This is a genomic window from Paraburkholderia sp. BR14320, assembly GCF_040948665.1.
In the GTDB taxonomy this organism is placed as follows: Bacteria; Pseudomonadota; Gammaproteobacteria; order Burkholderiales; family Burkholderiaceae; genus Paraburkholderia; species Paraburkholderia youngii.
This window is the reverse complement of record NZ_JBFPKG010000007.1, coordinates 1-229,020: the sequence shown is the minus strand read 5'-3', so window position 1 is coordinate 229,020 and position 229,020 is coordinate 1. Positions and strand designations below refer to the sequence as shown.

Annotated in this window: 211 protein-coding genes and 1 tRNA gene (1 of these 212 only partly in view); 125 read left to right on the top strand and 87 right to left on the bottom strand. The window is 62.6% G+C overall.

The genetic code is table 11. The annotated features are described in order from the left end of the window. A protein-coding gene (locus AB3X89_RS10340; RefSeq protein WP_368583183.1) for an MFS transporter crosses the window boundary here: on the bottom strand, positions 1-41 show its beginning. Its footprint begins 1,174 nt before the window's first position; only the first 41 of its 1,215 coding nucleotides appear in the window; its start codon is at positions 39-41; the stop codon falls past the left edge of the window. Positions 42-371: 330 nt separating this feature from the next. Here AB3X89_RS10340 and AB3X89_RS10335 point away from each other — a divergent pair, with 330 nt between their 5' ends. The 11 genes from AB3X89_RS10335 (at position 372) to AB3X89_RS10285 (ending at position 9,162) form a co-directional block, all read left to right on the top strand. Then, positions 372-1,289, top strand: a complete 918-nt coding sequence (locus tag AB3X89_RS10335) for a LysR substrate-binding domain-containing protein (protein WP_368583182.1) — start codon at positions 372-374, stop codon at positions 1,287-1,289. A gap of 290 nt (positions 1,290-1,579) precedes the next feature. After that, the gene (locus tag AB3X89_RS10330; protein ID WP_368583181.1) at positions 1,580-2,587 is read left to right on the top strand and encodes an alpha/beta fold hydrolase; all 1,008 of its coding nucleotides are present in this window, start codon (positions 1,580-1,582) and stop codon (positions 2,585-2,587) included. Between the two features lie 157 nt (positions 2,588-2,744). Next, positions 2,745-3,380 carry a hydrolase gene (locus AB3X89_RS10325; protein ID WP_013092691.1) on the top strand — a complete coding sequence of 212 codons (636 nt, stop codon included), beginning with the start codon at positions 2,745-2,747 and terminating at the stop codon, positions 3,378-3,380. Positions 3,381-3,425: 45 nt separating this feature from the next. Next, a complete protein-coding gene (locus AB3X89_RS10320) occupies positions 3,426-3,851 on the top strand; it encodes a DoxX family protein (RefSeq protein ID WP_368583180.1) in 426 nt (141 codons plus the stop codon). A gap of 41 nt (positions 3,852-3,892) precedes the next feature. Then, positions 3,893-4,300 carry a BON domain-containing protein gene (locus AB3X89_RS10315; RefSeq protein WP_368583179.1) on the top strand — a complete coding sequence of 136 codons (408 nt, stop codon included), beginning with the start codon at positions 3,893-3,895 and terminating at the stop codon, positions 4,298-4,300. Between the two features lie 59 nt (positions 4,301-4,359). Further along, positions 4,360-4,608, top strand: coding sequence for a DUF1427 family protein (locus tag AB3X89_RS10310; RefSeq protein WP_368583178.1), 249 nt, complete (start codon positions 4,360-4,362; stop codon positions 4,606-4,608). Further along, entirely contained in the window at positions 4,590-5,336 is a 747-nt protein-coding gene (locus AB3X89_RS10305; protein ID WP_368583177.1) for a YoaK family protein, read from the top strand. Before AB3X89_RS10310 ends, AB3X89_RS10305 begins: the two co-directional genes overlap by 19 nt. A gap of 41 nt (positions 5,337-5,377) precedes the next feature. After that, positions 5,378-6,325, top strand: a complete 948-nt coding sequence (locus AB3X89_RS10300) for a VOC family protein (protein WP_368583176.1) — start codon at positions 5,378-5,380, stop codon at positions 6,323-6,325. A 5-nt stretch (positions 6,326-6,330) separates the two neighbouring features. Next, complete coding sequence (locus tag AB3X89_RS10295; RefSeq protein ID WP_368583175.1) at positions 6,331-7,809, top strand: alginate export family protein; 1,479 nt, start codon at positions 6,331-6,333, stop codon at positions 7,807-7,809. 57 nt (positions 7,810-7,866) lie between these two features. Next, on the top strand, positions 7,867-8,691 hold the full coding sequence (locus AB3X89_RS10290) for an alpha/beta fold hydrolase (RefSeq protein ID WP_368583174.1): 825 nt from the start codon (positions 7,867-7,869) through the stop codon (positions 8,689-8,691). Between the two features lie 153 nt (positions 8,692-8,844). After that, the gene (locus AB3X89_RS10285; protein ID WP_368583173.1) at positions 8,845-9,162 is read left to right on the top strand and encodes a DUF3331 domain-containing protein; all 318 of its coding nucleotides are present in this window, start codon (positions 8,845-8,847) and stop codon (positions 9,160-9,162) included. 68 nt (positions 9,163-9,230) lie between these two features. Here AB3X89_RS10285 and AB3X89_RS10280 read toward each other — a convergent pair whose 3' ends face one another. Next, positions 9,231-10,274 carry an MBL fold metallo-hydrolase gene (locus tag AB3X89_RS10280; RefSeq protein ID WP_368583172.1) on the bottom strand — a complete coding sequence of 348 codons (1,044 nt, stop codon included), beginning with the start codon at positions 10,272-10,274 and terminating at the stop codon, positions 9,231-9,233. A 282-nt stretch (positions 10,275-10,556) separates the two neighbouring features. Between AB3X89_RS10280 and AB3X89_RS10275 the strand changes: the two genes are divergently transcribed. Beyond that, complete coding sequence (locus AB3X89_RS10275) at positions 10,557-16,088, top strand: AAA family ATPase (protein ID WP_368583171.1); 5,532 nt, start codon at positions 10,557-10,559, stop codon at positions 16,086-16,088. 58 nt (positions 16,089-16,146) lie between these two features. Here the strand turns inward: AB3X89_RS10275 and AB3X89_RS10270 are convergent, their stop codons facing one another. The 4 genes from AB3X89_RS10270 to AB3X89_RS10255 all read right to left on the bottom strand — a co-directional run bounded on the left by AB3X89_RS10270 (position 16,147) and on the right by AB3X89_RS10255 (position 19,962). Next, on the bottom strand, positions 16,147-16,818 hold the full coding sequence (locus AB3X89_RS10270; protein WP_368583170.1) for a response regulator transcription factor: 672 nt from the start codon (positions 16,816-16,818) through the stop codon (positions 16,147-16,149). Positions 16,819-16,871: 53 nt separating this feature from the next. Continuing rightward, a complete protein-coding gene (locus tag AB3X89_RS10265; protein WP_368583169.1) occupies positions 16,872-17,255 on the bottom strand; it encodes a response regulator transcription factor in 384 nt (127 codons plus the stop codon). A gap of 105 nt (positions 17,256-17,360) precedes the next feature. Further along, complete coding sequence (locus AB3X89_RS10260) at positions 17,361-18,791, bottom strand: winged helix-turn-helix domain-containing protein (RefSeq protein WP_368583168.1); 1,431 nt, start codon at positions 18,789-18,791, stop codon at positions 17,361-17,363. Between the two features lie 262 nt (positions 18,792-19,053). Continuing rightward, the gene (locus tag AB3X89_RS10255; RefSeq protein ID WP_368583167.1) at positions 19,054-19,962 is read right to left on the bottom strand and encodes a helix-turn-helix domain-containing protein; all 909 of its coding nucleotides are present in this window, start codon (positions 19,960-19,962) and stop codon (positions 19,054-19,056) included. A 413-nt stretch (positions 19,963-20,375) separates the two neighbouring features. Here AB3X89_RS10255 and AB3X89_RS10250 point away from each other — a divergent pair, with 413 nt between their 5' ends. The 5 genes from AB3X89_RS10250 to katG all read left to right on the top strand — a co-directional run bounded on the left by AB3X89_RS10250 (position 20,376) and on the right by katG (position 29,088). Then, positions 20,376-23,231 (top strand): winged helix-turn-helix domain-containing protein, encoded by a 2,856-nt coding sequence (locus AB3X89_RS10250; RefSeq protein ID WP_368583166.1) that lies wholly within the window; start codon positions 20,376-20,378, stop codon positions 23,229-23,231. Between the two features lie 186 nt (positions 23,232-23,417). Continuing rightward, positions 23,418-24,053 (top strand): hydrolase, encoded by a 636-nt coding sequence (locus AB3X89_RS10245; RefSeq protein ID WP_013092691.1) that lies wholly within the window; start codon positions 23,418-23,420, stop codon positions 24,051-24,053. A 134-nt stretch (positions 24,054-24,187) separates the two neighbouring features. After that, positions 24,188-26,074, top strand: a complete 1,887-nt coding sequence (locus AB3X89_RS10240; protein ID WP_368583165.1) for an amidohydrolase — start codon at positions 24,188-24,190, stop codon at positions 26,072-26,074. Positions 26,075-26,112: 38 nt separating this feature from the next. Beyond that, a complete protein-coding gene (locus AB3X89_RS10235; RefSeq protein WP_368583164.1) occupies positions 26,113-26,781 on the top strand; it encodes a phosphohydrolase in 669 nt (222 codons plus the stop codon). 48 nt (positions 26,782-26,829) lie between these two features. Then, positions 26,830-29,088 carry a catalase/peroxidase HPI gene (gene katG / locus AB3X89_RS10230; protein WP_368583163.1) on the top strand — a complete coding sequence of 753 codons (2,259 nt, stop codon included), beginning with the start codon at positions 26,830-26,832 and terminating at the stop codon, positions 29,086-29,088. A gap of 456 nt (positions 29,089-29,544) precedes the next feature. Here the strand turns inward: katG and AB3X89_RS10225 are convergent, their stop codons facing one another. From AB3X89_RS10225 to AB3X89_RS10205, 5 genes are all read right to left on the bottom strand, one after another. Continuing rightward, positions 29,545-30,573 (bottom strand): hypothetical protein, encoded by a 1,029-nt coding sequence (locus AB3X89_RS10225; protein ID WP_368583162.1) that lies wholly within the window; start codon positions 30,571-30,573, stop codon positions 29,545-29,547. A 72-nt stretch (positions 30,574-30,645) separates the two neighbouring features. Beyond that, the gene (locus AB3X89_RS10220) at positions 30,646-31,530 is read right to left on the bottom strand and encodes a polysaccharide deacetylase family protein (RefSeq protein ID WP_368583212.1); all 885 of its coding nucleotides are present in this window, start codon (positions 31,528-31,530) and stop codon (positions 30,646-30,648) included. Positions 31,531-31,605: 75 nt separating this feature from the next. After that, positions 31,606-32,868 (bottom strand): SidA/IucD/PvdA family monooxygenase, encoded by a 1,263-nt coding sequence (locus AB3X89_RS10215; protein ID WP_368583161.1) that lies wholly within the window; start codon positions 32,866-32,868, stop codon positions 31,606-31,608. After that, positions 32,868-34,061 (bottom strand): carboxylate--amine ligase, encoded by a 1,194-nt coding sequence (locus tag AB3X89_RS10210; RefSeq protein ID WP_368583160.1) that lies wholly within the window; start codon positions 34,059-34,061, stop codon positions 32,868-32,870. Before AB3X89_RS10210 ends, AB3X89_RS10215 begins: the two co-directional genes overlap by 1 nt. 154 nt (positions 34,062-34,215) lie before the next feature. Then, a complete protein-coding gene (locus tag AB3X89_RS10205) occupies positions 34,216-35,421 on the bottom strand; it encodes a glycosyltransferase (protein ID WP_368583159.1) in 1,206 nt (401 codons plus the stop codon). A gap of 278 nt (positions 35,422-35,699) precedes the next feature. Here AB3X89_RS10205 and AB3X89_RS10200 point away from each other — a divergent pair, with 278 nt between their 5' ends. The 4 genes from AB3X89_RS10200 (at position 35,700) to AB3X89_RS10185 (ending at position 41,698) form a co-directional block, all read left to right on the top strand. Then, complete coding sequence (locus AB3X89_RS10200; RefSeq protein WP_368583158.1) at positions 35,700-37,937, top strand: polysaccharide biosynthesis tyrosine autokinase; 2,238 nt, start codon at positions 35,700-35,702, stop codon at positions 37,935-37,937. A gap of 225 nt (positions 37,938-38,162) precedes the next feature. Further along, positions 38,163-39,272: a glycosyltransferase family 4 protein gene (locus AB3X89_RS10195; RefSeq protein ID WP_368583157.1), complete on the top strand. Its 1,110-nt coding sequence runs from the start codon at positions 38,163-38,165 to the stop codon at positions 39,270-39,272. Positions 39,273-39,293: 21 nt separating this feature from the next. Further along, a complete protein-coding gene (locus AB3X89_RS10190) occupies positions 39,294-40,514 on the top strand; it encodes a glycosyltransferase family 4 protein (protein WP_368583156.1) in 1,221 nt (406 codons plus the stop codon). After that, positions 40,511-41,698: a glycosyltransferase family 4 protein gene (locus AB3X89_RS10185; protein WP_368583155.1), complete on the top strand. Its 1,188-nt coding sequence runs from the start codon at positions 40,511-40,513 to the stop codon at positions 41,696-41,698. The genes AB3X89_RS10190 and AB3X89_RS10185 overlap by 4 nt, the downstream gene beginning before the upstream one ends. Positions 41,699-41,760: 62 nt before the next feature. Here AB3X89_RS10185 and AB3X89_RS10180 read toward each other — a convergent pair whose 3' ends face one another. Next, positions 41,761-43,038 (bottom strand): hypothetical protein, encoded by a 1,278-nt coding sequence (locus AB3X89_RS10180; protein ID WP_368583154.1) that lies wholly within the window; start codon positions 43,036-43,038, stop codon positions 41,761-41,763. 353 nt (positions 43,039-43,391) lie between these two features. Here AB3X89_RS10180 and murJ point away from each other — a divergent pair, with 353 nt between their 5' ends. The 6 genes from murJ (at position 43,392) to AB3X89_RS10150 (ending at position 50,933) form a co-directional block, all read left to right on the top strand. Then, on the top strand, positions 43,392-44,756 hold the full coding sequence (gene murJ, locus AB3X89_RS10175; RefSeq protein ID WP_368583153.1) for a murein biosynthesis integral membrane protein MurJ: 1,365 nt from the start codon (positions 43,392-43,394) through the stop codon (positions 44,754-44,756). A gap of 29 nt (positions 44,757-44,785) precedes the next feature. Next, positions 44,786-45,895, top strand: a complete 1,110-nt coding sequence (locus AB3X89_RS10170; RefSeq protein WP_368583152.1) for a glycosyltransferase family 4 protein — start codon at positions 44,786-44,788, stop codon at positions 45,893-45,895. Positions 45,896-45,977: 82 nt separating this feature from the next. Beyond that, complete coding sequence (locus tag AB3X89_RS10165; RefSeq protein WP_368583151.1) at positions 45,978-47,156, top strand: glycosyltransferase family 2 protein; 1,179 nt, start codon at positions 45,978-45,980, stop codon at positions 47,154-47,156. Positions 47,157-47,874: 718 nt separating this feature from the next. Continuing rightward, the gene (gene galU, locus AB3X89_RS10160) at positions 47,875-48,774 is read left to right on the top strand and encodes a UTP--glucose-1-phosphate uridylyltransferase GalU (protein WP_368583150.1); all 900 of its coding nucleotides are present in this window, start codon (positions 47,875-47,877) and stop codon (positions 48,772-48,774) included. 377 nt (positions 48,775-49,151) lie between these two features. After that, the gene (locus tag AB3X89_RS10155) at positions 49,152-49,808 is read left to right on the top strand and encodes a peroxiredoxin (RefSeq protein ID WP_368583149.1); all 657 of its coding nucleotides are present in this window, start codon (positions 49,152-49,154) and stop codon (positions 49,806-49,808) included. A gap of 57 nt (positions 49,809-49,865) precedes the next feature. After that, entirely contained in the window at positions 49,866-50,933 is a 1,068-nt protein-coding gene (locus AB3X89_RS10150; protein WP_368583148.1) for a rhodanese-like domain-containing protein, read from the top strand. A 31-nt stretch (positions 50,934-50,964) separates the two neighbouring features. Here AB3X89_RS10150 and AB3X89_RS10145 read toward each other — a convergent pair whose 3' ends face one another. Further along, positions 50,965-51,969: a DMT family transporter gene (locus AB3X89_RS10145; protein WP_368583211.1), complete on the bottom strand. Its 1,005-nt coding sequence runs from the start codon at positions 51,967-51,969 to the stop codon at positions 50,965-50,967. A gap of 511 nt (positions 51,970-52,480) precedes the next feature. Beyond that, a complete protein-coding gene (locus tag AB3X89_RS10140) occupies positions 52,481-53,425 on the bottom strand; it encodes a LysR family transcriptional regulator (RefSeq protein WP_368583147.1) in 945 nt (314 codons plus the stop codon). A 171-nt stretch (positions 53,426-53,596) separates the two neighbouring features. Here AB3X89_RS10140 and AB3X89_RS10135 point away from each other — a divergent pair, with 171 nt between their 5' ends. Beyond that, positions 53,597-54,814: an FAD-dependent monooxygenase gene (locus tag AB3X89_RS10135; RefSeq protein WP_368583146.1), complete on the top strand. Its 1,218-nt coding sequence runs from the start codon at positions 53,597-53,599 to the stop codon at positions 54,812-54,814. A 216-nt stretch (positions 54,815-55,030) separates the two neighbouring features. On the opposite strand, the gene AB3X89_RS10130 is transcribed toward AB3X89_RS10135, so the two are convergent. Beyond that, entirely contained in the window at positions 55,031-55,363 is a 333-nt protein-coding gene (locus AB3X89_RS10130; RefSeq protein WP_368583145.1) for a hypothetical protein, read from the bottom strand. A gap of 332 nt (positions 55,364-55,695) precedes the next feature. Between AB3X89_RS10130 and AB3X89_RS10125 the strand changes: the two genes are divergently transcribed. Next, entirely contained in the window at positions 55,696-56,883 is a 1,188-nt protein-coding gene (locus tag AB3X89_RS10125; RefSeq protein WP_368583144.1) for a TIGR03118 family protein, read from the top strand. Between the two features lie 54 nt (positions 56,884-56,937). On the opposite strand, the gene AB3X89_RS10120 is transcribed toward AB3X89_RS10125, so the two are convergent. Then, the gene (locus AB3X89_RS10120) at positions 56,938-57,675 is read right to left on the bottom strand and encodes a transporter substrate-binding domain-containing protein (RefSeq protein ID WP_368583143.1); all 738 of its coding nucleotides are present in this window, start codon (positions 57,673-57,675) and stop codon (positions 56,938-56,940) included. 138 nt (positions 57,676-57,813) lie between these two features. Between AB3X89_RS10120 and AB3X89_RS10115 the strand changes: the two genes are divergently transcribed. From AB3X89_RS10115 to AB3X89_RS10095, 5 genes are all read left to right on the top strand, one after another. After that, on the top strand, positions 57,814-58,395 hold the full coding sequence (locus tag AB3X89_RS10115) for an RNA polymerase sigma factor (RefSeq protein WP_368583142.1): 582 nt from the start codon (positions 57,814-57,816) through the stop codon (positions 58,393-58,395). Positions 58,396-58,407: 12 nt separating this feature from the next. Continuing rightward, positions 58,408-58,716 (top strand): hypothetical protein, encoded by a 309-nt coding sequence (locus AB3X89_RS10110; RefSeq protein WP_368583141.1) that lies wholly within the window; start codon positions 58,408-58,410, stop codon positions 58,714-58,716. A 2-nt stretch (positions 58,717-58,718) separates the two neighbouring features. After that, entirely contained in the window at positions 58,719-59,015 is a 297-nt protein-coding gene (locus AB3X89_RS10105; RefSeq protein ID WP_368583140.1) for a 4Fe-4S dicluster domain-containing protein, read from the top strand. Between the two features lie 22 nt (positions 59,016-59,037). Further along, positions 59,038-59,754, top strand: coding sequence for an O-methyltransferase (locus tag AB3X89_RS10100; RefSeq protein WP_368583139.1), 717 nt, complete (start codon positions 59,038-59,040; stop codon positions 59,752-59,754). A gap of 284 nt (positions 59,755-60,038) precedes the next feature. Further along, positions 60,039-60,455: a plastocyanin/azurin family copper-binding protein gene (locus AB3X89_RS10095; protein WP_368583138.1), complete on the top strand. Its 417-nt coding sequence runs from the start codon at positions 60,039-60,041 to the stop codon at positions 60,453-60,455. Positions 60,456-60,575: 120 nt separating this feature from the next. Here AB3X89_RS10095 and AB3X89_RS10090 read toward each other — a convergent pair whose 3' ends face one another. Beyond that, complete coding sequence (locus tag AB3X89_RS10090) at positions 60,576-61,994, bottom strand: UbiA family prenyltransferase (protein ID WP_368583137.1); 1,419 nt, start codon at positions 61,992-61,994, stop codon at positions 60,576-60,578. Positions 61,995-62,837: 843 nt separating this feature from the next. On the opposite strand from AB3X89_RS10090, the gene AB3X89_RS10085 reads away from it, so the two are divergent. Next, a complete protein-coding gene (locus tag AB3X89_RS10085; RefSeq protein WP_368583136.1) occupies positions 62,838-64,442 on the top strand; it encodes a hypothetical protein in 1,605 nt (534 codons plus the stop codon). Positions 64,443-64,660: 218 nt separating this feature from the next. Here the strand turns inward: AB3X89_RS10085 and AB3X89_RS10080 are convergent, their stop codons facing one another. Then, positions 64,661-64,927: a hypothetical protein gene (locus AB3X89_RS10080; RefSeq protein WP_368583135.1), complete on the bottom strand. Its 267-nt coding sequence runs from the start codon at positions 64,925-64,927 to the stop codon at positions 64,661-64,663. Between the two features lie 230 nt (positions 64,928-65,157). Here AB3X89_RS10080 and AB3X89_RS10075 point away from each other — a divergent pair, with 230 nt between their 5' ends. Then, on the top strand, positions 65,158-65,799 hold the full coding sequence (locus AB3X89_RS10075; protein WP_368583134.1) for a glutathione S-transferase family protein: 642 nt from the start codon (positions 65,158-65,160) through the stop codon (positions 65,797-65,799). A 350-nt stretch (positions 65,800-66,149) separates the two neighbouring features. Continuing rightward, positions 66,150-66,503: a hypothetical protein gene (locus AB3X89_RS10070; RefSeq protein ID WP_368583133.1), complete on the top strand. Its 354-nt coding sequence runs from the start codon at positions 66,150-66,152 to the stop codon at positions 66,501-66,503. Positions 66,504-66,539: 36 nt separating this feature from the next. On the opposite strand, the gene AB3X89_RS10065 is transcribed toward AB3X89_RS10070, so the two are convergent. Continuing rightward, complete coding sequence (locus tag AB3X89_RS10065) at positions 66,540-67,451, bottom strand: CHAD domain-containing protein (protein WP_368583132.1); 912 nt, start codon at positions 67,449-67,451, stop codon at positions 66,540-66,542. A 241-nt stretch (positions 67,452-67,692) separates the two neighbouring features. On the opposite strand from AB3X89_RS10065, the gene AB3X89_RS10060 reads away from it, so the two are divergent. Then, a complete protein-coding gene (locus AB3X89_RS10060) occupies positions 67,693-68,061 on the top strand; it encodes an NUDIX hydrolase (RefSeq protein WP_368583131.1) in 369 nt (122 codons plus the stop codon). A 66-nt stretch (positions 68,062-68,127) separates the two neighbouring features. Here AB3X89_RS10060 and AB3X89_RS10055 read toward each other — a convergent pair whose 3' ends face one another. Further along, entirely contained in the window at positions 68,128-69,369 is a 1,242-nt protein-coding gene (locus AB3X89_RS10055) for a cystathionine gamma-synthase family protein (protein WP_368583130.1), read from the bottom strand. Positions 69,370-69,578: 209 nt separating this feature from the next. Between AB3X89_RS10055 and AB3X89_RS10050 the strand changes: the two genes are divergently transcribed. After that, a complete protein-coding gene (locus tag AB3X89_RS10050) occupies positions 69,579-71,213 on the top strand; it encodes a DHA2 family efflux MFS transporter permease subunit (RefSeq protein ID WP_368583129.1) in 1,635 nt (544 codons plus the stop codon). Positions 71,214-71,223: 10 nt separating this feature from the next. Here AB3X89_RS10050 and AB3X89_RS10045 read toward each other — a convergent pair whose 3' ends face one another. Together AB3X89_RS10045 and AB3X89_RS10040 are read right to left on the bottom strand one after the other, a co-directional pair. After that, complete coding sequence (locus tag AB3X89_RS10045) at positions 71,224-71,622, bottom strand: hypothetical protein (protein ID WP_368583128.1); 399 nt, start codon at positions 71,620-71,622, stop codon at positions 71,224-71,226. Positions 71,623-71,715: 93 nt separating this feature from the next. Then, complete coding sequence (locus AB3X89_RS10040) at positions 71,716-72,711, bottom strand: aldo/keto reductase (protein WP_368583127.1); 996 nt, start codon at positions 72,709-72,711, stop codon at positions 71,716-71,718. A gap of 175 nt (positions 72,712-72,886) precedes the next feature. Here AB3X89_RS10040 and AB3X89_RS10035 point away from each other — a divergent pair, with 175 nt between their 5' ends. The 8 genes from AB3X89_RS10035 (at position 72,887) to AB3X89_RS10000 (ending at position 80,992) form a co-directional block, all read left to right on the top strand. Next, positions 72,887-73,483, top strand: coding sequence for an isochorismatase family cysteine hydrolase (locus AB3X89_RS10035; RefSeq protein WP_368583126.1), 597 nt, complete (start codon positions 72,887-72,889; stop codon positions 73,481-73,483). Between the two features lie 83 nt (positions 73,484-73,566). After that, positions 73,567-74,094 (top strand): hypothetical protein, encoded by a 528-nt coding sequence (locus tag AB3X89_RS10030; RefSeq protein ID WP_368583125.1) that lies wholly within the window; start codon positions 73,567-73,569, stop codon positions 74,092-74,094. A gap of 115 nt (positions 74,095-74,209) precedes the next feature. Further along, positions 74,210-75,055, top strand: a complete 846-nt coding sequence (locus AB3X89_RS10025) for an AraC family ligand binding domain-containing protein (RefSeq protein WP_368583124.1) — start codon at positions 74,210-74,212, stop codon at positions 75,053-75,055. 44 nt (positions 75,056-75,099) lie between these two features. Then, the gene (locus AB3X89_RS10020) at positions 75,100-75,507 is read left to right on the top strand and encodes a DUF2000 domain-containing protein (protein ID WP_013092622.1); all 408 of its coding nucleotides are present in this window, start codon (positions 75,100-75,102) and stop codon (positions 75,505-75,507) included. Between the two features lie 575 nt (positions 75,508-76,082). After that, positions 76,083-77,474 carry a class I SAM-dependent methyltransferase gene (locus AB3X89_RS10015; RefSeq protein ID WP_368583123.1) on the top strand — a complete coding sequence of 464 codons (1,392 nt, stop codon included), beginning with the start codon at positions 76,083-76,085 and terminating at the stop codon, positions 77,472-77,474. 22 nt (positions 77,475-77,496) lie between these two features. Next, positions 77,497-78,852, top strand: a complete 1,356-nt coding sequence (locus AB3X89_RS10010) for a sensor histidine kinase (protein WP_368583122.1) — start codon at positions 77,497-77,499, stop codon at positions 78,850-78,852. Between the two features lie 8 nt (positions 78,853-78,860). Beyond that, positions 78,861-79,985, top strand: a complete 1,125-nt coding sequence (locus AB3X89_RS10005; protein WP_368583121.1) for an ATP-binding protein — start codon at positions 78,861-78,863, stop codon at positions 79,983-79,985. Beyond that, positions 79,985-80,992, top strand: coding sequence for a response regulator (locus tag AB3X89_RS10000; protein WP_368583119.1), 1,008 nt, complete (start codon positions 79,985-79,987; stop codon positions 80,990-80,992). Before AB3X89_RS10005 ends, AB3X89_RS10000 begins: the two co-directional genes overlap by 1 nt. A gap of 131 nt (positions 80,993-81,123) precedes the next feature. Here AB3X89_RS10000 and AB3X89_RS09995 read toward each other — a convergent pair whose 3' ends face one another. Beyond that, positions 81,124-82,014, bottom strand: a complete 891-nt coding sequence (locus tag AB3X89_RS09995; RefSeq protein ID WP_368583117.1) for a 2OG-Fe(II) oxygenase — start codon at positions 82,012-82,014, stop codon at positions 81,124-81,126. Between the two features lie 441 nt (positions 82,015-82,455). On the opposite strand from AB3X89_RS09995, the gene AB3X89_RS09990 reads away from it, so the two are divergent. From AB3X89_RS09990 to AB3X89_RS09930, 13 genes are all read left to right on the top strand, one after another. Further along, complete coding sequence (locus tag AB3X89_RS09990) at positions 82,456-83,727, top strand: efflux RND transporter periplasmic adaptor subunit (protein ID WP_368583115.1); 1,272 nt, start codon at positions 82,456-82,458, stop codon at positions 83,725-83,727. Between the two features lie 15 nt (positions 83,728-83,742). Beyond that, positions 83,743-86,883: an efflux RND transporter permease subunit gene (locus tag AB3X89_RS09985; RefSeq protein WP_368583114.1), complete on the top strand. Its 3,141-nt coding sequence runs from the start codon at positions 83,743-83,745 to the stop codon at positions 86,881-86,883. After that, positions 86,880-90,191 (top strand): efflux RND transporter permease subunit, encoded by a 3,312-nt coding sequence (locus AB3X89_RS09980; protein WP_368583113.1) that lies wholly within the window; start codon positions 86,880-86,882, stop codon positions 90,189-90,191. Before AB3X89_RS09985 ends, AB3X89_RS09980 begins: the two co-directional genes overlap by 4 nt. Continuing rightward, entirely contained in the window at positions 90,188-91,801 is a 1,614-nt protein-coding gene (locus AB3X89_RS09975) for an efflux transporter outer membrane subunit (RefSeq protein WP_368583111.1), read from the top strand. Before AB3X89_RS09980 ends, AB3X89_RS09975 begins: the two co-directional genes overlap by 4 nt. 9 nt (positions 91,802-91,810) lie before the next feature. Beyond that, entirely contained in the window at positions 91,811-92,434 is a 624-nt protein-coding gene (locus tag AB3X89_RS09970; RefSeq protein WP_368583109.1) for a chromate transporter, read from the top strand. Positions 92,435-92,477: 43 nt separating this feature from the next. Further along, positions 92,478-93,014, top strand: a complete 537-nt coding sequence (locus AB3X89_RS09965) for a chromate transporter (protein ID WP_368583107.1) — start codon at positions 92,478-92,480, stop codon at positions 93,012-93,014. Positions 93,015-93,211: 197 nt separating this feature from the next. Next, complete coding sequence (locus AB3X89_RS09960) at positions 93,212-94,609, top strand: PLP-dependent aminotransferase family protein (protein WP_176106902.1); 1,398 nt, start codon at positions 93,212-93,214, stop codon at positions 94,607-94,609. Positions 94,610-94,791: 182 nt separating this feature from the next. Further along, the gene (gene eutB, locus AB3X89_RS09955) at positions 94,792-95,829 is read left to right on the top strand and encodes a hydroxyectoine utilization dehydratase EutB (protein ID WP_368583105.1); all 1,038 of its coding nucleotides are present in this window, start codon (positions 94,792-94,794) and stop codon (positions 95,827-95,829) included. Continuing rightward, positions 95,826-96,830: a cyclodeaminase gene (locus AB3X89_RS09950; protein WP_368583103.1), complete on the top strand. Its 1,005-nt coding sequence runs from the start codon at positions 95,826-95,828 to the stop codon at positions 96,828-96,830. Before eutB ends, AB3X89_RS09950 begins: the two co-directional genes overlap by 4 nt. Positions 96,831-96,883: 53 nt before the next feature. Beyond that, positions 96,884-97,909: a N(2)-acetyl-L-2,4-diaminobutanoate deacetylase DoeB gene (doeB, locus tag AB3X89_RS09945; RefSeq protein ID WP_368583101.1), complete on the top strand. Its 1,026-nt coding sequence runs from the start codon at positions 96,884-96,886 to the stop codon at positions 97,907-97,909. A 7-nt stretch (positions 97,910-97,916) separates the two neighbouring features. Then, a complete protein-coding gene (locus AB3X89_RS09940; protein ID WP_368583099.1) occupies positions 97,917-98,408 on the top strand; it encodes an Lrp/AsnC family transcriptional regulator in 492 nt (163 codons plus the stop codon). A gap of 168 nt (positions 98,409-98,576) precedes the next feature. After that, the gene (locus AB3X89_RS09935) at positions 98,577-100,100 is read left to right on the top strand and encodes an NAD-dependent succinate-semialdehyde dehydrogenase (protein ID WP_368583095.1); all 1,524 of its coding nucleotides are present in this window, start codon (positions 98,577-98,579) and stop codon (positions 100,098-100,100) included. A gap of 44 nt (positions 100,101-100,144) precedes the next feature. Then, positions 100,145-101,542, top strand: coding sequence for an aspartate aminotransferase family protein (locus AB3X89_RS09930; RefSeq protein ID WP_018433302.1), 1,398 nt, complete (start codon positions 100,145-100,147; stop codon positions 101,540-101,542). A 56-nt stretch (positions 101,543-101,598) separates the two neighbouring features. Here AB3X89_RS09930 and AB3X89_RS09925 read toward each other — a convergent pair whose 3' ends face one another. From AB3X89_RS09925 to doeA, 5 genes are all read right to left on the bottom strand, one after another. Next, positions 101,599-102,003, bottom strand: coding sequence for a hypothetical protein (locus tag AB3X89_RS09925; protein ID WP_368583093.1), 405 nt, complete (start codon positions 102,001-102,003; stop codon positions 101,599-101,601). Between the two features lie 1,171 nt (positions 102,004-103,174). Continuing rightward, the gene (locus tag AB3X89_RS09920; protein WP_368583091.1) at positions 103,175-103,681 is read right to left on the bottom strand and encodes a paar repeat-containing protein; all 507 of its coding nucleotides are present in this window, start codon (positions 103,679-103,681) and stop codon (positions 103,175-103,177) included. A gap of 49 nt (positions 103,682-103,730) precedes the next feature. Beyond that, positions 103,731-104,180: a hypothetical protein gene (locus AB3X89_RS09915; RefSeq protein WP_368583090.1), complete on the bottom strand. Its 450-nt coding sequence runs from the start codon at positions 104,178-104,180 to the stop codon at positions 103,731-103,733. A gap of 224 nt (positions 104,181-104,404) precedes the next feature. Beyond that, on the bottom strand, positions 104,405-105,496 hold the full coding sequence (locus AB3X89_RS09910) for an alcohol dehydrogenase family protein (RefSeq protein WP_368583089.1): 1,092 nt from the start codon (positions 105,494-105,496) through the stop codon (positions 104,405-104,407). A 65-nt stretch (positions 105,497-105,561) separates the two neighbouring features. Continuing rightward, positions 105,562-106,782 (bottom strand): ectoine hydrolase DoeA, encoded by a 1,221-nt coding sequence (gene doeA, locus AB3X89_RS09905; RefSeq protein ID WP_368583087.1) that lies wholly within the window; start codon positions 106,780-106,782, stop codon positions 105,562-105,564. A 332-nt stretch (positions 106,783-107,114) separates the two neighbouring features. Here doeA and ehuA point away from each other — a divergent pair, with 332 nt between their 5' ends. From ehuA to eutA, 5 genes are all read left to right on the top strand, one after another. After that, a complete protein-coding gene (ehuA, locus tag AB3X89_RS09900; protein ID WP_368583085.1) occupies positions 107,115-108,017 on the top strand; it encodes an ectoine/hydroxyectoine ABC transporter ATP-binding protein EhuA in 903 nt (300 codons plus the stop codon). An 83-nt stretch (positions 108,018-108,100) separates the two neighbouring features. Then, positions 108,101-108,943, top strand: a complete 843-nt coding sequence (gene ehuB, locus AB3X89_RS09895) for an ectoine/hydroxyectoine ABC transporter substrate-binding protein EhuB (RefSeq protein ID WP_368583084.1) — start codon at positions 108,101-108,103, stop codon at positions 108,941-108,943. 74 nt (positions 108,944-109,017) lie between these two features. After that, a complete protein-coding gene (gene ehuC, locus AB3X89_RS09890) occupies positions 109,018-109,677 on the top strand; it encodes an ectoine/hydroxyectoine ABC transporter permease subunit EhuC (RefSeq protein WP_368583082.1) in 660 nt (219 codons plus the stop codon). A gap of 4 nt (positions 109,678-109,681) precedes the next feature. Then, positions 109,682-110,341 carry an ectoine/hydroxyectoine ABC transporter permease subunit EhuD gene (gene ehuD, locus AB3X89_RS09885; RefSeq protein WP_368583080.1) on the top strand — a complete coding sequence of 220 codons (660 nt, stop codon included), beginning with the start codon at positions 109,682-109,684 and terminating at the stop codon, positions 110,339-110,341. 3 nt (positions 110,342-110,344) lie between these two features. After that, positions 110,345-111,118, top strand: a complete 774-nt coding sequence (gene eutA, locus AB3X89_RS09880) for an ectoine utilization protein EutA (protein ID WP_368583078.1) — start codon at positions 110,345-110,347, stop codon at positions 111,116-111,118. A gap of 27 nt (positions 111,119-111,145) precedes the next feature. Here the strand turns inward: eutA and AB3X89_RS09875 are convergent, their stop codons facing one another. Next, the gene (locus AB3X89_RS09875; RefSeq protein ID WP_368583077.1) at positions 111,146-112,258 is read right to left on the bottom strand and encodes a poly(3-hydroxybutyrate) depolymerase; all 1,113 of its coding nucleotides are present in this window, start codon (positions 112,256-112,258) and stop codon (positions 111,146-111,148) included. Positions 112,259-112,524: 266 nt separating this feature from the next. On the opposite strand from AB3X89_RS09875, the gene AB3X89_RS09870 reads away from it, so the two are divergent. Continuing rightward, complete coding sequence (locus tag AB3X89_RS09870; RefSeq protein WP_368583075.1) at positions 112,525-113,880, top strand: MFS transporter; 1,356 nt, start codon at positions 112,525-112,527, stop codon at positions 113,878-113,880. Between the two features lie 67 nt (positions 113,881-113,947). Here the strand turns inward: AB3X89_RS09870 and AB3X89_RS09865 are convergent, their stop codons facing one another. Then, a complete protein-coding gene (locus tag AB3X89_RS09865; protein ID WP_368583073.1) occupies positions 113,948-114,331 on the bottom strand; it encodes a hypothetical protein in 384 nt (127 codons plus the stop codon). Positions 114,332-114,598: 267 nt separating this feature from the next. Further along, positions 114,599-116,377 carry an arabinofuranosidase catalytic domain-containing protein gene (locus tag AB3X89_RS09860; protein WP_368583071.1) on the bottom strand — a complete coding sequence of 593 codons (1,779 nt, stop codon included), beginning with the start codon at positions 116,375-116,377 and terminating at the stop codon, positions 114,599-114,601. Between the two features lie 22 nt (positions 116,378-116,399). Between AB3X89_RS09860 and AB3X89_RS09855 the strand changes: the two genes are divergently transcribed. After that, positions 116,400-116,642 (top strand): hypothetical protein, encoded by a 243-nt coding sequence (locus tag AB3X89_RS09855; RefSeq protein WP_368583069.1) that lies wholly within the window; start codon positions 116,400-116,402, stop codon positions 116,640-116,642. 411 nt (positions 116,643-117,053) lie between these two features. On the opposite strand, the gene AB3X89_RS09850 is transcribed toward AB3X89_RS09855, so the two are convergent. From AB3X89_RS09850 to coxB, 5 genes are all read right to left on the bottom strand, one after another. Continuing rightward, positions 117,054-117,752: a hypothetical protein gene (locus AB3X89_RS09850; protein WP_368583067.1), complete on the bottom strand. Its 699-nt coding sequence runs from the start codon at positions 117,750-117,752 to the stop codon at positions 117,054-117,056. 20 nt (positions 117,753-117,772) lie between these two features. Continuing rightward, positions 117,773-118,543, bottom strand: coding sequence for a tetratricopeptide repeat protein (locus AB3X89_RS09845; RefSeq protein WP_368583066.1), 771 nt, complete (start codon positions 118,541-118,543; stop codon positions 117,773-117,775). Positions 118,544-118,736: 193 nt separating this feature from the next. After that, a complete protein-coding gene (locus tag AB3X89_RS09840) occupies positions 118,737-119,072 on the bottom strand; it encodes a hypothetical protein (RefSeq protein ID WP_368583064.1) in 336 nt (111 codons plus the stop codon). After that, on the bottom strand, positions 119,069-121,606 hold the full coding sequence (gene ctaD, locus AB3X89_RS09835; RefSeq protein ID WP_368583062.1) for a cytochrome c oxidase subunit I: 2,538 nt from the start codon (positions 121,604-121,606) through the stop codon (positions 119,069-119,071). Before ctaD ends, AB3X89_RS09840 begins: the two co-directional genes overlap by 4 nt. Then, complete coding sequence (coxB, locus tag AB3X89_RS09830) at positions 121,603-122,289, bottom strand: cytochrome c oxidase subunit II (RefSeq protein ID WP_368583060.1); 687 nt, start codon at positions 122,287-122,289, stop codon at positions 121,603-121,605. The genes ctaD and coxB overlap by 4 nt, the downstream gene beginning before the upstream one ends. 51 nt (positions 122,290-122,340) lie before the next feature. Here coxB and AB3X89_RS09825 point away from each other — a divergent pair, with 51 nt between their 5' ends. Then, entirely contained in the window at positions 122,341-122,853 is a 513-nt protein-coding gene (locus AB3X89_RS09825) for a DUF2231 domain-containing protein (protein WP_368583058.1), read from the top strand. On the opposite strand, the gene AB3X89_RS09820 is transcribed toward AB3X89_RS09825, so the two are convergent. Continuing rightward, positions 122,817-123,329, bottom strand: a complete 513-nt coding sequence (locus tag AB3X89_RS09820; protein WP_368583056.1) for a CopD family protein — start codon at positions 123,327-123,329, stop codon at positions 122,817-122,819. The genes AB3X89_RS09825 and AB3X89_RS09820 overlap by 37 nt on opposite strands. Then, on the bottom strand, positions 123,326-124,051 hold the full coding sequence (locus AB3X89_RS09815) for a cytochrome c oxidase assembly protein (RefSeq protein ID WP_368583054.1): 726 nt from the start codon (positions 124,049-124,051) through the stop codon (positions 123,326-123,328). Before AB3X89_RS09815 ends, AB3X89_RS09820 begins: the two co-directional genes overlap by 4 nt. 325 nt (positions 124,052-124,376) lie before the next feature. On the opposite strand from AB3X89_RS09815, the gene AB3X89_RS09810 reads away from it, so the two are divergent. After that, on the top strand, positions 124,377-124,535 hold the full coding sequence (locus AB3X89_RS09810; protein WP_368583052.1) for a hypothetical protein: 159 nt from the start codon (positions 124,377-124,379) through the stop codon (positions 124,533-124,535). Positions 124,536-124,643: 108 nt separating this feature from the next. Here AB3X89_RS09810 and yfcF read toward each other — a convergent pair whose 3' ends face one another. Then, positions 124,644-125,276 carry a glutathione transferase gene (gene yfcF / locus AB3X89_RS09805; protein ID WP_368583051.1) on the bottom strand — a complete coding sequence of 211 codons (633 nt, stop codon included), beginning with the start codon at positions 125,274-125,276 and terminating at the stop codon, positions 124,644-124,646. 195 nt (positions 125,277-125,471) lie between these two features. Here yfcF and AB3X89_RS09800 point away from each other — a divergent pair. Then, a tRNA-Leu gene (locus AB3X89_RS09800) sits at positions 125,472-125,556 on the top strand. A 111-nt stretch (positions 125,557-125,667) separates the two neighbouring features. Here AB3X89_RS09800 and AB3X89_RS09795 read toward each other — a convergent pair. From AB3X89_RS09795 to AB3X89_RS09775, 5 genes are all read right to left on the bottom strand, one after another. Beyond that, positions 125,668-126,687 (bottom strand): D-cysteine desulfhydrase family protein, encoded by a 1,020-nt coding sequence (locus AB3X89_RS09795; RefSeq protein WP_368583049.1) that lies wholly within the window; start codon positions 126,685-126,687, stop codon positions 125,668-125,670. A gap of 73 nt (positions 126,688-126,760) precedes the next feature. Beyond that, a complete protein-coding gene (locus AB3X89_RS09790) occupies positions 126,761-127,957 on the bottom strand; it encodes an aminotransferase class V-fold PLP-dependent enzyme (RefSeq protein ID WP_368583048.1) in 1,197 nt (398 codons plus the stop codon). Between the two features lie 27 nt (positions 127,958-127,984). Further along, a complete protein-coding gene (locus AB3X89_RS09785; protein WP_368583046.1) occupies positions 127,985-128,458 on the bottom strand; it encodes a RidA family protein in 474 nt (157 codons plus the stop codon). A gap of 104 nt (positions 128,459-128,562) precedes the next feature. Beyond that, a complete protein-coding gene (gcvA, locus tag AB3X89_RS09780) occupies positions 128,563-129,474 on the bottom strand; it encodes a transcriptional regulator GcvA (RefSeq protein WP_368583044.1) in 912 nt (303 codons plus the stop codon). A gap of 80 nt (positions 129,475-129,554) precedes the next feature. Then, on the bottom strand, positions 129,555-130,850 hold the full coding sequence (locus tag AB3X89_RS09775; protein WP_368583043.1) for an L-fuconate dehydratase: 1,296 nt from the start codon (positions 130,848-130,850) through the stop codon (positions 129,555-129,557). A gap of 192 nt (positions 130,851-131,042) precedes the next feature. Between AB3X89_RS09775 and AB3X89_RS09770 the strand changes: the two genes are divergently transcribed. From AB3X89_RS09770 to AB3X89_RS09735, 8 genes are all read left to right on the top strand, one after another. Further along, complete coding sequence (locus AB3X89_RS09770) at positions 131,043-131,804, top strand: GntR family transcriptional regulator (protein ID WP_368583041.1); 762 nt, start codon at positions 131,043-131,045, stop codon at positions 131,802-131,804. Between the two features lie 90 nt (positions 131,805-131,894). Then, a complete protein-coding gene (locus tag AB3X89_RS09765; protein ID WP_368583040.1) occupies positions 131,895-133,412 on the top strand; it encodes a sugar ABC transporter ATP-binding protein in 1,518 nt (505 codons plus the stop codon). A 13-nt stretch (positions 133,413-133,425) separates the two neighbouring features. Beyond that, positions 133,426-134,454 carry an ABC transporter permease gene (locus tag AB3X89_RS09760; protein WP_368583038.1) on the top strand — a complete coding sequence of 343 codons (1,029 nt, stop codon included), beginning with the start codon at positions 133,426-133,428 and terminating at the stop codon, positions 134,452-134,454. 119 nt (positions 134,455-134,573) lie between these two features. Then, on the top strand, positions 134,574-135,515 hold the full coding sequence (locus tag AB3X89_RS09755; protein WP_368583036.1) for an ABC transporter substrate-binding protein: 942 nt from the start codon (positions 134,574-134,576) through the stop codon (positions 135,513-135,515). Positions 135,516-135,845: 330 nt separating this feature from the next. Continuing rightward, positions 135,846-137,795 (top strand): putative bifunctional diguanylate cyclase/phosphodiesterase, encoded by a 1,950-nt coding sequence (locus tag AB3X89_RS09750; protein WP_368583034.1) that lies wholly within the window; start codon positions 135,846-135,848, stop codon positions 137,793-137,795. Positions 137,796-137,824: 29 nt separating this feature from the next. Beyond that, on the top strand, positions 137,825-138,247 hold the full coding sequence (locus AB3X89_RS09745; RefSeq protein WP_368583033.1) for a hypothetical protein: 423 nt from the start codon (positions 137,825-137,827) through the stop codon (positions 138,245-138,247). Positions 138,248-138,362: 115 nt separating this feature from the next. Beyond that, complete coding sequence (locus AB3X89_RS09740) at positions 138,363-138,587, top strand: hypothetical protein (protein WP_176121057.1); 225 nt, start codon at positions 138,363-138,365, stop codon at positions 138,585-138,587. Between the two features lie 435 nt (positions 138,588-139,022). Continuing rightward, a complete protein-coding gene (locus tag AB3X89_RS09735; RefSeq protein ID WP_368583028.1) occupies positions 139,023-139,463 on the top strand; it encodes a hypothetical protein in 441 nt (146 codons plus the stop codon). Positions 139,464-139,529: 66 nt separating this feature from the next. Here AB3X89_RS09735 and AB3X89_RS09730 read toward each other — a convergent pair whose 3' ends face one another. Together AB3X89_RS09730 and AB3X89_RS09725 are read right to left on the bottom strand one after the other, a co-directional pair. Beyond that, positions 139,530-140,681 carry a peptidyl-alpha-hydroxyglycine alpha-amidating lyase family protein gene (locus tag AB3X89_RS09730; RefSeq protein ID WP_368583027.1) on the bottom strand — a complete coding sequence of 384 codons (1,152 nt, stop codon included), beginning with the start codon at positions 140,679-140,681 and terminating at the stop codon, positions 139,530-139,532. Positions 140,682-140,786: 105 nt separating this feature from the next. Then, a complete protein-coding gene (locus tag AB3X89_RS09725; protein ID WP_368583026.1) occupies positions 140,787-141,692 on the bottom strand; it encodes a LysR substrate-binding domain-containing protein in 906 nt (301 codons plus the stop codon). A 100-nt stretch (positions 141,693-141,792) separates the two neighbouring features. Between AB3X89_RS09725 and AB3X89_RS09720 the strand changes: the two genes are divergently transcribed. Together AB3X89_RS09720 and AB3X89_RS09715 are read left to right on the top strand one after the other, a co-directional pair. Further along, on the top strand, positions 141,793-142,785 hold the full coding sequence (locus tag AB3X89_RS09720; protein WP_368583024.1) for a nitrilase-related carbon-nitrogen hydrolase: 993 nt from the start codon (positions 141,793-141,795) through the stop codon (positions 142,783-142,785). A gap of 101 nt (positions 142,786-142,886) precedes the next feature. Beyond that, entirely contained in the window at positions 142,887-143,180 is a 294-nt protein-coding gene (locus tag AB3X89_RS09715; protein ID WP_176106837.1) for a DUF1330 domain-containing protein, read from the top strand. A 46-nt stretch (positions 143,181-143,226) separates the two neighbouring features. Here the strand turns inward: AB3X89_RS09715 and AB3X89_RS09710 are convergent, their stop codons facing one another. The 3 genes from AB3X89_RS09710 to AB3X89_RS09700 all read right to left on the bottom strand — a co-directional run bounded on the left by AB3X89_RS09710 (position 143,227) and on the right by AB3X89_RS09700 (position 146,372). Next, positions 143,227-144,078 (bottom strand): carbohydrate ABC transporter permease, encoded by an 852-nt coding sequence (locus AB3X89_RS09710; RefSeq protein WP_368583022.1) that lies wholly within the window; start codon positions 144,076-144,078, stop codon positions 143,227-143,229. Continuing rightward, positions 144,075-144,965 (bottom strand): carbohydrate ABC transporter permease, encoded by an 891-nt coding sequence (locus tag AB3X89_RS09705; RefSeq protein WP_176121060.1) that lies wholly within the window; start codon positions 144,963-144,965, stop codon positions 144,075-144,077. The genes AB3X89_RS09710 and AB3X89_RS09705 overlap by 4 nt, the downstream gene beginning before the upstream one ends. Before the next feature lie 174 nt (positions 144,966-145,139). After that, positions 145,140-146,372, bottom strand: coding sequence for an ABC transporter substrate-binding protein (locus tag AB3X89_RS09700; protein ID WP_018435768.1), 1,233 nt, complete (start codon positions 146,370-146,372; stop codon positions 145,140-145,142). A 320-nt stretch (positions 146,373-146,692) separates the two neighbouring features. Here AB3X89_RS09700 and AB3X89_RS09695 point away from each other — a divergent pair, with 320 nt between their 5' ends. The 3 genes from AB3X89_RS09695 (at position 146,693) to AB3X89_RS09685 (ending at position 149,560) form a co-directional block, all read left to right on the top strand. Beyond that, positions 146,693-147,478, top strand: a complete 786-nt coding sequence (locus AB3X89_RS09695; protein ID WP_368583020.1) for an SDR family oxidoreductase — start codon at positions 146,693-146,695, stop codon at positions 147,476-147,478. Between the two features lie 64 nt (positions 147,479-147,542). Beyond that, positions 147,543-148,625: an ABC transporter ATP-binding protein gene (locus AB3X89_RS09690; protein WP_368583018.1), complete on the top strand. Its 1,083-nt coding sequence runs from the start codon at positions 147,543-147,545 to the stop codon at positions 148,623-148,625. Between the two features lie 71 nt (positions 148,626-148,696). Further along, positions 148,697-149,560: a MurR/RpiR family transcriptional regulator gene (locus tag AB3X89_RS09685; protein WP_368583017.1), complete on the top strand. Its 864-nt coding sequence runs from the start codon at positions 148,697-148,699 to the stop codon at positions 149,558-149,560. Positions 149,561-149,575: 15 nt separating this feature from the next. Here the strand turns inward: AB3X89_RS09685 and AB3X89_RS09680 are convergent, their stop codons facing one another. Continuing rightward, entirely contained in the window at positions 149,576-149,776 is a 201-nt protein-coding gene (locus AB3X89_RS09680; RefSeq protein WP_368583016.1) for a hypothetical protein, read from the bottom strand. Between the two features lie 49 nt (positions 149,777-149,825). Between AB3X89_RS09680 and AB3X89_RS09675 the strand changes: the two genes are divergently transcribed. Next, positions 149,826-151,061, top strand: coding sequence for a YbfB/YjiJ family MFS transporter (locus AB3X89_RS09675; protein ID WP_368583014.1), 1,236 nt, complete (start codon positions 149,826-149,828; stop codon positions 151,059-151,061). Between the two features lie 23 nt (positions 151,062-151,084). Here AB3X89_RS09675 and AB3X89_RS09670 read toward each other — a convergent pair whose 3' ends face one another. From AB3X89_RS09670 to AB3X89_RS09655, 4 genes are read right to left on the bottom strand one after another with little or no spacing between them, the layout of a single operon-like run. Continuing rightward, a complete protein-coding gene (locus AB3X89_RS09670) occupies positions 151,085-151,459 on the bottom strand; it encodes a GtrA family protein (protein ID WP_368583012.1) in 375 nt (124 codons plus the stop codon). Beyond that, the gene (locus AB3X89_RS09665) at positions 151,456-152,205 is read right to left on the bottom strand and encodes a class I SAM-dependent methyltransferase (RefSeq protein ID WP_368583010.1); all 750 of its coding nucleotides are present in this window, start codon (positions 152,203-152,205) and stop codon (positions 151,456-151,458) included. Before AB3X89_RS09665 ends, AB3X89_RS09670 begins: the two co-directional genes overlap by 4 nt. A 16-nt stretch (positions 152,206-152,221) precedes the next feature. Next, positions 152,222-153,283, bottom strand: coding sequence for a glycosyltransferase family 2 protein (locus AB3X89_RS09660; protein WP_368583009.1), 1,062 nt, complete (start codon positions 153,281-153,283; stop codon positions 152,222-152,224). A 13-nt stretch (positions 153,284-153,296) separates the two neighbouring features. Further along, positions 153,297-154,583, bottom strand: a complete 1,287-nt coding sequence (locus AB3X89_RS09655; RefSeq protein WP_368583007.1) for a glycosyltransferase family 87 protein — start codon at positions 154,581-154,583, stop codon at positions 153,297-153,299. A 671-nt stretch (positions 154,584-155,254) separates the two neighbouring features. On the opposite strand from AB3X89_RS09655, the gene AB3X89_RS09650 reads away from it, so the two are divergent. The 11 genes from AB3X89_RS09650 to AB3X89_RS09600 all read left to right on the top strand — a co-directional run bounded on the left by AB3X89_RS09650 (position 155,255) and on the right by AB3X89_RS09600 (position 164,412). Next, positions 155,255-155,467: a hypothetical protein gene (locus AB3X89_RS09650; protein ID WP_368583005.1), complete on the top strand. Its 213-nt coding sequence runs from the start codon at positions 155,255-155,257 to the stop codon at positions 155,465-155,467. A gap of 100 nt (positions 155,468-155,567) precedes the next feature. Further along, positions 155,568-155,738, top strand: a complete 171-nt coding sequence (locus AB3X89_RS09645) for a Flp family type IVb pilin (RefSeq protein ID WP_013092552.1) — start codon at positions 155,568-155,570, stop codon at positions 155,736-155,738. A gap of 67 nt (positions 155,739-155,805) precedes the next feature. After that, positions 155,806-155,976 (top strand): Flp family type IVb pilin, encoded by a 171-nt coding sequence (locus tag AB3X89_RS09640; protein ID WP_368583004.1) that lies wholly within the window; start codon positions 155,806-155,808, stop codon positions 155,974-155,976. Between the two features lie 30 nt (positions 155,977-156,006). Then, the gene (locus AB3X89_RS09635) at positions 156,007-156,549 is read left to right on the top strand and encodes a prepilin peptidase (RefSeq protein WP_368583002.1); all 543 of its coding nucleotides are present in this window, start codon (positions 156,007-156,009) and stop codon (positions 156,547-156,549) included. Positions 156,550-156,585: 36 nt separating this feature from the next. Next, positions 156,586-157,416, top strand: a complete 831-nt coding sequence (gene cpaB / locus AB3X89_RS09630; RefSeq protein WP_368583001.1) for a Flp pilus assembly protein CpaB — start codon at positions 156,586-156,588, stop codon at positions 157,414-157,416. A gap of 100 nt (positions 157,417-157,516) precedes the next feature. Continuing rightward, positions 157,517-159,418 carry a type II and III secretion system protein family protein gene (locus AB3X89_RS09625; protein WP_368582999.1) on the top strand — a complete coding sequence of 634 codons (1,902 nt, stop codon included), beginning with the start codon at positions 157,517-157,519 and terminating at the stop codon, positions 159,416-159,418. A gap of 21 nt (positions 159,419-159,439) precedes the next feature. Further along, a complete protein-coding gene (locus AB3X89_RS09620) occupies positions 159,440-159,754 on the top strand; it encodes a hypothetical protein (RefSeq protein WP_368582998.1) in 315 nt (104 codons plus the stop codon). A 21-nt stretch (positions 159,755-159,775) separates the two neighbouring features. Beyond that, on the top strand, positions 159,776-160,987 hold the full coding sequence (locus AB3X89_RS09615) for a CpaE family protein (RefSeq protein ID WP_368582997.1): 1,212 nt from the start codon (positions 159,776-159,778) through the stop codon (positions 160,985-160,987). Positions 160,988-161,023: 36 nt separating this feature from the next. Then, positions 161,024-162,385, top strand: coding sequence for a CpaF family protein (locus AB3X89_RS09610; RefSeq protein ID WP_368582996.1), 1,362 nt, complete (start codon positions 161,024-161,026; stop codon positions 162,383-162,385). 52 nt (positions 162,386-162,437) lie between these two features. Next, on the top strand, positions 162,438-163,415 hold the full coding sequence (locus AB3X89_RS09605; RefSeq protein WP_368582994.1) for a type II secretion system F family protein: 978 nt from the start codon (positions 162,438-162,440) through the stop codon (positions 163,413-163,415). 28 nt (positions 163,416-163,443) lie between these two features. After that, the gene (locus AB3X89_RS09600; RefSeq protein ID WP_368582993.1) at positions 163,444-164,412 is read left to right on the top strand and encodes a type II secretion system F family protein; all 969 of its coding nucleotides are present in this window, start codon (positions 163,444-163,446) and stop codon (positions 164,410-164,412) included. 10 nt (positions 164,413-164,422) lie between these two features. Here the strand turns inward: AB3X89_RS09600 and AB3X89_RS09595 are convergent, their stop codons facing one another. The 6 genes from AB3X89_RS09595 to AB3X89_RS09570 form a co-directional block, all read right to left on the bottom strand. Next, a complete protein-coding gene (locus AB3X89_RS09595; protein WP_368582991.1) occupies positions 164,423-165,064 on the bottom strand; it encodes a trimeric intracellular cation channel family protein in 642 nt (213 codons plus the stop codon). After that, positions 165,061-165,258 (bottom strand): hypothetical protein, encoded by a 198-nt coding sequence (locus AB3X89_RS09590; RefSeq protein ID WP_368582989.1) that lies wholly within the window; start codon positions 165,256-165,258, stop codon positions 165,061-165,063. The genes AB3X89_RS09595 and AB3X89_RS09590 overlap by 4 nt, the downstream gene beginning before the upstream one ends. A gap of 58 nt (positions 165,259-165,316) precedes the next feature. Beyond that, the gene (locus AB3X89_RS09585) at positions 165,317-165,772 is read right to left on the bottom strand and encodes a MarR family winged helix-turn-helix transcriptional regulator (protein WP_368582987.1); all 456 of its coding nucleotides are present in this window, start codon (positions 165,770-165,772) and stop codon (positions 165,317-165,319) included. Positions 165,773-165,869: 97 nt separating this feature from the next. Then, positions 165,870-166,397 (bottom strand): N-acetyltransferase family protein, encoded by a 528-nt coding sequence (locus AB3X89_RS09580; RefSeq protein WP_368582985.1) that lies wholly within the window; start codon positions 166,395-166,397, stop codon positions 165,870-165,872. Next, entirely contained in the window at positions 166,394-166,981 is a 588-nt protein-coding gene (locus tag AB3X89_RS09575) for a helix-turn-helix domain-containing protein (RefSeq protein WP_368582983.1), read from the bottom strand. The genes AB3X89_RS09580 and AB3X89_RS09575 overlap by 4 nt, the downstream gene beginning before the upstream one ends. 82 nt (positions 166,982-167,063) lie before the next feature. After that, a complete protein-coding gene (locus tag AB3X89_RS09570; RefSeq protein WP_368582982.1) occupies positions 167,064-168,287 on the bottom strand; it encodes a M23 family metallopeptidase in 1,224 nt (407 codons plus the stop codon). A gap of 576 nt (positions 168,288-168,863) precedes the next feature. Here AB3X89_RS09570 and AB3X89_RS09565 point away from each other — a divergent pair. Further along, a complete protein-coding gene (locus AB3X89_RS09565) occupies positions 168,864-171,080 on the top strand; it encodes a beta-glucosidase (protein WP_368582981.1) in 2,217 nt (738 codons plus the stop codon). Positions 171,081-171,140: 60 nt separating this feature from the next. Here the strand turns inward: AB3X89_RS09565 and AB3X89_RS09560 are convergent, their stop codons facing one another. The 4 genes from AB3X89_RS09560 to AB3X89_RS09545 all read right to left on the bottom strand — a co-directional run bounded on the left by AB3X89_RS09560 (position 171,141) and on the right by AB3X89_RS09545 (position 174,769). Beyond that, complete coding sequence (locus tag AB3X89_RS09560) at positions 171,141-172,463, bottom strand: amidohydrolase family protein (protein ID WP_368582980.1); 1,323 nt, start codon at positions 172,461-172,463, stop codon at positions 171,141-171,143. 367 nt (positions 172,464-172,830) lie between these two features. Then, a complete protein-coding gene (locus AB3X89_RS09555; protein ID WP_368582978.1) occupies positions 172,831-173,220 on the bottom strand; it encodes a hypothetical protein in 390 nt (129 codons plus the stop codon). A gap of 291 nt (positions 173,221-173,511) precedes the next feature. Beyond that, positions 173,512-174,051 carry a thioredoxin family protein gene (locus AB3X89_RS09550; protein WP_368582977.1) on the bottom strand — a complete coding sequence of 180 codons (540 nt, stop codon included), beginning with the start codon at positions 174,049-174,051 and terminating at the stop codon, positions 173,512-173,514. A gap of 1 nt (position 174,052) precedes the next feature. Further along, positions 174,053-174,769: a cytochrome c biogenesis CcdA family protein gene (locus AB3X89_RS09545; protein WP_368582976.1), complete on the bottom strand. Its 717-nt coding sequence runs from the start codon at positions 174,767-174,769 to the stop codon at positions 174,053-174,055. Positions 174,770-175,135: 366 nt separating this feature from the next. Between AB3X89_RS09545 and AB3X89_RS09540 the strand changes: the two genes are divergently transcribed. The 4 genes from AB3X89_RS09540 to AB3X89_RS09525 all read left to right on the top strand — a co-directional run bounded on the left by AB3X89_RS09540 (position 175,136) and on the right by AB3X89_RS09525 (position 178,171). Then, a complete protein-coding gene (locus tag AB3X89_RS09540) occupies positions 175,136-176,179 on the top strand; it encodes an alpha/beta fold hydrolase (protein WP_368582973.1) in 1,044 nt (347 codons plus the stop codon). Positions 176,180-176,559: 380 nt separating this feature from the next. Further along, the gene (locus AB3X89_RS09535; protein ID WP_368582972.1) at positions 176,560-176,907 is read left to right on the top strand and encodes a DUF4148 domain-containing protein; all 348 of its coding nucleotides are present in this window, start codon (positions 176,560-176,562) and stop codon (positions 176,905-176,907) included. Between the two features lie 40 nt (positions 176,908-176,947). Then, positions 176,948-177,295 carry a DUF4148 domain-containing protein gene (locus tag AB3X89_RS09530; protein ID WP_368582970.1) on the top strand — a complete coding sequence of 116 codons (348 nt, stop codon included), beginning with the start codon at positions 176,948-176,950 and terminating at the stop codon, positions 177,293-177,295. Between the two features lie 87 nt (positions 177,296-177,382). Further along, the gene (locus AB3X89_RS09525) at positions 177,383-178,171 is read left to right on the top strand and encodes an alpha/beta fold hydrolase (protein WP_368582969.1); all 789 of its coding nucleotides are present in this window, start codon (positions 177,383-177,385) and stop codon (positions 178,169-178,171) included. A 21-nt stretch (positions 178,172-178,192) separates the two neighbouring features. Here AB3X89_RS09525 and AB3X89_RS09520 read toward each other — a convergent pair whose 3' ends face one another. Continuing rightward, positions 178,193-178,666 (bottom strand): Lrp/AsnC family transcriptional regulator, encoded by a 474-nt coding sequence (locus tag AB3X89_RS09520; protein ID WP_013092527.1) that lies wholly within the window; start codon positions 178,664-178,666, stop codon positions 178,193-178,195. 336 nt (positions 178,667-179,002) lie between these two features. On the opposite strand from AB3X89_RS09520, the gene AB3X89_RS09515 reads away from it, so the two are divergent. Beyond that, the gene (locus AB3X89_RS09515; RefSeq protein ID WP_368582968.1) at positions 179,003-179,632 is read left to right on the top strand and encodes a LysE family translocator; all 630 of its coding nucleotides are present in this window, start codon (positions 179,003-179,005) and stop codon (positions 179,630-179,632) included. A 238-nt stretch (positions 179,633-179,870) separates the two neighbouring features. Here AB3X89_RS09515 and AB3X89_RS09510 read toward each other — a convergent pair whose 3' ends face one another. The 6 genes from AB3X89_RS09510 to AB3X89_RS09485 all read right to left on the bottom strand — a co-directional run bounded on the left by AB3X89_RS09510 (position 179,871) and on the right by AB3X89_RS09485 (position 182,785). Beyond that, a complete protein-coding gene (locus AB3X89_RS09510; protein WP_368582967.1) occupies positions 179,871-180,671 on the bottom strand; it encodes an SDR family oxidoreductase in 801 nt (266 codons plus the stop codon). A 105-nt stretch (positions 180,672-180,776) separates the two neighbouring features. Further along, positions 180,777-180,932, bottom strand: coding sequence for a DUF3309 family protein (locus AB3X89_RS09505; protein ID WP_013092523.1), 156 nt, complete (start codon positions 180,930-180,932; stop codon positions 180,777-180,779). 227 nt (positions 180,933-181,159) lie between these two features. Next, positions 181,160-181,369 (bottom strand): hypothetical protein, encoded by a 210-nt coding sequence (locus AB3X89_RS09500; RefSeq protein ID WP_368582966.1) that lies wholly within the window; start codon positions 181,367-181,369, stop codon positions 181,160-181,162. Between the two features lie 344 nt (positions 181,370-181,713). Next, positions 181,714-181,932 (bottom strand): hypothetical protein, encoded by a 219-nt coding sequence (locus AB3X89_RS09495; RefSeq protein WP_368582965.1) that lies wholly within the window; start codon positions 181,930-181,932, stop codon positions 181,714-181,716. 195 nt (positions 181,933-182,127) lie between these two features. After that, the gene (locus AB3X89_RS09490) at positions 182,128-182,427 is read right to left on the bottom strand and encodes a hypothetical protein (RefSeq protein ID WP_368582964.1); all 300 of its coding nucleotides are present in this window, start codon (positions 182,425-182,427) and stop codon (positions 182,128-182,130) included. 88 nt (positions 182,428-182,515) lie between these two features. Next, a complete protein-coding gene (locus tag AB3X89_RS09485) occupies positions 182,516-182,785 on the bottom strand; it encodes a hypothetical protein (protein WP_368582962.1) in 270 nt (89 codons plus the stop codon). A 433-nt stretch (positions 182,786-183,218) separates the two neighbouring features. On the opposite strand from AB3X89_RS09485, the gene AB3X89_RS09480 reads away from it, so the two are divergent. After that, positions 183,219-185,378 (top strand): protein kinase, encoded by a 2,160-nt coding sequence (locus AB3X89_RS09480; protein WP_368582961.1) that lies wholly within the window; start codon positions 183,219-183,221, stop codon positions 185,376-185,378. A gap of 28 nt (positions 185,379-185,406) precedes the next feature. Here AB3X89_RS09480 and AB3X89_RS09475 read toward each other — a convergent pair whose 3' ends face one another. Continuing rightward, complete coding sequence (locus AB3X89_RS09475) at positions 185,407-187,437, bottom strand: SUMF1/EgtB/PvdO family nonheme iron enzyme (protein ID WP_368582959.1); 2,031 nt, start codon at positions 187,435-187,437, stop codon at positions 185,407-185,409. 422 nt (positions 187,438-187,859) lie between these two features. Between AB3X89_RS09475 and AB3X89_RS09470 the strand changes: the two genes are divergently transcribed. From AB3X89_RS09470 to AB3X89_RS09430, 9 genes are all read left to right on the top strand, one after another. Further along, positions 187,860-188,252 carry a DUF4399 domain-containing protein gene (locus AB3X89_RS09470; RefSeq protein ID WP_368583210.1) on the top strand — a complete coding sequence of 131 codons (393 nt, stop codon included), beginning with the start codon at positions 187,860-187,862 and terminating at the stop codon, positions 188,250-188,252. A gap of 46 nt (positions 188,253-188,298) precedes the next feature. Next, on the top strand, positions 188,299-188,736 hold the full coding sequence (locus tag AB3X89_RS09465) for a DUF4399 domain-containing protein (RefSeq protein ID WP_368582957.1): 438 nt from the start codon (positions 188,299-188,301) through the stop codon (positions 188,734-188,736). A gap of 251 nt (positions 188,737-188,987) precedes the next feature. Continuing rightward, positions 188,988-189,272: a hypothetical protein gene (locus AB3X89_RS09460; RefSeq protein WP_176106806.1), complete on the top strand. Its 285-nt coding sequence runs from the start codon at positions 188,988-188,990 to the stop codon at positions 189,270-189,272. Positions 189,273-189,587: 315 nt separating this feature from the next. After that, positions 189,588-191,000 carry an efflux transporter outer membrane subunit gene (locus AB3X89_RS09455; RefSeq protein ID WP_368583209.1) on the top strand — a complete coding sequence of 471 codons (1,413 nt, stop codon included), beginning with the start codon at positions 189,588-189,590 and terminating at the stop codon, positions 190,998-191,000. A gap of 240 nt (positions 191,001-191,240) precedes the next feature. Then, positions 191,241-193,853: an FHA domain-containing protein gene (locus tag AB3X89_RS09450; RefSeq protein ID WP_368583208.1), complete on the top strand. Its 2,613-nt coding sequence runs from the start codon at positions 191,241-191,243 to the stop codon at positions 193,851-193,853. Continuing rightward, positions 193,831-195,204, top strand: a complete 1,374-nt coding sequence (locus tag AB3X89_RS09445) for an HlyD family efflux transporter periplasmic adaptor subunit (RefSeq protein ID WP_368582955.1) — start codon at positions 193,831-193,833, stop codon at positions 195,202-195,204. The genes AB3X89_RS09450 and AB3X89_RS09445 overlap by 23 nt, the downstream gene beginning before the upstream one ends. A 37-nt stretch (positions 195,205-195,241) precedes the next feature. Continuing rightward, positions 195,242-195,994: a peptidylprolyl isomerase gene (locus tag AB3X89_RS09440; RefSeq protein ID WP_368582954.1), complete on the top strand. Its 753-nt coding sequence runs from the start codon at positions 195,242-195,244 to the stop codon at positions 195,992-195,994. Between the two features lie 39 nt (positions 195,995-196,033). Continuing rightward, entirely contained in the window at positions 196,034-199,102 is a 3,069-nt protein-coding gene (locus AB3X89_RS09435) for a peptidase domain-containing ABC transporter (protein WP_368582952.1), read from the top strand. Next, positions 199,099-200,454, top strand: coding sequence for a sigma-54 interaction domain-containing protein (locus AB3X89_RS09430; RefSeq protein WP_368582951.1), 1,356 nt, complete (start codon positions 199,099-199,101; stop codon positions 200,452-200,454). Before AB3X89_RS09435 ends, AB3X89_RS09430 begins: the two co-directional genes overlap by 4 nt. A gap of 56 nt (positions 200,455-200,510) precedes the next feature. Here AB3X89_RS09430 and AB3X89_RS09425 read toward each other — a convergent pair whose 3' ends face one another. Both AB3X89_RS09425 and AB3X89_RS09420 read right to left on the bottom strand, forming a co-directional pair. Continuing rightward, positions 200,511-201,281, bottom strand: coding sequence for a PP2C family serine/threonine-protein phosphatase (locus AB3X89_RS09425; protein ID WP_368582949.1), 771 nt, complete (start codon positions 201,279-201,281; stop codon positions 200,511-200,513). 5 nt (positions 201,282-201,286) lie between these two features. After that, a complete protein-coding gene (locus AB3X89_RS09420) occupies positions 201,287-201,574 on the bottom strand; it encodes a hypothetical protein (RefSeq protein WP_013092508.1) in 288 nt (95 codons plus the stop codon). Between the two features lie 450 nt (positions 201,575-202,024). Between AB3X89_RS09420 and AB3X89_RS09415 the strand changes: the two genes are divergently transcribed. Both AB3X89_RS09415 and AB3X89_RS09410 read left to right on the top strand, forming a co-directional pair. After that, positions 202,025-202,546: a lecithin retinol acyltransferase family protein gene (locus AB3X89_RS09415; protein ID WP_368582947.1), complete on the top strand. Its 522-nt coding sequence runs from the start codon at positions 202,025-202,027 to the stop codon at positions 202,544-202,546. A 40-nt stretch (positions 202,547-202,586) separates the two neighbouring features. Beyond that, entirely contained in the window at positions 202,587-202,838 is a 252-nt protein-coding gene (locus AB3X89_RS09410; protein WP_368582946.1) for a hypothetical protein, read from the top strand. A gap of 4 nt (positions 202,839-202,842) precedes the next feature. On the opposite strand, the gene AB3X89_RS09405 is transcribed toward AB3X89_RS09410, so the two are convergent. Continuing rightward, positions 202,843-203,721, bottom strand: coding sequence for a LysR family transcriptional regulator (locus AB3X89_RS09405; protein ID WP_368582945.1), 879 nt, complete (start codon positions 203,719-203,721; stop codon positions 202,843-202,845). Positions 203,722-204,062: 341 nt separating this feature from the next. Between AB3X89_RS09405 and AB3X89_RS09400 the strand changes: the two genes are divergently transcribed. Further along, the gene (locus tag AB3X89_RS09400) at positions 204,063-204,554 is read left to right on the top strand and encodes a DUF4126 family protein (RefSeq protein WP_368582943.1); all 492 of its coding nucleotides are present in this window, start codon (positions 204,063-204,065) and stop codon (positions 204,552-204,554) included. A 72-nt stretch (positions 204,555-204,626) separates the two neighbouring features. On the opposite strand, the gene tehA is transcribed toward AB3X89_RS09400, so the two are convergent. From tehA to AB3X89_RS09385, 3 genes are all read right to left on the bottom strand, one after another. Beyond that, positions 204,627-205,652, bottom strand: a complete 1,026-nt coding sequence (gene tehA, locus AB3X89_RS09395) for a dicarboxylate transporter/tellurite-resistance protein TehA (protein ID WP_368582942.1) — start codon at positions 205,650-205,652, stop codon at positions 204,627-204,629. 178 nt (positions 205,653-205,830) lie between these two features. Then, positions 205,831-206,181 (bottom strand): response regulator, encoded by a 351-nt coding sequence (locus AB3X89_RS09390; protein ID WP_368582940.1) that lies wholly within the window; start codon positions 206,179-206,181, stop codon positions 205,831-205,833. A gap of 5 nt (positions 206,182-206,186) precedes the next feature. After that, positions 206,187-207,707 carry an RAD55 family ATPase gene (locus AB3X89_RS09385; RefSeq protein ID WP_368582939.1) on the bottom strand — a complete coding sequence of 507 codons (1,521 nt, stop codon included), beginning with the start codon at positions 207,705-207,707 and terminating at the stop codon, positions 206,187-206,189. 214 nt (positions 207,708-207,921) lie between these two features. Here AB3X89_RS09385 and AB3X89_RS09380 point away from each other — a divergent pair, with 214 nt between their 5' ends. Next, positions 207,922-208,974, top strand: a complete 1,053-nt coding sequence (locus AB3X89_RS09380; RefSeq protein ID WP_368582937.1) for a phytoene/squalene synthase family protein — start codon at positions 207,922-207,924, stop codon at positions 208,972-208,974. 98 nt (positions 208,975-209,072) lie between these two features. After that, a complete protein-coding gene (locus AB3X89_RS09375; RefSeq protein WP_368582936.1) occupies positions 209,073-209,321 on the top strand; it encodes a hypothetical protein in 249 nt (82 codons plus the stop codon). Between the two features lie 195 nt (positions 209,322-209,516). Here AB3X89_RS09375 and AB3X89_RS09370 read toward each other — a convergent pair whose 3' ends face one another. The 8 genes from AB3X89_RS09370 to AB3X89_RS09335 all read right to left on the bottom strand — a co-directional run bounded on the left by AB3X89_RS09370 (position 209,517) and on the right by AB3X89_RS09335 (position 217,460). Next, the gene (locus tag AB3X89_RS09370) at positions 209,517-209,831 is read right to left on the bottom strand and encodes a DUF4148 domain-containing protein (RefSeq protein WP_368583207.1); all 315 of its coding nucleotides are present in this window, start codon (positions 209,829-209,831) and stop codon (positions 209,517-209,519) included. A gap of 199 nt (positions 209,832-210,030) precedes the next feature. Beyond that, positions 210,031-211,587 carry an alkaline phosphatase family protein gene (locus AB3X89_RS09365; protein ID WP_368582934.1) on the bottom strand — a complete coding sequence of 519 codons (1,557 nt, stop codon included), beginning with the start codon at positions 211,585-211,587 and terminating at the stop codon, positions 210,031-210,033. A gap of 150 nt (positions 211,588-211,737) precedes the next feature. After that, the gene (locus tag AB3X89_RS09360) at positions 211,738-212,430 is read right to left on the bottom strand and encodes a hypothetical protein (protein WP_368582933.1); all 693 of its coding nucleotides are present in this window, start codon (positions 212,428-212,430) and stop codon (positions 211,738-211,740) included. Beyond that, complete coding sequence (locus AB3X89_RS09355; RefSeq protein ID WP_013092495.1) at positions 212,430-212,912, bottom strand: glycoside hydrolase family 108 protein; 483 nt, start codon at positions 212,910-212,912, stop codon at positions 212,430-212,432. The genes AB3X89_RS09360 and AB3X89_RS09355 overlap by 1 nt, the downstream gene beginning before the upstream one ends. A gap of 53 nt (positions 212,913-212,965) precedes the next feature. Then, positions 212,966-214,441, bottom strand: coding sequence for a tetratricopeptide repeat protein (locus AB3X89_RS09350; RefSeq protein ID WP_368582931.1), 1,476 nt, complete (start codon positions 214,439-214,441; stop codon positions 212,966-212,968). A gap of 285 nt (positions 214,442-214,726) precedes the next feature. Then, positions 214,727-215,590, bottom strand: a complete 864-nt coding sequence (locus AB3X89_RS09345) for an ABC transporter permease (protein WP_026228639.1) — start codon at positions 215,588-215,590, stop codon at positions 214,727-214,729. A gap of 16 nt (positions 215,591-215,606) precedes the next feature. Beyond that, positions 215,607-216,401: an ABC transporter ATP-binding protein gene (locus AB3X89_RS09340; RefSeq protein WP_026228638.1), complete on the bottom strand. Its 795-nt coding sequence runs from the start codon at positions 216,399-216,401 to the stop codon at positions 215,607-215,609. Positions 216,402-216,440: 39 nt separating this feature from the next. Further along, positions 216,441-217,460 carry an ABC transporter substrate-binding protein gene (locus tag AB3X89_RS09335; RefSeq protein ID WP_368582930.1) on the bottom strand — a complete coding sequence of 340 codons (1,020 nt, stop codon included), beginning with the start codon at positions 217,458-217,460 and terminating at the stop codon, positions 216,441-216,443. A 310-nt stretch (positions 217,461-217,770) separates the two neighbouring features. On the opposite strand from AB3X89_RS09335, the gene AB3X89_RS09330 reads away from it, so the two are divergent. The 5 genes from AB3X89_RS09330 to AB3X89_RS09310 all read left to right on the top strand — a co-directional run bounded on the left by AB3X89_RS09330 (position 217,771) and on the right by AB3X89_RS09310 (position 223,163). Further along, positions 217,771-218,448 carry a response regulator gene (locus tag AB3X89_RS09330; protein WP_368582929.1) on the top strand — a complete coding sequence of 226 codons (678 nt, stop codon included), beginning with the start codon at positions 217,771-217,773 and terminating at the stop codon, positions 218,446-218,448. Positions 218,449-218,450: 2 nt separating this feature from the next. Beyond that, a complete protein-coding gene (locus AB3X89_RS09325; RefSeq protein ID WP_368582927.1) occupies positions 218,451-219,836 on the top strand; it encodes a sensor histidine kinase in 1,386 nt (461 codons plus the stop codon). A gap of 126 nt (positions 219,837-219,962) precedes the next feature. Then, complete coding sequence (locus tag AB3X89_RS09320) at positions 219,963-221,003, top strand: ABC transporter substrate-binding protein (RefSeq protein WP_368582926.1); 1,041 nt, start codon at positions 219,963-219,965, stop codon at positions 221,001-221,003. Between the two features lie 50 nt (positions 221,004-221,053). Continuing rightward, the gene (locus tag AB3X89_RS09315; RefSeq protein ID WP_368582924.1) at positions 221,054-222,436 is read left to right on the top strand and encodes a sensor histidine kinase; all 1,383 of its coding nucleotides are present in this window, start codon (positions 221,054-221,056) and stop codon (positions 222,434-222,436) included. 31 nt (positions 222,437-222,467) lie between these two features. Further along, positions 222,468-223,163, top strand: coding sequence for a response regulator (locus tag AB3X89_RS09310; protein WP_368582922.1), 696 nt, complete (start codon positions 222,468-222,470; stop codon positions 223,161-223,163). A gap of 147 nt (positions 223,164-223,310) precedes the next feature. On the opposite strand, the gene AB3X89_RS09305 is transcribed toward AB3X89_RS09310, so the two are convergent. Further along, entirely contained in the window at positions 223,311-224,117 is an 807-nt protein-coding gene (locus AB3X89_RS09305) for a DNA-binding transcriptional regulator (protein ID WP_368582921.1), read from the bottom strand. 222 nt (positions 224,118-224,339) lie between these two features. On the opposite strand from AB3X89_RS09305, the gene AB3X89_RS09300 reads away from it, so the two are divergent. From AB3X89_RS09300 to AB3X89_RS09285, 4 genes are read left to right on the top strand one after another with little or no spacing between them, the layout of a single operon-like run. Then, positions 224,340-226,202, top strand: a complete 1,863-nt coding sequence (locus tag AB3X89_RS09300; RefSeq protein ID WP_368582920.1) for a bifunctional 3-(3-hydroxy-phenyl)propionate/3-hydroxycinnamic acid hydroxylase — start codon at positions 224,340-224,342, stop codon at positions 226,200-226,202. Position 226,203: 1 nt separating this feature from the next. Further along, entirely contained in the window at positions 226,204-227,154 is a 951-nt protein-coding gene (locus AB3X89_RS09295) for a 3-carboxyethylcatechol 2,3-dioxygenase (RefSeq protein ID WP_368582918.1), read from the top strand. Between the two features lie 18 nt (positions 227,155-227,172). Next, positions 227,173-227,982: a 2-keto-4-pentenoate hydratase gene (locus AB3X89_RS09290; protein WP_368582917.1), complete on the top strand. Its 810-nt coding sequence runs from the start codon at positions 227,173-227,175 to the stop codon at positions 227,980-227,982. A 35-nt stretch (positions 227,983-228,017) separates the two neighbouring features. Further along, a complete protein-coding gene (locus AB3X89_RS09285) occupies positions 228,018-228,968 on the top strand; it encodes an acetaldehyde dehydrogenase (acetylating) (RefSeq protein WP_368582915.1) in 951 nt (316 codons plus the stop codon). Positions 228,969-229,020: the final 52 nt, after the last annotated feature.

Below are 229,020 nucleotides of genomic sequence, written 5' to 3'. Positions count from 1 at the left end.
GGCCGCTCGTTGCCGCCGAGCGTGCGCGAGGGAGTGGACATGATGGCTCCTTGAGCGAAGAAATTATTTGACGACTGGGCCTTTCGACTTGCTATGCAGTCCGCGGCTTGGCGTCGGGTTGTGCGACAGCCAAACTGGTGTTCGCGACTGCACCAAGGTTAGGCGCGAGCCGATGCATGCGGAATACGATCGGCACGCAATCCCCCGTTGCGCGCCACGCAACGCGAGGAGCGGCGCTCGACAGCCAAGGTCATGATGACGGTAGGCTGCCATCACGCACCTGAAAAGTCCTGAGCCCGCCATTAATCCTTGCGCTTGATGAAGGCACGCAGAGTGCGAACCGCCCGATTTCCGCTGGCATAATCCCCCGCATGGACAAATTGCTCGCGCTCAACACCCTGCTCGAAGTGGCTGATGCCGGCGGCTTCGCGAAAGCCGCCCAGCGTCTGGGCGTGGCAACATCGTCGGTCACGCGTTTGATGGACGCACTCGAAGACTCGCTCGGCACCGCGCTGCTGACGCGAACCCCGCGGCGTGTCAGCCTGACCGATGCTGGCGCGGCGTATGTCGAGCAGATTTCCAGGCTGCTCGACGAGCTTGCCGAGGCCGACGAAAGCGTGCTGGACAGCGGCGCGGCGCCCGTTGGCGCATTGCGCGTGACGGTGCCGTCCACGTACAACCGCATCGTCCTCGCGCCGCACCTCGCCGCTTTCCTGCGTGAATATCCTCGCGTTGCGCTGGACGTCGTCGTTGCGGATCATTTCGTGGATCTCGCGCTCGATCGCATCGACGTGGCTGTGCGAATTGGGCTGCCCAGCGGCGACCCTAATCTCATCGTCAGGAAGATGGCCGACAATCCGCGCTTCGTGGTTGCGGCCCACGAGTACCTGAAAAAGGCGGGAATGCCCGAGGAGCCAGCCGAGCTCGCCGAACGCGAATGTCTGCGCATCGCCTATGGCGGAAGCTATCGGGCACGCCAGATCTGGACGTTCACGCGCGGGGAGGAAATTGAAAAGGTCAACGTGCGCGGGCGACTGATATCGAACAGCCTCGATATGCTCCTTCAAGCAGTCCTGGCGGAGCAGGGGTTCGCACTATTGCCCGACTGGCTGGTGAACGAACACATCGATGCCGGCCGCCTGATGCGATGCTTCGCTGACTGGAAGGTGACGCCGCAGAGTGGCGATGTCGTGGTCCATGCGGCATACCTGCCCAATCGCAGGCATTCGACGAAAGTGCGGGCCTTGTTGCAGTTTCTTGAAGCGCGCATCGGGCAGCACCCGATCTAGCCGCAGCGGTGGTGAGTTCACGGCCGCCAGTCGGCTCTCACCCGCAAAAATATTTCCATGCGATGACAAAAGTTAGAGTCGTCGCACCTTCGATGCCGCATTCACCGCGCGTTTTCGCATTTTCAGAACTCTTCAGATCGCCACAAGGACTTTGAAGAGTCGCGTTCTTAAGCTTCGTCCTGCATGCGGCGCTCCTCGATCCAGTCGAGGTCCGCGCCGCGTCGCTTTCCACGCAAATGCGAACCTCATCGCTAACCACACGCACAGCGATGCAACGACGGAGAAGCACCATGAATACGCAGAACATCGATAAGTCCATTCCTTCGACCACACGCCGTCGCCTGCTTTCCGCCGGCGCCGGCATGGCGGGTGCCGCGGCGGCCATGGCCAGCTTTTCCGCCAACGCGGCCGGCGCGGCAAGCAACGCGGGAGCGGCAGGCGCATCGCACGCGCATGGCACGGGCCATCATCATGGCGGCGGCTATGTGAACGCCAAGGACGGCACGCCGATCTACTTCAAGGACTGGGGCACCGGCACGCCGGTGGTGTTTTCGCACGGCTGGCCGCTGAGCGCCGACGCGTGGGACGCACAGATGCTGTTCCTCGTGAATCAGGGCTACCGCGTGATCGCGCACGACCGTCGCGGCCATGGCCGCTCGGGCCAGCCCTCCGAGGGCAACGACATGGATACCTACGCCGATGATCTGGCCGCCGTGCTCGACGCGCTCGATGTGAAGGGCGCGATGCTGGTCGGTCACTCCACGGGCGGCGGCGAAGTCGCGCACTACATCGGTCGCCATGGCGAGAAGCGTGTTGCCAAAGCCGTGCTGATCGGTGCGGTGCCGCCGCAGATGGTGAAGTCCGCGAACAACCCGAACGGTCTGCCGATGTCGGTATTCGACGGCATCCGCGCGGGTGTGGCCGCGAACCGCTCGCAGTTCTATCTGGATCTCGCGACGCCGTTCTACGGCTTCAACCGTCCCAACGCAAAGGTCTCGCAAGGTCTGGTGCAGGACTTCTGGCGCCAGGGCATGGCCGGTTCGATCAAAGGCCAGTACGAGTGCATCAAGCAGTTCTCGGAAGTCGACTACACGGAAGACCTGAAGAAGATCAGCGTGCCCACGCTGATTCTGCACGGCGATGACGACCAGATCGTGCCGATCGACGATTCCGCGAAGCTCTCCGCGAAGATCGTCAAGAACGCCACGCTGAAGGTCTATGCGGGCGCTCCGCACGGCATGTGCAGCACGCACGTCGACCAGGTCAACGCGGACCTGCTCGCCTTCCTGAAGGGCTGAAGCCCGCTCTCGCGCGCTCGCCTCGGCTGACCTGAAGCGTTCATAACGCTTCAGGTTTTCCCAAGGACTTTAAGGCGCGCGATCCGTAATCTCCACCCGTTCGATGACCGCTGCGCGCGTCATCGCTTATCCGCACTCGTACCTCACTGGAGCAACCATGGCTTTTGAACTGCTGACCCCCGAGAACTGCGCACTCGCGCTGATCGACCACCAGCCGCAGATGTTCTTCGGCACGCACTCGCACGAGCGCACCACCGTCCTGCACAACGTGCAGATCCTCGCGAAGGCCGCCAGGCTGTTCAAGGTACCGACGGTCCTCACGACGATCGCCGCGGACTCGTTCAGCGGCCACCTGCTGCCCGAAGTGCAGCAGGTGTTCCCGCAGATCAAGCCGGTCGATCGCACCTCGATGAACTCGTGGGAAGACGCGGGCTTTCGCGCGGCGATCAAGGCCACGGGCCGCAAGAAGATCGTGATCGCCGGTCTGTGGACGGAAGTGTGCGTGGCGTTCCCGACCGTTCAGATGCTCGCGGAAGGCTTCGAGATCTACGTGCCGACCGACGCATGCGGCGACATCACGGAAGAAGCGCACGAGCGCGCGATCCAGCGCGTGATCCAGGCCGGCGCGGTGCCGATGACCTCGCTGCAGTTCATGTGCGAACTGCAACGCGACTGGGCCCGTGGCGAGACCTACGAAGGCTGCATGGACATCTTCAAGGCGCACAGCGCGTACGGCATCGGCGTGCGCTACGCGAAGCAGATCCTCGGCGAACACGCAAGCGAAGCGGCTTGAGCTGCTTCGCGTTCCGGGCCGCGCAGACCTGCGATGAAAACTACGATGAAACGTCCTGATACTTCCAACGCCGCCGATGTCGCGCTGCTGTTTTTGCGCGTCAGCGCGAGCGTGCTTCTGCTGATCGTGCATGGCTTGCCAAAGGTGCTGCACATCGGGGCGCAGCTCGGCGCGATCGAGGATCCGCTGCACCTGGGCAGCGCTTTCACGCTGGCTTTCGCGATTTTCGCGGAGGTCGTGTGTCCGGTGCTGATGATCGTCGGCGTTTTCACGCGGCTCGCCGCGCTGCCGATTCTCGTCGTCACCGCGGTTGCCCTCACGCTCGTGCACCCTGACTGGAGTCTCGAGCAGGCTCAGTTCGCGTGGATGCTGCTGATCCTGTTCGGCACGGTCGCGATCGGCGGAGCGGGGCGCTACCGGATCACGTTGAACCGGGACGTTCCCGCAGACGCGCGCACGTCAAACTTTTAACGGCGACCAATGGTTCGCCCAACAACAAGGAGATCGACTCGATGAAACTGCATTCGAAACTCAAGCCGGCCGCGGCACTCGCCGCCATCGTTCTGTTCACGGGCTACGCGGGCAGCGTGTTCGCCGACGACGCGGCAGTCGCTTACGCACCGTCCGTTCAGGCGCATCCCGCCGCGCCGAAAGATCCGGCCAACACACAGCGCAAGGCAGAAAAGAAGGCCGAGCGTGCCGTCGACCGCCATCTCGCCACCAGCGTGCGCAAGGCGATCGTCAAGGCAGGCGGCGTGGACGCTTCGCACATGACGGTTGTCGCGAAGTCCGGCGCCATCACGCTGGAAGGTTCCGTGCCCGAAGCGGCGCAGATCGACCTCGCGCAGCAGCATGCGCAGCAGGTCGCGGGCGTCACCGGCGTGACCAACCGTCTGAGCATCGCGACCGCGGGTCATTAAGCCAACGGCTGTATAGCGCGCGTCCGCCTCGCGCGGACGCGAAGCACGAGGATCGCAACATGACATATCTGATCTCGCTGGGAGCGGGCCTCGTGGTCGGTCTGCTCTATTACATCGCGCGCGTGCAGTCGCCCGCACCGCCGCTGATCGCGCTGGCCGGCCTGCTCGGCATCGTGATCGGTGAACACGCGATTCCATTCGTACAGGCGCAATGGCGCGCACCGCAGGCGCAAACTTCGAGCGCGCCGCACGAGGCCGTCGCCACTTGCGCCAACAAGGTCGACTCGTCATGCAGCAAGCAGCCATAGAGTTGGGCTCGCCGCAGGCGAAGGCGGCGCTCGAGCCGCTGCGCGGCGAAAACGCCGTGCTCGCTTTCGTAGCCGGTTATGTCGACACGCTCGGATTCGTCGCGCTGTTCGGGCTGTTCACGGCGCACGTCACCGGCAATTTCATTCTGATCGGTTCGGGGCTCGCGGGCGCGGGCAGCGGACTGCTGATCAAGTGGCTCGCGTTTCCCGCCTTCGTGGCGGGTATCGTCGGCGCGCGCCTGTTCGATGACAGGCTGCGTCAGCGCACGCATGGCGTGCGCGTGGGCGCGCTTTATTTTCTGCAAATCGTCTTGCTCGCGGCGTTCATGGGTGCGGGTCTCTTTGCGGTACCGATCGTCAACGCGGACGCGCCGCTGACGATTGCCTGCGGCCTGCTCGGCGCGGCCTCGATGGGCGTGCAGAACGCGCACGGCCGGCTGACCGCGCGCAGCGTGGTCGCCAATACCGTGATGACCGGCAATGTCACGCAGGCCGTGATCGACGTGTTCGATCTGTTCGCGCCGGGCACCAGCCAGGCGGAACGCGCGATCGCGCGGGGCCGCCTCGCGACCACGCTGCCGCCGGTGCTCGCATTCGCGGCCGGCGCGGGCGCAGGGGCGGCGGGATGGCTCGCCGCGTCGTTCTGGGCGCTGTTGCTGCCGCTCGCGATGCTCGCTCTGGTGGCGACGCTCGCATGCCGCAAGGCCGATTCGAAGGGCACGCTCTGAGCGCCCGGCCGACCGCACATTTTCTTCAACAGGAACCTCACGTGAAACTCATTCGTCTCGATCGTCCCTTGAGAGCGCTAACCATTGCGCTCGCGATGCTCGGCGCGGCGCTGCCCGGTGCTCCGGCTTTCGCCGATGACGGCCAGTATCCGCTCGCTTCGCCCACGTCGGCGGTTGCGCCGGTCGTCTCGGTGGGTCCGCAATACGACACCACGCACGTCTATGTGTCGAACGAAGACATCGACGCATTCGTCAGCAGCTTCGTCGCGACCTTCGGCGGCAAGGCCTCGCCGCGCGCGGTGTTCACGGTCACGCCCACGGCGAGCAAAACCGCTTCGCAATACGTGCAGACGCCGGTCGGCATGCTGTCGGTATTCGCGTTCCAGACGGCGGTCCCTTACCCGTTCGGCAACGAACGCACGGGCTACCTGGTGACCGATATCGACAAGGCCGTGCGTGCCGCGCACGCAGCGGGCGCGGACGTAGTCGTCGAACCGTTCGACGATCCGATCGGCAAGGACGCGATCATTCAGTGGCCGGGCGGTCTGACGATGCAGCTGTACTGGCACACCAGGGCGCCGTCGTATGCGGCGCTCGAATACGTGCCGGACAACCGCGTCTATGTGTCGAAGTACCAGGCGCAGGACTTCATCAAGCGCTTCGTGCGCTTCTCGCACGGCAAGATCGTTTCCGATAACCGCCATGCGGATGGCGCGGAGATCGGCAAGCCGGGCGAGACGATCCGCCGGGCGCGAATCCGGTCGGGCTTCGGCAACATGCTGGTGTTCGTGACCGACGGCAAATTGCCGTACCCGTATGGCCGCGAAACCACCGGCTACGAGGTGGGCGATCTCGACGCCACGCTCGCAAAGGCGCAGGCCGCCAACGTGAAGGTGCTGGCGGCGCCGGCACCAAACGTCGAAGGCCGCACGGCGATGGTCGAGTTTCCGGGCGGCTACGTTGCGGAACTGCATCAGCGCGTGAAGTGACTGGCATGAGAACTCGCGAGTTATCACGCGCCAAACGCAGGACGGAGCTCGCGCGCGCGGTGCGCACGAACGTCATGGTCGCCGCGCTCGCCACGTGCGCAGGGTTGCAGGCGGGCGCGGCGCATGCGCAAACCGCGCAGGCGGTGGCCGCATCGTCCGTCGCCTGCGATGCGCAACGGCCGGTTCCATCGTTCAATCGCTGGCAGGAGGACTGGAGTGCGCTCGCGAATCCGTGCGTGCCGCGCAAGCCGCTCGATGCGTTGAAGTACATCCCGCTGTCGGGCGACCCAAGCTGGTATCTGTCGCTGGGCGCGAATCTGCGCGAGCGCTTCGAACTGAACAACACGCCACTGTTCGGCCTCGGGAGCCAGACGCCGGACAGCTGGGTGATCCAGCGTGCCGAGGTGCATGCGGACGCGCGCTTCGGCTCGCACGTGCAGGCCTTCTTCCAGTTCGTCGACGCGCGGCCGTTCGGCAAGGATTCGGTCACGCCCGTCGACCGCAATCCGCTCGACACCGAGCAGGCGTTCATCGCGTTCGTCGGTGGAGTGGGGGGCGGTACCTTCAAGGCGCGCGTCGGCCGTCAGGAAATGGCGTTCGACTTGCAGCGTTTCGTTTCGGTGCGCGACGGTCCGAACGTGCGCCAGGCGTTCGATGCGCTGTGGGCCGACTACGAGCTAGGCAAGTGGCGCTTCATCGGTTATCTGACGCAGCCGGTCCAGTATCGCGACGAGCGGGTTTTCGACGACGTGTCGAACGGTCACCTGACGTTCAGTGGCCTGCGGGTGGAGCGCGCGAGCGTGGGGCCGGGAGATCTGTCCGCTTACTGGTCGCGTTATACGCGCGACAACGCGCGGTTTCTCGACGCGGCCGGCACCGAGCGGCGCGATGTGTTCGATGCGCGCTACACGGGCAAAAACGCGTCGCTCGACTGGGACGTGGAAGCAATGCTGCAAACCGGCCACGTGGGTACCGACACGATCGCCGCGTGGGCATTCGGCGCGCTGGGAGGCTACACGTTCGCCGCTCTGCCGGGCAAGCCGCGCATCGGCGTGCAGGTGGACGGCGCGTCGGGCGACCGGCATCCCGGCGACGGCCGCGTCGGGACGTTCAATCCGCTCTTTCCCAACGGCTACTACTTCACGCTCGCGGGCTACACCGGCTACAGCAACCTGATTCATGTGAAGCCGTCGGTCACTTTCAGGCTCGCGCCGAAGGTGACGCTGCTCACCGCGCTCGGCTTCCAGTGGCGCGACACCACGGCCGATGCGATCTACGGCCAGGGCATGGCGACGGTGCCGGGCACGGCAGGCAAGGGCAATCTCTGGACCGGCATGTACGCGCAGGTTCGAGCGGACTGGAGCGTCAACGACAACGTCGCGCTCGCGCTCGAAGCGGTGCACTTCGAAGTCGGCGATTCGATCCGCGCGCTCGGCGCGCGCAACGCGGACTACGTCGGCGTGGAAGCAAAGTTTAGCTGGTAAGCACGCGGCTCGCGCACAGCTTGCCGCGAGCACGTTCAAACGAATGAGGGAACGCAGATGAAATTTATCGACACGGCCGACGGCACGTCGCTCTACTGCAAGGATTGGGGCGCGGGACGCCCCGTGGTGTTCATTCACGGCTGGCCGCTCAATGCCGACATGTGGGACCCGCAAATGCTGCATCTCGCCGCGCACGGGTTTCGTGCCGTGGCTTACGATCGCCGCGGCTTCGGCCGCTCGGATCAGCCGTGGTCAGGGTACGACTACGACACGCTCGCCGACGATCTTCACGCGGTGCTGGAGACGCTCGCGCTCGAGGATGCGGTGCTCGTCGGATTTTCGATGGGCGGCGGCGAAGTGGCGCGTTACATCGCAAGACATGGGGCCCGCCGCGTCTCGAGGGCGGTGTTCATCGGATCGGTGACGCCGGGCCTGCAGCGTAGCGAGAACAACCCGGAGGGCGTCGACCCGGCGGTGTTCGAAGGCATGCGCGACGCGCTGCGCCGCGACCGCGCGAGTTTCGTCGATGCCTTCAACCCGCTCGTGACGGGCGGCAACCGGCCCGATTCGATGGTGACGAAGCCGGTGCACGACTGGTTCTCGAACATGGCGATGCAGGCTTCACTGAAGGCGACGATCGACTGCGTGACGGCATTTTCGGCCACGGATTTCCACGCCGATCTCGCGCGGATCGATATCCCCACGTGGTTCGTTCACGGCGGCGACGATCAGACCGCGCCGCTCGATCTGACTTCGCGCGCGGCGGCGCGGCTCGTCAAAGGCGCCACACTCGACATCTATGACGGCGCTCCGCATGCGTTGATGCTGACCCACGCGGAACGCCTGAACCGCGATCTGCTCGAGTTTGCGGCGACCGCCTGAGCTGGCGGTCCGGTTTCAGCCGCGCATTTGATCCCCCGGTAGACGTTCGGAGACGGAGTGACGACGATGTTCGTAGAAGTGAAAGTACAGGACACGTGGGCTCGAATCGTAGGATCGCTGGCGAGAGCCGAGCGGACTGACGATGAACAGCAGATGTCTCTCTCGAGGAAGCTTCGCGATGCCGATCGCTCGGCCACGCGAGCCGGGGGCGGTCACGCGACCATCATCGTGGTCGAACGGCCCACCATGACGAGCGCCACGATCGAGTGGCGCGATTCGACGAATTGCTATTACGGCGCACAGCTGTGGCGTCTGGTGCGCGCCCGCAAGTCGGGCGTTTGCGCGCTGAGCGGTGAGCCGATCAGCCGTGGGGACGAAATCTTCAAACCATGTGGTCGCACCGACGCGGTCAATGCGGACGCGATGATCCGCACGTCCGCGATGCGGGCTTACCCGGCGCGTAATAGCTGAGCGCCGTGCGCCGGGCGCTGATGCCAGCGTCCCGGGCGCTTTCTCTGACGCGCGCTCGCGCGTCGACTTCAGGGCGCCGCCTTGACGGCGGTCGCGGCGTGGCTCGCCGGGTCCGCATCGTAATTCAGCGGAATCCACACGTAGCTGCCGCGCTCCTTGCGCACGTGCCCGAGACCCGGAAACGAAATATGTGCGGCCGCGATCACGTCATGTTCGCGCGCCGCACGGTCGAGCAACGCGAGGCGGGACTGCCTGGCCGCGGCGGCGTCCGAGTCGTACTCGACGGAAGCCTTTGGGTCGCGCAACTGGATGTCCGCGACATGGATGATGTCGCCCCACACGATCAGCGTCTGCTGCCCGCTTTTCACGACATAGCCCGTATGTGCCGGCGTGTGACCCGGCGTGGCGAGTGCGCTGATACCGGGCGCGATCGCGGCGTTGCCGTCGAACGGCCGGAAACGTCCCGCCGCGATATAGGGGGCCACCGATTGCGCCGCTGAATCGAAGAACGAACTCAGAAACGACGGCGCGGTTTTTTTGTTGCTGGCGTCGAGCCAGTAATCGGCCTCCCGTTGCGACACGCGCAGAACCGCGTTGGGAAATGCCATCTGGCCGTCGCGAATCACGCCGCCAACGTGGTCCTTGTGCATATGCGTGAGCAGCACCTGGTCCACCTGTTCAGGCTGGTAGCCGGCGGCGCGCAGGTTCGCGAGCAGATGGCCGCAGCAATCGCCGTAAAGCACGCCCGCGCCGGTATCGATCAGGATCAGCTGGCTGCCGGTGTTGATCAGAAACGCGTTGATCGAACCTTGTAGCGGCAACGCGAGATCGTCTTCCGCGAGATCATGGTCGATCACGCGGCGCGGCACGTCCGTCATCACGGTATCGACGGGAAATGGATGTGTGCCGTCGAGCAGCGCCGTGATTTCGTAGGAGCCCAGCATCATGCGATAGAAGCCGGGGCCTTGCGTGCCGACCTGCGGCGCGGCCGCATGCGCGAGCGCGGCATGCAGGGCAACCAGCAGTGCGGCGAGCCATGCGAAGACGGTCGGCGCCGCGCGGGAGCATTCGCGGTGTCGAGCGGCAGGGAAGACTGAAGATTGGGTATCCATAGTGGTTGCTTCGGGTGGTTGAAGGTTGCGCAACGTGCGCCTTACTCATTCTCGAATTCGAACCGGCTCGATGCCTAATGAAGCGTTCTTAAAGTTTCGTCGCGGGCAGGACGTTTAAGCTGCCGTTCAGAACTCTTCAGGTTCTGGACTGGACTGCGCTTGGGAATTGAAACCGGCTGGCATAATGCCGCCGACATTCCCGAAGACCATTTCGGCACGCCACTTCCCGATCGCACCCGATCGAGTGCGTGAGCTTCCTCGGTAAGGTGCGAGAGTCCGTTGATGAGCCCGTCCTTCTTTTTCAATTCCGGCGACAAGGTGTATTTGCAGTTCGTGCTCGAAGAGGGCGATCGCGCGCTCGGCCGCGGCTGGCATCTCGCGCCCGACGGTCGCCGCGAAGAGGTGCTGGCCGTGTGGATTTCCGCATCGCGCGCCGATCCTTCCAGCGCCGCGCGCCTGACGCACGAGTACAAACTGAGGGACGATCTGGCCGGCGCCTGGGCCGCCACGCCACTGAAGCTGCTGCGAGAACATGGCCACACCGTGCTGCTGCTGAGGGATCCGGGCGGTGAGCCGCTCACGGCGCTGCTGGGCACCGCCATGGAGACGGACCGGTTTCTGGACCGTGCGATCGGCATCGCTTCGGCGCTGAGCCAGGTTCATCAGCGCGGCCTGATCCACAGGGATCTGAAACCCGCACATATCTTCACGGACGAGGCGGCCGGAACGACAGCCATCACTGGCTTTGGCGTCGCGTCGCGGCTTTCCCGCGGTGCCGAAGCGCATTCACAAATCAGTGCGGTCACGGGCAACCTCGCTTACATGGCGCCGGAGCAAACCGGACGTATGAACCGGCCGGTGGACGCTCGCAGTGATCTATACGCGCTCGGCGTGATGTTCTACGAGATGCTGACGGGCGTATTGCCCTTCAGCGCCGGCGATACGGCGGATTGGGTGCACAGCCATCTCGCCCGGCAGCCAGCCTCGCCAGTCGTACGTGTGCCGACGATTCCCGTCGCTCTGTCGGACATCGTATTGAAGCTTCTCGCCAAAACACCCGATGAACGCTATCAAAGCGCGGCGGGTCTTGAAGCGGATCTGCGCCGCTGCCGCGCGAGCCAGACCGCCGATGGAGGCATCGAAACCTTTGCGCTCGGACAACAGGATTTCGCGCATCGCCTGATGGCTCCTGCGCGCCTTTATGGACGCGAGCCGGAAATCGCAACGCTGCTCGCGGCTTTCGATCGCGTCGAGCGGGAAGGCTGGCCGGAACTCGTTCTGATTTCGGGCTATGCGGGAGTCGGTAAGACCGCCGTGGTCACCGAATTTCAGCGGCAGATCGCCACGCAGCGCGTGCGGTTTGCCAGCGGGAAAGTGGACCAGTACCGCAGTGAAATACCCTATTCGACGCTCGCGCTAGCGCTGCAGACGCTGATCCGCCCGCTGCTCGCGTGCAGCGAAACCGAACTGGCTTCGTGGCGCGCCGTGCTCGACGACGCGCTGGGTCCCAACGCGAGTCTGCTGGCCACGCTGATTCCCGAAATCGGACTGATCCTTGGGCAACAGCCGATCGTCAACGATCTGCCTTTGCAGGACGCCCGCCATCGTTTTCAGCTTGCGTTCCGCAGCCTGATCGGCGCGTTCGCGCGTGCCGAGTCTCCGCTGGTTCTCTTTCTCGACGATGTGCAGTGGCTCGACGCGGCGACCCTCGATCTTATCGAGCACCTTGCGACGCATCCGCAACTCACACACGTGCTGTTCGTCTGCGCGTACCGCGACCACGAAATTGCAGCGGATCATCCATTGCCACGATGCCTGGCCTCGATTCGCGGGGCAGGAAACCGAGTCAGCGCGATCGCGCTCGAAGGCCTTCGCAGCGATCAGATGAGCCAGATCGTCGCGGATGTTCTCCGTTGCGACGTGCAAAGCAGCGCGGCGCTGACGGAATTGATGCAGCAGAAGACGGCCGGTAATCCGTTCTTTGCGATTCATTTTCTGAACACGCTGCTGGACGAGGACATGCTCGTGTTCGACCACCGGACGGCCCGCTGGTCCTGGGATCTCGATCAGATTCGCGCGAAGGGATTCACCGACAACGTCGTCGACCTGATGCTGACCCGGCTGGGACGTCTTCCCGAGCAAACCCAGGACGTGTTGAAGCTGATGGCGTGCGTTGGCAACGAAGTGCCGGTCGACGTTCTCGTCACCGCGCGCCACGGGACGCTCGCGGATCTCGATGAAGCGCTGCGACCAGCGGTTACCGCGGGGCTCGTGTTGCGCAAAGACGCGTCCTATCGATTCCTGCACGACCGCGTGCACGAGGCGGCCTACGCCTTGATTGCGCCATGGGCGCGCGCCGAAGCGCATCTCGCGATCGGCCGGCGCCTCGTGGCGGAGTTGTCGCCCGGCCATGCGCGGGAGCTGGTGTTCGATATCGTGGGCCAGTTGAACCGGGGCGCGGCATTGATTACCGAGGCCGGCGAGCGGGAGCGGCTCGCCGAACTGAATCTTCTCGCTGGCAGCCGCGCAATGGCATCCGCGGCTTACCTCGCGGCGTTGACGCATTTCACCACCGGCAGCGCGCTGTTGGGGGAAAACGCGTGGGAAACCCGCCCTGAACTCGTCTTCATGCTCGAGTTGCGGCGCGCGGAGAGCGAGTTCCTGACGGGTGCTTCCGACGCGGCGGAAGGGCGGCTTCACGCGCTTTCCCAGAGGGCAATCGGGCTACCCGATCTCGCCGCGGTCACGCAGTTGCGACTCGAACTGTTGATGGCGTTGGGGCGGCGCGAGCGCGCGGTCGAGGTGGGCCTGGAATATCTGCGGTGTGCCGGCGTTGCATGGGATTCGCAGCCGTCCGCGGGCGAAGTGCAACGAGAATACGACAGTATCTGGAGCCGGCTCGGCGAGCGGCCGATCGAGTCTCTGCTCGATTTGCCGAAGATGACCGATCCCGTTGCCGCCGGCACCATGGCGGTCCTGACCGCGCTGATGCCGCCCGCCTGGTACACGGACGCTTCACTGCGCGCGCTCGTCATTGGGCGGATGGTCAACCTCAGTCTGGAATACGGCAATGGCGAGGCGTCATGCCTCGGGTACGCCTGGCTGAGCATGATTCTGGTCCCGCAACGCGAGCACAGCGAGGCGGGTTTCCGGTTTGGCCGGCTCGGTTTCCAGCTCGCTGAGCGGGACGGCGAGGATCGTATCCGGGCGCGCGTCTATCAGGTGTTCGGCGGGCACGTGATGCAATGGACCGAGCCGATCCGAAACGCCCGGGACATCCTGCAGCGTGCGATCGATGTGACCGAGAAGCTCGCGGACCGAACCTTTGCGTGCTTCATTCGCAACAACCTGCTGACTCATTCGCTGGCAAGCGGCGAGCCGCTCGGAGAGGTGCAACGCGAAGCGGAGGCGAGCGTCGAATTCGCGCGTCAGACGGCTTTCGGTCTCGGCGTCGATCGGATGATTCCGCAACTGCAACTGGTGCGGACGCTGGCGGGCCTCGCGCCGGCATTCGGTGTGTTCGACGACGCGAGTTTCAGCGAGGCGGAGTTCGAGAGCCGGGTCGGCAGCAATCCGAGTCTGTCCTTTGCGTTCTGCTGGTACTGGATTCGCAAGCTGCAGGCGCGCTACTTCGCGGGCGATGCGATTTCGGCTCGCGCCGCGGCCGAACGCGCCGAGGCTCTGCTTTGGACGTCACCGTCGTTTTACGAGCAGGCCGAGTATCAGTTTTATGCGGCACTCGCGCGTGCAGCCTTTTGCCACGCCGAACTTCAGCAGCCCGGGTCCGATAACCTGCGGATTCTGGCGGCCCATCATCAGCAATTGTCTTTGTGGGCGGAACATTGCAAGCCGAACTTCGGCAGCCAGGCCGCGCTGGTCGGCGCGGAGATCGCTCGCCTCGAACAGCGGTCTTCCGACGCGATGCAGCTCTACGAAGAGGCAATCGGTCTCGCGCGCGACCATGACCTGATCCATCATCAGGCGCTTGCCAACGAACTGGCGGCACTGTTCTATGCGGAGCGCGGCTTCGAAAAGATCGCCCGCGTCTATATGCAGGATGCCCGGCAGGGCTATCTGTGCTGGGGAGCGCTCGGGAAAGTCCAGCAGCTGGAAGCCCGCTACCCCTATCTGCGGGAAACCGGGCGGATGAGCACCGCGGGCGGCGCGATCGGCGCGCCGGTCGAACATCTCGATCTGGCGACGGTCATTGCCGTCTCGCAGGCGGTATCGAAAGAGGTGGTCCTCGAAAACCTGCTCAATACGCTGATGCGTACCGCGATCGAGCAGGCCGGCGCACAGCGCGGCCTGCTGCTCCTGATCCGCGACGGCGAGCCGCGCGTCGCGGCCGAGGCGACCACGGCCGGCGATGCCGTGATCGTATCCTTGCGCGACGGCCCGATCGAACCCGATACGATACCCGTGGCGATTCTCAACTACGTGCTGCGGACCAATGAGAACATCATTCTCGACGACGCGTCGGTCGAAGGCCTGTTCGTCGGCGATCCGTACGTCCGCCGGCATGGCGCCCGATCCGTGCTGTGCCTGCCGCTTCTGACGCAAGCCAAGCTGATCGGCGTGCTCTACCTCGAGAACAATCTCGCGGCGCGGCTTTTCGTACCAGCGCGGACGGCCGTGCTGAAGCTGCTTGCTTCACAGGCCGCGATCGCAGTCGAAAATACCCGGCTATACCGGGATCTGGGGCAGCGCGAAGCGCGGATTCATCGCCTTGTCGAGGCGAACATCATCGGCATATGGATCTGGCATCTGGACGGCCGGATTCTCGAAGCCAACGACCTGTTTCTGCGCATGGTGGGCTACGAGCGCGACGATCTGCTATCGCAGCGCCTGCGCTGGACCGACCTGACCGCGCCGGGCTGGCTGAACGGCGACACGCGCATCGCGGAGGCGTTCAAGCTGAACGGTACCGTGCCGCCATTCGAGACCGAGTTCCTTCATCGCGATGGCAGCCATGTACCGGTTCTTCTGGGCTCGGCCAATTTCGACGAGAGCGGCGAGCAAGGTGTGTCCTTCGTGCTGGATCTGACGGAGCGCAAGCGCGCTCAGGAAGACTTGCAGCAGGTGCAGGCGGATCTGGCGCACGTCACGCGCGTGACCACGCTGAATGCGCTGACCGCCTCCATCGCGCACGACGTCAATCAGCCGCTTGCGTCGATCATCACGGACGCGAAGGCGGCGCTGCGCTGGCTGGCCCGCACGCCGCCCGATCTCGGCGAACTGAAGGAGACGGTGGAGCGGATCGTCGAAGGCGGTCACCGCGCCAGTGCGGTGATCGCGGGCGTGCGCGCGCTGCTGAAGAAGAGCTCGCCGGACGCCACGCTGGTGGATCTGAATGATCTGATCGAGCAATCGCTGGTACTGCTTCAAGGCGAAATAGTCCGCCACCACGTTCAGCTTCGTATCGAACTCGAACCGTCGATGCCGTTGGTGACCGGAGATCGCGTGCAACTGCAGCAGGTGCTGATCAATCTGCTGATGAACGGAATCGAGGCGATGAAGGACATGATGTATACGCCGCGCCAACTGTGGATTCGATCCCGAACCGACAGTGCCGGTTCTGTGCTGATCGAGGTGCGGGATTCGGGACCGGGTCTGTCGCCGGAGATTTGCGAGCGGGTATTCGAGCCTTTTTACACCAGCAAGGCCGACGGTCTCGGCATGGGGCTCGCGATTTGCCGGTTGATCATCGGCGCGCATCGCGGACGGTTGTGGGCGAGTACCGATCAGCGAGGCGGTGCATTGTTCCGGTTCTCTCTGCCTGCGGAGATATGCCATCCGGTCACGGCCGGGGCGTGATCCGGCCGGTGGGCGCTGAACGCTCACGCGGCCGTCAGAAGGTCAGAAGGTCAGAAGGTCAGAACGTCTTTTCCGCGGGCTCGATGCCAAGCGCTTCGGCCATACGAACGAGATCGGGCAATGTTCTCGCCTTCATCTTCTTCATGACCTGGCTGCGATGAACCTTCACCGTGATCTCCTGAAGGTTCAGGGTTGCGGCGATCTGCTTGTTCATCAGGCCGGAAATCACGAGAGTCATCACTTCGCGCTCTCTTGGCGTAAGCGACTGATGAGCACGCGATACGTCGGCGAGCGAACGCTCGCGCTCGAGGCGTTGTTTGTCGATCGCGAACGCGCGCTGGATCGCATCGAGCAGTTCGTGGTCCTCGAACGGCTTGGTCAGAAAGTCCAACGCTCCGCCTTTCATCGCGGTCACCGAGCTTGCGACGTCGCCGTAGCCGGTCATGAAGATCACGGGAATGCCGAGCCCCGCGTTGCCGATCTTCTGCTGCACGGTCAGTCCGTCCTCGTCTTCGAGCCGCATGTCCAGGATCAGGCAGCTCTGCACAGCGGGGCGGGGAAATGCGAGGAACTCGCTGGACGTCGCGAAAGTCTCGACGCGAAGGTCGTACGAGCGCAATAGCGAACTCAGCGAGCGTCGTAGGATTGCGTCGTCGTCGATCACATAAACGATGGATTCGGCGCTTTGCTTCACATGGTCAGTTCGCGCGGCAGATTCGGAAACGCGCATAGTCGTGTTGCCCGAGAGGATGGACCCGTTATCACAGGGCGCCAGAGATCCGCTCACGATGGACTCGCAGCGGAACGTTGGCGCGTTCCGGTTTCATCAATCAACGCCAATATCCTGTCGACCGAAAACGGCTTATGGAAGAAGGCGATTGCCCCTTGCCGGAGCGCTTTGTCGACCACTTCCTCTTCGCCGTGCGACGATATAAAAATGACAGGGATCGACGTTCCACGCTCGATCAGCGCCCGTTGCACGTCGAGGCCGTTCATGCCGCCGAGCTTGAGATCGAGAAGAATGCAGCAGGCTTGCGCCACGGTCTCCGACGCGAGGAAGGCTTCTCCTGACTCGAAACACGTTGCCGTATGACCGGCGGATTTCAGCAAGCCCGCCAGACTTCTACGGATCAACGCATCGTCGTCGACGATGTACACAATGGCCATGAATTATAGAGGTTTGAGCCCATTCAATAGGCGGAAAAAACAACAGCGGGTTTCACTTCGGCGCCATTATCCTATGGACAGTGGTGTTCTTGCGCTCCGGCGGGCTCAGGAAGCGAAATTGGCGGGTGCGTTGTCTTTCGAGGACACGTAGCGGAAACGGAAGGACGGCCACTCGCCGGATTCCATTAGCCGCTCGATCGCGTAGGCTTTCACGACCGGCAACAGCGAATAACTCTTGACCGGACCCTCGGTATGCAAAGTCAGCAATGATTTTTTCGCGAGGCTAAGGACGCTGGTAAGTGCGGCGTCCCGTCCAATGTCCGCGCAGGAAATGACGTCGCAGGCACCCGCGAGATTGAACCTGCGAGGGAATACGGCGAGCCGGCGCAACACCGCGCACTCAGCCTCGCTGAGCAGCGCGTAGCTCCACTCGACCGTTGCGCGTAGCGTCTTTTGACGCGGATGGGCGGTTCTGAGTCCGCCCGAAAGCCACAGTATCGATTTCTCGAGTTCGCGAAGTAGTCCTTGCACGCCGAGTAGCGCGGCCCGCGCGACGGCAAGTTCGATCGCGAGCGGCAAGCCGCCGAGACGCCGGCAAATATCGGCGATCACATTGAGCGTTCCCGGGTCGGCGGGAAAGCGGATTCCGGACGCCTGCGCGTGTTCGAAGAACATCCTGATAGCGCCGCTCGCGAGCATCTCCGCTCCGCCGGCGTTTTCGTCGGGCAGTGTCAATGGCGAGATCGAGTAGACCCGTTCGCCCATTGCGCGCAACGGTTCACGGCTCGTCGTCAGAATGACGGCATGGCCGTTCGATGCCGCGATGCATTCGCATAGCGAGGCTACGGCCTGGAGGACTCTTTCGCAGTGGTCGAATACGAAGACGATTTGCCGGTTGCCCACCGTTTGCACTACATCGGCGATCGTCGGCGCATGGCTGCCTAGAGCGCCGCCAAGCTTCTCGAGTACCGCGAGTAGACACGAGTGCTGGGTGTCGTGCCCGGCGAAGTCGACGTGGCATAGCTCGAAATGGTTGCTGTCGACCCATGCTCTCGCGACACTCAACGCGAGCCGTGTTTTTCCAACGCCGCCCGGGCCGCTTACCGTCACGAACGATCCGCGCTGTAGCATCTCGTACAGCATGTTGGCGTCGTCATCGCGGCCAACGAGCCGCCACGACCGCTGCCTGATGACACTCTCGACCGCCTTTTCGGCGGCAAGCTCCTGACTCGGTGCATGAGGCGCAGCCATATGGGACGGCGTGCGAAGCTGGTAGCCCCGGCCTGGTACAGTGCGAATCCAACCGTCGCCAAAGAGCTTGCGTAGTGCCGAAATATGAACCTGGATGTTGTTCTCGACCACGAACGTGGTGGGCCAGACGAGACGCATGATCTCGTCTTTCGTGACCAGTTTTCCACCGGACCGGATCAGCAGTTCGAGGATATCGAATGCTCGCGCGCCGATCGGCTGAGCCTGACCGTCGCGAAACACCTGTCGTCCGTCGAGGGAGACCGCAACTCGATCAAAAACGTACATGATGCGTCCTCCCTCCAGCAGGCCCGGATGGCGCATCTCGCCAAACCGCGGTGAACTACAGATTTGCGCGTGATCGTGGAAATCACGCTGCTCTCGAACGTCGCACCGAATCGTAGGGTGGCACAGGGAAAGACGCCATTATCTATAGGTATAGAAGACGGCCGGCAATAAGCCGCCTCGGCCGCTCGCCGTTGTTCTGAAGCCCCGTTGAATTCTTCCTGATCGCGCGTCCGGCTCTCCGGTCAGCGGCGCCGATGGCTTCCTAGATCGCGCGATTACGCCACGCTCCGGGCGTTGTGCCGATTAGCCTGACGAACACGCGGCTCAGATGGCTTTGATCTGCAAACCCGCAAATCGCGGCGATTTCCGATAGCGTCATATCGGTCTCTTCCAGGAGTTGGCGCGCCTGTTTCGCGCGTTGTTCCAGCAACCACTGATGTGGCGTGCGGCCGGTGGACTTGGAAAACGCCCGGATGAAATAGCCGCGCGACAGGTTGCATTCGCGCGCAATGTCGGCAATGGAGATATCGCTGCGGTTGCTGTCGAGCAAAAGCTCCTTGGCACGAGCCTCGATGGCGCTGGATAATCCGCGGCTGACGCGCACGTCAGCCGAAGCAAAGTTTCCGTACCGCCTCGCGATATGCGTGCCGAGGCCAAGCCCCACCTGCTCGACGAAAAGTCGGCTGAGCGGGCCTGTCGCTTCGAGACTTGCCGTGAGTGCGCGCGAAAGATGCCCTAATACGGGATCTTTCTGCCCGTTGGCGCAGATTAGGCCCGAGATGCCCGGTGCGTGGTGTTCATTCTCGAGTCGTGTAAAAAACGAGCGGGATAATTCGACGAGGACAAAATCGAAATTGCCGTACATATCCGCTTGATAGTCTTCGGAGAAATCCCGGATGTAGATGGAGTCAAGGTCGAACCGGCTGACGAATGAGCGTGCGCCTCGAAGAATCCTTCTCTGATGACCGTTGCCGAGCGACACCCCTACCAGAAAGCCTCGCTCGTTTGCCGGCATGGCAATGCGACTCAAGTCAGGCTCGGCCATGCACTTGCGGTAGAAGGAGATATCGTTGCCGACCGCTTCGAAGTCTTTGCTGAGCTTACCCGCGACGCAACCCAGATTGTCCTTTGGCAGTTGCGGAACGCTGGCGGGAGATTCGCGCGAAATCATGGGAGGCGAGTAGATAGCAATAAAACCTGGGCAAGATCGTCCGGGAAAACGCGAATCGGGCTCCGTCGAATCCATCAAAAGGGTGACATTTATACCATGACAAAAGCGCCGGCGATCGACGGCCGTGGGGGATTCGGCGTGTCAACGGGTGTTTTGGAGGCGGCCGGTGTACCCGTTCCGAAATGGCGCGCAGATGAGTCGTCGAGATGTGAGCGCTCAAAGACAGGGTTTAGAGTGGATTTTTGTTCAATACGTAGGCTTCGGCGATTGATTACAATTTGTTGGCGAAAATGCAGAGAGCACGGGTACGGACTGGTTTCGAAGCCTATGTGTTTGTTGTTCCCCGGAATGGAAATTCAACCTGATGCAAGTCATCCAGTGCTCAGCCACGACCCTACTGCCTGGAGATGACCATGATTGAGATCGGCACTTTGAGTGTCGATTTCGACCAGCGCGAAATCAGACAGAACGGGCAGCCTGTACGGCTGGGCGCACGCGCGTTTGCGATTCTCGAAGAGTTGTACCGGGCCCGCGGCGCGGTACTCTCCAAGGATGAAATCATGGACGCCGTCTGGCCAGGCGTCATCGTCGAGGAGAATCGCCTTCAGGTTCATATGGCTGCGCTGCGCAAGCTGCTGGGTGCCGATCGCGATCTGATCAAAACGGTACCCGGCCGCGGCTATGTGCTTGTTCGGCCGACCGAGGGCATTCCGGCCCGCGGCACGGACAGTCTTGTAGTCGCTGGGAAGGCAGCGCAAATGCGCGGTGAATTTCCCATCGGACGTGAAGACGAGGTTGCACGAATAATCGAACAGATCGGCTCGACGGCCGTCATCACCTTGGTGGGGGCGGGCGGTATCGGCAAGACCTGCCTCGCTCGCTACGTGGCGAGTGAAATGGAAAGCCGATACGGACGGCACGTATGTTTCGTCGAGCTGTGGAAGGCATCATCGCGCGATACGGTGCTCGCCACGCTGGCCGAAGCGCTTGGCGTGATCATGGGCCCGGACGATACATACGAGGCTGCGATCGCGGCCGCGATCGCAGCGTCCAATTGCCTCGTCATCCTGGACAACGCGGAGCACGTGATCGATGTGGTCGCGAGCCTCGTCGATGCGCTGGTAGCGCGCAACCCTCTGGCGCGTTTTGTGGTGACCAGTCGCGAGCCTCTGCATATCTGGGGTGAAACCGTGCTGCGCCTCGAGCCGCTTGCGGTCCCAGCGAGCGGAGAAATGACCGATGCGATACTCGGTTGCTCGGCCGTCGTACTGTTTCTGCGCCGCGCTTTTATCCTCGCACCCGAGTGTGCGCACGACGAGGCGAGCATTACGCTCGTCGCCGAGATTTGCCGCCGTCTCGGCGGGCTGCCGCTCGCAATCGAACTCGCCGCAGCGCGGGTGGCAACGCTCGGCCTCGAAGGTGTTGCCTCACGGCTCGACGACCGATTGAACCTGCTCACCGGCGGTTTGCGATCCGGGTTGCCGCGCCATCAGACCTTGCGGGCAACCTTCGATTGGAGCTACATGATGCTCGACAGCGCGTCGCAGGCGCTGTTTCGCAGAACCGGCCGCTTTTTCAGCACATTCAGTTTCGAGGCGGTGTGTGCAGTCGCGGCTGAACCTGATATGTCGGTTGCGGTGATCATCTCGAGCCTGTCGGAGCTGGCTACCAAGTCTTTGCTGAATGTCGAGTTTCGCGGGGCCATCGCGTTTTATCGGCTCACCGAAAGTACCCGCGCCTATGCGCTCGAGAAGCTGCGCGACGAAGGCGAGTCCCAGATCATTGCAGCGCGTCACGTGCGCTATATGCGCAGCTATATCGAAGGGAATGGGCCCTTCGTTGCGGGCGGCGACGACGAAGAGCCTGGCGCGAGCCCACGGTTTTCACTGGATGACGCACGCAGCGCATACGACTGGGCTTTTTCCGCGGAAGGCGACCCGGCTCTCGGCGTAGCTCTTGCCAGCGCACTTGTCGGCCGGTTGCTCGGGGCTTCGCATGTCAGAGAGTGCTGCGAGCGGGCGCGACGCGCATTGACTGTGCTGGATGGCCTGCCTGCCGGCGCCGTCGATGCCGAGTGCGAGATGAAATTATGCGCTGCGTACGCGGCGTCCCTGATCCACACCGGCGAGGACGTCGCTCGGGCGCCTTTGTTGTGGGAGCGCGTGCTACGGCTCGCACGCGCGACCGGCAACGACGAATTTGCCATCGATGCGCTTTGGGGGCTGTGGAATACCATGCTCACAACAGGCGACATCCATACCTCGATGCGCTACGCAATGCGGTATCAGCATGCGGTCTCAGGCGGCGATTCACCGTGGCGGCAGTCCCTCGCGGAGCAGATGATTGCGATTTCGTTGCACTACCTGGGCGAACAGGAGCAGGCCGGTGAGCGATTGGAGCAGGCAATCGAATCTATCGCCGGACAGAGCCTGCCGATCTCGGCGGGAACATGGCTGACCATCGACCCGCTGATCTGGGCGACCGGTACCTTGGCACGGATCGCCCTGCTGCAGGGCAAGCCCGAGCGCGCAATGCGGCTCGTTGAACGTTCGTTGGACCGGATTCGCGGCGATATGCTCGAACCGTCGCTCAATCACGTACTCGCACTCATTGCCGTACCCGTCGCGCTCGAATCGGGAGAGCACCAGGCGGCGTCGAATTATCTGGCGTTATTGCGCTCGCAAGCTGCAAGTCACCGACTCGATAACTGGCGGGACTATGCGGAGTATCTTGCCGTCAAGGCAGACGTGATGGCCGGGCGAGACGACAACGTGCTGGAACGGTTGGAGCCCGTACTGCAGCGGCTCGTTGCTCGCGGATTCCAGCGGGTGGTCATGCCAATCTATGTGCTGTATGCGGAAGCGCTGGGCCGGGTTGGCCGCATAGAAGAGGCCCGGGTACGGCTGGATGAGGCGCTCGCGTTTGCCAAGGCGAATGGCAATCGCTTTAACGTGCCTGAATTGTCGCGTGTTCGGGGCTGGCTCGAATTGCAGTGTGCCGCACTCGGTGAAGCACCCGCAGCCGAAATCGCACAACGTCGACAGAAAGGGGAACGCCTGCTCAGAGCGGCGATCGAGCAGGCGAATTCCGACGGCGCCCCGCTTTGGGCAATGCGCGCCGAATATCAGCTTGCGGAACACCTGCTCGATCGCGGAGAAGTTGCCGCTGCCAGAGATCTGCTCAGTGAACGGATCAGCCAGATCGACGTCGCATCGAAGGCGCCGGATTTTCAGCGTCTCGTGAGTCTGGCCGAACGTCTTCAGGGGTAGCCGCCCTACTCCCCTTCTTCCTGGACTGACGTCCACTCTTGCGCGCTCGCTTCAGGCGAGCCGAACCTTTCATAACGCTTCAGGTTTTCCCAAGGACTTTAAGCCGCGCGATCCGTAAGCTGCACGCGTTCGATGACCGCTGCGCGCGGCATCGCTTGTCCGTACCTGTCCTTCACTGGAGCAACCATGGCTTTTGAACTGCTGACCCCCGAGAACTGCGCACTCGCGCTGATCGACCACCAGCCGCAGATGTTCTTCGGCACGCACTCGCACGAGCGCACCACCGTCCTGCACAACGTGCAGATCCTCGCGAAGGCCGCCAGGCTGTTCAAGGTGCCGACGGTCCTCACGACGATCGCCGCGGACTCGTTCAGCGGCCACCTGCTGCCCGAAGTGCAGCAGGTGTTCCCGCAGATCAAGCCGGTCGATCGCACCTCGATGAACTCGTGGGAAGACGCGGGCTTTCGCGCGGCGATCAAGGCCACGGGCCGCAAGAAGATCGTGATCGCCGGTCTGTGGACGGAAGTGTGCGTGGCGTTCCCGACCGTCCAGATGCTCGCGGAAGGCTTCGAGATCTACGTGCCGACCGACGCATGCGGCGACATCACGGAAGAAGCGCACGAGCGCGCGATCCAGCGCGTGATCCAGGCCGGCGCGGTGCCGATGACCTCGCTGCAGTTCATGTGCGAACTGCAACGCGACTGGGCCCGTGGCGAGACCTACGAAGGCTGCATGGACATCTTCAAGGCGCACAGCGCGTACGGCATCGGCGTGCGCTACGCGAAGCAGATCCTCGGCGAACACGCGAGCGAAGCAGCCTGACCTTGAAGCTGGGCCGCAGTCGAGCGAAGCGATGCGAGGCGAGCGTCGTTCCGCACGCTCGCCCGCATCTCACACCCTTTGCGCCGTCATGAGGCGCAAAGGGCAAATCGAATAGAGCACATAGGAGGGCGTCGATGAGCGCACCCAATCAACCTGTCCGCATCGCCGACCTGGTGATCTACAACGGCAAGATTGCGACCCAGGACGAGCGTCGTTCGTTCGTCACGGCGCTGGCCGTCGCTGACGGCAAGATCGTGGCGACCGGCAGTGAGCGCGATGTCATGCAATGGGCGCGTGACGATGCGCGCCGTATCGATCTGAACGGCCGCACCGTGATTCCGGGTCTGAACGACTCGCATCTGCACGTGATTCGCGGCGGCCTGAACTTCAACATGGAATTGCGCTGGGACGGAGTCCCGTCGCTTGCCGACGCGCTCGAGATGTTGCGCGCGCAGGTCGCGCCCACGCCGGCGCCGCAATGGGTGCGCGTGGTCGGCGGCTGGAACGAATTTCAGTTTGCGGAAAAGCGCGGTCCCACGCTCGATGAAATCAACGCGATCGCACCTGACACGCCGGTTTTCATTCTGCATCTGTATGACAGCGCGCTGCTCAACGCGGCGGCGCTGCGTGCGGTCGGCTACACGCGCGACACGCCGAATCCTCCCGGCGGCGAGATCCAGCGCGACCGGCGCGGCAATCCCACCGGCATGCTGATCGCGCGTCCGAATGCGGGCCTGCTCTACGCGACGCTCGCGAAGGGGCCGAAGCTGCCCTTCGACGACCAGATGAATTCATCACGCCAGTTCATGCGCGAACTCAACCGCCTCGGCGTGACGAGCGCGATCGACGCGGGCGGCGGCTATCAGGCCTACCCCGACGACTACGCGGTCATCATGGAACTCGCGAAGCGCGATCAGCTCACCGTGCGTATCGCCTACAACCTGTTCACGCAGAACGCGAAGCGCGAGATCGAGGACTTCGCGAAGTGGGTGAAAGCCACCCGTCCCGGCGACGGCGACGACTTCCTGAAGGTCAACGGCGCGGGCGAAATGCTGGTGTTCTCGGCGGCGGACTTCGAAGACTTTCTCGAGCCGCGTCCCGACCTGCCGGAAGGCATGGAGAAGGAACTCGAAGAGGTCGTGCGCCTGCTGGTGCGCAACCGCTGGCCGTGGCGTCTGCACGCGACCTACGACGAGTCGATCGAGCGCTTCCTGAACGTGTTCGAGCGCGTGAACGCCGACACGCCGTTCGACGGCCTGCGCTGGTTCTTCGACCACTGCGAGACGATTTCGGAGCGCAACATCGAGCGCATCGCGGCGCTCGGAGGCGGCATCGCCATCCAGCATCGGATGGCGTATCAGGGCGAGTACTTCATCGCGCGTTACGGCGCCGGGGCCGCGGCGCACACACCGCCCGTGCGCAAGATGCTCGAAGCCGGGTTGCCTGTCGGCGCGGGCACCGACGCCACCCGCGTGGCGAGCTTCAACCCGTTCGTGTCGCTGTACTGGCTCGTGTCCGGGCGCACCGTGGGCGGCACGCCGATGTACGCGCAGCGCGACCGTCTCGAACGCATGGAAGCGTTGCGCCGCTACACGGTGGGCAGCGCGTGGTTCTCCAACGACGAAACGAAGAAGGGCGCGCTGGTACCCGGCCAGTACGCCGACTTCGCGGTCCTGAGCGACGACTTCTTCACGATCGACGAAGAGTCGATCAAACATCTCGAGTCGGTGCTGACGGTCGTGAACGGCCGCGTCGTGTATGCCGACGCGGAGTTCGACTCGCTGAATCCACCTGCGCTGCCGGTGAGTCCCGTGTGGTCGCCGGTCGCGGAGTTCGGTGGCTATGCGCGCTACAAGCCCGTCGTGACGAACGCCGTGCTCGCGCAGTCGTGCACCGACGCGTGCGTGAACCTTTGCGGCGTGCACAGCCATGCGCACGGTTGGGCATGGCGCAGCAATGTGCCGGCCGGCGACGCCAACTCATTCTGGGGCGCGCTCGGCTGTAGCTGCTTCGCGTTCTGAGCGGACCGCGCGCGACACCTCATATCGACGCAAAGGAAATGGACATGCGACCACGCTCATCCGGAGCGGACGCAAATATCGTGGGTATCCGCATTCCGCGCACATCGGTGGCGCTCGCCGCTGCCGAGAGCGCTCATGCAGCGCTGCCGGCCGTGTTGCTCGGCCATGCGCACCGGGTGTTCGTCTTCGCGGCGCTGAACGCCCGCCGAGTCGGCATCGTGTGCGATATGGATGCGCTCTACGTGAGTTCGATGTACGCGAACATGGGACTGAGCGCGGCGTATGCCCATTCGACCGCGCGCTATGAATTGGACGGGGCCGATGCGGCGCGTCGGCTTCTGCGTCATCACGGCGCGAGCATTCACGCACAGGACGATGCGTGGAACGCCATCGCGCTGCACACATCGCCGGGCATCCCGGAGCGCGTGTCGCCACTCGCGAAGGTGCTGGCAGCCGCAGTATGTACGGATCTCGTCGCAGCGCATTTCGAAACCCACACGGATGGGGAGCGCGCGGGAGTGCTGGCCGCTTATCCGCGCGGCAAGCACTTCAGGCAGGAGATCATCGGTGCGATCGGGCGTGGCGTTGCTCACCGTCCGCAGACGACCTTCGGTACGCGGAGCGCTGACATTCTCGATCGCCTCGATCCGGAATATTGCAGGAGCAATTTCTGCGGGCAGATTCTCGGCTCACGGTGGCAGGACTAGCAGGCGCTGCGCGGCCGTCAAAACCAATCAACCAAAGCAGGAAGATTCATGCCGAACAAAGGCAAGTGTCCGTTCAATCACGCCGCTGGCGGTGGTACGACCAACCGCGACTGGTGGCCCAAGCAGCTTCGGCTCGATCTATTGAGCCAGCATTCGCACAAATCCAATCCTCTCGACCCCGGCTTCAACTACGCCGAAGCCTTCAAGACGCTCGACCTAGCGGCGCTAAAGAAGGACCTCGCCGCGCTGATGACCGACTCGCAGGACTGGTGGCCGGCCGACTTCGGCCACTACGGACCGCTGTTCGTCCGCATGGCGTGGCATAGCGCAGGCACGTATCGCACGAGCGACGGTCGCGGTGGTAGCGGCCGTGGACAGCAACGCTTCGCGCCGCTGAACAGCTGGCCCGACAACGTAAACCTCGACAAGGCCCGGCGCCTCCTTTGGCCCGTCAAGCAGAAGTACGGCCAGAAGATTTCGTGGGCCGATCTGCTGATCCTTACCGGGAACGTCGCGCTGGAGACCATGGGTTTCAAGACCTTCGGTTTCGCCGGCGGCCGCGAGGACACATGGGAACCCGATCAGGACGTGTACTGGGGCAACGAAAAGACATGGCTGAACGGCGACGTGCGCTATGGCAAGGGCGCGCCTGCCAATGACGATGAACGCGTGGTCGTGGCCGCCACGGCGTTGCGCGGCCAGGAAACGAGCCATACCGACAGCGACCGCGATCTCGAAAATCCGCTCGCGGCGGTGCAGATGGGGCTCATCTACGTGAACCCGGAAGGTCCGGATGGCAACCCCGATCCTGTCGCGGCCGCGCGCGACATTCGGGAAACCTTCGCTCGGATGGCCATGAACGACGAGGAAACCGTCGCGTTGATCGCGGGTGGCCATACGTTCGGCAAGACGCACGGCGCGGGCCCTGCCGGCAACGTCGGGCCCGAGCCCGAAGCCGCCGGTCTGGAGAACATGGGGCTCGGCTGGAACAGCAGCTTCGGAGCCGGCGCGGGTGCCGACGCGATCTCGAGCGGACTCGAAGTCACCTGGACCAGCACGCCGACCCAATGGGGCACAGGCTTCTTCCACAACCTTTTCGCTTACGAATGGGAACTGACGAAGAGTCCGGCCGGCGCGCACCAATGGGTTGCAAAAGACGCGGAGGAAACGATTCCTCACGCGCACGACGCCTCGAAGAAGCTCAAGCCGACGATGCTGACGACCGATCTGTCGCTTCGCTTCGACCCGGCCTACGAGAAGATCTCGCGGCGCTTCATGGAGCATCCCGATGAGTTTGCCGATGCATTCGCGCGTGCCTGGTTCAAGCTGACACACCGCGATATGGGGCCGCGCGCCCGCTACCTCGGTCCGGAAGTGCCTGCCGAGGAATTGATCTGGCAAGACCCGATTCCGGCCGTTGATCACCCGCTCGTTGCAGAACAGGACGTCGTCTCGCTGAAGCGAAGGATTCTCGACTCGGGGCTGTCGATTGCTGAACTCGTACAGACCGCGTGGGCTTCGGCGTCGACGTTCCGTGGATCGGACAAGCGCGGCGGCGCCAACGGTGCGCGCATCCGCCTCGCTCCGCAAAAGGATTGGGCTGTGAACGAGCCCGCGAAACTCGCGAAGGTGCTCGGGACGCTCGAAGGCATTCAGGCCGGGTTCAACCGTTCACAGTCGAACGGAAAGAAGATTTCGCTCGCTGATCTGATCGTGCTCGCGGGCGGTGTCGGCATCGAGGAAGCCGCGAAAAAGGCGGGTCACGAAATTACGGTGCCATTCGCGGCGGGTCGCATGGACGCGTCGCAGGAGCAGACCGACGTCGAATCTGTCGGCATGCTCGAACCGCTCGGCGATGGGTTCCGCAACTTCGTGAAAGGCAGCTACCGTGTGCCGGCTGAGGTACTGCTCGTCGACAAGGCGCAACAGCTCACGCTCACGGCGCCCGAAATGACGGTACTGGTGGGCGGCCTGCGCGTGCTGGGCGTCCAGGCTGGCGGCGAAGCGCGCGGCGTCTTCACGGATCGTCCGGGCGCACTGACGACCGATTTTTTCCGCAACCTGCTCGACATGGACACGCAGTGGAAGCCGCTGACGGTTGCCAGCGACGTGTTCCAGGGGAGTGAGCGCAAGAGCGGCAAGGCGAAATGGATCGGCACGCGCGTGGACCTCGTGTTCGGCGCGAACTCCGTTCTGCGCGCGCTGAGTGAGGTCTATGCGAGCGAGGATGGACAGCAGAAGTTCGTGCGCGACTTCGTCGCTGCGTGGGTCAAGGTGATGAATCTGGACCGCTTCGAGGCCGTTTGACGATGGAGCGCTGTCGGACCCTGTGGGTTCGGCAGCACGGCGCGTAGATCACGGTTGGCGTGCGTCGTGATCAAGCTGAGCGGGGGACTTCAGGTTGGCGTGCGGAGGTAGGTGCAGCGCATATGCGGCTCGCTAGCCGCGGCCGTTGTGATCCGCCGCTTTCTGCTGGCTTTCAATATTTGCCTCTCGATCGGCGCTACTCGAGGAGCGCAAGCGCCGCTGGCGGAGCCGGCCATTCTTCGACGTATCCGAAAACAGGACGTCCGCGACGGCTCTGAGAGCAAGGTAGACCACGAATAGAAACGCGATCGTACCGATTATTCGTATAAGAGTCGTCATCTTGAACCTCACTTAAGTAACGCGACCTCAGTTGGCTCGATTGAAAAACCGATCCATCAGTCGGGATTCCCAACTCCCGGCCGCGCACCTCCGTTCAATGCAGCACAGTTGCGCTTATTACTGAACGACTTTGCATCCTCTCACGCAGGTGTTTTGCCGATACTGTGCGGCGCCGCCGCTCGCCTTTTGCCATATGATACTTGGCCGTATTGCGAACGAATAGTACGCCTTTTTGCTAACTCCCATTACGGTGTTGTAACGCACGATGTTGGTCGAGTAGTCTGCGTCGCCGGCCGTGCCACCCGTCAGCAGCACCGACGCGCCCATATCGGGCGCTCCATAGCCGTGAATTGCCCTCACGTCGTTGTATTCGATCACGTTATCGCCGCCCAGTTGCTGCGCATTGTCGTTCTCGACACCTACCGCGCAATCTATCAGAACATTATGTCCAATGTATCCGTGCCGATGCGCGACGAATACGGCGCCATAGTATCCGCAGCTCTCGAAACGGTTATACGCAATGACGTCGCCGCTGCCGCCGTCCACTTCCCCGTAGGTCTGAAACATCGCCTGGCCAAAAAATCGCTTGAAGGTGTTGCCGACAAGCGTGAAGTCGCTGACCCTGTCCCGCGTCTCGACGGGAATGTTGTAGTGCAGCGCATCGTCGTCGAGAACAAAACGTGGAGCAGCGGAATTGGTTCCTTCGAATACGCAATTGGCGATGCTGTCGCCAGTCAGCGTTTTCCCGTCCGGTGCGACGACGGAAAACATGCTGAATACCGGCCTGGTCTGCCTGAGCGTCGTGCCTTTCGCACATTCCATGTGCCGATGGCTGACCGTAATTTTGACCGTGTGGTCGATCACGCAGGTCCCAGCCGGCACCCGTACGTCGCCGGCATCCAGCGCGGCCTGGAACGCTGACGAATCGTCCGACACGCCATCGCACTTCGCACCAAAATCAAACGGATTCACTGGGTCAACGAGGGCTGGTGTGACGATAGTGCGCGCAGCCGGGGGCGTACCCAGCAGATCGCTGGCTGGCGGCTCGCTGACTGCCGCATCGCCGCGATCCGCGAGTAGCCGCAATGACTGCGCTGCAATGAGCCCGGTGACCAACAGGCCGCAGACCCAGTAAGCGAACCTCATGAAAGTTGACTCCAGCGTTCGTTTAATAGCCGCAACCAGGTTACAGCCGGACGGACATTCGGCCTCCGCCAACTAGAACTGCGGAAAGCGTCCATCCCACGAGCCACCTCGCAAGTAGCGCAGAAAAACCGGGATGCCTGTCAATTGGGCGGCGAACCAGGTGGGTGACGCGTCGTCGGTAATGATGATCGTGCGCAAACGGTAAGGGTCGGTTTGGCTATCGTTCCAGCCAACGTCGCAGGTGCGAGCGGTCTTGAATCCCGCCGCCTTCACGTATTCGATCTCCCGCGCGCCGTAGTTGCCGTTCGGATACGCGAAGTGAGTGCACTCGCTATTCAGTAAAGCTCCAACCTCGTGCCGCGAACCCGCGATTTCTTCCTCACATTCGGATGCCTCACAGCGCGTCAATATCGGATGAAACCGCGTGTGCGCCTGAAAGTCCACGTAAGGTTTCATCGTTTGGATCTGCTCATGGGTCAGTCCCGACGGCATGTCTTCACCGTCCTGCGCGAATCCTCTCACCTCGAGTTCGGCCAGCCGGCGCGAATTCCCTAGTCGCTTCAGCCGCTCGATACCGGCCTGTTCCGCTGACGGATGCAACCACCAATGCCTGCGCCGGCGCGCGACGATTCGACTGCATAGGAAAATGGTCGGGCGAACCTTATGTTTTATGAAAACCGGCAGAAGATCAGCATTACCTGCGTGGCCATCGTCAAAAGTAACGACTGCACGAGGTCGGCCTTTGCTGGGCTCATTGAGAGCCGCGAGCGGAATCACATCGCAGATCTTCCGCAAATGGGTCAAATGGACATCGAGCGTTGCAGGGTCCGGATCGTGATACAGCAGGATCGCGACTCTGTCACGCCATAGCAAAGTTCGCGTTAGCCACGTCATACCGGAAAAGGACAAGCAGCGAGCCATGATTTCTTTCACGGCGCTGTTTCGCTGGGGAATCATCATTGGGCACACTCACTGAGTAGACAGTTGGCGTATCGATGAACCTGAGCTCGACACGATCCGCATGGATGGCGTTTAATGGTCTGCCTGATTCGGAATTGCTTCCGTGGTTGCTGCGGCGGGCGTCGTTCGCGGCGCGGGGCTATCGTGCCGATAACGCTTCAGGATATGCCGTGCAACCTGCGGCGCAGCGTATTTCGCTCCGTAGATGAATCGCATCACAGGACCAAAGCTGTATGCGGATGCGGGTCCAATCACATAGAGACCGCGAACACCGGTCTCGAAATGGCGCGTAAGCTCCGGCACACCGTCTTGAAGGGACATCGACTGGACGATTTCCGTTGAAAGAAACGCATGTCGACTGAGGTCGGTCTTGAACCCGGTCGCCGCGATCACGTGGTCGGCCTCTAATTGCGATTGCTGGTCTTTCATGGAGACCTGCAGGACGATGCGATTTCCATCAATGGCCGCGTGACGTATCTGGCTGCCGACCGTCACGTCCACCTGGTCGACGACGCGATCGCGCAGCCACCAGGCGCCAGACGGGCCCCACGTGGAATTTACGACCTGCTTCCGGCGCTGTGCGCCAAATGCGCGAAACACGAACGGCCATTCCGCGATGATATGGGCGCGCCAACCCGGGCCGATTCGCCCATCCGGCCTTATCAGCCTCGATATAAGGCTCCGGTTGTTCTGTGGTTTGTTGTTCCACGTCACGACAGGTTCACGCGCGAGCACGCGGATACGACCACCGTTTTCGTTCATGAGCGCGGCGAGGCCGAGTGCCGACTGTCCGCCACCCACGATAACGATATCCTTTCCTCGCACCCAATCGAGGTTTCCGTACTCGCAGGAATGGGAGACGAATTCTCGTGGCAGCCCTTGCAGAACCGGGGGCGTCTTTTCGAAACCCTTGAGCCCCAGCGCCAGCACCACGCGGCGCGCGACGATGGAAGTGCCGTCACTCAGCGCCAGACGGAACATCCCGTCCACGCGGCGCATATCGACGACATCGACCTGCTTTAAATCGTCGACGAGCTGTTGTTGAAACCACAGTCCGTAATCAATAAATGTTTCGCGTGTCAGATGCATGCCGATCGGCTGGTAGCGGATGCCCCTCAGCGCGCAATAGTCCTGAAGCGCATAACCGCGCTGCGGTGCATAGAGACTCGTGGACCAGCCGTCGGAGCGCATCAGCATGCCCGGTGGCGCGAAGTTTCTCCAGCCTTCCATAGGCGTGCCTAATACCTGGTGAGGCACGCCCGCCGCATCCAGGTGAGCCGCGAGAGACAAGCCATAAGGTCCTGCACCAATGATTGCGGTATCGGTCGTTGCCATTAGTTCCTCCCACTTAACAGATTTTCGGGTCGATTTGTGATCACATCTCTCTGCATCATCTGCCGCAGTCGGCGCAACGGATTTCCCATGCAGTACTGTCTCAAAGCGGGAAACGGGTCCTCGGTGCGAAAATAGCCGTCCACGATCTCCGTGATGCCCGTCAGCAGTTGAGGTGGCGGCTTGTCGGCGATTGACGCCCGCCACGCGACGCTCACACGGTTTGCAGTGCCCGTTGTCACAGGTAGTCCTATCTCGTGCTGGTAGGCCGCGACTGGGATATTCGTCCCGCACAAGGTAGCGATTTCTTCCTGCCAGTCCGTTCTTCCAACGGTGGGTTCGATCATCACGAACTTCCGGCGATGATCGTCCCACTTGTATTCCATGCTGCCCATGCCGGCCATGCTCGCGCATTCCGCGAAAGCCAACGTGATGGGCTCGAGTACTTTGTGCGCGTCGGGCGCGGCAACACATACCGCTGTGCTACCTACGTTGCGGGGATAGCAGGAGAGCTTGCGGCCGGTGAAGGTTGCGATTGGCTGTCCATCCGCACCACGATAAAAGAGCGTGAAATAGATGTTGCTATCCGCCCCTTCGATCCATTCCTGCACCACGATTCCTCCCGGAGTCTCGAGCATGACGGCTGCTTGCTCGCGGGCCTCTTTTAGCGTTTCGATGCGAAGCGCGCGTTCCTTTTTTCCGCTTAATGCGCTTCGCTTGTCATCGGGTTTCATCACACATGGGAATTGCAGCATACCCAGCAGTGCCATATCGGAGACACTTTCAAGAACGACGGTACGCGGAACCTCAAAATCGTTGACTTGTGCGAACACGTGGAAACTCGCCTTACTGCTCAGAAGCTTTACCTTCTCGTCGGTCGGAATCCGAACACGAAACCACTTCGATATTTCGTCGATGTTTTCTGAAACAGCATGAACCGCTGGTTCGGCCGTCAACATCAGAACCGGCGGCTCGCTCATTCTTCTGCCTATTTCAATCATGTCGTCGATGAATTCTCTTCCTTCGAGATTTCTGATTAGCCGGCCCTGCGTGTGGCGAGACCAGAAGGCAGCTCTACTTTCCATGTCGACAGTCAAGGTCCGAATACCGTGCCGGGCGAGCGACCTTACGACGCCAAGGCCGTTCAATTCGCCGCCAACGACAACTGCGCTGACGTTTGCACTGCGTGAATCCATACGCGCCATAATCGCTCCGGGTACGATTGCCTACAGAAAAAAATGACTAGGTCATTCGCACATTCGGCTTTGCACGATGAGGAGTGCACAGCCGACTGCAATGAGAATTTTTTTAATGGAAGACTGGTCCGCTCTGTCCAGTTGATATGCGAATTTATTCTGCCTGGGATGGCTGCTCAGCGGGGTGATTAGCCGGTGTTTCGCTTGGAGCGGGCAACGAATCGCGCGGCATGTAAATCACGAGCCAGCGCGGTGCCCTGAATTTGACGATCGATACATACAGCCAGACGTAGACCGCCATGAAGGTTATCGCGGTCGCAAAGAGCGCTACTTCGTTATTCCAAAGGAACGTCGCCGGCACGATGCTGATGAGGCTAATCGTCCAAAGATATGGCGACGTTCTCGCGTTGCGCCTCGTGCGCTGGCGTGTCGTTTCGGGATGAGCTGCGCGGCGCACCATCCGCCTGAAGATCAACGTGTGCAAATGGATGCCGTCAGGCTCGCCTGCCGCGCAGCCGCGCACAATGCGCCGCCGGTAGATCGTGAAGACGGTTTCGAAGATCGGATAAATCGTCACGACGACAGCGTACCAGGCGGAGACATTCGGATGACGCGCTATAAGGAGAACGACGAGTTCGGCAATCGTAAAGCCGATGAAGTAGGCACCCCCGTCGCCGAGGAAGATCGCCGCGGATGGGTAGTTCCACACGAGGAAGCCCAGGATGGCGCCGATCATCGTCAGGGACACGCTGAGAATCAGCCAGTCGTCGACCTGATGTGCGACGAAACCAATCGAGGCCAGTATCAGAACTGCCACTCCACCGGCCAATCCGTTGAAGCCGTCGATTAGATTAAACGCGTTGGTCAAGCCGGACACCATGAGCAAAGTGAGGCCCAGCGCGATCGGCGAATAGACAAGAAGGGAATCTATCAGCGGAAGATCCACACGATCGACGACGGCCCCTAGCGCAAAATCGCCAATTGCCGCAGAAACGATTGCACATAGCAATCGCGCCGCTGGACTTACCTGCTTGGTGAAGTCCTCGATGATACCGCCGAGAAAAACTGGCAATGCGCATAGAAGCAATTTAAAAACCTCCATGCGCGGATTACTGCCGAGCAATGCGCCGAGCGCTAGTGTTAGCGCGACCGCGAGCGCGACCGCGATCCCACCCACGCGGGGCACCGCCGTAGCGTGCATCTTTTGCACGCCATCGAGTTGGTTGTCGAGACCAATGCCGCCACCTAGCCGAGCGCTTTTGACGACGATAAAAGTAATCAGAAAGCACACTAATAGGCCAAATATTAAGTTCGGCATCTCTCTCGCCTCGATGGTGTTGACCTGATGACTGTCTCTCACACACAAAACGCGAATTCCTCGACGATTAAAGCCATTTTGTGGCGAGCAGTCTTTTTATTAGTCCGGCATTTGCTACCGACGGGTACAAAAGGTACGGGAAAAAGGTACCCATCAATGTTCGTTTCCATACACAAACGGGACCGGCCCACTGGTACGTTCTACCGAAACGATTTTGGCTACCGTAGGCCTGCTGCGCGGCTGATCTGATGCTTCACAACGGACGGAGTGTTTCTGCGCGAAGCAGTGACTTATGGTGTCTGTCTGTCCTGGGGATCTCCATGAACGAAAAGCAGATATCGATGCCGTCGTCGGCGCTATCCAGCCACGGCAATCTTTCGCAAATACTCGATGTGATTTCGCGACGCCGGCTGACGATTGCAGTTACAACGGTTGTCTGCCTCTTTGTCGGTGGCGTCGTAGCGCTCACGTCGCCGGTTTATCAGTCGAACATTCTCGTCAAGATCGATCAGTTGCCTGAAGCGCAGCCCTCCTCGCGTCCGGAACTGATGTCGATGGTTTCGCCTGCGTTCGATGCAAGGTCGAAGACGACGGGAGAGATGCAGGTGATCCAGTCGCGCCAGACCGTCGCACATGTGGTCGACGAGCTCGAGCTCGACGTTGTTTCAGGACCGCGTCGCTTTCCTGTGATCGGCGCGTGGCTCGCGAGCCATGCAAGTGATCTCTCGAAATCGGTCTTTGGCTCCATTGGCGGCTACGCGTGGGGTAGAGAACAGGTCAAGATTGGCGCATTCAAAGTTCCTCGCGAGCTGGAAGACCGCAAGCTAACGCTGACCGCGCTGTCCGCGGGCCGATACGAGCTGAGCGGTAGTGAGCTCGACAGGCCCTTCGTCGGCACCGTGGGTCAGACCGAAACCGTCGCGACGACCAAAGGCGATGTGACGTTGCGCATCGACACGATCACGGCGGCGCCCGGTATCCGGTTCGATCTGAAGCGCTTGTCGCGCCAGGACGTGATTGACGATATGCAGAAGAATCTGCAGATCACGGAGCAAGGCGAAAAGTCGAACGTCGTGAGCGTCTCCATGCGCGGCAGTGATCCGGAGCTGCTTAGCCAGACGTTGAACGCGCTCGGCGCGCAATACGTGCGTGAAAATAACGACCGGAATGCGACCATCGCGGCAAATTCGCTGAGGTTCCTGGAGAGCCAGTTGCCCGCTATGCAAGCGCAAATGGTTGCGGCCGAGCACCGCTACACTGCGTATCGCAATTCGCTCGGTCTCGTCGATGCGACTGAAGAAGGCCGGCTAAATCTGCAGAGAGTCTCCGATGCCGAGGCGCAGTTGCTCACGCTGCAGCGCACCCGTGCCGAACTGGCAGCGCGATACGCGCCGTCCTATCCAGCCGTAGCGTCGCTCGATGCGCAGATCGCGATGACGAAGCAGTACCTTGAAGCGGGGAGAGCGCGCGTCAATGCCATGCCGACGGAGCAACAGGACGCGCTTGCCCTGATGCGCGACGTGAGAATGACGACCGACCTTTACACGGCGGCGCGGAACAATGTCGAGCAACTTCGGCTCATTCAGGCCAGCAAAGCGGGCTTCGCGCAGATCATCGATCCCGCGATCATCCCCGAACATCCGGTGCGGCCCGTGCGTTCACTAGTACTCGCTGCGTCGTTGTTGCTCGGCCTGCTTGCGGGCGTCGCGATCTCGTTTGTCCGCGAGTTGCTTTTCGCTGGGGTGACCGAGCCTGAACAAGTCGAAGCTCGCACCGGTCTGATGGTGTACGGAATGGTGCCGCATAGCGCAAAGCAGGACGAGCTTCAGACCAAAGCGAATGCTACCGACGCGCGCGACCTGATTCTCGCCTGCCGGCACCCGTCCGATCCGGCGGCGGAAAGCCTGCGTTCGTTCCGCTCCGCCCTGCAATATATGTTGGCGAGTGCGCGCAACAACATCGTCATGGTGGCGGGTCCGATGCCACAGGTCGGAAAGTCGTTCGTCGCCGCGAACCTTGCGGTGATCCTGGCGATGACCGGAAAACGCGTGCTGCTCGTCGACTGTGACTTGCGCAGGGGCGCGCTGCATCGCAGTTTTGGACTTCCGTCCGGCCGGGGACTCGCGGAAGTTCTCGCGGACCCGTCACTGACTGTCGAGCGTGCCACACGAGAGGTTTTACCGAATCTCGACATTTTGCCGTGTGGCGACTATCCCGCCAATCCGGCCGAATTGCTCAATAGCGTCGCTTTCGACAGCCTGATGCGGGATGCGTCGGCGCGTTACGACATCGTACTGCTCGATTCGGCGCCGGCGCTTGCCGTCTCGGACGCCGGCATTATCGCGCCGCACGCAGGATCGGTCTTTCTGGTGGCACGGTTCTCGGAAACCCGTCTTGCGGAAATCGAGGAAACGGCAAGGCGCTTTGCCCAGGTCGGCACCCGGATACATGGCGTGATGCTTAACGGCTTCGCCGTACGCAGCGTGAAGTACCTGCATCCGGGGCGCTACGGCAGCCACATATATGCGACGAGCCAGCACACGGACCGCGTGAACTGACATCGTCGACACCTATCAGTTCGACTTCACGACGGTGAACCGGCTACTCGCGACGTTGCTCTCTTTAGCCGGTCTCGTGCTCGTGCGACAAACATCTCGTTACTCGCGTTCGCCGTAAAGGTGGCGGGCGACTTCGTGCTGGGCCGCCAATTCGGGCCAGTGGGTTTGCAGTTTTCAACCGCGCAACACGCTAAGCGTTTGACCGTTCCGGGGAGACAACGAAACGTGAAGATTGTTCTTGTCGTCAATTCAATGGGAGGACCGGGCGGCGCCGAACGGGTTGCCGCGGTGCTGTCGGCCGCGTGGGCCCAGCGCAATCACACCGTCACGCTCGTGCCGACCTACAGCAAACACGGTGGATGTTTTTTTCCGATCGACGAGAAGGTGCGGATGGTCTATCTGGCTGACCGCGTCAAGCATAGCCCGCTGCGACGGGTCAACTACATCGCGAGACTGGCGGAGTTGCGCAAGCTATTCGTGCAAGAGCAGCCCGACGTCATCGTGTCGTTTTTGACCAACGTGAACATCAACGTGATCCTGGCTTCACGGGGCCTGCACATTCCGGTGATCGCCTGCGAGCACAACGATCCGGTGGCCGATGGCCGCCCGTTGCTGTGGAAGCTGCTTTGCCGGCTCACCTACCCGCGGGCCACCGCGCTCACGTTCCTTTCCCAGTCGATGGCAACGCCGTTCGAGAAGATGCGCTCGGGAGACACGCCTCGCATTGCCGTGATGCCGAATCCGATTCCGGACGAGCTTTTCAGCATGACCAGGCCGCAGCGCGTCGAAGGCAGAAAGCGCCTTATTTCGGTTGGTCGCCTGCAACCCCAGAAGCACTACGAGCTGCTGATCGAAACCTTCGCGAAGGTCGCGCACGACTTCGAGGATTGGGATCTGTGGATCTGGGGCGAAGGCCCCGAGCGGCCGATGCTCACCCGGAAGATAGCCGAGCTCAATCTGTCCAGGCGGATATTTCTGCCCGGCAGCACCCAGGCTGCATGGGATGAGATGGCCGCCGCGGATGCTTTCGTCCTGTCGTCCCGCTTCGAAGGGATGCCGGTGGCGCTGATGGAGAGCATGGCGCTCGGTGTCCCGGCGGTCTCGTTCGACTGCCCGAGCGGGCCGCGCGAGTTGATGCGCGACGGGCAGGACGGTCTGCTGATTCCACCGGGCGATGCAACCGCGCTCGCCGCCGGGCTGCGGCGCATGCTGTCGGACCAGGCGCTGCGCGAAGAGCTCGGCGTCAGGGGCGCGCGCTCGATCCGGGATCGCTATTCCGTTGCCCATATTCTGACGATCTGGGACCGCCTGTTCGCCCAGTTGCGGCTGGGTTAATCATTTTTCCGGAGGACGATAGTGCCGACGAATAAAGTCATTCTTCTCGCGAACACGGACTGGTATCTGTTCAACTTCCGCTTGTCACTCGCACAAGCTCTGCGAGAGCGCGGCTTCGAGGTAATTCTGCTATCGCCCGACGGCAGCTATGGCCCGAAGCTTCGCGCTCTCGGCTTTACCTGGGAGGCGATTCCGATGGAACGGCGCAGCCTCAATCCATGGCGCGAGATCGGCCTCATTCTGTGGCTCGCACGGGTTTTCAGACGCGAGCGTCCGCTGCTCGTCCACGGCTTTACGATCAAGGGCGCAGTCTATAGCTCGCTTGCGGCGCGGCTGGCCGGCGTGACGATTCGCGTCAACGGCATCGATGGCCTCGGTTACGTGTTCACGAGCGATGAGCTGCGCGCCCGCATGCTGCGTCCCGTGGTGAGCAATCTCATGCGCTTCGCCTTCAATGGGAAACACTCCGCCGTCGTTCTGCAGAATTCGTCGGACGTCGCGCTCTTCAAGCAGTCGCGCATCGCTGCGGACCGGGCGGTGCGGCTCGTGAGGGGCGCGGGCGTGAATCTGACACGCTACCGGCCGCGCGAGCCGGCCGAGACGAAAAAAGGTGCGCCGTTGCGCATCGTGCTGGCGGCGAGGCTGATCTGGGAAAAAGGCATTGGCGAATTCGTCGAAGCGTCTCGGATACTGAAGAGCGAAGGCCGTTCGGTGATTTTCCTGCTGGCGGGCTCTCCCGACGAGGGCAATCCAGCCGCGATTCAGCGCAGCCAGATCGAGGAATGGCACCGCGACAACCTGCTTACCTGGCTGGGGCACGTCAGCGATATGCCCGCCTTGCTTTCGGAGGTCGATGTGGTCGTGTTACCGAGCTACTATCGGGAAGGTTTGCCGACGACGCTAATCGAAGGCGCAGCGTGCGCACTACCGCTCATCACGACCGATGCGCCCGGCTGCCGCGAAGTGGTGAGCCGCAACGGCGACGATGGCATTCTCATTCCGGCGCGAGACCCCAAAGCGCTTGCCGACGCGATCCGCATGCTCGACGACGATCGCGCGCTCGGCGTCAAGCTGGGCCTTGCCGCGAGAGCGAAGGTGCAAACCGAGTTCGACGAGAACATCGTGCTCGGCAAGTTGCTGTCGATCTATCAGGAGTTGGGCGCCGCCTCGCCGGTCCCGGCGCCGGTGCCGGTGCCGGTTGCAGGCTTGGTGGCAACACCGCCGGAGGGGACATCGCCATGAGAATCGTCCATGTCATCTCCGGGCTGCGGGTAGGCGGAGCCGAAATGATGCTCTATCGGCTGATCCAGGCGTCGCAGCGAGACGGTGTCCAGCACACGGTGATCTCCATGTCGTCACTCGACACGATGAGCGAGCGCATACGATCGCTCGGTGTCGAAGTGCGGATACTCGGCATGTCGCGAAGTTTGCCCAATCCGCTCATGCTGTTTCGCCTCGTGCGCTGGCTGGTCGAACTGCGTCCTGACGTTGTGCAAACCTGGATGTATCACGCGGACCTGTTTGGCGGAATCGCTGCGCGAGTCGCCCGGATCGTCGCGGGGCGGGGCGAACCACGAGGCGGTACCTTCAGGCTCGCCTGGGGGGTGCATCAGACCGAGTTCCCATCGCTGCGTTCGGGCACGAAGCTGGCAATCGTCGCGAAGTTCTGTGCGTGGCTGTCCACGCGCCTGCCCGACGTGATCATCTGCTGCGCTGAAGCGGCGCGCATCTCGCACGTCCGAGGCGGCTATTGCAGTACGCGGATGCAGGTGATTTTCAACGGGTTCGATCTCGAACTGTTCAAGCCGCGCCGGCGCGACAGCGATCCGTTGCGCAAGGCGCTCGGACTGGATCCCGCGACGAAGATTGTCGGCATAGTCGGCCGCTACGATCCTGCCAAGGACTATGGCACTTTCATCAATGCCGTAGCGAGGGTGTCTGCAATGGAGCCGGATTGCCGCTTCGTCATGATTGGCCGGGGCCTTGACGAGAGCAATCGGGAACTCACGGCGATGATCGACCGCGCGGGCATCAGGGACGTTTGTCGACTTACGGGCGCAAGCAACGACGTGCACCTGCTGATGTCCGCTTTGGACGTCTTCTGTCTATCGTCACGAAGCGAGGGACTGCCGACGGTGGTCGGCGAAGCGATGGCATGCGGTGTCCCCTGCGTGGCGACCGATGTGGGCGATACCGCGGCATTGATGGGAGAAACCGGCCGTCTGGTGCCGAGCGGCGATCCGGAGGCGCTTGCCGCTGGTATCGTTAGCCTGCTTTCACTCGACCGCGAGGGACGCGAACAGCTCGGCAGGCAGGCGCGTACGCGAATGGCCTCACGCTTTTCAATCGAGCGCTGCTGGGCAAGCTACCGGCACGTCTACTCGACGCGCGGCCAGGCGTTCGGGTTCGGGTTTGATCGCACGTGAGGGCAACACAAACCTCGCAGGCCGGGACGCGAGAAGATCGAGTACCGGCCGCAGATCGAAACTTATGGCGAGCGCGGCGCAAGTAGCAAATCCGGTTCTCCACCCTCAACATCGACATCCCGATGGCCGGCAGCCGAATGGGTATTGTCCTGCGATGCCCCCAGTCGCAATACAAGCGGCAGGAGCCCGAAGTAGAGAAGCGGCGAGGTGTACGACAGCTTTGATGACATCAGCAGACCGAAAAAGCACAGATTGGCAATGTCCTTTTTCATGACCAGGAATATGCCGATAGGAATTGCGAGTCCTACGATGCCAAGCTGCACGACGAAGAAATTGAGCAATCCTGCGTCGTTAAGCGATGCAACAAAAGTCGATGTGTGTTCCGAGACATCGAACAGGTCGTATTCGACGGAGAAGGGGCCGTAGCCCAGCAGAAAATCCCATCCATGGCGCACTTCGTAGACGTACGACAGCAGCCGCAATCGCAGTCCTGAATCCGCGTCGATTTTGAGCATGAAGCTATTGACGTAAGCCGCAATCAATCCCGGCGAGGCCACGGCGATCAATGCGAGTATTGCCGTCGCCCACGCTCTCGTGCGGCGCGAGTGCGTGACCATCAAGGCTGCAATCAACACCACCGCCTGTACAACCGCCGCAGCTGACTGCGTGATGAGCATGGATAGCACGGTCAGCGCGATGGGCAGCGTAGACGGCGTCTTTCCTCTCGCCCTGGAAAGCAGGATATAGCCGATAGCCATGGTTCCCACGGCCGCGGCGAACGTCGAAGGTTCTATATACAGACCCGTCGGCCGGAATGCGAAAACGGGATGCACGGACTCCCAATTCTGGTACCGCGACGCGTCACCCGTAATCGGCTTGGTAAAGTCGATGTACTGGCCGCTGATGAGCAGCGTTGCTGTCTGCAGGAACAGCACGGAGCAATTGAGCACTAGCAACCTCGAGACAGCTGTCGTGACTTCGCCGATGCGTGTTGAAATCAACGCAGCGAATGACGCAAGAAACCCGATGTCAAGCAAGAAGAAAATGTAGTTGTTCGTCGCGGATTTCTCGAGATTGTACGAAGCGTTCCCGTGTGGTACTGCGAGAAACCACAGATAGCACGCGGTAATGACAGTTGCGGAAAGCGACACAAGAGCCACGCATCGAATACTGAACAATGCCTCGCGGGCCTTCGCGTCGCTCATGCACATTGCCATAAGCAGCAGAATGCCTGTCATCACGACATATGGTCCATGGCTCGTCAGTGAGCACAGCAGCAGCGCGACGAACAACGCGCTGCGATGAATTGCGTTCGACCGCATCGTTATTTGCGTACTCATGCTATGGCTATTCGCTATTCCGGTACTTTCTGCGCACCCGGGTGAATGTAGAGGAAATAGGTACCTGTCAATGTGCGTTGTCAAACATTAATAGGGACGCAGTGACTGCTATGTTTCACCGACGTTTTGCGTGGCCGGACGCGTGCCGCGGCGGTCTAAATCCTGCGATTCGGAAGACCCCTAGGTGCGAAGCATGTGGGCTTCGGTCTTCGCGCCCTGAGGAACTCCATGAGCGAAAGGAAGGTGTCCACGGCGTCGTCGGCGCCGCGCAACCAAGCGCCAGCGGAAATACTGGCCACTGCGAAGTTTTCCGCACACGCAATTGGACGGCCCAGACGATGGTGAGCGCACTGATGTTCCAACTGACTCGCTGGCGCGAGCGCGTACTCAATACGCATCCTGACCATGCACGCATCGCACGAAGCCTGGCGCGCGTCTCCGCGTTCGTGCTCATCGGGAAATGTGCCGGCGCGCTGAAGGAAATGGCGATTGCTTACAAGTATGGAGTCAGCAGCGTTGTCGATGCGTATCAGTTCACGTTTTCGATGGTGAACTGGCTGCCAACCACATTGCTGTCCGTGGCAGGTGTGGTGCTCGTGCCGATGTTCGTCAACCTGCGCGCGCAAAAGAAGGAAGACGTGGCGCAGTTCGTTGGCGAGCTGGAAGGGGCGGCGCTAGTGAGCGGTCTTCTGGTTGCTATCGTCCTATACCTCTGCTGGCCGTTCGTGATGCAGCACCTTGGGTCGGATGCGCCGTCGACGACGCGCGACTTGTCCCGGGAAATGATGTACTGGCTTGCGCCCACAGGTTTACTGACGCTCGGCGCAGGCATTTATGCCGCGCGGCTTCAGGCGAACGAAAAGCATGTGAATACATTGCTCGAGGGGCTGCCTGCCGCGGTGATTCTGGTGAGCGTGCTCGTGGCTTCGCCCGGCGCGGGCCTCGTGTCGATCGTCTTCGGAACTGTCGTCGGCCTGGCGCTACAGATGCTTTGTCTCAGGTGGCTTGCGGGACGCACCGACGGCGTGTCGAGCCGGGTCAGACTCTCCATGCGCTCTCCGCATCTGGGCGAAGCGTGGCTGTCCATGCGCACCCTCATGGTCGGCCAGGTCGCCGTCTGTTTCGCCGGACCGCTCGACCAATACCTGGTGGCGAATCTCGAAGCGGGGTCGAATAGCACGCTTGGCTATGCGAACCGCGTACTCGCGTTGTTGCTCAGTGTCGGGGCGATGGCTGCCGCGCGCGCCACCCTGCCCATCTTCTCCGACATCCGCAGGCAGGGAGATGTGCGGCGTGCGCGCCGAACGGCCCTTTTCTGGGCGCTCGCTACGCTCGCTGCGGGTCTCGTTTGTGCGGTGGTGTCGTGGTTCCTCGCTCCGACTGCGATCGCCGTTCTGTTTCAGCGAGGTGCCTTCACGCCAGAAGACACGGTGAGGGTGGCAAGCGCATTTCGTTGGGGGCTTTTGCAAGTGCCGTTCTATTTTGCGTTGATGGTGGTGTGGCAACTCTTTGCCAGCGAAGGACGCTTCAGGCTGGTGACAAATATCTCGTTGCTGGCGTTCGCGGTGAAGGCAGGGGCCAGCTTCATGCTAGTTCACCTATTCGGGGTCGTAGGTGTGCAGATTTCACTTGCTTTGATGTACGTGACCGCATTCGTGTTGGCGATCTGCATGCTGCGGGGCAGTTCAACTTCGCGGCACGACAGCGAAATGCGCTAGGCCATCGACCGTTCAAGAGACTACGAAACGTGAAAATTGTTCTTGTTGTCAACTCAATGGGTGAGCCGGGCGGCGCCGAACGGGTTGCCGCGGTGCTGTCGGCCGCGTGGGCCCAGCGCAATCACACCGTTACGCTCGTGCCGACCTACAGCAAACACGGTGGATGTTTTTTTCCGATCGACGAGAAGGTGCGGATGGTCTATCTGGCTGACCGCGTCAAGCATAGCCCGCTGCGACGGGTCAACTACATCGCGAGACTGGCGGAGTTGCGCAAGCTATTCGTGCAAGAGCAGCCCGACGTCATCGTGTCGTTTTTGACCAACGTGAACATCAACGTGATCCTGGCTTCACGGGGCCTGCGCATTCCGGTGATCGCCTGCGAGCACAATGATCCGGTGGCCGATGGCCGCCCGTTGCTGTGGAAGCTGCTTTGCCGGCTCACCTACCCGCGGGCCACCGCGCTCACGTTCCTTTCCCAGTCGATGGCAACGCCGTTCGAGAAGATGCGCTCGGGAGACACGCCTCGCATTGCCGTGATGCCGAATCCGATTCCGGACGAGCTTTTCAGCGTGACCAGGCCGCAACGCGTCGAAGGCAGAAAGCGCCTTATTTCGGTTGGCCGTCTGGAACCCCAGAAGCACTACGAGCTGCTGATCGAAACCTTCGCGAAGGTCGCGCACGACTTCGAGGATTGGGATCTGTGGATCTGGGGCGAAGGCCCCGAGCGGCCGATGCTCACCCGGAAGATAGCCGAGCTCAATCTGTCCAGGCGGATATTTCTGCCCGGCAGCACCCAGGCTGCATGGGATGAGATGGCCGCCGCGGATGCTTTCGTCCTGTCGTCCCGCTTCGAAGGGATGCCGGTGGCGTTGATGGAGAGCATGGCGCTCGGTGTCCCGGCGGTCTCGTTCGACTGCCCGAGCGGGCCGCGCGAGTTGATGCGCGACGGGCAGGACGGTCTGCTGATTCCACCGGGCGATGCAACAGCGCTCGCCGCCGGGCTGCGGCGCATGCTGTCGGACCAGGCGCTGCGCGAAGAGCTCGGCGTCAGGGGCGCGCGCTCGATCCGGGATCGCTATTCCGTTGCCCATGTTCTGGCGATCTGGGACCGCCTGTTCGGTCAGCTGCGCCTCGGTTGAAGAGTTTTCTGGAGCACCAGGATGCCGATGAACGAAATCGGTCTCCACGGCTGTATCAGGCACTGCTTGACTCGGAGGACGGATGAGCAAGGTCTATAGGTACGTCGCCAGGGCGACCGGTTCGGACGCCGTTGCCAGGAGCCTCGATGTGGTCTCCCGATTCGCTCTTTCCTATGTCGCCATGGCCCTCAAGCTGACAGCCGACGGCAGAAAAAAGCCAATGGACAAAGTGTCTTTGGAGGCACGCATACAGAAACTGAGACCGTATCGACCGTCAGTTCCTCAGCAGTTGGCCTGCACGAACGAGGACGAGGGCCTATGGCTTTCCATCATCGTGCCCGTGTACAACGCGCAAGCCTATCTGCTGAAGTGCATTGACTCGATTCTGACCCAGAACACCTCACTCGCCTACGAACTGATTGCCGTCGATGATGGATCAACGGACGATTCTTCGGCCATTCTCGATCGCTACACGAACCGCCCCCGCGTGACCGTGGTGCACATCGCGAACAGCGGCGTGGCCCTTGCCCGCAACGAAGGTCTCAGGCACGCAAAAGGCAAATACGTGATGTTCGTCGACGCGGACGACTACCTGCCGCCGGACTGCGTCGAGACCCTACTCGTTCCCGCACTTCGACACGACGTCGATATCGTGCAAGGCAGTTACTGGGTCGTTGACGTGACGGACAGAATACATAGGACGCAGGTCTTCGGCGATTCGGTCGCGACTCGCGCTGATCCGGATGTCTTCGATCTGTCGGGTTATCCGTGGGGAAAAGTCATCAAGCGCGAGCTTTTCAAAAGCGCGCAGTTTCCGGTGGGCATGGCGTATGAAGATTCGGTCGTCGCGCTGGTCCTGCTTCCGCTGGCCAATGGCTATGTGAGCCTCAGTCATCCGGTGTACTTTTATCGCGAGAACCCGCGCGGCCTGACGGCTGTCTTGACCAGGGATCCAAAGACACTGGATGCCTATTGGATCGTGTTGAAGCTTCTGTCGGACAGACGTTCATTGGGCCTGCCGACTGACAACCGCGTCCTCGGGCAGGTCAAGAGTCATTTCGGCGCACTGCTCTACGGGAGGCTCGCCAATTTCGACAATGAGGTAAAGCGAGCCGTCTTCTATCTATGCTGCCTTCAACTGGAAGCGTTGCGAAGGGAATGCAGCGTTGGCACAAGCAGCGGCAAGGGCGATGAGCTCGATTGCGCTTTCCGCACACGAAATTTCCTGCTTTGGAAGTTGCTTTGTTTTTTCGAGTTGTAAATTAGCGATCATGTCTCGCGTTGCGCGGTCTGTACCTCACGGTTGACGCGCATCGCGATCCAACCCGGCATCCGGCCGGCTTATGAATCGATGTGCACCGACACTCCGATAGCCGAATAGACGGGTGTCGCCTTCCGGCCGTCGACCGTGATCGTCGTGAACTGCTTGGTCGCCCTGTTGCCATCGATCAGATCGATGGTGTCGCCGAGCTTGGGCGAACCCCTAAAGCCAACCCTTTACCGTCGCCACTCGCCAGACGACAAACATGACGAGGCCCACCGATGCGGCGGTCAACAGAATGAAGTCAATCGAGCGCACTCGTTTTTTCATATCAAAGTCGGATCGGACGTGCGACGTCCGCATGTGAACAGGGAGTCAGGCATTCCGCGTGGGTACAAAGTTACGCCCTGCAAGCTTAAAAGCCGCTTATCCCGAGTCTGTCCCCTTGACGACCCCGGGTTCTCCCGAGTCGCCCGCCGCTGTGCACTGACGCGCCACAACGGCGACCATCCACACCCGCGGCAAACCGTGCCATCATGGCGAGCATTCAGCAGATGTTTGCGAGCGGACGGAAGCCACGTTTGTTGCAAGCGCTTCATCAGTACCGCACGCTCCGACGCGCAGCACTGGCCAGCCAAAGCGGGATGCCCAGCCGGCGGCATCCGGCCATGCTCTACAGCCGCGCTGCTCCGTCTACCAGCCGGACGAGGAGGTCATCATGCTCGCAGTTCACAAGGCGGTGTTTCCGGTCGCGGGAATCGACACGCGCTTTCTGCCGGCCACGAAGGCGAGTCCGAAGGAGATGCTGCCGGTCATCGACAAACCGCTGATTCAATACGCGGTCGAAGAAGCGGTTGCCGCGGGCATCACCGAGCTGATCTTCGTCACCGGTCGCGGTAAACGCGTGATCGAAGATCATTTCGACAAATCCTACGAAGTCGAACACGTGCTGCGGGCGCGCGGGCTGCAAAGCCTCGCCGAACTCGTGCAAAGCATCAAACCACCGAACGTCAACTGCATCTATGTCCGGCAAGCCGAGCCGCTCGGACTCGGGCATGCGGTGTTGTGCGCGCAAAAGCTGATCGGCGACGACCCGTTCGCGGTCGTTCTCGCCGACGATCTGCTCGAAGGTCAACCGCCCGTTCTCGAGCAGATGGTGCACATCTTCAGCCATTACGATTCGTCGGTGATCGGGGTCGAGGAATTCGAAGCGGACGGCGCTTGTTCCCACGGCGTGGTCGGCGGACGACATTGGGACGAGCGCGTGATCAATGTGTCGAGCATCGTCGAGAAGCCCGCGCCGGAAAAAGCGCCTTCGTGCTTCGGCGTCGCGGGGCGCTATGTGTTGATGCCAGCGGTGTTCGACCATTTGCGCGCGCAGCGGCCCGGCCTTCACGGAGAGATTCAACTGACGCCCGCCATTCATTCGATGCTCGAGGAAGAGCAGGTGCTTGCCTATGAATTTGTCGGCAAACGCTACGACTGCGGGACCAAACTCGGTTACCTGCAGGCGACCGTCGACTTCGCGCTGCGGCATAACGAAGTGCATGATGCATTCGGTGCCTGGTTGCGCAAGCGGCTCGACGGCGAGACGGCGGCGCCGGGCACTGAGCATTAGCGCCGCGCATTCGACGACCGAACGGTCTGATCAAAGTAGCGCCCGGTAAATCTGTGCGCTATCGCACCCACGCCGGCGCATCGCATGTCCATGATTTACCGATGAACGTCATTCCTGTCAGCCGTTCCGGAGCTGCCAGCCGGACTGGTTTCGATGGGTGTCAGCATGGGCTTGCGCGTAACGCGCTATATTTGAATTCTCACTGCGCGATGCGGCGGTGCGCTACTTGCCGCGCGAGTATGCGCCGCAAAAGCTTCATCTATCGTTGTGAGCCTTGGTGATTTCCAATCCCCGAGATTTACCGGGCTCGTGTTGGACCGTTGCAGACTGGCCTCGCTCGGGTCTTCCGCTTAACCACGACTTCACAGGACGGCAATATGTCACTTCGTATCAATGACACCGCGCCCAACTTCACCGCGCGGACCACGCAGGGCACCATCGATTTCCATGACTGGATCGGCGACCAATGGGCGGTCCTGTTCTCTCATCCGAAAGACTTCACGCCGGTTTGCACGACTGAACTGGGCTACATGGCGAAAATCGAGCCGGAGTTCACCAAGCGCAACGCGAAGCTGATCGGGCTGTCGGTCGATCCGGTCGAAGACCACGAAAGATGGGCCAAGGACATCGAGGAAACGCAAGGCGCCGCCGTCAAGTACCCAATGATCGGCGACACCGACCTCTCGATCGCCAAGCTGTACAACATGCTACCGGCCGACGCGGGCGATACCAGCGAGGGCCGCACCGCCGCGACCAACGCGACCGTGCGCTCGGTTTTCATCATCGGTCCCGACAAGAAGATCAAGCTGACGCTGACCTACCCGATGAGCACCGGCCGCAACTTCGACGAAATCCTGCGTGTGCTGGATTCGATCCAACTGACCGCCAAACATAGAGTCGCGACGCCGGTCAACTGGAAGCAGGGCGAAGATGTGATCATCACGTCCGCGGTCAGCAACGAAGAGGCGCAGCAGGTGTTCCCTGGTTTCAAGACCATCAAACCGTATCTGCGCACCACCAAGCAACCGCGCTGATAGGTCCGGTGCGGCGGCCGTTCGCGGCCGCCTCGCCGATCTTCTTAAGAGATACAGATGATTTTTCGTCAGCTGTTCGATCCTGTTTCGTCGACCTACACGTACCTGCTCGGCGACAGCGGCGAGGCAGTGCTGATCGACCCCGTCTACGAGCAGGTGCCGCGCGACCAGGCGCTGCTGCGCGAGTTGGGCCTCTGGCTGCTCACTACGCTCGATACCCACGTGCACGCCGATCACGTAACCGGCGCATGGCGCATGCGTTTGCGTTGCGGCAGCGAGATCGGGCTTGCCGCGGTCGTCGAGGCGGAAGGCGTGACGCGGCCGCTCGCGCATGGCGATCGGATCGACTTCGGCACGCGTCATCTGACCGTGCGCGCGACGCCTGGCCATACGAATGGCTGCCTGACCTACGTGCTCGACGATCAGAGCATGGCCTTTACCGGCGACAGCCTGCTGATTCGCGGCTGTGGCCGCACCGATTTCCAGCAGGGCAGCCCGCAGCAGTTGTTCGCGTCCGTGCGCCAGCAGATCCTGTCGCTGCCGGACGGCTGCCTCCTTTATCCGGCGCACGATTATCGCGGCATCACAGTGACGAGCGTGACCGAGGAGCGGCGCTTCAATCCGCGTCTGGGCGGCGACGTCGACGTTGGCGATTTTGCCGGGTACATGAACAACCTGAATTTGCCGCATCCGAAGCAGATGGCGGTCGCGGTGCCCGCGAACATGCGTTGCGGGCAGCCGGAAGGCGGCGCCGAAGTTGCGACCGAAACACCGGATTGGGCGCCGTTGACGCTGCGCTTTAGCGGCGTGTGGGAAATCGAGCCGATGGCGCTGCTCGAGCATGGCGCGAAGTTTCAGATCGTCGATGTACGCGAGGCGCCCGAGTTCATCGATCGTTTGGGGCATCTGCCGGACGCGAAGCTGGTGCCGCTGTCGCAATTGACAGGGCGGCTCGAAGAACTGGATCGCGAGCGGCCGGTGGTCGCGGTGTGCCGGTCCGGCGTGCGCTCGGCGCAGGCGAGCGTGTTGCTGACGAAAGCCGGGTTCGGCAAGGTGGCGAATCTTGCCGGTGGGATGCTGCGGTGGCGGACGGAGGGGTTGCCGGTTGCGTCGGACAGCGTTTGACGCGAAGCCGACGCTACCGAGCCCCGCAAACTCAGCCTCGACCCTGAGAGCCCACTGCGACACCGCCCTTCGAATAGCCAGCGCCCTGTTGCGCCGAGCGCGTAACCAGCCAGATCCCCCCGCATACCAGCACCAGCGCGACGAGATTCTTCAATTCCATGATGTTCTCGTTCAGACAAATCGCGGACAGCACGGTACCGAACACCGGCACCAGGAAATTGAAAACGGTAACTTTGCCGACCTGGTTATATTTGAGCAGAAGACTCCACAACGTGAAGGCCGCTGCGGACAGCAACGCGAGGTAGGCCAGCAAGGCCATCGATCCCAGCGTGAACGCGTGCAACGAACCACCGGTCGCGTACCCCGCCGCAAGCAGAACGACGCCGCCAAACCCGAGCTGATAACCCGTCATGACCATGACGTCCATGCTCTGCGAAATGCGCTTTCCGTAAATCGATGCAGCGGATAGCACGAATGCGGCAATCACGATAAAGCCTTCGCCAAGCAAGGTGAATGCAAATTCAAACAGCCCGTCGCCGAAATTGACGACCATCACGCCGACGAATCCGAGCAGGCATCCAAGCGCTTTGCGTGGCGAGACCTTATCGTTCTTATAGATGAAATGGGCAAGCAGCACGCTGAAGAAGGTCGTCGTCGAGTTCAGGATCGAACCGCGAACGCCGGTCGTGTAGGCGAGACCGATATAGAAGAAAACATATTGAATGGCCGTTTGCGTGAAGCCCAATAGCATCAGCTGTCCGCTATTGCGCCGATTCAATTCGAAAACAGGCTTCTTCGAAAAGGCAGCAAGAATCAACAACAACAGCCCTGCGAGCACGAACCGGTAGCCCGCGAAAATCAGCTTCGAAGGAATATCGTTTTGTGTGATTCCGAGTAACGCGTAGCCGATTTTAATTGCCGGGTATGAACTGCCCCAAAGCAGGCAGCATAGCGTCGCCACGATGACGAGCACTTTCGGTTGAGTGAACAACCGCGCGGAATCGCGCGATCCTGTTGTGGCTGAAGGCACGGACATTTTTCGAGTGATGTTGTCTTTGTGCACTGTGTGGGCAGGCAACAGCAGTGCTTTTTTATTGCGGTATCGCTTATTTGCTTTTCAGTGATACCGGATGAAGGCTTTGCGAAATTATACGCAAATGCAATTGTAATGTCAGGAAGGAGCGGCTGCGTCGCGTCTCCCCATGCGTCGCACGTCGACACTAAATAGGGTCGCTAATCCTCATCGTCCATTGCACGAAAGGCCACGGGCGACCGGACGTTACGCCGGCTGCTATGTTCGCATCACTGTGTCGGGCGATCTTCCGACCATACGCTGGCGAGTGGTGCGCACCTTCACACCTGCGGCGCAGGCGCCCGTGGGTCTGTTCATTCTGCGCCGATCGCGCGATGCCCGCTTGCGCGGTTCCACGCAGTCCGCACGCCGACTATCGATACGCGTGCGTGTCGCTCGACATAGAGATAAACCGATCAGGTTCATCGACGTTCGAGTATGCGCGAAGCTTCCGATCAACGCGTCCGAACGAAGCCTATTTCTTCTTCACGTCCCGCGCTCGCCTGCCACTCGTCGCCGTATCCGCGAACAGGTCGATCACGACTTCGCGCAGCCAGCGATTGCCTTCGTCCTGATGGACCCGTTCGTGCCACAGCAAATGGATCGGCGCGGCGGGCAGCGTCATCGGCAGCGCGCGCAGGCTGAGCGAGAACGGTGTGGCCAGCTCGAGTGCGAGGCGCTCGGGCACCGTGGCGATCAGGTCGGTACGTTGCAGGATGTAGCCCACGCTCATGAAGTGCGGCACCGTCAGGCGCACCTGACGCCGCACGCCGCGCCGTTTCAGCCACTCGTCCACCTGACCGTGGCCGGTGCCGGCCGACACCACCACCAGATGCTCGGCTTCGCGCCACGCGGAAAGCGTGAGCGGCGCGTCCTCGAGTGGGTGGCCGCGTCTGAACAGACAGACATAGCGCTGATCGAACAGACGCCGCTGATAGAAACCACCCTTCAACTGCGGCAACAGTCCGATCGCCAGATCGACGCGGCCGTCGGCCATTTCGTTGCTCAGATTGACGCTCGTATTGCGGACCGTATTCATCGCGACGCCCGGCGCGACGCGCGACAGTCGTTCCAGCAATGCGGGCAAAAACACGACTTCGCCGATGTCGGTCATCCCGATCGTCATCGTTCGCATTGCGCGCAGCGGATCGAAGCCCGTCACCGGATTGAGCGCGGCGTGCAAGGTGGCAAGCGCATGCGAGACCGGTTCCGCGAGACGCAACGCGAACGGGGTAGGCACCACACCGCCCGGCGCGCGCACGAACAGCGGATCACCCAGCAGGCGGCGCAACTTCGCGAGCGCATTGCTCACGCCCGGCTGGCTCATGTTCATTTGTTCCGCGACGCTCGCCACGCGGCGCTCCTGCATCAGCCGCTGGAATAGCAGTAGCAGGTTGAGGTCGAGATCGCTCAGTTCCATGGCTTCGGCATGACGTAAGGTCATTCATTTGGGTGATGAAGGAGATTCATTTCATCTTATTGAGCAATGAAGGTCTAGTGCTGAAAATACCGACACGGTATCCGCATTGCGACGCGCCGAGCGCGCGCCGGAGCGACCCGAATCGATAACCCGCATATCGGAGACACAATCATGACCCGGATGGACCTGAGCATCGCGATCGTCGGCGCCGGCATCGGCGGCCTTACGCTGGCGCTCGCACTACGCGAGCATGGCATCGATGCGCAACTCTATGAGCAGACCGACGAGTTGCGCGAAGTGGGCGCGGCCGTCGCGCTGTCGGCCAACGCGACGCGCTTTTACGAGCGCATGGGACTACGCGCCGCGTTCGACGACGTGTGCTCCGAAGTACCCGGGCTCATCTATCGTGACGGCCGCAGCGGCAGCGTGATTGGCCATCATCGCGGCATGCCCAGCTATCGCGAGCAGTTCGGCGGCTCGTACTGGGGCGTTCATCGCGCCGATCTGCAGGCGGTGCTGTCGAAGGCGGTCGGTCTCGAGCACATCAAGCTCAGCCATCGGCTGGTCGATCTCGTGCAGCATCCCGATCGCGTGAGCCTCGCGTTCGACAACGGGCGGCGCATCGATGCCGATCTCGTGATCGGCGCCGACGGCGCCCGCTCGATCACGCGACGCTGGATGCTCGGCTACGACGACGCGCTGTATTCCGGTTGCTCGGGCTTTCGTGGCATCGTGCCGGCCGGGCGCATGGACCTGTTGCCCGATCCGGAAACGATCCAGTTCTGGGTTGGGCCCGGCGGCCATCTGCTGCACTATCCGATCGGCGACAAGGGTGATCAGAATTTCCTGCTAGTCGAGCGTCATCCGTCGCCGTGGCCGTCGCGCGACTGGGTCATGCCGTCGACCGAAGGCGAACAACTGCGCCTCTTCAAGGACTGGCATCCGGCTGTCGTGCAGATGATCACGGCGGTGCCGATCAGTCAGCGCTGGGGCCTGTTTCACCGTCCACCGCTCGGCCGCTGGAGCAAGGGTCGAGTGACGCTGATCGGCGACGCCGCGCATGCGCTCGTGCCGCATCACGGCCAGGGCGCCAATCAGTCGATCGAAGATGCGGTGGTGCTGGCCGCGCAACTGGCCAAGGCAGGCCCAGGCAACTGGCGGGAAGCGCAGGAGGGCTACGAGCGTCTGCGCCGAGGCCGCACGCGCAAGGTGCAGTACGCGTCGATCAGTACCGCGGACGTGCTGCATCTGCCGGACGGCCCCGCCGCGCAGGAGCGCAACGCGCGGCTTCGGGCGCGCGATAGCATGCTGCATCACCTCGACTGGATTCACGACTTCGATGCGCTCGCGCAGGAGCCGAGCGAGCGGCAAGGGGGCACGTGGCTTTGAGCCTGACTCAGCTTCGATGGCGACGCGGTGGCCGCGTGCGACGGACATACGCTCATCCACCGCAACGAGTCTCAGGCAACGCGCAACTTATCCGATCTGCGGCTTCCAGATGCGAGCCGTAAATCCCGGCGTACACGCGTTGCCTTAAAACCCGAACAGCATTGGACCGCGTAGATCTGTCGTATCAGCTAGCCTCACGGTCATTTTTGCCAGCTGTTAATGGCCGGTAGCGGCCGGCGATACCACGCTCGGGGTCGCCAGCGTGTTGTTGCTCTTGGGCGCGGGGGTGGCCGACGTCGAGCCGGTGTCGTTGCTCGGCAGGCCAGAATTCGGCGCCTTGGCGCCCATGCCGCTGTCCGAGTTCGTGTTGCCTGGCATGCCGTAGCCGCCCGACGATGTGCCGTTCATCTGATTCGACGGACTCGCGGTGCTGCCTGCGTTTCCGGTCGAACCGCTGCCGCTCTGACCTCCGGCCATCTGCGCGAAAGCGCCGCCCGACAGCGAGAGTGCGGCGACGGCCGCGACGAGTGTGATGGTTGCCTTGCTCATGATCCGCCCCTCCTTGATTGGACTGGAAGATAGACGCAGACGGTTGTCGGCTGCGCTACAGGAATGTCGCAATCAGCGTGCCGCGTGCTTTTGTACGCGCCGAATCGACGCTTGAATTTCACGCAATGACGGCTCGATTCAAGTTTTTGGCCACACGCATGGAATAGTCACGCCCCGTATTCGTTGCGTACCAATCGCTTTTGTCTCGACGAATTCGACCATTGCGATCGCACCAGATCTGCCGCGAAATCAGCCGCTCCGCCGGAATAAACCCCATGCCGTGCCCGTTCATTGAGCGTTAGGTCCTTTGGGGCACAACAAGGAGTGCGGTCATGAAGTCTCTACTCGCTATATTCGGCGTCGTTGCATGCGGCGCGGCCGTCGCGACTCTGGTGTCATGCGGCGGCGGGGGCGGCGGTAGCTCGAATTCGAGCAGCACGAGCCCGCCCGTCCAGTCGTCGTTCACAGCGACGGCGCTCGTATCCGATGGCGCGGTGCCGGCCGCACACACCGACGCAAATCTGAAAAACCCTTGGGGCGTCGCGTTCAATCCCAAAGGTTTCGCCTGGGTCGCGGACAATGGCACCAATGTCGCGACGCTCTATGACGGTAATGGCGTGCCGCAATCGCTGGTCGTCACGATACCCGACGGCAAGAACGGCTCGGCATCGCCGACGGGCATCGTTTTCAACGGAACACAAAGCTTCCTCGTCACGGAAAACGGTAAGTCCGGAGTCGCTGCGTTCATCTTCACGGGCGAAGGCGGCACCATCACCGCTTGGGCGCCCGCCGTCGGGCCGACCAATGCGTTCGTCATGTACGACGATGGCGCCGGTGGTGCCGTCTATAAGGGCCTCGCGCTTGCCGCAATGAACAACGGCAACTTTCTCTACGCGACGGACTTCCATAACAACAAGATCGACGTCTTCGATAGCTCGTTCACGAAGGTCTCGATGCCCGGCGCCTTCACGGACCCGGCGATGCCAGCGGGCTTCGCGCCGTTCGGCATTCAGGCGATCGGTTCGAATCTGTTCGTCACCTACGCGATGCAAGACGCAGCCAAACACGATGATGTCGCGGGCGCGGGGCTCGGCATGGTCGATGTGTACGACACCGCGGGCAATCTGAAGCAACGCTTCGCGACAGGCGGTCCGTTGAATGCGCCGTGGGGCATTGCGCAGGCGCCCGCGAGTTTCGGCTCGATGAGCGGCGCGATCATAATCGGCAATTTTGGCGACGGCATGATCAATGCGTTCAACGCATCGACCGGCCAGTCGATGGGACCGATCAGTGGACCGAACAACAGCCCGATCGTCGAACACGGCGTGTGGGGCATCGGGTTCGGCAACGACCTCAGCAATCAGCCTTCCAGCACCCTCTTCTTCGCGGCGGGTCCGAATGACGAAGCCGATGGCGTCTACGGAAGAATCGATCTGAATGCGACAACGTCGAGCTCGGGCACGACCGGGGGCACGGGGACGGGCACAAGCGCGGGCGGAGGGATGAGCGTTGGAATGTAGTGCCACGCGCGCAATACACTGGCGCCGCTCTTGATGCGGGAGCGGCGGGATTCTTTATCCTCGACCCGCGAGAACGGGCTCGATCTCGTTGTGTGTCAGGCCGAATGCGGCCATGCGGACCCGATGGTCCGGTGAGCCCAGATATGAACGAAGTGTCTGGTTTACCGCCCGGATCAGATCGACGTTACTTCTTTTGAACGAGAATGCCCCGAGCGGCGGCTTCTGCTGCTGACCCTTGGTTGCCGGTTCGTGCTCGACGGCCTCCAGCATCGAGCCTCCGATCCGGTTCGCCACGATCCGATTCCCCAAGGCCGTGCTCGCATATGCATCGATGGCGCCGGAGAGCACCGCTTCGATAGCACCGGCTTGATGCTCGAAGACGGTAATCTGATCCTCGCTGACGCCAGATGCTCTCGCCGAGTCGTGCTGAACCTGTCCGGCTATGACGCCAAGGCGCGCGTCAGCGCGTTTGGCGAGTGACGCGTAGCTGTCGAGCGCTTTCGGGTTTCCAGTCCGAACCAGAAAACCGTCTGCGATTCCCCATACGGGGACGCTGAACGCGACCCTATCGGCGCGTTCACGCGTGACGAATAGCGGAACGTTCATATCCCACCTGCCAGCTTCGACGCCGGGTAGGAGTTCGCTAAACGATGTCGGACGATGCTCGATCCGGGTGACACCGATCGCCCGAAGCACCGTGTCGGCAAGAGCGATGTCAGCGCCTGTGGCGGTACCATCTGTTTCCGTCCAACCGAACGGGGGTTCTTCGATGTATGCAATCGTGACCTTCATCGCTGGGTCTCCCACTTCTTGCGGTTACGCAATGGTCGCAAACCTGTTACGCATTGCATCGCGTGAATCGGCAGTTTCTCAGGGAAAAACTTTTCGCGCTCGCCACAATATTCGCGCTGCTGAAACGTCTTCAGGCGCATGGAACCGCCACCCACCTCGCACCCGATGACCGACCGAGACAGCGACATCACCGCGACCGTGGTGCGTGAGCGCACGAGGCTCGTCAATTTTATCCGGCGTAGGATCCGCGACCCGGACGATGCCGAGGACATCCTGCAGGATGTGTTCCACGAATTCGTGCAGGCTTACCGGCTTCCCGCTCCAATCGAACAGGCGAGCGCGTGGCTTTTCCGCGCGGCGCGCAATCGCATCATCGATCGTTTTCGCAAGAAGAAAGAGCAACCGCTGGCGGAGTTGTCGGAGGCGGAGGACGACGCCAGCGGTGAATATCGCCTCGACCTCGCGCTACCGGCGCACGATGCAGGTCCCGAAGCCCTCTACGCTCGCGCTGTATTGCTCAAGGCTCTGCAGGATGCGCTCGATGAATTGCCGCCGAATCAACGTGAGGTATTTATCGCGCACGAACTGGAGGGGCGGTCCTTCAAAGACATGGTGGCGGAAAGCGGCGTCGCGCTCAACACGCTGCTCGCGCGCAAGCGATACGCGGTCTTGCATCTGCGCGTCCGACTGCAGGCCATTTACGACGAACTGGATATTTAGAGGAGCCGACGGATGAAGTTTCGAATCAGATGCGTGGGTAAAGCGCTGCTCGAGGTGGTCGCCATAGCCGTGCTCGGGTTGGTGGTCATGACGCTATGGAACTGGGTGATGCCGGCGCTATTCGTTGGCGCCCGCGCGATCGATTTCGCGCATGCGCTGGGCTTGCTGGTTTTGAGCCGCATCCTGTTTGGCGGATTCCGCGGACATGGCGGCTGGCGCGGACGGCGTCACTGGCGAAAATGGGAAGCGATGACGCCAGAAGAGCGCGAGCATTTCCAGGCGACCTGGCGATCGGGCCGTGACCGGCGCGACGGAGATTGAACATGCGCGAGGAATCGACGGTCGACTGCAAACAGCAGCCGGGCGTGATTGCGCCGGTCGTCGACCTGAAGCGTTGCGAAGGCAAGGGCGATTGCCTGGAGGTTTGCCCCGAGAATGTATTCGAGGTCCGGCGCATCGATGACATCGACTATCTCGGCCTCGACTGGATGCATCGCCTCAAGCTACGCGTGCATGGAATGAAAGTCGCCTATACACCGAACGCACAGGCCTGCCGGTCGTGCGGTCTATGTGTGGCGGCGTGCCCCGAAGGCGCAATCAAGCTCGCCAGAACGGCATAGCGGTACACGTCAAGGAGCGCATATGGCTTCATCAACCACAGATCTTCTGCGACGGCTTCACGAACAGAGTCAGACAGAGGTGATAGCGCACGCACGCGCGCAATTCCGGGGATCGAGTGAGGAGTTTCTGACTCTGTCGGAGGATTATGAAACCCTCGCGCCGCGACTCCGTGGACGATTTCTCGAAACGCTCGGACTATCCAGCGAAGATTTCGAATCGTCGCAAGGCACGCCTTTATCGTTAGCAGTGTCGGCGGAAACGGGAAGGTTTTTACGCAACATGGTGCTTTCGCACAAACCAGTTCGGATCCTCGAACTGGGCAGTTCCTGCGGGGTGTCCACGCTGTATTTCGCCGAGGCTCTTCGCATGTTAGGCCGTGGCATGGTTGTCGCGACTGAACTCGATGCTGGCAAGTGCGCACAACTTCGGGCCCATGTCGGAATGGCGGGCGTAGACGCTTATGTCGACGTGCGGGAGGGCGATGTGTTCGAGACCGTTGCCGGACTGGACGGTACTTTCGACATGGTGTTCATCGACGTATGGGCCGACAGCTATCTGGATCTGTTCAAGCGGATCGAGCGCCTGCTGCGGCCGGGGTCGATCGTTCTCGCCGACAATATGTACACAGCCGAGGACGCCGTTCGGCCATACAAGCGCTACCTCGACGACGATTCGCGCTTTTCGACCACGACGTTGAACTTTGAATCGGGGGTCGAATTTACCGTTGTCGTGTCTTAGGCAGACTTCGGTTCATGTGCTTGAACGAAAAGGCATGCAGGCGAAAACGCTCTTTCCCGGCGCGGAAAGGGCTTTGCCGGGTATTCCGCGGACGCCTTACTCAAACACACGCCAGCGGGCTTACGGAATAAGCCTCCCACCGCACACGTTTACTGCACGTATCGCGCAATGCACAAAGCGCTCATGCCATCGCACAGGCAGGGGTATCTGCTTGTCCGATGAATTGGCCGCGGCAATCGTTCGACGTCGGGCATGCGCGATATACCGCTGAAAAGGAGGGCGCCATGTATGCCACTTACAGAATCACCATCCTCGCAGGTGTGTTCGTGCTCGGGATGACATCGCATGCAAGCTGGGCGGAGCAAACCGTTGACGCAACATTGCTATCGGACTCGATCCAGCTCGGGACGCACACCGTCAAGGCGGGTCGCATCACGCTTGAAGTCAAGAATGCTGCGGGCAACAACATGGAACACGAACTCGTCGTGCTCAAGACAGATCTCTCGGACGATGCACTCCCCGTCAGCAAAGGACAGGTGCTGGAGCGCAGGCTGAATAAGATCGGGGAAGTCGAAGACATCGCGCCGGGCAAGAGCAAGCGCGTGTCCTTCAAGCTTGCGCCTGGCCACTACGCGTTAATCTGCAATAAGGCGGGACACTATGCGGCGGGAATGCACACGGCGCTTGTCGTCACGCCGTAGAGCATGCTTACTCACGAGCGAGCCACCGCAAACGTGTTCGCCTTCATTAGGTGACAGCCGCTGCGGACCCGTGGTTCTGTGCATATATGGCTGGGCGCAGAATAAAGAGCCAGCGTTTGATCAAATCGCAAAAAGGACTGCGGCTACGCAAAGTATCATGATGACCAGGCTAGCACGGTTCCTGAACGCATACACGATCGGGTCGTCATGCATCTGTCCTCGGAACGCTACCATCCAGACGCGGCTGATCCAGTACAGCACGAGAACAAAGAAGATCCAAAGCCTGTGGGGATGACGATACAACCCCGTGACGGCGTCAGAACTCATGTAGAGCGCAAGAACGAGCACCGCCACATAGCCCGCTGCGGGTCCAAACGAGCGCACGATGCTCATGTCCGCCGTGAGATAGCCTCGGCCAGACGTGGAGTCCGTACCCTCCCGCTGCATTTTGTCGAGTTCGGTATAGCGCTTCACCAGCGCGAGACTGAGGAATATCATCACCGAGAACATGATTAGCCAGTCTGACGGCACGACATCGACCGCCGCGCCCCCAGCCACGATGCGGGTGGTATAGAGCGCAGCCAGCGTGAAGACATCCACGAGCATCACCCGCTTCAGGTGGAACGAATAAGCGAGCGTCATCGCGACGTAACACGCCAGCACGAGCTGAAACGACGGCGGCAGGAAAACCGCCGCGAGGCTCGCCGACGCCAGCAACAGGACGAACAACATGCCAATGCCGCAAACCAGCGGCAACTCGCCTGAGGCAAACGGACGTTTGCACTTGCGACTATGGCGCCTGTCCGCGTCGAGATCGAGCATGTCATTCAATATATATACCGAAGACGCGCATAAACAGAACGAAAGAAATGCGATGCCGGAAACCTTCAGTGCGTCGAAGTTCGTGAAGCGATGCGACGCAAGAAGCGGCACGAAGATCAGCAGATTTTTCACCCACTGATAGACGCGCATTTCCCGTACGGTCAGTCTGAAGAGAGACCGTTTGTTATCGAAGATGACCGTGGTTTGATTCACCTTCCGCGCGGCCGACTGAATGCTCTTTCCTCCAACGACGATCGCCGTGCGCGCCTGCTTCCACACCGGCAGATCGGCTCGCGCGTTTCCGCAATAGTCGAACCCTTGTACGCCAAACTCGGCCGTCAAAGCCGACGCCTTGTTCGTGCCTGTCAGATTGATCGACTCGTTACTCGCCATCACCCCTTTGAAGAATCCGAGGTGACACGCGATCTGTTCGGCAAACCGTCGATTCCCTGCAGTGCAGAGATAGAGGTCGCGGCCGGACGCGCTCTCTTTCTTCAGGAAGTCGATCAGGCGTCGGTTGTATGGCAGGAGTGACACGTCGATTGCGGCCCGCTCGGCTATCTGCGCTTTCAGATAACCCTTTCCATGCAGCATCCATTCCAAACAATAAAGCAGATAGAGCGGATTTCGTTTGACGAGGGCGAGAAACGACTCGATCAGAAGATCGCTGTACGTCAGTGACCCGTCCAGGTCAACACAAAGTGGAATGGCAGCCATGGTGACCTCGATGGACCTGAATCTGCATCAACCTTCCTAATTTTGAGCAATGCAAAGCCGCGCGACCCATTTCTGCGTCGTCGTCCGCTCGGTCGGGTTCTCAACTTTCATGGCGTTGTAGAGGAGTCGCGGGCCAAATCGTCGGCTCTGCCAGCCACGAAGATCTACTGATTCCAGTGAATTTTTCGATTTGAGAAGCGCAACTCCGCCTGGAACCCGGCATGCTGCAGTGAAGGGCGGGCGAATGCTCCCTGCATGAAGATCGTGATCGTCATGCACTCGACCGTTGTCTGATCGCATCGACCTGTCGATAGCGTTAGCACGACAGATTCGTGCGCGGACAATGAAGCCAATCACAGGCTATCGCCTGCTCGCTGCGCCGCAGCGAAACGTTAGAACCTGCAGCGAGCATAGACGTGCCGGCTCTAAGCGTTGTGACAGGGGCCTGGAATGTGGTGATATTGGCCGATAACGTGGAACACACTCCACGTGCGGGTGCACGCCTCGACTTCGAGCGACCACCATCGATTTTCGTTACTTGTGCGGCGCTCAGACAGCAGGAAAGTGCCTTGGCTGTTCGCGCAATGCGAGCTTGTGCAGCGCCATACAAGTGCCCATAATCGGCATTGTTCGACATCGCTATCGTTTCTCTTCTACTTCGTTCATCCCAACCCCGGCCTTTTGTGTTGTCGTGGGCATGCTTCGACGCTCAGAGTGGTGACCTTGGTAGAGGGCGAGCATGCGTCGACGAACGAGGGTCTCCATCAACCAGAGAAGGCCCGTATTTCCACGATGACGAAAGACGCCATTCAGCGTGTGAACTCCACGCGGAGATCGATGAGGATGCAAGCCGCCCTCGAACGTGTGAACTGGACGCAGCTGTGCGACCAGATTCTCATCTTCGTATTCGGCTCGTCACTATACGCAGCTATCCTCTACAACTTCGACATCAATAGCGGCGTGCTGGCAGGAATCTGGGCCTTTGCCATCGTTGTAGCCGTCGTCATATATGGCTATGTTTCCCGTTTCGAATGGCGCACCACGATCGTTACGATACTATTCATCGCGGTGGTGTTGTTTGCGTTCGGATTCCTGCGAGAATTCAGTTTCGACGGCTTGAACTACCACGTCGCGACACCGCTATCGATAGACCACACCCTCAACGGCATTGCCGATACCGATGCATTGGGCGGAAGCTTCTGGGCCGAACACTACCCCAAAGCATTTGAGTATTTTGCGTACACGGCCAAGGTTCTGGCTTCGCGATTCAATAGTGGAAAGTCATTTACGCTATTGCTCAGTGTTCCTGCCTGCGCTGCTCTAATGCGTTTGCTCCAGTCGGCGGGAATATCTGCGAGAGCTTCGCTGATTGCCTCGGCTTGCTGCGTTTATAACCCGGTAGTGCTCGGCCAGGTGACGAGTTTCTATGTCGACGCTGCACATTACTTCTGCTGGCTCATCTTTTCTGTCCATTTGCTTTTCGCGCTCAAGCATAGGCCTTATTCCAGAGTTCAACTAGGTATCGCACTCGTGCTTCTGATCGGCGCCAAGCTGACAGGGCCCGCCTTCGCCGCCATCTCGATTGCTGTTCTCTTCACTGCGGCGTTTATTGGCGGCGAAAAGAGACGCTTTCTGACTCAGAACCGCGGAGTTATAGGACAGCTGGCCATCTGGTCTCTTGTCGCTGTCGCAGTGATCGGCTATTCGCCGTACGTGGAGAACATAGTCGCTGGAAAACACATTTTCTACCCCGTGCTGGGCAGCGACAAGGTCGATATCATCGGTGGAAAAGTGTCAGCAGACTTTCTTGCGATGGATCCTTTGCAGAGGATTTTCCTGTCGTATTTCTCGCTGCCGCTGGATTGCAGGCCGTGCGAGAACGCGGAGCCTACCTTTGTCCCGTCATACACCCACTTGCGCGACGCGTTTATCGCACTGCATACGACTGCTTCACGTTTCGGAGCATTTGGGCCCTTCTTCGGAGTTATGTTTATTGCGTGCATCGCTTCTTTGTTCTGGAGGAAGAGAGGCGGCGGTGAAATTGTGAAGATATTTCTTCTCGCAACGTTGGCGAGCGTCCTGCTACATCCGCAAGCGTGGTGGGCCCGCTACGTCCCGATGTTTTATTTGGTCCCATTTCTGGTCATTGCGGGATTTTCATCCGCTCGAAAGCCATTTCATATAGTAGTCGCCTTCGGCATAGCGAACTCGCTCCTCGCTGCGGCAAGCGTTACGGGCTACCTCCTGCTGAAGGAGTCGCACTACAAAAACCAGGTGGCTGCGGTGCGCACGATGTGCGGTGAAGAACCAGTATTGCTGGCATCTTCGGAGATGAATTGGGAAGCGGATTTGCGCGACGACCGTCTCGTTGTTATCGCGGCGGGAAGGCATCCGGCCGATTCGGGTTGTCCCGTTAACTTCGACGAGATGATGGTAATGAAGAAGTAGGCTATTTGAGCCCCAAACGCTGCCTGACCAACTTATGCAACTCAGGAAGAGCTTTCCGGCGCACGAAGGATTCCGGGTTCTCGATGTCGATTTCGTGAAGAGTCTGATCGGGCCCGGCTACGGGGACTGAAATCGGCACCCCGGACCTTGCGTTGTGCGGCGGTATCCAGGTTCCTACCAATCTGCCTTTTTGGCTGATGACCGAGATTTTCGACATTTCAGTTCCAGTCCTGGATATTCAGATTGTGCGGAACCGGACGCGGACCGGGATTTGTGATCGTAATCGTATAATTCAGACCGCTATTAGTCGCGATCACGCCCTGATTGACGGTCACAAGCACATCGCTGCCAATCACATCGTCGATGATATTTGGCGCTTGCACAACGACACCTCCGTCGAGCCCGCCGCCGATTGCCGTGGTCCAGGTGATCGTTTGCTCTGGCTCCAAAGTAAAAAGCCCGCCTACTGAACGATATTGAGCCATGGTGTTAGGGCCTCCAATGCTCGTTTTGCGGATATGCAAAGATCATAGTTCATTCCAGCGGCAATAGATGTCGAACGCTCGCGCCTGGCCGGGCTGAGTCCGATGCCGTCCGATTCAGCCTGCCCGCGGGGCTTTTTTGCCAATCGGATTTAGGGCTCTACAATCCAATCGCATTTCAACAAAGCAAGAGAAATTCACTCCTACCGCATTCTTCAAGCGAACAAACGCGCATGAAGCTCTATTTCAGCCGCAACTACAATCCACGTCTGGCCGTTGCCGTGGCGCGCTATTTGAACTCGCCGGTCGAGTATGAATTCGCTTCTCCGTTCTCGCCCGGCGAGCGCGAAAAGTTCATCAAGCTCAATCCAAACCTGAGCGTTCCCATTCTTGTCGAAGGGGAGGCGACGCTGTGGGAAGCGGACGCGATCGCCTGCCGGCTTTCGCGCCTCGCCGGGTCAGACTTCTGGCCGACCGGCGACACCATGCCGGACGTGATCCGCTGGATCAGTTGGGGCTACTGGAATTTCGTGCGTGCCTGCGATCAGGTTCATTTCGAACGGGTGACGAAGCAGCGTTACGGCCTCGGTCCGGTCCGGCGCGACGTGGTGGAGGCGGGGCTGAGCGAATTCGCGTCGTCGGCTGCGATTCTGGAGCGGCATCTGGCGGCCCGGGATTGGCTCGTCGGCGATGAAGTCACCTATGCCGATTTCCGCCTCGCATGCGTACTCCCGTTCGCCGAACTCGCCGGCCTGCCGCTTGCCGATTTTTCACGCGTGGAAGCGTGGCACGCGCGGCTCATGGAGATTCCCGCCTGGAAGGATCCATTCGCCGGGCTCGACGCGCCTGAACTGCCCCCGGTCGAGTCGTCTTGACAGGACGCTGTCGTCCGCGGCATCGAACGCAATGTTCGTATTGTCATCAGCTGGGGCTGTTGCCTTTTAGTCTCGCGTGTCGGTGGATTGCGTTTGGCTCTTCGCGGGTAGTGTCCATCTGGATCGAAAGGAAGTCCGTGGAAGCGCGTTGGGCTACACAGCGACACGCAGACCAGCACATTAACGTTTCTTAGTTGAGTTTAGCTAAATTAGCTTTTCTCATTCCGGCGTTGCCCGCACACTTGCGACATCCGACTTTTCATGTCCCCGATCCGACGCCGCAATTGATCTGATCCAGTGGACGATCCCGTCGACCCGTCTTTGCACCTATGCAAGGTGAGGAGGCCGTCATGGCTATCTATACCGGGAAGTTTGCCAGGTTCTATAGCGCAATTCATCATCGCCGTGAACCGGTCATCTACGCATCCACGATAGATGCCAGCAATAGACTGGCACTCTTTGCAGCGCTTGCTGAAAATCCGTCGTCGGCAGAAGAGCTTGCAGACATAACCAAAACAGAAGTCTGTTGCGTGCGCGAGTGGTTGGCCGACTTCGCCGCTTCTGACTATCTCCAGTACGATGCCGCTAGCGAGCGGTACTGGATGACCGAACAGCAGGCATATGCGCTCGCCGACAAACCCGGCAATGCCTACATCAAAGACGCATTTGCAGCGTGGCGCAAATCGCAGCTATTCGGGAGATGACGCAAAGCGATCGTCAACGAACTGATTGGGCCCGTCTCAGCTAGAGATAGCTCGTACCTGTCGCGATGCCGCCTGCATCCGTTGTAACTTCTGTTTTTCCAACCATTGCAGCGATTCCTGCACGACCTCGGGCGGAACTTCATTAAAGGACGCGTTGCGAATCAGCGCTTCGCTTGCGGCAATGTCGTTGAACTGCCCCAGCTTGTTCTGCACGGATGTCAGTTCCTTGATGGTGCGACCGTGTCCGCCTTTGATAACCGGTTGAAAAAACTCCAGCAGGTACCTCAGTTTTTTGCCTGCCTTTCTGACATCGTGGAGATCCTCCTCGTGGGTTTCCACGCTAAGTGCAGCGCGTTTGCTGCGCTTTTGAAGTGCGCGCTGCGCTAAACGGACCCGCTTTTCGGCGAACGCCCGAATGGGTAGACCGTCGCAGCGCGACAGCAGTGTGGTTTGCGCGCGAAGCAGGGCATCGTTCAGGAACGCTTCGACGTCGTCGCTTTTGATCATCGTTTGACTATGCACTACCGCCTGCGCTCGCCTCTCGCGCGCCGCGGCCACCAGCGGTTCGATCGAGGCGCCGGACTGCTGGGCGGCTTTCAACAGATCGCCTGCTATGTCCCAGTCACGCGTTCCGCCTGCGACGGCCGCAAGACGCTTGAATTCTTCTGTGGCTCGAGCGGTCGATTCGTCTCCGAGGTACGGGGAGTACGCCCAGTACAAAGCCCGAAGCTTTCTGAAAGCAACGCGAAGCTGATGAAACCCTTCTGCGTCGCTCTGCGTGGATAGCTCTTTTGCCCTTTGCACGGCTTCAGCCACCACCGGCGTCGCGAGCGAGGAGAAGGTACTGGCGATGGAACTGGTTTTAGACAGTGATGAACCGGCCGTCCGGCGGTTGACCTTGAAGAGCGCATTCGGCCGTGGCAAGGACCAGTCACCATCCATATCCATTGCAGCCTCGAGTCGGAAAAAAATATACTGCCGAGACCTTACCACAGGGAGCTTCGACCGCCGCGATTGTGACGCGCTGATGACAGGCTTTGACGTGCCGCGCGTTCACAGTCCTCGCTTCGAAAACATCACCGCATTCTGCGGTTCTGTATTAGCATGCTCAACTATGTCTGATAACGCCCGATACGCCGCCGCGTCGTGAGCGTCTTGAGAGCATCCAGGGCATAAGTGGGAGTTCGGTTTGAAGAAGCGCGCCACCGTGATCTGTCGCAGAGGTAAGCGAATCCTTCTGGTCGCACGTAGTGCATCAAAGTGGGCTTTGCCGGGCGGGATTCTTAAGCGCGGCGAGCACCGCACCGACGCCGCACTTCGGGAACTCAAGGAAGAAACACAACTCTCCGGGAAGTCGGCGAAGCACCTATTCGACTTCCGCGGCAAGCAGAAGCACCATCACGTGTTTTTCTGCGAAATTCCAAATCGCGCCAAAGCTCGCCCGAGTAACGAAATATCCAGGTGTCGCTGGTTTCACCTGGATGATATTCCTCGCCTCGTGACTAGCGGGCCGACAACCGATATCGTGAAGCTGATGAATCAGCGGCGCAGGAAGTAGCCCTGCCGGCAGTCAGGCGAGCGAGACCGGCGCACCAGCCTCGCTCCAATTTCAAAGTCCCGCCAACTACGCCGCCAACTTCAGCGCCTGCGCAAAATCGGCAATCAGGTCGTCGATATCCTCGATGCCTGCCGAGAGCCGTAGCATGCCGTCGGAAATGCCCATCGCCTTGCGCGTTTCCGGCCCGGCTTCGAAAAAGATCGTCGGCGCAACGGGAATGATCAGCGTGCGCGTGTCGCCGAGACCGGTCGCCTTGACCGGCAGCTTGAGCGCGTTGACGACTTCGATCATGCGATCCGCGTTGAGCAACTCGAACGACAACAGCCACGACGCGCCTTTGAACAGCGTCTGAGCGATCTCGTATTGCGGATGGCTCTTCAGGCCAGGATAGAACACTTTGCCGATCGCATCGTGCCCCTCGAGAAACTGCGCGAGCGCGAGCGCATTGTCGCTGCTCTGTTTCACGCGCAAGGCGAGCGTTTCCGCGCCCATCGCGATCGAGTGCGCCTGCTCGGACGACAGTGACGCCCCCATGTCCCGCAGGCCCTTCTTGCGGATCTGCAGAAGCCCCTGATCCTTCGCCGCCGAGCGCCGATAGTCGTCGGCGATATTCGGATACGCACTCCAATCGAACAGGCCCGTATCCGTCACCGCGCCACCGAGCGCGGCGCCATGACCCGCGATGGTCTTCGTCAGCGAGTTGATGACGAGGCTCGCGCCGACCGCCTTTGGCTTGAACAATGCGGGCGAGGTAATCGTGTTGTCGACCACGTATGCGATGCCGCGCTCGCGGCACACGTCACCGATGCCTTGCAGATCCGGAATCTGCGTGCCCGGATTCGCGATGGTCTCGACGAACACCATGCGCGTATTCGGCCGGATTGCGTTCTTCACGTCGTCGAGGTTGCACGCGTCGACGGTCGTGACTTCGACGCCGAGCGCCCGCAATGTGCCGAACAAACTGTTGGTGTTGCCGAACACGTAGCGGCTCGACACCAGATGATCGCCCGCGCGCAGCAGCGTGAGGAACGTCGCGGTGATGCCGGCCATGCCGGTGCTGAAGCACACCGTGCCGACGCCTTCTTCGAGGCTGGTGATTTTGCGCTCGAGCGCGGCGGTGGTGGGGGTGCCCTGCCGTGCGTAATTGAAGCCGCCTTTCTTCGTGCCCTGGAACACGCCGATCAGGTCCTCGACGCGCTCGAAACCATATTGCACGGACGTATGAACTGGCTGACGCAAGGCGCCGTGCTCAGTGCCCGCGATTCTGTCGCCGTGAACGATGCCAGTGGTGAAACCTTGCTTGTCCATTCCTTCTCCGCCTTTTTCAGATCGATTGCTTCCGACCGATTATCGCCTGTAACCGTGCGCCGGCGAAGTCTTTAGCGTCCCGCCGGGCGGCGCCGGGCGCTCCGAATGGGCAAAACGCGCTCGGCGATGTTGCGCTGCGGGGTTGACTAGCCCCGGTGGCACGCACAGGCTTTAAGTCTCCATGGATCAGCACTGGAGGAAACGTGGCCATGCCGGATCATCCAGGCAGTAAGCCGAATACGGCGCGCATCATTGCCGCACAGGCGAGTCCGTGCGACGAGCTCGTCATCCGCACACAGCCCCTCACGATTGACCGCCCGTGCCGGCGCAAGCGGCTCGCGCTCGCCGCGACCATCGCTGGTTCGAGCATGGCGTTCGTCGATGGCTCCGTCGTCAACGTCGCGTTGCCGTCCATTCAAAGCGAACTCGGCGCGAGCGTCGCGGCGATGCAGTGGGTCGTCAACGCGTATCTGCTGTTTCTCGGCTCGCTCGTGCTGGTCGGCGGATCGATGGGCGACAAACTCGGCCGGCGCACGGTGTTCATTGCGGGCGTCGGGCTTTTCACGCTGGCGTCGGCCGCTTGCGGGTTTGCACCGAATGCGTCTGCGCTGGTCGCCGCGCGCGCGGTTCAGGGCATCGGCGCGTCACTGCTCGTGCCCAGCAGTCTCGCGATTATCGGCGCGGTGTTCGACGACGCCGCGCGCGGACGGGCGATCGGCACCTGGGCCGGCGTCGGCGCGATCACGTCGGCCGTGGGGCCGGTGGCGGGCGGCTGGCTCGTCGACGCGTGGTCGTGGCGCGCGATCTTCTTCCTGAACGTCCCGCTTGCGGCGCTGACGATCGCGCTCGCGATATTGGCGGTGCCCAACAGCCACCGGGCCGATGCGCCTCGACAGCTCGACTGGCCCGGCGCACTGAGCGCGGCCACGGGACTCGCCGCGCTGACCTTCGGCCTGACCGAGGCGTCGGCGCGTGGCTTCGCGCATCCGCTCGTATTCGGTGCGATTGGCGCCGGCGTGCTGATACTCGCCGCATTCGTGATCATCGAAGCGCGCAGCCCCAACCCGATGGTTCCGCTCGACCTGTTTCGCTCGCGCGACTTCACCGGTGCCAACCTCGTCACCCTGCTGCTTTACTTCGGCCTTGGCGGTGCGTTCTTCTTCCTGCCGTTCACGCTGATCCGCGCGCATGGCTTCACCGCGACCCAAGCGGGCGCGGCGCTGTTGCCGGTGCCTTTCATCATCGGATTGCTATCGCGCTTCACCGGCGGTCTGACGAGCCGCTTCGGTGCGCGTGCGCTGCTGACCGTTGGCCCGGCCGTAGCCGGAATGGGCTTCACGCTGCTGGCGCTGCCGTTCGTGCGCGGCAGCTACTTGACTGGATTTTTCCCCGCGCTCGTCGTGCTCGGGCTCGGCATGACGATCACCGTCGCGCCGCTCACCACGACCGTGATGGGCGCGGTGCCGAGCGACCGCACAGGCGTGGCGTCCGGCATCAACAACGCGGTTGCGCGCGTGGCGGGCTTGCTGGCGATTGCGGTGCTCGGCATCGTCTTCGTGTGGTCGCATCACGCGGCGCTATCGGCGCGCCTCGACGAACTGCACGTACCGCAAGATGCGCGCCAGAGCGGTCAACTGCTGGCGCCGGTCGAGCAAGCGGGAGCGCCAGCGGGCGCCTCGCCTGCGCCGCGCGACGCAGCCGTGGCGCGTGCGCAAGCCGATTCGATGACCGACGCGCTGCGCGCCGTCGCGCTCGTCTGCGCCGCGTGTGCGTTCGCCGGAGCGGGGCTGGCGATGGCCACCCTCCAGCCGATGAATCGGGCGGCGGTAGCGCGCCCGCAGTGAAAGTCGAAGCTCAGTGGTGAACGGGCCGTACCGGCGACCCCGTCGGCCGGATCACCGCGGCCGCTCGCGCCTCGATTCTTTCCGCTGACGAAGTAGGCTGATGCGGAATGGTTGCGCTGTCGTACCCGTTCATTTGTTCATCGATGACGAAGTCCGCGACTCTCATCGCGTCCATGTCGTTGCCGTCCACGTCGTTCCACTCGCGAATCGCGCGATTGACCTTGGTTAGCGCGGTGACGGCGAGCAGGATCGCGTCGGTCTCGGTGATCTTGCCTTCGAGATCATCGACGAGGTAATCCGCAACCCGCAGCGCCGCGCCGATCAGATTGCTGTCGTCGCTCAAGTCCGTCAATACCGCATGAACCACTGCGAGGCAAGCATCTTTGCGTGCAAGTGCGATGTCTGTCATGAGGTTCTCCAGAGTCGAGGTGCCAGCACAATTTACTCCGAGTGCTCGCGGCATGTCGAATGCGCCCGCGGCGAAGCCGCCACCGCGTTGCCTTTACCAGCGCTGGTGGACGTGGGGCGCGATATGGTGCTGATAGATTTCCCGGACCCGCTGCATGAGCTCGTCGGACAGCGGCGCGAGGTTCGCGGCCGATACGTTCGACGCCGCCTGTGCCGCGTTTTTACTGCCAGGGATGATGACGGAGACGGCATCCTCCATCAGGATCCAGCGCAGGGCCAGCTGCGCCATGGAGGCGTCCACGGGTACGAGGCCGCGCAGTTCGTCGACCGCCTTCAACGCGACGTCGTAGGGCACGCCGGAGAACGTTTCGCCGACATCGAACGCCTCGCCATGCCGATTGAATGCCCGATGATCGTCCGACGCGAAAACCGATTCCGCAGACAGCTTGCCCGTGAGCATGCCGCTCGCCAGAGGCACTCGCGCGATCACCGCAACGTCTTTCTTTTGCGCCTGCCTGAAGAACAGATCGGCGGGACGCTGACGGAACATGTTGTAGATGATCTGCACCGAAACCACATTCGGATATTCGATCGCCTTCAGCGCTTCTTCGACCTTTTCGACCGACACGCCGTAATAGCGGATCTTGCCGGCGGCGACGAAGTCGTCCATCGCGTCGAACACTTCGGGACGGTAGTAGACCTCGGTCGGCGGGCAATGCAGTTGCACCAGGTCGAGCGTGTCGACGCCGAGGTTCGCGCGGCTCCGGTCGATGAACGCTTCGAGTTCGCGCTTGTTCAGATAGCCGCTGGTCACATGCGGGTCGAGTCGGCGCCCGAGCTTCGTGGCGACGATGGGACGTTCGCCGCCTCGTTGCCGCAGCACGTCCCGGATGATCCGTTCCGAGCGACCGTCGCCGTAGACATCGGCGGTGTCGATGAACGTGACACCGTTATCGAGCGCGGCGTTCAGCGCGGCCTTGGCGTCATCTTCCGCAACGCTGCCCCACGAGCCGCCGATCGCCCATGCCCCAAAACCGATTTCAGACACATTCCAGCCGGTACGACCAAATTTTCTCGTCGAAAGCGTCATTTGGATGCTCATCCTCTGTATTTGCGAAGTTACGTCGCAGGTGCTTCATTACCCTTGCGGGAGTGCCGGCGACCTTGGTACGTAGTGTAGCAAGCGGACGGGGGGCGTATGATTGCCACGGCATCGAAACGGCCGCTCTGACAACAGGACGTGGAACCGGAATAAAGGTGGCGCAATGACAACCAACGCAGGTTCTGACCACATCGCGAACGAGGCCATCACGCCATCGGGAACCGCGCTTATCGTGATGCACTACCAGACCGACATTCTCGGACTGTTTCCATCGGTCGCGCCGGCGTTGCTCGCCAATACGCGCAGGTTATGCGACGCGGCCCGCGCCAAAGGCGTTAGCGTCTATTTCGCCAATCTCCGGTTCAGTCCGGGCTATCCGGAAGTCAGCCCGTTGAACAGGAATGGGCAGGGAATCAAAAGACTTGGCCTGTTCCTCGAAGACCGGACCGCGCCGGAGTTGGGCCAGCAGGCCAACGAACCGCTCGTCATCGCGCATCGTGCGAGCGTGTTCTTCGGCACTGATCTGGAGGCGAGACTTTCCGCGCAAGGTATCGATTCGCTGATCATGGTCGGCATCGCGTCGACCGGAGTCGTGCTTTCCTCGGTCGCGTACGCGAGCGACGCCGACTTCCGCCTGTACACGGTCAAGGATTGCTGCTACGACCCGGACCAGGTGGTCCATGAACATTTGTTTGCAACCGCATTCGATTCACGCACCACGGTGCTGTCACTGGCGGACGCTTTACTGCTGCTCGCGTAGACCGATACCGACGACTCGACCCGTCGCTTCGGCATGTGATTTGCTGATCGAAACCGGAAGACCAACCCACCAGGCGACAAACCGTGGCGCCGAAAGCATCGGACATCAGCTCGTTTCAGATTTTCGAGAGCGTCGTCATCCGCCTCTACGACGGCGGGGTGCTATCGCCGGCCGTGCTCGAACGTGTCGTCGGCGCTTTCGCACAAGCGAATGTCGACTGGCGTGGCACCGTGCAGGGCCGTTCCGTAGATGGCCGTTCACTGCACGAAATCGTCGCGCTGACGATGCTGCCCGGACAGCCGCTTCGATCGGCATCGGCATCCTTCATGTCCGTGATCGAACACATCGCGGGCGTCGCCTCGCAAGCCGAACCGAAGCCCGCGAGACGCGGTAGAAAAGCCGTACCGCCGGCGGATGAAACGGAAGCGGAAACGCAGACGGAAACGCGGACGGAAACGGCAGCGGAATCGCAAGAACTGCTTGCGCAATTGTCCGGCAACGAACCATCCGGCAAGCGCCGCCGCGCGAACCAACAACCGGATCGGCCCGCGAGCCCGCACGGCTACAACCCGTTCGTCAACGCCCGGCCGCCGCGCTCGAAGAAGCCGTGAACCCGGGCGCGGCTCGCTTCGCAAGCGCCTGGCGCTGGCGAGCCTCGATCCCAATTCCCACGCTGCCGTACACTATCCGCTGGCCGCATCGCCCGCGGCCGGCCAGCGCAAACCCATGCTCACTCCACCCGATCCCGCCAACTGGCTAACCGCCTGCCGCGATGCCGAAACCGGCATCGAAAGTCTGCGCGCGCATTTCAGCGGCCATGCGTACGATCCGCACGATCACGACGACATGTTGATCGGCTACACCGAGCAGGGCGTGCAACGCTTCCAGTGTCATCGGTCGTTGCACACGAGCGTGCCGGGCCGCGCGATCCTGATCGAGCCCGGCGCACTGCATGACGGCCACGCGCCCGAGGCGGGCGGCTTCACGTACGCGATGCTGTATCTGCCGCAAGCCTGGGTCGAGCGCGCGGCGCGCCGGCTCGACTTGCCGGGGCTGGCCGGCGTCGAAGCGGCGTTTGGCCATACGCTCGTCGATGACCGTGCGCTCGTCGATGCGATCCGCCAGGCGTTCGTCGCGATTCACGGCAACGAGGGCCGGCTCGCGCGCGACCAGGCGCTCGATCGTCTGCTGCTGCGACTCGGCGCACAGTTGCGCGACGCGCCGCTCACCGGCGACGCCGCCGCGTCGCCCGCGATCGCGCGGGTGCGCGAGCTGTTGCACGAACAGATGGACGGCAATCTCGGGCTCGACGAACTCGCCGAACTTGCCGGCATCGACCGGTTCAGGTTGACGCGTCTGTTTCAGCGCGCGTTCGGCACGTCGCCGCACGCGTATCTGGTGCGCCTGCGCCTGCGCGCCGCGCGGCGCCTGCTCGCCGCCGGGCGCACGCCCGCTCAGGTCGCGGCCGAAGTCGGCTTCGCCGACCAGAGCCATCTCGGCCGCTGGTTCCGTCGCGCGTACCGGATGACGCCAGCCGCGTACCGGCAGATGTGCACAAACGTTCCAGACTGATTGCGCGGCATCGTCGATCATGAGCGGCTCAACGAGGAGTCATCATGTTCGATACCAAAGTGGCGCTGATCGTGCGCAGCGATCTCGCGGTCTGGCAGAAGCTCAATGTGGTCGCGTTTCTCGCGACCGGCGTCGCGGCCGCGGCGCCCGATGCGCTGGGCGAGCCCTACGAGGATGCCGCCGGGCACCGCTACGGCCGCATGCTCGGCCAGCCGATGATGGTGTTCGCCGCCGACCGCTCCGGTCTGCAAGGTGCGCATCGGCAGGCGCTGTCGCGCGAGCTCAGAATCGTGCCGTATGTGCACGCGATGTTTTCGACGGGGCATGACGCGGCGAACCGCGCAGTGTTTCGCGCCGAGGACGCGGCGAATCTCGACCTCGTCGGTCTTGCGCTGCACGGACCGAAGAAAGCCGTCGACAAGGCCGTGAAAGGTTTGGCCTTGCACGAATGAGTCGACGAGTGAAAAGAGAAACGTTTGCCGCGCCGGACGTGAATTGCGTTAAAACAAAAAAAAGCTTATTCGGCGAATGCACAAGGCATCAATTGCCCTTCATTTGACATCGTTTCGAGTCTCGAAGCGGTATTGCGTCAAAGCGCCGGTCTATCCAACGGGCATAGAACGGAAAGGCACAAGTAACGCACCCCCTCTATAGCGGATCGTGTCGCCGTCGTGGTAATGCGATTGCAAGTCTTTGTCGGGAAACGAATTGTCGGCGATTGCGCCAATGCGGTCGCCAACTCGTTTCAAACTATTCTTTGCAAAAACGGCTTTCTATAGCATGGACATGCTCGCAAGAAAACCTTGCGTATACGTTTCAACCGGAATTTAACCTCAGTGAGAATTGAATCTGTTGATGTTACACTGCAAGCCGCTGGAGCCATTCTGGCAAAGGGCTTTGGTGTTTCCGGCTCAATTTTGGTTTGAAACGCGTCCACGACTTGTCGCTGGTGTCGTGCGTGCGGCAGCCATTCACTGGACTTCTCCAACACCCTGCTGCGTTCCCGGATTCCTCAGGTACTAATACCGTGTACTCTCAAACGCAAATCGACCCGGTGGTCAGCTTCCGCAACTCGCAGCGCGAGCATGTGCGTGGGACGATCATTAACCTCCAGAGAAAGTCTTTGGTCATGGAGGTCTATAACCCTTATTCCATCGTGCAGGTCAGCGAGGTCTTAAGCGAGCTGAGCGTGCGCATGGGCACCAAGAATGCCTATCTCGGCAAGGCGGTGGTGGTGAGTCTGGTGAACACCGGTCTGACCGCGGTGGTTTCACTGGCACTCATCGACGAATGGCGCGAGCTGAGCGTTCTGCCCAATGAAGCGAAGTCGGTCGGCCGGGAAGCAGAACTCTTTATTAGCGACTGGGACGCGCGCTTCAATATCCGCCGCGACTATCAGATCGTCGTGAACGAGATGCGCGCGTTCCTGTCGGAAGTGTCGCGCTGGGTGGAGCAGGTCGACCTGACCGAGAGCTTGCCGAAGAGCGAAGGCGGCAGGCTGCGCGAGGACCTGTTCTACGAGCTCGCCACGCCGATCATGCTCAAGATCAAGTTCTATCTCGACCGTCTCGAGGAAGAGGCCGAGCGCGTCGACGCGGAGATCGCACCCGTGCATCGCACGTACGCGCAATCAGCGCTGCATCCGTTGCTGCTGCGCGCGCCGTTCGTCTACCGCACCTTCACGAAGCCGCTCGGCTATGCCGGCGACTACGAGATGGTCAATCAGATCCTCAGCGATCCGCAACAGGGGCCGACCACTTACTTCCAGATCGTCAATACCGCGTTCCTGCAGGCGGCGGTCGCAACCGCGCACCGCAACCGCATCAAGCTGCTGATCGACTTTCTGACGCGGCAGGCCGAGGCGGCGCGCGCGGCCGGCAGACCGTTCCGCATCCTCAACGTCGGTTGCGGGCCCGCTTTCGAGATCCAGCGCTTCGTGCGTGAGTATCCGCATCCGGAGCTGCTGTCGTTCGAGCTGGTCGACTTCAGCGAGGAAACGCTCGCTTTTACGAAGGACGCGATCGACAGCTCGGCACACGCCGCGGGCCATAAAGTCTCGGTGCAAATGGTGCATCAGTCGGTGCACGACCTGCTCAAGCGTAAGATTTCAACGGACCCGTCCGCGCGCGAATTCGACGCGGTGTACTGCGCCGGTCTGTTCGACTATCTGTCGGACAAGGTCTGCGCACGTCTGCTCAGTTACTTTGCCGCTCGCACCCGACCCGGCGGCCACTTGCTGGTCACCAACGTCCATTCCGCGAATCCGGAGAAGTACGGGATGGAGCATCTGCTCGAGTGGTACCTGATCTATCGGAACGAGAGCGGCATGAGCTCGCTGCTTCCCCCCAACTCCACTGACCAGAAGCTCTACGTCGACGAGACCGGGGTGAATGTGTTCGCGGAAGCAACGATCCTCTGAAACCGTGTCGACATCCCTGTCCATGACTATCAGTCCCCTGCAGAGCGGCTATCAAACCGAGCTGGCCGACTTTCGCGTCACGTTCAGCCGGGGCGGCGCGTGCACCGCGATTGCGCTCGTGCTGCTCGGCGTGGGGCTGGATTACGCGCAGTATCCGCAGTATCAGACGTCGTTCGCGCTCGCGCGACTGCTCGTGTCGTTGATGATCGGCGGTATCGTCGCCTTGCTCGACACCGACATGGGGCGACGGCTTACTCCATGGCTGACGCTGTCCTGGCTGCTGCTGCCGCAGGCGATGATTTCATGGATGATCTGGCGCACCGACGGTGTTCTGTCGCCCTACTACATGGGCCTGAATCTGGCCATCTTCGCGTCCGGGATTGCGTTGCCATTCGGCTTGTGGCAAAACCTCGTGTTCGGCGTGCTGTCCTGCTTGCTGTATCTGCTGGCCTGCCTGTTGCCTCCGCATGGCGGTGTGCCGCTCGGCACGATGACCGTCAATGTTCTGCTGCTTCTGTTCGCCGCGGCCGCAAGTGCGGTCTACACGTTCTTCAACGAACGCGTGCGCTTCATGCTGTTTCGCCTGAAGGCCGAGGTGTCCGAGAAAAACGCGGAGGTCTCCGCGAAGAACGCCGAGCTCGAAGTGATCAATCGGCAGTTGCTCGACATCAAGGGCCAACTGCTGCAGCAGGAAAAAATGGCGGCGATCGGTACGCTCGCGGCGGGCCTGCTGCATGAAGTGAACAACCCGGTGAACTTCTGCCTGATGGCGATCGAGGTTGCGCTGGAGGAGCCGATCGCGAAGAAGGAGCCGACGCTGCAGGAATGCCTGGTCGATGCGCGGCAGGGCATGCAGCGCATCCAGCACATCGTGTCGGACCTGAAGACGTTCGCGTATCGCAAGCCCGGCGCCGAGGCGGAGCTGGGCACACCATTCCTGTTCGAAAAAGCGCTCGATTCGGCGATCCGGCTCGTCGGGCATGAATTGCGCGGCGTCACCGTAACGCGCGAGCTGCCCGCGGATACGCTGGTGCAGGGCGACGAGGCGGCCATCATCGGCGTGCTGATCAACCTGCTGTCGAACGCGGTGCTGGCGATGCGCAAGGCGGGCACGCCCGCGCCGGCGATTCACGTCAACGTCAGATGGACGGAAGAGCGCCTGCACGTGACGGTAAAAGACAATGGGCCGGGCATCGCGCCGGAGAATATCGCGCGCGTGTTCGAACCGTTCTTTACCACCCGCGAAGTGGGACAGGGCCTGGGCCTCGGATTGTCGATCAGCTATGCGGTGATCGAGCGCCATGGCGGCCTGCTGTTTGCTGAGAGCGAGCTGGGAAGTTGGGCTGCGTTCAGTTTCGATTTGTCGCCCGCACCCTGAGAAACACCATGAACGACATCCGACAGACACAGCCCACTCTTCTCTACGTCGATGACGAAGAGTTGGCGTGCAAATATTTCGCGCGCACCGTCGGTGCCGATTACGAGGTCCTGCTCGCGACCAGCAGCGACGAGGCCATCGCTATTCTCGAGCAGGACAGTGCGCGCATCGCGGTGCTGGTCACGGACTTCCGCATGCCGGGGCGCGACGGCGGCGAACTGTTGCGCCAGGTGGCGCTGGAATATCCGCACATCGTGCGGATTCTGGTCACTGCTTATGCCGACGTCGAGATGCTGTTGCAGACGGTCAATACCGGCGAAGTGTTCCGCATCCTCGAAAAGCCGCTCAAGCCGGCGGCGGTGCGCGATACGCTGCAACTGGCGTTCGATCGGTACCACGAACGCGCGATGCAGAATCAGCGTCTGATCGCGATCGACGAAACCCTCGCGTTCATCGCGCACGAACTGAACACGCCGCTCGCGGCGATCGCGTTGAACGCGCACAGCATCGAAGATCGCACCGACGCGGAGCGCGATGCCGAAGGCGAAATTCTCGGCGCCGCGAAATCGATGCGCGAGAGCGCGCAGTACTGCATGGCGGTGGTGTCGTCGTTCTGGCGCTCGGTGCACAACGGGCGGCGCCGGCAACAGGAGGGCGATGAGGCGCGTATCGAGAGCACCGCGCATGGGCTGATCTCGGCGTTGCTCGATACGTATCCGTTTACGACCGCGCAGCGCTCGTGGGTGCAGGTCGACGTCGAAAGCGACTTTGCCGTGCTCACGCAGCCGAATTGCGTGGCGCTCGTGCTGTCGTCGCTGCTGTCGAACGCGTTGCGCGCGCTCGCGGATGTGCCGTCGCCGTCGGTGCGCTTTACCGTAACAACGGAACCCCACCCGAGCATCGGCATCTGTGACAACGGGCCCGGAATTCCGCCCGAGATCAAAGACCGCCTGTTGACGGACCCAATTACAACGCACGCGAAATCCGGGGGGAACGGCTTGGGCCTGATTCTATGCAACCGTGTCATGCAGTCCTGTGGCGGCGGACTCAGGATCGAGTCCACGTCGGGGGGAGGCACCACCGTAGTGCTGGATTTCCCCCATATCAAAGGTCAAACGCACAGGAGTTGTTGATGAACGAAGCAAAAGCCACAGAGGAGTTGGCGCCGGCGATCATCTTCGTCGATGACGAAGCTACTGCCGTAAAGTACTTCCAGCGTGCCATCGGAAGCCTGGCGCCGGTCCTGACTGGCGGCTCGGTGGAAGAGGGCAAGGCGCTGCTCGATGAGCACGGCGACCGGGTCGGCGTCCTCGTCTCCGACCAGCGCATGCCTGGCGAGTTCGGCAACGAGCTGCTGCGCTATGCGAGCGAGCGCTTTCCGCATGTCGTGCGGATTCTGACCACCGCGTATTCGGAAATCGATCAGACCGTCGCGGCCGTCAACCTCGGCCATATCCATCGCTACATCAAGAAGCCGTGGGACATCACGGCGCTGCGCATGGAGCTGAAGCAGGCGCTCGAACTGGCCGAGCTGCGCAAGGAGCGCGACACGCTGGTGCGCGAGAAGCTGGGCGTGCTGCAAAAGCAGGTGGTCGCCACGCGGATTGGTCTGGTGCGTTCGCTGTCGGCTACGCTGATCGGGCCCGAGCGCTTCCAGCCGGTCGAGACATATCTTGCGGCGGCGGTGCTCGCCGAAGTGCCGAACTCCGAGCCGGACTGGCTGCTGCAGGACTATTCCGACCTGATCGCGGCCGAGAGTGCCCGCAGCGGCGCGTTCGGTCATGCCGTCGCGGCGCATCTCGCCACGCTGCGCAACCGGCACGGCGGCGCGAACGTGACCGCGAGTGACGCGCTGACGGCGCTGGCCGGGGCGTTTTCCGAGGCTGGCATCAATGTGCGCCGCGCAGGCGATGGTCTCGTGTGCGACCAGCCGGCCACGCTCGCGGAGTTTCTCGCGGAGCCGGGCAACAACGCGGTGTCGAGCGGACACGCGGCATGGCTGGCGAGCCTGCTATGGCTCGACGGCACTGACGGTGCATTGCAGCCGGCACGCGAAGGCAATGCGATCGCGTTCCGGCCGGCGCAACGCGGTAGCGAGTTCGCCGCTGACCGCCTCGCCACGTGGATCGAGCAGTTCTGATCAGCTTGCTTCGTGGGCGCGGCGTCTGACGTGCCCCTACTCGCACTGGCTTCGCGCTGCAGCCCGCCTCGGCTAGCAGCGCGAAGCTGACCAAGGCTCGCGCGAGCCGTTCGGACTTCGGTCGATCCTTCTCAAGCCTGAATGCGCGGCACAAACTGCCGCGTCCGAATCCACTTGGTCGCCACCCACTTGTCGCCGCCGCGCAGCGGCGTGCTCGCGTGCAGCGAGCTCGGATCGCACATCCCGTAGCGGTTGCCGTACTCGAAGTAGAGCGCATGCCCGCGCTGCGGTACTACCGACCACCCGAGCTGCGGAAACACCGTCTCACCGCCGCCTTCCACGTCCTTCAGATACATCAGCAGCGTGCCCATGCGCTGGCCGCTGCGCTCGATCGACTCGCGATTCGCTGCGTTGCCCGTCATCAGATAGTCGACGTGCGGCGTCGATTCCGCGCCTTCCTCATAGTGCAGCATCTGCAGGCCCTCGCCGTTCTCGACCGGCGTCGCCGTCAGTTCCGCGATGCGTGCCTCGATGCGCGCGATCAGCGGCGTCTCGCCCAAACGGAAAAACATCCCGTGACTGCTGCGATGAGCGGCGATCACATCGCGGCCGGTCACCGGATCGACGACGGCCGAGCGGTCGAGCCGCGGCTGTGCCAGCGCGATCAGCTGCTCGCATTCGTCGGCACTCAGGAAGTTGGCGAGGTGCACGGCGGCCGGCCGTTGCAGCCGCGATAGCACGCGCACCTTGCGCTCGCCGAGCTGGATCAGCGGACCGTCGGGTACGCGCAGCGGCTCGGGCTGGTAGCTGAGCGGCGCGCCGCCGACTTCGAGCTTGTCGCCGGGCAGCGCCATGCCGTGCACGAATGCCGACGCGACCGCCTCGACCATCGCCGCGGCCAGCTCGGCCGCGTTGTTGCGGCTCACCAGTTCGTTGACGATCGCTTGCGGCGCGACGCCGCGGGAAAGGTTGGCGGCGATCCAGTCGCGGACTTCGGGGGGGAAATTGACGGTGATGGACATCGGGGCGAGATAGTGGGGTGTCGTGACAGTCGCGGCGCGCGCAACGTTGGCTCGCGATCATATCGGACGAATGTGACGATTCTGCACGCACGGACCGGTTTTCATTTGGCTGTCGTCTGTTACCGCATGTTGCGATGCCGCGCCGCGCTCAACCCTCGGCCGATGCGGATGTCCGCCGCCCGCGCGCCGCGTCATCGACACCCTGATCCTTTCACCCGCCAACATGTTGCACCCCTGTAACTCAAGCCCGGCGCAAGCCGGCTACATTCACGCATGCCCCACACCGAAGCCGCGTCCTGGTTTCTTACGTCTTCATAACAGCAGGACCCGAGGGCTTCGACTGATGACAACGCGCGCGAACCGTGTCACTTTTGCGCAGTCCCGTCAGAGGGCGAGCTTCCTGCCGAAGCTCGACACCAATATCCGTTCCCGGAGATCAACATGAGCGAAACCGTGTCCCCGCCGCCAAAGCGCTCGCGACGCGGGCTCATCATCTTCTCGGTTGTCGTGCTCGTGCTGGTCGCGCTCGTCGTGGTTCATCTGCTGACGCGCAAGAAGCCGGCGCGCGAGAACGCGGCAATCGTCGTCACCGTCGCGCAGGCGACGCTCGGTTCGATGCCGGTCACATTGAGCGAACTCGGCACCGTCATTCCGATCGCGACCGTGACCGTGCTGCCGCAGCTGAGCGGCTATCTGACCGAGGTCGGCTATCACGAAGGCCAGCAGGTGCAAAAAGGACAGTTCCTCGCGCAGATCGATCCGCGCCAGTATCAGATCAGCAAGCAGCAGGCGGAGGCGACGCTCGCGAGAGACCGCGCTTTGCTCGCGCAGGCGCGCGCCGATCTCGAGCGCTATACACAGTTGAACGAGCGCAAGTCGATTGCGCAACAGACCTACGCGGATCAGCAGTTCCTCGTGCAGCAGGACGAAGCGGCGGTGAAGGTCGATCTCGCCAACATCGCCCAATTCGATCTCGACCTCGCGTATTGCCGCATCACCGCGCCGATCGCGGGCAAGGTCGGCTTGCGGCTCGTCGATCCGGGCAATTACGTGACCGCGTCGTCGACGACGGGCATCGTCGTCATCACGACCGTGAAGCCGACCACGGTGCAGTTCACGGTGCCGCAGGATTCGCTCGCGTCGATCGTGCAGCGTCTGTCCACCGGCGCGAAGCTGCCGGTCACCGCGTATTCGAGCGACAACTCGCGCGAGATCGCAACCGGCACGCTGTACGCGGTCAGCAACCAGATGGCGACCGCGACCGGCACCGTCACGTTGCGCGCGACCTTCGCGAACGACGACGAGGCGCTGTTCCCCAACGAGTTCGTCAACGTGAAGCTGCTCGTCGACACGATGCAGAACGCGGTGCTCGTGCCGAGCGCCGCGGTGCAGTCCGGCGCGCCGGGCGACTTCGTCTATCTGGTCAATCCGGACAGCACGGTGTCCGTGCACAAGGTCAGGCTGGGCCCGAGCGACGGCAGGAATACGGTGATCGAGTCGGGTCTCGCGGCCGGCAACCAGGTCGTGACGGACGGGACGGATCGTCTGAATGACGGCGCGAAGATCCAGCCGGCGCATCCGAAGTCCGCCGCCGCGGCAAGCGGCGCGGCCGGCAACGGCCCGAAGGCGCCCGCCGCGGCGTCCGAAGCAGCGCCGGCGTCGAGCGCGCCGGCCGCGCCTGCGCCGGCCGCGTCAGAAGCCGCTTCGTCGTAACGGGCCGCCGCGCCGATGAACATTTCCCGCCTGTTCATTCTTCGCCCGGTCGCGACGCTGCTGTTGATGATCGCGCTCGTGCTCATCGGTCTGATCGCGATGCGCGTGCTGCCGGTGTCGTCGCTGCCGAACGTCGACTATCCGACGATTCAGGTGCAGACCTTCTACCCGGGCGCGAGCCCGACGGTGATGGCGACCACCGTGACCGCGCCGCTCGAAGTGCAGCTCGGCGAGATTCCGGGCCTGCAGCAGATGACCTCGTACAGCTCGGACGGCGCGTCGGTGATCACGCTGCAGTTCGATCTGTCGCTGAACCTCGACATCGCCGAGCAGAACGTGCAGCAGGCGATCAACGCGGCGAACAGCTATCTGCCATCGGGCCTGCCGGCGCCGCCGACCTACGCGAAGGTCAATCCCGCCGACCAGCCCATTCTGACGCTCGCGGTCACGTCGAAGTCGATGTCGCTGACGCAACTCGAAGACGTCGCCAACAACCGCCTCGGCACGAAGATCTCGGAGGTGTCAGGCGTCGGCGTCGTGACGACGAGCGGCGGCAACGTGCCCGCGATCCGCGTAGAAGCCGACCCGCACAAGCTCGCCGCCTACGGCCTCAATATCGACGATCTGCGCACGCTGCTCAGCTACGTGAACGTGAGCCAGCCGAAGGGCAATTTCGACGGCCCCGATCTCGACTACACGATCAACGGCAACGATCAGATCACCGACCCGAAGGACTATCTGGACACGGTGATCGCGTATCAGAACGGCTCGCCGGTCTACATGCGCGATGTGGCGCGCGTGAGCCAGGCCGCGCAGGACGTCGAGCGCGGCGCGTGGTACAACGGCTCGCCCGCGATCGTGCTGAACGTGCAGCGCCAGCCCGGCGCGAACGTCATCCAGACGGTCAACCAGATCATGAAGGTGCTGCCGCAGCTCGAATCGACGCTGCCGGCCGGCATGAAAGTGACGGTGGTGTCGGACAGTACCGGCGTGATTCGCGCGTCGGTCGCGGACGCCGCGTTCGAGCTGATTCTCGCGATCGTGCTGGTCGTCGCGGTGATCTTCGTGTTCCTGCGCAACGTGCCCGCCACCGTGATTCCGAGCATCTCGGTGCCGGTCTCGCTGATCGGCACGCTCGCGGTGATGTACCAGCTCAACTATTCGATCGACAACCTGTCGCTGATGGCGTTGATCATCGCGACCGGCTTCGTCGTCGACGACTCGATCGTGATGATCGAGAACATCGTGCGCTATCTGGAAGAGGGCATGTCGCCGCTCGAAGCCGCGCTCGAAGGCGCGGGGCAGATCGGCTTCACGATTCTGTCGCTGACCATTTCGCTGATCGCGGTGCTGATTCCGCTGCTGTTCATGGGCGGCGTGATCGGGCGCCTGTTCAGCGAGTTCGCGGTGACGCTCGCGGTTACGATCGTGATTTCGGCGGTCGTGTCGCTGACGGTGGTGCCGATGCTGTGCGCGCGGATGCTGCGCGCGCAGGCCGAGCGGCATCCGAGCCGCTTCGAGCGCATCAGCGAGCGCCTGTTCGACAAGACGCTTGCCGCCTACGAGCGTGGCCTGCGTTGGGTGCTCGACCATCAGACGCTGACGCTGATGGTCGCGGTCGCCACCGTCGTGCTGACCGGCATCCTGTACGTGGTGATTCCGAAGGGCCTGTTTCCGGTGCAGGACGTCGGCGTGATCCAGGGCATCAGCGTCGCCGACAACTCGCTGTCGTACGCGGCGATGGTGAAGCGGCAGAGCGCGCTCGCCGATGCGGTCCTGAAGGACCCGGACGTGGTGTCGCTGACGTCGTACGTCGGCATCGACGGCACCAACGCGACGCTGAACAACGGCCGCTTCCTGATCAATCTGCGCGACAAGGATCAGCGTTCAGACAACGCACAGGAAATCGCGCGCCGGCTCGCGCAGGAAGTCGCGCATGTGCCGGGCGTGAAGCTTTTCATGCAGCCCGAGCAGGACCTGACGCTCGACACGACCGTGTCGCCGAACCAGTACAGCTTCGTGTTGCGCGGACCGAGCCAGCAAGCGTTCCAGAAGTACGTGCCGGAACTCGTCGCGCGTCTGAAGCAGATTCCGTCATTGTCCGACGTGCAGAGCGATCTCAATACCGACGGCCTCAGCGTGAATGTCGAAGTGAACCGGCAATTGGCCGCGCGCTTCGGCATCACGCCCGCGACGATCGACAACGCGCTGTACGACGCGCTCGGCCAGCGCATCGTGTCGACGATCTTCGAGCAGTCGAGCCAGTACCGCGTGATTCTGGTTGCGAAGCCGGAGTCGATGCCGACCGTGCAATCGATCGGCAATCTCTATCTGCCGAGCCAGACCAGCAGCACGGGTCAGGTGCCGCTGTCCGGCATCGCGAAGATCGAGATCAGGAAGGCGCCGCTCGTGATCAGTCACCTCGCGCAGTTTCCGTCGGTGACGGTGTCGTTCAATCTCGCGAAGGGCGCGTCGCTGAGCACCGCGGTCAAGGATATTCGCGAGGCCGAGCAGGCGATCGACCTGCCGCCGTCGATCACCTCGTCGCTGCAAGGCGCGACCGCGGCGTTCGAGGATTCGCTATCGAGCGAGGTCTATTTGCTGATCGCCGCGCTCGTTGCCGTGTATATCGTGCTCGGCGTGCTATACGAGAGCTTCATCCATCCGGTCACGATCCTGTCGACGCTGCCGTCGGCCGGCATCGGCGCATTGCTGTCGCTGATGCTCGCGGGGATGGATCTCGACGTGATCGGCATCATCGGTATCGTGCTGCTGATCGGCATCGTCAAGAAGAACGCGATCATGATGGTGGACTTCGCGCTCGACGCCGAACGCAATCACGGCAAGGCGCCGCGCGAGGCGATCTTCGAGGCGTCGCTGCTGCGTTTCCGCCCGATCCTGATGACGACGCTCGCCGCGATGCTCGGCGCACTGCCGATGCTGCTCGGCACCGGCACCGGTTCGGAACTGCGCCGCCCGCTCGGTCTCGCGATCATCGGCGGTCTGACGCTGAGCCAGGTGCTGACGCTGTTCACGACGCCGGTGATCTATCTGTTCTTCGACCGGATGGCTACGCGCGTGAACCGCTGGCGCGCCGAGCGCGCTAAGCGCAACGGCGGGCGCCCGCCGGAAGGCGGCGCGGAGGGCACGCGGTGAACATCCCGGCGATCTTCATCCGGCGACCGGTCGCGACGACGCTGCTGGCGATCGCGATCCTGATCTCCGGCACGCTCGCCTATTTCCGCATGCCGGTCGCGCCGCTGCCGAACATCGCGTTTCCGGTGATCGTCGTGCAGGCCAACATGGCCGGCGCGAGCCCGAACATCATGGCGTCGACGGTGGCCGAACCGCTCGAGCGGCGGCTCGCGACGATCGCCGATGTCGAGGAGCTGACCTCGATCAGCTACGTCGGCTCGTCGATGATCATCGTCGAGTTCGGATTGAAGCGCGACATCAATGGCGCCGCGCGCGACGTCGAGGCGGCGATCCAGGCCGCGCGCGCCGATCTGCCCACCACGCTGCGCAGCAATCCGAGCTACCGCCAGTACAACCCGGCCGACGCGCCGATCGTGGTGCTGTCGCTGACCTCGGACACGCTGACCAAAGCGCAGCTCTACGACTCCGCCGATTCGGTGATCCAGCAGCAGTTGTCGCAGGTGCAGGGCGTCGGCCAGATCACGCTCGGCGGCGGCGCGTTGCCGAGCGTGCGCGTCGAGTTGCAGCCGGGCAAGCTCAATAGCTACGGCATCGGCATGGAAGACGTGCGGGCGGCGATCAGCGCGGCCAACGCCGACAGCGCGAAGGGGCATATCGACGTCGGCGATCAGCGCTACGTGGTCACGTCGAACGATCAGATCACGCACGCGGCGCCGTATCGCGATCTGGTGGTCGCGTATCGCGACGGCGCGCCGGTGAAGTTGCGCGACGTCGCTCAAGTGCGCGACTCGAACGAAAACATCCGCAATGCGGGGCTCTTCAACGGAAAGTCGGCGATTCTCGTGATCGTCTATCCGATGCCGGGCAGCAACGTGGTCCGCACCGTGCAGCAGATCCGCAACGTGCTGCCGGCGATCGAAGCGACGCTGCCGAGCAGCGTGCACGTGGAAGTCGCGATCGATCGCTCGCAGTCGGTCACGTCGTCGGTCGGCGATACCGAGCGCACACTGTTCATCGCGGTGCTGCTGGTGGTCGGCGTCGTGTTCATCTTCCTGCAGTCGCCGCGCGCGACGCTGATTCCGGCGGTCGCGTTGCCGCTGTCGATCGTCGGTACTTTCGGGCCGATGTATCTGCTCGGCTATAGCATCGACAACCTGTCGCTGATGGCGCTGACCATCGGCACCGGCTTCGTCGTCGACGACGCGGTCGTCGTGCTCGAAAACGTCGTGCGGCACATGGAGCTGGGGCTAAGTCCGAAAGAGGCCGCGGTGAAGGGCGCGGGCGAAGTCGGCTTCACGGTGATTTCGATGAGCCTGTCGCTGATCGCGGTGTTTCTGCCGATCATTCTGTTTCCGGGCATCGTCGGACTGATGTTTCATGAGTTCGCGATCACGCTGTCGATCGCGATCCTGATCTCACTAGTGATCTCGCTGACGGTCACGCCCGCGATGTGCGCGTACGTGCTGAGCCGCGACAACGCAGGTCATTCGAAAGCGCGCTGGGCGCAGTGGGTCGAGCGGCAGTTCGATCGCTTCAAGGATGCCTACGCACGCTCGCTGACGGCCGTGCTCGATCATTCGCTGCTGGTGATCCTGCTGCTGTTCGCGCTGCTGGTCGGCAACGTGTTCATGCTGAAGCTGGTGCCCGCCACCTTCTTTCCCGAGCAGGACACCGGCATCGTGATCGGGCAGATCATCGCCGACCAGAGCATCTCGTTTACGGCGATGCAGAAGAAGCTCGCGCAGTTACAGTCGATCGTGCAGAGAGATCCGGCGGTTCAGTCGGTCGCGGGCTTTACCGGTGGGCGCGCGCTCAATACCGCGAACGTGTTCATCGAGTTGAAGCCGCTGTCGCAGCGCCACGCGACGGCCACCCAGGTCGTGAACCGCCTGCGTCCGAAGCTCGACGAAGTGTCGGGCGCGCGGCTCTTTCTGCAGGCGCAGCAGGATTTGCGCATCGGCGGGCGGCAATCGGCGGCCGAGTACCAGTACACGCTGACGAGCGACGATTCCGCCGCACTGTTCGCGTGGACGCCGAAACTCGTCGCCGCGTTGTCGAAGGAGCGCGGGCGGCTGCTCGACGTGAACTCCGACTTGCAGCAGAACGGCCTGCAAACCTACCTGACGATCAATCGTGCAACCGCCGCGCGCTTTGGCTTCGCGCCGAACCAGATCGACAATGTGCTGTACGACGCATTCGGCCAGCGCACCGTGTCGACGATCTATAACCCATTGAACCAGTACTTCGTCGTGATGGAAGTCGCGCCCGAGTACTGGCAGTATCCAGAGACGCTGAGCCAGATCTATCTGAGCACGTCCGCGGGCAATCCGACCGGCACGGCCGCGACGCAGATGCCGCACGGCACGGTGTCGGCGACTAGCGCGACCACGGCCAGCGCATCGTCGAACACGAACTCGCGCAATTCGGACGCGCAGTCGAACGCGACCAACAACAGCATCGCCAACAGCAAGGGCGGCAGCTCGACCGGCAGCGCGGATAGTACGGCGGCCGAAACGATGGTGCCGCTTTCGGTGCTGACGTCGTACAAAAACAGCCATACGTCGACGCAGGTGAACCACCAGAGCGGGCTCGTCGCCGCGACGATCTCGTTCAACCTGCCGGCCGGCGGGTCGCTGAGCCAGGCCGGCGCGGCGATCAACGAAACGATCCGCGACATCGGCATGCCCGCGAGCATTCACGGCTCGTTCGCGGGCGCGGCGGCGGCCTATTCGCAATCGATGGGCGTGGTGCCGCTGCTGATTCTCGCGGCGCTAGGCGTCGTCTACATCGTGCTCGGCGTGCTGTACGAAAGCTCGATCCACCCGCTGACGATCCTGTCGACGCTGCCGTCCGCGGGCATCGGCGCAACGCTCGCGCTGCTGATCTTCGGCACGCCGTTCTCGGTGATCGCGATGATCGGCATCATCCTGCTGATCGGCATCGTCAAGAAGAACGGCATCATGATGGTCGACGTCGCGATCCAGTTGCAGCGCCAGGAGCGGATGCCCGCGCGCGACGCGATCCACGCGGCCGCGCTGATCCGTCTGCGGCCGATCATGATGACGACGTTCGCGGCGGTGCTCGGCGCGGTGCCGCTCGCGATCGGCATCGGCCAGGGCGGCTCGCTGCGCCAGCCGCTCGGTATCACCGTGATGGGCGGGCTGGTCCTCAGCCAGATGTTCACGCTCTATACGACGCCGGTGATTTATCTGTATCTCGACCGTCTGCGCGCACGGCTGGTCAGATGGTCCGCGGGGCTGCGCTGGAACCGCGACGCGACGCCGGGACAACCGGATACGAAGGCATGACGATGAAGATTTCTTCTCAACGAATGACAGGGCCGAGCGCCAGGTTGCCGGGCGTCGCGACGCTCGCCGTCGCGCTGCTCGCGCTGTTCAACTCAGGCTGCATGGTCGGCCCGGACTATCACCGGCCGCAGGTCAGCGTGCCCGCCACGTACTCGGAGCTGCCGGGCTGGACCCAGGCCGAGCCGAACGCGACCGGCCCGAAGGGCACGTGGTGGACCTCATTCAACGATCCGCTGATCGACGAACTCGAACCGCTGGTCGCGGTGTCGAACCAGACCGTGCGCGCGGACTACGCGAACTACCAGCAAGCGCTCGCCGAAGTGCGCGCCGCGCATGCGGCGCTGTTCCCGACGATCGGCGCGACCGGCTCGGCGACGCGCGAGCGCGCGGGCAGCGGTTCGGTCAGTGCAGCGGGAAGCTTCGTCAATGGCACGTCGACGCGCATCGTCAATTCGGGTTCGGTGGAAGGCAACGTGAGCTGGGCGCCGGACCTGTGGGGCCAGGTACGCCGCACCGTCGAGGAAAACGCCGCGAGCGCGCAGTCGAGCGAAGCGACGCTCGCGAATGCGACGCTCTCCGAGCAGGTTGCGCTCGCCACCGCGATCATCGAATTGCGCACCAGCGACGCGAACATCGACCTGCTGCAGCAAACGGTCGTCGCGTATCAGCATGCTCTCGACGTCGTTACCGAGCAGGACCGCGCAGGCACGATTCCGCCGAGCGACGTGATCACCGCGCGCAGCCAGTTGAATACCGCGAAGTCCAATCTGATCGCGCTCGGCGTCGCGCGCGCGCAGCAAGCCCATGCGATTGCGGTGCTGGTCGGCAAGAACCCGGAGGAGCTGTCGATCACGCATAGCACCGCGATGCCGGCGCTGCCGTCGGTGCCGGTCGGCGTGCCGTCGACGCTGCTCGAACGCCGGCCCGACATCGCCGCCGCCGAGCGCAGGATGGCCGCGCAGAATGCGGCGATCGGCGTCCAGGTGGCTGCGTATTACCCGGACATCTCGCTCTCGGCCGCGGCGGGTTTCACGCAGTCGCCGCTGTCCGGTCTGCTGAAGGTCGCGAATTACGTGTGGTCGCTGGGCGGCAGCGCGACCCAGACGCTGTTCGACGGCGGCCTGCGCAGCGCCGACGTCGACGCGGCGAAGGCGGCCTACGACTCGGCCGTTGCCAACTATCGCGGCACGGTGCTGGGCGCGTTCCAGAACGTCGAGGACGATCTGTCCGGCCTGCGCATTCTCGCCGAGCAGGCGGTCGTGCTCGAAACGGCGGTGCGCGACGCGGACCGTGGCGCGGAGATCGCGTTCAACGAGTACCAGGCGGGCACCGTCGATTACACCACGGTCGCGACCGCGCAAGCGACGCAACTGACTACGCGGCAGACTGCGCTGAACGTGCAGGAATCGCGCTTGCTACACGCGGCGTCGTTGTTTGGCGATCTGGGCGGCGGGTGGTCGGCCGATGAGCTGCATGATCCGCGGCATCCGGCGGCTGCTTTAGCAGCTTCCTCGCCTGCGGCCGCGTCTGTTCCATCGGCTACGTCACCGGCGACGTCTGCGGCTATCATGCCGGGTGCGCGGCAAGCGCGGCACGACCAAAACGACTAGGGACGAGTATTGGCCAAAGGCATCCACGGGCACCACGTCGGCGACCCGGTATCGACACATGAAGGCGACGCGCCACGCCAAACACCGCCTCGCGAAGTGACCTCGCTGGGCCTCTTTCTGATCTTCGCTCGCATCGGTCTGACGAGTTTCGGCGGCGGCTTGAGCGGCTGGTTCATGCGCGAGTTCGTGCACGACCGGCACTGGATGAGCGAAGACGAATTTCTCAACGGCCTCGCGTTGTCGCAGGCTCTGCCCGGCGTCAACGTGAAGAATCTGGCGATCTGGATCGGCTACCGGCTGCTCGGCTGGCGCGGCGCCGTCGCGGGATTCTGCGGCATCATTTTTCCGGCGGCCGTCGTGATCATTCTGCTCGGCGCGTTCTTCTCGGCGATCGCGTCGTTTCCGCTCACGCATATCGCGCTCGCCGGCGCCGCGGCCGGTGCGATCGGGCTGTCGCTGTCGATGGCGATCACCGCCGCGCGCCGGCTGCCGCGCCGCGCGTTTCCCTATCTGGTGCTGCTCGCGACGTTCGCGGCCGCCGCGGTGTTTCGCGTGTCGCTGGTGTGGACTGTGCTGATCGCCGGCGCGTTGAGCGTTGGCTATGAATACGTGCGCGAGGCGCGCGAGCCCTGATCGGCTTTGGTCGTCACAAGTCAAACTCACTAAAGATTCCGCTGTGCTCAGAACTCTTATCGCGCTGTTTTCGGTTTTCGCGCCGTTGTCGGTCGTCACCGTCGGTGGCGGGCAGGGGATCATCCCCGAAGTGCAGCGCCAGGTCGTCGACGTGCATCACTGGATGACCCATGCGCAATTTCTCAGCGACTTCGCGATCGCGCGGCTCGCGCCCGGTCCCGGCTCATTGCTCGCGACGCTGATCGGCTATCAGGTCGGCGGCGTCGGCGGCGCGCTCGTCGCGACCGTCGCGCTATTCGGTCCGACTGCGTTTCTGATGTATGGCGTCGTGCACATCTGGAATCGGCACGAAGGCGCACGCTGGCTGAATGCGTTGCAGGCTGGATTGCGCCCCGTGGCCGCAGGGCTGATTCTCGCGGCCGTTTATGTGCTGATCAAGGACCTCGAAGGCGGATGGATTGCGTGGCTCACCGCGGCCATCGCGACGGTGCTCGTGATGAGGACGCGTATCAATGCATTGGTGCTGATCGCGGGAGGGGCGATCGTGTTCGTGCTGGTGCATTTTGTGGGGTTGCTGTAGCGCGCGGTGTGGCGACGGTGCGCGTGAAACTCTGATCGGACCCACACGAGACAACTTCGCTATCCAGCCCCACATTTTTTCGCCCCAATTGCTCTAGGACAATTATTTTCTGCCCCGTTTTTGCCTCACTATGGGAGATCAGGCAAGACGACACGACTTCGAACGGAGCCGGCGTCGCGATAAACGGAGGAGCAACGGTGATCGAGCAATGGCGCGAGGCCGTGCGCGCGGTGCACGGCGTGGAATCGAAATACAAGCGGCTGGTCAAGGCGATTGCCGGCGACATCGAGAATACGTCGCTGCCGCCGGGCGCGCGCCTGCCGCCGCAGCGCGACGTCGCCGCCGAACTCGCGATCAGCGTGCAGACCGTGACCAATGCGTACAAGGAACTGGAGCGGCAAGGGCTGATCCGCTGCGAGGTGGGGCGCGGCAGCTTCGTCGCGGCGCGCGTCACCGAAACGATGTCGAGCTACATGCTCGATACGGCCGAGCGCTCGGTGGTCGACTTTTCGATCGCGCGCATCATTCACACGTCCGAGCACGATGCGATGTGGCGCAAGGTCTGCGCGACGCTGTCGACGCTCGACGATCAGCCGTGGATTCGCGCGTTCCGGCCGATCGCGGGCTTCGAGCATCATCGCCAGGCGGGCATTGCGTGGCTCGCGTCGCTCGGCATGCCGGCTTCGGCCGATACGCTGCTCGTCACGAATGGCGCCGCGCACGGCATCTTTCTCGCGCTCGCTTCGCTGGTGGGCCCAGGCGATACCGTGCTGTGCGAAAGCCTGACGGATCACGGCGTGATAGGTTCGGCCAACGTGCTCGGCTTCACGCTGAAGGGCCTCGAAATCGACGAGTACGGCATACACCCCGAACACTTCGAGGAGATGTGCGACAGCGAGCGTATCTCGGCGCTCGTCTGCACGCCGACGCTGAACAATCCGACCGTCGCGTTGATGCCCGATTCGCGGCGTCGCGCGATTGCGAAAATCGCCGAACGCTATGGCGTCTACGTGATCGAGGACGACGTCTACGGCCCGTTGCCCGCCAAACATTCCACGCCGATTTCGAGCCTCATTCCAGATCTCTCGTTCTATTGCACGAGCTTGACGAAGTCGGTGATGGCCGGTTTGCGCATCGGCTATATGACGACGCCACGCCGGCTCGCGCTGCGCGCCGAAAGCGTGCTGCGCGTGAGCAGCTGGATGGCGACGCCGCCGATGGCTGAGATCGCCACGCGCTGGATCGTCGACGGCACGGCCGCGCGGCTCGTCGAAATTCAGCGTGAACGGCTCGGGCGGCGTCAGGCGCAATTGCAGCAGACGCTCGGTAAATATGTCCTGGGCGCGCACCCGCAGGCGCTGTCGGCATGGTTGCGGGTGCCCGATCACTGGCGCACCGACCGGCTGGTGCGCGAGCTGCGCAACCGCGACATCGCGGTGACGTCGCCCGATCCATTCCTCGTGCGCGACGCGGACCGGCCTAATGCGGTGCGCGTTTGCGTCGGCGCCGAGGTTAGCGAAGACACCTATAAAGCCGCGCTCGAAACGATGCACGATGTGTTCGAGCAATACCCACAGGTGCACGATTTCACCTGATCGCACGGGTGCGCGAATTGCGTGCGCGCTGACCGAAATGAACTAGGACAATAAAAATCCTTTTTTAGAACACTAGACTGGGCTGCATGGAAAGCGATGCGGCCGCGAATCACTGCGTTTATCTGCGACAGCCGTGCCCGCATCGAATAGCGAATCGACCACTTTGATGCAGGGCCTCGCGCATGTCCGTTCCACCGTCAGCCGATCTGTCGTTAGCCGACATTTACCGCGCGCGCAGCCGTATCGACGGCCGCGTGTGCCGTACGCCGCTCGTCGAATCACCGAGCCTGTCGGCGCACGCCGGCACGCCGGTCTATCTGAAGCTCGAAACCGTGCAGCCGACCGGCAGCTTCAAGCTGCGCGGCGCGACCAATGCGCTCGCGCACCTGGCCGACGAAGGCTGCACTCGCGTGGTGACCGCATCGACCGGTAATCATGGCCGCGCGGTCGCGCATGCGGCGCGCGCGATGGGTATCGACGCAACCGTGTGTCTGTCGCGCCTCGTGCCCGCCAACAAGGTCGATGCGGTGCGCGCACTCGGCGCGCATGTACGGATTACCGGCCAAAGCCAGGACGAGGCGGAGCACGAAGCATTGCGACTCGCGCGCGAAGAAGGTTTTGCCTACGTCCCGCCATTCGACGATCCGCGCGTGATCGCCGGACAAGGGACGATCGGGCTCGAAATCGTCGAGGCGTTGCCCGATGTCGCCAACATCGTCGTGCCGTTGTCCGGCGGCGGGCTGTTTGCAGGCATCGCGCTCGCCGCGAAAAGCACGAGTGCCACGATCGGTTTGACCGGCGTGACGATGGCGCGCGGCGCCGCGATGCACGCGAGTCTAGCGGTCGGTCAGCCGGTGCTGGTCGAGGAAGTCGATACGCTCGCCGATTCGCTCGGCGGTGGTATCGGACTCGAAAACCGCTACACATATGCGCTGGCGCGCGATCTGATCGATGAAACCGTGCTGCTGGATGAAGCGTCGATCGCGCGCGGTATCGCGCATGCGTATCGGCAGGAACGGCTCGTCGTCGAAGGCGCGGCGGCGGTGGGGATTGCCGCGGTGCTCGATCGCGCGCTGCCCGCTGAGCGCATCGCGCGCGGGCCGCTCGTGCTCGTCGTGACGGGCGCGAACATCGATATGGATCTGCATCGGCGGATCGTCGGCAACGAAAATTCGCAAGCCTCACCGTCACCGAACCCACATACCGCATCCGCATCATGACCTCGATCACGCTCCTTGGCGAAGCCGAGCTTCGCAAACTCGTGCCGCTCGATCTCGCGGCCATCGACCAGATCGAAGCGGCCTTTGTCGCGCTCGCGACCGAAGCGGTTGCGATGCCGCCGATCCTGCGGCTCGATCTGCCCGCGCATAACGGCGAAGTCGACGTGAAGACCGCATGGTTGCCGCGCCTCGACAGCTTCGCGATCAAGGTGAGTCCGGGCTTTTTCGATAACCCGTCGCTTGGTTTGCCGAGCCTGAACGGCCTGATGCTGGTGCTGTCGGCGAAGACCGGATTGACCGAAGCGGTGCTGCTCGACAACGGCTATCTGACCGCGATACGCACGGCGGCCGCCGGCGCGGTCGCGGCGCGCTGGCTCGCGAAAGCGCACACGCCGCGCGTCGCGGTGATCGGCGCGGGCGAGCAGGCGCGCCTGCAATTGCGGGCCCTGATGCTGGTGCGCCGCGTCGAACACGTACGCGTGTGGGCGCGCGACGCGGCGAGCGCGCTACGTTTCTCCGCCGAAGTGAACAACACGCTCGGCGTGCGCTGCGACGTCGCGGCCAGCGTTCACGACGCGCTCGCCGAAGCGGACGTCGCGATCACGACGACGCCGAGCCGCACGCCGCTCATCGAAGCCGCCGATCTGCATCCGGGCCTGCACATCACCGCGATGGGCTCGGACGCCGAACACAAGAACGAAATCGCGCCGGGCGCGCTCGCGGCGGCGCGCTATGTGTGCGACCGCGCGCAGCAAACGCGCGTGCTCGGCGAATTGCATCACGCGCTCGCCGCGGGCACGATGCGTGCCGATGCGGCGATCGTCGAATTGGGTCAGGTGATCGCAAAACAGGCGGCGGGTCGCACGAGCGACGCCGACGTGACGATCTGCGATCTGACCGGAACCGGCGCGCAGGACACCGCGATTGCCGCGCTCGCCTTGCAGCGCGCGCGTGCCGCGAAGGCGGGAACGACATTTGGCAACGGCGCGCCGCTGCAATGACGCGCGATCAACGGTAAAACGCCGCACAAGCGGCTCACGAAGGAGTAGCACAGATGCGGGCATCCCCGATTCAACCGACGGTCGATTTCAACGCCGACGGCGAACAGCATGGTTTCCTGAAGCTGCCTCATTCTCACGACGTCTCCGCGTGGGGCGCGGAGATGATCCCCATCACCGTGATCCGTAACGGCGAGGGACCGACCGCACTGCTAACGGGCGGCAACCACGGCGACGAATACGAAGGGCCGATCGCGCTGTCGAAGCTCGCCGCCACCTTGAAGGCGAGAGACGTACGCGGGCGCGTGATCATCGTGCCCTTCATGAATTTCCCGGCGTTTCGCGCGGGCACGCGCACGTCGCCGATCGATCGCGGCAATCTGAATCGCAGTTTTCCGGGCAAGCCGGACGGCACCGTGACCGAGAAGATCGCCGATTATTTTCAGCGCTATCTGCTGCCGCTCGCCGACTATGTGCTCGATCTGCACGCGGGTGGCCGCACGCTCGACTTCGTGCCGTTCGCCGCGATTCACGTACTGCCCGATGCGACGCAGCAGGCGCGCTGCGAAGCGGCGATGCGCGCGTTCGGCGCGCCGTACTCGATGCGAATGCTCGAACTCGATAGCGTCGGCCTTTACGACACGGCCGTCGAGGAAGCCGGCAAGGTGTTCGTGTCGACCGAGCTTGGCGGCGGTGGCACGGCCACGGTGCAGAGCGTGGCGATTACCGAGCGCGGTGTGCGCGGCTTTCTGCAGCATGCGGGCATCATCGCGCAGGATGAATCGAGCCGTAACGCACCACGCACGACCACGCTGCTCGATATGCCCGATGGCACCTGCTACACGACGAGCGAGCACGATGGTCTGCTCGAATTGTGCAAGGACCTCGGCCAGATGGTCGATAACGGCGAGGTGATCGCGCGGGTCTACGATGCGAATCGCACCGGCGCCGCGCCGGTCGAATATCGCGCGCGACGCGCGGGCATGCTGGCCGCGCGGCATTTTCCGGGGCTCGTGCGGATCGGCGATACGGTTGCGGTGGTCGCAGACGTGCTCGAACGTGGCATACCGGTAACGGTCTGAACGCGCGATGAAATTCGACCGCTACGATCTCGCGATTCTGCGCATTCTCGCGCGCGACGGACGCATCACGAAGTCGCGCCTCGCCGAGGAAATCAATCTGTCGATTTCGCCGGCATGGGAGCGCGTGAAGCGCCTCGAAGAAGAGGGCGTGATTCGCGGGTATCGCGCGGATATCGATTGGGTGCGCGCGTTCAAGGGCAGCCGCGTGGTGGTCGAGGTCACACTCGCGCGTCATACCGCGCCGGACATGCGGCGCTTCGAGGAGCGCATCGCGGCCGCGCCGGAAGTCGTGCAATGCCTCGCGACGGGCGGCGGCGTCGACTATGTGATGCACGTGCTGTCGCGCGATATCGACCACTATCAGCGCTTCATCGATGCGTTGCTCACCGACGAATTGGGCATCGAAAAGTACTTCACCTATATCGTCACGAAGGTAGTGAAAAGCGGCGCCGAAGGACTGCCTGATTGGGCGGAACAATCGATTGGCGAGAACGGTTGAATGGCGCGGCAAATGCGGTCGAAACACGGTCAAAAGTCCCGCCCGAAAAAACATCAATCACACGGCGAATTGCAGAAAAAACGCGGTCTTCCAACCGCGACAACAAAAAAATCCGCAGTGCCTCAGGACCTACAGTGATAGCAGAAACATCGCACACAGGAGGTCGTCATGTTGCTGGGTCATCCGGTCCTATTCAAATCGCTGTGCTACGTGGATGGACGCTGGGTTCATAGCGCGAGCGCCGCGAGCGTCGCAGTGCAGAATCCCTCGAATCAGGAAGTACTCGGCCATGTGCCGATGCTCGATGCGGCGCAGATTACCGCAGCGGTCGATGCCGCGCAGCGCGCGTTCGACACGTGGCGCTGGGTGCCGGTCGCCAAACGTTCGGCGCTGCTATTGCGCTGGCATGAGCTGATCCTGCGTCATCAGCAGGATCTCGCTGCGATTCTGTCGCTCGAACAGGGCAAGCCGCTTGCCGAAGCGCGCGGCGAAATCGCGTATGGCGCGAGCTTCGTCGAATGGTTCGCGCATGAAGTGCGGCGTTTGAATGGACGCACGATTCCGACGCATATCGATGGCGCGCATCTTGGCACGATCATCGAGCCGGTCGGTGTCGCCGCACTGATCACGCCGTGGAATTTCCCGTGCGCGATGCTCACGCGCAAGGCCGCTGCCGCGCTCGCCGCAGGTTGCACGGTGGTCGCAAAGCCCGCGCACGAGACGCCGTTCTCCGCGCTCGCGCTCGCGCAACTCGCCGAAGAAGCGGGCTTTCCGGCGGGCGTGTTCAACGTCGTGCTCGGCGAGCCGCAAATGGCGATGGAAACGCTGGTTTCGGATAGCCGCGTGCGCTCGGTCAGCTTCACCGGTTCGACGCGCGTCGGTGCGCTGGTGATGCAAACGGCCGCGCAGGCAGGCATCAAGAAGACCGCGCTAGAACTGGGCGGCAACGCGCCTTTCATCGTGACGGAAGATGCGGACCTCGCACAGGCCGTGCGAGTCGCGATTGCAGCGAAGTTCCAGACCTCGGGCCAGGACTGCTGCGCGGCGAACCGGATTTTCGTCGCGCGTCCGTTGTATGAAGCATTCGTTGCGCGATACAGCGATGCCGTGAAGGCGTTGAAAGTGGGCAGCGCATTCGACCCGCACGTGGACGTGGGCCCGCTGATGCACCAGGCCGCGTTCGACTCGACCGTGCAGCGCGTCGCCGACGCGCGTGAGAAAGGCGCGCGCATCACGGTAGGCGGCGCGGCGCACGAGCGCGGCGGCTGGTTCTTCGAGCCGACCGTGGTGGCCGATGCTGCGCCCGGCATGCGCATTTATGACGAAGAGAACTTCGCGCCGATCTCGGCGGTCTCGCCGTTCGATTCGCTCGACGAAGTTGTCGAACGCGCGAACGACACCGAGTACGGACTCGCCGCCTACGTCTGCGCGAAAGATCTGAACACTGTGTTTCAACTGATCCGCCGACTCGACTTCGCAATGGTGTCCATCAACGGCGCGAAGTTTACCGGCGCGCCGATTCCGTTCGGCGGCATCAAGTCGTCGGGGCTTGGACGCGAAGGCGGCGTCGAAGGCTTCGAGCCGTTCGTCGAGACACGTTATTTCTGCCTTGGCCAGCTCGGCTTGCCGGTCAGCGACAGCGCCCCCGCTCGTGCCGCGGCACACGCGATGGCGACGGACGCAACGGCCTGAACCTACTGATTCATTCATCGAGACATCACACGAAGGAGCGACCCATGACTAAATTCGATCAACTGCTGAGCGCCGATCGCGCGCACTTCATGCATCCGTCGACGCACGCGCACGATCACGCGAGCGGCGCACTGCCGGGCCGGATCGTGACCGGCGCGAAAGGCATCCGTATCGAGGACCATCAAGGCAAGTCGTTTATCGATGCATTTGCCGGCCTTTACTGCGTGAACATCGGCTACGGCCGCACCGAAGTGGCAGACGCGATTTACGAGCAGGCGAAGAAGCTCGCTTATTACCACACCTATGTCGGCCACTCGACCGATACGATCATCGAGCTGTCGTCGCGCATCATCGACTGGTCGCCGAAGGGCATGAAGAAGGTGTACTACGGCCTGTCGGGTTCGGACGCGAACGAAACGCAGATCAAGCTCGTCTGGTACTACAACAACGTGAAGGGCCGCCCGAACAAGAAGAAGATCATTTCGCGCGACCGCGGCTATCACGGCTCGGGTATCGTCACCGGCAGTCTCACGGGCTTGCCGAGCTTCCATCAGTTCTTCGATCTGCCGGTCGAGCGCGTCAAGCACACCGTGTGTCCGCACTGGTATCGTCGCGCGCCGGCGGGCATGAACGAAACGCAGTTCGTCGCGTATTGCGTCGATGAACTCGAAAAGCTGATCGCGCGTGAAGGCGCCGATACGATCGCGGCCTTCATCGGCGAACCGGTGATGGGCACGGGCGGCATCGTACCGCCGCCGGCCGGTTACTGGCCCGCGATCCAGCAGGTCCTGAAGAAGCACGACATTCTGCTGATCTGCGACGAGGTGGTGTGCGGTTTCGGCCGGCTCGGCTCGAAGATGGGCGCGCAGCACTACGGCATTCAGCCGGATCTGATCACCGTCGCGAAGGGTTTGACGAGTGCGTATGCGCCGCTGTCGGGCGTGATCGTCAGCGAAGGCGTGTGGGATGTGATCGATAAGGCATCGCAGGAATCGGGCGCGCTGGGGCATGGCTGGACGTATTCGGGCCATCCGATCTGTGCGGCCGCGGCGCTCGCCAACCTCGACATTCTGGAGCGCGAGAACCTGACGCAGAATGCGGCGCAAACCGGCGCTTATCTGCTCCAGCAATTGCATGCGGCGTTCGACTCACATCCGCTCGTCGGCGAAGTGCGCGGCGAGGGCATGCTGGCCGCGCTGGAGTTCATGGCCGACAAGGATCTTCGCACGCCGTTCGATGCGGCGCTGAAGGTCGGGCCGCGGGTGTCGGCTGCGGCGATGCAGCGTGGACTGATCGCGCGGGCGATGCCGCATGGCGACATTCTCGGCTTTGCGCCGCCGCTGGTGACATCGCGCAGTGATGTGGACGAGATTGTGAAGCTGACGCGCGAGGCGGTGGATGAGGTGGCGTCGCAGGTGTTTGCGCCGGCTGCTTCGCTTTGATGAACTGAGGTGTGAGAAAGCCCCGGCTGCCGTTATGCGGTAGGTGGTCGGGGCTTTTATTTACTTCGGGCGGAATTGATGTCAGGCGGTTCAATTTCGATAGAATCCAAGGTTTCGCTGACCGATCGTGTTTCGCGCAGATCACCGCCCACGATTTCGTGCCGGTGTCTGTCGAGAAATCGGATCTTCGTGTCGATTATCAACGTAACTGGGACGTCACCGTGGGAGCTATGCCACACGGCTTGAAATTTATACGGTCCCATCCGAGCGCCGCCCATATGCGGCATTGTCGCGCTACCTATCCTGTTTCCCCATCCCGTATCCGTAACTGAAAAGTTTTCAGTTATGAACTGTTCCAATTCAGCGCGCGCCTTGAGCATTGGAACAATGTCGCCGTGAAAACTGACCGATCCATCCGCATAAGCGGTCGGAATCAATAGCGCTCCGACGAGCGTAGCCATAAATCTTTGAGCACAGATCCTTTTATTCACGATTCAAGATCTAGAAGATCTGGAAGAGCATGCCTTTAAATCTATGCCGTGCTTTAGTCCTCCCGGAACGGACTCCGGTTGCCCTTGTTCCGCAGGTCCTATCGTCACGCTATTGATATGCTCTTCAATGCGGACTGCCTTAGGCAAATTTCCATTGACCTTCCTGCCGCGCGAGTCGATGAAATCTATCCGCGTGTTTATCGTCAGAACTACTGGTTTTGAACCTGAATTCCCGCGCCAGTTTGTCCACATCGAATAAGGCCCGATTCTGGAACCCCCTAAAGCTTTCGATTGAACGTCTCCAATTCGCGTTCCCATTGGATCGCTGACGATATCGAAGTTGCAGAGAACGAGTTCTCTTAAGTCTGCGCTCTGATTTAATAGCGGCATGATAGATGAATCAAAATCGACTGAGCCCGTACCATCTAGTGCGAAAGCAGCAAGCGGGAGACACGACAAGAGCGGAAGCAGTCTTTTCATTTCATAGCCCAGAAAATTTGACCCGGCGAGAGCCGACAGCGTTGTGACGATGCATTGGCACGCTCCTCCTCGGATGGCGGCGGCTTCGCGCCGCCTTGTCACTGACGGCTATAGGTACATGGACCCGCATCAGAACCGCTGGAAATTGTGCTTGCTCGGCAAGATGCTGCTTCGTAGCGACCGCTTCTTTGATTGAAGCGAAACTGGGTTGTGTAACACGTTATCGCCGTACAAGCCGTCTCTGCGATGTCTCGCATTCCATCATGCTCCACTTGCAAGATCTGAAAAACATCAGCGTTTCCTTCATGCAGGATACGCCCGTTAGAAACAAGCCAGTGCTGGAATTGATGGGCGCCATAGAAAGGTGCGAAATATGGGTCCAAGGTGGGCCGCACGAATCGGATTTCCCGCCCCCTAAGGCTAATTGGGACGGTCTTCCATACGAGCCTTGTGCTTGGGTCCTTCGGTATCTCGCCCGCTTGTGCATAGCCAGTTAAATCCTGCGCTCGCTCTTCATGTTTCATCAATGCGCTTGCGAACGCATGAGTGACGTGATCCCATCCGCTCGTTGGGTCTTCAGTTCGATTCTCGAACAAGATTTCTGAGGCAACTGTATGACCAGTCGTAAGGCCTGCGAGTAGTAGCGCGATAGCAGTATTTTTCATTTTGGTGTCCCACCGCCCGCAATAAACCAAGCCTTCAGAGTCGTAAAGTCATGAACCTGAAAGGACACCCATTCATGAGGCTTTAGCTTCTCAATGGCATGCTTAATGTTCCCGGCCATCACCGAGTCAATTACATTGTGGACGCGAACGTCTTCAACCGCGATAAGGTCCTGAGTGTGCGGGGAAAAATCGTCGAGACCCATCGCCTTCTTGCCATGTTCGGTCCACGCGGCTCTGTTAATCTGGTACAGACCGGCAGCGGTAGTGTGTCCATCTTTACCCGGCCCCGGGTGAGTTGATTCGTCGGTAAAGGTCCACGTCGTATTTCCCGGATACCACCCGTACTTCGCGTGATAGTCGCCGCCTTCAGATTTCCCAATCATATAGAGGAACGCCTTGACGTTGGCATCTTTAAAATATTCCTCGTTCTCTTCGAGGCGCGTCTTCTGTCGTGACGCAACGCGAACCTGTTTCGCGGCGCTGTCGGCGGTACTCGTCGTCATTCTTCGCGCGGCATGGTTGAGATGCTTACCCGACGGGGAGATTACGGTCTTAGGCATGTTTCGCCCGGTTGCAATAGATATTGATTTCTTCAGCCGAACCGGTCATGGAAAGACGGTGCGTATAGCCGCTCGCGTCGGTCATTCCATGTTCTATATCGCCGCTTGCCCGTTCGATCGCATATTCAACGTTTGCTAAAGGCTTACCTGTGTGAGTGTCGAGAAGTTGGAATTGCTCGTTGTAGTTGATACGCCTGGTGACTGGGGTGCGTCCGCGACAATCACACGCCCATGCGTAACCTAGCGCTTTAGCCATGTCATAACCGGTTGATAGCGAACGCAGCCGGTCAAAGGGAAAGAACTCTCCGGTTTCTGCATTCAAAGCCTGTGCCGACGGCATCGGCGGGAAGTTGGCGTAGATCGAATAGGTAATGCGACAAAGGTCACAGACCTCTTCGTCTTGGGTCTGCTTTCCAGTGCCTTCCCGAATCTGTTTCTCCATTGGATTCCTCATGAATTTCCAGGCGATGTCGGATACTTACCCATCGAAACGAACCACGTCAACAGCTTTAAATCGAGATAAGACTGTCTTGAAAAACATTGACGACGACTGCTACGCGCGAAAAAGAAAGCCCGCCATGAGAGGCGGGCTCGCAAATGGACAAAGCGCGGCTAGAGCTGGGAAGGGCCGTAATACATCGGCCAGTGTTTTAATCGCAATGAGAGTTAATGCGAAGCTTCGTCGCCGTAATGCCGATCCGGAATCACAACGATATTCCCCACGAAGCGCTTTTCCATAAACCGCGTCTGCGCCTCATGAAACTTCGACAGCGGATAAGTCGCCGCGAGAACCGGCCGAATCGTACCGCTCTGAATATAGTCGAGCACGCGTCTGAACGCGCCGCGCGTGCCCTGCGACGATCCGTTCAACTGCAATTGCTTCAGATACATCGTGCGCAAGTCGAGTTGCACGACCGGCCCGGCGATCGCGCCCGCGGTCGTATATCGTCCCTCTGGCCGCAGCACGTTCAACAGCTTGCCGAACAGCGCCCCGCCAACCAGATCCGCAACCATGTCGACGGGCCGGCCGCCGGTCATCCGTTCGACGTCCGCGATGAAGTCGCCGCTGTCGCGCAGCATCACGCTTTGCGCGCCGAGCGCGAGCACCGCTTCTTCCTTGCCCTTGCTGACCACCGCATACGGAATTGCGCCGCGCGCGCGGCATAGCTGGATGATGGCCGAGCCGACGCCGCCGGACGCACCGGTAATCAGCACCGCTTCGCCGCGCTTCACGGCTGCACGCTCGATCATCTGCTCGCCGGTGTGATAAGCGCACCAGAACGTCGCGAGCTCGGCGTCGGAATACGTGGAGTCGACGCGATGTGCGTTTTCCGCGGGCACGGCCGTGTATTCGGCGTAGCCGCCGTCGCGGCCGTGACCGATGTAGTCGATATCGGCGAGGCTGTGGTCGTCGCGGTTGTAGATCGACGCGTCGACGATCACGCGCTCGCCGATACGCGCATCGCTGACGCCGCGACCCACCGCGACCACGCGTCCGACGATATCCGCGCCCTGAATGCGCGGAAACGTCAGCGTCGAGCGGCCGCGTCGCCACGTCGAGACCGCTTGTGGGTCGTCGTCGGTGCCGTAGGCGCCCTGGCGGACCCACACGTCGGTATTGTTGAGACCGCAGGCGGTCACATCGATCAGTACCTCGCCGGCCGCGCAGGACGGCACCGGCACGTCGTCGCGATAGACCAGTTTGTCGAGACCGCCGTGCCCGGTCAGCACGACGGCCTTCATCGTTTTCGGAAGCATGGTTCCCCTCTTGTCGGGACGGGCATCGTGCTTCGCGAGTCGATGCGGGCACGACGCCCGTGCGATTACGGTTTGACGAACAGCTTGCGTGGCGTCCGGCAGAAGGTCTCGACACCGGTCCTGGTGATCAGGATGCTCTCGGTGATTTCGAGGCCCCAGTCGTCGAGCCACAGGCCCGGCATGAAGTGGAACGTCATGCCCGGTTCGAGGACGGTCTTGTCCCCGGGACGCAGGCTCATCGTGCGCTCGCCCCAGTCGGGCGGATAGCTCGCGCCGATCGGATAGCCACAACGGCTGTTCTTCTCGATGCCGTATTTATGCAGCACCGCGAAAAACGCATTGGCGATGTCCTCGCAGGTATTGCCCGGTTTCGCCGCGGCAAGCCCGGCCTCGATTCCTTCGACCACCGCGCGCTCGCCCTCGATGAAATGCTTCGGCGGTTTGCCCAGATACACGGTGCGCGACTGCGGGCAGTGATAGCGCTTGAAGCAGCCGGCGATTTCGAAGAACGTGCCGGCGTCCTTCGCGAACGGCGTGTCGTCCCAGGTCAGATGCGGCGCGGCCGCGTCGGCGCCGGTCGGCAGCAGCGGCACGATCGCCGGATAGTCGCCGCCATGACCGTCGATGCCGGTAATGCCTGCCGAGTAGATCTCCGCGACAAGGTCATTCTTGCGCATGCCCGGCTCGATTCGCTCGACGATATGCGCGTGCATCTTCTCGACGATGCGCGCGGCCACGCGCATGTACTCGATCTCGCGTAGCGATTTGACCGCGCGCTGCCAGTTGACGAGGCCGGTGGCGTCCTGCCATTTCGCGTCCGGCAGATGCGCGACGAGCGAGCGATAAGCGGCGGCGCTGAAATAGTAGTTGTCCATTTCGACGCCGATCTTCGCGTTGGCCCAGCCGCGCGCCGCGATCACGTCGCGCGCGAGATAGTCCATCGGATGCCGCGCGGTGGATTGCACATAGTGATCCGGATAGCCGACGATCTGGTCGTGCTGCATGAAGACGGTGCGCTTTGCACCATTCGCGTCCTGACCGCGGCCGAACCAGACCGGCTCGCCATCGAGCGCGAGCAGCACGCACTGATGCACGTAAAACGACCAGCCGTCATAGCCGGTGAGCCAGGCCATATTGGTCGGGTCCGACACGATCAATAGCTCGATGCCGGCCGCCTGCATCGCCTTGCGCGTCTTGGCAAGACGCGCGGCGTATTCGTCGCGTTCGAACGGCAGGCGCACGACGGGCACCTCAATTCGCGATTCCTGTTGCGTCGTATCTGACATCTTCCCCTCTCTCTGAGCGTGACGTCGTTGCGGGAAGTGGCGCGCGGTGCACGTGAATGCCGCGCCACGGGTATTTCTCGCCGCAGTCTAATGCCGCGAAAAAACGCCTCCGAATGTGCTAGTTCAATGTTGGTGACGTTATCGAAGCATGCTTGTGGTCTTGTTGCAGTGCACCCTTCGCTCGCCTTGGTCCGCGCGAAAAAAAGAATTGTTCTAGAGCAATCTGGTTTGCAAATATGGCTGCGTATTCTGGTTCGCATCACTGGCATTTCCGGCGCCGCAGCCGCATTCCATTGACTCAAATCACGTACGACGAACGGGATCGAATCGATATGAACACTGCGCGAGTTACCGATCTATTGAGTGCCTCAGGTATCGCCCCGGCAAGTCTTTCCTCGGAGCGTACGGCGACGCCCGCAAACACTCAGGCGCGCCGCGACCAAAGCCCAGCGAATAAGCCGTTGATCCGACTCGACCGGATCACGAAACGATATGGCGCGCTGACCGTGCTCGACGAACTATCGCTCGACGTGATGCCCGGCGAGAAGCTGGCGCTGATCGGTCCGTCGGGATCGGGCAAGACGACGATCCTGCGCATCCTGATGACGCTCGAGACGATCGACGGCGGCCATATCGAGGTGGACGGCGAACAACTGTTTCATATGCCGCGTGGCGGCCAGATGGTGCCCGCGAACGAAAGGCATCTGCAAAAGATGCGCGAGAAGATCGGGATGGTGTTTCAGCACTTCAATCTGTTTCCGCACAAGAGCGTGCTCGACAACGTGACGCTCGCGCCGATGCTGACGAAGGGCGAGAGCCGCGAGTCGGCGGAGAAGCGCGCGCTGGAACTGCTCGACATGGTCGGCATGGCCGACAAGGCGAAAAGCCGTCCCGCACAACTGTCGGGCGGGCAGAAGCAGCGCGTGGCGATCGCGCGGGCGCTCGCGCTCGCGCCGCGAATCATGCTGTTCGACGAAGTGACGTCCGCGCTCGACCCCGAACTCGTCGAGGAAGTCCTGAACGTGATGCAACGGCTCGCGCGCGAAACCGATATGACGATGCTGCTCGTCACGCACGAAATGGGCTTCGCGCACGATTTCGCCGACCGCGTGCTGTTTTTCGATCGCGGCAGGATCGTCGAGGAAGGCAAGCCCGAGGACATCTTCACGCATCCCACGCACGAACGGACCCAGACCTTCCTGCGCAAGATCCTCGCCGCGGGGCATCGAATCTGAGCCGAGCCGCAACAGATTGTTTTTCCCATGCTGCACATCACCCACTACTACGTCATACCACTACGCCATAGGAGCCAGAGATCATGAAGCTGAAGGGGATTCTGATTGCGGGAGGGTTGTCTCTGCTGACGCTCGCGAGCCTCGCATATGCCGCCGACGACAAGCTCACGCAGCTGCGCCAGCAAGGGTTCGCGCGCATCGCGATCGCGAACGAGCCGCCGTTCACCGCAGTCGGCGCCGACGGCAAAGTGACGGGCGCGGCGCCCGATGTCGCGCGCGCGGGGTTCAAGAAGCTGGGCGTCAACGACGTCGTCGCGTCGGTCTCCGAGTATGGCGCGATGATTCCGGGCCTCGCGGCCGGCCGGCATGACGCGATTGCGGCGGGGCTGTTCATGACGCCGCAGCGTTGCGCGGCCGTCGCCTATTCGCAGCCGGTGCTGTGCGCGGTCGAAGCGTTCGCGGTCAAGAAAGGCAATACGAAGAGCATCAAGACCTACGAGGAAATCGCGAAAGATCCGAAAGCGGTGATCGGTGTGGAAGGCGGCACGACCGAGCAGAAGCTCGCGACCGCCGCGAACATTCCGACCGATCGCGTGATCATCGTGCCGGACGGGCAAAGCGGTCTGAAGATGCTGCAGGACGGCCGCATCGACGTATTCGCGTTGCCGCTTCTTTCGATCACCGATCTGCTTTCAAAGGCGAAAGACCCGAACCTCGATTCGATCGCGCCGGTGCAGAACACGCCGGTGCAATGCGACGGCGTCGCGTTTCGCAAGCAGGACACCGCGCTGCGCGATGCGTTCGATGTCGAGCTGAAGAAGATGAAGGATTCCGGCGAGTTCGCGAAGATCGTCGAGCCCTATGGCTTCTCGGCGAAGGCGGCGATGTCGGCGAGCCGCGAACAACAGTGCGCGGCGAAGAACTGAGGCCGCGATAGCACGCCATGCGCGCGGCACGGTCGCGCGCATGGCCTCCGATACATTGCGCGCGAGGTGCGTCGATGAACCACTGGTCCGGTTATTTGCAGCTGATTTTGCAGGGGGCGCGGACAACCGTCGAACTGACGCTGATGGGCGCGGTACTCGCGCTCGTCATGGCGTTCGTCGCGGGGCTCGGGCGCCTGTCGCGCTTCTTCGTGGTGCGCGCGTTGGCCACGTCGTATATCGAGTTCTTTCGCGGCACGTCGATATTCGTGCAGCTGTTCTGGGCGTACTTCGTGTTACCGATGGCCGGCCTCACGCTGACGCCGCTGCAGGCCGGCGTGCTCGCGCTTGGGCTGAACGTCGGCGCGTACGGCGCCGAAGTGGTGCGCGGCGCGGTCGCCGCGATCGGCCATGAGCAGCGCAGCGCGTGCATCGCTTTGAATCTTTCCCGCTATCAGCGCATGCGGCACGTGATCCTGCCGCAAGCGTTGCCGCTGATGCTGCCCACCTTCGGCAACAACGCGATCGAGCTGCTGAAGGGCACGGCCGTCGTATCGCTGATTTCGCTCGGCGACATGACCTTCCAGGCGCAAGTGGTGCGCTCGCAAACCGGCAATACGTTGATCCCGTTCGCGACGATTCTCGCGCTGTACTTCGGCATGGCCTGTCTGATCTCGTTCGGTATGCGCAAGCTGGAAAGCCGGATGAGTTTCGGTCTCGACCGCATCAGGAGATAGACGAATGGAATGGGACTGGAGCTTCGTGCGCGAGATTCTGCCGATCCTGCTGCAAGGCCTGGAGATCACCGTGCTCGCTACATTGCTGGGCGCGGTGGTGGCGGCCGTGGTCGGCATGGTGATTGCCATTTTGCGGCTGGCGCCGAATCGCGTGGTGTCGCGCGGCACGTCGGCGGTTGCGGGCTTTATTCGCGGCACGCCGCTGCTCGTGCAGCTGTATTTCGTGTTCTACGTGCTGCCCGACATCGGCATCCGGATGCCGGCGCTCGCGGCCGGTGTGCTCGCAATCGGCGTGCATTACGCGACATATGCGGCCGAGGTCTATCGTGCCGGCATCGAAAGTATTCCGCGCGGGCAATGGGAAGCCGCAAAGGCCTGCAATCTGAGCCCCGCGCAAACCTGGCAGCACGTGATCCTGCCCGAAGCGGTGCCGCCGATGGTGCCCGCGCTCGCCAATTACCTGATCTCGATGTTCAAGGAAACGCCGTTGCTGTCGGCGATCACGGTCCTGGAATTGATGAATCAGGCGAAGATCATCGCGAATACGGACTACCGCTATCTGGAGCCGATGACGCTGGTCGGGGCGCTGTTCCTGATCATCAGCCTGATTGCGGTAGCCTTTGTGCGCGTACTTGAAAAGCGGTTTCCGGCTCCGGGGCATTGAACGATGCAAATAACTATTCGGCAGTTCGAGCGAGCGCCGCATCTGGTCGAACGCGCTTTCGACAAACGTATCGGCCTCGTGATTCTCGCGACCGATCACACCACCGAGCCGGATTTCGCGGCACTCGTTGCGAACGAGCATATCGGCATTTACGTGAATCGCGTGCCGTATGCGAACCCGGTCACGCCCGACAATCTGCGCGCGATGCAACCGTCACTGACCGCGGGCGCGGCGCTGATTCTGCCCGACGAAACGCTCGACGTCGTAATGTATTCGTGCACGTCGGCGTCCGTGATGATCGGTGATGCGCAGATCGAGAGCGCTATTCATGCGGCGAAGCCATCGGCCAGAGTGGTCACTCCAACGGCGGCCGCGGTCACTGCGCTCGACGCGCTCGGCGCGCGGCGTATCAGCGTGCTGACGCCGTACACGGCCGAAACGAGCGGGCCAATGGCGGAGTACTTCGCCGCGCAAGGCTTCGCGATCGATCGCTTCTCATGCGTCGGTTTGACCGACGACCGGGAGATGGCACGGATTTCGCACGACGACATCGTCGCCTTTGCGCGCGAGGCGACGGCGCGGGACTCCGACGCGCTGTTTATCTCGTGCACCGCGGTGCGAGCCGCGCGGATCATCGCGCGAATCGAAGAGGCTACGGGCAAGCCGGTGGTGAGCAGCAATCTCGCGACCGCATGGATGTGTTTGCGGCTGTGCGGCGAGAACGACGCGAGGCCGGAGCAGGGGCGTTTGATGACGCTGCCGTTGCTGATGCGCTGATGCGAATGACGTCGGGCTTTCAGCCACTCAGTGGCGTGCGCCCGACGTTCCCGACGTGAGCCGTTCGATCATGTTGCGGATCGCGCGCATCTGAACGCCTTGCTGATCGGCGAAATGTCGGCCGGTATATCCCCACCAGTCCCAGCATCCGTTCGGGTTGGTTATTGGAATCGATACCGCCTGCGGATATAGCACGACGATACGGTTGTTGTCCGCCCACTGCGTATAGCCCGCGTGCCGGACGAACGTGGTGCCGTAGGAGAGGCCGGTCGGTGAGCCGAGCGGGACATAGGCCTGACCCTGCCGACAGCCGTGCAGCGCAACGTGCAGCCGGCACGGCGCACCCGCATCGCATGTGCCCGGTACATACAGCCATCCGGTGGTGTCCATGCCCGTCCTGCGAAAAAAGCTCGCTGGCCGGTTGGCCGGTAGATAACGGCTCTGATCGAAGCGGATGAAGCGTCCCGGTGGCGTTGCCGCGGCAGGCGGCGCGAGCGGAGCAGGTCCGTAGATCCAGCCCAGTATCTGCTTCGCGCCATCGACGTTGCACTTGCCGATGAACGGCGATTCGCTTTTCGCGCAGGCCACGCCGTAGTCGAGGGTGGGCATCGTGTGGCCCGCATCGGCGATGCCGATTCGAGTCATGTTCTGTGCCGGCACGCCGAGCGCCGCATAGAACGCCTGCAACTGAGCGACGATGGGCGTAGGCACGGTCGCATCTTTCGCTCCCGATATCGTGACGATTCGTTGGCCCGCGATCCCGGAGATATCGTCAATCAGGCGATTGGCGGAAAACGTCCTGGCCATCGAGACGAGCCGCGGCACATTGGTGCTGTCAGGCGAGACCCGGCAGGCGCTCGCCGGTCCGATGGTGCATGAGCACCGGGTCGTGGCAATCAGAAGGCGGTTTTGCGAGCAATAGTACGGACCGGCCGCAACGACGCCCACGCCCTTGATGATCGACGAGTACGCGAGCGCCAGTTGCACCGCCATGAACCCTCCCGCCGAGAGGCCGGAGACGGAGGTCTGCGAGATATCGATGTTGAGCGCCGGCAATGGCGGATAGCTGGCAGCTTCGGCGTAACAGCCTGCCGACGGCATCGACAAAGCGGTGACACATATGCGGAGCGCTGCTTTCACCGGGTGGCCTCGCACTCGAATGCTTATCGGTAGAACGAACGACGGCTCGAAATTTTAAAGCGTCATAGCACCCGAATCGTGTTGTTTTTCCCGATCGTGCGCGACTCATCGCCAACGCACACGTACGGATTACCGCATCCAGTGCGGGCTTTATGGAAAACCCCGATGCCTGCATCGTCCTAGAACATCGTTGCAGAAGTGTGCCGCCGGTATCGTGGATTCGGGCGACGTTGCCTGTGTCGCATAGAGACATCCCAGGAGGAGACATGCATTACGCACATTCATGGACCGCGCAGAGCGCGCAACCGCAAGCGCAAGCGCGCAGCTTGCTGCGGCGCGCGATCGCCGCATCGGCGCTCGGCAATGCAACCGAGTGGTTTGACTACGGTATCTACGCCTATGGCCTCAGCTACATTTCGGCCGCGTTGTTCCCCGGCAGCACTTCGCAGGCTACGTTGTTCGCACTCGCGACGTTCGCCATTTCGTTTCTCGTGCGTCCGTTAGGCGGCCTGTTCTGGGGGCCGCTCGGCGATCGCCTCGGCCGCAAGCACGTGCTCGCGTTGACGATCATCCTGATGTCGGTGGCAACGCTGCTGGTCGGACTCGTGCCGACTTACGCGAGCATTGGCTGGTGGGCACCGGCGATCCTCGTCGTGCTGCGAATGATCCAGGGCTTTTCGACGGGGGGCGAATATGGCGGCGCGGCGACTTTCATGGCCGAATACGCGCCCGACAAGAAGCGCGGCTTTTGCGGCAGCTTCCTCGAATTCGCGACGCTGTCGGGGTTCTCGCTCGGCGCGTTTCTGATGCTCGGTTGCTCGGTCGTACTCGGCAACACGGCGATGCATGCATGGGGATGGCGTTTGCCGTTTCTGATTGCGGCACCGCTTGGCCTGATCGGCTTCTATCTGCGCTCCAAGCTCGAAGACACGCCGGTCTTTCGCGAGCTCGAAGAAACGATGCACAAGGAGCAGCATAGCTGCGTCACGCTGAAGGCGTTGCTGAGCGACTATTGGAGACCTCTGATCCAGCTCGGCGGACTCGTGGTTGCTTTGAATGTCGTCAACTACGTGCTGCTCGCCTATATGCCGACCTTCATGCAGAAGCAGCTTGGCATGAGCGACAACATGTCCCTGCTCGTGCCGCTGATCGGCATGCTCGCGATGATGGTGTTCCTGCCGTTTGCGGGCACGTTCTCGGATCGCGTCGGACGCAAGAACGTGTGGTGGTTTTCGTTGGTCGGCCTGTTCGTCGCGGCGATTCCGATGTTCCTGCTGATGAAGCTGAGCGTAACCGGCGCGTTCATCGGCTTTGCGGTGCTCGGGCTGTTGTACGTGCCGCAATTGGCCAGCATCTCGGCGATGTTCCCCGCAATGTTCCCCACGCAGGTCCGTTACGCAGGGATGGCGATTGCGTATAACGTGTCGACGTCGATCTTCGGCGGTACCGCGCCGATGGCGAACGAATGGCTGGTCGCGCATACGGGCAATGCGCTGGTGCCTGCCTACTACATGATGGCGGCGTGCGTCGTTGGTGCGATTGCGCTCGTCTTCGTGCCTGAAACGCGCGGCTGTTCGTTGCGCGGACAGGGCATTCCGGGGAAGCAGGAAGTGGTAGGTTGAAGTCAGCTAGCGTGGCCAGCCGCATATCGACGCGGTTTGGCCACGCATGTTCGATTGAGCGTTTATTTCAGCTGGCTTTCGCGAGCCTCGACTTCAGCAGTTCATATTTCTCACGCGACGTATCCGCGAACGCCGCCTCGCGACTCGAAAGCGTATCGTCGAATGGAATCGGCTCGGCAAACTGACTGACGGTCAGATCCCATCTCTTGCCGTCGATCAGGTTGTAGAAGTGTGTGCCGCCGGACGTTCGCGTCGTCAGAATCTCGCCACCGAAGCAGTCCTGCACGATCAGAGACGTCACGCCGCAATGATTCTGTGCCGGATTCGTCGACAACCAAGCGTGGGTCGGGCTCGACGTATCGCCGGCCCATACGCGCGAAAGGGCGCGGTAAAGGTCGATGGGCGTCGCAAAGTTCTTCGATACGGCAGGTGTCTGTGCTTCCTGTGTCATGGCGGCAATCCTTCGTTCGATGAGCGGATAAGGTCGTGAAAAACAAAAAGCCCCGTCGTTGCCGGCGGGGCTTTGTGGCGCATGTCGCTGCGAATGATGTCTAGCGGCGTATGCGTATGCGAGTCCCCACAGGCAGTCCCACGCGGGCATGCGCATGATGATGCTTTGCGATCGGGTGAGTCGTGAGGGCTTGCATAGAGAGCGAGTGTGCCTTCGATCGCGCGACGCGTCAACGAATCACCGATAACTGCGTCGCACTGATCATGCTTACGACTTCGCGCCGCTCAGGATCGCGAGGCTCGGGCAGTAGTGCGTCGCGCTCAGATACGCGGCCTGCTGCGAGCGCACGCCTGCGCTGTTCGACGTCGGCGGATCGATGAACACCTGTGCATTGTTCGATCCCGTCGGTGCGGTAAGCGTCATCGTCACTTTCCACCAGTTGCCGGATTTCACCGCGCTTAGCGCCGTTGCTTGTCCCGCGCCCCACGTGCCGCGCACGATCGCGCCGGTGTTCGTGTTCAGTACCCAGCCGAACTCGGTGCCGCTCGGGTCGTCGGTCTGGATCGAGCCGCCGGGGAACACCGTTGCGTTGGTGGTGGCGAGCACATAGTCGGTGAACGTGTACGACTGGCCGCCCTGTACCCGGATCACTTCGTGGATGTTCGACACGGACGAACCATTCGTGCTTGTGACCGTCGCGGCGCCACGATTGACGCCGGAGATGTCGGTCGCGGGCACGGCGGTGCCGCCGTTCGACTGGAACCACGCATCCGGCGTCGCGAGACTGAGTGGCGAATTGATCAGGTTGTTCGCATAGCAGGCCGACGCGGCTGCGTCGGCCGGCGGTCCGTAGAAGCTGGCGATGCTGGACTGGATCGCGTTGTCGGTCGTATCGGACGTCGCCTTCGTGATGATCGCGCCTTCGAAGAACTGGATCGGCGCGGCGCTGCCATCACCGCCTTCGCCGAGCGACAGACCGCCTTGCCATTGGCCGTTGAATGCGTGACCGGCATCGTTGCCGAAGATCAGCGCTTCAGGCGGCGCCTGATCGTACAGCGACGTCAACACGCTTTGCGAGGCTGACCCGCCTTTGACCGCGAACAGATTCGACGCGTTGACCGGCGAGTACTTCGACAGCACCGTAACGAACTTCTCTTGCGCGGGCTGCTGCGGGCCGTACAGATAGACGCCGGCTTCGGCATCCACACCCGGCCAGTTGGTGTCGAGCGCATTGCACACCGGATCCTTCACGTTCGACGGCTGAATCGAGTCGCCGTCGCAATAGCCGAACACGGCCGCATTGCCGTTAGAGAACGCGAGCGCGAACATTTCGCCTTCGATTTCGCCGTGCGCATAGGTGCTCGGATTCGCGCTGCTTTCCATGTTGCCGTAGGTGCCGCAGCAGGTCGACGATTGGCTGTAGTGCGCGCCAGCGACCATGTACTCGGCGATTTCGCTATCGCCGATCGACTGGTTCACCGTGCCGAAGCGTTTCCGATAGGCCTGCCCGGCGAGCGTGCCGAGAGCAGCAATCTGCACGCCGTTCGTCGTGACGAACCCGAGCCTGGCCGGTGTGCCGGGGAGCGCGGGCAAGTCGTTGCCGATCGTCAGTTGCTGCGTCGGCGCCTGTGCGGTCAACGCGCTCGGCGGTTGCAGCAGTTGCACGGTCAGGGTGCCGGCGGTGCCGGGCAGCGTGATCGTCGCGAAGCCGTTGAGGACCGGCACGGTGGTGGTTTTGCTGCCGTTCTGTACCGTCAGCGATTCAGTGCCGTCCTGGTTCAGCGTCAGCGTCGCCGGGACATTGCCGAACGCGCCGTTTTTCAGCGGCGCGACCAGATCTATCTGATCGTAGATGTAGGTAACCGAGCAGGTCGTGTTGTTGCAGAAGGATTGCGCGCTCTGCACATTCGCCGAGCCGACCAGCGAGCGGTCGCCGCCCTTCAGCGTGCTGTTGGTGTACGGATAGACGTCGAGCGTCGTGTTGTCGGACGCGCGTTGAATCTGGAACAGCGGGCCGGTGTAGTTCTTCGTCAGTAGCCGGGTCACGCTGTGAGCGGCGGAGCAGGGCGTGTTGGCAGTCGCGGCGGCGTCGCAGGGCAGTGGGGGAGTCGTCGAGTTGTTGTTCGCCGATGCGTTCGAATTCGATTGCGATGCGTTGCTGGATACCGCCGCGTTCGACGTGGCTGCGTTCGCCACCGGCGATGTCGATACGCCGCTATTGTCGCCATTGCACGCGGCGAGTCCGACGGCCATCGCCAGCCAGACCGCCACTAATCCTATTCTTCTCGACATCATGACCTCCTCCTGTTGAACCGCTGATTGGTTGGAAATACTTAGGCCTACGGATCGGGATAAAGAGTCGTTATGGTGTTGGTTGCTTCGCAAGGGAGCCCGTGGGGCTGGCGTCGAACCTGGCAGGTAATAATATTAGTCAAGAATATCGATTTGCTTGCATGGGGTAATCCCGCATGCGAGCATCGGTAGAATGAAGGAATCTAGGCTGTATGCGGCATACGCATTCCGCATACCTGCGGGACTTTACGGAATTATTACTAATATTTTGACCGGTGCGACACGCGGCGTGCTGCCGCGATGACGTGATTGCGCCCGCCGTGTCGAATCAGCGCGACGCCGTGAAGCAAGGGGAATAGAAGTGAAAGTGACGCGCGGCGAATCAGAACTTCACCCGCGCATGGCTTGCGCCGATGTACTTCAACGCAAGTCAACCGCCGGACAGAACTGTGTCCTCGATTTCATAGCGTTCGTTACCGACCGAAATCAGATTGATGCCGGCATGTTTGCGCGTCAGCGTGTCGACGGGCGTCGGCTGATCGCTCGCGGACGCGGCTGTGCCCATCACGCGGCCGTTTACGCCGAAGAAAATGGCTCGCGTCATGCCGTCGGGCCAGTAGACCACGACCGTTGTCGATCGATCGCTGTGATGCACGACGCCGAACTTGCACATCGTTCTGGTCTGTCCGTTGCCGCGCTCACACGGCAGCGTGCCGCTCGCGCTGATCGCCGATTCCTTCACGGGTACGTGGCCATTCTGCGAGCTGGTCTGAGCGCCTTCCGTGGAAATCGAAATCAGCGTCACGCCATCCGCTGCGCCGACCACGCGCGCGCGCCGCTGGTGCTCGACGATCGCGCGCACGGCGGCGCTGTCGCGCGGACCGGGGCAACCGACCAGCATCGCCATATGATCGAGATAGTTCGCGGTCGCGGCCGACTCGCCGAGCCGCCGGCAGACATCGCCCGAGTGCGGATAGCCATCGCCGAGCACGACGAACGAGGCGGGCCATTTGAACGGCTTGCCGGTGCCAGCGGCCTGCGCGGAAGTCGACGCGCCGCCGCTACCGAAAGCCGTCGCCGCCATCGCGGCATACAGCGCCAAAGCGAAAGACCGGGTTGCGCGTCGCATCGATGTTCTCCTCGGCATGCTCACGTTCGAGCCGCACCGGCTGCCAACGCGGCCTGCGCCCGCTGCAGCCACTCGCGATTGTGTTCGCGCGCGTGGCGCGGCCAATGTTTGGCGTCCTGCACGATTTCCGCGTAGAGCGCACCGGCGCGGCGGCGGTCCGCGTCTTCCGGTTGCGCGGCGAGCCAGTCGGCGAACAGGCAGCGCGGCGCGACATCGGTTGCGCAGGTCAGCGAGTGTTCGAATGCCGCTCGCGCACCCGGCGCGTTCAGCGCAGCCAGCGTGCGCGCGTACAGCAGCGCCGGCTCGCCCTGATTGCGCGCGTGCGGATTGATCGAGAACAGATTCGCCAATATTGTATCGGCGGCCGTGTAGTTGCCGAGCGCGAACTGCGAGCGCGCGAGACCTATCAGTAGCGCTGGATCGTTCGCAAAGGGGCCATTCGCCGCGGCCTGAAAATGTTCGAGTGCTTCACGCGGATTGCCGGCCGCGAGCAAGGCCTCGCCGAGCCGCATCCGATGCTGCACGGTCGGCGAGCGCTCGAAAGCGGCGCGTGCTTCACGCAGCGCGCGATTCGGATCGACGAATTGGGTGATCGCCTGCGTGGCCACTCGCGCGCCGCGCGTATGGCGCAGACCCGGCAGATAGATCGCGAAGAAGTACACGACGCTGCCGAGCAGCGGAAAGGCAAACAGAATGAATAGCCAGTAGATGCCCTGGTTATTGCGCATCGCGTGAATAGCGAAAAAGATCGCAATGAAAACGTGAAGTCCAATTCCAAAGAAGTAGGGCATATCGATTCAACCTTCGAGCATGAAGAAAAGCGACGAAACTATAGCGCTCGGAATGGTAGCGGATGCGCGGCACATTCAGTTCGCCGAGCGTCAACGAGTCCCAGGTCTTGCCGCCGTACAGTAGCACGAGCGGACTGCATCGGTGCTCGTCCTTACCCGGTTCGCAGCCGCACTCGCCCTTTTCAGTCCACGTTCAGACGCAGGTGGTGAGCAGCAGCGCGGGCCCGAAGGTGATCACGCTCGCGACCAGCGCCGCGATCAGGGTCCAGACGACGACGGTATGCATGAACGAGCTGATGCGTTCGGGTCCAGGGTCGCGGGTCACGGCGCGATAGCGCCATAGCCAGCCGAGTGCGACCAAATGCAGCAGCAGAATGATCGCAAGACTCGCGCGCAGCGGGCCGGCCGGCCACGCGAACGCGCAGCCGATCGCATGCAGCGCATACAGGATCACGAACGCGAGACACCAGATCGTGAAGCCGACAGCGAGCCACCACAACCGACGTGGCGAAAGCGGACGCGCATTCATGGTCTGGCTCCCAGCATGGCGACGAGGCTCGGCAACGCGAGCACGAGTCCGAGCGCGACGATGCCCGTCGCCAGCGTGTAATCGACCCACAGGCGCGTGAGGCGCAGATCGGTCAGGCGCCGCGCGGAAACGAAGCCCGCGCCGACGCGCAGCACGTTGCTGATCAGGAACAGCAGCCCGACGCCCGCGTGAACCGCGATATACGTGAGTAGCGCCGCGGCCGTCGCGCCGAGCGCATGCTCGCGCGGATTCGGTGTCACGCCGTCGATCAGCATCACGCAGGCGACGAGCGCGACGATCAGCGCGATCGCGGAGAGCCCGATCGTGCCGTGCGGTTTGCGTTCGGCGGCGGCCGCGCGTAACGAGCCACGCGTGGCGGCTGCGGCCACCGCGAGCGCGACGACTGCGACAAGTGCGAGCAGACGGTTCGGATGCGGCGCGACCGCGGCTGGCCAGTTCGGCGCGGCGATCCACAGATAGAACGTGCCGAAGACCAGCGACGTGAACAGCGTGCCGTCCGCGACCAGCGCGCAGATCATCGAAAGCCATGACGGCGCACCGGCCACCTCGGTATGCGGCGGGACGCTGACGCCGCGCCCGACTGACAGCGCGCCGTAATCGCGCGCGTGCCCCGCGCTCTGGCCTGCGTAGATGAAGAGACCGAACGTCGCGAACGCGAATGCAACCGACAGCAGATAGAACTTGAACAGCATTGCGAGCACCGCCGCCGCGGTCACGAGTGCGGTGGCGAGTGGCAGATACGTCGAGTTCGGCAGCACGATCAGCTGCTCGGGCACGCCCGAAGTCATATGCACGCCTAGCGCCTCCTGCCAGCCGTTGCGCGTGAAGCCGAGATAGCCTTCCCCGCGCGCGAGCGAGGTAGCCAGCTGGCCGGGCGGGACCTTTTCGGATTCGGCGTCGATGTGTGGGATCGACGCGAACGCATACGGCGCGGGCGGAATCGGCATCGCCCATTCGAGCGTGGTCGATTGCCACGGGTTGCGCCGCACCCGTTGGCCGAAACGCAATTGCACGATGATGTCGATCACGACGAGCGCAAAGCCGATCGTCATCACGAAGCTGCCCACCGACGACAGCAGATTGAGCCCGTTCCAGCCTTCGTCGCCGCTATATGTGAAGATGCGCCGCGGCATTCCGAGCAGGCCAGTCAGGTGCATCATGAAGAACGTCATGTTGAAGCCGATGAACACGAGCCAGAACGCCGGCACGGAAAGCTTATGCACGGCGGTGCGCCCGGTCAGCAGCGGCAGCCAGTAATAGAACGCGGCGAGCATCGGAAACGCCAGCGCGCCGGCCACCACGTAGTGCATGTGCGCGACGACGAAGTAGGTGTCGTGCGCCTGCCAGTCGAACGGCACGATCGCGAGCATCACGCCTGTGAGCCCGCCGCACGTGAACACGAAGAAGAAGCCGAAGATGTACAGCATTGGCACATCCCAGCGCGGGCGGCCGTGCGACAGCGTGGCGAGCCACGCGAAGAACTGGATCGCGGTGGGCACCGCGACGATCGCCGAGCCCGCCGAGAAGAATGCGAGCGCCAGATGCGGAATGCCCACCGTGAACATGTGGTGCACCCAGATGCCGAAGCTCAGGAACGCGAGCGCGATGATCGCGACGACGATCGCGCGATAGCCGATCAGGCGGCGTCGCGCGAACACGGGGATCATCGTCGATAGCACGCCGGCCATCGGCAGAAAGATGATGTAGACGTCGGGGTGGCCGAATAGCCAGAACAGGTGCTGCCACAGCAGCGGATCGCCGCCACGCGTCGGATCGAAGAACGGCAGGTTGAACGCGCGCTCCACCTCGAGCAGGATCGAGCCGAGAATCAGCGGCGGAAACGCGACGATCATCATCATCGCCGTGACGAGGATGTACCACGCGAAGATCGGCATCCGATCGAGCGACATGCCCGGCGCGCGCATCTTCAGGATCGACACGACGATCTCCATCGCGAGTGACAATGCCGAAATTTCGACGAACGTGATGCCGAGCAGCCATACGTCGGCGTTCAACCCGGGCGTGTACACATTGGAGCTGAGCGGCGTGTACATGAACCAGCCGCCGTCGGGCGCGCTGCGCAGAATCAGCGACACGGTCAGGATCGTGCCGCCGAACAGATAGCACCAGTAGCCGTAAGCGGTCAGGCGCGGAAACGCGAAATCGCGCGTGCCGAGAATCTTCGGCGTCAGATAGACCGCGAAGCTTTCGACCATCGGGATCGCGAACAGGAACAGCATCATCGATCCATGCATCGTGAAGACCTGGTTATAGGTCTCGACATCCATGAAGGCCGCATGCGGTGTCGCGAGTTGTACACGCGTGAGCATGCCGAGAATCCCGGCGATCGCGAAGAACACGAACGACGTGATCATCATGCGCATGCCGAGGATCGTATGGTTGACCGCCGCGAGCTTCTGTACGCCCGGCCCGGTGCCCCAGATCGCGGCAAGCTGGCGATGCAGCCGCAGCGCGGTGATGCCCTGTGTTGGCGGCTCGACGGGCACACTCATTTCTTCACCTCCCCGTTGGCGGCGGCGCTCTTGACCGCAGCCGGAAAATCTTCCGGACGATCGACGATCACGGTGAAGTGCATCCCCGCGTGACCGATGCCGCAAAACTCATTGCATTGTCCGGCGTACCGGCCGGGCTCGTCGGCCTCGATCCGAAGCAGGTTGTGGTGGCCCGGCACGGCGTCGATCTTGCCCGCGAAACGCGGAATCCAGAACGCGTGCACGACGTCCATGCTGGTCACGGTGATGTCGACCGGCGTGCGAGCGGGCAGATGCAGAACGTTGTCGGTTTCGACGTTGCCGAGTTCCGGATAGCGGAAGGTCCATCGCCATTGCTGCGCAATCGCCTCGATGCGCGGGGGCGCATGCGCAAGCAGCGGCAGCAACAACTCGCCCGCGTACAGCGCGTAGCAGATCAACGGAATCAGGATCACCGCGGGCAGCACGAGACCGCCGAGCACGATCCAGCGCGCGGGCGGCACATGCGAGCCCCAGCCGGGCCGGAACACCGTCAGCAGAAACAGCACGAGCACCATCGCGAACAGGATCGCGGCGCCGGCCAGCATCACCCACCATAGCCCGGCGATCGATGCGGCGGCCGGACCCGATGGTTCGAGCGTCGACAGCGGCCCCGTGCAGCCGGACAACGTGGCGAGCGATCCGGCTTGGACCGCCAGACGCAAGCAGCTATGATGGTTTGCAGCACCAGGCATTCGATGCGAGGGCACGCCACCATGGCAAACAAACGTAATGCTGGAAACGAGACGCGAAGCGAAGTGATGCTCGAGCTGTTGCGGCTCGACAAGGGCTCGGCGGTGGCGCTCGTCGGTCATCCGATTCACGTGATGATGGTGCATTTCCCGATCGCGTTCGTCGTCGCGACCTTGGGCATCGACGTGATCTACTGGTGGACCGGCGACCCGTTCTGGATCCGCGCCGGCTTGTGGGCCGCCGGCTTCGCGTTCTGGAGCGGCGTCGCCGCGAGCGTGGTAGGTACCGCCGAACTGCTGCTGGTGCGCGGCATCCGCCTGAAGGAAGCGAGCTGGTCGCATGCGGTCGCCGCGATGACGCTCGTCGCGCTCGCGGGCGCGAACTGGGGTGTGCGCCTTTACTACCCCGATGAAATTCTGCCGCACGGGCTCGTGCTGTCGGTGCTCAGCTCGGTGATGACGGGCTTCGCCGGCTGGCACGGGGGCAAGCTCGTGTTCGATCATGGCGTGGGGATTCTCGTTTCGCCAAAGGAGTGATGCAGCCAGCGGCCAAGTCCCCCGGGCTCGAACAGATGCGGGGCCAGCAGGTTCGAGTCGATATGGGGCTTGGCCAGCACGATCCAGATGATCGCGACGATCACGACCAGATAAGCGATGGTCAGCGCAATCGCCGAGGCACGGCCGAACCGGCCGTCGGGCAGATACAGATCGTGCAATACCAGCCCGGCCAGCACGTGCAGCATCGCCATGATGCCGACGAACACCATCTTCGCGGTGAACCATTCAACGAAGGTAGCTTGCAGAAAAATCAGCGCGGTGCCACTCGCAATCGCGACGAAAGCGGCGGGCGAGGTCAGTTCCACGAACACGAGACGCGTGATGCGGTGCAGCCGGTCGAGCTCGGTGCCGGCCGCGAGCCCGCGACGTTGCCGAAACAGATACGGCAGCACGAGCAACCCGGCCGACCAGATCGCGATGGCGGCCAGATGAATGAACTTCAGAAGGGTCGTCACAGCGCCGGCTCTCTGACGCGCAGGCTTGACCAGACGAGTGAAAGTCCTGCCGCGAGATAAGGGATCATCGCCAGTACCCACATCAACAGTCCTGCGAGTTGCTGGTCGGCGAGTGGCGTGAGCCCCCATGCGGCGGTGGTCGCGAAGTGTGCGACATAGAGCGGCACCGGCGCGAACACGATCAGCGCGCCGAGCAAACCCATCTGGCCGATGGTCGCGACGAGCGCCATCAGCGCGGGGCCGGTCGGCAGCAACGGCGATAAGATGCTGCGCCAGATGAGCCATGCACTGCCAAGCAAACTGATCTGCATCAGCCAGTAGCCCGGCACGCTCGACAGTCCCCACGCATAAGGTCCCGGCGCATGCCACAGCCAGATGATCACCGCATGCGCTGCGACCACCGGCACGAGCGGCGGATGCGCGAGGCGCGGCAGCGGAAACGCAACGGCGAGCAGCGGCGCTACTGCGGCGATCAGAATGACGTGATGAGTGACGCGCGCGGAGAACAATGCCGAGGACAACGCGCAAAGCGGCGACACGAACACGAGAGCCATCAGCGCGACGGCGCCCCATCCCGCCCGTGCATTCGCCGAGCGGCCGCTTGCCACGACCCATGCGAGCGCCGCGAGCGCGATTAGCAATGGCGGATCCGTATTCCAGCGCAACCACAGGCTTTCGGGGACAGCCGCGGGACCACAGTAGGCGACAGGAAAATATGGCATGGCGCGATGTCTTCAACGAGTCCAGGTGTTTCTTTAGTACACGCAAGCAAAAGCGTGACAGATAACACCTTTGAAATGTCGGGACGGCTCACGATCCAACTGATCGCTTGTGTACTCTAGCGCAAATAATCTTTTTTAGGGACGGCTATCTGATTCGTGCAAGTTTTTGCGTGACAGAATGTTTTCAATTTGTCGCTCGCACTCTTTTTGCCAGCGGGATAAAGGCTAATGTAATGGCGGCGATAAGATTGCAATGGTGCGGCGCAATACTTCACGCGCAGTCTGCCCAGCATACTATGATGAAATCATGTGACGGAGACCCGCCATGTTTCATGATCCCATTCGAATTCCCGCAATCATCGAATTGTCATTGCTTGCGATCGTGCTGATCGTTGTCAGCATCCTGCGCGTGAGGCAGCAAAGGGAGCGGGCGCGAAACCGGGCAATGGCGGAGAAGCGACGGTCTGATAAAACACGAATGTAATATTCGCTTTTACTGCATCTTTAATGCTTCTCTATTCAGATATGTTGCAGATCTTTGCCACTTCTATTGACGGTTTTTTCGACGTGGCGTGCAGCCACGCCGATCGAGTTATAGCGCTGGACGCTCCAGTTGGACCCACTGCTGCACGCTTGCGCGCTGCCATTGTTGCATGGCGTAGTCCTTGAGCTTCTGCGGAACGGGATCGGCATTCAGCACGAGGCGATTGAGCATCAATGCGAGGTCCATATCGGCTATGCACCACTCGCCGAACAGATTTGGCGAATCGGCTGGAAGCAATGCGTCGGCGGCGGCGAAGAGTTTTTGAGCCGCTTGCTGTGCGCGCGACGAAAGCGGGCCGCTGCGCGATCCGTAGAAAATAACTTCGGTGGAACGCTCCTCGCGAATCGGCAGCAGATCGCTGCGCAGCCAGGCCTGCACCTGGCGCGCTCGCGCGCGCAGACGCCGATCCTGCGGATAGACCGGAGTATCCGGGAAAGTCTCGTCGAGGTACTCGGTGATCGCGGACGACTCGGATAGCGCGAAGTCTTCGTGTATCAGCGTCGGCACACGGCGTGTCAAGGAAAGGGTCGCGTAGTCGGTGGCGAGATTCGCTTTGCTAGCGAGATCGATGGTCGAAAGGTCATACGGCAAGCGCTTTTCGTGAAGCGTCACGAAGACGGACATCGCGTAGGGGCTCGCGAATTGGGTGTCCGTGTACAGCTGGAGGCGGTCTTGTGGCATACGGGCTCCGTTTCGTTAGTCAACGATGTCGAGATTGGAATACTAACCGCCCGTTGCGCGCTGTGCGGCGTTTCACCAGTGCGGATTGGCCATCTCGCAGGCCAGCAGACAGCCTAACGCCGACACGGAGCCGCCGAACAAAATCGCGCGAGGGGCTTCAAAAAAATAATTTAGCTGATACAATGGCGCCCCTCTGCCCAGGTGGCGAAATTGGTAGACGCACTATCTTGAGGGGGTAGCGCCGAAAGGCGTGTGGGTTCAAATCCCGCCCTGGGCACCATTTCGAATCGTCGGTTCGAATCTTCAAGCGCTTCGCGCTTTCTTCAGACAACGGCGGCCCGTACCAGACCATCGCGTTGTCTCTGCTTCTTCTGCGGCTCACTTTCATCGCTCAGAACTCGTTCCGATAGGCAAATAGCCCCGGAAGCCCGCCGCTCATCACGAATAGAATCTTCTGTCCCGCAGAATACTTGCCCGTATTCACGTTTTCGACGACACCCGCAAATGCCTTGCCGCTATACACGGGATCAAGCAGTAGACCTTCCGTCGCTGCCATCAACCGAACCGCAGCGCGCATGTTATCGGTCGGAATGCCATAGCCGGGTCCAAGCTGCGCTTCGTCGATCGAGATCGCGTCATCACTCACGCTAAGGCTTCGATCGATCAGTCGAACCGTCTGATTCGCTTTCTCCAAAGTAACCGTGCGCGCATGGCCGGCATTCCCATACACCGTGAATGCGGCAAGACGTGACGGATCGAGGCCCAGCGCAACAAAACCCGCAACCAGTCCCGCATGCATGCCGCCGCTTCCGTTCGGCACCACGATGCGATCGAAAGCCACGTTTTGCGCGTGCGATTGCGCGACGATTTCAGCGGCGCAGTCTGCATAGCCGAGGCAGCCGACCGGGCTCGAACCACCCAACGGACACACATACACGTTACGGCCCTGCGCTCGCAATTCGCTCGCGCGTTCCTCGGCGAATTGCAGTGCGTTGGCCGTGCCGGGAAGATCATGTACGCGCGCATCGAATAGCGCATCGAGCAGCACGTTGCCGTTCTCCATGTAGTCGTGATCGGAACGGGGCACGGCTCTCGTCAGCACCAGCTCGCATTGAAGTCCGACGCGAGCCGCCGCGGCCGCCGTCAGGCGCGCATGGTTCGATTGACGTGCGCCGACGGTAATGATGGTGTCCGCGCCACACGCGAGCGCTTCGCCAATCAGGAATTCGAGCTTGCGCAACTTGTTGCCGCCGCCACCCAGTCCCGTCAGATCTTCTCGTTTGACGTAGATGTCCGCGCCGCCGAGGCGAGCGCTCAGACGCGCAAGGTGCTGAATTGGCGTCGGACCTTCCAGAAGCGCGTAGCGCGGAAACTTTGATAAATCCAAGTGGTGCGATGAGGCGGAATTCATGGTCGTATGCGGGCGAGAGAGTTGAAAGAGACGCTTCTATTCACTTGACCGACGCAAAGTTTGCTTGGAGTACTCAATGCGTCAACGTCCGTATTCCAGCCAGCAATTTATCAACTTCGGCGTCGGTGGTCAGATAGCTAACCGATGCGCGCGCGATCTGCGTCAGCCCTCTGATCGTCATATCGAACGGTGTATATGCGACGCCATTCGAGCCGATCGTGATGCCCTGCGCAGCCAATTCGCGTCGCACCGACATGGCGTCGAGTCCGGCGACGTTGAACGACACCAGACCGGATCGTTCGACACCCTGGTCGAGTACGGACACGCCCGGCATCGCGGCCAACCGCTCGCGCAATGTCTGCGCGGTCCGATCGATCTGCGCGCGGATGTTGTCGATGCCGATTTCCAGCGCTTCGTCCAATGCATTCGCCAATCCGCAATGCAGTGCAATCGACGCTTCCGATGATTCGAGACGCGCGGCATCGTCGCGCAGTACCGGTTCGCCATTGGCGTCGAGCGGCGCGGAATAAGTGTCGACGAAGGCCGGCGTCAAGCGGGGCAGAAAATCCCGCCGGACGTATAACAGTCCGGTGCCGCGCGGTCCGCGCAGTGCCTTGCGGCCCACGCCCGCCAGCACATCGCAGCCGACTTCGACGACGTCGATCGGCAGTTGCCCGATGGCCTGCGCCGCATCGATGAAATACGGAATGCCGTGACGGCGCGCTACCTGCCCAATCGCGGCAGCCGGATTGATCAGTCCGCCATTGGCCGGCAGCCACGTGAGTGCAATCAGTCGGACCCGGTCGTCGAGCATCGCTTCGAGTGCGCGAGGATCAACCCTGCCGCTGGCATCGGAAGGAATCGTCTCTATCGATGCGCCCGCGCGCTGCGCCAGAAGACGCATCGTCGCGAGATTGCCGCCCCATTCGTGCCGCGCGACGAGGATGCGTTGCCCCTCGCGCCACGGACCCAACGCCGCGAAAGCTGCGCCCCATCCCGACGAGTTGCCGGTCGTCAGTGCGATCTCGGCTGGCTGAGCGTTCAGCAGTCGCGCGGCGAGCGTGCGCGCCCGCTCGGTCTGTTCGCCGGCAGCCGCGCCTGCTTCCATGGGTCCCATCGACGCTTCCCGCAACAGATGCGCGTGAATCGCTTCGAGCGTGGCGGCCGACGGCAGCGACGCGCCCGCATGATTGAAATGCGTGGTACTGAGGACACCGGGTGTGCGGGCACGTATTGCGTCGATGGCTGCGGGCGACAGCGGAGAGGACATTGGCGGCTCCGAGTGTATGAGTGGAATTCAGGCATTCTTCAATGCGACAACCGCTTCGACTTCGACGGCGACTCCCGCCGGAAGCGACGCGACACCGACCGCGCTGCGTGCGTGACGGCCGGCGTCGCCGAAGATTTGCACCATCACGTCCGACGCACCATTGGCAACCGTGCTCTGCGCAGTGAATGCCGGTGTGCTCGCGATGAACACGTTCAGGCGCACGACACGGGCCACGCGTTCAAGCCGGTCGCCTGTCGCCGCGACGATCTGCGCGACCACTCCGAGCGCCGACAGCCGCGCGGCCTGAGCGCCTTCGGCGTCGCTGATATTGTCGCCGAGACGCCCGGGATATGCAGGCTGTCCGTTGTTGCGCGAAATCTGACCGGAAATGTAAAGCAGATTGCCTTCTTGCACGAATGGTACGTAATTGGCGGCGGGTGCGGCCGCGGATTCGAGCGTCAGGCCGAGGCTGGCGGCGCGGGAGTTAATCGAGGAGGTCATCGGAAGGGTACCGTTTTAGTGACGGGAAAGCTTCGATGCTATCGATTCGCGCCGCACCCGACCAACGAATTATCGTGCCCGACGCATGAGCCAAACTAATGCGTTCAGCCGAGCCGGTCCTGCTGCGCCGTTTGCATGATCCACGAGCGGAACGCGGTCGCGGCGGCGTCGAGCTTGCCTTTGCGCGTGACGAGCCACCAGCCGATGCGCGGATCGTCGAGCACCGCGTCGGGCAATGCCGGCACCAGCGAGCCTTGCGCGAGCTGCTGCGCGATCAGCCGATGGCGGCCCATTGCGATGCCCTGTCCGGCCAGCGCCGCTTCGACGACGATGTTGTAGTCATGCAATTGCACGCGTTGCGCGTCGCCGAGAGCGAGGCCGGCATGACGCGACCATGCTTCCCATTCGAACGAATGCGTCGAATACGAAATCAGCAGCGGGAAACGCAGCAGGTCCAGTGCTTTGCGCGGACGCTTTCTGCCGGCAAGCAGCGACGGACTGCACACCGGCGAAAGACGCTCGGACATGAGCCTTTGCGAAGCGACACCCGGCCAGCCGCCGCGTCCATAACGAATCGCCACGTCGACTTCGCCGCCCGGCACATCGGCGAGTGCGATGTCGGGCCGCAATTGCAGTTCGATGTCCGGATGCGCGAGCGGGAACGTATGCAGACGCGACGCGAGCCAGCGACTCGCGAATGAAGACAGCAGGCCCACGTTCAGCGTTTTGCGTTCGGTGGAGAATGCGCGCACTTCGCTGGTGCCGAGCCGCAGCAGTTCGAACGCCGCGTGGACTTTCGCATAGTACGCGCGGCCGGTCCCGGTGAGTTCAATCGCGCGCGTTTGGCGCTCGAATAGCGCAATACCCAGATCGGCTTCGAGCTTCTGGATATGGTGGCTCACCGCGCTTTGCGTGACGAACAGTTCTTGCGCCGCGCGGCTGAAACTCAGGTGGCGCGCGGCGGCTTCGAAGGCGCGCAGCGAAAGCAGAGGCGGCAAGGGTCGGGCGGTGCGCATCGAATCGGGCGATAACAGCGTGAGCGAAGTCTGCCGTTATACGCCTGATGCGACGCAATTAGAACCCTTACCGTCGACCTTCATTCCTGCCACGCCGCGCCTTCCGGATACCAGTACTTGTCCAACGTCCCTTGAATCATCTCGATGCTATAGCCCGGCCGTTGCGGCGGCATGTAGTGCCCGTTGCGTATTACCACGGGGTCCACGAAATGCTCGTGCAGATGATCGACATATTCGAGCACGCGATTTTCGAGCGACGCCGACACACAGATATAGTCGAACAGCGAAATATGCTGCACGTACTCGCACAAGCCGACGCCACCCGCATGCGGGCACACCGGCACTCCGAACTTCGCGGCCATCAGCAGTACGACGATCACTTCGTTGAGTCCGCCGAGCCGGCAACTGTCGATCTGGCAGAAGTCGATGGCTTGCGCCTGCAGCAGTTGCTTGAACATCACGCGATTGTGGCAATGCTCGCCGGTTGCGACGCCGATCGAGCCGAGCCGCCGGCGAATCGCCGCATGACCGAGGATGTCGTCGGGACTGGTGGGTTCCTCGATCCACCACGGGTCGAACTCGGCGAGACGACGCATGTTCGCGATCGCTTCATCGACGTCCCATACCTGGTTCGCATCCATCATCAGCTTCAGGTTCTCGCCGATCTCTTCGCGCAGAATGCGCGCGCGCCGCACGTCTTCTTCCAGGTCGCCGCCGACCTTCTGCTTGAAATGCGTCCATCCCTGCGCGACGCCTTCGCGCGCGAGCCGGCGAATCTTGTCGTCGTCGTAACCGAGCCAGCCCGCCGAAGTGGTGTAGGCCGGATAGCCATGCGCGAGCATTTCCTTTTCACGCTCGCCTTTGGTTTTCGCATGACGATGCAGCATCGCAAGTGCTTCGTGCGGTGTGATCGCATCGGTCACATAGCGAAAGTCGAGGCAGCGCACGAGTTCTTCCGGAGTCATGTCGACCAGCAGCTTCCAGACCGGCTTGCCGACGGATTTCGCCCACAAGTCCCACACCGCGTTCACGACCGCCGCGGTGGCAAGGTGAATCGCGCCTTTGTCCGGGCCGATCCAGCGCAGTTGGCTATCCGAAGTAAATGCACGCCAGAAAGCGCCCATATTCGCGGCGATATCTTCGAGCTTTTTGCCGACGATCAACGGCGTGAGTGCATTCACGGCACTCACGCAGATTTCATTGCCGCGGCCAATCGTGAACGTGAGGCCGTGGCCGGTTAGATTCGGCGTGTCGGTTTCGAGCGTGACGTAGGTGGCGGAGTAGTCCGGCGCGGCATTCATCGCGTCCGAACCGTCCAGCGAACGTGAGGTGGGGAACCGGATGTCCCGAACGGACAGCCTTGTGATCGTCGTCATCTGCGCACCCTCCGGGGCTATGGCTATCGGCTTGTCCGTCTGCGGACGCAGACGGATCGGCTGCCTGCGCACGTCTCCATGCGCGCGTTTCTGCCGCGTGTACGGGTAAGCCCTTGGTTCCCAGATACCAGGCATCCCTAGGTATTCCCCAGGCATTTGTACGCGTTGACAACGCGGCATTCACTTTCTAGCATGCTAGCATGTTCTCTCGAAATCAAGGCCTCCGTGAACTCGTCAGCCGAACTGGAGAATGCCGCCGGCAGTCCTTATGTCGCACTGCAAAAAGTTGGCGGCGGCGAGCGCGGCAGTTTGACCGACGCGGTCGAGGCGGCGTTGCGAGAAGCGATTGTTACCTTGGCGTTGGAACCCGGCATGATGATCGACAAGATGGCCGTGTGCGAAAGGATGGGCGTGTCGCGCTTTCCGGTGTCGTCCGCGTTGGCAAGGCTTGCGCATGCGGGTCTCGTCGAGGTATTGCCGCAGCGCGGCACGCGCGTCAAACCGATTGCGCTCGACGACATCCGCCAGCATCTGTTCATCCGCAGCGCACTGGAAGTCGAGACGGTGCGCGGCGTGGCGCGAATGCACGACCGGGCGACGCTGGACGCGTTGGCCAGCAATCTCGACCAGCAGCGCAGTCTGGCTGGAAGTGGTGAACGTCTGGCGTTTCATGCGCTCGATCTGGCTTTCCATGAAATCCTGCTCGACGCGGTGAAGCTGCCGCGCGTGAAGGAAATCGTCGCGGTGTCGCGCAATGCGCTGGATCGCGCGCGGCAATTGCTCGCAAGTCCGGAACGGCTCGTGCATACGCTGGAAGAGCACGAGAGCATCTTCAAGGCCCTTTGCGCCGGCGACGGCGATGCGGCGGCCAAAGCGATGCACGATCATCTCGACCAGGTGGTCGCCGAATTGCACCGGTCCGCAAAAGAGAGGCCCGACCTGTTCGCGCCTTGAATGAAAGCTGCAATGAAAGCCGTTGTCGAGTCGTAAGAAGCTCCACCGAAAAAGCGTTGGTGATATAGGCAGCCGTCGACAGATCAGCACATGAACCCACTCATTTCCGTCAACAAGCTTTGCAAGAGCTTTCCGGGCGTAAGAGCACTTCATGACGTCCGCTTCGAACTCATGGCCGGCGAGGTCCACGCGCTGATGGGCGAGAACGGCGCGGGGAAGTCTACGCTGATGAAGATTCTTGCCGGCGTCTATACGCGCGATTCCGGCGAAATTCTCTTCGACGGCAAACCCGTCGACTTTCAAGGTCCGCGCGACGCGCAAGCGGTCGGCATCGGCATCATTCATCAGGAACTGCAACTGATGAATCATCTGAGCATCGCGCAGAACATCTTTATCGGCCGGGAGCCGCGCAAGGGTCTCGGTCTGTTCCTCGACGAAGACAAGCTGAATGCGCAGGCACGCGAGATCCTGGCCCGCATGCACGTGAAGCTCGATCCGCGCACGATAGTCGGCACATTGACCGTCGCGAGTCAGCAGATGGTCGAGATCGCGAAAGCCCTGTCTTTCGATTCGCGCGTGCTGATCATGGACGAACCCACCTCCGCGCTCAACGATGCCGAGATCGCCGAGCTGTTCCGGATCATCCGTCAATTGAGAGAGCGCGGCGTCGGCGTCGTCTATATCTCGCACAAGATGGACGAGCTGAAGCAGATCACCGATCGCGTCACCGTGATGCGTGACGGCGAGTATGTGGCCACCGTGCCGACCGAGGGCACCAGCGTCCAGACGATCATCGGCATGATGGTCGGACGCACGTTGGGCGACATGACGCCGGTCGAGAGCGCGCCGGTAAAAGGCGAAGTCGCACTCGAAGTGAAGAATCTCGTCGCGGGTCCGCTCGTGCGCGACGTCAGTTTCGAATTGCGCAAGGGCGAAATACTCGGCTTTGCCGGCTTGATGGGTGCGGGCCGTACGGAGGTCGCGCGTGCGGTGTTCGGCGCCGACCCGATCGAATCGGGCGAGATCTTTGTGAAGGGCGTGAAGGCGTCGATCAAAAGGCCCAGTGATGCGGTCAAGCGTGGCATCGGCTACCTGTCGGAAGATCGCAAGCGCTTCGGCCTGGCTACGGGAATGGATGTCGAATCGAACATCGTGATGTCCGATCTCGGCAAGTTCCTGTCGCTCAATATGTTCCTGCGCAGCGGGCAGATTCGCAAAAGAGCGCAGCACTTCATCAAGCTGCTTGCGATTCGCACGCCTTCGGCGACGCAGCAGGTTCGGCTCCTGTCGGGCGGCAATCAGCAGAAGATCGTGATTGCGAAATGGCTCGAGCGCGATTGCGATGTCCTGTTCTTCGACGAACCGACGCGCGGCATCGACGTCGGCGCGAAAAGCGAAATCTACAAGCTGCTGCGCTCGCTGGCGGCGCAAGGCAAGGCGATCGTGATGATCTCCTCCGAGCTGCCCGAAGTTCTGCGCATGAGCGACCGCGTCGTCGTGATGTGCGAAGGGCGCATTACCGGCGAACTGTCTGCCAGCGAAGCGACGCAGGAGCGCATCATGCATCTCGCGACGCAGCGCGAATCCCTGAAAACGGCACAAGCCTGAAGAGGTCTATGACATGACAATGCAAACGGATACCGCGGCGCTGGACAACGAACGGCGCACTTCCGGGCTGAAAGCGCGAATCTTTGCGCCAACCGCCGTGCAAAAGATGCTCGCGTTCGCGAGCCTCATTCTGCTGCTGGTGTTCTTCAGCTTCGCGTCACCGGCCTTCATGCAGATGGACAACATCCTCGGCATTTTGCAGGCGACTGCCGTGAACGGCGTGCTGGCGATCGCGGCCACGTTCGTGATCATCACGGGCGGTATCGATCTGTCGGTCGGTACGTTGATGACGTTCACCGCCGTGATTTGCGGTGTATTTCTCACGTACTGGCATCTGCCGATGTGGATGGGCGTACTCGCGGCACTGGCGACGGGCGCGGTGTGCGGCACGATCTCGGGCACGCTGACCGCGAAAATGAAGATCCCGCCATTCATCGCGACGCTCGGCATGATGATGCTGCTCAAGGGGCTTTCGCTCGTCGTGTCGGCCGACAAGCCGATCTATTTCACCGATACCGAGAACTTCTACCGTATTTCCCAGGACTCGCTGATCGGCTATTTTCTGCCGAGCGTGCCGATTCCGAATGCGGTACTGATCCTGTTCTTTCTCGCGATCGTCAGTTCCGTTACGCTCAATCGCACCGCGCTCGGCCGCTATACGTTCGCACTCGGCAGCAATGAAGAGGCGGTGCGGCTCTCGGGCGTCAATGTCGATCGCTGGAAGATCGCAATTTACGGCGTGGGCGGCGCGATCTGCGGCATCGCGGGTCTGTTGATCGCGTCGCGGCTCAATTCCGCGCAGCCGGCGCTCGGTCAGGGCTACGAGCTCGATGCGATCGCCGCAGTCGTGATCGGCGGCACGTCGTTGAGCGGCGGTTCGGGCACGATACTCGGAACCATCATCGGCGCTTTCATCATGAGCGTGCTGACCAACGGGCTGCGCATCATGTCGGTCGCGCAGGAGTGGCAGATCGTCGTGACGGGGTTGATCATCATTCTGGCGGTGTACGCGGACATCCTGCGGCGCAGCCGGGGAAGTTGATGTAGCAGCAAGGAAGCAGCAAATAAGCAGGGAACGCAGGAGCAGCAGAGAGAGGGCACGTGAAGGCTCCCTCGAAAGCTCGATAGCGGCTTGAAAGCCCAACCATTGGAGGAGGCCCCATGTTGAAGAGAAGACTAATCGGTATCGTGGTCGGTGTCGGTGCGCTCGTTGGCGGAAGCAGTCTCGCGTATGCGGATGAGCCGTATATTCCGCTTATTTCGAAAGGCTTCCAGCATCAGTTCTGGCAAGCCGTCAAATTGGGTGCCGAGCAGTCCGCGAAAGCGAACAACGTCAGGATCACGTTCGAGGGACCGGAAACGGAAGCGATGGTCGACAAGCAGATCGACATGCTGTCGGCCGCGCTAGCGAAGAAACCGCAGGCGCTCGGTATCGCGGCGCTCGACAGCAAAGCGGCCATCCCCTTGCTCAAGCGCGCCCAGAACGACAAGATTCCGGTGATCGCATTCGACTCTGGCGTCGACAGCGATATTCCGTTGACGACCTGCGCAACGGACAACGTCGCCGCCGCCGCGCTCGCCGCGGACAAGATGGCCGAGTTCATCGGCAATTCCGGTGAAGTCGGTGTGATCGTGCACGACCAGACCAGCCGCACCGGTGTCGATCGCCGCGACGGTTTCGTCAATCAGATCAAGTCGAAGCACCCGAACATCAAGATCGTCTCCGTGCAATACGGCGCCGGCGACCACCTGAAGTCGGCGGAAATCGCCAAGGCCATGATCCAGGCGAATCCGAACCTGAAGGGCATCTTCGGCGCGAACGAAGGTTCCGCGGATGGCGCGGCGATTGGCATCAAGGAGTCGGGTAAGAAACTCGTGCTGATCGGCTTCGACTCCGGCAAGGAGCAGAAGGACAACATCATGTCGGGCTTGATGGCCGGCGCGATTACGCAGAATCCGGTCGGTATCGGCAAGTGCACGGTCGACTCGGCGGTCAAGGCACTGCATGGCGAGAAGCTGCCGAAGAAGATCGATACCGGTTTCTACTGGTACGACAAGACCAACATAAACGATCCGAAGATCGCGGCCGTGCTGTACGACTAAGCAAGGCCGGCGATCGCGACTCGGGAAGCCGGGAACGCGGAAATCATCACGGAGGAAGAGCCACGCTCTTCCTCTTTTTTATTGTCTTTGCGCAACATCGGAATGACGCCGCACCGAGCAGGGCGCTGCGCCGCAACAACGTGCTATCCGAAACGACCGCACCGGTCGCGCGACTGCGCAATAGCGGCGGTCCAGTGCTTTAAAAACGCGGCTAATAGTCATTTCACGCCATTGCCCGCATTAATCTGATATTTTATGTTTATGTAATCGCCGCACGAGCCGTCCATTCGCATGCCGATTCGGACCCACTAACCGTCGAATGCGCAGGTCATGGCTTTTACCGAACCAAGGTCTCCATTTTTCAAGTGGCTCGTGTCCTCGGCTCAGAACCTGAGTCCGGACAACCGGCAGATTCTGCTTGCTAATCTGTTTACGCGAACCGCTTCGATCATATTCGCATCGATTTGCGAAATCAGCGTTTGCGCGACTGCGTATTATCTCTATCCAATACCGCTGTATGCCGCGTGGGGCATTGCGGTCGTCGCATTGCTGATCGCGCGGCTCCTGTTGATCTGGCTATGCCGCACGCGCGCCGCAAAAGGGCTACCCACACCGACTTCCGCGTTTCTCTTTGCGAGTCTGTTGTGGAGCGCGCTATTCGGTTTCGGCACATTTCTGTGCAATATCAGCGGGAGTCCCACGCTTTTTCTGCTTGGAAACGTTTGCGCGGTCGGTGTGATTGGCGGATTGGCCGGACGCAATGCGAGCACACCGCGGCTTGCGTTATTGCAGATCGTTTTTATTCTGAGCTTTCTGAGTATCGGTGCGGCGATGTCGCCGGGCAATGGCAAGCTCGTGTTGCTGTTTCAGGCACCGTTTTGCGCGGCCGGTTTTTTCACGGTTGCGCTGCGCAGCAATCGCGACACCGTCGCGCTGCTGCTCGCGCGCGAAAACAGCCATCGCCTCGCGCGCCAGGACAGCCTGACCGGCTTGCCGAATCGCGCGCGCATCAGCGAGTTGCTGCTCGAGCGCACCGGCGAGAGTTCGACCGGGCAGGGCGGAGCGTTTGCGGTACTGCTGATCGACCTCGATGGCTTCAAGGCGATCAACGACAGCCTCGGTCATGCCGCCGGCGACCAGATCCTGCAGGAAACGTCGACGCGATTGCGCGACCTGCTGCCAAGCGGCGACCAGGTTGGCCGCCTCGCGGGCGACGAGTTCGTGGCGATTTCGGACGACACCGGGCAGCTTCGCGACGTGCGCGTGCTGGCCGATCGCATCGTCAGAACGCTGGCGCGGCCGTTCGTGCTGAGCGAAGCGCTCGTGCATATCGGCGCGAGCGTCGGTATCGCGCTGTACCCGGAGCATGCCAAAACGGGTCCGCAATTGCTGATCTGCGCCGACCGCGCGCTGTATGGCGTCAAGCGCAGCGGCAAAAGCGCGTTTGCGATTTTCGATGCCGAGAAGCACGTATCCGACGAAAGCCTGAGCCTGCTGCGCAGCGACCTCGAAGGCGCGCTGAAGTCGTTCGATGGTTTGCGCATGGAGTATCAGCCGATCATCGATCTTCACACCGGCGCAGTGGCGGGCCGCGAGGCGCTGATTCGCTGGGCTCATCCGACGCGCGGCGAGTTGTCGCCGTCGGCGTTCATTCCAACCGCCGAGCGCACCGGCCTGATTCTCCTGTTGGGCGAATGGGTGCTGCTGCAATCGTGCATGGCGGCGTCGACGTGGCGCGACAAGGTGATCGTTGCGGTCAACGTATCGCCGGTGCAGTTGCGCGAGGAATCGTTCGCATCGACGGTGACGGCAATACTTCGGAAAACGCGGCTACCGCCGACGCGGCTCAATCTCGAGGTCACGGAAACGGCACTGCTGAACGACGACGAAGTGACCCGCCGCAATATCACCCGGTTGCGCGCGTTGGGTATCGGGCTGGCGCTCGACGACTTCGGCACCGGCTTTTCGACGATGTCGACGCTGGTGCGCTTCTCGTTCGACAAGCTGAAGATCGACAGCTCTTTCGTGCGCGAGGCCGTGCATGGTCGCGAATCCGCGGCCGTGGTGCGCGGCATCGTCGCGCTCGCGCGCGAGATCGGCATGCCGACCACGGCCGAGGGCATCGAAACCCAGGAACAGCTCAACTTCGTGCGCGTATGCGGTTGCACGCATGCGCAGGGTTATCTGCTGGGCAAGCCGATGAGCAGCGAAGAAATCGAGCAGTGCGAAGCCGTGCTCGATGCGCGTGTCGCCGACAAGGCCGCGCCCGCGGACTTTTGATAACCGTTACCGATGCGATCGAGGTCGTGATGTCATCTCCCTTGCAATTCCAATTGCGGATCACTGCGTCGGCGGCGCTCGCCAACTCGCTGCGCGCGGACCCTTCGTGCGCCGCGCATCCCGCACTTCATGCCCTTTTGCAAACGCATCACGCAACGCTCAAATGCCAGTTCGATGCATTCGCCGACTACGTGAGCGAAGCGGAAAGAATGGGCGCAGAAAACTACCCGCTTTATCAATGGACGCGGCAGACCATCGAGAACCCGGAGAAGAAAGCGAAATACCTGCAGTCGTTCACGCTCTATGTGAATGGCGACGAAGTGTATGACAAGGATGTCGCCGATGCGCTCGAAGTCGGCTTGTCGAAATTGATCGACGCGAACGGCATTGTTCGTGTGTCGAGGTTCGACACAAATCCCGCCAACAATCCACAGCCGCCCGCGCGCATGTGAGGCGGCCGTTTAAATTTCACTCTGAAAGCTTCACGGTCAAGCGACTTAACATTTGACGACACGCCACGAAGTTCGTGAGACGATGCCATTTCACTTATTTTTGTGGGAGTGCGACATGGGACTTCTGGACGAAGTGGGCAAGATCGCCGGTGCGGTCGCCGCCGTTGAAGCCGCGGAGAAAGTCGATCCGCAAGCGGGTCTGCTGACCAAAGGCATCGCCGCTATCGCTGGATTCGAAGGCGCCGGCAAGCTCGAAGAGCTGGTGGAAAAGAAAGAAGAGGAGAAGCAGGACGACGCCGACAACGCTCAAGCCGCGGACGATACGAGTTCGCAAACCTGAGCGGCGCTCAGGCGGATTGCCGGTTGCATGCGCGTGATCGAATTGCGCGCTGCACCGGCAATTCGTTTTTATGAGCGGTTCAATCTCAATCCCCAGCTCCCGCTGTTCTCCCGATGTTTTCATCGGGCTGTCATCGCCGTCCGGCTACGATCGTCCGTCACTTCACTTCCGCGCTCGCCCCGCGGGGCGTTGTTTTGCGCTGGCATTCTTCCACCTGAACAACCATCCGGACATGTCGAACAGAAAAATCGTCAAGACAACGCCTGCCGACGAGGGCCGCTCACCACGAGCGGCCCTTGTTTTTCGCGGTCACCGCAAAAAACAATACCCCATTCATTTTGTTACACGTCTTACCGCGATGGACTGTCGCAGTTACAAAGGCCTTTCGAAAGCCCCGCTATACTCGGCGCCGTCTCACTAAAACAAAGACCCGATATGTCCAAGAAGATCATCCAGATGGTTGCCGTGGCCGCATTGAGCGCCGCGGCGTCGTTGCCGGCCCTCGCCGGTGATATGAACAACATGCTCGGCGGCGCGCTCGGTGGCGTGGCCGGCGCGGCAGTCGGCGGCGCGGTGGGCGGCAGCACCGGCGCGGTGATCGGTGGCGCGGTGGGCGGTGGTGCGGGCGGCGCGGTCACGTCGAATCGTCGCGAACGTACCGGCGCGATCATCGGCGGCGCGCTCGGTGGCGGCGCGGGCACCGCAGCCGGCAACGCGATGGGCGGCCGCACTGGCGGCCTCGTCGGCGCGGCGCTGGGCGGTGGCGCGGGTTCGGCGCTCGGCGGCAACATCTCCCGCTCGAACTCGTACGCCGACGACTACTCGCGCGGCTACTATTCGGGCAAGCGCCATCACAAGCATCGCCATTACGACTGAGATGGCTTGACATCGACGGGACCGGTCCGCGTGCGCATCAAAAGCGGACGCGCCGGCCCTCGTCCATCACGCATGCAAGACCAGTTTCTGAACACGCCAGTTCAGCAACTCGGCAACGAATAAGACGTTTTCCGAAGGGCACGCCATCTCGTGAATCCAGCCGAACTGTTTCGGCTGTTTGCCCGCTTTGCCGAGTACGCCGAGCACTTTGCCATCGAGCGTCATCTTGTAGATGCGGCCCGGAAACGCGTCGGCGCTATAGAGCACCTGATTCGGTCCCGGCGAAATACAGATCGCCCAAGGCGAGCCCGGCGCGAACGTGCCCGCGGCGAGCTCCGCTTCGCTCGGCATGTTGCCGATCGCGGGGCGCGCGTCCGGCGGCACCGGCACGTCGATCGTGAACTGGCGCAGGAACGTGCCCTCGGTATCGAACACCTGGATGCGCCGGTTGCTGCGATCGGCCACGTACACGTGGTCGTGCGCATCGACTGCGATGCTATGGGGTGTATGGAACTGCCCTGGTCCGGTGCCGCGATCACCCCATGACTTCAGCCAGTTGCCGTCGCGATCGACCTTCGCGACGCGCGAGTTGATGTACCCGTCGCTGATATAGGTGTTGCCCGCCTTGTCCCACGCGACGTCGGTCACCTGGCGAAAGCGTCCGGGTTCGGACGGCAGCGGCGGGTTGGGATGCTTGAGCGGCGCGGTCTCTTCGTCCGATGCTTCCTGCTTGCGGCCGAACACCATCGCGACCCGTCCTTCCGGCGTGAACTTGATCACCATGTCCGAGCCCTTGTCGGTGACCCAGATGTTGTCATGCCGGTCTACCTTCACCGTGTGCGCGAACGACCACGCATACAGGTTGTGACCGATCTCGCGCACGAAGCGTCCATCGGGCGCGAACTCGAGCAATTGCGCGGCGGCCGCGCCATACGCGGGGCCGGTGGTGTTGCCGCGCGACAGCACGAAGATATGACCATGCGAATTGAGCGCGACGCCCGAGCATTCGCCGAAATACGTGTCGTTCGGCAAACGTACGGGATTGGCAATCGAGTCATAAGCAATCGCGGGCACGTCGGGTGCGTCCGCGGCGAACGCGGACGGCATCGCGAGTCCGGCGGCGCTGCCCGCAAGCAGGCTCATGAAAGTCCGACGGCTCATCGCCCGGTGGTCGGGACTGCCGCAGCACGCGCAAAACGACTCGTATCGCTCGCTCATTGTTTGTCTCCTTTGATCCATCGCTTGAAGTGTGCAAAGGCAAGCCTAGTGCACAAAACGCTTAATAGCTAAGTCGTTTTGCGATGCTGGAAGAGACATTCCCCGTTATGCGCGTCCCATGCTCTTTGCGGCGCGTCCCGTCGATTTCGCCGCGCCACGCACGAACTCGACGAAACGCGCGGTCACCGGATCGTCGCGCGTAGGCTCCCATGCGAGTCCGACGCGCCAGCGCGCCGCCACATCGCGTAGCGGTATGACGGTCGCATCGCGCAGCAGGGATTGCACCCGCGACGGCACGAACGCCGCGCCGACGCCAGCGGCGACGGTCGCGAGCACCGTCTGGATGTCGTCGGCTTGCTGGATCACGCGCGGCACGAAACCATGCGCGCCACACCACCGATCGATCTGCGCAGCCAGGCCCGGCCCGCGTCCACGCGCGAGCGCAATGAATCCCGGCTCGTTCAACCGGTCCAGATTGGCAGGCAAGCGCTTGACGCTGGCGTTTTGCGGCAACGCGAGCGCCAGTTGTTCATCAAGCACGGCGAACGATGCCAGTCTGCCCTCGGCGGGCAAGCGTAGAAAGCCGACGTCGAGTTTGCCGGCCAGCAGCCGCCTGCTTTGCTCCGCCGACGACAGATCGTTGAGCGTGACGGAAACATTCGGATTGAGCCGCCGAAACTCGGCGATCAACGGGGGCGCGAAGTCGAGGGTGGAGAGCCCGAGCCCGATGCGCAATGCGCCGCGTTTGCCGCTACCCGCCTCGCGTGCGCGCGCGAGAACCTCATCGGCATCCCGGATCAGCGCGATGGCATCGGCCAGAAACGCTTCGCCGAACGCGGTGAGTTCAGCGCCATGCCGGCCGCGCACGAACAGGCGCGCGCCGAGGCTCGATTCGAGCGCAACGATCTGCTTGCTCAGCGCGGGCTGGCTCAAGCACAGATGGTCCGCAGCGCGACCGAAATGGCCTTGTTCGGCCACCGTCACGAAAGCGCGCAATAACTTCAGTTCCATTCTCTTCGCCTATCGAACGGATCGAAATATTCATTTTACTTATCGATGTACGGCGGGTCCAATGAGGCTATCCGGAATCACCGTTTGTGAGGTATTTGACGTGTCTGCTTCGATGCTGCGTGTTGCCGCCGTTCCGTTGGAGTTGTCGTGCTGGGGGATCTCGCCACAGGTCACTCGCGTTTCGCTTGTCGCAGAGCGGCTTGCGCGTGCCGCGCGCGAAGGGATCGGGCTGGCGGCGTTTCCCGAAGCGTGTCTGGTCGAGCGCGCGAGTCTGGCGAAGCTGCGTCGGCGTGAGGTCGAAGCGCTGGCCGAGCCGCTCGATGGACCGTCGGTCAGCGCGGTCGCCGAGGCGGTCGAAGCGACGGGCGTCGCCGCCGGTGTCGGCCTGTTCGAGCGCGCGCCGGACGGGCGTATCTTCAACAGCTACGTGATTTGCCTGCCCGGCGGCATCCGTCATTGTCATCGCAAGCTGCATGCGTTCGAGCATCGGCGCGTCGAATGCGGTGACCGCTTCACCGTCTTCGACACGGCCTGGGGCGTGCGCATCGGCGTGCTGATCGGCGCCGACAACTATCTGATTGAAAACGTTCGCATGAACGCGCTGATGGGCGCAACGCTGCTGGTCGCGCCGCACCGGCGCTATCTGAGCGCGAGTCAATGCGACGAGCGCGATTCGATTGGCGCGCTGCGCCGCTGGATGCCAGCGCGCGCGGCCGATAACGGCATGTTCGTCGCATTCAGCGGAGCGACCGAGGGCGGCTGCGAGAAAGGCAACGAGAAAGGCAACGAGAACATCGACGAAACGGACGCCGCGTTGATCGTCGACCCTTGCGGCCGCGTTCTCGCCGACAGCGTCGGCCGTGAAAGCGCATTCGTGTGCGCCGAACTCGATACGGCGTTGATCGGTGAGAGCGCTGGCCGCCAATGGCTCGAAAGCCGCCGCCCGGAACTTTACGGTCCGCTGGCGCGGGCGGCTGGCGCAACGCGGGCCATGCCACCGCATACCGCAGTCGCGGCGCGCGGCGGCGCGGTACCGCTCAGCGTCGCCGTGGTGGGTCGCGACCGGCTGACAGTCAGATGGAATGTGCGGTGACGGCAGGGCATCGCGAGCCAGCCCGCTTTGCTACCATGCAGCACAGCGACCGATATGGTCCGCTTTCGTCCCGCGTTGTTCCATCACACAAGGAGATTCGAATGAGCAAAGGTTATTGGGTGACGTCATACCGCAAGACAAACGATCCGCAGAAACTGGCCGCGTACGCGCAACTCGCCCCCGCCGCGGTGGCGGCGGCGGGCGGGAAGTTCATCGTGCGAGGTGTGGCGGACGAGGCGCGCGAGCAGGGCCTGAAGGAACGCACGGTCGTGATCGAATTCCCGACCTATGAAGCGGCCGTCGCCGCTTACGAAAGCGATGAGTACAAGAAGGCGCTGGCCGCATTGGGCGATGGCGTCGAGCGCGATCTGCGCATCGTGCGCGGCGCCGACTGACGCGCAAGCCGATGTCCACACTGCGCGGCATGCGCCGCGCAGCCGCTTACTTCACCGCGCCGAGCGCGAGCCCCTTCACCATATAACGCTGCAACCACGCAAATACGATCGAAACCGGCAGCGTCGCGCCCAAGGTCGCGGCCATCACCAGATGCCATTCGACCACGTACTTGCCCGCCACCATATCGGTCACCTGCACGGTCAGCGTTTTGTTTTCCGGCGAGCGGATCAACGTATAGACGACCGCGAACTCGTTCCACGCATTGATGAACGTGAAGATCGCGGTGACGACGATCGCCGGCACCGCGAGCGGCAGAAATACCTTGAACACCGCGCGCGTACGGCTGCAGCCTTCGAGCCACGCGGATTCCTCGAGATCCTGCGGCACGGTCTGAAAGTACGACGACAGCATCCACACCGCGAACGCGATATTGAACGCCGCGTACGACACGATCACGCCGATCCTCGAATCGACCAGGTTGCCGTCGCCCCACGGAATCATCGCCGCGAGCCGGAACAGGCCGACGACCAGCAGGATCGGCGACAGCATCTGCGTGACGAGCAGGAACTGCCTGTACAGACCGCGTCCGCGAAACGGAAAGCGCGCGAGCGCGTAAGCGGCGGGCAGGCTCACCGCGAGTGCGAGCGCGGTGGACAGGCAACTGATGATCGCGCTGTTGCGCAGCGCGACGCCGAAGTTGGCGGCCTCCCACATGTCGACGAAATTGCGCCACTGCCACTGCACCGGCAGCCAGCGCGCCGGATAGACGAAGATCTCCGACGCGGGTTTGACCGAGGTGAAGAACATCACCGCGAACGGAAACAGTATGACGATCACGAGCGGCGTCAGCGCGATCCAGCACCACAGCGAGCGTTTGGTCTTCGCGCTCAGACTCATGACGGCACTCCTTCTTTCGTGCGTTGCAGACGCAGATAAGCGATCGAGAACGCGAACAGCATCACGAGCATGATCAGCGAAACGGCGGCCGCTTCGCCGGGGCGTCCGAGCCGGAAGCCGAGTTCGTACAGATAGGTGACGAGGATGTGCGTGCTGTTGTCCGGCCCGCCTTGCGTCATCACCCAGATGATCGGAAACGAGTTGAACACGTAGATCACGTTCAGCAGGATCGCCATGTTGATGAACGGGCGCAGCAGCGGCATCGTCAATTGACGGAACTGCTGCCACGCGCTCGCGCCGTCGATCCGCGCAGCTTCGTAGATATCGCTCGGCACCGAAGACAGGCCGCCAAGAAAAATCGTCACCGTGAACGGAATCGACACCAGAATGCCGACCGCGATTTCGACGGGGAATGCGAACTCGGGCGTCGCGAGCCAGTGAATCGGGCCACTGATCAGGCCGAGCCGCTGCAGCGTCACGTTGACCATGCCGTAGTCGTCGTTGAAGGCCCAGCGCCAGACGACGGCGGTCATCGTCAGCGACACGGACCACGGCAGCATCACGATCGTGCGCGCGACACCGCGGCCGTGAAAGTCCTGATTCAGAATCAGTGCGACAGGTACCGAGATCAGCACCGTGCCACCCACCACGCACACGGTCCAGATGATCGTGCGGCGTACCGAAGCGACAAACACCGGGTCCTGGAATACGTTGATGAAATTCTGCGCGCCGGTGAAGTCGCGAATCGCGCCGAAGCGCGACACCTCGTGCAGCGATTGCCACACGATGTTGAAAATCGGATAGCTGATGATGAACAGCGCGAGCACGAGGCTCGGCGCAATCAGCAACCAGGGCGCATGCGCGCGCGGAGAAACGGAACGGCTCATGCGTGCTCGATCGTGAGACGCGCCCGCTTTCTGGCGGCGGGCGCGACGGAATGGGCCGGTGGGTGCATCGTGCTGCATAGGCTCGAATATTGGGGTGGCGTGGCGCAACGCGCGGCGCATTAGCTACGGCGCCGCGCGTCCCCTGTTCGTCTCGTTACCGCCGCAAGCCGCGCATCAATGACCGAGCGACTTGTTCGCCTGCGCAGCCGCCGCATTCAACGCGTCAGCCGGTTGCGCCTTGTTCAGATATATCGCTTGCATCGAGTCGGTCACGGCCTTCGCAGTGTCTTCCCAGCCGGTCACGGTCGGCGCGAAGTGAGCCGTGGGCAGCAACGCGATGAACGCCTTGATGTCCGGATCGTTGAACGCCGGGTCCGCCGCTTCGGCCTTCGTCGTGGGCAGGAAGCCTTCGGTCGTCGTGAACTCGACGCGCGGCTCCTTCGTGAACAGATAGTCGAGGAACTTCCACGCGGTCTTCTTCGCCTTCGAGTTCTTGAACATCACGATCGAGTCGGTCACCGCGTAGGTGGCGTGCGTCGTGCCCATCGGCACCGGATCGATGCCGTACTTCAGATTCGGCGCTTCCTTCTTGATCTGCTTCGCGAGGAACGGCGCGGAGATCACCATCGCGACGCGGCCCTGCTTGAACAGGTTCTGTACGTCTTCGCGGCTATAGCCGGTGACGCCCGGTTGCGTGAGACCCTGGTCGATCATCTGCTTGTACATCGTCGCGGCCTTCACGCCCGCCGGCGAATTGAACGCGGCCTTGCCGTCCTTGCCGACCACGTCGCCGCCCATCGTCCACAGCGCGTAGTAATAGTAGACGTCGGTTTCGATTTCCTTGCCTTGCAGACCGAAGCCGGCGATGCCTTGCGCCTTCAGCTTCTTCGATGCATCGATCACGTCGTTCCAGGTCTTCGGGCCGTCGGGATAGCCGACCTTCGCGAGCATGTCCTTGTTGTAGTACAGCGCGCGTGCGGACGCGGCGATCGGCAGCCCGTAGGTCTTGCCGTTGATCTGGCCAGGCGCCAGGAACGGACCGATGAAGCGGGCCTTGAAGTTCGCGTCCATGTAGCCGTCCAGCGGTTCGGCGACGTCGTCCTTCACGAAGTCGAGCAGCCAGCGCGTGCCGACGATCGCGAGGTCCGCGTTGGCGCCCCCGGAGATGTCCGTTTGCAGCTTCTGTTGCAGCGTATCCCAGTTCACGTCTTCGATCTTGATGGTCGTGCCGGGGTTGGCCTTCTCGAAGTTGCGGGCCATTTTCTCGAAGTACGGCGCGGTCGCGTCGCTGTAGTGAGCGACCGTCACGCGGACCGTTTCGGCATGAGCCGACACGGCGATACCTGCAAACGCGAGCGCCACGGCGACTTTGCCTAGCGCGAGGGAAGCACGGGCATGCAACGACATTTTTCTCTCTCCTGTGGGTGGTTTGCTGCCGTCGCCGGCCGCCTTGGGTACATTGTTTGAAAAAATCCTACATGACGCAAAATAGCTTGTCACGTAGGGTCTGCGATATTTTTTCCTCGGTGATTTTGTGCATAAGATGCTGGAAAGCATGGGGTGTTCTGCACTGCGCGATGGTACGGAAACCCACTCTTCGGGATGACCGGACAGTTGTCGCAAAACGCGTTTTGTAAGAAATTTACAGCGGTGTGCGCGGCGCGAGCCGGGTGGCGGAGGGCGACGGCAAGACGGCCGAATCGGCCGGACGAACGAGCGAGGAATACATGGATCGTGTCGTATTGGTAACGGGCGCATGCGGCGGTATCGGCAGCGTGTTATGCGAGCGCTTCGTCGAGGCGGGCGATACCGTGCTCGCGCTCGACATCGACGTGGCCGCGCTGCAAGCGCTGAGCGCGCGTCTCGGCGCACAACAGGGCGCAGACAAAATCGTGCCGGTCGCGGTCGATCTCGGCGACGCCGCGGCGGTGCAGCAAGCGGTGGCAGCGGCGGTCGCGCAGCGCGGACCGGTCGACGTGCTGGTCGCGAACGCGGGCGCCGCGCTCGGCGCGTCGCTCGCGACCACCGACGCCGCGAGCTGGCACCGCGACATCCATCTGAATCTGAACGGCACGTATCACACGGTCGAGGCGGTGCGCGCGTCGATGATCGAACGGCAGCGCGGCGCGCTCGTGCTGATCGGCTCGGTGAACGGTCTTGCAGCGCTCGGTCACCCGGCATATAGCGCTGCGAAGGCCGGCCTCATCAGCTATACGAAGTCGCTCGCGATCGAGCTGGGCCGCTATGGCATTCGCGCGAACATCGTGTGTCCGGGCACCGTGAAGACGCAGGCGTGGCAGGCCCGCGTCGACAAGAATCCGCAGGTGTTCGAGGAACTGAAGAAGTGGTACCCGCTGCGCGACTTCGCGACGCCCGACGACATCGCCGACGCGGTGCTGTTTCTCGCGTCGCAGCAAGCGCGCGTGATCACCGGTGTCGCGTTGCCGGTCGACGGCGGCTTGATGGCGGGCAACCGGCTAATGGCGCAGGAGCTGACGCTCGAGTCGTTCTGAGCTGCGCACGGCGCGCGCATTACGACAACCGCAATACAACACGCAGCAAGACGATGAGGACAGCATGGCAGCAGTGCAACTGAGCGGCATCTTCAAACGCTATGGCGACACCCAGGTCGTGCACGGCATCGATCTCGACATCGACGACGGCGAGTTCGTCGTGCTGGTCGGTCCGTCGGGCTGCGGCAAGAGCACGCTGATGCGGATGGTGGCGGGGCTCGAGGAAATCAGCGGCGGCGATCTGATGATCGGCGGCACGCGCGCGAATACGCTCGCGCCGCAGCAGCGCAATATCTCGATGGTGTTCCAGAGCTACGCGCTGTATCCGCATCTGTCGGTGTATGAAAACATCGCGTTCGGTCCGAGAATCCGCAAAGAGTCGTCGGAGAAATTCAAGCCGCGTATCGATGCGGCCGCGAAGATGCTGAACCTCAGCGGCTATCTGGACCGTTTGCCGCGCGCGCTGTCGGGCGGTCAGCGGCAACGCGTCGCGATGGGCCGCGCGGTGGTGCGCGAGCCGTCGCTGTTCCTGTTCGACGAGCCGCTGTCGAATCTCGACGCAAAGCTGCGCGTGCAGATGCGCACTGAGATCAAGGCGCTGCATCAGCGCTTGAAGAACACGGTGATCTACGTCACGCACGATCAGATCGAAGCGATGACGATGGCCGATCGCATCGTCGTGATGAACGCGGGACGGATCGAGCAGATCGGCCGTCCGCTCGAACTCTATGACCGGCCGGCGAATCTGTTCGTCGCGAGCTTTCTCGGCTCGCCGTCGATGAATTTCGTCGAGGGCGTGATCGTCAATCGCACTCAGGGTGAAGGCCTCGCGTTGAAGCTCGCGGACGGCAGCGAGGTCGCGCTCGAACGCACGCCTGCGTCGGCCGTGGTGGGTGCGAAGGTCACGCTTGGCGTGCGGCCCGAGCACATCGAGATCACGACGCTGATACCGGATGCCGCGCTCGACGTCGAAGTGATCGAGCCAACTGGCGCCGAGACGCACTTGTACGGGAAAATAGGCGGCTCCGCGTGGTGCGTGACGACGCGCGAACGCTCGAAGATCGAGCCCGGTCAGCGCGTTGCGCTGCGTCTGCCGGCCGAACACATTCATCTGTTCGATACGGAGAGTGGACGCAGGCTGGTTTGACCAGGCCGATTGAAGCCGTAGAAGCTGCGAGCGACGCGGATCCATATGAAACAGCCCCTAAGGAACACCGGGTGTCCGCACCGAACTTGATTCCCCATATCCGCAACGCACTCGCGAGTCTGCGGCCCGCCGAGCGCAAGGTCGCCGACATGGTGCTCGCCGACGTCGACTTCGCGATGCGCGCGAGCATCACCGATCTCGCGCAGCGCGCCGACGTGTCCGAGCCTTCCGTCACGCGTTTTTGCCGCGCGATCGGTGCGCACGGTCTGCGCGACTTCAAGATGCAGCTCGCGCAGAGCGTGGCGGGTGGCTTGCCGTATGCGTCGACCGCGGTCGCCCGCGACGACGACGTGCAGACCTTGATGGACAAGGTCGGGGAAGCGGCGATCGACGGCATCACGCATGCGCGCGGCGCGCTCGATCCTGCGGTGGTCGAAAGCGCGATCGCGGCGCTTGTGAGCGCCCGGCGCGTGTTTTTCTTCGGGGTGGGTTCAGGTTCGGGGCTCGTCGCGCAGGATGCGGCGCTGCGGTTCTTGCGCATCGACATCGCGGCGGCCGCGTTCACCGATGGTCATTTGCAGCGTCTTTACGCGGGCCTGATGGAGCCGGGCGACGTCGCGTTTGCGATCTCGCATTCGGGGCGCAGCGTCGAAGTCAACGAAAGCATCCAGATCGCGAAGGAACGCGGCGCGACGACGATCGCGCTGACCAACGTCGGCTCGCGGCTCGCATGGCTCGCCGATATTCCGCTGCTGCTGCGCGTGGCGAGTCCGATCGATCCGAATACGCCGGGCGTATCGCGGCTCGTGCATCTGTGCATCATGGATGCGCTCGCGATCGGCGTCGCGCTGAAGGCCGGGCCCGAGACGCTGGAAAAGATGCGTCACGCGAAAGCGCGGCTCGTGCCGCATGAGCCGGAAGGGGCGGGCGGGTAGAGCGCGCTCGAAGCGCTAGCGCGCCGTCCTCTTCGGCCGGCCGATCATCGATACCTTGTCCACCGGCTGCGCGACCGTTGCCGCCGCGCGAACCTTGCCGCCCATCGGCAGATCGATCAATTGCCACTTGCCGTGCCTCGCGAGTTCGAGCGAGAAGCTCGCTGCGAAACGTCTCTCCCAGCTATCATGGCAATCTGCCGCATGCGTCCAACTCATCGTCCAATCAGAACCGGCTCGAAGCGTTCTCGTTCAGGTCCGTCCGCCCATGTCCTCCCATTCCGCCGACACCGCACCGCACGCTCCAACCACGACCACCGCCCAACGTCCGCCGACACTGCTGCTGGCCGCCGCGCTGTCGCTCGGCAGCGCAACAGCGCTCGGTTTCGCGCGCTTCGCCTACGCGTTGCTGTTGCCGTCGATGAAGCTCGACCTCGGCTGGAGCTTCGCGCAGGCCGGTGCGATGAACACCGCGAACGCGCTAGGCTATCTGCTCGGCGCGCTGGTGTTCCCGCGCCTCGCGCGCCGCTGGTCGGCGGCCGCGCTGTTCGCGGGCGGTTGCGTGCTGACCGCGCTGTTGATGGCCGGCAGCGGCCTCACCGCCAGCACGGATGTGCTTCTGACACTGCGCGTGATCACCGGCGCGAGCAGCGCGGCGATTTTCATCGGCGGCGGCGTGCTGGCGGCGCGGCTCGCGTCGGCGCGCCCGCGCGACGCGGGGCTCGTGCTCGGTCTGTATTACGGGGGCACCGGCTGGGGGATCGTCGCGTCGTCGGTGCTGGTGCCGGTGACGATCCTTGACGCCGCCCACGGCTGGCAGTTCGCGTGGTTCGCGCTGGCGGCGGCCTGCGCGCTGTTCGCCGCGGTCGCGATCGGCGCGTCGCGCAGAATCGAGCGCGCGCATACGAGCGCGGCGGCTGCCGCGCATGCAGCCGGCGCCACTTCCGCGCCGGGTTGGCCGCACTACGCGGCCGCGCTCGCGGGCTATGGACTGTTCGGCGTCGGCTATATCGGCTACATGACTTTCATCGTCGCGCTGTTGCGCAACGCCGGCATGAGCGCGGCGGTCGTCACCGGCTTTTATCTGCTGCTCGGCGCGGCGACCGTGGTGTCGGCGCGAATCTGGTCGACGCTGCTCGATCGCATGCGCGGCGGCCAGGCGCTCGCCGTGCTCAACGCGCTGCTAGCGATCGCGACGCTGCTGCCTGCGCTCTTCACTCAGCCGTGGGTCGCGTTCGTTTCGGGCACGCTGTTCGGCGCGACGTTCCTGTCGGCGGTCGCATCGACGACCGCGTTCGTGCGCCACAATCTGCCCGCGAGCCACTGGGCGAAGGGCATCAGCGCCTTCACGATCGTGTTCGCGTTCGGGCAGATCGTCGGACCGGTCGTGATCGGCTGGGTGTCGGATGGCGCCGGGCTCGCGCGCGGGCTCGTGTATTCGGCGCTGCTGCTGGCGGGCGGCGCGGTGCTCGCGGCGTGTCAGAAGGCGTTGCGCACGGCGTGAGCCGCGTTACGTGTGCTTCGTATTCAGCGATACGTCCAGCACCGATGCGCGATGAACGTGAGCGGCGGCACCACGCACACGACGAGCGCGATACCGAGCGCGGGCGGGCCGCCCGCAAGCTGCGTCAGGCGCGCTACGAGCGCGGTCAACGTCAGGCCGCCCAGCGATACGAGCACGAACCGCCCAGCGTTCACCAACGCGGGCAGCGCCGAAAAACTCCAGAACGTGTTCAACAGATACGAAGCCGCCGTCGCCCACGTGAACGCGATCGCGTTGGCCCACGGTGGCGACATGCCGGCGTCCGCTATCAGCGTCAGCGCAATGCACACATGCAGGCCGGTCGCGATGACGCCGCTCGCGCCAAAGCGCATCAGCTTGACTCGATCGACCGGCATCATCGTGACGCTCCGTCGCGCTTGCGCAGGACCGCGAACAGCGATACGCCATAAGGCAGCGGCGCATGCGCGAGCCAGTGGCGCTCGGCGCTGAAAATGCGGTACAGCGCCGCGTTGAGCGGCCACGGAGGAATCGCGTCGCCGCTCGAATGCTGGCGATGCAGCAGCCGATCGGCCCAACGCGCGAGCACCGCGACCGGATACAGCAGCGTGTTGAAATAGCTGATGCGTTCGACTTCGTAGCCGGCTGCGGCCGCACAGCGCATCAGCGAAGCGCGGCTATAGCGGCGGTAATGGTGCAGGAAAACATCGTGCGCGCTCCACAGATGTTGTCCGGCCGGCACCGTCACGACGATGCGGCCACCCGGCGTCAGCAGATCGCGCATGCCGGCGAGCGAGCCGGCGTCGTCGGCGATATGTTCGAGGCAGTCGAAGAAGCAGATCAGGTCGAAGCGTTCGCCGTTGAATGGCACGTCGTCGGGGCAGTGGCCCGCGCGGATGTCGAACTGCTTGCCGGTCTTGCGCGCGCTCAGCGCCCGAGCAGTCGGGTCCATCTCGAGGCCGCTGACGGTGCCGAAGCCGGCCAGCATGTCGAGGTTGCCGCCGGTGCCGGAGCCTACTTCGAGCACCCGTGCGCGGCGCGGTAACGCGAGCCGTTCGAGCAGCGTGCGCAGCACGTCGCGCCGCGCGCGAAACCACCAGTGTCCAGCTTCGGTCTCGGCCATTTCGAGGTAGGCATCGGGAGACATGATCAACTCCTCGGCTTCAGTGACCGACTACGCGAAACCGTGGCGCGGCACGCCTGCGTGTCGGTTCGACGCGCCCCACATGCGCTGCGCGCGCATCCTGGCGCACGCCCGGCAACATGCTGACCTTGCTCTTCGCCTGATAGCGGCGCCGCACCAGATAAACGGGCCGTTCCTTCGACTCGTAGTAAATGCGGCCGACGTATTCACCGATCACGCCGATGCCGATCAGCTCGATGCCGCCCATGAACAGCATCACCGAGATCGTCGACGCGTAACCGGGCACCGGGTTGCCCGACCACAGCGTGCGGCCGATGACGAACCCGCCGTAGACGAACGCGAGCGTGGCGATGGACAGTCCGATATAAGTCCAGCTGCGCAACGGCACCGTGCTGAAGCTCGTGATGCCTTCGAGCGCGAAGTTCCACAGCCGCCAGCCGGAGAACTTCGAGTGACCGGCGCTGCGCGGCTCGCGTTCGTATTCGACGATCACGGTGCGGTAGCCGACCCACGCGAACAGGCCCTTCATGAAGCGACGACGCTCCGGCAGGCTGCGCAGTGCGTTGACCACCTGACGATCGATCAGCCGGAAATCGCCGACATTCTCCGGCAGCTTCACTTCGGACAGTGCGTTGTGCACGCGATAGTAGAGCGCGGCTGCCGTGCGTTTGGCGAACGTATCGCACAGGCGGTTCGTGCGTTTGGCCGCGACTACTTCGGCGCCCGCGCGCCAATGCTCGACCATCACCGGGATCAGGCTCGGCGGGTCCTGCAGGTCCGCGTCGATCGGAATCACCGCATCGCCGAACGCTTCGTCGATGCCGGCGGTCAACGCCGCTTCCTTGCCGAAGTTGCGTGTCAGGTCGATCACCCGAATGCGACGGTCGCGGCTGCTCTGCGCGATCAGCCGATCGAGCGTCGCGTCGCTGCTGCCGTCGTTGATACAGACGATCTCGAAGCGCGTGCCGTCGATCGATTCGAGCACCGGCACGACTGCCGCGAAGAAGCGTTCCACCGCGTCCTGCTCGTTATAGAACGGCACGACGAGTGAGATCAGTGGCGTGGTTGTATGAGTTGGCATGACGCTTCCCCGTTTATCGAATGATTCGAGCCGCGTGCGAATAGGCGAGGGCGGCGCGCTCGTCGCGTTCTTCGTCCGTTGCGCGCACGCGGCGCATGACGAGCAGCAGCACCAGCAGCAGAACGATCGGGCCGATCTGCGGCAACTCGGTCGTGCGGTTGAAGAGTTCATAGGCCGGCAGCAGCCACGCAAGCGCAATCACGCTCTGCTCGCCGCGCAGCCAGCCTCTGTCGAGCCCGAGCGCGGTCAGGCAGGCCGTCGCGATGCCGAGCCACGCCAGTTCGTAGTGCCACACGTACGGGTTAGTCAGCAACGTGGCGACGACGAGGCTCGCCGCGCGCAGCCGCGTGTCGCGCGTGTTGCGCCACACGTGCCATGCGGCTGCCGCGGCGATCAGCCCAACGCAGGCGTGGACCGCAAAGGCCGCGACGATCGGCGCGCCGCCCTCGCGCAGCACAGCGAACACGGTCGGTGACGCGAGCCAGTAGCCGCGGCATTGTTCGAGCAGCGTCTCGCGGGCAATGCCGGTGTTGATGAAGAAGAGCCGCACCGATTGCACGCCGCAGACCAGCACGCTGATCACGCCGAGCAGCGCCGCGCTGAACGCGGCGGCCGCCAGCGTGCGCCATGCGCGCGCGGCGATCAGCACAAGCGGAAACAGCACGGCCATCTGCGGCTTGATCGCGAGCAGGCCGAGGCACAACCCCGCGCGTAGCGGATGGCGACGCAGCCAATGCAGCGTGAGCGCCGCGATGCCCGCGGTCAGCAGCGAGTTCTGACCGAACAGGGCTGGCACGAACACGCACGGCGAGGCCGCGACGACGAACCATGCGAAGCGCGATCCCCTGAAGCTGTCGGCAAGGCCCGACACTCGCAGCGTGCCCGCGCTGAGCAGCGCAATGCCGCCGCCGACGAACACGAAGTACATGACGAGCCGCGGCAATAGCGCGAGCGGCGAGATCAGCACGAGGAAGGTCGGCGGGTAGAGCCAGGGCATCACGCTATCTTGCTTGACGGTCGTGAATAGCGCGCGCTGGAGCTTGTCGAACAACGCATGGTCGTAGACCTGCATCGCCGAACCGTGCAGCAGTCCATACGAGGCCGACCAGAAAATCGAAAAATCCTCACCGGGACGCGTGAGGCGCTGGTCGGTGAAGCCGTGGCTCGCATAGGCCCACAACCCGATGATCACCACATACAGCGCGCACATTCCGCTGCAGTAGAAGACGATGCGCTCGTGCGTGAGCCAGCCGTGAATCTCGCTGTCGCCGCTGCGCATGCGTAGCTGTGATGCGTACATGATCCCCGCCCCCGTGTGATCCGGATCAGGTCTGTCGACCCTCCGTTCGTTCTGTTTATTGATTCAGTTTTGTATGTGTCTGCGCGTGACATCGAATCAAAACCCGTGTCGTTGCGCTGAACCGGTCAGCTCATTGTTGGCGGAAATTTATGCGACTTTCAAGCTCGCGTTTTCCTGGCCGCGAGTCACGCCCTGCCGATTCACCCAAATAACGGGCCAAACGGTCAGCGTTGTGTGCGCCAACGCACCAAGCCGTCTCATCGATGAGACGCTTTGGACCGGCGCGCCATTCGGGAAGGCCGATTTCTCAGCGATATTCCGTTTTTACCGGCTCAGGGAAAGTCCTGGACAAAAAATGCCGAGCCTTGTCCAACGGGGCTTTACGCGTTCCGCGAAGTGTTCGGCGGCCTATGCGAAACGTTGCGGATTCGGACATTCCGGACGCGAATCGGGCGCGAGGCTCGAGGCCAGTCGGCTCGAACCCCTGTCGTTACGCTGTTTTCGCAAAGCTGGTCCCGTCCTTGCAATGGGGAGTGCGCGGAAGTCGACGACACGATGCTGCGGACCTGACAGACAGCACACCATGGCGCGAGAGAGAGCCAACGTCGACTGACCAGCGGGTGCTGGCCTCGAGCCGGCGCCAAGAAAAAATCACGAAAGACGGGGGATGTATGTACAACAAGTTCACGCGACTGCGCGGCGGTAACAAGCTCATGAGCGGCGCACATCGTGCGGCCATGCTGCGTCAGCGGCACTCGGCCGCAATGCTGCGGCTTGCCCGGCAGCTGCCGCTTCACTTCCCCCGTTTCCTCCAGTTCGTGTCGCCCAGCGTTACGCCCATGCGGATCAAACACCGCGCGACGCTGACCGGGCGGCGAAACTAGCCCGCAGTTTTCCGCAGTTCCCAGCAGTGCCCGTAGTGCCACCGCCCACGCCAATCCTGGTAACGGGTTTCAATCGTTAGTCCTCCACAGGAGTCGAATCATGAAGAACATCATCGCTACCGCAGCCCGTTTCGTTCGTGACGAAGACGGCGTGACCGCCATCGAATATGGGCTGCTCGCCGGCCTGATCGCGCTGTTGATCATCGGCGGCGTGACCCTGCTCGGCCAGCATCTGCAGACGATTTTCAACAACCTCGCGGACTCGGTCTGAGTCATCTTGCCGACGGACGAACCTCACGATTCGTCCGTCACTTTCCAACTGAATACGGGGGCCTGTCATGAAGAAGCTGATTGCGCGCGCGCTGCGTTTCGCTCACGACGAAGACGGCGTGACCGCCATCGAATACGGTCTGCTCGCCGGCCTGATTGCACTGCTGATCATCGGCGGTGTGACCACGCTCGGCACCAACCTCAGCGCGATCTTCAACAATCTCGCCGACTCGATCTGACGCGGCTCGATCATCCATCACGAGGTCGTCATGACGCTGCCACTTCTGCCGCCACATCCTGTACCGCTGTGCGTGATCGTGCTGGCGATCGTGGCAGCGAGCACGGATCTCACCGCGAGGCGCATTCCCAATCGCCTGATCGTACTCGGGCTCGCCGTCGCGCTTGCCGTGCAGATGTCGATTCACGGGCCGCTCGCCGGCGCGCTCGACTGGCTGAGCGGCGCCGCGTGCGGCTTCGCTTTGCTGTTGCCGTTCTATCTGCTGCGCGGCATGGCCGCCGGCGATGTGAAGCTGCTGATGACGATCGGCGCATGGGTCGGACCCGCGCTGACCTGGCGGATCGCGCTCGCCACTTTTCTGATCGGCGGACTCTGGTCGCTGCTGATCGTGCTGTGCCGCGGCAGATTCGCGCGCTTGCTCGCGAATCTGCGGCAACTGATCGGCGGGTTCGTCGTCGCGCCGCTCAGACAACCGAGCCTGATCGATGCGCGCGCCGAATCGGTCGGGTCGATTCCCTACGGCGTTGCGATTGCGGCCGGAACCCTCGGAATGCTGTTCGCGGCCGCGCTGTAGCCGGACGTTTCCACTGAACGATGCGGGAGTGTTGCCATGAAAAACAGTCGGGCTTTAGTGATGCTGACGATCGCCGTGCTGGCGGGCCTCGCGGCCGTGAGTTTCGCGTCGCGCTGGTTGCTGCAGACCTCGTCGGCTGCGGTGACATCGGTCGCGGTGGCGTCGTCGGACATCAGTCTCGGCCAGCCGCTGAACCAGAACCTGATTCACATGGTCAGCTGGCCGACTTCGAGCGTGCCGCCCGGTGCGTTCGCCGACGGCAAGGCGCTCGAAGGGCGCGTGCTGCTGACGAGTCTCGCGCCCGGCGAGCCGGTGCTCGAATCGAAGCTCGCGCCGCAGGGCACCAAGGGCGGCCTGTCCGCGGTGATCGGCGAAGGCCATCGCGCGATCACGGTGCGGGTGAACGACGTGGTCGGCGTCGCGGGCTTCGCGCTGCCGGGCAACTACGTCGACGTGATCGTCAACACGCAGCAGGCGAACAAGACCGACGCGGCGCAAAGCATCTCGAAGATCGTGCTCGAAAAGATCCTCGTGCTCGCGGTCGCGCAGCAGGTGAGCCGCGACGACACCGCGCCGAAAGTGGTCAACGCGGTGACGCTCGAAGTGACGCCCGAGCAGGCCGAGAAGCTCGACCTCGCACGCAGCGTCGGCACGCTGTCGCTGGTGCTGCGCAACCAGGTCGACAAGCAGACCCCGAGCACCGGCGGCGCGACCAAGCTGACCTTGCTCGACGTGCCGGCGCCCGCTTCGGCGCCCGCCGCACCCGAAGTGCGTCCGGTGCGCACCCACTATGCGGCACGTCCGGCGCCCAGGCGCGATTGCGTCGGCGTGCTGTCGGGAGTGACGGGCAGCGTCGAATGTTTCTAGCGCGGTCGCGGCGCGCCGGTTTTTGACTGACGCCGCGATCTGAATCAGAAGGCAATCAAGAGACGTCTCGGTTCACCTATCGAGCGACGGGGGCAGCAACATGAAAACACAACAACGGTTCTCATCCGGTGGCGGCAAGCGTTGCCGCTCGCTCGGCGGCACGGTGCTAGCCGCCGCGTTATGCGCCGGGTTAACGGCTGCGCACGACAGCGCCGCTCAAACGATGGCCGCCGCGCAAATGCCGCCGGGCTGGGGCGCGCAGGCCGCGCCGCTGCCGGTCGGCCGGGGCGCCGTGCCGATGCTGGTGAGCAACACGCCGATGCCGACCGGCGCGGCGAGCGGCCGAATGGTCGCCCCCGCGCAGCTGACCGGGCCGAACTGCACCGGCGAGATTCGCGACGAATCGAGCGTGTCGGTCGCGGTCGGCAAGTCGATCCTGGTTCCGCTCGTCGAGCCCGCGCGCAACCGCACGCTCGGCAATCCGGTCGTCGCGCAGGCGACGCTCGTGTCGCAGCGCACGCTGTACGTGGTCGGCATGAGCGTCGGCACCACGAACATGATCGTGCAGGGCCGCAGCGGCGCATGTCAGATCATCGACGTGAGCGTTGGCGTCGATGCCGACGGGCTGCAACGCACACTCGCGCAACTGCTGCCGAACGAGCGCGGCATCCGCGTGTCGAGCGCGGCCGGCAACCTCGTGCTCGCGGGCCGCGTATCGAGCGGGCAGGCCGCGCAGCAGGCGATGAGCATCGCCGGCGCTTACGCGGGTGCGCAACCGACCCAGCAAGACCAGTCGAGCACCGCGAGCTTCGGTAACGGCGGTTCGATCTCGCAGCAGAGCTCGAGCGTTAGCAAGGGCTCCGAAGTCATCAACATGATGTCGGTCGATTCGCCGCAACAGGTGATGCTCGAAGTGAAGGTCGCCGAGGTGTCGAAGACGCTGCTCAATCAGTTGGGTGCAGCGGTCAACATCCAGGGCGGCTTCGGCTCGTGGACCGGCGCGCTGGTGAGCAGCCTGCTCGCCGGCGTCAGCAGCGGTATCGCGGTGAGCAAGGCGAACAACAGGCCGTTCAACATCGCCGTCGACGCACAGAAGAGCGACAGCCTCGGCAAGATTCTCGCGGAGCCGAACCTCGTCACGCTGAGCGGCCAGGAGGCGTCGTTTCTCGCGGGCGGCCGGGTCTTCATTCCGGTGCCGCAAAGCAACGGCACGGGCGGCTCGACGATCACGCTGCAGGAAGAAGAGTTCGGCGTCGGCCTCAAGTTCACGCCGACCGTGCTCGCCGGCAGCCGCGTGAATCTGAAGGTCGCGCCGGAAGTGTCGGAACTGTCGCCGACCGGCGTCACCGTCCAGGCGACCGGCACGAGCAGCAGCGCGATCCTGCCGCTGATCACGACGCGGCGCGCGTCGACGACGGTGCAGATGAACGACGGCGAGAGCTTCGCGATCGGCGGGCTGATTCAGAACAACATCACCGGCGCGTTGAAGGCGCTGCCCGGTATCGGCGAAGTGCCGGTACTCGGCGCGCTGTTTCGCAGCACGTCGTTCCAGCAGGATCGCACGGAGCTGATCTTCATCGTCACCGTGCATCTGGTGAAGCCGCTGCCGCCGGGCGACTATCCGCTGCCGACCGATAGCTTCACCGGCGTGTCCGACGGCACCGTCTACGCGACCGGCAACATGGAAGGCCGCCGGCCCGCCGCACAGCCGAACGGGCCGCAGATGCCCGCGCAACCGCAACCGCAACCGCAACCCGCGGCGCCCGCACCGGTTCCGACGCCGGCACCGACCGAAGGCTCGGCCGCCCCCGCCGCGCTGCTGCCGCGCGACACCCAGGCGGACCGGCCGGCATCGTCGGCGGCGAGGCCACCGGCCGACAAGACGGCAACTACGCCAACGTCGGCAACGCAAGTGCAAACCAGCGCCGAACCCGCGCTCGCCAAAGCCGACGCCACGAGCCCAGGCAACCCGACGCTCAAGACCACCCGGCTCAACCCGTAACGCGCCGCGAAGGAGACTCTCATGAAACTCGAACATCTTCTGATCACGCGCCGCGCGGCGTCGCTGCTGACGGTGTGCACCACGCTGGTCGGCTCGTTGAGCGGCTGCATGTCGAGCTCGCCGATCTGGGACGCGCACGTCGGCGACGCCGTGCGCACCGTAACGCAGATGCAGATCATCGATCCGCATGCGGGCGAGCACACGCCGTCGACACCGGGAGTCGACGGCAGGGCCGCGGTCGCCGCGCAGCAGCAGTACGACAAGTCGTTCCAGACGCCGGCCACTACGTTCAATCCGTTCGTGATCGGGATCGGCAGCAACGGCGGCAGTCAGTGATGGCGGACGCGGGGGAACATCATGATCAACATCCTGGCTCTCTCTGAAGACGGTGCACGGCTCGCTCAGATCGCGCATCTGAGCGGCGAAGCCGGCGACTACCGGATCACGCGCGCGATGGGCACGCCGTCGCTGCTCGGCGAACGCGGCAATACGCTCGATGCGTTCGACGTGCTGATCGTCGACGCCGCGTCGCTGAAGGACGCGGAGCTAGCGGTGGTGGAGCGGCTGCATCGCGAGCATGGGCGGCTCACCTGCATCCTGCTGATCCCCGACGCGTCGCCGCAGACGCTGATCGCCGCGATGCGCGCGGGCTTTCGCGACGTGCTGAACTGGCCGCTCGATTCGCGCCAGTTCGCCGACGCGTTGCAGCGCGCACAGGCGCAGAGCCTGCAAGGCGGCACGCGCGACACGCGGATTCTGTCGTTCGTGTCGTGTAAGGGCGGCGCGGGCACCAGCTTCATCGCCGCGAACGTCGCACATGCGATCGCGAGTCTGCCGCAGAAAAAACGCGTGCTGCTGATCGATCTGAACCAGCAGTTCGCGGATGCCGCGTTCCTCGTCTCCGACCAGACGCCGCCGTCGACGTTGCCGCAAATCTGCGCGCAGATCGAGCGCATGGATGCCGCGTTCTTCGACACGAGCGTCGTGCACGTGAGCGACAGCTTCCATATCCTCGCCGGCGCGGGCGATCCGGTGAAGGCGGCCGAGGTCAAGGAAGACCGTCTCGAGTGGCTGCTCGGTGTCGCCGCGCCGCATTACGACTTCGTGCTGTTCGATCTCGGCCAGACGCTGAATCGGCTGTCGATGCTCGCGCTGGATCGCAGCGACCAGATTCATCTGGTGCTGCAGGCGAACATGCCGCACGTGCGCGCCGGCCGCCGGCTGCAGGAGATTCTGTGCTCGCTCGGCTACGCGCAGGAGCAGATGCGGCTGATCCTGAACCGCTATACGCGGCACGGCGAGCGGCCGCGCGCGGCGCTCGAATCCGTGCTCGGCATGAGCGCGTATCAGGTGATTCCCGAGGATGCCGATACGGTGACCGATTCGATGAACCAGGGACTGCCGGTGTCGAAGACCGCGCGCGGCAGCGGGGTTGCGCGCAGCCTGCAGGCGCTCGCCGAAAACATCGCGGCGCGCGCGAACAAACCGGGGCGCTCGCGCGCGAAAGGTGAGTCGCTATTCGGGCGGCTGCTCGGCCGCCAGCCGCCGCCGAAACTCGAAACGCTTTAACGCTCCAACGCCACACGATCAGAACAGGGGAACGTCATGTCGCTTCGTGAGCAGATTTCCGCGCAACGCGTGCAGCCGCTGGGCGAACGCCAGGACCCGGCGGCCGCCGGCATGTTGCGCGGCGCATACCAGAAACTGAAACGCGAGATTCATCAGGCGGTGCTCGAACGCGTCGAACTCGAACGGCTGTCGAGGTTGCCGCCCGAGCAGGTCCGCCAGGAGATCGCGACGCTGATCGGCCGCATTCTCGAAGACCAGAAGGCGCCCGCCAACGATCTCGAACGCCGGCAACTCGTTGGCGACGTGCATGACGAAATGTTCGGCTTCGGTCCGCTCGAAGTGCTGCTGCGCGACCCGACCGTGTCCGACATTCTGGTGAACACGCATCGTCATACCTACGTCGAGCGCCGTGGCCGGCTGGAGGCGACCGATGTGACCTTCTACGACGACGCGCATCTGATGAAGGTCATCGAGAAGATCGTCTCCGGCGTCGGCCGCCATATCGACGAATCGAGCCCGATGGTCGACGCACGCCTGCCGGACGGCTCGCGCGTGAACGCAATCATCCGGCCCTGCGCGATCGACGGTCCGTTGCTGTCGATTCGCCGTTTCGCCGCGAATCCGTTGCAGGTTGCCGACCTGATCGAATTGCAGAGCCTCACGCCGCCGATGGCCGAAGTGCTCGACGCGCTGGCGCGCGCGAAGGTGAACATCCTCGTGTCGGGCGGCACGGGCAGCGGCAAGACCACGCTGCTGAACGTGCTGTCGGGATTCATTCCGGGCGACGAGCGCATCGTCACGATCGAGGACGCCGCCGAGCTGCAGCTGCGCCAGCAGCACGTGCTGCGGCTGGAGACGCGTTCGCCGAACATCGAGGGACGCGGCGAGATCACGCAGCGCACGCTGGTGCGCAACGCGCTGCGGATGCGCCCCGACCGCATCATTCTCGGCGAGGTGCGCGGCGCCGAAGCGCTCGACATGCTGAACGCGATGAACACCGGCCACGAAGGCTCGCTGTCGACTATCCACGCGAACACACCGCGCGATGCGCTGACGCGCCTCGAAAACATGATGACGCTCGGCGGCCTGTCGCTGCCGACACGCACGATGCGCCAGCAGATTTCGTCGGCGATTTCCGTGGTCGTGCAAGCCACGCGTCTGACCGACGGACGCCGCAAGATCGTCAGCATTTCGGAGCTGACCGGCATGGAGGGCGACATGATCAACATGCAGGAGATCTTCGTGTTCCGCCGCTCCGGCGTCGATACGAAGGGCAACGTGCGCGGCCATTTCTGCGCGACCGGCGTGCGGCCGAAATTCGCCGAGCGCTTGCAGGCATTCGGCGTGGCGCCGTCGGAGCAGATCTACGATCCGGCGCGGCGCTTCGAAACGACATGACGTGCACGGGCGACGCGCACAGACCGCTTGCCCGGTGTTTCAGGAGACTTGCATGAGCCCGATTTTCTACGCGTCGATCATTCTGCTGTTCGCGGCCGTGGTGCTCGCGACGGGTGGCGTCTACGAGTATTGGAACAGCCGGCACGGGCCGGTCGCGCGCCGCGTCGATTCGCGGATTCGCGCGGTATCGGCCGGCGGTCCGATGAGCCGGCAGCGTCTGTCGATTCTGAAGACGCGCACGATGGCCGAGTCCGCGGTGCTCGCGCGGCTGCTGCTGCGTATTCCGCGCGTGCATGCGCTCGATCTGTTTCTGCAGCAGTCGGGGCTGTCCTGGTCGGTCGGTCGTTTCTTCGGCACCTGCGCGGTGTTGCCGCCTTTCGTGCTGATCGTGGGTGCGAGCCTCAGGGTGCCGTGGATCTTCACGGCTGCCGCCGCCGCTCTATGTGCGTTGCTGCCGATCGTCTACGTACAGCGGCGCCGCCACCGGCGCATTCGTCAGCTCGAACGGCAACTGCCGGACGTTTGCGACATGCTGTCGCGAGCATTGCGCTCGGGCCATGCGTTCACCGGCGCGATCGATATGGTCGGCGCCGAGTTCGCCGAGCCGATGAGCGGCGAGTTCCGCATCGTGTTCGACGAGATCAACTACGGCGTGTCGATCAGCGAGGCGCTGACGAATCTCGCGACACGGGTGCCGATTCGCGATCTGCGTTACTTCGTGATCGCCGTCGTGATCCAGCGCGAGACGGGCGGCAATCTCGCCGAAGTGCTCGACGGCATCACCGCGCTGATCCGCGACCGCTTCAAGCTGTTCGACAAGGTTCGCGTGCTTTCCGCCGAAGGCAGGATGTCCGCGTGGGTGCTCGGCCTGCTGCCGTTCGGCGTCGGCGGCGCGATGATGGCGATCAATCCGGGGTTCCTGAACGTGCTGTGGCGGGACCCGGCGGGCGTCAGGATGATCGCGGTGGCGAGCATCGCCATGCTGTTCGGCATTCTGTGGATGCGGCACATCGTGAAGATCCGCGTTTGAGCGGGCTCGAGGTCATCGGAGAAGGACCATGCAAACACTGAACATCACGCAGATTCTGTTGCTCGCCGGCGTCTTCGCGATCGTTTTCGCGGCCGTGTTCGGCGCGATGCATCTGAGCACGCCGCGCGACATGAGCCGCCGCATCGAGCAGGCGGGCGGTGCGAATGCGGTGCCCGCGCCGGAGCAACTCGACGCCGCCGCGCAGACGCCGTGGTACGAAAAGCTCGTCGAGATCTCGCAGCCGATCTCGAAGCTGTCGGTGCCGAAGGACGGCTGGGAGCAATCCGCGCTGCGCGTGCAGTTGATGAACGCCGGCTGGCGTTCGGCCAACGCCGTGCCGGTCTATCTGGCCGCGAAGACCGCGCTCGCGCTGACGTTGCCGCTGCTGGCGATGCTCGCGCTGTACGGCTCGTCGTTCGCGAGCTCGCTGCTCGAACGCGCGATGGTGCTCGTCGTGCTGGCCGCGTTCGGCTACTACCTGCCGAACGTCGTGCTGTCGCGCCGCACCGCAGCGCGCCAGCGCAGCCTCGTCGAGGACTTTCCCGATGCGCTCGATCTGCTGACCGTGTGTGTGGAAGCGGGGCTGGGCCTCGATGCGTCGCTGATGAAAGTCGGCGAGGAAATCCGCCTGCGCAGCGCAGTGGTCGCGAGCGAGCTCGAACTGATGCTGCTAGAAATGCGCTCGGGTTTCTCGAAGGAAAAGGCACTGCGCAATTTTTCGCTGCGCACCGGCGTGGAAGACATCGACTCGTTCAGCGCGATGCTGATCCAGGCCGAGCGCTTCGGCACCAGCATCGGCGCGTCGCTGCGCGTGCTGTCCGATACGCTGCGCACGCGCCGCCGGATGCGCGCCGAGGAGCGAGCCGCGAAGATTGCGCTGAAGCTGCTGTTTCCGTTGATGTTCTGTATATTTCCGGCGCTGCTCGTCGTGCTGATGGGGCCCGCGATGATTCATATCTATCGCGATCTGCTGCCGAGCATGGCGGGCGGCGCATGAGCAGAGCCTGTTATGAGTTGTCGCGCGTCTCGGCGCGTCTGCCCTGGAAGACCGGGAGCCGCCAGCCGTAGCGCAGCGACGCGAGCCGCACCATCACGCAAGCCAAGGTCGCGAACCACGGCGTCCACCAGTCCGTCCAGCCCGCATACGCAAAGCCGACCTGCACCGCCGCGCCGAACAGCGCGGCAGACGCATAGATCTCGCGCTCGAGAATCGCGGGCACGCGCGAGAGCACGACGTCGCGCATCACACCGCCGCCCACCGCGCTGACGACGCCGAGCAGAATCGCGAGCTCGGCATTGTGGCCATACGTGAGCGCTTTCTGCGCGCCCGACACCGCGAACAGACCGAGCCCGATCGCATCGAAGAACAGCACCGGCTGACGCAGCCGGCGCACCTGCGGATACGCGAGAATCGTCACCGCGGACGCGGCGAGCGCGGTGGCCAGATACCGCCAGTTCGACAGCCCCGCCGGCGGGATTGCGCCGATGCACACGTCTCGCACGATGCCGCCGCCGCACGCGACCATGAAGGCGATCACGACAATGCCGAACAGGTCGAGCCGCCGTTGACGCGCGGCGACCGCGCCGCTGATCGCGAATACGAAGGTGCCGATCAGATCGAGAATGGTATAGACGGCGTGTGAATTCACTGAGTGGTTTCGTGTTGGTCGAGCGAGACACCGGCCCCGCACAGCATGGCTTCGAGACCCGTACGCAAGGTCGGGTCGAGCGCCGGTGCGAATTTCGGCGAGTGATAGCTTGGGATTTCGTTGAGAGTTTTCACTGCGGACGCGTGGCGCCGTGCACCGATCGCGCTCGACATCGTTCCGATCAGCTTCGACATGGAGGGCTCCTTGTTGGCATGAACGCCAGGTAAGGCGCGGCGAAAGGCGGACCGTCGGTCAGGATCTCGCGGGCGGCGCGCTTGCGGACTCGCTTTCGAGCAGGCTATGCGAAAGCTTGCTGAGCAGACGTTCGAGCGTTTTACGCTCGTTCGCGCTGAGCGCCTTCGCGAGTTCGACTTCGAGCTCGGTGCCTACCGCTTCGGATGCCTGCGCAACTTCGAGGCCGTGATCGGTGGCGCGTAATGCGATGCTTCGACGGTCCGATGCATGCATGTTGCGACTGATCAGGCCGCGTGTTTCAAGTTCGGCGAGGACTTTGGACAGCAGCGTTTTTTCGATCAGCGCGCGTTGCGAAACGGCCTTAGGCGTGATGTCGGGTTCCGCACAGACGAGGCGCAGCACGCGCAGCGCACGCACGTCGAGATCCCAGCGCTCGCGATAGACGATGTTCGCGCGGTTGATCAGCAGCGCGCTGGTCAGATCGAGCCTGAAAGTCAGGAAGTCCGAGTACAAGAATTTGCTCCGCTGTCGGCCGTCTTGCGCAGTGCAGGCATTATAGGCAAGTAGTTGAAATTTTCAAATACTTACGCGGAACGGACTGCATGCGCAGTCAAAGCTGTTTGCAATAAAACGTGGTGGCGCAGAACGCGCCGTCGGGCATCAGCGCGTAGTTCGGCACGCTGCCGACACGTAGCCAGCCGGCGCGCTGATAGAGTCGCTCGGCATCGCCGCCGGTTACGGTGTCGAGCACGAGAACCGATTTTTTTTCGTCCCGCGCGACGCGATCGAGTTCGCTCATCAGAGCGTGCGCGACGCCGCGGCGGCGTGCTTTTCTGTGCACGAGCATCTTCGCGACGTCGGCGCGATGCGGCTGATTTTCGGGTTGCGCGGTGATCAATTGCACGGTGCCGACGATGCTGCCGTCCCGGTCTTCAGCGATCAACAATGCGCGTTCTCCGCGCGCGACGCCCTCCGCGACGTTGCGCCAGAACACGAGCGCGGTGTTGCGCGAGATCGGCAGCATGAAGCTGACCGACGCTCCTCCTTCCACGCAGTCGATCAGCACGTCGGCGAGCGCTTCGACGCAGGCGGCCGCTTCTTTTGGGCCGACGCGCCGTATGGTCACGTTATCGCTCATCCGTTTCTCCGATCGTTGATTGGCGTTGTGCTCAGCGCGACGAGATAGCGCGCGCGTTTGCGAGTGGGGTTACGGAACACGATCGGGCTGTCCAGCCGCATCGCAAGGCAGTCGCCTGTCTTGAGCCGCCAACTGGTGTCGCCGATCGTGATTTCCATCGACCCGTCGAGCATCCACACCTGTTGATGGATGTCCGCGTCGCGCGCGCCGGTTTCGTAACTGACCCGCTGACCCGCGGGGAAGTTGACCTCGACCAACTGGATCGCCGAGCGCGCGGTAGGCGACAGATGACGTCGCACATAGCCGGAGCTCGGGTCGGTCCATACCGGCTGCTCGGCCGCGCGACTGACTGGCGACGGCGCAGCCGCGGGTGCGCCTTCCTGCTCGAATAGCGACGCGAGCGGCACGTTCAACGCGGTTGCAAGTTTGTCGAGCACGGTCGCGGTGGGGCTGCTCTGCCCGCGCTCGATCAGCGAGATGTTCGAGCGGCTGACCTTGCTGCGTTCGGCCAGCGCGTCGAGAGACCAGTTCTGAGCGTCGCGTAGCGCTTTGACTCGCCGTGCGATCAGGGCGTTGATGTCCATGTCATCCAGTTTAAAGGATCAAGCATCCAGTAAACTAGAGAATGGCTTTTTTGTTGTCAATATCGGGCGGTCGCCTCGTGCTTCAAGTCAACGAGCTTTTCTGCTTTTCTGGTGTGTTCGGCGTGCTTTCAGCATTCGACGCCATCCTGCCCGCCGGTGTATCGAGAGGCAATGCCGCCAGTTGTTCGCGCAGGGCGCCTGTCATGCTGTCGAACGCGATCTGCTGACTGGTCGTGAGCGGCGCGGTGCGGGTTCGGCTTGTCAACACGAGCGGATCGATCGGTTGACCATACTCACGCACCTCGAAATGCAGATGCGGCCCCGTCGCCGCGCCAGTACTGCCTACCGCGCCGAGTGGTTGTCCTTCGGTCACCGGCTTGCCGACACGCAAATCGCGGGCGAACGCGGACAGGTGCGCGTAGTGCGTCGTAAAGCCTCGCGGATGACTGAGTACGACGATCTTGCCGTAACCGGCTTTGAAGCCAATGAAGCGCACCGTTCCTGAGGCGGCCGCGCCGACAGGTGTTCCCTTCGGTGCGGCAAAGTCCACACCTGTGTGCATCAGGTGTTTGCCCTTGACCGGATGGGTCCGGTAACCGAAGGGCGAACTGAGCCTAACGTCATCGACAGGCATGGAAAATGGCTTGGTGGCAAGCCTGCGTCCGTCGAATGAATAGTAGTCTCCATCGGTGCGTCCCGGCGCGATGAACCACACGGCCTGGTAGAACTCGCCGCCCGAGCGGAGTTCGACGGCCGTTACACGCTTGCGCCGTGCGTCTGTATCGTCGTTTCCGTAGAGAACATGATAAGTGTCGCCCTTGTGCGCACGCGCGGCGAGGTCGAGGCGAGGAGCGAAAAGATGCGCGATCTGCTGTTGTATCTCCACTGGCACGCTGGCTCGTGCCAGGGTGTCGCGCAACGTGCCTTCGATCCGTCCCGCGTAAGAACCGCTGTCGACCTCCGGCATGACAAGCGGCGCAGCGTCGGATAGCCGACTGTAACTGGTTCTGCTAACGGATTCAGTGTGGGCCGGCGCAGTCACCGTTAAGGCCGAGGAAGGTTGGCTTGCACTTGATGCGTTCACGCGACTGACGATCTTCGGTTCCGTAACACAATCCGACGTACTCAGCAGCGCAATGATGCCGCACAGCAATACGGCAGCCACTGGGGATTTAAATCGGCAATACGCCGAATGACTCACTTTGGTGTAAATGGCCTTAGCGCAGGAACAGGCGTGACGTAAATAGCGCGAGCGCATCATTTCAAAACCTCGCAGTCGGAAAAGGGCTGCAGGGATGAATGACATCGCTTGAAACGCCGCGAAAACCCGATAAATCGACAGAGGGTTCTCTTTCGCGCTATACAACCCGGTAAGAAGAGCCTTTAGTCTATGCAGAGGCGTAAGTCGCCCATATCGGGAGAATCCGATTTTTGAGATTAGCTCGGTGTCATCGCGCGCGATTGAGCTACGAGCGAGCGCGGTTGCTCAGCCTGGGTCTGGCGAACAGCGAAACGCCTCGCTGTACGCGTACGTTTTTCCGCTTTCATGAATTGACAATCAAACCTCGAATAACAATTTCCGCTTCTTTATTCGATTCGATTCGATTCGATTCAATAACTTTCAATTTGATTATGTAAGAAAAATCCTTACACCCCATTACGCATAAAATTACGCGTATTAGTAAAACTACCGATGCTGTAGTCAGACTACATTCTTACATTACTCACCACGGAGAGTCGCTACAGCCCATCCAGTTGCGCCGATTCTTCTTCCAACAGGCAAACGTTTGCAGTCATCGCTGCACGCCTGTTTTCGCGTCCGCTTCCCACCCACCCGACGCGCTCCGTTGCCCCAGAAAAGCACAATTTCGGAGAGACACCTATGCAGAAGAAACTATGGCCGGCCGTCGCGATAGCGGCGGCCGTGAGCGCCGCTGCGCACGCGGAAATTCCCACTCCTGGTCTCGACTTCGCGCCTACGTCGACGGTGCTGAACGCGTTCGCGTCGGCAGCGGCGCACCGGCGCGCGGAAACGCTCGTCAACAAGATGACGATCGACGAGAAGCTGCAGTTCATTCATTCGCAGTACGCCATGTCGGCTGTGCCGGGCGGCGGCGCGGGCTACATTCAGGGCGTGCCGCGCCTTGGCATTCCCGACCTGAACATGGTCGACTCCGCCACCGGTTCGGGCAGCACCAGCCAGCCATCGACGACCTTCCCCGCGACGCTCGCGGTGGCGGCGAGCTGGGACCGCGCGCTGTCGTGGAACTTCGGCAAGCAGATCGCGATCCAGTTGCGCGAGCAGGGCTTCGGCATGGGGCTCGGCGGTGGCACCAACCTCGCGCGTGAGCCGCGCGGTGGCCGGCTCTTCGAGTATCTCGGTGAAGATCCGGTGCTCGCCGGCGAGATGCTCGCCGAACGCACCGACGGCACACAAAGCCAGAAGGTCATCGCGACGATCAAGCACTACATGGGCAACGAGCAGGAACACAACCGCGGCGGCGGCAACAGCCAGATCGACGAGCGCACGATGCGCGAGCTCTATCTGCTGCCGTTCGAAATCGCCGCGCGCCGCGCGCAGCCGGGCAGCGTGATGTGCAGCTACAACGAGGTCAACGGCACCTATGCCTGCGAGAACTCGCACATTCTCAACGACGTGCTGAAGAACGACTGGCACTTCGAAGGTCAGGTGCAGTCGGACTGGGGCGCGGCGCATAGCACGGCACCCGCGATCAATGCCGGTCTCGACGAGGAAGAGGACGTCGGTTCGACCGTCTATCTGACGCCCGCGCTGGTCAAGCAGGCGATCGCGAACGGCTCGGTGTCGACCGCGCGCCTCGACGACATGGTCGAGCGCAAGCTGTACGTGATGATCCGCACGGGCGTGATGGACGATCCGCCGAAGGGTGGCGCGACCATCGACTTCTCGGCCGCGAGAGCCTTCACGCAGTCGGTCGAAGAGCAGTCGATGGTACTGCTGAAGAACGCCAGCAATCAGCTGCCGCTCTCCGCCGGTTCGCTGTCGCGCATCGCGGTGATCGGCGGCCACGCCGACGCGGCGGTGTTGACGGGCGGCGGTTCGGGCAACACACGCGATCCGGTGACGGGCGCGTTCGCCGGTTGCGGAGGCTTGACGTTCGGCACCACGACGGGCTGCAGCTGGTGGACCAACCCGTGGCTGAAGCTGAACACGCCGATCGTGTCGGCGATCAAGGCGCTCGCGCCGCAGGCCACGGTGACCTTCGCCGGCAACAGCGATCAGCAGTCGCCGTTTGCCGCCTACACGCAGCAGCAGATCACCCAGGCAGCAACGCTGGCCGCGAACTCCGACGTCGCCATCGTAGTGGTCGCGCAGCCGGCCGGCGAGGATATCGGCGATCTGCCGAGCCTGGGCCTCGCGAATCCGACCAACCAGGATGCACTCGTCGAAGCGGTTGCGGCGGCCAATCCGCATACGATCGTCGTCGTCGAAAGCGGCAACCCGGTGCTGATGCCGTGGAAGGACAGCGTGTCGGCGATCGTCGAAGCATGGTATCCGGGCGAAGGCGGCGGCAACGCGATTGCGAACGTGCTGTTCGGCAAGGTCAATCCTTCCGGCAAGCTCCCCGTCACGTTCCCGGTGCGCGACCAGGACACGCCGACGTGGGGCACGAATGGCGCATTTGCGGCGAACCCGGTGTACTCCGAGAAGCTCGATATGGGCTATCGCTGGTACGACTCGCAGAACATCACGCCGATGTTCGAGTTTGGCTACGGCCTGTCGTACACGCACTTCGCATACTCGGGTCTATCGGTTCAGCATCTGCCGGGCGGTCTGATCGACGTGTCGTTCAACGTGCGTAACGATGGTCGCGTCGCCGGTGCGGAAGTGCCGCAGGTCTACCTCGGTGTGCCGTATCAGGGTGAGCCGCCGCGTCGTCTCGTCGGCTGGGACAAGGTTGGTCTGAACCCGGGCGAATCGCGTCGCGTGCACGTGGTCGTGACGCAGCGCATGCAGAGCGTGTGGGACACCACGAGCAACCGTTGGCGCTATGTGCCGGGCAGCACGGTGTACGTCGGCGCATCGTCGCGCGACATCCGTCTGCAGGGGCGTGGCTAAATAGTGTGACGTCGTAGCGAACGCGGGCGCGCGAAGTGGCGCGCCCGCTTGTATCACCGATTACGCTTTCAGCGTGTTCTTGTAGAACTTTCCATCCTTCATCACGATCCGCAGGTTCTGCTCCGGGTTAGCCATCAGGTCGAGATTCTCGAGCGGATTGCCATCGACGAGAAGCAGATCGGCGTATGCACCTTCTTCGAGTACGCCGAGCTTGCGCGGATACGGATTGCGGTGCCCGGACAGCGCGAGTAGTTGTCCATTGGTGCCCGTTGCCATGGTCAATGCCTCGGCTCCGCTGTACCAACGCTTCATATGCGTGAGCATCCTGCCTTGCCCCGCGGCCACGGTCTGCGAAAAGATCAGGTCCGTACCGAATGCGACCTTGATGCCATGCTTGCGCGCGAGTTTGAAAGCGCGATCGGTGCCCGCGATCACGTCGAGAAACTTCTCGCGACTCTGCGGGGCGAGCGGGCCCACGTCGTCTTCGTTGACGAACGGCTGCGTGCTCAACCATGTGCCGTTCTTCGCCATCAATGCCGCGGTCTTGTCGTCCATCAGATGAGCGTGCTCGATGCACTGCACGCCTGCCGCAACGGAGCGCTGAACCGCTTCGGGCATGTACGCATGCGAGAGCACATAGGTGCCCCAGTCGGCCGCTGTTTCGACGGCCGCGCGCAACTGCTTTTCGGTGAAGGTGAGCATGTCGAGCGGGCTGCGCGGCGTCGATACGCCACCGGAGCCGACCAGCTTGATCTGCGTCGCGCCCTGGATGAACTGCTCGCGCACGCGCAAGCGGACTTCGTCTTCCGTGTCGGCGATCGCGAAGCCACCGTCCCGTTCCAATTGGGTGATCTGGCTGCTGGTGCGCGGCATTTCGCTCAGTGCGCGAAAATCGCCGTGACCGCCGGTGGTCGTGATCATCGCGCCAGACGGATAGATGCGCGGTCCGGAAATCATGCCGCTATCGATTGCCTGCTTCAGCGCGAATGACGGGCCGCCCGCGTCGCGTATCGTCGTAAAGCCGCGCAGTAGCGTGCGTTCGGCTTCAGCGCTTGCGGCAATATGGACGAGCGAAATGTCGGATTGAAGGATGACCTGAACCGGCACCGCCGCGAGCAATGCATGCCAGTGCATGTCGATCATGCCGGGCATCATCACCTTGCCACCGCAATCGACCAGCGTCTTGCCGTCGATCGAAGCCGGTTGACCTCGACCCAACTGGCTAATGCTGTCGCCCTCGACAACCATATAGAGGCCGTCGCGCAACGTCGACGATTTGCCATCGAACAAACGGAAGTTCGTGAACAGCACCGGCTTCGCGGGCGGTGCTGGCGGCACGGTGGTTTGGGCATTGCTGAGCCCGGGCAGTACCAGACTCAACATCGATGCGGCGAGACCAGTGACAAAACCGCGGCGCGACAGGTCGGCACTAATACGGCGGTTTGCATATTGCACTTGTGACTTGTCGCAAAGACATGAAGAAGATGGACTGACTATTTTATTGCCAAGATACTTTCCTGAAGGCATAGCTCACCCCATGACGTGGACCACTGTGCATCGAAAGCCGCCGTCTGACTACAGTTCACAATTGGCGACGTGAGAGTCAAGCCAGCACAGAGTATCTGCTGCGAACGTGGATGGCAAATGCGTGAGCGGAGTGCGGAAATGATCGGTCGAACTAAGGTAGCGCGACGAGCGGGCGTAGCGAGGGCCAGCCCGCCGAATCGGTGAACGCCGAATCTTCGAGTATTCAGTGGCGGCGCTGAAATTCCCAATTGTCCGAACCGGACCGGCAGAATCGCGGAGTGAGATGCATGGTTTGTCCTCTTGCACTGAGGTCGATTGCCGCGACCCGGCATGTTCGCGCTTCTTCCTTGACCGTGTGTGAGGGTGTGATCGTCGCGTGGACACGAGGCCTGTTGCGCGTAGCCTCGTTCGTCCAGTCGAGCGTTTCGCCATCCTGCTTGGTATCGAGCGCCTGATTCACTGCGGACTGGATCGACGCGATATCCGCTTGCCGCATCAGACTGATCGGCGTATCGCTCAGGAATCCAAGGTTGATGGCCGCGTGAGCGCCCATTGTTTCCAACACGAGCAAGCTACCAATAACCGCTTTGTACAGCCGCGACGGTACTGACATGGGTTGGTTCTCCTGAGAAGAGGTCATGCGGAGATCGAAGGCCAGAAGGACAATAACGGCAATGACAGCCGATAGTACCATTGGAAAAGTCTTGACGAATTCGTTCGTCCAGCCGGGGCGCGAAAGGTCCGTTTTACACCTTGAAAGCGTCGCCAGCAGCGCATCCGGAGCAGGGTTTGGCGGACAAAGAGAAGCCCGCCCGACCCGACGATTCGGTTCAGGCGGGCTTGTGCGATCAAAGCTCGATGTAGGTGATCGTCGCGACCAGCGTCATCGCGACGGAGCGCTTCGTCAGTTCTTCTGCGCGAGCAGCGCCTGAATCCTGGCTTCGGTCTGCGCATAGTCGCCTTCTCCGAAGTGCGAGTAGACGATATGACCTTGCTTGTCGATCAGATAGAACGCGGGCCAGTACTGGTTGTTATACGCATTCCAGGTCGCGTACTGATTGTCCTGCGCAACCGGATAGGTGATGCCGAGCCGCTTGAGCGCGGTCTTCACATTGCCGGTGTCGCGTTCGAACGGATATTCGGGCGTATGCACGCCGATCACCGTGAGCCCCTGGTCCTTGTACTTCTGGTTCCAGCTTTTCACGTAAGGCAGCGTGTTTGCGCAATTGATGCAGCTATAGGTCCAGAAGTCGACGAGTACTACTTTGCCGCGCAACTGCTGCAATTTGAGCGGCTCGCTATTGAGCCATTGCGTGATGCCCGTGAGCTCGGGTGCGGGCGGCCCGCTTTCCTGCGGCGCGGCGATCGCGGCCGTACTCGCCGCGATCAACGCGCAGGCGGCAAACGCGGTGGACAGGGCGAAGTTTTTCAATCGGGTAGTCATGTCAAAGTCCTTTGAGTGAGGGGAAAAGGCCGGCGAGCCGCGCGTACAGCAGCACGTCGTACTGCAAATAGATGGCGAGTGCGGTCAGCATCACCAGTACGCCGAACACCTGTTGCAGACGTTCTGCGTGACGTGAGACGACACGTACGTGACGCGTCACGTAATGTCCGCCGTAGATGATCGCGAGCATCGGAATCGCCGCGCCGATCGCATACAGCGTGAGCAGCAGCGCCGACCAACCGAAGTCCTGAGCCTTCACGACGAGCACGAGAATCGACGCGAGCACGGGGCCGGCGCAGGGCGTCCATACCGCGCCGAGCGACATGCCGAGCACGAAGCCACCCGCGTTGCCGCTGCCCGGCTGCGTGCCCGGCGCAATGGCCGCGCCGATCCGGTCGAGCGGCCCTTGCAGTTGCGCGACGAGCCAGTCGTAGGGGCGCGGCCAGATACGCAGAAGTCCGGACAGTGCGAGCAACGCGATGCCGGTATTGCGCAGTACCTGTTGCGCGACGTGCACGGTGCTCGACACCGCGCCCAATAGCAGCGCGAAAGACGCGAAGGTCAGAATGAAGCCGGCAACGATGAACAATGGCCGCGTACGGCTCGGTTGTTCGACGGAAGTGCCGAGCAGAATCGGCATCACCGGCAGCACGCAGGGAGAGGCAATCGTCAGCAACCCGGCGAGCAGGGCGAGCGGAGTTTCGAGAGTACTGTGCATGATGGGCGTTCGGTTGGCTGGGATGACCGTATTGGAACGCTCACGCGTATCTGGTTTATGTCGGCGATCAGGCGCGCTTGCAATGTTGTATGTCCGCGCACGGCGCAGATACATTGCGACACAAATCGGCTGCGAGACGATGCGCGCCGCGGTGGTTGCCGAACGGTCCCGGCGTGAGGAAGGCGCTGTTGGTGATGCCGCGCGTGTATGCAGTCGACTACGGCCTGCGTTGCCTGTAAAGCAACGACCTGTGAACTTAGTTGCTCTTCCTGATGGCAGCCTGAGCTGTCACCATTCATCTCAAGCAGTGTTCGATTCGTTTATTCCAAATTCCGTATCAAAGCCTTGGCTTGAAGGAGAACAACCATGTCGGATCAGATCAATAGCCGTCGCCGCCGCTTTCTCGGAACGGCGGTTGCGGGTATCAGCCTGCTCGAATTGGGACTGAGCGGGCTCGCGCATGCGCAATCGGCCGACACGGCCGGCAATGCGAGAGCAGGCGCGCGCGTGGCGTCGTTCGAGAACATTCGCTCGATCAATGCAGGCACGCTGAGCATCAGCTACGCGGAAGCGGGCCCGCAGAACGGACCAGTGGTCATTCTGCTGCACGGCTGGCCTTACGACATCTACAGCTTCGCCGAAGTAACGCCGTTGCTGACGGCGGCCGGTTATCGCGTGATCGTGCCTTACCTGCGCGGCTACGGCGGCACCCGTTTCCTGTCGGCGGATACGCCGCGCAACGGCCAGCAGGCAGTGGTCGCGGTCGACATCATCAACCTGATGGACGCGCTGAAAATCGACAAGGCCGTGCTCGGCGGCTTCGACTGGGGCGCACGCACGGTGAACATCGTCGCCGCGCTGTGGCCGCAACGCGTGAAGGCGATGGTGTCGGTGAGTGGTTATCTGATCGGCAGCCAGGAGGCTAACCGCGCGCCGTTGCCGCCGAAGGCCGAACTCGCGTGGTGGTATCAGTTCTATTTCGCCACCGAGCGTGGCCGTGCCGGTTATGAAGCGAACCGTCACGACTTCAACAAGCTGATCTGGCATACCGCCTCGCCGAAATGGAATTTCGACGACGCCACCTTCGAGCGCTCCGCAGAATCGTTCAATAACCCGGACCATGTTGCCGTGGTGATTCACAACTACCGCTGGCGTCTGGGACTCGCGCAGGGCGAGCCGCAATACGACGAACTCGAAAAGCGCCTCGCCACCGGACCGACGATCGCGGTGCCGACCATCACGCTCGAAGGCGACGCGAACGGCGCCGCGCATCCGGAGCCCGCTGCATACGCGAAGAAGTTCACCGGCAAGTATCAGCACCGCAACATCAGCGGCGGCATCGGCCACAACCTGCCGCAGGAAGCGCCGAAAGCTTTCGCGGATGCGATTCTCGACGTCACGCGCCTTTGATCGAGCCGGCGTTAGCCGGCTTCTCTCTTCTGAACGGAACCCCGGCAGCCGAACGCACGGCTGCCGGGTTTTTTTCATGGGCGGGCCATTTGCAGCACACGCGCAACTCGCACGACGCATGCGACGCCGGCCCTGCGCCGCATGTTCGGAAGCGGGGTTTTGTATCGCAATGTATCAACGGCGTACGCAGACAAACACGCTTGCAGAAATGGGGGGTGACGAAAACATTGCAGATACGTTGGGGCGTTCTAATGTCTTCACGCAAGGTTGATTCACAACGTTGCGTGTGAATCAGGCGGGGCGTCACAGTGTATCTGCGCTGATGGTTTTGTGTCCCGCTCAATCCTTATCCCTGATGGTTTGATACCCGGAGAAGACTCATGAAACTCGTTCAATCGCTGATCGTCGCTGCACTCGTCGCCGCTCCTGTTGTTTCGTTCGCGCAATCGCAACCGCAACAGGCGCTCACTCGTGCGGAAGTTCGCGCGCAGCTGGTCCAGTTGCAGAAGGCCGGCTATAGCCCGGCTAGTGACAACACGCAATACCCGCGGAACATCGAGGCAGCTGAAGCGCGTGTCAGCGCGGGCAACGACGCTACCGCTTACGGCGGTGTCGAGAATGGAAGCTCGGCGTCCAGCTCGCATGTGCCGATGAAGCATGCGGCCGCGCATAGCGCCAACGACGGCTCGAACGTCGTCGGCCTCGGCTCCATCTACGCGCACTCCTGATTCGTTGATCCCTGAATGTTCTGATACCCGGAGAAGACTCATGAAACTCGTTCAATCGCTGCTCGTCGCCGCACTCGTTGCTGTTCCCGTTGTTTCGTTTGCGCAATCGCAACCGCAACACGCGCTCACTCGTGCTGAAGTTCGCGCGGAGCTGGTTCAATTGCAAAAGGCCGGCTACAACCCGGCCAGCGACAACACGCAATACCCGCGGAACATCGAGGCGGCCGAGGCGCGCATCAGCGCGAGCCATGACGCAGCCGCCTACGGCGGTGTCGCGAACGGCAGTTCGGCTTCGGGCTCGCACCTGCCGATGAAGCATGCGGCGGCGGATCGCGTGTATGACGGCTCCAACGTCGTCGGCCTCGGTTCCATCTACGCGCATTCGTGATCGATGCAAATGAGCAAGGCGTCCGCGCGCACCGATTCACGTCGACGCGCGGACGCCTTGTTTAACCCACCTGACGAGATATAAACGATGACCACGCTGCTGAAGAAAATTCTCGGTTCCGTTCTGTTGCTGGGCGGACTGTTCGCATTGCAGGCCACGGAGTTCGCTCAGGCTGCGCCGTCCGACGACCTGAAGGGCAAGAACGTCGTACTCGTCCATGGCGCTTTCGCCGACGGGTCGAGCTGGGACAAGGTGATCCCGTTGCTCGAAGCGCGCGGCCTGCATGTCGTGGCCGTGCAGAATCCGCTGAGTTCGCTCGCCGACGACGTGGCGGCCACCCGGCGCGTGATCGCGCAGCAGAACGGACCTGTGATTCTGGTCGGCCATTCATGGGGCGGCGTGGTGGTCAGCGAAGCCGGCAACGACGACAAGGTGAAGAGCCTCGTATACGTAGCGGCATTTGCGCCGGACAACAGCCAGTCCATCGCCGACATCACGAAAGACAAACCCGCGCCGGTCTGGGCTGATGAGTTGCGCAAGGACTCGGCCGGTTATCTGACGCTATCGACCCACGCGGTGCTCGACGACTTCGCGCAGGATCTGCCGCTGCCGCAGAAACGCCTGATCGCGGCGACCCAGCAGCCGTGGGCCGCTGGCTGTATCGACGACAAGGTGACGAACGCCGCCTGGCATGACAAGCCGTCGTACTTCGTGGTGTCGGGCCGCGACCGCATGATCGATCCGGCCTTGCAACTGGAGATGGCGAAGCACATCGACGCGAAGATCACGCGCGTCGACACGAGCCATGTCGCGATGCTGAGTCAGCCGCAAGCGGTGGCCGATGCGATCATCGCCGCGTCCCGGGCCGCGCGTTAAAACGCGCAGTCTGATCGCCAATCAGATTGCGATCGACGGAATGCTCTTCATGCAGCGCAGCGCGAACATCGAGCGGCTATGGCGAATGCCTGCGATCTTGTAGAGCTTTTCTCGCAGGAAGCGTTCGTAGCCGGCGGTGCCGTCTACCGCGACCTTGACCAGGTAGTCGTAATCGCCGGACACCAGGTACGCTTCGAGTACTTCGCTGAGCGTGGCGAGCTCGGCGCCGAAGCGCGCGAGCGCGTCTTCGTCGTGGCGGTCGAGCGTGACTTCGAGCAGCACGACGTCCGCGAAACCGAGCTTCTGCTGATCGAGCAACGCGACATAGCCGCGGATATACCCTTCGTTTTCGAGCTGCCGCGTGCGATTCCAGCACGCGGTGGTCGACATGCCGACCAGTTCGGCAAGATCCGCATTACTGAGCCGGGCGTTCTTCTGAAGCTCGCGCATGATCTTGCGATCGAGCGCGTCGAGCGGGCGGTTTCGGGTGTTCATCAACGATATGGGAAGAATATTTTGTGGAACAATATTGTAGGGGAAGATTGTTCCGAATAGGCGGCATAAGCAGATGCGTTTAAGAAGCCTATCCAGCGGGGCTCCCGGTATATTTTCAGCGTGCATTCATGCCCGGGACAACCGCCCGGACCGCGGGCCTCGCGCCGGCGATCCTCCGTGGCCAAAAGCCGCTTTTTCGGTGTCTCGCCGCCTTCACGGTAAGGCGGCACGCGGGCGAATTCCGGCGTTACCCACGCCGGAAGACGCGCTCGCCGGGCATGGACGCATGTCGCCGCATGTGTCTATCGCAACTCTCTTTTGCCCGCTGTTTCGCCGATGCCGATCCAGTTGTATGTTTCGTTTCTTCTCGCGTCCGCCGTACTCGTTTATTCGCCCGGCCCGGTGAATGTTCTTACGATGAGTCAGGCGCACACCGCCGGATGGCGCGCGGCATTGCCCTGTGTATGGGGTGGCACCTGTGCGGTATTGCTGCAACTCGCTTTTACCGCGTTGTGTCTGAACTCGCTATTGCTGATCGATGAGCGCGCGCTAATCGTGCTGCGTTGGGCCGGCGCGATATATCTGGTTTATCTGGGCTTCAAACAATGGCGAAGCGGCACATTCGCGGCTTCTCCGCTTCCGGCAAAAAGCGCCGGACAACGCGGTTTGTTTTGGCGCGGCTTCGCGACGTCGGGCCTGAATCCGAAAACGCTATTGTTCTTTCCGTCTTTCTTTCCGCAGTTCATCAGTACTTCGTCGAATGAAGTCGATTGGTCGGCCAATCATCAATACCTGTTGCTGGCCAGTACTTTTGCGCTGATGTTCGCGTTGGGCGTCGCGTCGACGGCAATCTTCTCGCACCGTCTGCGCACGGTTCTGCAGCGGCCGACGCGGTTGCGTGTCGTGAACCGCCTGATGGGTAGCTTGCTGGTCGGGATGGGCGCGCTGATGGCGGCGGTACGCTGACTACGAAACTAGCCGCATACCGCCGCCGCGGGAACAACGTCATCCTTATCGTCTGTACCGCGCGAGATCAATGGAAAATGAGGTACAGGATGATCAGTACGATCAACGGAACGCCAAGCAGCCAGCCAATCAGGTAAGGCATGATGTCATCTCCTTTCGTATTGAAGTTCGAATACACAGGAGCTTTAGCAGGCAGCGTGCCTGAGTCGGAAAGGCACATGTGGTCACGTACGAAGCTTTAGCCGTTATTCGAAAAGCCCGGGTACAGCGTCATCCCGCCATCGACGAACAGCGTCGTGCCGACGACATAATCGCTTTCATCGGACGCAAGCCACACCGCCGCCTTGCCGATATCTTCCACGGCACCGACGCGTCCGTAGGGAATCAACTGCAATAGTTTGTCGAGTGCTGCTTGCGAATCCCATGCGTCCTGATTGATCCGCGTACGGATCGCGCCCGGCGCAATCGAATTGACGCGAATGCGCTCGGGTGCCACTTCCTGCGCCAGCGATTTCATGAACATCTGAATGCCGCCTTTCGACGCGGCGTAATTGACGTGCCCCGCCCACGGAATGACCTCGTGAACGGAACTCATGCAAATGATCTTGCCGAGCGCTTTCGATACAGTCGTCGGGCCGCGTCGGCGAAATTCTTTTACCGCGGCCTGGCAGGTTAGAAACTGGCCGGTTAAATTCGTCGACAGCACGAGTTGCCAATCGTCGAGCGTCATGTCGGCGAGTGGACTGTCCTTCTGCAGTCCGGCATTCGCGACCACGATATCAATGCCGCCAAAGCGCGCGCGACCCGCCTCGAAGAGGTTCGCTACCTGAGAGGGATTCGATACGTCTGCCTGGATCGCGATTGCGGATCCACCGGATTTTTCTATTTCGTCGGCGAGCTTTTCATCAGGTTCCGCATGCGAATGATAATTGAGCACGACCGCCGCGCCGGCATCCGCGAGTGCTTTGGCGACGCCGTAGCCGATTCCCGAACTCGCACCGGTAATCAGTGCGACCTGATTGGCCAGTAACTTTTCCATTTGAGTGCTCCGGCAACGACGAGAAGCGAAGCCGCCATCTACCGGCGCGCGACATCGCGCGGATAGACGGCGGCCCGCCGGGTGTTCCAGTCCAGGACGCGCGGCCTATATCACGCCGGCAACCAGCAGAACGATCACCACGATCAGTACGATGCCGAGTCCGCCGGTCGGACCATAGCCCCACGCCCGACTGTGCGGCCACGCTGGAAAAGCGCCGATCAGCAGCAGAATCAGCACGATGAGAAGAATGGTTCCTAGCATGTTATGACCTCCGCCTGGTTGAAGGGGACCTGCTGCACCTAGGTCAGCCGCAAGGCCGCAGGGTAATCCCTAGCGAGCAAACCGCGTGCCCACGGCCGATCCGTTAAGAGGATCACGGTGACAGCGCAGGCCGCGTGCGGAGATTCGCGAGTCGATTGAAACGGCACCCATTGCGCTCAAAACATGAGGAGGGTGCCGTTTTTCCAATTGCGGACACGTCGCGCGTCCTATAGAAGGTAGGGTCCGTTGATGCGGCCTTCGAAGATCGCGGTGTTGATGTCCCAATCGTCGACGGTACCCGTGCCGCCACCGTCCACCTTGACGACTACCGATCGGCCGCCGCGCAGCGTCTTCATCTGTTCGGCGCTCAGCGTTTTGTCGTTGGATGGCTCGCCCGCGCCGGGCGGCAGGTCTTTGATGATCACAGTGGCTTTCATGGCATTTCTCCTTGACGTGAAAGGCGAGCACAGTGCGGCGCCCGCCTCGATTTCTGCAAGGCCTATGCCAAGGTGTGGGAAGTGAGCCGCAAAAGGGAGCGGGGGCCGCGATGCGAAGCCTGGCAAGGATCCGCGCGATAGCCGCATTGAATCAAGCCGGATACGACCGCGATTGCGAGTCGAAGTGTTTGCGCGCGTCGCACGGGTCGCATACTAATGGTTGGGGCGCAGCGCAACGTGCCGCGTGGCGAACCCTCCCATGCCATACTCAATCGCAAGCCCAAATGGAAACGGCACGCGCTATTTCCGCGTGCCGTGCTGGTGAAACGCCCCCGCGAGCAATCCTAGCGGCGTCGCCCTTTGCGCGGCGAAGCGGCTTCCGCGATACGCAGATGCGCGTCAGGAAAGCCCGGCGGGTATGCGACGACGCGCGTCGCGGCCGGCACCAGCGGCGCGGCGAGACTCGAACGCGCGCCGACGCGAGCGCCGCCGACGATGGCGGCCATCGCCTCGCGGTCCAGCTCGACGCTTTCGGTCAGATCCTTGATGCTCAGCTTGGCCATGACGGCTCCAGAAAAACGCGCCGGCGGCCAGACCCGTTCGGGTTCCGGCCGCCGGGCTCGGAATGTGCTCAGTGTGCTATTCGTTGTACTCAGGTCTCAACGCACTATCAGTATAGGAAATCCGTTCGCGGCATGCATTGCCGTGCTGCTGTCGCGGCAGTGAAGGAACCCCCGGTCCCTCGCTGCTTCGCGGGCTTACACGGCGGAGAGATTGGCGCCCGCCAGGATCGGGTCGACTTTCAGTTTCGGCAGCACGACGTCCGAGCCGATATAGCCGATGTCATTGAGCGCTGCGACATTGACGATCTGCTGTTGAGCCAGATTCTGGGTGACGTTGACATTGACGTTGACGTTGGCGATGCCGGCAAGGCCGCCGAGACCACCAGGGCCCGAGGGCATGGGCACGTTGCTGCCGGTGCCGCCTGCGATCCCGGACATGGTCCGGCGATCGAGTTCGCGCGCGCCGGGCAGATCGCGAATCATGAGGGATGACATGGCGTTTCTCCTAAAACGTATGGAAAGCGGACATGCATGGCTGGCGGCGAAGCGGCCCGCGACAGCAGGCGCCTCGCCGCGCCATGCATTAGTGGCCGTTGGAGTTGCTCGACACGACATACGGGCTGAGCGTCGAGTCGATGCCTTCGGAGAACGCAACGTTGTTGCCATTGGCGTTCTGGAAGTTCAGTTCGTTACCGATGAATTGCGAGGTGGTGCTGTTCTTGATGCTCGTCGGCGCATAGACCGGGGCGAAGCTGTAGTACTGGCTGGGGCCATAGCCACCGCGTACGGCTTTCATGGCCTTGCTGTCGAGTTGTTCGGTAACGGACAGGTCTTTGATCATCAGCGTTTTCATGGTGAGTCTCCTGAGGGAAGTTTTCGCAGTGTCGCGAGTGGTTTCGAGCAATTCGTTTGCTCGGACATCACTAATGCACAGGCTGTGCCAGTCTTAATGAACTATCCTGAAGAAATCAACGAAGCCGTGTCGTATAAGGCTTTTGCGCGCGGTTCGGCCGCCGTGTCGGTCCGCTCGAACCGCGTTGACGCGCTAGAGGCGGTGGCGGCGGTCCGACATCGCGGCGGACCCTGTTGGCTCGCGCACGACATTGCGCGCGACACCATGCGGCGCGGCGTGCGGCCCATGCCTGGTTTGCCTGGTTTGCGAAAGCGCGGACCGGGAGCTAGTATCGAAACGGCACATGTAACTGGATACGACAGCTTCTCTATCGACCCGCGTGGCGTCGGTCGCATGCGACACGGTCCAGCGGCAACGGCGGTGCTTCGCAAAAATGGCTAGCCTTGCGCGTGTGATTCTCGACTTCCAGAGCGGCGAGCTATCGCGCGACGAGTTCGTCGCGCAGCTCGACAGCGCGCTGGCGACCGAGCAACTCGGTCCGACGCGGCTGCTGGAGACGCTATACGCTGCGCATCACAAGTCCCCGTTGCCCGACGATCTCTATCTGGAAGTGCGGCGGCGCATCGAGCTGCTGCGCGTGTCGAACGTCGCGGCAGGTGGCGACGAAACCGGCATACAGACCACGGTCGATCTACCGTCGCTGCGTTCGGCGAGCGCGGGTAGCGCTGGCAACGCGGGCAGCGCGAGTACCGCCGGAAGCGCCGCGCACGAGACCATCAAAGGCATCGGCGATACGCTGAACAACCGCTTCGTGCTCGAAGAGTGCCTCGGCGTAGGCGGCATGGGCACCGTCTACAAGGCGCTCGATCTGCGCAAGCTCGAAGCGTCGGACCGCAAGCCCTATCTCGCGATCAAGGTGCTGAACGTCCAGTTTCGCGGCAATCCGAATTCGCTGGTCGCATTGCAGCGCGAGGCACGCAAGGCGCAGGTGCTCGCCCATCGCAACATCATCACCGTGTACGACTTCGACCGCGACGGACCGATCGTCTATCTGACGATGGAGTACCTGAGCGGCAAACCGCTGAGCCAGCTGCTGCGCACGCCTGGATATCAGGGCATGCCGGTGCGGGCCGCGCTGCCGATCGTGCGCGGCATGTGCGCGGCGCTCGCGTACGCGCACGAGCGCGGCTTCGTCCATTGCGATTTCAAACCCGCGAACGTGTTTCTGACCACCAATGCCGAAGTAAAAGTGATCGACTTCGGCATCGCGCGCGTATTCCAGCGGCCGGAAGAGGAGAGCGACGCGACGGTGTTCGATCCCGGCAGTCTCGGCGCGTTGACGCCGGCCTATGCGAGTCCTGAGATGATCGAGCATCGCGAGCCGGACCCGCGCGACGATATCTACGCGCTTGGCTGCATCACTTACGAGCTGTTGACCGGACATCATCCGTTCGATCGCCTGTCGGCCACGCAGGCGCGCAATGCCGACTTCAAGCCGCAGCGTCCGCCGAATCTCGATGCGCGCCAATGGCGCGCGTTGCGTGCCGCGTTGTCGTTCGATCGCAATACGCGGATGCCGAGCGTCGTGCGCTTTATCGCAGAGTTCGACAATGAAGCGCGCGCGGAGAAGTCCGGGTCGCTCGCGTGGGCCGGGCTCGCTACTCTGGCCGTCGTTTGCGCGGTTACCGTGGGCGTGTTCGCGGTTCGCTCGGGGTCACACCGGCAGCAGGCCGCGCCATCCGAGGCGGCGGGACCGCTGGGCGATCAGGTCGATCGGGCGGCTGCGGCGTCCGCTGCCGCGCCTGCGACGAATGCCGCACAAACGGCGCCGTCGGCTGGCGCGAATGAAGGAAGTACTACAACGGGTGGCGCGGCCGCAACCGCGCCTCCGTCGCCCGCGACCAGGCCCGCGTTGACGCTTGCTGCGATCGCGCCCACGCTTGCCCGCGTACCGTGTTCGGCTTTATCGGGCGCGGTGCAGGACCACGCACTAACGGTGCGCGGTTTCCTGTCGCAGCGGTACGGCGCCGCGCGTCTGCAGGAGACCTTGTCGCGGCTGCCTGGCGTCGATACGGTTTCGCTCGACGTGCGGCCGCTCGCCGACGACAAATGCGACGTCGTCAAAACGCTTGCGCCGTTTCTGGTGCGCAACTGGCAGGCGGGACGGGCAGCGTCGCTGCACATGCGACCGCCAAGCGGTTTGCTGACCGAGAACGACTCGCTGGTGGTCGACCTCAAAGCGCCCCCGTTCGATTCCTTCGCGACCGTCGACTACTACCAGCTAGACGGCCACGTCGTGCACATGGTGCCCAGCCGTCTGTGGCCGGACAACCAGATGCAGGCCAATGGCGGTCCATACACGATCGGCAGCACTGCGGGCGATTGGACGGTATCGAAGCCGTTCGGCTCGGAGATGGTGGTGCTGGTGGTGACGCCGGTGCCGCTGTTCGACAAGCTGCGCCCGGAAAGCGAAGCGCGCGCCGATTATCTGCGCGCGCTCGAGACGCGGTTGAAGCAGATCGGCGGCCAATACGGTCAGGATCGTCTGTTGGCGGACTTCGCGCCGATCACGACCAAACCCGCCAAGCCATGATCCGTCAGAGAGCCAATCGAAACGGCCCTCAGCGCAGATCTTTGACGACGCGAAAACCGTTCTGCGATTGACGCACGCCCGCGCTGTATTTGAAGCGCGTCGCGCTGAGCATGTAGTCGCCGCCTTCGCGCCATGAGCCGCCGCGAATCGCGCGCATCTCGCAGCCGGGCGTGTCCCACGCATGGCCGTCGACGGGTGCGCCCTGATAGGAGTTGTGCCAGCAGTCGGCGGTCCACTCCCAGACGCCGCCGTTCATGTCGTACAGACCCAGAGGATTCGCGGCGAACGTGCCGACGCTTTCCGGTCCTTCCTTGTGCCACGGGTCGCCGCAGTCCTTGCAATTGGCGTTGCCCTTGCGCATCTGATCGCCCCACCAGTACGCGGTCGTGGTGCCGGCGCGGTCCGCGTATTCCCATTCGGCTTCGGTCGGCAGACGGTACGGTTTGCCGGTCGTTTTGGTGAGCCATTTGACGTACTGCTGCGCGTCGTCCCAACTCAGATCGCGCGCGGGTGCGGTCTTGATGCTATTGCTCTCCGGGGTCAGCTTCTGGCATGCGCCGGCGGCGACGCACGCATTCCATTGCTCGACCGTCACCGGGAATTTGCCGATCGCGAAGGGCGCGCCGATGCTCACGTGATGGACGGGCTTTTCCGACGGATCGTCGGTATTGCTGCCCATTGCGAACGAGCCGGCGGGTACCGCGACCATGATCGGACAGGCGGCGCAGTCGCGGATTTCACCGGCGGTCGGCGGATGGGCGACGGTCTTTTCGGCGAATGTCGCCGCGGCGGCCGTGGCGGGCGGCGTCGGCGCCGGGGCGGCAGCGGGGCGCGGTGGTGGCGGCGCGGCCGCGCTCGCTTGCGCCGTGGGACGCGCGGCCTGAGCAGGTGGCGCGGGTGGCGCGACGTGACCGCTCTGCGCCGCGGGCGCTGCGGGCGGCGCAGCACTCACCGCCGGCGTCGATGCCGCCGCGCGCAATCGATCGATACGCGCATGCGCGAGCGTGGCGAAGCGGCCATTCGGATAGGCCTTCAGATAAGCCTCGTAATCGGCTGGGTAGTTGCTGTCCTTGATCGACTCCCAGAACGTGATTTCGTATTGTTCGCCGCTTTCCTTCGGCATGATGCCGCGACTGCGCGGCGTAATGGCGCGATCGTCCGACGTAATCGACGACGCGATAGTACGTTCGCCACTCGCGGGAATGGAAGTACGGGCCACGGAGAGCCACGGCTGCTGCGCTCCGCGTGTGGCGGCGCGAACTTCGGCGGCGACGTGCCGGAACAGCGCGGCGAGCGATCGGGACGATGCGTCGGCATCATCGAGCGCTTGCAGCAGCGCACCGGTGTAGACGCCATGCCGCGGACCGTCCGCCGCGAATCCACCCGGCGCGGTTGCGTACGCAATCACGGTGTTGGCAGCGATCTTCGGTTGGTCGATTGCAATCCCGGCGGGCATAAACGGATTGTCGAGGCAGGTATCGAGAATCACCAGATTGAGCTGGCCGGCGCGAGCGGATTGCATCGCCTGCAAGACGGTATTCAGTTCGACGCCGTTATTCAAGAGCGACACCGGTGCACGGTTATCGGCTCGAGCATCGAGTCCCGCCGGCAAAAGCAGCGTTTGTCCGGGTAACTGCATGCCGTGTCCGGCGAAATAGAACAGCCCGATATCGCCAGCTTTCAAACGTCGGTGAAATTCGTCGATCGCCGCGCGCATTTGCGGCGGCGTCGCATTCGTGCGCGTGATGACTTCGAAGCCACGCGCACGGAGTGCAGCGCCGATCGATTCGCCGTCGCGCGGCGCGTTAGCGCGAATCGGGTTAGTGGCGTCGCCGTATTCGCCATTCCCGATCACAAGCGCGATACGCCGCGAATGGGTGCCGTCGCGTGACGAAACAAAGGGTGAAAGGAGCAATGCGGTATCCGCCGGCCGCCCCGGTTCACTCGTCACCGAAGCCGCACTCGGCTCGATGAATTCGCGTTGCGTCGCGGCACCGGCGCTATCCCACTGCGCCTGGATTGCCCCAACCACGCACACCAGCAGGAATCGTCGCCACATCGTTTTATCCTGTTTGTACCGGACAGAATTCAGGCATTCGCGCACCACGATCGCGCTGTCCGCGCTCATTATTAACGATAGCACGCGCTTCGCGTCATAACTGTCCGGGAGTCCTGAACGCGTCATACGGTTAACGAGCATTGCGTATCTTTTTAGCAAGTTAAGTTCTAAGCTGATTCACAAAGTCACCTCACACGGCCGTTTTAACTAGGTGGCTGTCTACCGGTTGCAATCCGCGACAAGCCGCTCGAACACCCGGATGGCCATCGATAGCCGGGCCCAGCCATGACTCCTGTTCGGGAGAGTGCGCTATGCGAAGAACCCGTGTTTCCTCTCTTTTCGGCAGACGTGATCTCGCGCAAGCGCATTGCGGCGGATTGCGCGCGGCGGTGTGTGCGACGCTCGTCGCGGTGTGCGTCGGCATGGGAACGGGTGGCGTCGCGCGCGCCGAGCAGACGGCGTCACCGCCGGGGGCCGAGGAGTACATCATCTGGCCGTCGGATGGCGCGGTGATTCACGGCGGCAAGCTGTGGGTGCGCATGGGGCTGCGAAATATGGGCGTGTGTCCGAAGGGCATCGCGTTTCCGAATACCGGCCACCATCATCTGCTGATCGACACGGATTTGCCCGCGCTCGACCAGGAGATTCCATCGGATCGCCAGCACCTGCATTTCGGCGCGGGCGAAACCGACGCGCGCATCGAGTTGCCGCCCGGCAAGCACACGCTGCAGCTGATTCTCGGCGACCATAATCACGTGCCGCACAACCCGCCGGTGTATTCGAAGAAGATCACCATCACCGTGCTAAAAGACTAACGCGATCCGTTGGTTCGAACTGGTCAAGCCGGAACGGAGAGTCCTGATGAACAAGATCATTGCGGCCGCGGCATTCGTCGCGGCGGCGCTGACGGCATCGACAGCGCCGCAGGGTGGGTGGGCAGCGACGCCGTCGCCGCCGAGCGCATACGCGTATATCGGTTATCCGAACGATGGCCAGGTGGTGCCCGCCAATAAGCCGTTTCGCGTGTGGTTCGGCCTGCGCTTCATGGGCGTCGCGCCGAAAGGCGTGAAGTACCCGAACACCGGTCACCACCATCTTCTGATCGATAGCGAGCTGCCGCCGCTGGATCAGGAGATACCCTCGGATCGCCATCATCTGCATTTCGGCGCGGGCGAAACGGAAACGATGATTTCATTGCCGCCTGGCAGGCATACGTTGCAGCTGTTGATGGGCGACGACATGCATATACCGCACAGCCCACCCGTGTATTCGAAGAAGATCACGGTGATCGCGCGCTGACTGTCATCATGCAGCCAACAATCCCGCGTGCGCTGTTGGCTGCGATCCACCATTCGCGAGTCCCGCTGCGCCGGTCGGTAGCGGCGCCACAGCGCCTGCGTTCCTCCAGGCCTTTACTGCGGGCCCTGACGACGCGAATGTCGAAAGCGAAGCACTCCTGGCATAGCCCATGCATCAGTAGCGCCCGAGCAGACAAGTTGCTCGCACCCGACGCACCAACGATGCGCTTTCCCTTTTCCAGGAGTTTTGCCATGAACACGCTGATGATCAAGGACCTGTCCAATACCGAACAACTCGACAGCAAGGCGATGAGCGCCGTGCGCGGCGGCAACAGCTACTACTGCCCGATGCCGTCGTACCTCAGCTATGCGCCCGTCTATGCGCCGACCAGCATCAAGAACATCTGCACGACGCAGTCGATCAACACGGAAATGAACATCCAGAGCGCGAACGGCAACAACTCGGCGCTGGTCAGCGGTACGACGACCTACATCGAACCGACCGTGTACTCGAGCAACGTCAACAACGTGAAGTGAGCGGCGCTCGCACGCGCGGCCCGAGCGGCCGCGTGTGTGCGCCCCAATAGCCGCGTCGCTCAAAAAGACCACGCATTCGATCGTCCTTTCCACGCATCCTTCGCGTATCCGCCGCTCCCCGCATCGAGATTTCCGCCGCTTCATCGCTGAAGCCGCGCGGAAGCGGCTCGGCCTGAAAAAACCGGCCATCTCGCGCGAAACAGGCGGGTGCAACTGGAGACAACCGTGTCAGCATCGCCGGATTCGTCGTTCGGTTTGTCGTGTGATTCGCCGGACCTTCAGCGGGTTTGTGCCGCCAGCACGGCGCCGCGCCAAATGGGCCGTGTGCTGCGCGGCCTCGGCGCCGCAACGATGTGCGCATTGGCGTTGAGTGCCTGCGTCGACGTCAGGATGCCGGCTTATCAACGGCCGGACACGCCGGCCAAGACATCGTGGTCGGATCGCCAGGGCGCGCCGGTATCGGCCGCGGAGACGATCGAGCGCGACTGGTGGAAGGGCTTCCAGGACCCGTATCTGGATACGCTGATCGACAAGGCTATCGACGGCAACTTCGATATCCGGGTGCTGGCCGCGCGTATCGAAGTCGCGCACACGCAGATCAGCGAGACGGGCGCGGCCGCCTTGCCGACCGCGGACCTCGGTGCCGGCGCGGACTACTCGAAGACGACCGGCCAGCCTTTGTCGAGGACCTACAACCTCGCGCTGCAGGTGAACTGGGACATCGACATCTGGGGCAAGGTCGAAAAAGGCGTGCAGGCACAAAAGGCCGAATTCCACGCGACCGAAGCGGATTGGCGCGCGGGGTATCTCGAACTCGTCGCGAACGTGGCCAGTACCTATTTCCAGATCCTGCAATTCGACGACCAGATCGCCCAGCAGCAAAAGACCATCGCCACGAATAAGCAAATCCTGACGATCTACGAAGGGCAGGCGCGCAACGGGATCGTGCCGCAAACGCAGGTGTTGCGCCAGCAGGCGGAGATCAACCGCCTCACCAACGATCTGTACGATCTGCGCCGCTCGCGGGCTGTTTCCGACAACGCACTGTGCACGTTGCTCGGCGTGCCGGCCGGCGAATTCCATGTGCCGCAGGGCCATTTGCAGGAGCGCGTGAAATTGCCGGGCGTGCCCGATGGTTTGCCCGCGCAATTGCTGTCGCGCCGCCCCGACGTGGTGGCAGCCGAATTCAGGGTGCTCGAAGCCTATGACCTCGTCGGTCAGTCGAAGCTCGCGCAATTGCCGAGCATCGGCCTGACCGCTCAGGGCGGCACGGCAAGCTATGCGCTCAACCAGCTGCTGAAGTCGTTCACGTTCGGGCTGATGCCAAGCATCAACTTTCCGCTGTTCGATCCGGGTGTGCGCGCTCATGTGAAGGTGAGCGAGGCGCAATCGAAAGTCGCCGAACAGCAATATCGGGTGGCCGTGATGGGAGCGTTCGAGGAAGTGGAGAACGCGCTCGTCAATCTGAGTGCGCATAAGGCGCAGCATGAGGAATTGCAGCAGCAGGTGGCGCGCTTGCAGATCGTCGCGGATCAGATCCAGTCGCAACTGCACCTTGGCGTCGTGTCGCAACTCGAGGTGTTCGAAGACGAGCGGACCCTGCTGCAGGCGCAACAGGCGTTGCTGGAAAACCACCAATTGATTCTGTCCGATACGGTGACGCTTTATAAGGCGCTCGGCGGTGGATGGCCCAGTGTCGACGTGCAGGCGCAGGCCAAAGAAAAGTAACGAAGCATTGAGCTAATCCACCAGTTGGCGTACCACGCGGGTATTTCGTCGGCTGACGACTCATCCGCTGTCTTCTCATCCGGCGATATCCAAATTGACACTGTCGATGCGTGACTTAAAATCCTTTAGGGGTCAGCGTTTGCGTGGCTCTTCGCGACAATTTCGTTGGGCCGTCGTTCTTTGTCCAGTTCGCCCCGCGTTCCTGCCGCGGCAGGTAAACGCTTGAGCGATCCAGAGAAAATGGCCACCGGCGAAGCTCCGATTGCTGAAATGCGCACGACAACGGACGCCGCCTTCGACGTCGTGCTGTCGCCGGTCGCGTGCGCACAGCGCCCCGCGCTCGACGCCATTCGCATCGTCGACAACCTGTTCGCGGTCGGCCGCAGCGAAGCGCCGTTCAGCGACTATCCCGCGCAATGGACCGCCGGTCTGTCGCGTCGGCATGCGCGTGTTTTTATCGAGCATGGTGCGGTTTATGTCGCCGATCTCGGCAGCAAGAACGGCACGACGGTCAACGGCATCGCGGTGCGGCAAACTCCCGCGCGCGTGCGCGGCGGCGATGAACTCTGCTTTGCCGGTGAACTGTGCTATCGCGTCGGCATCGAGCCGCGCCCGCGCGTCGTCACGGGCGGAAGCGCTTCTTCCCTCGCCCATCTATTGCTGGTGCCACAGCGCGACGATCTGGGTCTGCAACCGGTCGACGTGCTGGCTTTTCCGTTCCTGGTCAGCAAAACGGACGAGATCTTCTCGCGCTACAAAGACCGTTATCCGCACCAGGTCAATTACATTTCGCGGCGCCATGCGCACCTGTTTCTGAAGGGCGGCCAGCTCTACGTCGAGGATCTCGGCAGCACCAACGGCACGTTCGTGAATGGCCAGCGGATCGGCGAATCGGCGCTTGCGCTGGTGGATGGGGATGTCGTTGCATTTGGCGGCGATCACTTCGTCTACAGGGTGTCGCTACAGAACTCCGCCGACGCCGAACCCACCGTGACCCAGTTCTCTCTTCGTCCCGCTGCCGACAGTGCCGCCGATGCCGACAAGACGACCTTCGTCGGCGCGGCGCATTCGTTTCTCGACATTTTTTGCGTCGATCCGGCACTGCAACGCGAAGACGAAGTGAACGAGGCGGCGCAACCCGGCTCCGCCCGCGCGAAGCGTGATGGAGCCGGGGCGGCAAGCGGCGCGCAAGCCGCAAAGGGCGCGCAGGCGGTACACCCGGCGGACACGAAAGACGGCGCAAATGAAAGAAGCGGCAAAGCCAAAGCCGCGGCACGTAGTAAGCCGCGTCGCTGGAAGATGGTCGCCGGCGAACTCCACAAGGCGTTGGCGGACGGCGAGCGCACCAATGTTCGGCGCGCGGCGGCATGGGGCGGCGCGGGTGTTGCGCTCGTGGTTGCGCTTGGCGTGGGCCTCTATCTGCACGGTTCATCGGAACGCGAGTTGAAGAGCCTGCTCGCGAACGGTGATTACTCGAACGCCCTGACGATGGCACGCGGCTATCTGGCCACGCACCCGACGGACACCAGGATCAGCGCGCTCGCCAGCGAGGCATTGCTGAAAGCGAACTTGCCGGGCTGGATCGAAGCCGTGCAAAAAGCGCAGTTCGACCAGGCCGACGCGCTGCTGAAGAACATGAGGGCGTTGAGCGCGACGGACTCCGATGCCGCGTCGCTTGTCGGCGAATTGCAGTGGGTCGGCGATCTCGAACGCTTCGTCGGGGCGCGCGGCGGCGTCGACGCGCCGATCCGCATGTATACGGACGAAGCGACGATCAACGGCTTGCTGCACCGCTGGGACGACGACGCGGCGAGTCATCAGCGCGCGCTCGACCGGATTGCGAGCTACGTGCCGGCCTTCGCGGAGCCCTACGCGCACACGCTGAGCCATCTGCGCAAGCTCGAAAGCGACGATTCGGTGTACGTCGCCGCGATAGATCGGCTCAATGGCGTGATCCAAACCGAACTCTCGCGCGACAAACCCGACGCGCTGCCGCCGGTATTCGACGATTACGCGCAGCGCTACCCACGGCTCGCGGGGCTCGATAGAGTGCGCGACGATTTGCGCCAATACACCGCGCTGCTGAATGCCGCGTTGAGCCGCCAATTGACGTCATTGCTCGCGATGATGAAAACGGCGCGCTTCAGCACGCCGCCTTTCCAGGCGCAATACCAGCAGCTTGCGGCGACGCGTTTGCCGTCGGCGGACATCGTTCAACGTCAGGACGCGGTCGATGCCGCGTGGCAACACGGCGACGCGCAGCAGGCGCTCAGCGATTTGCAGTCGATGCCGGCGAGCCCATGGTCCGACGTGCTCGCGGCCGAAGCTGCGCACAAGAAGGCGCTAGCCGATCAATACAACGATCTGCAAAAAACGCGTGGCGGCAAAGATTACGACCAGCGTCTGCTGTCGTTCTACGCGAGCCTCGATCCGCGAACCGACGCATGGTTCGTGCAGGCGATCCAGAAAGACGTCGCAGCGTTGCATGACAATGCGCTCGCGCGTGCGCAGGATCTGTTGCTGCGCGCGCAAAGCCTGTGGAAAGAGTACCGCGCGAACGGCCCGATCGGCGGCACGCAGCGGCTCGAAGCCGGCATTTCGCCGGGCTTTCGGAGCGAGGCGCGTCTGCTCAGCGACGCGCAGACGGCGGCACGGCAGGGCATGCGCATCTACACGCAGCTGAAGGCCGATCATCCCGCCGACTTCGATCGTCTGCTCGCGGATATCGACGCGGAAGCGAGTTTGCAGCGCCGCTCGTTGACCGAGTTGCGCATGGTGCTGGACCCTGGGCTCCTGAAAGCGAAGCTCGCGTTGATTGGAGGCGATCAGAGTGAAACGCGATCCTCACCCTAAGCCGTTATCAGAGGCGCTGGAAGATCATAGCGTCGAAGGCATCGCGATCCTGACGTCCGAGCCGGTGCGGATTGCGCGCGCGCTGATCTGGGCGATGGTCGCGCTCGTCGTGTCGGGCTTGCTGTGGTCGTTCGTCGGCCGCGCGGATGTGATCGTCAGCGCGCCTGGCACGTTGTCGCCGGAATCGGAAGTGCGGCGCATCTATACGCCGATCGACGGCGAACTCGCGGATCTGTACATCGCGGAGGGGCAGCCGGTGTCCAAAGGCGACGTGCTCGCGCGGCTCAATGCGCGCGGCGCGATCGAAGCTGCGAGCAACGCGTTGCAGGCGCAACTGAAACTCGAAGACGCCGAACGCGAATGGAAGCAGTTTCCGGAGAAGAAGGCGTTGATGGAACGCAAGGCTGCGTCGTTGAAGGCGCAACTCGAAGTCGAGGAGCGCCTGCACGAGAACCGCGTTTCAGAAGGCACGACGAAGCTTGCCGAAGGGCAGAAGGCCGAACTCGACGAAGCGCGCAGCTCGCTCGACAACGCACGCCGCGCGCGCGAAGCGGCGAACCAGGAACTGGATCGCTATTCGCGTCTGTTCGCGCAGCCGGGCGGCGGCGGCATTGCCGAATTGCAGGTCGAGCAGAAACGCACGGCCGCGCTCGAAGCGGATAACGCCTTCCGTGTCGCGCAGTCGAAGCTGGCCGAACTGGACTTTCGTCTGAGCCATGAATACGCGCAGGCGAATGCGCAACTCGCGACGAGCGGCCAGCAAAGCACCGATCTGCAACTGCAATACGATCAGGCGGTGCGCGACGTCACCGATGCGGAAGACAAACTGCGCGTGCAATTACAAAGCGCGCGCCTCGAAGCCGATGCCGCTGCGCGCGTGCGCTTCGAGAACATCGATAAAGACAATTTTCTGCTGATTCTGGCGCCGGTTTCCGGCGTGATTACCGACGTCACGTCGACGCAGCGCGGCGACAAGATTCAGGCGAATGCGCCGCTCGGCGGTATTGCGCCAAAAGACGCGCGGCCCGTGCTGAAGATCGAAATCTCCGAACACGACCGCGCCTTTCTGCACGTGGGCCTGCCGGTCAAATTGAAGTTCAATGCGTTTCCTTACCAGCGCTACGGCTTGATCAGCGGCACGCTCGCGTATATCTCGCCGGCCACGAAGCCGTCCGCGCAGGACAAGCAACCGGTCTACGAGGGCCGCGTCACGCTCGACAAGGATTACTACCAGGTGGCCGGCACGCGTTATCCACTGCGTTACGGCATGACCGCCAGTGCGGAAATCGTCGTGCGCGAACGGCGCCTGATCGACCTCGGTCTCGATCCGTTCAGAGAGGTGGCGGGTTGAGCGCGCGAATCAAACATCCAAGGAAGGAGCAGAACAAATGACCGCGATAGTGCGTATCGATGATGAAGTCGTGGATGTAGACGAGTTCATTCGTCTTCTGAAACTGACCGGCCAGTTCGAGAGCCTGATCGAGCAGATCGTGCGCGACAAGCTTACCGTCCATGCGGCGAAAAAGCAGGGCATCACTGTCAGCGCCGATGAAATCCAGCAGCGCGCGGATCAGTTTCGCCGCGTGCGCGGGCTGCATCGCGCGGCTGACATGAATCATTATCTCGACGCGCTGCACGTGAGCCTCGACGAATTCGAGGTGTTCATTACCGACGGGCTCTATCAGGAGAAGATGCTCGACGACATCGGTAACGACGCGGCAATCCGTGATTACTTCGCGTTGAATTCACCTAAGTTCGACGCGATCGAAGTCAGCCATATCGTGCTCGATAGCGAAGGCAAGGCGAAGGAAATGATCTCGTACCTGCACGATGACCCCGACGCCTTCGCCGAAATGGCGCGCGAGCATTCGATCGCCGACACGCGCGAGTCCGGCGGCGTGATCGGCAAGGTACTGCGCGGTTCGCTGAAGCCCGATATCGAGGCGAAGATCTTCAATGCGGCGGTCGGCGATCTGCTCGGTCCGTTTCCGTCGGCCGACCGTTCGTGTTTCGAGATATTCGCGGTGACGGCCAAATATCCGGCCACGCTCGATGCAGACGTGGCCACTGAAATCCGCCGTTTGCTGCGCGAGAGCTGGCTGATTGCCCGCGCCCAGGAACACGTGATCGAAGCGCGCTAGTACCCGACTAGCGCCCGATAAAGCGAGGCTCACCGATACATGGACGCCCCCCAGACCGCGCCATCCGCGCCCTCCACCGCCGAATTTCTCGCTTCGGTGGAGATCCTGTCGCCATTCTCACGCGACGAATTGGAGCGGCTTGCCGAATACGCGCAGGCAAAGTTCTATTCGTTTGGCGAGACGGTGTGCTCGGCTGGCGAAGTGGCCGATGGTCTCTATGTGATCCGCTCGGGCACGGTGCGTATCTTTACCGAGGAGCACGGCAAGGAAACCAGCATGGGCGTGCGCAAGTCGGGCGAGATCTTTGCCGACATTGCGATGTTGCGCTCGTACATTCACGAAGCGTCGGTACGGTCGTCGGGCAAGACCGAAGTGCTGTTCATTCCGCGCAGCGCGATCGAACCGGTGATGGCGGCCAACGCCGCGGCATTGGCGTTCGTCGCCAGCTATGTCGCGATCAATTCGGCTGGGGGCTTCGTCGCGCAACTGTTCGATTTGCGCGGCAAGCTGAACAAGGCGGAACTCGAAGAGTACGTGCGCAGCGTCGGCGCGAAACGGGTGGCGGCCGGCAAGGAGATTCTGAAACAGGACGGCCGCGAGGACCGGCGGCTTTATGTAGTGCGGCAAGGCCAGGTGCGCATCGTGCGGCACGAGGAGGGTCACGACTACACGCTCGCGACGCTCGGCGAAGGCGAGATCTTCGGCGAGAAGGCGTGCCTGATGCGCCAGGAACAGATGGCATCGGTGGTTGCGACCACCGACACGCGGCTGCTGGTGATCCCCGAGCGCACCGTTCATTTCATTCTGGAACGCAATCCGAAACTGCGCGAAGTACTCGACGAGCGCATCCGCTACGGCGACCGCGAATTGCAGCGCCAAAAACGGCTCGAACAGCGGCGCAAGCTGCCGTTGATGCTGGACCTGCAGAGCAAGCCGGAACTCGGCGAGAAGATCATCCGGCGTTTCGCGCTCGTCGAGCAGGCCGAGGAAATGGATTGCGGCGCCGCGTGTCTCGCGATGATCTGCCGCCATTACGGCATTCCGATGACGCTCGGCAAACTGCGCGAACTCGCGAACGTGACGACGCAGGGTGCGACGCTCGACAGCCTCGCGCGCGCGGGCGAGTCGCTCGGCTTCACGACGCGCGGCGTCCAATGCACGTTCGATTCGCTGCGCGGCTTCGATTTGCCGTTCATCGTGCATTGGGAGGGTTACCACTATGTGATCGTGTACGGACTGTCGAAAGAGTATGTCTGGGTGGCGGACCCGGCACTCGGTTTCAGAAAGCTGAGCGTCGAAGATTTCGAACGCGGCTGGAGCGGCACCTGTTTGTTGTTTACCGGCGGATCGCAGCTGCTGCAGATGTCGGCCGAGCGCTCGCCTTGGATTCGTTTTGTCGGATACCTGAAGCCGTACCGCAAGATACTCGGCTATCTGTTTCTGGCGACCTTCGTGATCCAGGTGCTCGGCGTGATTCCCCCGCTGATCATTCAGAACATTCTGGACGGTGTGATCGTGCATCAGAACGTCAGTCTGCTGCATATGCTGATCGGCGGGCTCATCATTTCCAACATCTTCACGCAGCTGATGTCGACGATACGCGCGTATCTGGCGAACTTCATGGTCCGCAACATGGACTTCGCGATGATGTCGCAGTTCTTCAAGCATACGTTGTCGCTGCCGTTCTCGTTCTTCGCGAAGCGCAAGACCGGCGATATCTTCGCGCGCTTTCAGGAGAACCAGACGATTCGCGCGTTCCTGACCGAATCCACCGTGACGACCGCGCTCAATCTGCTGATGATCTTCATCTACTTCACGATCATGTTCGTGTACAACGTGAAGATGACGCTGGTGTTGATCGCATTCGTGATTCCGATCATGGGACTCACGGTGATCGCGACGCCGAAGATCAAGAGCTATGCGCGCGAGGTGTTCACAGCGTCGACCGAGGCGAAGTCGTTTTTGATGGAGGCGCTCTCCGGCGTCGAGACCGTCAAGGGCATGGGCATCGAGCGGCCGGTGCGCTTGCGCTGGGAGAAGAAGTACGCAAAGGCGCTCGAATTGCAGTATCGCGCGCACGCATTCAATATTCTGGTCAGCTTCGGCAGTCAATTGCTGAATGCGGCCACGACGATTGCGATTCTTTGGGTCGGCGCGAATCTGGTACTCGCACGCGAATTGACGATCGGCCAGCTGATCGCGTTCAATGCCTTCATGGGCAGCGTATTGAGTCCGCTGATGGGTCTGGTCGGCTTGTGGAGCATGCTCAACGATGCGGGTGTCGCGATGGAACGGCTCGGCGATGTGCTCGATATCGAGCCCGAACAGAAGCCGCAGGATTTGCCTTCCCGCGTAATGCTGCCGGAGCTGCAAGGCGAAATCAGCCTGCAAGGCGTCTATTTCCGCTATGGCGAAGAGGATTCCGCTTATGTGCTCGAGAACATCAGCTTCGATATCAAGCCCGGTGAACTGGTCGCGATCGTCGGGCGCAGCGGCTCGGGCAAGACCACGCTCGCTAAGCTGCTGGTCGGGTTCTATCAGCCGAGCGAAGGGAAAATGACGATCGACGGTTACGACTCCGGCGTGATCGACAAGGCTTACTTCCGCGCGCAAATCGGCTACGTGATGCAAAGCAACCTGCTGTTCTCGGGCACGATAGCCGAGAACATCGCGAGCGGCGACGACGCGCCGGACCGCCGGCGTATCGAGGAGGTCGCGAAAATGGCCGACGCGCATGGCTTCATCAGCAAGATGCCGCTCGGCTATGAACAGGTCGTCGGCGAGCGCGGCATCGGCTTGTCGGGTGGTCAGATCCAGCGGCTGTGCATTGCGCGCGCGCTTTATCACGATCCGCGTCTGCTCGTGTTCGACGAGGCGACATCGGCGCTCGACTCGCAATCGGAAAGCAATATTCTCGGTAATATGCACGACATCCTGAAGGGCCGCACGGCGGTGATCATCGCGCATCGGCTCAGCACGATCATGCGCGCGGACAAGATTCTGGTGCTGTATGAAGGCGCGATCGTCGAACAGGGCCGTCACGAGGAGCTGATCCAGCGCGGCGGCATGTACTATCAGCTCGTGCAGAAACAGTTGAGTGCATCATGATGAAGATACTCGACCAGATTGAAGAGGCGAGTCCCGCGATATCGTACGCGGGACTGATCGAGCGGATCGAGATCCTGCGCTCCACGTTGCGCTGGTCGTCGCGGCTCGAACGCGCCGATATCGACAAGCTGCTCAGGCAGGCCACGTCGTTGCGCGACGAAGTAATGCAGCTTTCGCACAAGGAGCGCTTCGTGCAGGCGGCTACCGCTGGCGAGCCGCAGGCGAGCGCGGAGCAATCGCGCGGTGCGCGACGCAAGGCGCTACTGGAACGCAGCTTTATTTTCGAGGGCACGTTCGGCGACAATCCGCGGCTGCTCGAATCGCTCGAAATTGCGGAAAAAGCCGCGCCGACCGATTTGCCGGTGCTGATCGATGGAGAGAGCGGCACTGGCAAGGAACTGATGGCGAAGGTGATTCACGCGAATGGCGCGCGTGCGGACAAGCCGTTCATTTCGGTGAACTGCGGCGCGATTCCGGACAATCTGCTGGAGTCGGAACTGTTCGGGCATCGCAAGGGCGCATTTACCGGCGCGTCGAACGACCGCAAGGGCAAATTCGAAAGCGCGCATACGGGCACGATCTTTCTCGACGAAATCGGCGAGTTGCCGCTCGCGGGCCAGGTCAAGCTGCTGCGCGTGCTCGAAGCGCACGAGATTCAACGCGTCGGTTCCGACGAAACGATTGCGGTCGATACGCGCATCGTCGCGGCGACCAACCGCAATCTGCGCAAGCTCAGCGAAGAAGGCCGGTTTCGCGAGGATCTGTTCTACCGGCTCAGCGTGATTCATGTCACGCTGCCGCCGCTGCGCGAACGGCGCGACGAAATTCCGTTGCTGATTGCGTGGTTCGGCGACGAAGCGGCGGGCACGCTGAAACGCCGGCCGGTCAGATTGACGCCGCGTTTGCGCGACTTTCTATTGAGCTACTCGTATCCGGGCAATATCCGCGAATTGCGCAACGTGATGTACCGCATCTCATGTCTGGCTGCAGATATGGCCGACGTCGAGCATTTGCCGCTCGATATGCGACCGGCCGCGCCCGGTTCAGCTGCGGCGCAGGCGGAAGGCGGCCAGGCGAGCGGCGAGCAGCCGATCAGTGTCGCGAATCTGATGTCGTTGAGCGACGCGAAGCGGGCGGCCAGCGACGACGCCGAGAAAGCGTTTCTCGAACGCGGACTGCGGGAAGTCAGCGGGACCGTCGCCGAGCTGGCGCGGCGCATCGATATGAATCGCTCGCACTTGCAGATGCTGCTGAAAAAGCACGGCCTGCACTCGAAGGATTTCCGCAATCGCAATGCGCCGCCCACCAAAAACGGCACGAACGAGCGCGATGAGGAAGACGACGAAGGCTGAGTGAAGGATCACTGAAGAACCAATGGAGGCTCGCTGAAACGCGTGCCTGAAGACCATCAAGGCGCCGGATTCAGCAAGGTCTTGTCCGCCGCATTCGGGTCTTGCGCTTCCACGACCACTGCCGTGATGTTGTCGCGTCCGCCGCGCGCGAGCGCGAGGTCGACCAGTTCGCAACATGCGTTTTCGCGCTCCGCCGAAGTCAGCACGCCGGCGATCTCGTCGTCGCTCAGTTCGTTGCTCAGACCGTCGCTGCACAACAGGAACACGTCGCCGTCGGCGACTTCGATCGCGTCGTCGTCGAGTTCGAGCAGGTCGGTTGCGCCGACCGCGCGCGTGATCATGTGTTGCGCCGGATGATTGCGTGCTTCTTCGTCGGTGATGACGCCGAGCGAGCGCAGCTCCTCGACCTGGCTGTGATCGCGCGTCAGTTGCCGCAACTGTCCGTCGCGGTACAGGTAGATGCGGCTGTCGCCGGCCCACACGTAGCCGCAGAAGCGATCGCAGGCAAGCAGCACGACCACGGTGCTGCCGATGCGCTGCACCTGGCGGCGCGCGGCTTCATCGCGCAATTGGCGGTTCGCGAATTGCAGACGCGCGCGCGCATCGGCGATCAGCATTCTGAGGCCGTGCGGCGCCGCCAGTTGAGTCAATGCGTCGATCACGGTGCGGCTGGCAACATCGCCGACCGCGTGACCGCCCATCCCATCGGCGACAGCCCAGCGTCCCGCCTCGGGATCGTCGAGGTAGGCATCTTCGTTGATTTCGCGGACCCGCCCCGTGTCGGAACGCGCGGACGACGTCCAGCGAAATTGGCTCTCGCAGGTCACAACGGCTACACCATCTCGTTTCGGTTGCGTGCGTCCGGAGACACGGTGAGGGTTGCGTTCGCGCCGGTGTTGCGTACGTCGACCGACTGGAACTGGTTGATCATCTGGTTAGCATAGAAGTTGTTGGAGACCTCGTACAGATTGACCACCGGCCCAATGCTAGGCGTTTGCGGCACGTACGGCTGAATCCAGCCATAGATCCATGGCGCGCCGCCGCCACCGCGGATCGCCGCCATCGCTTTGCGATCGAGCGCGAGGTTCAGCGAGAGGTCGTTCAATTTGATGCAGGACATGTCGTTCTCCGGTTGGCCGCGTTTGCAATGCGCGCGGCTGAATGGACCCTGCACACGCTGGTGCAAAGGCCATGCCAATCGGGGGCGGATTCGGTGCGAACCCCGCAGCGCCTTGACTGGCGTGCGTTGCGCGGCTTTTCCACGAATCCGGTCGATGCAATCGGTCGGCTCGCGGCCAACAAGCCTCTATTTAAATAGGTGTAGGACCCAACACATTCAGGCGGGTCCTCTTACGTTTTCCATTCGCGTGAATTAGCGCGCCACACCGCTTGCAAATGAGCGTTGGACGCCAACAGATCGGCGCGATTTCTGTTGGTCCCTTCCTGACATCTGTCTCTTCAGAAAACCGCTCGATCGGCCGCGAAGCCCGTAAACACGGGCTTTCCGGCAGCTGGCCCAGATGATGCAAAAGCTGTCGCAACAGTGTTGGAAATGCGAACGAGGCCAGCCATGAACACCCAAACGCTCGATAGCCGCGACGACGAAACGCAATCCGCAGCCGCTTGCGACACCTCATCATCGACGATCGATCTGCCGATCGGCGCGCATCTGGTTACGCAACGCAATGGCTACGAACATCACGGCATCTATGTTGGCAACGGCCGCGTCGTGCACTACTCGGGCTTTGCGGGCTCCGCGCATCCCGGCCCGGTCGAGGAAGTCGAACTGTCGCGCTTCGCCGCCGGCCATGCGATGTCGGTTCGGGCGACGCCGAGCGCGATCTACGTCGGTGCCGAAGCAGTGCGCCGCGCGCGCTCCCGCCTCGGCGAAAACCGCTATCGCCTGCTGACCAACAACTGCGAACACTTCTGCGCGTGGTGCCTGCTCGGCGAAAGCCGCAGCGAACAGGTGGATTGCTGCCTGCGCCATCCGAGCACGGGCGTGCGCGCACTGCTGTGCCTCGTGAAGGCGTTTGTCGAGAGCGGGGCGAGGAACGATCACCGCGTGGCGCAACTCGCGCAAGTCGCGTGATTGCAGCGCGTCGGGAACGGGACGATTCGAGGAGAACATCATGGTTGCCGCGGAAAAGAGCTTGCACTGGGCCGTCGACAAATGGCTCGCGCCCACGCCGTCGATGCCCGCGCGCGTCGTGCGGTTCTGCCATCGCGCGTCGCAACAGCAACGCTATGTATGCGTGCAGGCGTTGAAGCCGGAAGGATTGCTGTCGATCTTCTTCTTCCGCCACGGCGACGGTTCGTGGAACGTGTTCCCGCCGCAAGCCGAGCGGCCCGCGATGAACGGGCACGGCCGTACGGCCGCGTAAGAAGTCAGGCGTGACCTGCCGTGGCCGCTTCCCTGGCGAGCCACTGACTGAACAGCAACATCGCCGGCGTCATCGGCTTGCCCTTCAGGCAGGTCAGCCAGTAGCTGCCCGCCTTCACCTCGACGTCGAACGGGCGCACCAGCCGCCCCGTATTGATCTCCCGTTCGAACATCAACGCGGGCGCGAGGGCGATGCCCGCGCCTTGTATCGCCGCCTCCACCATCAGCCGCGACGAATCGAACACCGGTCCGCGCACCGGACGCGGCGCGATGCCCGCGGCCGCGAACCAGTTCATCCAGTCGTCCATCCGGTACGAGCGCAGCAGCGTTTCGTTGGCGAGATCGTCGGGCCGCGTGAGGCGCGCGGCGATCTCGGGCGTGCAGAGCAGCGCGAGCGGCGCGTCGAGCAGTTTGGTGGCGAGCGAGCCGGGCCAGGTGCCGTCGCCGAAACGGATTGCGAAATCGAGGCCTTCGGTCGCGAGATCGACGAGGTTGTTGTTGGTCAGGAGCCGTAGTTCGACGAATGGATGCGCTTCGCGAAACGACTTCAGGCGCGGCATCAGCCAGCCTACCGCGAACGTGCCGACCACGCCGACCGTCAGCACCTCGTGGAAATGCCCGCCGTCGAACTGCTTGAGTACCGCCTCGATACGATCGAACGCGTCGGACAGCACGGGCCGCAGTGCGAGTCCTTCATCGGTCATCGCGAGGCCGCGCGGCAAACGCTTGAATAGCGCGGTGCCGAGCCGCTCCTCCAGCGAGCGGACCTGCTGGCTGACCGCGGCCTGGGTCACGTTCAGCTCTTGCGCGGCGCGCGTGAAGCTCAGATGCCGCGCTGACGACTCGAACGCGCGCAGCGCGTTCAGCGGGAGATACGGTCTCATGGTGCAGATACAAGATTTTCTTGTGAGTGGGCTAACTTATCACCATCGGCCCACTTCGCCGACTCCCTGGCTGTTATTTCGCCAGTCGAATTGTGCGACACTAGGGCCACATCGACGGGGGCAATCGCACGCCCGGCGCCGCGCGAGGCGCGCGGCGCCGCGTCGGCAATCAAGGGCCGGCAACTGTGAGCAACGGTGAATGGCCGCCGCGGGTTGCCTCGATGTAGGTAGTGAGAAGTTGACTGTCCAGATGGAATGCTCGACATGTTCTGCCGACGTTCGTCCAGGTAAGCCGTCGGCTCGTACAACCTTGCATCAGTGCCCTCGATCGGGAGTCCGCTATGTCCGTGTATGTTCTGGCCTTGCTCATCGGCGTCGTCGCCGGCCTTCGCGCGATGATCGCCCCCACCGCCGTCAGCTGGGCAGCGCGCCTGGGATGGCTGCCGCTGCAAGGCACGTCGCTCGCGTTCCTCGGTGCCGCGGCCACGCCGTATATCTTCACCGTGCTGGCGGTCATCGAACTGATCACGGATCAATTGCCCGAAACGCCGAGCCGCAAGGTGCCGCTGCAGTTCGGCGCGCGCGTCGTGCTCGGTGCGCTGAGCGGCGCGGCGATCAGCGGCGCGCATGGCGGCCTTGCGGGCGGCATGATCGTCGGGGTGCTGGGCGCGGTGGTCGGTGCGGTAGGCGCGGTGATCGGCACGCTCGGCGGCGCGAAGGTGCGTAGTTCGCTCGCGAACATGTTCGGACGCGATGCACCCGCGGCGCTGATCGAGGACGTGGTGGCGATCCTCGCCGCTGCGTTGATCGTCGTGTCGATGCACGGCTTCTGATACTCCACGCACAAACGCGAACGCGGCGGCACGCTCTGCGCGTCGCCGCCGTGTTCGGTCGCTGCCTGCCGCTTATTGAGCCCGGGCGATTCGCGCGGCCGGCGCGACTTGCTTGACCGGCGCCGTCGCCGCCGTCGAACCCGCCGCCACCGGCGGGATCAGCTTGCCCTGCACGAGCAACTGAAGCGTCTTCACCACCAGAATCGCGATGATCGCGTTCGCCACCACGAACACAACCGGCGCCGCGAATTCGATCGGACCGGTCGCGCCGCGTTCGACCAGACGCAGCGCCATCGTCGGCAATGCCGCTACGCCGAAGCTGAACGCCCAGTAGCCGGGCACGAACGCCTGCTGGCGAATCCACGGCAGCAAACGCAGCAGCATCAGCGCTTGAAACAGACCGTAGCCGAGCAGCGCGAAGGCGAACAGATCGGGCGTGCCGCTCGTGAGGCTCAGATACGCGACACCACCGACGACCGGCGGCGCCAGTTGCACGCCGAGGGTCGGGCGCAGCGCTTCGGGCAGCGGTTCATGCACCGCGGCGCGATGCAGGATCATCGATTCGAGCGCGAGCCACGCCAGCATGCCGCCGCCGAAAAACAGCTCGCCCAGTTGATGGAAGCCGAATGCGGCCGAGCTCGTCGCCGCGACGAAACCCGCACCGACCGTCGGCAGATAGATCGCCGGCGTGGTCAGTTCGGGCTTGCGGCCGCCTTGCCACAGCCGGCCATGTAGATAGACACCGAGCCCCAGTTGCGCGACCGCCGCGACGCCGTATAGCGTCAGCGCGAGGGTGTGCGCATACGGCTGCAGCAGTTGCGCGGCGAGCAGCGTCGAGATCGGCGCGAGCGCGACGAACGACGACTGCACCGGATGGTCCAGTTCGGCGCGCGCGTCGGCGGTCTGCGCGAACCACTTGTGCGCATAGGCGAACAGAATCACGACCCAGACGGCGAGCGCCGCCACCGTCACCACGCTGCCCGCTATGGCCGGCAAATGCCACAGGCGGATTGCCACGCGCCACAGGTTGGCAAGCGCCAACGAGCCCACCGCGATACTGAAGAAGCCAGCGGGAACCGCCCCACGATTGCTGTTCATGACGACCTCCGGAAGTTGCGTCGCGCTGCGCGTTGCTGGCTATGCGCGATCGATGGCGTACTGTAAAAGGCCTCGGAGATTCGCAGAACGCTGCAAACGCTCGACAAATGGCGCGAGCGTCTCAAGCTGTGTTTTTAGCGGGAAAAGAGGGAGAGAAGGCAGGCAGGGGAGCCTGCCGTCAACCGCCCATGCGCACCAGCATCGCCAGCAGCTGGTCGAACGAAAGCGGCTTGCGCGCGTAGGCGATATGCGGATTGGGCTGCACCGGAATGTCCGACGCGGCGCTGCACAGGATGATCGGAATGTCGCGCAACTCCGGGTCCTCATACAGCGCCGCGCACAACTGGATGCCCGACATGACCGGCATCATGCAATCGGACACGATGATGCCGGGCCGGCTCGAGCGGACCAGTTCGAGCGCGACGGCGCCGTTCGACGCGGTCCGCACCGCATAGCCGTGTCGTTCCAGCAGCAGCCGCCACACCGTGAGGATGTCGAACTCGTCGTCCACCACCAGAATGGTTTTCATGGCGGCTAGGTTTTTCGCCGCGATTGCAGCGTGGCCGACAGGCCCGGCGTCGATTGGATGCCGGCGGCGCCGGGCGAGCCCTCGATCACGTCGAGTCCTTGCGACGAAATCGACAGTTCGCGCAGTGACGTGTCGTGCGCGCTTTCGCGTTGCTTGACCACCGAAATCATGCGCCGCAGTCCTCCTTCTGTCTCGGCGTAGCGCAGCAGCACGAGGTTTTCGGTCAGCGCAGACACCCGCACGGCCTTCGCGTGGCCCGGCTCGCTGTACAGCGGCAGTTCCTCGGTGATGAGCGTCGTGACGGCCGCTTCGCGCAACTGATGCAGCAGTGCATTGAGGAACAGGCCGAAGCGCTCGGTGCGCAACGCCGAATCGCGAAAGCCCTCGACGCCGTCGATCACGATGCGCGTCGCGCCGGTCTGCTTGACGGTGGCGAGCGCTTTCGCCGCGATTTCGTCGATGGCGAGTTCGATCGCCGGCTGCCAATGCACGATCAGACGGCCGTCCTGCCACGCATCGGCAAGCGGAATCGACACCGCTTCGGCTTTGCCGACGAGCCGCTGCGGACCCTCGTAGAAGCCGAGATACACGCAGCGTTCGCCGCGTGCGAGCCCGGCCGCGAGGAACTGCAGGCACAGCAGCGTCTTGCCGACGCCCGACGGGCCGATCAGCGTGGTCGTCGAGCCTTGCGCGAAGCCGCCGCCGAGCAGGTTGTCCAGATGCGGCAAGCCGAAGCCGAGCCGTGCTTTCAGATCGACGGGGCCCGGTTGCTGCGCGCAGTGTGCTTCGAGGCGCGGGAACATCAGCAGCCCGCTGCCGGCGATGCGAAAGAAGTGCTTGCCCATCCGGTGATCGCGCGCGCGCATCTTGTGCACTTCGATCTCGCGCGCGCGGCGCATGCCGTCGTGATAGCGGTTCAGCTCGATCAGACCATCCACCAGCGTGTGCTCGGGATGCGGCTCGTTTCCCGACAGCGGCGCGAGCAGCAGCGTCGTGCAGTCCATCGCGGCGACCAGCGCGTTCAGCTCGTGGATGAACTTCGACAGCGACAGCTCGGTTTCGCTGAATTCGCGCGCGCTGCGAAAGCCGTCGATGATCATCAGGCTCGGCCGGTAGTCGTAGATGCTCGACGCGATCAGCTTCAGGAAACCGTCGAGGCCGTCCTGCATCAGCTCGTGATAGCCGGACACGAACAGCATCTGCTGCGCGACCGCGGTTTCGTCGAAGAAGCTCAGGCCTTTCAGGTGACCGAGCAGCTTGTCGTGCGATTCGGCGATCAGCGTCATGTACAGCACTTTCTCGCCTTGCCGTACCCGGTGAAAGCCGATCTGGCTCGACAGGATCGTCTTGCCGGCGCCAGCCATGCCCTCCAGCAGATAGACGCCGCCGCTCACCAGACCGCCGCCGAGGATTTCGTCGAAACCAGGCACGCCGGTTTCGACATTGCGTCGGGCCGCGTTAGGCCGGGCCGCGTCAGGTCGCGCCGCGTCAGACAGGCGAGAGGTGTTGGATGCGTCGGTAGTCATTGTCGAAGGGTCTTTCAAAGTGCAAGCGACGGCTGGTCGTGACGGTCCTGTGCTGAACCCCGTCGAGGCAGCAATCGCCGTTCCCGCTTGCGAGCGGCGACGCCTCACGGCCTGAGAGCCCCTTGCACGCGACATGACGGGGAGCACGTATACAATTCGGCAGCGCCTGATTCCCGCGGGCTTTCACCCGCCTATTTGCCAACCAGTCCAACCCATGCCGAATTCGACCCGGGCCTTTCTTCTCGGTCCGCTCCTTAAAGGCGTTTCACGCTCCTTCTATCTGACGCTGCGCGTGCTGCCCATCGGCATGCGCGATCCAATCGGCCTTGCATATTTGCTCGCGCGCGCCGCCGATACCATCGCCGACACCTCGCTGATCGCGCCGGGCCAACGCCTCGAATTGCTGCTTGCGTTGCGCGATCAGGTCAATGGCGCGGCCGTCGATAGCGCGCCGTTCAAGCGCATCGCCGCCGAAGTCGCGGGCCAGCAGGCGCAGTCGGATGAAAAGCTGCTGCTCGAATCGTTGAACCCCGCGCTCGACGTGCTCGCGCAACTGAGCGAGTCCGACCGCCACGCGGTGCGCGCAATCGTCACGACGCTGACCGAAGGCATGGAATTCGATTTGCGCACGTTCCCCGACGAACGCTCCGGCCAGATCGCGGCGCTGCGCGAATACGACGAACTCGATCGCTATACGTATCTGGTCGCGGGCTGCGTCGGCGAGTTCTGGACCACGATGACTTACGCGCACATGCCGGGCACGCTGAAGGAACCGCCCGACACGATGACGCAGCGTGGCGTGCGTTTCGGCAAGGCACTGCAGATGACCAACGTGCTGCGCGATTGCGGAAAAGACTTGCGCATCGGCCGCTGCTATCTGCCGCAGAGCATGTTCGAGCGTCACGCTCTAAGCGCGCGCGATCTGCTGCAACCGGCCAATTCGATGCGCGCGCGGCCGCTGCTCGTCGAACTCCTGCGCAAGACGCTCGATCATTTCCGCGCGGCGCTCGACTATACGCTCGCGATTCCGGCGAGCGCGGTGCGCTTGCGGCTCGCCTGCCTGTGGCCGATCCTGATCGGCCTCGACACTTTGCTGCTGCTCGCGGATAACGACGCGTGGCTCGATCCGGCGAAAGTGTCGAAGGTGACGCGCGGTGACGTATATCGGATCATCGCGTCGTCGCTGCTGCTGGTGCCGTCGAATGCTTTGGTGCGCAATGCGATCAATAGCCGCATCGCGCGGATCGAGGCTCGGCTGCAGGCATAAACGATTTATTCTGGATCATTGAAACGTCAACAATCGGGAAAGCCCTAAGCCACTGCATTCGCGCTTCGCGTTAGTCTTTTCGAAAAGGAGACGAACCCATGCGACAAGCGTTCAATATTGCGTTGGTGCTTTTGCTTGGCTATTTGATGGCGGATCGGGCGTTGATGCGTGCGCAGGCGGGCGAGGTCGGCACGATTACGTGTCACCAGGGCGCGGCGCTCGTTAAATCGCAAGCGTTGAAAAAGGGCTTTGGCGACGCTGCCGCGAGCGCGCAGAGCGAGAGCTTCCTGTCGAGTTGCCTCGTGACCGGGCGTGGCCAGGTCGGCGATCTGATCGCACGCGAGTGAGCGCCGGCAGCTGAGGATTCGTCGCGGCGCACGCATAGCGCCGCGAAAAAGCGCCCAGACCGTGAAGGCCCGGGCGAAGTCATCGGGAGCCCGATGACGGAGGTAACACATATGAACTGGCCCGCGCTCGGAGATACCCGAGCAGCGGGCCAGTTCATTTGAATCGGGGCGCGCGTCGCAAGGACGCGCTATCGCTTACTGACCGAAGTAGACCGACTTCGGGCCACTCATCGGAGCCGCACGGCTCGTTTGGGTCGTACCGCTCACTACACCTCCGAAGCCGGTAGCGGCTTGGCCGACGCCGTTTTGCGCGTCGACGCGGGCTTGCGCAGCCTGGATGTCAGCCGGGTAGTGCGGGTCGGCGAGACCGGGTTGATAGCCGGCCTTTTCCAGCTGGACCAGCTCGGCGCGCACTTGAGCGCGGGTCACGGGCTGGTTGGCTTGCGCGAAAGCAGCGACCGGAGCGGCGACAGCGACAGCGATGACAACGGCTTGAATCAGCGATTTCATGATACTTACCTCCAGTTCAGGGTTTTTTGTCTTGCTGCGAACTTGCTTGTTCGTAGTCAGTGATTGCATTGTAATTTGGTGAACTTGGCAGAGTAAGTCACGATGCAGGTAATGTTTGTTGCGAGAATTGATACAAAAGTGCGGAACTTTCAGGGTTAACGCGTAGGCTTTCGTTGCGTCGCCGCCGCGGTGCGGAGTGCTACTTCTCCGACACAGGACTGACGGGCGAGGGCGTTGCCGTTGCCGGTGGCGCCGGATCGTTTCGCGCGCTGCCCGGCGTCGCGGCACGCACCGATTGCCGCAAGCGCGTGAACGCCTGGCTCGTGCGCGCATCACGCTGGTCGCGTGCGTCGTAGAAGTCTTTGCTGAGCCACTGGCCGAGACTCATCATCAGCGAGCCCAACGCGCTCTTGAAGCGCACCCAGGCATTGCCGGTGCGGGCCAGTTGCGCGGCCGCCTCGACCGCGTCGGCGGCGAGCCGGTCCAGTTCCGCGTGCAGAAAGTCGGCGAAATGATGCAGGCCATGCTGATTGCCATTCGACGATTTGCGCTCCAGTTCGGCGTGCTCGGCAATCAGCGATTGATTGGGCACGCGAATAAACGGCGGCGTATCGGCGCGCGCGCCGCCGTCACGGCGAATCGCCACACCCAGGTTCGCGGATGCCGCGGTGCGCTCGCCGAGCGGCGGCATTTGCCACTTGTCGCACAGGTACTTCAACAGGCTGCAATGATCGAATTGTTCGTTGCATACGCCGGCTTCGCACCACGGCGACACGAGGATCGCGGGAACGCGCACGCCGAGTCGTTTGAAATCGAAGCTCGTGGTATGGCCGTCGGGTGCGACTGCGTCGGCCGGCGGCGATACGTGGTCGTAGAAGCCGCCGTGCTCATCGTAGAGGACCACCAACAAGGTGCGCTCCCACAGCGCCTGATTCGAGCGCAGCGCATTGTAGGTATCGGCGATCAGTTTCTCCGCTTTCATGATGTTGTGCGGCGGATGATCATCGTTCTGCGCTTCGCCGAAGTACTTCGGCTCGATCAGCACGAATTGCGGGAATTGGCTGGCGGGTCCCGCTGCGTCTTCGAAGAACTTGTCGAAAGAGCGGTAATTCGCGAGGTTTTCAGCGCGTCGCTGGTTCTTCAGCAGCAGTGACGCGGGGAAGTCGTAGAAATAGACGCTCCATGTTTTGCGCGCGCCGTTCAAGCGATCGAAAATCGTGTCCTGATCCTGCTCGGTGTACCAGCGTGGATTGAGTCCGTCGAGTCCCGAAGGCATGTCGATCTCGCCTTTCGACGTACCCGTGAGCGCGAAAAAACGGTTCGGCCACGTCGGCCCCGGCAATGAAGAGAACCACCGGTCGCACACGGTGAATTGCGAACCGAGCGTGTGCAGCGCGGGCAGAAAGCCGAGCGGGTAATAGCCCATCACGTCTTGCCGCGCGACCAGGCTGCTCTTCGGATAGTCGTTGACGAACGAACGCACGAAGCCGCTGTTGTCGGCGGCGATCTGATCCATCACGGCCTTGTGCTCGTGATTCGGATCGTGCTTCATCTGCCGCTCGCGCGTCGCACGCGGATAGAAGGTATGGCCTTGACCGTCGGCGTTCGATTTGCCGGCCGCGTTGCGCACGCCGTCCAGTTTGTCGTGCACGGCGTCGAGGCAGCCGAGCATCTGGTCGAACGAGTGATTTTCCATCAGCAGCAGCACGACGTGTTCGATCGGATCGTTCTGCGCGTTCGGCTCGACGTCACTCATCTTTATCGCTCCACTCGGGACAGGATGGATTTCGCGTTGCCAACTTAGCGCAAAACGCGGACCGGCGAAAGAGCGCTGGTTTGCAACGGACCTGCACGCGACGCTCGGCGTACCTCGTCGCGTGCATGATTGGTTCAGCCTCGCATCGACTCAACTGCCGCCAGAGAAGATCGGACCTTGCCCGCCCGGCGCGAACGACGGGAAGTGGTCGCCGGACGGCGCGACCGCCGCCGGTGCATGCGCTCCCGGCTGTGATGCCGGTTCGCGCAAGGTCAACGCGCTATCGGCCGTGATCGGCACGCTCGGCTTCGCGAGCAGCTCGGTCTTGCGCATCGAGCCGACCGACGTGCCGAAGTAATAGCCGATGATGCTGATCCATGCGGTTCCCAGCGCACCGACGATCACGTTGACGAGATCCTTGTTGGTGCCCGGCAGCGGCTGAAACGCCATCAGCAGCAGAATGCCGAAGAAGCCGGTGGTGACGGCCATCGCGAGCACCTTCGGGACCCAGTCGCGATTGGCGACACCCATCGCGCGTGCGTTCGCGGTGTCGCTGGTGGCGATGCGGGCCATCTCGGCGTCGTGCGCGAGGCTCGACTGCGCGGCCGTCACCATCAACTGCTGCAATTGCAGCGAGTTCGCGGTTTCGGCCTGGCGAAGTTTTTCGAGTGCGCCGGGGTCGTTCAACGCGGGCTCCACGAAGGCCGGGTCGCTCGGCGTGCCGAGCGCGTGCGAGATGATCGCGGCGGCGGCGCTCACGCCGAGGCCGACCGGACCACCCACGAGCCCGGCGAGAAGCGGGGCGGTGCTGCTGATGTTCGTCGCTACTTTGGTCCAGTCCATCATGCTGCTCCCAGGAGAAGATTGGCTGCCATGCGTTCGGTCCAGCCGCGGCTGAAACTCGGCCACGAATGCAGGTTGCGCAGGTACCGCAGACGATACGCGGCGAAGCGCATCACGAACTTCATCGGATCGGCGTTCTTGACCGCATCGAGCGTGTCGGGGCCGAACTTGCCGTCTTCCTTCGCGCCGGACGCTTTTTGCATCCACAGCACGACGAGGCCGCCGTTGTAGTTCGCATCGAAAATCTGGAAGGCCACGCGCGGGTCGAGTTCGTCGAGATGCAACGGGTCCCAGTACCTGCGCTTGGCGATCTGATGGGCGGTTTCGAGCGGCAGGTCTTTCATCGCGCCGTTATAGCCCTCGCTGCGCGCGACGCGCGCCGTTACACCCCACATCGTTTCGCCGCCCGGATCGGCCGGATTGAAGCTGTACCCGCCTTCGTTTCCGATCAAGGCTTTGAATGCATCTTCGAAACTGTCCATCGAACTGTCTCCTGTTCGGCTGTGTTGCCAACTCAAATGGCGATGCGTGCGGCTCAGGCCGCTCGCATCGCCTGTCCTACGGCGTCGCGTACCGTATCGAGCGAGGCTCGCAGCGAGTACGACGTCATCGGATTCGAAACGGGCTTGACGCGCGGCTCAGGCCTCGATGTCCGGGTGTCGGCTTCGTCGGGCGATGCGTCCGTCGAGAGCGCCAGCTCGCGTTCGCGCGCCGACAGCGTGCCGGCGTCGAGCTGCAATGCCTGTGCATACTTGCGCGCGGCCTCGCGCAGAGCGCCTTTGTGTTCCAGCGCGCGGCCCCATTCCGCATAGGACGGCGCGAGATCGGGCCGCAACGCGACGGCGCGCGAGAGCTTGTCGATGGCTTCGTCGTAGTGGCCGGTCTTCACGAGCGCCTCGGCCAAGTCGTGCAGCGTGTCGACGGATTCCGGGTTCATCTCGGCGGCCCGCCTGAATGCGTCGAGCGCTTCGCGGTCGTGCCGGTTCGTATGCAACAGCACATCGCCGAGCAGCCGCAGGTTTTCAGCGGTGCGCGACTTTTCGTTCGCGCCGGCTCGCAGTTCCTTGAGCGCATCGTCGATGCGGTTCTGCTGTTCGAGCGCGATGCCGAGACTCGCGCGCAGCACCGCCGAGTCTTTGTACTGCGTCAATGCTTCGCGGATCTGCTGCTCGGCTTCTTTCGAGCGCTGCTGACTGTCGAGCAACCACGCCTTGCCCGCGACTGCCCATTGGGCCTGCTCGGATGAGGGCAGCGCGAGGACTTCGTCATAGATCCCGACGATCTCGCGATAGTCGCATTGCGCGAGCGAACATTTGGTCTTCTGCACCTGGGTGAACAGATGACTGGCGAGGATGTTGGGTTCGGCGAGGCGCATCGCCGTGATGGCGATGTCGTGCACGAACTTTTCGAGGTCGCGCCCTTCGAACGGCACCGTCCTTTCGCGGCCGTTGAACGGGCCGTGTTCTATCTGCACGTGCGCGATATATGAATCCGCGCTGTTGTTGGTCTTCGTGATGCCGACGTGCACGGCGACATCTTCGCGCTGAAGCACGCCTTTGATGAAGCGCACCGTCGTCGCATACGACATCTCCTGACCCGGGATCTGGATGTCCTGCTGCGCGTCGTTGCTGGTCATCGTGTCGTGCGGAATCGATTCGGCGTCCCGCCCGATTTCCTTCATCGCCGACATGATCCGCTCGGCCAGAAAGTTCGACGAATAGCCGCGCTCGGTCAACGTTTGCGGCGTCTCCACCGGCGGCACCAGCAATTGACGCGTGAGCACGCCGCGCGCGACGAGGCAGATGGAACCGATCGTCAGCAAGATGACCAACCACGGCAACACATAGGGCCAGAGGCGCTTCGGCCCGCGACCGATCACACTGGCGGTATGCAAGCCGAACAGCACGAATCCGCTGGGATGATGACGATGGCGGCGATTCGCGGCGTTGGCGCGCAGGACCGCACCGCTGAACCCGTTCATCGACCGACGTTGACCCTGTGCACTCGACATGACCCACCTCGCTTCGATCGGCGATCAATGTTGGCGATCGCCCGACTTGCGCGGTGGGTATGCATTGAGCGTGCCATGTCGCGGGGAACGGGCTGGCAGGCGGCTGTTGGCTTCCGCTAAAGGGATTGAAAGAAAGAAGTGTCGCGGGCTGGCCAACCTATCGGCAAAAACAGTTTGCCGGCGGGAGACAGGATGCGGGTTGGCAAACAAAAATGCCGCTCAGTCCAGAAGACCGAGCGGCATTGGTGAAGCGAACTACTGTTTGAGGACTTGCGCAGCGGTGGCTTAAACCGAACTCGGCCGCCATTTCAACAATCGATGCTCGACCGCGGTCAACAGGTAGTCGGCGGCAAGCGCGACCACCGCCAGCACGATCATCGCCGCGAACACGCCGCTCGCATTGAACGCGCCCTGCGCGGTGGAGATCAGCAAGCCGATGCCCTGCTTCGAGCCGAGAAACTCGCCGACCACCGCGCCGACCAGCGCGAAGCCGAAGCTCACGTGCAGGCTCGCGAGAATCCAGCTGAGCGCCGACGGAATCACGACCGAGGTCGTCACCTGACGGCGCGACGCGCCGAGGATCTGCGCATTCGCGATCATGTAGCGGTCCGCTTCGCGCACGCCCTGGAACGCGTTGGCGAACACCACGAAGAACACCATCACGACCGCGAGCGCGACTTTCGACGCCATGCCGAGCCCGAGCGCGATCACGAACACCGAGCCGAGCACGACGCGCGGAATCGAGTTGGCGATCTTGATGTAGAGGCTGAACACGTCGGAGAGCAGCTTGTTGCGGCCCAGCACGATGCCGCAGACGATGCCCGCGACCGAACCGATGATGAAGCCGAGGCCTGTCTCTTCGAGCGTGACCCACACCTGCGTGAGCAGCGGCCCTTGCGACGTGCCGTTCACGAACCAGTCGACGATCTGTTCGAAGATCGCGCTCGGCATCGAGAAGAAGAACGGGTCGATCCACTTCAGGCGCGCGGACAGCTCCCAGCCGCCGAGCACGACCACGAGCACCAGAATGCGCAGCGAAATCACCAGAACCTGGCGCTGGCGGATCTTCTTCTGCGCGATACGCTCGACGTGGGCGAGCGACGCGGCGTCGATGCCCGCGGGCATCATCTGTTGAGAGGGTGTAGACATGTTTGCCGTTCCTTGATTAACCGATCTGCACTTCTTCGCGCAGGTCATGCCAGATATCGCGCGAAATTTCGATGAAACGTGAGTCGTAGCGGATCTCCGACGTGACACGCGGTCGCGGCAGATCGATTTCGTAGACTTTCTTCAGCGTAGCGGGGCGCGCGGTCAGCACGAACACGCGGTCGGCGAGCGCAATCGCTTCCTCGAGGTCGTGCGTGACGAACACGACCGAGCCGACGCCGCCCCACAATTGCAGCAGCTCGTCCTGCATCAACGTGCGCGTCTGCATGTCGAGGGCCGAGAACGGCTCGTCCATCAGCAGGATTTCCGGCTTGTTGATGAAGGTCTGCGCAAGCGCGACGCGCTTGCGCATGCCGCCGGACAGTTGATGCGGATAGTGCTTGCCGAACTTGTCGAGGCCCACGCGGCGCAGCCATTCGTTCGCTTCGTCGTAGGCGGCCGATTTCGAACGGCCACGATAGAGCGGACCCGCCGCGACGTTGTCGAGCACCGAGCGCCACGGAAACACCGCATCGGCCTGGAACACGAAGCCGATGCGTGGATCGATGCCGTCCACCGGCGCGCCCATCACGCGCACTTCGCCGGTGGTCGGCTTCAGCAAGCCGGTGATCATGCTGAGCGTGGTGGACTTGCCGCAGCCGGTCGGGCCGACCACCGCGACGAACTCGCCGCGTGCCACCGACATGCTGAAGTCGCGCAGCGCGATCGTGGCCTTGCCGTCCGGGGAAATGAAACGGCACGACACGTTGCGCATTTCGATCGCTGGCGTCTCGCGTGACATAGGTTGATTCATCGGCGGGTGCCTCGCAGTTCTGTGAATATGAATGAAGCGTTACTTCGACGCGGTCTTGACCGGCGCCGACAGGAAGTCGTTGGTGTAGGTCTTGGCGAGGTCGATATGCTTGCCCTTCACCGACGGATTGAATGCGGACAGCACCTTCAGCACCGTGTCCGGGCCGTCTGCGGGCATCTTGCCGTCCTTCGTGAACATCGGCAGCGACGCCTTCAGCGCGCCCACGTACAGGTCCTTGTTGTTGCCGTAGTAGTCCTTCGGCATTTTCGCGGCGATGTCCTCGGCGCTATGCGTCGCGATGAAGTTCAGCGTCTTCGCGAACGCGTGCGACAGCTTCGCCGCGTCGTCCTTGTGCGATTCGGCCCACGCGCGCTGCACGTAGAAGCTCGACGCGGGGTAGGTGCCGCCTAGCGCGGCGCGCGTGCCTTCCACGGTGCGCATATCGACCAGCACCTTCGCGTCGCCGGTCTTCAGCAGTTGCGAGACGGTCGGCTCCGTGGTCATGCCGGCGTCGATGCGGCTTTGCTTGACGGCGGCGATGAAGCTGTTGTCCGCGCCGACCGGCAACATCGTGTATTGCGTCGACGGCACGCCTGCGCGCTGCGCGAGGTACTGCGTGAGGAAGCTCGTCGACGAACCGAGGCCGGTCACGCCGAGCGTCTTGCCTTTGACGTCGGCCATGCTCTTCAGCGTATCGGCCGCCTTGGTCGAGACCATTTCGACTTCGCCCGGCACCTGGCCGAAGACGACCAGCGCCTGCACTTCCTTGCCCTTGCTCTGCAGGTCAATCGTGTGATCGTAGAAGCCGACCACGCCTTGCACCGCGCCCGCGAGCAGTTCGTTCTCCGCATCGACACCGGCCGGCTGCGACAGGATCTCGACGTCGAGGCCTTCGTCCTTGAAGTAGCCGAGCTGCTCGGTGAGCTTGGCCGGCAGATAGATGATCTTGGTGGCGCCGCCGACCATGATCGTGATCTTCTCGGCGTGAGCGGCGGCCGAAGCGGCGGCAAGGGCGAACGCAACTCCTGACACAACGGCAATCTGGCGCAAGGTACGCATGAAGCAGTCTCCTTAGGTGGGTCGCCGCAATCGGGGCGCGGCGCTTTTCTGGGTGAATGGCAGCGATTATAGAAACGCGAAACCTTCTGCCAGCTTTCGGGGTTTGGCGCAAAACATGGGTGTTAACCCGACGAGGCGCCGACGAGGCGCCGACGACGCGCCGACGACGCGCCGACGCCGCGCCGAAATTTCGCGCCAATCGCCGCCGCACTCGCGGCAGCCACTGGACGTATGCTGTAAACCACACTTCACGCGCGCAGACCCCTTGTTTTAAGGCACAATCGACGACCTGACTTTTGCCGTTCCCGCCATGAAGCTGCTGCTGATCGAAGACAACCCCACGCTTGCACACTGGCTCGCGAAGATGCTGGAGCAGGAAGCCTTCGCGCTCGACGCCGTGCAGGACGGCGACGAAGCCGACCGCCTGCTGCGCACCAATCACTACGACGTGATCCTGCTCGACCTGAACCTGCCGAAGCTGTCCGGCAAGAACGTGCTGCGCCGGCTGCGTCAGCGCGGCGACGCGACGCCGGTGCTGATCCTGACCGCGAGCGGCTCGATCGACGAGAAGGTGGAACTGCTCGGCGCCGGCGCCGACGACTACCTGGTGAAGCCGTTCGAAGTGCGCGAGCTGATCGCGCGCATCAAGGTGGCGATCCGGCGGCAGTCGCCGTTCAAAGCGAGCGAGGTGGTGTGCGGCGACCTGTCGTTCGACATCGACACACGGCAGTTCACGCTGAAGGGCGCGCCGCTGAACGTGACGCCGCGCGAGCGTTCGGTGCTCGAAGCGCTGATCCTGCGCCTCGGCAAGACGGTGACGAAGCCCGCGCTCGTCGATGCGATCTTCACGCTCGCCGACGAGCCGAGCGAAGACGCGGTCGAAATCTACATTTCCCGTCTGCGCAAGAAGCTCGATGGCAGCTCGGCCGCGATCGTCACGCTGCGCGGGCTCGGCTATCTGCTGCGCAAGCGGGAAGACGACCAGTAACGATGTCCAATAGTCTGCGCATACGCCTGCTGTGGTGGCTGCTGGTGCCGCTCGCGCTCTATGTGTTCGTGACCGGCAAGACCGAGTACGACAACGCGCGGCACACCGCGAATCTGGTGCAGGACAACCAGCTGGTCGCGTCGGCGCGAATGATCGCGGGCGAGGTCGAATGGAGCGACGGTTTTCTGCGTGTCGATGTGCCGCCCGCCGCGCTCGAGATTTTCGCGTCGCCCTATCGCGACCAGGTGTTCTACAGCGTACGTGTCGACGATGGGCGGCTGCTCGCCGGTACGCCTGATTTCCCGCCGCGACCGCTGCGCGCGCCCGACGTGCCGGATTCGTACTACACCGAGTTGCACGGCCAGCAGGTGCGCGCGGTCGACATCGTGCGGTTCATGTACGACAACGGCGCGACGCGCCCCGTACGCGTGACGGTCGGCAAGACCGTGCGCTCGCGCGACGCGATGACGCAACAACTGTGGCGGCCGCAACTCGTGCGCCAGCTCGAAATGATCGCGCTGGCAGTCGCACTCGTTTGCATCGGGCTCACGTTCGAGCTGCGCCCGTTGATGAAGGTGAAAGACGAAGTGGCCGACCGCGATCCGATGCAGCTCGAACCGATCCGCGTCGAGCGTCTGCATTCGGAACTGCGGCCCATCGTCGATGCGATCAATCAGTGCATCGCGCGGCTAGGCGTGCAGGTGGCGGCGCAGCGGCGCTTCATCGCGGATGCCGCGCATCAGTTGCGCACGCCGCTTACGCTGCTCGGCACGCAACTGCAATTCGCGCGGCAGCAGGAAGGCCTCAATCCCGCGCTTGACGAAGCGCTTGCCGCGATGCATCGAAGCAATCGTTCGATGGTCGGTCTCACCAACAAGCTGCTGTTGCTCGCGCAGGCCGAGGCCGCCGACAACTCGCAACTGGCGATGGAACGCGTCGATCTGGTGCCGCTCGCAATGGAGGTCGTCGAAGATCTCGGGCTGCTCGCGCAGGCGCGTGAAATCGATCTTGGCGCGGAATTGCACGGCGTGGCGCCGGTGCTCGGACATCGCGGCATGCTGCAGGCACTGATCGCGAATCTCGCCGAGAACGCGATTCGCTATACGGGCAGCGGTGGCCATGTGACGGTCGCCGTGAGTGCGGATACCGAGGCCAATACGGTGACGGTCAGGGTGACCGACAACGGTCCGGGCATTCCGGCCGAAGCGCGCAGCCGCGTGTTCGAGCCGTTCTTTCGCGCGTCGACGGATACGGAAGGCACGGGCCTCGGTCTGGCGATCGTGCGCGAAATCGCGGACGCGCATCACGGCGAGATCGTGCTGAAGGCGGGTGAGGGCGGCAAGGGCGTGGATATCGCCGTGACGTTTCCGCGCGCGACGCCGCAGTGATCGGGATAAACCCGAGGTTCGCGCAACAGATACGGCCCTGAAAGCATCGGGAAGGGTTCGCCCCTTCAGAATCACGGGCGGGCGACCCGCGCGGCGCCTGGAGCAAGATAACGGAGACACTCGCAAATGAAGCTTTCCCCGACGCGTTTTTCGCGCGCGGCCTATGCCGCCGTGGCGGCGTCGCTCGCCTTGTGCGCGCTCGCGAGGCTCGCGACGCCTGCGCACGCCGCCGCGCCGGAGAAACTCGCGATCATGGTGGGCGGCACCAACAAGCTCATCTATCTGCCGGCGCGTCTTGCCGAACAGCTCGGCTATTTCAAGGCGGAAGGGCTCGACGTCGAACTGCTGTCGCAGCCGACTGGAATAGAGGGCGAGAATGAAATGCTCGCCGGCGCGGTGCAGGGCGTGGTCGGCTTTTACGATCACACGATCGATCTGCAGACACGCGGCAAGGAAGTGAAGACGATCGTCGTGTTCAGCCAGGTGCCGGGCGAAGTGCAACTGGTCGCGGCGAAATCGGCCGCTTCGATCCGCAGCATGGCCGACGTGCGTGGCAAGACGCTCGGCGTGACCGGGCTCGGTTCGTCGACGAGCTTCCTCACGCAATACCTCGCACAGCGCGCGGGCGTGCCGTCCACGCAATACACTCTGCTGCCGGTCGGCGCGGACAGCAGTTTCATCGCGGCGATGCGGGAAGGACGCATTGATGCGGGTATGACGACCGAGCCGACCGTCACTCAGCTATTGAAGGCGGGCGACGCCAAAGTACTCGTCGATATGCGCAACGTCGACGGCACGCGCGCCGCGCTCGGCGGCATGTATCCGGCGTCGAGCCTCTACGTGCAAAGCACGTGGCTCGACGCGCATCCGGACGAAGCCGCGAAACTCGCGCGCGCATTCGTCAGGACACTGCGCTATATGCATACCCACAGCGCGGAACAGATCGCCGCGCAGATGCCAAAAGAAGACATCGGCAACGACAAGGCGCTGTATATCAGCGCGTTGCAGGCTTCGCTGCCGATGTACACCGTCGACGGCAAGATGCCCCCCGACGGTCCGCAGACGGTGCTGAAGGTACTGTCGAGTTTCAATCCGGCGGTGAAGGGGCGGTATATCGATCTGTCGCGCACCTTCACCAACCAGTTCGTCTCTGAGGTCAAGCCTTGAAAGCGGGCTGACCGCGTGGGTCGCATCGAGCACAAGAGGATCGGCACATCGTGTTTTCAGGCAGTTTGCGCGGACGCTTGTTGTGGTGGCTGCTGTTGCCGCTGGCGGCGTTCGTCTCCATTTCGGTCGTCATTTCATACCGGTTCGCGCAGAACACCGCGGACCTGGTGCAGGACCATGCGCTGCTGTCGTCGATGCGGATCATCGGCGAGGATGTCGACTGGGACAACGGTTCGGTGTCGATCCAGATTCCGCCGGCCGCGCTCGAACTGTTCGAATCGCCGGAACAGGACACGGTTTTCTATCGCGTCGAGGCGAGCGGCCATCGTCTGCTCGCGGGCATCCCGGAGTTGCCGCTGCCGCCGCATGTGAGCGACAAGCCCACGCTTTATGCCACCCATTTCACCGACGGCCGCGCGGCGCGCGCGGTCGCCTACGCGCGGCAGCTATACGACTCGGGACATACCGAGGAAGTGATCGTCGCGGTCGCGAAGACGGAGGGCTCGCGCGACGCGATGGTGTGGCGTCTGCTGCGGCCGCAATTGTCCGGCGAAGTCCTGACGCTGGTGCTGGCGATGGTGTTCGTCTACCTCGGCCTGACCTTCGAACTGCTGCCGCTGATGAAGGTGAAGGACGACGTCGCCGATCGCAATGCGTCGCAACTCGAACCGATTCGCGTCGCGCGTCTGCACGTCGAGCTGAGGCCGATCGTCGATGCGATCAACCAGTGCATCGCGCGAATGGGCCAGCAGGCCGCGACGCAGCGTCAATTCATCTCCGATGCAGCACATCAGCTGCGCACGCCGCTCGCGCTCCTGGTCGCGCAGATCCAGTTCGCGCGGCAACGCGATAGCCGCGACGCCCGGCTCGACGAAGCGCTCGCGGGCATGCACAAGAGCAGCCGCAAGCTGACCACGCTGACCAACAAGCTGTTGTTGCTGGCACAGGCAGAGTCGGCCGCGCCGCTGAACGTGCCGGAGCGAATCGATCTGAGCGCGTTGATCGCGGGCGTGCTAGAGGAACTGATCGCGTTTGCGCAGTCGCGAGAAATCGATCTGGGCGCGGAGCTGGAAGACGGCCTGTACGTGACCGGCGACGAAGCATTGACCGCGGCCCTCGTGACCAATCTGGTCGACAACGCGCTGCGCTATACGCAGGGGGGCGGGCGCGTCACGGTGCAGACGCAGCGGCGCGACGGGATGGCGATCGTGCGCGTAATCGACAACGGACCCGGCATCAAGGCCGATGCGCGCGAGCGCGTTTTCGAGCGCTTCTATCGTGCGTCGAGTCATGCGGAAGGGACTGGTCTGGGCTTGCCGATCGTGCGCGAGATTGCGCATCGCCAGGGCGGCAGCGTGACGCTCGAATCGAACGCAGGCGGCGCGGGCCTCGTCGCGACCGTCGAGATGCGCTTATGGCTCGGCGCAACCTGAGCTCGCGCGACTCACCAATGAGAGGACAACGATGAAACTGCTGCTCGTGGAAGACGACGCGGACCTCGCGCGCTGGGTGATGAACCTGATGCAAGTCGAGCAATTCGCGATCGACTGGGCGCAAAACGGCGAATGCGCGGAGACGCTGCTCGGTCTGCAATGCTATGACGCGGTGCTGCTCGATCTGCGCCTGCCCGGCATGAGCGGCAAGGAGGTGCTCGCGAGGTTGCGCCGCAAGCGCGACAACGTGCCGGTGCTGATGCTGACCGCGAATGGCTCGACCGACGACAAGGTGGCCTGCTTTTCGGCCGGTGCCGACGACTATGTCGTCAAGCCCTTCGATGCGCGCGAACTGGTGGCGCGCATCAAGGCGCTGATTCGCCGTCAGGCCGCGGGAGACAGAGGGCAGTCGACCGAATGCGGCGATCTGCGTTATCTGTTCGATTCGCGCGAATTCGTGCTGCGGGACGAACGCCTGCCGTTGCGCCGCCGCGAACACGCGATCCTCGAAGCGCTGATTCTGAAGCAGGGCAAGACCGTCTCCAAAGCCACGCTGATGGACAAGATCTTCACGCTCGACGAAGAGCCGAGCGCCGACGCGATCGATATCTATATTCACCGGCTGCGCAAGCATCTCGCGGCATCGACGGCGAAGATCATGACGCTGCGCGGACTCGGCTATATCTTGCGCGAAGAAGAGCCGCGCGAGGCGTTTGCGTCTGGCTGAGACGACAGCGCGTTCTTGAACCGAGGTTTCGCTGGCTTCGGCGAGCAGTGCGCGCGCCGCGCTGCTGATGCTGACGGTGTATGACGACGACGTCGCACCGCTCGTCGAACCTGCCGATGATGAACTGCTCGTGGCCGTAAGTGGCTGTTAAGGTTTGGCTCTCGCGTTGCTCTGCGCCGCGAGTTCCCCGACCATCTCACGCGCGGCCGTCTGCAACTCGGGCACGTAGCGCCGCTTCGCTTCCGCGAGCGACACCGCGCGCGACAGAAACACCACGTTCAAGCTCGCGAGCACACGCTCCTCGAACACGATCGCGACGGCGACCGCGCCGATCTTCCCCTGGTCCACCCAGTCGCCGTGATTCGAACCGAACCCATCCGCGCGCACGCGTCTTACGAGACTGCGGATCAACGCGTCGTTCGACGCGAGCGCCTTCTGCTCCTCGCCGCCCGCACCCGCGCGCAGCAGATCGAGAATGTCCTCGCGCTCTTCATCGGGGCACATCGCGAAGTACGCGCGGCCCGCTGCGGTCAGCAGCATCGGCAAGCGGCGGCCGACCATCGCGCGATGAAACGACAGCGTACTGAAGCGGTGGGTTGTCTCGCGGATGATCATCGCGTCGCCGTCGGGCGTGGTCAGATCGGAAGGCCACGCAACGCGTTGCAGCAGACGCCCCATGACCGGCGGCGCGATGGTCGCGATGCGTTCGTCGTCCGTGAAGCCTTCGCTCAGTGCGCGCACTTTCAGCGTAAGCCGGAAGCTGTCGTCCGACGCGCTGCGCCGCACGAAGCCTTCTTCCATCAACGTCTCCAGAAGCCGCCGCGCGGTGGTGCGATGCAGGCCGGTCAGCTCGCTGATCTGCTGGCTGGTCGCGCGGCCGCTGTCCATCGAGTTGAGTGCTTGCAGCACCTGCAAGCCGCGCGACAGACCTCGCACATTCGTGTATTTGGTCACTTAAAACCTCAATAAAATCAACTATGTGCATTCTATGCACATTTTCCAGATTTTGTTGAGCGGGTAAGTGGCCAGTCCTAGACTGCCAACAAATCAACGAATTCATGGAGACGCGAGCTGTTGCCCGCAGGCGACTTTTTTCGCCGTGGTTACCGCTGGTTCCCGCCGCCGCGCTCCGTGAATAGCTCGACCTGGTCACTTCGGTCGACATACGGAGACAACATGCCCCAACCGCTCGACCCGGTGGCCGCGCAAGGCCACAGCGGAACCGTCACCACCGACGTCGCGATCATCGGCGCCGGCCCGGTCGGTTTGATGATCGCCAATTATCTCGGCCTGCAAGGCGTACGCGTCGTGCTGATCGAAAAGCTCGACAGGATCATCGACTATCCGCGCGCAATTGGCCTCGATGACGAAGCACTGCGCGTGTTCCAGTCCGTCGGCCTCGCCGATGCGTTGCTGCCGCACACGACTCCCGATCACTGGATGCGCTTCGTCACCAGCAACGGTCACTGCTTCGCATCGATCGAACCGCGCACCGACGAATTCGGCTGGTCGCGCCGCAATGCGTTCATCCAGCCGCTGGCCGATCGCGTGCTGTACGACGGTCTGCAACGCTTCCCGCACGTCGAGGCGCTGTTCGGTCACACCGTCAACTCGTTCACGCAGGACGGCAGCGGCGTCACGATCGAAGCGCAACACGCGCAGAGCGGCCGCCGCACGATCCGCGCGTCGTACATGGTCGCCGCGGACGGCGGCAACAGCTTCGTGCGCCGCACGCTCGACGTGCCGTTCGAGGGCCGCACGAAGCCTAATCAGTGGATCGTCGTCGACGTACGCAACGACCCGATCGGCTCGCCGCACGTGTACATGCACTGCGATCCACGGCGCCCGTATGTGTCGGCCGCGCTGCCGCACGGCATTCGACGCTTCGAATTCATGGTGATGCCCGGTGAGACCGAGGAAGAGCTGTCGAAGCCGGAGAACATGGCCGCGCTGATCCGCAAGGTCGTCGCCGAGCCGGACAAGGTCGACTACATCCGCAAGCGCGTCTATACGCACAACGCACGCCTTGCGAGCAGCTTTCGCGTGAACCGCGTGCTGCTGGCCGGCGACGCCGCGCACATCATGCCGGTGTGGCAGGGCCAGGGCTACAACAGCGGCATTCGCGACGCGAGCAACCTCGGCTGGAAACTCGCGATGGTGGTCAAGGGTGTCGCCGGCGATGCGCTGCTCGATACCTACACCGCCGAGCGCCGTTCGCATGCGCGCTCGATGATCCACCTCTCCGAAGTCGCGGGCGACATCTTCGCGCCGACGAGCCGCTTCGGCATCAAGTTCCGCGACGCGTTCGTGCGTACGTTCAACTGGTTTCCGGCGGTCAAGCGCTACTTCGTCGAAATGCGTTTCAAGCCGATGCCGCGCTATGAAAGCGGCGTCGTGTTGCTCGCGCACACGCCGCGCAAGCGTAGCTGGCTCGCGCGCGTGCTCGAACGCTCGGGCCATTCGGCGCCGGGCCGCCTGCTCGGTCTGATGAGCGAGAAGCGCGAGTCGCGGCTCGGCCGTCTCGTGTATGGACGCGACCCGCATTGTCATTCGCCGGTCGGCCGCATGTTCATTCAGCCGCGCGTGCGTACGGCGAGCGGCGAGATCGTGCGACTCGACGATGTGCTCGGCAACCGCTTTGCGATCGTCGGCTGGGGCGCGGAACCGACGTTTGGTTTGTCTGATGAAGCGCGCGCGATCTGGCGGCGGCTCGGCGGCTGCTTCGTGGTCGCGAAGCCGGACACGCAACTGTCTTTCCATGACGACGTGCCAGAAGACGTGATCGCGATCGGCGATGTGAACACGCGGCTGAAGGACTGGTTCACGCGAATGCCGGAGTCGGTCGTGCTGTTGCGTCCGGATCGTTTCGTCGCGGGCATGGGCTCGCCGCAGCAGGTGTCGCAACTGGTCGTCGAACTCGCGCGGAAGCTGCATCTCGACGCGGCAACGCGTACAGATGTGGCGGATGCCTGCACCGAAGCAGCGTTCGCGCGCGATGCCGGTGCCACTCTCGCAACCGCTGCAACCGCCGGAGCCTGACATGCCGATGCTGCTCGAGTGCCTGTCGCACACGCCGTTGCACGGCTATTACGATCCCGCGCCCGAAGTCGTCGCCGAAGTCGAGCGTGTGCATGCGGCGGCGCGTGCGCGCGTCGTCGAGTTCGATCCTCAACTGGTCGTCGTGTTCGCGCCCGATCATTACAACGGTTTCTTCTATGACGTGATGCCGCCGTTCTGCATCGGCGCATCGGCGAGCGCGGTCGGCGATTTCAAGAGCCTCGCTGGTCCGCTGAACGTGCCCGCCGATACCGCGCTCGAACTGGCCGAAGCGGTGCTCGCGAGCGATGTCGATGTCGCGGTCTCCTACCGCATGCAGGTCGATCACGGTTGCGCGCAAGCGCTGGAGATTCTGACCGGCGGACTCGATCGATATCCGGTCGTGCCGGTGTTCATCAATTCGGTGGCCGCGCCGATGGCTTCATGCCGCCGCGCGCGTCTGCTCGGCGATGCGTTGGGCCGCGCGCTCGCACGCTCGAAGCAACGCGTGCTCGTGATCGGCTCGGGCGGCATTTCGCACGAACCGCCGGTGCCGGAGCTCGCGGGTGCGAGCGACGAAGTCGCCGAGCGTCTGATCGCGGGCCGCAATCCGTCGGCCGAGTCGCGCGCGGCGCGGCAGGCACGCACGATCGCGGCGGCGCGCGCGTTCACCGCGGGCGACAGCCATCTGCATCCGCTCAATCCCGAATGGGACCGCGCGTTCCTGAAGCTGCTCGAGGACGGCGAGCTGACCGCGCTCGACGGCCTGACCAACCACGCAATCACGCGCGATGGCGGCAAGTCCGCGCATGAAATCCGCACGTGGATCGCCGCGTTCGGCGCACTGAACGCGAGCGGCCCGTATCGCGCGTCGCTCGATTACTACCGTCCGATCCCCGAATGGATCGCGGGCTTCGGCGCAATGCACGCGCGACCCGTGACGGCCCACGTCTAACTCAATCAGGAACCCGCTATGAGCACTCAAAGCAATGTCGACGCGCTGGCCCTGCGCCTGCGCGAATCGGAACGTGCGCGCGTGATCATCGCGCCGTTGCGCGACGACGCGCGTTTCACCGAACTTTCGAACCCCGCCGACACCGAGCAACTCGCGTACGCGGTGCAGCAGGCCAACGTGGCTGCGCGCGTCGCGGCGGGAGAGCGCATCGTCGGCCGCAAGATCGGACTCACGTCGCCGGCGGTGCAGCGTCAACTCGGTGTCGATCAGCCGGATTTTGGCGCGCTGTTCGAATCGATGGCGTATGGCGACAGCCAGCCGATTCCATTCTGCGAACTGATTCAGCCGAAAGTCGAGGCGGAGATCGCGCTCGTGCTCGAGCACGATCTGCTGCACGAGCGCCACACGTATGCCGATCTGATGCGCGCAACCGCGTATGCGGTCGCGGCGATCGAAGTGGTGGACAGCCGCATCGAAGGCTGGAACATCCGCTTCGTCGATACGGTCGCGGACAACGCGTCGAGCGCGCGCTTCGTGCTCGGCAGCCGCCCGGTGTTGCTCCGCGATATCGATCTCGCGGCCTGCGCGATGACGCTGTCGAACGATGCCGAAGTCCTGTCGCGCGGCAATGGCGCCGCGTGTCTCGGCAATCCGCTGAATGCCGCTGCCTGGCTCGCGGATCGCATGGTCCGGCTCGGCACGCCGCTGCGTGCCGGCGACGTGCTGATGACGGGCGCTTTGGGCCCGATGGTCGCGGTCAAGCAGCCGGGCAGCTTCAGCGCGCAGATCGACGGTCTCGGCAGCGTCCGCGCGACTTTCTCCGCATAAAGCAAGCGCTCGCAAACAATCGATTGGGAACTCATATGGCAAGCGAAAAACTCAGGGCCGCGATCATCGGCTCGGGCAATATCGGCACGGACCTGATGATCAAGATCATGCGCAACGGCCGGCATCTGGAGATGGCGGCGATGGTCGGCATCGATCCGAACTCCGACGGTCTCGCGCGCGCCGCGCGGCTTGGCGTCGCGACCACGCATGAAGGTGTCGAAGGTCTGACGCGTCTGCCGGTGTTCGAAGACATCGATTTCGTGTTCGACGCGACTTCGGCCGGCGCGCACGTGAAGAACGATGCGTTCCTGCGTGCTCGCAAGCCTGGCATTCGCCTGATCGACCTGACGCCGGCCGCAATCGGGCCGTACTGCGTGCCGGTCGTCAATCTCGACGCGCATATCGACGCACCCAACGTGAACATGGTGACCTGCGGTGGTCAGGCGACCATTCCGATGGTCGCGGCCGTGTCGCGCGTCGCCAAGGTCCACTACGCGGAGATCGTCGCGTCGATCAGCAGCAAGTCGGCCGGGCCCGGCACGCGCGCGAATATCGACGAGTTCACCGAGACGACCTCGAAGGCGATCGAAGTGGTCGGCGGCGCGGCGAAAGGCAAGGCGATCATCGTGCTCAATCCGGCCGAACCGCCGGTGATGATGCGCGACACCGTCTATACGCTGTCGGAGATGGCCGACCTCGACAAGGTCGAGCAGTCGATCGAGCAGATGGTCGCGAAGGTTCACGCCTACGTGCCCGGCTATCGCCTGAAGCAGAAGGTGCAGTTCGATGTAATCCCCGCGAACGCGCCGCTCAATATTCCGGGCCTCGGCAAGTTCAGCGGTTTGAAGAGCTCGGTGTTTCTCGAAGTGGAAGGCGCCGCGCACTACCTCCCTGCCTATGCCGGCAATCTCGACATCATGACTTCGGCCGCGCTCGCGACCGCCGAGCGCATGGCGCAGGCGCTCGTGCAGGCATCAGAGGCTTAAGGAGACTTCCCGCATGGACAAAAAACTCTATATCTCCGACGTGACGCTGCGC

Excerpts from the sequence above, each read along its gene's own strand:
- AB3X89_RS10335 (WP_368583182.1), top strand. The coding sequence starts at position 372 with ATGGACAAATTGCTCGCGCTCAACACCCTGCTCGAAGTGGCTGATGCC.
- AB3X89_RS10330 (WP_368583181.1), top strand. The coding sequence starts at position 1,580 with ATGAATACGCAGAACATCGATAAGTCCATTCCTTCGACCACACGCCGT.
- AB3X89_RS10325 (WP_013092691.1), top strand. The coding sequence starts at position 2,745 with ATGGCTTTTGAACTGCTGACCCCCGAGAACTGCGCACTCGCGCTGATC.
- AB3X89_RS10320 (WP_368583180.1), top strand. The coding sequence starts at position 3,426 with ATGAAACGTCCTGATACTTCCAACGCCGCCGATGTCGCGCTGCTGTTT.
- AB3X89_RS10315 (WP_368583179.1), top strand. The coding sequence starts at position 3,893 with ATGAAACTGCATTCGAAACTCAAGCCGGCCGCGGCACTCGCCGCCATC.
- AB3X89_RS10310 (WP_368583178.1), top strand. The coding sequence starts at position 4,360 with ATGACATATCTGATCTCGCTGGGAGCGGGCCTCGTGGTCGGTCTGCTC.
- AB3X89_RS10305 (WP_368583177.1), top strand. The coding sequence starts at position 4,590 with ATGCAGCAAGCAGCCATAGAGTTGGGCTCGCCGCAGGCGAAGGCGGCG.
- AB3X89_RS10295 (WP_368583175.1), top strand. The coding sequence starts at position 6,331 with ATGAGAACTCGCGAGTTATCACGCGCCAAACGCAGGACGGAGCTCGCG.
- AB3X89_RS10290 (WP_368583174.1), top strand. The coding sequence starts at position 7,867 with ATGAAATTTATCGACACGGCCGACGGCACGTCGCTCTACTGCAAGGAT.
- AB3X89_RS10285 (WP_368583173.1), top strand. The coding sequence starts at position 8,845 with ATGTCTCTCTCGAGGAAGCTTCGCGATGCCGATCGCTCGGCCACGCGA.
- AB3X89_RS10280 (WP_368583172.1), bottom strand. The coding sequence starts at position 10,274 with ATGGATACCCAATCTTCAGTCTTCCCTGCCGCTCGACACCGCGAATGC.
- AB3X89_RS10275 (WP_368583171.1), top strand. The coding sequence starts at position 10,557 with ATGAGCCCGTCCTTCTTTTTCAATTCCGGCGACAAGGTGTATTTGCAG.
- AB3X89_RS10270 (WP_368583170.1), bottom strand. The coding sequence starts at position 16,818 with ATGCGCGTTTCCGAATCTGCCGCGCGAACTGACCATGTGAAGCAAAGC.
- AB3X89_RS10265 (WP_368583169.1), bottom strand. The coding sequence starts at position 17,255 with ATGGCCATTGTGTACATCGTCGACGACGATGCGTTGATCCGTAGAAGT.
- AB3X89_RS10260 (WP_368583168.1), bottom strand. The coding sequence starts at position 18,791 with ATGTACGTTTTTGATCGAGTTGCGGTCTCCCTCGACGGACGACAGGTG.
- AB3X89_RS10255 (WP_368583167.1), bottom strand. The coding sequence starts at position 19,962 with ATGATTTCGCGCGAATCTCCCGCCAGCGTTCCGCAACTGCCAAAGGAC.
- AB3X89_RS10250 (WP_368583166.1), top strand. The coding sequence starts at position 20,376 with ATGATTGAGATCGGCACTTTGAGTGTCGATTTCGACCAGCGCGAAATC.
- AB3X89_RS10245 (WP_013092691.1), top strand. The coding sequence starts at position 23,418 with ATGGCTTTTGAACTGCTGACCCCCGAGAACTGCGCACTCGCGCTGATC.
- AB3X89_RS10240 (WP_368583165.1), top strand. The coding sequence starts at position 24,188 with ATGAGCGCACCCAATCAACCTGTCCGCATCGCCGACCTGGTGATCTAC.
- AB3X89_RS10235 (WP_368583164.1), top strand. The coding sequence starts at position 26,113 with ATGGACATGCGACCACGCTCATCCGGAGCGGACGCAAATATCGTGGGT.
- katG (WP_368583163.1), top strand. The coding sequence starts at position 26,830 with ATGCCGAACAAAGGCAAGTGTCCGTTCAATCACGCCGCTGGCGGTGGT.
- AB3X89_RS10225 (WP_368583162.1), bottom strand. The coding sequence starts at position 30,573 with ATGAGGTTCGCTTACTGGGTCTGCGGCCTGTTGGTCACCGGGCTCATT.
- AB3X89_RS10220 (WP_368583212.1), bottom strand. The coding sequence starts at position 31,530 with ATGATTCCCCAGCGAAACAGCGCCGTGAAAGAAATCATGGCTCGCTGC.
- AB3X89_RS10215 (WP_368583161.1), bottom strand. The coding sequence starts at position 32,868 with ATGGCAACGACCGATACCGCAATCATTGGTGCAGGACCTTATGGCTTG.
- AB3X89_RS10210 (WP_368583160.1), bottom strand. The coding sequence starts at position 34,061 with ATGGATTCACGCAGTGCAAACGTCAGCGCAGTTGTCGTTGGCGGCGAA.
- AB3X89_RS10200 (WP_368583158.1), top strand. The coding sequence starts at position 35,700 with ATGAACGAAAAGCAGATATCGATGCCGTCGTCGGCGCTATCCAGCCAC.
- AB3X89_RS10185 (WP_368583155.1), top strand. The coding sequence starts at position 40,511 with ATGAGAATCGTCCATGTCATCTCCGGGCTGCGGGTAGGCGGAGCCGAA.
- AB3X89_RS10180 (WP_368583154.1), bottom strand. The coding sequence starts at position 43,038 with ATGAGTACGCAAATAACGATGCGGTCGAACGCAATTCATCGCAGCGCG.
- murJ (WP_368583153.1), top strand. The coding sequence starts at position 43,392 with ATGTTCCAACTGACTCGCTGGCGCGAGCGCGTACTCAATACGCATCCT.
- AB3X89_RS10165 (WP_368583151.1), top strand. The coding sequence starts at position 45,978 with ATGAGCAAGGTCTATAGGTACGTCGCCAGGGCGACCGGTTCGGACGCC.
- galU (WP_368583150.1), top strand. The coding sequence starts at position 47,875 with ATGCTCGCAGTTCACAAGGCGGTGTTTCCGGTCGCGGGAATCGACACG.
- AB3X89_RS10155 (WP_368583149.1), top strand. The coding sequence starts at position 49,152 with ATGTCACTTCGTATCAATGACACCGCGCCCAACTTCACCGCGCGGACC.
- AB3X89_RS10150 (WP_368583148.1), top strand. The coding sequence starts at position 49,866 with ATGATTTTTCGTCAGCTGTTCGATCCTGTTTCGTCGACCTACACGTAC.
- AB3X89_RS10145 (WP_368583211.1), bottom strand. The coding sequence starts at position 51,969 with ATGTCCGTGCCTTCAGCCACAACAGGATCGCGCGATTCCGCGCGGTTG.
- AB3X89_RS10140 (WP_368583147.1), bottom strand. The coding sequence starts at position 53,425 with ATGGAACTGAGCGATCTCGACCTCAACCTGCTACTGCTATTCCAGCGG.
- AB3X89_RS10135 (WP_368583146.1), top strand. The coding sequence starts at position 53,597 with ATGACCCGGATGGACCTGAGCATCGCGATCGTCGGCGCCGGCATCGGC.
- AB3X89_RS10130 (WP_368583145.1), bottom strand. The coding sequence starts at position 55,363 with ATGAGCAAGGCAACCATCACACTCGTCGCGGCCGTCGCCGCACTCTCG.
- AB3X89_RS10125 (WP_368583144.1), top strand. The coding sequence starts at position 55,696 with ATGAAGTCTCTACTCGCTATATTCGGCGTCGTTGCATGCGGCGCGGCC.
- AB3X89_RS10120 (WP_368583143.1), bottom strand. The coding sequence starts at position 57,675 with ATGAAGGTCACGATTGCATACATCGAAGAACCCCCGTTCGGTTGGACG.
- AB3X89_RS10115 (WP_368583142.1), top strand. The coding sequence starts at position 57,814 with ATGGAACCGCCACCCACCTCGCACCCGATGACCGACCGAGACAGCGAC.
- AB3X89_RS10110 (WP_368583141.1), top strand. The coding sequence starts at position 58,408 with ATGAAGTTTCGAATCAGATGCGTGGGTAAAGCGCTGCTCGAGGTGGTC.
- AB3X89_RS10105 (WP_368583140.1), top strand. The coding sequence starts at position 58,719 with ATGCGCGAGGAATCGACGGTCGACTGCAAACAGCAGCCGGGCGTGATT.
- AB3X89_RS10100 (WP_368583139.1), top strand. The coding sequence starts at position 59,038 with ATGGCTTCATCAACCACAGATCTTCTGCGACGGCTTCACGAACAGAGT.
- AB3X89_RS10095 (WP_368583138.1), top strand. The coding sequence starts at position 60,039 with ATGTATGCCACTTACAGAATCACCATCCTCGCAGGTGTGTTCGTGCTC.
- AB3X89_RS10090 (WP_368583137.1), bottom strand. The coding sequence starts at position 61,994 with ATGGCTGCCATTCCACTTTGTGTTGACCTGGACGGGTCACTGACGTAC.
- AB3X89_RS10085 (WP_368583136.1), top strand. The coding sequence starts at position 62,838 with ATGCAAGCCGCCCTCGAACGTGTGAACTGGACGCAGCTGTGCGACCAG.
- AB3X89_RS10080 (WP_368583135.1), bottom strand. The coding sequence starts at position 64,927 with ATGGCTCAATATCGTTCAGTAGGCGGGCTTTTTACTTTGGAGCCAGAG.
- AB3X89_RS10075 (WP_368583134.1), top strand. The coding sequence starts at position 65,158 with ATGAAGCTCTATTTCAGCCGCAACTACAATCCACGTCTGGCCGTTGCC.
- AB3X89_RS10070 (WP_368583133.1), top strand. The coding sequence starts at position 66,150 with ATGGCTATCTATACCGGGAAGTTTGCCAGGTTCTATAGCGCAATTCAT.
- AB3X89_RS10065 (WP_368583132.1), bottom strand. The coding sequence starts at position 67,451 with ATGGATATGGATGGTGACTGGTCCTTGCCACGGCCGAATGCGCTCTTC.
- AB3X89_RS10055 (WP_368583130.1), bottom strand. The coding sequence starts at position 69,369 with ATGGACAAGCAAGGTTTCACCACTGGCATCGTTCACGGCGACAGAATC.
- AB3X89_RS10050 (WP_368583129.1), top strand. The coding sequence starts at position 69,579 with ATGCCGGATCATCCAGGCAGTAAGCCGAATACGGCGCGCATCATTGCC.
- AB3X89_RS10045 (WP_368583128.1), bottom strand. The coding sequence starts at position 71,622 with ATGACAGACATCGCACTTGCACGCAAAGATGCTTGCCTCGCAGTGGTT.
- AB3X89_RS10040 (WP_368583127.1), bottom strand. The coding sequence starts at position 72,711 with ATGACGCTTTCGACGAGAAAATTTGGTCGTACCGGCTGGAATGTGTCT.
- AB3X89_RS10035 (WP_368583126.1), top strand. The coding sequence starts at position 72,887 with ATGACAACCAACGCAGGTTCTGACCACATCGCGAACGAGGCCATCACG.
- AB3X89_RS10025 (WP_368583124.1), top strand. The coding sequence starts at position 74,210 with ATGCTCACTCCACCCGATCCCGCCAACTGGCTAACCGCCTGCCGCGAT.
- AB3X89_RS10020 (WP_013092622.1), top strand. The coding sequence starts at position 75,100 with ATGTTCGATACCAAAGTGGCGCTGATCGTGCGCAGCGATCTCGCGGTC.
- AB3X89_RS10010 (WP_368583122.1), top strand. The coding sequence starts at position 77,497 with ATGACTATCAGTCCCCTGCAGAGCGGCTATCAAACCGAGCTGGCCGAC.
- AB3X89_RS10005 (WP_368583121.1), top strand. The coding sequence starts at position 78,861 with ATGAACGACATCCGACAGACACAGCCCACTCTTCTCTACGTCGATGAC.
- AB3X89_RS10000 (WP_368583119.1), top strand. The coding sequence starts at position 79,985 with ATGAACGAAGCAAAAGCCACAGAGGAGTTGGCGCCGGCGATCATCTTC.
- AB3X89_RS09995 (WP_368583117.1), bottom strand. The coding sequence starts at position 82,014 with ATGTCCATCACCGTCAATTTCCCCCCCGAAGTCCGCGACTGGATCGCC.
- AB3X89_RS09990 (WP_368583115.1), top strand. The coding sequence starts at position 82,456 with ATGAGCGAAACCGTGTCCCCGCCGCCAAAGCGCTCGCGACGCGGGCTC.
- AB3X89_RS09985 (WP_368583114.1), top strand. The coding sequence starts at position 83,743 with ATGAACATTTCCCGCCTGTTCATTCTTCGCCCGGTCGCGACGCTGCTG.
- AB3X89_RS09975 (WP_368583111.1), top strand. The coding sequence starts at position 90,188 with ATGACGATGAAGATTTCTTCTCAACGAATGACAGGGCCGAGCGCCAGG.
- eutB (WP_368583105.1), top strand. The coding sequence starts at position 94,792 with ATGTCCGTTCCACCGTCAGCCGATCTGTCGTTAGCCGACATTTACCGC.
- AB3X89_RS09950 (WP_368583103.1), top strand. The coding sequence starts at position 95,826 with ATGACCTCGATCACGCTCCTTGGCGAAGCCGAGCTTCGCAAACTCGTG.
- doeB (WP_368583101.1), top strand. The coding sequence starts at position 96,884 with ATGCGGGCATCCCCGATTCAACCGACGGTCGATTTCAACGCCGACGGC.
- AB3X89_RS09940 (WP_368583099.1), top strand. The coding sequence starts at position 97,917 with ATGAAATTCGACCGCTACGATCTCGCGATTCTGCGCATTCTCGCGCGC.
- AB3X89_RS09935 (WP_368583095.1), top strand. The coding sequence starts at position 98,577 with ATGTTGCTGGGTCATCCGGTCCTATTCAAATCGCTGTGCTACGTGGAT.
- AB3X89_RS09930 (WP_018433302.1), top strand. The coding sequence starts at position 100,145 with ATGACTAAATTCGATCAACTGCTGAGCGCCGATCGCGCGCACTTCATG.
- AB3X89_RS09925 (WP_368583093.1), bottom strand. The coding sequence starts at position 102,003 with ATGGCTACGCTCGTCGGAGCGCTATTGATTCCGACCGCTTATGCGGAT.
- AB3X89_RS09920 (WP_368583091.1), bottom strand. The coding sequence starts at position 103,681 with ATGACGACGAGTACCGCCGACAGCGCCGCGAAACAGGTTCGCGTTGCG.
- AB3X89_RS09915 (WP_368583090.1), bottom strand. The coding sequence starts at position 104,180 with ATGGAGAAACAGATTCGGGAAGGCACTGGAAAGCAGACCCAAGACGAA.
- AB3X89_RS09910 (WP_368583089.1), bottom strand. The coding sequence starts at position 105,496 with ATGCTTCCGAAAACGATGAAGGCCGTCGTGCTGACCGGGCACGGCGGT.
- doeA (WP_368583087.1), bottom strand. The coding sequence starts at position 106,782 with ATGTCAGATACGACGCAACAGGAATCGCGAATTGAGGTGCCCGTCGTG.
- ehuA (WP_368583085.1), top strand. The coding sequence starts at position 107,115 with ATGAACACTGCGCGAGTTACCGATCTATTGAGTGCCTCAGGTATCGCC.
- ehuB (WP_368583084.1), top strand. The coding sequence starts at position 108,101 with ATGAAGCTGAAGGGGATTCTGATTGCGGGAGGGTTGTCTCTGCTGACG.
- ehuC (WP_368583082.1), top strand. The coding sequence starts at position 109,018 with ATGAACCACTGGTCCGGTTATTTGCAGCTGATTTTGCAGGGGGCGCGG.
- ehuD (WP_368583080.1), top strand. The coding sequence starts at position 109,682 with ATGGAATGGGACTGGAGCTTCGTGCGCGAGATTCTGCCGATCCTGCTG.
- eutA (WP_368583078.1), top strand. The coding sequence starts at position 110,345 with ATGCAAATAACTATTCGGCAGTTCGAGCGAGCGCCGCATCTGGTCGAA.
- AB3X89_RS09870 (WP_368583075.1), top strand. The coding sequence starts at position 112,525 with ATGCATTACGCACATTCATGGACCGCGCAGAGCGCGCAACCGCAAGCG.
- AB3X89_RS09865 (WP_368583073.1), bottom strand. The coding sequence starts at position 114,331 with ATGACACAGGAAGCACAGACACCTGCCGTATCGAAGAACTTTGCGACG.
- AB3X89_RS09850 (WP_368583067.1), bottom strand. The coding sequence starts at position 117,752 with ATGCGACGCGCAACCCGGTCTTTCGCTTTGGCGCTGTATGCCGCGATG.
- AB3X89_RS09845 (WP_368583066.1), bottom strand. The coding sequence starts at position 118,543 with ATGCCCTACTTCTTTGGAATTGGACTTCACGTTTTCATTGCGATCTTT.
- AB3X89_RS09840 (WP_368583064.1), bottom strand. The coding sequence starts at position 119,072 with ATGAATGCGCGTCCGCTTTCGCCACGTCGGTTGTGGTGGCTCGCTGTC.
- ctaD (WP_368583062.1), bottom strand. The coding sequence starts at position 121,606 with ATGAGTGTGCCCGTCGAGCCGCCAACACAGGGCATCACCGCGCTGCGG.
- AB3X89_RS09825 (WP_368583058.1), top strand. The coding sequence starts at position 122,341 with ATGGCAAACAAACGTAATGCTGGAAACGAGACGCGAAGCGAAGTGATG.
- AB3X89_RS09815 (WP_368583054.1), bottom strand. The coding sequence starts at position 124,051 with ATGCCATATTTTCCTGTCGCCTACTGTGGTCCCGCGGCTGTCCCCGAA.
- AB3X89_RS09810 (WP_368583052.1), top strand. The coding sequence starts at position 124,377 with ATGTTTCATGATCCCATTCGAATTCCCGCAATCATCGAATTGTCATTG.
- yfcF (WP_368583051.1), bottom strand. The coding sequence starts at position 125,276 with ATGCCACAAGACCGCCTCCAGCTGTACACGGACACCCAATTCGCGAGC.
- AB3X89_RS09795 (WP_368583049.1), bottom strand. The coding sequence starts at position 126,687 with ATGAATTCCGCCTCATCGCACCACTTGGATTTATCAAAGTTTCCGCGC.
- AB3X89_RS09790 (WP_368583048.1), bottom strand. The coding sequence starts at position 127,957 with ATGTCCTCTCCGCTGTCGCCCGCAGCCATCGACGCAATACGTGCCCGC.
- AB3X89_RS09785 (WP_368583046.1), bottom strand. The coding sequence starts at position 128,458 with ATGACCTCCTCGATTAACTCCCGCGCCGCCAGCCTCGGCCTGACGCTC.
- gcvA (WP_368583044.1), bottom strand. The coding sequence starts at position 129,474 with ATGCGCACCGCCCGACCCTTGCCGCCTCTGCTTTCGCTGCGCGCCTTC.
- AB3X89_RS09775 (WP_368583043.1), bottom strand. The coding sequence starts at position 130,850 with ATGACGACGATCACAAGGCTGTCCGTTCGGGACATCCGGTTCCCCACC.
- AB3X89_RS09770 (WP_368583041.1), top strand. The coding sequence starts at position 131,043 with ATGCTAGCATGTTCTCTCGAAATCAAGGCCTCCGTGAACTCGTCAGCC.
- AB3X89_RS09765 (WP_368583040.1), top strand. The coding sequence starts at position 131,895 with ATGAACCCACTCATTTCCGTCAACAAGCTTTGCAAGAGCTTTCCGGGC.
- AB3X89_RS09760 (WP_368583038.1), top strand. The coding sequence starts at position 133,426 with ATGACAATGCAAACGGATACCGCGGCGCTGGACAACGAACGGCGCACT.
- AB3X89_RS09755 (WP_368583036.1), top strand. The coding sequence starts at position 134,574 with ATGTTGAAGAGAAGACTAATCGGTATCGTGGTCGGTGTCGGTGCGCTC.
- AB3X89_RS09750 (WP_368583034.1), top strand. The coding sequence starts at position 135,846 with ATGGCTTTTACCGAACCAAGGTCTCCATTTTTCAAGTGGCTCGTGTCC.
- AB3X89_RS09745 (WP_368583033.1), top strand. The coding sequence starts at position 137,825 with ATGTCATCTCCCTTGCAATTCCAATTGCGGATCACTGCGTCGGCGGCG.
- AB3X89_RS09740 (WP_176121057.1), top strand. The coding sequence starts at position 138,363 with ATGGGACTTCTGGACGAAGTGGGCAAGATCGCCGGTGCGGTCGCCGCC.
- AB3X89_RS09735 (WP_368583028.1), top strand. The coding sequence starts at position 139,023 with ATGTCCAAGAAGATCATCCAGATGGTTGCCGTGGCCGCATTGAGCGCC.
- AB3X89_RS09730 (WP_368583027.1), bottom strand. The coding sequence starts at position 140,681 with ATGAGCGAGCGATACGAGTCGTTTTGCGCGTGCTGCGGCAGTCCCGAC.
- AB3X89_RS09725 (WP_368583026.1), bottom strand. The coding sequence starts at position 141,692 with ATGGAACTGAAGTTATTGCGCGCTTTCGTGACGGTGGCCGAACAAGGC.
- AB3X89_RS09715 (WP_176106837.1), top strand. The coding sequence starts at position 142,887 with ATGAGCAAAGGTTATTGGGTGACGTCATACCGCAAGACAAACGATCCG.
- AB3X89_RS09710 (WP_368583022.1), bottom strand. The coding sequence starts at position 144,078 with ATGAGTCTGAGCGCGAAGACCAAACGCTCGCTGTGGTGCTGGATCGCG.
- AB3X89_RS09705 (WP_176121060.1), bottom strand. The coding sequence starts at position 144,965 with ATGAGCCGTTCCGTTTCTCCGCGCGCGCATGCGCCCTGGTTGCTGATT.
- AB3X89_RS09700 (WP_018435768.1), bottom strand. The coding sequence starts at position 146,372 with ATGTCGTTGCATGCCCGTGCTTCCCTCGCGCTAGGCAAAGTCGCCGTG.
- AB3X89_RS09695 (WP_368583020.1), top strand. The coding sequence starts at position 146,693 with ATGGATCGTGTCGTATTGGTAACGGGCGCATGCGGCGGTATCGGCAGC.
- AB3X89_RS09690 (WP_368583018.1), top strand. The coding sequence starts at position 147,543 with ATGGCAGCAGTGCAACTGAGCGGCATCTTCAAACGCTATGGCGACACC.
- AB3X89_RS09680 (WP_368583016.1), bottom strand. The coding sequence starts at position 149,776 with ATGAGTTGGACGCATGCGGCAGATTGCCATGATAGCTGGGAGAGACGT.
- AB3X89_RS09675 (WP_368583014.1), top strand. The coding sequence starts at position 149,826 with ATGTCCTCCCATTCCGCCGACACCGCACCGCACGCTCCAACCACGACC.
- AB3X89_RS09670 (WP_368583012.1), bottom strand. The coding sequence starts at position 151,459 with ATGATGCCGGTCGATCGAGTCAAGCTGATGCGCTTTGGCGCGAGCGGC.
- AB3X89_RS09665 (WP_368583010.1), bottom strand. The coding sequence starts at position 152,205 with ATGTCTCCCGATGCCTACCTCGAAATGGCCGAGACCGAAGCTGGACAC.
- AB3X89_RS09660 (WP_368583009.1), bottom strand. The coding sequence starts at position 153,283 with ATGCCAACTCATACAACCACGCCACTGATCTCACTCGTCGTGCCGTTC.
- AB3X89_RS09655 (WP_368583007.1), bottom strand. The coding sequence starts at position 154,583 with ATGTACGCATCACAGCTACGCATGCGCAGCGGCGACAGCGAGATTCAC.
- AB3X89_RS09650 (WP_368583005.1), top strand. The coding sequence starts at position 155,255 with ATGTACAACAAGTTCACGCGACTGCGCGGCGGTAACAAGCTCATGAGC.
- AB3X89_RS09645 (WP_013092552.1), top strand. The coding sequence starts at position 155,568 with ATGAAGAACATCATCGCTACCGCAGCCCGTTTCGTTCGTGACGAAGAC.
- AB3X89_RS09640 (WP_368583004.1), top strand. The coding sequence starts at position 155,806 with ATGAAGAAGCTGATTGCGCGCGCGCTGCGTTTCGCTCACGACGAAGAC.
- AB3X89_RS09635 (WP_368583002.1), top strand. The coding sequence starts at position 156,007 with ATGACGCTGCCACTTCTGCCGCCACATCCTGTACCGCTGTGCGTGATC.
- cpaB (WP_368583001.1), top strand. The coding sequence starts at position 156,586 with ATGAAAAACAGTCGGGCTTTAGTGATGCTGACGATCGCCGTGCTGGCG.
- AB3X89_RS09625 (WP_368582999.1), top strand. The coding sequence starts at position 157,517 with ATGAAAACACAACAACGGTTCTCATCCGGTGGCGGCAAGCGTTGCCGC.
- AB3X89_RS09620 (WP_368582998.1), top strand. The coding sequence starts at position 159,440 with ATGAAACTCGAACATCTTCTGATCACGCGCCGCGCGGCGTCGCTGCTG.
- AB3X89_RS09615 (WP_368582997.1), top strand. The coding sequence starts at position 159,776 with ATGATCAACATCCTGGCTCTCTCTGAAGACGGTGCACGGCTCGCTCAG.
- AB3X89_RS09610 (WP_368582996.1), top strand. The coding sequence starts at position 161,024 with ATGTCGCTTCGTGAGCAGATTTCCGCGCAACGCGTGCAGCCGCTGGGC.
- AB3X89_RS09605 (WP_368582994.1), top strand. The coding sequence starts at position 162,438 with ATGAGCCCGATTTTCTACGCGTCGATCATTCTGCTGTTCGCGGCCGTG.
- AB3X89_RS09600 (WP_368582993.1), top strand. The coding sequence starts at position 163,444 with ATGCAAACACTGAACATCACGCAGATTCTGTTGCTCGCCGGCGTCTTC.
- AB3X89_RS09590 (WP_368582989.1), bottom strand. The coding sequence starts at position 165,258 with ATGTCGAAGCTGATCGGAACGATGTCGAGCGCGATCGGTGCACGGCGC.
- AB3X89_RS09580 (WP_368582985.1), bottom strand. The coding sequence starts at position 166,397 with ATGAGCGATAACGTGACCATACGGCGCGTCGGCCCAAAAGAAGCGGCC.
- AB3X89_RS09575 (WP_368582983.1), bottom strand. The coding sequence starts at position 166,981 with ATGGACATCAACGCCCTGATCGCACGGCGAGTCAAAGCGCTACGCGAC.
- AB3X89_RS09570 (WP_368582982.1), bottom strand. The coding sequence starts at position 168,287 with ATGTCATTCATCCCTGCAGCCCTTTTCCGACTGCGAGGTTTTGAAATG.
- AB3X89_RS09565 (WP_368582981.1), top strand. The coding sequence starts at position 168,864 with ATGCAGAAGAAACTATGGCCGGCCGTCGCGATAGCGGCGGCCGTGAGC.
- AB3X89_RS09560 (WP_368582980.1), bottom strand. The coding sequence starts at position 172,463 with ATGTTGAGTCTGGTACTGCCCGGGCTCAGCAATGCCCAAACCACCGTG.
- AB3X89_RS09555 (WP_368582978.1), bottom strand. The coding sequence starts at position 173,220 with ATGTCAGTACCGTCGCGGCTGTACAAAGCGGTTATTGGTAGCTTGCTC.
- AB3X89_RS09550 (WP_368582977.1), bottom strand. The coding sequence starts at position 174,051 with ATGACTACCCGATTGAAAAACTTCGCCCTGTCCACCGCGTTTGCCGCC.
- AB3X89_RS09545 (WP_368582976.1), bottom strand. The coding sequence starts at position 174,769 with ATGCACAGTACTCTCGAAACTCCGCTCGCCCTGCTCGCCGGGTTGCTG.
- AB3X89_RS09540 (WP_368582973.1), top strand. The coding sequence starts at position 175,136 with ATGTCGGATCAGATCAATAGCCGTCGCCGCCGCTTTCTCGGAACGGCG.
- AB3X89_RS09535 (WP_368582972.1), top strand. The coding sequence starts at position 176,560 with ATGAAACTCGTTCAATCGCTGATCGTCGCTGCACTCGTCGCCGCTCCT.
- AB3X89_RS09530 (WP_368582970.1), top strand. The coding sequence starts at position 176,948 with ATGAAACTCGTTCAATCGCTGCTCGTCGCCGCACTCGTTGCTGTTCCC.
- AB3X89_RS09525 (WP_368582969.1), top strand. The coding sequence starts at position 177,383 with ATGACCACGCTGCTGAAGAAAATTCTCGGTTCCGTTCTGTTGCTGGGC.
- AB3X89_RS09520 (WP_013092527.1), bottom strand. The coding sequence starts at position 178,666 with ATGAACACCCGAAACCGCCCGCTCGACGCGCTCGATCGCAAGATCATG.
- AB3X89_RS09515 (WP_368582968.1), top strand. The coding sequence starts at position 179,003 with ATGCCGATCCAGTTGTATGTTTCGTTTCTTCTCGCGTCCGCCGTACTC.
- AB3X89_RS09510 (WP_368582967.1), bottom strand. The coding sequence starts at position 180,671 with ATGGAAAAGTTACTGGCCAATCAGGTCGCACTGATTACCGGTGCGAGT.
- AB3X89_RS09505 (WP_013092523.1), bottom strand. The coding sequence starts at position 180,932 with ATGCTAGGAACCATTCTTCTCATCGTGCTGATTCTGCTGCTGATCGGC.
- AB3X89_RS09500 (WP_368582966.1), bottom strand. The coding sequence starts at position 181,369 with ATGAAAGCCACTGTGATCATCAAAGACCTGCCGCCCGGCGCGGGCGAG.
- AB3X89_RS09495 (WP_368582965.1), bottom strand. The coding sequence starts at position 181,932 with ATGGCCAAGCTGAGCATCAAGGATCTGACCGAAAGCGTCGAGCTGGAC.
- AB3X89_RS09490 (WP_368582964.1), bottom strand. The coding sequence starts at position 182,427 with ATGTCATCCCTCATGATTCGCGATCTGCCCGGCGCGCGCGAACTCGAT.
- AB3X89_RS09485 (WP_368582962.1), bottom strand. The coding sequence starts at position 182,785 with ATGAAAACGCTGATGATCAAAGACCTGTCCGTTACCGAACAACTCGAC.
- AB3X89_RS09480 (WP_368582961.1), top strand. The coding sequence starts at position 183,219 with ATGGCTAGCCTTGCGCGTGTGATTCTCGACTTCCAGAGCGGCGAGCTA.
- AB3X89_RS09475 (WP_368582959.1), bottom strand. The coding sequence starts at position 187,437 with ATGTGGCGACGATTCCTGCTGGTGTGCGTGGTTGGGGCAATCCAGGCG.
- AB3X89_RS09470 (WP_368583210.1), top strand. The coding sequence starts at position 187,860 with ATGGGAACGGGTGGCGTCGCGCGCGCCGAGCAGACGGCGTCACCGCCG.
- AB3X89_RS09465 (WP_368582957.1), top strand. The coding sequence starts at position 188,299 with ATGAACAAGATCATTGCGGCCGCGGCATTCGTCGCGGCGGCGCTGACG.
- AB3X89_RS09460 (WP_176106806.1), top strand. The coding sequence starts at position 188,988 with ATGAACACGCTGATGATCAAGGACCTGTCCAATACCGAACAACTCGAC.
- AB3X89_RS09455 (WP_368583209.1), top strand. The coding sequence starts at position 189,588 with ATGGGCCGTGTGCTGCGCGGCCTCGGCGCCGCAACGATGTGCGCATTG.
- AB3X89_RS09450 (WP_368583208.1), top strand. The coding sequence starts at position 191,241 with ATGGCCACCGGCGAAGCTCCGATTGCTGAAATGCGCACGACAACGGAC.
- AB3X89_RS09440 (WP_368582954.1), top strand. The coding sequence starts at position 195,242 with ATGACCGCGATAGTGCGTATCGATGATGAAGTCGTGGATGTAGACGAG.
- AB3X89_RS09435 (WP_368582952.1), top strand. The coding sequence starts at position 196,034 with ATGGACGCCCCCCAGACCGCGCCATCCGCGCCCTCCACCGCCGAATTT.
- AB3X89_RS09430 (WP_368582951.1), top strand. The coding sequence starts at position 199,099 with ATGATGAAGATACTCGACCAGATTGAAGAGGCGAGTCCCGCGATATCG.
- AB3X89_RS09420 (WP_013092508.1), bottom strand. The coding sequence starts at position 201,574 with ATGTCCTGCATCAAATTGAACGACCTCTCGCTGAACCTCGCGCTCGAT.
- AB3X89_RS09415 (WP_368582947.1), top strand. The coding sequence starts at position 202,025 with ATGAACACCCAAACGCTCGATAGCCGCGACGACGAAACGCAATCCGCA.
- AB3X89_RS09410 (WP_368582946.1), top strand. The coding sequence starts at position 202,587 with ATGGTTGCCGCGGAAAAGAGCTTGCACTGGGCCGTCGACAAATGGCTC.
- AB3X89_RS09405 (WP_368582945.1), bottom strand. The coding sequence starts at position 203,721 with ATGAGACCGTATCTCCCGCTGAACGCGCTGCGCGCGTTCGAGTCGTCA.
- AB3X89_RS09400 (WP_368582943.1), top strand. The coding sequence starts at position 204,063 with ATGTCCGTGTATGTTCTGGCCTTGCTCATCGGCGTCGTCGCCGGCCTT.
- tehA (WP_368582942.1), bottom strand. The coding sequence starts at position 205,652 with ATGAACAGCAATCGTGGGGCGGTTCCCGCTGGCTTCTTCAGTATCGCG.
- AB3X89_RS09390 (WP_368582940.1), bottom strand. The coding sequence starts at position 206,181 with ATGAAAACCATTCTGGTGGTGGACGACGAGTTCGACATCCTCACGGTG.
- AB3X89_RS09385 (WP_368582939.1), bottom strand. The coding sequence starts at position 207,707 with ATGACTACCGACGCATCCAACACCTCTCGCCTGTCTGACGCGGCGCGA.
- AB3X89_RS09380 (WP_368582937.1), top strand. The coding sequence starts at position 207,922 with ATGCCGAATTCGACCCGGGCCTTTCTTCTCGGTCCGCTCCTTAAAGGC.
- AB3X89_RS09375 (WP_368582936.1), top strand. The coding sequence starts at position 209,073 with ATGCGACAAGCGTTCAATATTGCGTTGGTGCTTTTGCTTGGCTATTTG.
- AB3X89_RS09370 (WP_368583207.1), bottom strand. The coding sequence starts at position 209,831 with ATGAAATCGCTGATTCAAGCCGTTGTCATCGCTGTCGCTGTCGCCGCT.
- AB3X89_RS09365 (WP_368582934.1), bottom strand. The coding sequence starts at position 211,587 with ATGAGTGACGTCGAGCCGAACGCGCAGAACGATCCGATCGAACACGTC.
- AB3X89_RS09360 (WP_368582933.1), bottom strand. The coding sequence starts at position 212,430 with ATGGACTGGACCAAAGTAGCGACGAACATCAGCAGCACCGCCCCGCTT.
- AB3X89_RS09355 (WP_013092495.1), bottom strand. The coding sequence starts at position 212,912 with ATGGACAGTTTCGAAGATGCATTCAAAGCCTTGATCGGAAACGAAGGC.
- AB3X89_RS09350 (WP_368582931.1), bottom strand. The coding sequence starts at position 214,441 with ATGTCGAGTGCACAGGGTCAACGTCGGTCGATGAACGGGTTCAGCGGT.
- AB3X89_RS09345 (WP_026228639.1), bottom strand. The coding sequence starts at position 215,590 with ATGTCTACACCCTCTCAACAGATGATGCCCGCGGGCATCGACGCCGCG.
- AB3X89_RS09340 (WP_026228638.1), bottom strand. The coding sequence starts at position 216,401 with ATGAATCAACCTATGTCACGCGAGACGCCAGCGATCGAAATGCGCAAC.
- AB3X89_RS09335 (WP_368582930.1), bottom strand. The coding sequence starts at position 217,460 with ATGCGTACCTTGCGCCAGATTGCCGTTGTGTCAGGAGTTGCGTTCGCC.
- AB3X89_RS09330 (WP_368582929.1), top strand. The coding sequence starts at position 217,771 with ATGAAGCTGCTGCTGATCGAAGACAACCCCACGCTTGCACACTGGCTC.
- AB3X89_RS09325 (WP_368582927.1), top strand. The coding sequence starts at position 218,451 with ATGTCCAATAGTCTGCGCATACGCCTGCTGTGGTGGCTGCTGGTGCCG.
- AB3X89_RS09320 (WP_368582926.1), top strand. The coding sequence starts at position 219,963 with ATGAAGCTTTCCCCGACGCGTTTTTCGCGCGCGGCCTATGCCGCCGTG.
- AB3X89_RS09310 (WP_368582922.1), top strand. The coding sequence starts at position 222,468 with ATGAAACTGCTGCTCGTGGAAGACGACGCGGACCTCGCGCGCTGGGTG.
- AB3X89_RS09300 (WP_368582920.1), top strand. The coding sequence starts at position 224,340 with ATGCCCCAACCGCTCGACCCGGTGGCCGCGCAAGGCCACAGCGGAACC.
- AB3X89_RS09295 (WP_368582918.1), top strand. The coding sequence starts at position 226,204 with ATGCCGATGCTGCTCGAGTGCCTGTCGCACACGCCGTTGCACGGCTAT.
- AB3X89_RS09290 (WP_368582917.1), top strand. The coding sequence starts at position 227,173 with ATGAGCACTCAAAGCAATGTCGACGCGCTGGCCCTGCGCCTGCGCGAA.
- AB3X89_RS09285 (WP_368582915.1), top strand. The coding sequence starts at position 228,018 with ATGGCAAGCGAAAAACTCAGGGCCGCGATCATCGGCTCGGGCAATATC.